This window comes from Beijerinckia indica subsp. indica ATCC 9039, assembly GCF_000019845.1.
In the GTDB taxonomy this organism is placed as follows: Bacteria; Pseudomonadota; Alphaproteobacteria; order Rhizobiales; family Beijerinckiaceae; genus Beijerinckia; species Beijerinckia indica.
Genome location: NC_010581.1, coordinates 401,674 through 632,359, shown reverse-complemented (window position 1 = coordinate 632,359; position 230,686 = coordinate 401,674). Strand labels below are relative to the sequence as shown.

The window sequence follows — 230,686 nt, the reverse complement described above, 5'->3', positions numbered from 1 at the left end:
CGGCGAGCGGCGGCGTTGCGAAATCGCCCGCGCCCTCGCCGGCAAGCCAGCCTTCATGCTGCTCGATGAACCTTTCGCGGGCGTCGATCCGATCGCGGTGAATGACATCAAGGTGCTGGTGCGGCATCTGACCCAACGCGGCATTGGCGTGCTCATTACCGATCATGCCGTGCGCGAGACATTGGGCCTCATCGACCGCGCCTATATCATCCATTCCGGCCATGTCCTGACCGACGGCACGCCCGACGAGATCGTGGCGCATGAGGATGTGCGCCGTTTCTATCTCGGCGCCGATTTCCGGCTGTAATACCAAGTCTTTCTGATCACGACCTATCGCGATCGAAAGGTTCGGCGGAAAGCCGCCGCCCCGCCCGGAAACGGTTCCGGAGCCTTATTTTCTCGAAAAACCTCGCGTGTCGATCCTGAAAGGCCCTTCGCTTTCAGGATCGATATTTGACGCTCAGGCGCTTCAGTGCCTTTTTTCTAGGCGAATCGGCCGATTCAGCGGAAGGAACCGTGACGCTCACAGACTGGCAGGGGTTGTAATAATTTGTGATAACCCCTCTTTGCCGGAGAACCGTGACCTTGTGCGCTCGATGCCGGTAACGCTCTCAATCCAAGTTAATTTAGGATATAGCACGACACTAATGGGGGATTTTTGAGATAAAAAATTCATAGAAGCGCTGGTCACAATATGTTTTATGCTATATGCAAGAAACAGACCTGGACGAAGGCGCTTCCACGCCACCCTCGAGCACCAGCCTCTTTCTTTTGTTGAAACAGCCCTTGAAACACCCGCCCGTCGGCGAGATGTTTCAGCGCAATTCGGAGCCGAATGCCATGGCGCTTTCAACCAAACTCGTCATGCGTCAGGGACAGTCCCTGGTGATGACGCCGCAGCTTTTGCAGGCCATCAAGCTGCTCCAATTTTCCAATCTGGAACTGGCTGCCTTCGTCGAGGACGAACTCGAACGCAATCCCCTCCTCGAACGGGCGGAGGAAGCGCACGAGCCCTACGAGCCCATGCTTTCCACCGCTTATGAGGCAAAGGATGGCCATGATTTCGGCGATCCGGAAGGCCATGCCTTCAACGAATCGAGCGAGGCCGACTGGAATTCCGAGTCTTTTGCCACCGATCGCGGCTCCATGGAAGCAAGCCTCGGCACCGAATTGTCCAACACCTTCGATGATGACCGCGCGCCGACCCCCGGCGACCATCATGACGCCGGCCTCGACGGTTATGGTCTTGAGGGAGCCGGTCTTTCCGCCACGTCCTGGTCAGGCACATCCGGCCTCAATGGCGATGGCGAGGCGACCAATCTTGAAGCCTATGTCGCCGCCGAAGCGACGCTCAAGGATCATCTGGCCGGCCAATTGGCCATCGCGACCTCCGATCCGGTCGACCGGCTGATCGGCAATGCCTTGATCGATTCACTCGATGAAGTCGGCTATCTCACCGATCCCGTCGAGGATATTGCCCAGCGCCTCGGCACCTCCGTGCAACGGGTCGAACGCATGCTCGGTGTCGTTCAGACCTTCGATCCCTCGGGGGTCGGCGCCCGCAACCTTTCCGAATGCCTTGCCATTCAATTGCGCGAGCGCGACCGCCTCGATCCGGCCATGCAGGCGTTGCTCAATCATCTCGGGCTTCTCGCCAAGCGCGATTTTGCGGCCCTCCGCAAGATTTGTCAGGTCGATGAAGAAGATATTCTCGACATGCTGAACGAGATCCGGCGGCTCGATCCGAAACCCGGCCGTGCCTTTGGTTCAAGTTCGATCCAGCCGGTTGTTCCCGATGTCATCGTGCGGCCACTCCCGGATGGCTCCTGGCATGTCGAGCTCAATGCCGATGTCCTGCCGCGCATTCTCGTCAACCACACTTATGCGGCGCGCGTTTCCAAGGTCAAAGCCAAGGAAGCCGACAAGGCGTTCATGTCGAATTGCCTGCAAACCGCTAATTGGCTGACGAAGAGCCTCGAACAGCGCGCCCGCACCATTCTGAAGGTTTCGAGCGAAATCGTCCGGCAGCAGGATGCCTTTTTCGCCAAGGGCGTTGAACATTTGCGGCCTTTGAACCTCAAAACCATCGCGGATGCGATCGGCATGCACGAATCGACCGTCTCGCGCGTGACCTCCAACAAATATATGACCACGCCGCGTGGTCTGTTCGAACTCAAATATTTCTTCACCGCCTCGATCAACGCTCATAATGGCGGAGAAGCCCATTCAGCCGAATCCGTGCGCTTCCGCATCAAGCAGATGATCGATCAAGAAAGCGCCAAGGACATTCTCTCCGACGATGCGATCGTCGCGCGGCTGAAGGAAGCCAATATCGACATCGCCCGGCGCACCGTGGCCAAATATCGCGACAGCCTCAAAATTCCATCCTCTGTCGAAAGGCGCCGTGAGAAGGCGTTGTAATCACCCGCCTCCTCACAACTTCCGCAAATGAAATACACGTTCACGCCGCGAGAATGTGTTCCATGCGCTCGCGTTCACGCAGACATTCCGCGTCACGCCCGATCATGGCCGCGGCAATGACCTGGCCATGGTCGATATAGCGCAAAGTGCCATCGCCCGCCGATGGATCACCGTCGATCTCGATTCTGTCCCAATGCGGAGCATGGCCGATATAGCTCAGTGAAAAGTCGAACTGGCGTGTCCAGAAGAACGGCACATCCGTGAAGGGTGTCGCGAGCCCCAGCATGTTCTTTGCCGCGATTTGCCCCTGTCTTTCAGCGACATCCCAATGTTCGACACGAATACGCCGGCCGCTATGCGGATCAGGCCAGGCCGCGATATCCCCGGCGGCATAAATATCGGGATCGCTCGTCGCCAGAAATTCATCGACCAGCACACCATTTTCGACGACGAGCCCCGACGCCTTGGCGAGATCGAGCCGCGGCTCCACCCCGATCCCGACAAGAACCAGATCGGCCGGAAGCACCGTGCCGTCATCGAGCAGGACACGGTCTGGTTCTACCGAGAGAATGGTACGGCCGAGATGAAAGCGATTGCCGTGATTCTCATGCAGGGCCCGCAGAGTCTCCCCCAATTGAGCACCAAGGGTTTTCTCCATCGGCTGTTCGCTATGGGCGACGATATCGACCTCCAGCCCGCGTTCCCGCAAACTCGCCGCCGCCTCGAGCCCGATGAAACTCGCGCCCAAAACAACCACATGACGCGCATGGGCCGCATGCTCGATCAAGGATCGGCAATCGGCAAGCGAACGCAGGACATGGACATGCGGCAGGTTATAGCCCGGGAAGGTCGGCGCGCGTGGCTCGGCGCCAGTGGCCAAGAGCAGCTTGGCATAACGCAATTCCTGGCCATCGGCGAAGACCACGCAATGGCGGCCGCGATCAATCCGCTCGACCTCGGTGCCGAGATCGATCCGGCCAGCGGATTTGCCGGAGCCCTGACCGAAAGCCTGGCTATGCAAGGGCAATTGATCCTCGCCGAGCTTGCCGCCCAGATAATCCTTGCTCAGCATCGTGCGGTCATAGGGACCCGCGGCCTCGCGTGAGATCAGCACGACCTGACCGACAAAGCCCTCATGGTAAAGCGCCTCGGCTGCCGCAAATCCTGCCGCACCACCGCCGACGATCACGAAGGGATCGCTTGGTGCCGCCGCTTGCAAGGCATGGGTCGGGGTACTGTCTTTGTGATCGACGAACACCATGCCGTCCTCAATCCGCGCGGCCCAGCGCTCGAGCGGATCAAAGGCGGGCGCGGCCAAAGCTTCGCCCGTATGCGCATCGAAACAGGCATGATGCCAAGGGCAGCGTATATGCCCCTCCATTAAAAGCCCTTCGGCGAGCGGGCCGCCAGCATGGGTGCATTTGCCGCTCAGGATCGAAAGCGTCGTCCCCTCGCGGATCAGGATCGCGCTTTGCTCGCCAAGACAGGCTTCGACAATCTGGTTTTCGGGGATCGTTTCGAGTTTGACAGGATGCGTCAGATCAATGAACAGCGGTTTGGCACATGTTTTTTGAGTGTTTACTGCCGCATTTTCTTGCTCGTTGGACGGCATTGATAGTCCTCCCATTGGATAGGAAGGAAACGCCGCCATGGGCGCGGCGTTGCATGACGAGGACCGCCTTCACGTTTATTTGGAGCAGGCCATTAAGCCGCAGTGCGGCGCTGCGCAAGATCGCCGCGATAGGAGAGCGCCTCGGCAAGATGCGCGGCGGTGACCGAGCCGCCGCCTTTGAGATCGGCAATGGTCCGGGCGAGCTTCAAGACGCGATGAAAGCCGCGCGCAGAAAGATGCAATCGGTCCGAAGCCTCCCGCAACAGGGACAGGCCGCCGGAATCGAGGGAGGCGACCTGTTCGATGATCTTTGCCGGAGCCGCCGCATTGGAACCGATCTGCGGCAGATCGAGCGCGTCATAACGGCGCCGCTGGATGGCCCGCGCCTCGGCGACCCGCGCCGCCACTTCGGCAGATCCCTCCGCCGGGGCCGGCAAGAGCAGATCGGCGGCCGCGACGGCGGCCACTTCCACATGCAGATCAATGCGATCGAGCAAAGGACCTGAAAGTTTCGCCTGATATTGCGCCATGCAGCGGGCATTGGGCTGCCGCGCGCAGGCAAAACCCGGATCCATCGCATGGCCGCAGCGGCAAGGATTCATCGCGGCGATAAGCTGGAAGCGCGCCGGATAAGTGATGCGGTGATTAGCGCGCGCAATGGCGACTTCGCCCGTTTCAATCGGCTGCCGCAGGCTGTCGAGTACCGAAGCCTGGAATTCCGGCAATTCATCCAGGAACAGAACGCCGTGATGAGCGAGAGCGACCTCGCCAGGGCGTGCTCGGACACCGCCACCAACGAGCGCGGCCATCGAGGCCGAATGATGCGGAGCACGGAATGGACGCCGATCCGTGAGCGTACCGCCAGCAAGATCGCCCGCCACGGAATGAATGAGCGAGACTTCCAATAATTCACGCGGATTCAAGGGCGGCAAAATCGAAGGCAGACGCGCCGCCAACATGGATTTGCCGGCTCCGGGGGGTCCATTGAACAAGAGATTATGACCACCGGCGGCGGCAATTTCGAGCGCGCGCTTGGCGGTTTCCTGTCCCTTGATCTCACGCAAATCGGGCTGGTCGCTGGGCTCCTTGCGCAAGGCAGCGAAGGGCCGCTGCAAGACTTGCGTGCCCTTGCAATGATTGACGAGCTGGATCAACGATGTCGGGGCGATGATCGGTAGATCCCGGGCCGCCCACGCGGCTTCGGGACCGCACTCACGCGGGCAAATCAACCCATGGCCCCGCGCATTGGCGGCAAGCGCCGCAGCCAGAACACCCGCGACGGGCGTAATCGTGCCATCGAGCGCGAGTTCGCCAAGAATCGTGTAATCGGCCAGCGCGTCAGCCGGCAAGGCACCGATCGCCGCCATAATGCCGAGCGCGATGGGCAGATCGTAATGACTGCCTTCCTTGGGAAGATCGGCGGGCGCCAGATTGACGGTGATGCGCTTGGCCGGCAGGGCCAAACCCGACGCATTCAAGGCCGCGCGCACCCGCTCACGCGATTCCGCCACGGCCTTGTCACCGAGGCCCACGACGGCAAAAACGACATTGCCATTGGCGATCTGCACCTGCACATCGACCGGACGGGCCTCGATGCCCTCAAAGGCAACGGTGGCGATACGGACGACCATGCACAGCCCCAAATTTCGATAAGTAATTCATTTACTGAATTGTGACGCCTCTGCCAAGACTTTCCTACGCCAGAATCTCGAAATGACGGCTCCCAGGCTTTCATCGGCAACCGGAACGGCCGCTGGAACAGCCTCGAAGTTTCGCTCATCCCTTGAACACGGAATACGAAAGAAGAAGAACACGAAAAAATAAAGCTGTTTCTGGCCTCTGTATAAATAGGCATCAATATAGTTTATGCATTATTTTTGAGGCTTTTCGACACATTATAGTATCGGCATGACAGACGGGCAGGTTCTGTTCCGCATTCCGCATGAATCGTGAGAGACATCCCCAAAAAGGGAGAGGTCATTTGCACCGATGAGGACAGGCGGGCTTGAAAGTTTACTACCGACCTATGGTGATATCAAAAAATAAACGTTAGAAATAAGTGGCTATGGAGAAATCGAATCGATTGCTTGCTGAAAATGGAGCGATCCTTCGAATTGTCCGCGCGAGATGTAAGTCCGTGAACATGGGGCCTCATCGGACACACAACGACGGCGTGAAGCGCCGAAAATAAAAACACTTTGTTTGATCAAAAAATCCAACCGGCCCAGTCATCTCAAAAAATGCCGGTGAGGGAGGGAAACCATGAGCATTCTCGTTGCCCTACTCGGGCTCGCTTTTCTGATATTTGTTGCTTATCGCGGTTTCAGCGTCATTTTATTCGCGCCTATCGCGGCGATGATTCCCGTCGTGTTGACAGAACCGTCTTCCGTGCCTGCCGTCTTTACCGGCTTGTTCATGGAAAAAGCGGTTGTCTTCGTCAAACTTTACTTCCCCTTGTTTATCTTAGGGGCCGTTTTCGGCAAGGTCATCGAACTTTCCGGTTTTTCGAAGTCGATCGTCTCGACAGTCATTCACGCCGTCGGTGCACAACGTGCGATTTTGTCGATCGTGCTGGTCGCGGCGCTTCTCACTTATGGCGGCGTCTCGCTGTTCGTCGTGGTTTTCGCGGTCTATCCCTTCGCAGCCGAAATGTTCCGCCAGGCGGGTATTCCCAAACGCCTCATCCCGGCGACCCTGGCGCTTGGCGCCTTCAGCTTCACGATGGATGCGGTTCCCGGCACGCCGCAAATACAAAACATCATCCCCACGACCTTCTTCCAGACGAATTCCTGGGCCGCCCCCTGGCTTGGCACGATCGGCTCTCTGTTCATCTTCATCACCGGAATGCTCTATCTCGAATGGCGCCGTCGCTCCGCTGGCAATGAAGGCTATGGCACCGGCCATATCAACGAACCCGCCCCGGTCTCCACGGAACATCTCGCCCATCCCTTGATCGCTTTCCTCCCCCTGCTCGGCGTTTTTGTTTTCAACATCGTGCTCACGGGGCTGATTCCGAAATTCTTCGGGCCAGTGCAGGAGGTCACGCTTCCTGGCCTGACCGCGCCGATCATCACCAAAGTGCCGACGGTCACGGCGATCTGGGCACTCGAGGGGGCACTGCTTCTCAGCATCTTGCTGGTCGTGGTTCTGGCTTTCCGACCACTCAAGAAAAGCTTCATGGAGGGATCGAAGCTGGCTGTCGCGGGCGCACTCCTTGCAACAATGAATACAGCTTCCGAATATGGTTTCGGTGCGGTCATCGCCGCCCTGCCCGGCTTCCTCGCCGTGCGCGAAGCGCTGCAGGCCATCCCCAATCCCCTGGTCAATGCGGCAATCGTCACGACAACGCTTGCAGGCATTACCGGCTCGGCCTCTGGCGGCCTGAGTATCGCGCTGGCCGCGATGGCGGACCAATTCATCGCCGGAGCTCATGCCGCCGGCATTCCGCTCGAAGTCATGCACCGCGTCACGGCCATGGCGAGCGGTGGCATGGATATCCTGCCGCATAATGGCGCGGTGATTACCGTGCTGGCCGTCACAGGCCTCACCCATCGGCAATCCTATAATGATATTTTCGTCATCGCCCTTTTGAAGACCAGTGCAGTCTTCTTCATCATCGGCGTCTATTACGCCACCGGTTTGGTCTGAAGAAACACGCCCAAAAGAAAACACTTTCTTTTGGGCGTTCACCGGACGCAAGACACAATCGCCTTCATGAAATATCGTCTTCCGGCAAATATACCGAAAATTGCTTATAGCCCTCTCACCCTCGATGCGGCTTCAAATCCAGCAACGGCGTGCCGTCACGGCAGTCGAGACCGCGAACGATGAGACTTGTGCCTTCCCTTCGCACCAGCAAGACAATCGAAGACGCGATCGGATTCGGCCGCACCGGTGAACGCAAGGCAAAGGTCCCGCATGGTTTTTCGGCGCCGCGCGGCCATTGCAATACAAGATCACGGCGCGCCTCGTTCATCCAATAGAGAACCTGAAGGCGCGAATAGGCCTCGATGCCCTCCAAAGCCTCGCGCCAATGCGGGTCGACATCGATCCGGCAATCGGGCCCCGCCTCATCGCCTTGGCGCGGACAATCGCCGCGTTCATGCCAGGGCGTATGGATGGTGCCGATGAACACGAGCGAAGCATCGAAATTTCGCGGTGGATCGACAGCTTTCTCACCCTCTCTTATAGTTGCATCCACTCGAATAATCCCTCGATCGTCCCGCCGCCGAAAATCAAGCCATCGCGGCGCGCATCCTTCTCAGAAGTCTCTCCCATGCAGATTTTTACCTTTTGGCGTTCGCTGGCAAGCTTTCGCGTCCGTATTGGCCTCAATCTCAAAGGCCTCGCGCCTGAACAGATCTTTGTGAATATTTTCACCGGCGAATTGCAGGAACCGGCTTACAAAGCCGTGAATCCGCAAGGGCTCCTGCCTGCCCTGATCGACGGCGACGGACCTCCGCTCGTCCAATCCCTGGCCATTCTCGAATATCTCGACGAGACTCATCCCGAGCCGCCCCTGCTGCCAAAAGATCCACGCGGCCGCGCGCGGGCGCGGGCCTTGGCGCAGATCGCCGCTGGCGATGCCCATTCCCTCGTCACACCGCGCGTGCGCGGCTTCATGGCCAAAACCTACAATATCGACGAGGCCGGACAAACGCTCTGGGCGCGCCATTGGGTCGGCCTCGGCCTGGAAGCCATCGAGGCGCATCTCGCCCAGGAAAAAGAGACAGGCCTGTTCTGCCACGGCGACAGTGTGACCGTTGCCGATATTTCCGTCATCAGCCTTGCCGTCGGCCAGCAGCTTTTCGGCGGCACACTCGAGGCCTATCCATTCTTGTCGGCCATTTTCGACCGCTGCATGGCGCTCGAGGCTTTTGCCACGGCCCATCCCCTGCGTCAGCCCGGTGCCCCGCAACAGGCCTAAGAGCGTATTTCCTCTCCTTTTTCCCGCATTGCCTCCCGTGGTAAAATAAATTATCCACGTAAAATCCAGTCCGAATGAAAGTAGTATCGATCTTCATCGACGAGCAAATCATAAGAACAGCAATCGCGCCATCGGGAGGCGCGGCAAGGGGAGGAATGAAAGTATTATGTGGCAACAAGTCTATGATCCCTTCAACAATCAATTGCTCTCGACAGCAGTTGCCTCGCTGCCGATCATCTGCTTGCTCGGCCTGATCGCTTTCAGCAAGGTTAAGGCGCATATCGCGGCCGTGCTCGCGCTCATCCTGGCCTTTCTCGTGGTGACTCTCGGCTTCACAATGCCCCCGGTGATGGCGGCCAAGGCCGCTTTCCTCGGCGCGATGACCGGCCTGTTTCCGATCGGCTGGATCATCATCAATGTCATTTTTCTCTATCGCTTGACGGTGGAAAACGGGTCCTTCGCCATTTTGCAGGATTCGATCGCCAATGTGACGCCGGACCGGCGGCTGCAATTGCTGCTCGTGGCCTTTGCCTTCGGCGCCTTCTTTGAAGGAGCCGCCGGCTTCGGCACTCCGGTTGCCGTCACCGGCGCCATCCTGATCGGCCTCGGCTTTTCGCCCCTCGCGGCCTCGGGCCTGTCGCTCATCGCCAATACGGCGCCAGTCGCCTTTGGCGCTTTGGGCGCGCCCGTCGTGACTTTGGCCGCCGTCACCAATCTCGATCTCGGTCAGGTCACCGCCATGGTCGGCCGCCAATTGCCGCTCTTTTCCGTCATGGTGCCCTTTTGGGTCGTGGCCGCCTTCGCCGGCTTCCGCGGTACGCTAGAGGTCTGGCCGGCGGTGCTGATCACTGGCCTTGCCTTCGCCATTCCGCAATTCCTGGTCTCCAATTTTCATGGGCCCTGGCTCGTCGATGTCATCGCCGCCCTCGTCTGCATGGCCTGCCTCATCGGCTTCCTGCAGATCTGGCAACCGAAGCGCATCTGGACCAATGCCAATTTCGCCAACCGCTTCGATGTAAGCCTGCGCCCCGTTTCTGTGGGCGCCGCTGCGACTCCGGCGGAAACCACCCGGCTCACTTATACGAAAGGCGATCTCTTCAAGGCCTGGATGCCCTGGCTTATTCTCTGCGCCATCGTCTTCGTTTGGGGCACGGAAAGCTTCAAGGTTCCGGTCAATAACCTGTTCCTGCCGAAATTCACGATCGAAGGCCTGCATCAGCTCGTGCAGAAAGTGCCGCCTGTCGCCCTCAAACCGGCGGTCGAATCGGCGGTGTTCAGCTTCAACATTCTCACCATGAGCGGCACCGGCATCCTGCTCGCTGGCATTATCAGCGGCTTTTTGATGGGCTTTGGCCCGCTTGCCCAGATCAAGGCTTATGGCCGGACGTTCTGGGTCGTTCGCTATTCCCTGCTCACCATCGCCGCCATGCTGGCGCTCGGCACCCTCACACGTTATGCGGGGCTCGACGCGACATTGGGCCTCGCCTTCGCAGGAACCGGCGTAGTCTATCCCTTCTTCGCAGCTCTGCTCGGCTGGCTCGGCGTCGCCTTGACCGGCTCGGATACAGCCTCGAACGTATTGTTCGGCGGTTTGCAGACGGTGACGGCACAGCAACTCGGCCTGTCTCCCATTCTCATGGCCGCCGCCAATTCCTCCGGTGGCGTCATGGGCAAGATGGTCGATGCGCAATCGATCGTCGTCGCCTCGACCGCCACCAATTGGTTTGGTCATGAAGGCACGATCCTGCGCTTCGTGTTCCGTCACTCGATCGTGCTCGCCTGTCTCGTCGGCATTTTCATCATGCTGCAGGCCTATGTCTATCCGTTCACGCTGACGGTCATTCATTAAACCTGTAAAGCCCGTATCCAAACCTGATGGCGGCTCCGCCCCGTAGGGCCGCCATCACGATAAAGTTGAAACACACGCCTTTAATTGACGCGTGATCGGGCGTTTAACTTCCTCCCTGCGTTTCAATGAAGACGATAGACCCCGGGTAGATGAATGCCCGCGATCTTATCGATCCGCTTCTGAACGAGATGGACCGCCATGCAAGCCGCCTCCCCGCACAATCAGCATCAGGACCAAGCCTCCGGCACGCCAAAGGTGGGTCTGTTCGTTACCTGTCTCATCGATCTCGTGCGGCCGCGCATCGGCTTTGCCGCCATATCCTTGCTGGAACAGGCCGGCTGCCTGGTCGATGTCCCGCAAAGTCAGACCTGTTGCGGACAGCCGGCCTATAATTCGGGTGATGACAATCATGCCCGCGCGCTGGCCCGCAATGTCATTGCCGGGTTTGAATCCTTTGATTATGTCGTCGTGCCATCCGGCTCCTGCGCCGGCATGATCAAGAAATATCCTCCCTTGTTCCAGGGCGATCCCGCCTGGCAACAACGCGCGGAAGCCTTGGCCGCCCGCACCTATGAATTGCTCAGTTTTCTTGTCGATGTGCGCGGTTTCAGGCCGAAGGGCGTGACTTTGCACACCAGCGCGACCTACCACGATTCTTGTTCCGGCCTGCGCCAGCTCGGCGTCGAGGCGCAACCACGCGCGCTTCTGGCCTCCGTCGAGGGTCTGAGCCTCACGCCGCTGCCCGGTCATGACATTTGCTGTGGTTTCGGCGGCACGTTCTGCGTCAAATATCCCGCCATTTCCAATGCCATTGTCGATGAAAAAGCGCGCGATATCGAGGACACCAAAGCTGACCTCCTGCTCGGCGGCGATCTCGGTTGTCTGTTGAACATGGCCGGCAAGCTGCACCGGCGGGGCGCTGCGACACGCACCTTTCACACCGCCGAAATTCTGGCCGGCATGGGCTCCGGCCCGGCCATTGGCGAGGAGGGCTGAGTTCCATGAGCCTCACGCATCCAGAGTCCGCGACCTCATCCCGCGCGGACAATCCTTTCGCCATTCCTTTCGACGAACGCGTCCGGGAGGCGCTTGACAACAAAAGCCTGAAAATCGCCATCGATCGCACGACGAATACAGCACGCGTGAAACGCGCGGCGGCGGTCGCTTCCTGGCCGGGCTTCGCACAGGCGCGCGATCTTGGTAAACGCATCAAGGATCATGTCATCAGCCATCTCGACCATTATCTCGTCGAGTTCGAAGCCAATGCCATACGGTCCGGCGCCAAGGTCCATTGGGCCTCAAGCAGCGACGAGGCTTGTGCCATTGTCGTCGATCTCTGCCGCAAGGCCGGCGCCAAAAGCGTCACCCGCTCCAAATCCATGCTCGGCGAGGAAATCGGCCTGCCGCATGCTCTCGAAGAGGCGGGCATTACCCGCGTCGAGACCGATCTTGCCGAACATATCGTGCAGCTCGCCCATGACCGGCCCTCGCATATCATCTGGCCGGCTTTGCATCGGACCCGCGAGGAAGTCGCCGAACTGTTTCGCACTCATCATCATCGGCCGCAAAACAGCGACGATATCGAATCCATGGTCGCGAGCGCGCGCGAGGAATTGCGCGGCCGTTTCCTTGCCGCCGATGTCGGCATTTCCGGCGCCAATTTCCTCATCGCGGATACGGGCGCCATTTGCACCGTCACCAATGAAGGCAATGCCGAGCTGACCACGACAATTCCGCGCGTCCATATTGTCACCGCCGGCATTGAAAAGCTCGTGCCCTCGATGCCGCATGCCTTGGTGCTGCTGCGTCTTCTTGTGCGCTCGGCGACCGGCGCGGATCTCACTCAATATACAACTTTCCATTGTGGCCCCAAACGGCCCGGCGATCGCGATGGACCAGAGGAATTTCATATCGTCCTCGTCGATAATGGCCGCACCAAAATGCTGGGCGAGGGTCTTGAGGAGATGCTGCGCTGCCTGCGGTGCGGAGCCTGCATGAATCATTGCGTGGTCTATCGCCAGATCGGCGGCCATGCCTATGGCGGCGCTTATCCAGGCCCCATGGGTTCTGTGATCACGCCGGTGCTCGACGGGCTCGACAAGGCCCATGATCTTCCTGAAGCCTGTACTTTGAATGGCAATTGCCAGGCAGTCTGCCCGGTCGATATTCCCTTGCCGACCTTGCTCCGTGGCTGGCGCGAAAAAAGCTGGCGCGAGGGGCTCGAGCCACAAGTCGTGCGCCAATCCCTCGGTCTTTGGTCCTTTGGCGCCCGCCACCCCTTTCTCTATCGGCTCGGCACCGCCATAGCCGTGCGCGGCATGCGGCTCCTCGCCAAACAGGGTTGGATCAGTTCAATGCCGCTGGCCTCCGGCTGGACGCGCTATCGCGATTTTCCGAAACCCGCGCCGCGGACCTTCATGGAAGAATGGAAACAGCATCAAAACAAGAAAGCGAGGTCACAGGCATGAGCGCGCGCGACGCCATTCTGGCCCGTATCCGGCAAACAACTATCACAAAGCCCGAAAAGGACGCGACGATCCTCGCGGAAGCCCAAACCTTGGTCGCCGATCCCGCCATCGGCCGGCCCGCTCTCGATGCAGGCGCCCTGCCCGTCCTATTCGAGCAGAGGCTCACGTCTCCCAAGATCGGAGCAAGCCTCGATAAAGCCGCGACGCCCGGCGACGTGCCTGAAGCCGTCGATCGTTATCTCAAAGCCCAGGGGCTTGCGAAAGAGATCGCTTTACAGCCGGATCCCTTTCTCACAAGCCTCGACTGGGCGGGATATACACTCCATGCGGAGGTCAAGTCGGATACGCCGGTCGCCGTTGGCAAGGCGCTCTGGGGTGTGGCCGAAACCGGGACATTGATCTTTCATTCGGGCCCACATTCACCCACTTTGTTCGATTTCTTTCCGCTGCATCATCTTGTCATCATCGAGGCCGCGCGCATCCTTGGCTATCTCGAAGATTATGTGCAAGCGGCCACTGGACAGCCGATCCCGCGCAATGTCAATTTCGTCACGGGCGCCAGCGGTACCACCGATATCGAAGGCCAGCTCGTGAAAGGCGCGCATGGTCCGCGCTTTCTGCATGTCATCCTTGTCGGAGGCGCTTGAACCCTGCTCCCCCTGCGCGACGCCACGAATTTCGTGATCCAACATACAGAATGGTCTCCGGTCCCACTCGTACCGGAGATCCGTTTGCGCATGAGCGAGGATGCGATCGACCTTTGGGAAAAGGCGGAAGCATTTTGTGATGGAATACGATTGCCGCCACCCTTTTGGGCTTTTGCCTGGGCCGGCGGTCAGGCTCTCGCCCGTTATATCCTCGACAATTTCGGCCTGGTCCGAAACCGCAAGGTGCTCGACTTCGCCGCTGGCTCCGGCCTCATTGCCATTGCCGCCGCCAAGGCGGGAGCCGCAAGGGTCGAAGCCAATGAAATCGATCCTTTCGCGCTTGCGGCCATCGACCATAATGCGGCGGAGAATGCGGTCGCCTTAACGATAAGGGGAGAGGATCTCGTCGGGACCGATGAAGGTTGGGACGTCGTGCTTGCCGGGGATGTTTCCTACGAACGCGACATGGCGGCACGCGTCACGGACTGGCTCCAGAAGCTGCATACACGCGGCGCTCTCGTCCTGATCGGTGATCCGGGGCGCTCTTATCTCGCCCGTGAAAAGCTGGAATGTGTGGCGCGTTACAGAGTGCCCGTTTCACGCGCGATCGAGGACAGTTCTGAAAAGGAGACCAGCGTCTGGCGGTTCCGTTCCGTGTGATCTGTCATGACCACGATCGGTCAGAGACAATACAGGACACGGGATCAGCCGCGTCCATGACAAATCAACGTGGCCGGGAGCCCGTTTTGGCATCAATTTCTTCAGGCGGCTTGATATGGCTGAATCCACGATACAGCGCCAGATCGTATACAATCTTCAATCCGCCAGCTAAAAAAATAGGCGCGTTGACAAGGGGAGCAACGCTCAGCAAACCACCGGCCAGGGAGGGCGCCAGCCCGGAGCCAAGGGAACGGACTGTCGCGGTAATGCCGTTCGCCGCTGAATATTCGGAAGGCGCGACCACCGCCATCACATAGGATTGCCTTGCAGGAACATCCATCTGCGAGATCAGATGGCGCAGCAAGAGAAGCCCCACGGCGAGCTGGAAATTCGGCATGAGGGGGACGGCCATCAAAAGCAGGTTCGATGGGAGGTGTGTGAACACCATTGTGTTGACGAGCCCCAGACGCCTGGCCAAAGGCACCGCCACCAGGGCCGAAATACCGGATAAAATATTGGTCGCGAAAAACAGGCCGCCCAGCTCGGTGTTCGTCGCACCAAATTTCAAGTAAAACCAATAGGCTAGAATGCTTTGCACGATAAAGCCGCCGGCAAAGGCATCGAGAGCGAAGAGAGCACTCAGGCGAAGCACGATCGAACGCGATTCATGTAATCCCGTCCAATTGGCGATCAGGCCACGGTTCTTGACCGGGTTATGTTCGACCTCGACAGCATCACTCAAGCGCATGGAAAGAATGACGAGGAGCAACCCCACGCCGGCGTAAACCCCAAACAGATATGTGTAGCTCGAGAGAGCGGGCACACCCTTTCCTTGCCACCAGCCGGACAAAATTCCCCCCACCAAAGCCCCCAGCGCCGTCGCACTGAAACCAGCGACGTTATACCAGGCGACATAATGCGTTCTCTGATGAGGCGTGACGATATGGGCCAAGGCGGCCTGTTCCACGGCGAGGAATGGCCCGACTTCATTGCCGGCTGGACTAATCACCCCGATCGTCATCGCCAAAGCCAAGAGCCAGAAATTTCCCGTAGTGATGACGGCGAGGCCTGCGACGACCATGAGAAGGCCACTAACCATGAGTGTCCGCCGTCGTCCCCAGCGATCCGCTCGTGTCGTCAGGAAGAGAGAAATCACGGCATCGCCGATGAGGGTCAAACTCAAGAGCCATCCCACCTCACTCGTCGTGAACCCGCGTTCTGCGAGAAAGAAGACGAGGATGACAGAAACAAGGCCAAACGCGAAAAGGCGAAGACTCCGCGTACAAAAAAGAATGATCAGATCGCGCATGAGTTAATGGTCTCATCCGAGGCAAGATGGAGGTGAAGTCCGAAATCCGAAACCGGCCAATTTTACGGCATGATCGCGCAATCAACGAGCCCCGCGATCCGCCAACCTGCACTCCACATCCCCGATGTGCTGACAGGAAACCGCCCTCTCCTCAACCCCGATTATAGCGCGAAGCGTCGAAAAAGATTTCGATAATTTTCTATTTAGTATATGGATATTATAAATTAATAATTTTCTTGTTTGCCCTCGCGGAGCCCTCATGCCCGGTCTCTTTTCTTTCAACCGCCGCAATCTGCTCATCGGAACGGCGGCAGCGACTGTTACTTCTTTGCCCCAGATCGCACGGCCTGCAACGGGTGATAGAGCGCCGAATATTATCTTCATCCTTGCCGATGATCTCGGCTATGCGGATGTTTCCATTTATGGACGGCCCGATCTCTCCACACCTAATATCGACGGCATCGGGCTCAAGGGAGCACGTTTGCTTCAGGCTTACGCAAATTCCGCTGTCTGCTCGGCGACACGGACGGCTTTGCTCACCGGCCGCTATCAATATCGCGAGCGGGTGGGCCTTGAGGAGCCGATCGCCGGCAATATCCATGTCGGCCTGCCACCGCAGCGCCCGACCTTGCCCTCGCTTTTGAAAAAAGCAGGTTACACCACGACTCTCATCGGTAAATGGCATCTCGGCACATTGCCGGACTTCGGCCCACTGCAAAGCGGCTATGATCATTTCTACGGCTTTCGCGGCGGTGCCGTCGATTATTATTCACACAAAGGCACCGATGATCAGGACGATCTGTGGGATCAAGATACAAAGGTTCACCAAACCGGTTATTTGACGGAATTGCTCGGCGACCGCGCCATCGAAACCATCAACGCTTCAGCCAAAACCGGCCAGCCTTTCTTCATCAGCCTGCATTTCAATGCGCCCCATTGGCCCTGGGAAGCGCCCGGGGATGAAGCGGAATCCGCGCGTGTGGCAGGGACGCGCCTGTTCGACTTCGATGGCGGATCACAAGCGACCTATCGCGGCATGATCGCAGCGATGGATCTCCAAATCGGGCGCATTGTGCAGGCTCTGCAAGCCAATGGGATCAGCGAGAATACGATTGTCATCTTCACAAGCGATAATGGCGGTGAGCGTTTTGCCGATACATGGCCGTTTACCGGCCGTAAGACGGAACTACTCGAAGGCGGATTGCGCATCCCTGCCCTCGTCTCTTGGCCGGCGCGGATCAAAGCAGATCAAACCATCGATCAGGTCAGCATCAGCATGGATTGGCTGCCGACTCTCTTAGCGGCCGCTGGGAGCGAACCCGATCCAAATTTTCCCTCCGACGGGATTAATCTGCTGCCTTTCCTGAGCGAAAGCAAAGCCGCTATCCCTCGCAAATTGTTCTGGCGCTACAAAGCCAATGCCCAGCGCGCAGTGCGCGATGGCGATTACAAATATCTCAAAATCCGGGACAATGATTTTCTCTTCAACGTGGTCGATGATCCGCTGGAACGCGTCAATCTGAAAGAGCGCCACAAAGATATTTACAATCGCCTTCTCGCCGAATGGCTCGAGTGGAACAGCACTATGCTACCCGAAATCACTGAGAGCTTTACGCACGGCTTCACGGGTCACGAACTTGCCGATCACTATGGCGTGACCGCACCAACCACAGAACCTGACAATCCCGCGCCTCTTCGGGCGATGCGCCGCGATGATTAAGACGATTTTGTTTTCCTCATCGCAAATGAGAAATAATTGTCTGTGTGCGAGGCCTATTACAGAAAATTCGTTTTTCTTCGATGCTACGTCATCTGTGTTTTGATGATCATTTCTAAACTATCCAGTATTTGACAAAGTCCATATTCTAAATATCATTTACTGGCATAGCGCGACACAGATGGCTAACATCGGAGAAGTTTTGAAATGACTCTGGCAACAGTGGTTCTCCCGAAGCATGAAAACGCGCCCATCCCCGACCTCGACATTCATCATGTTGGCGGCCGTATCGGCGCTGAAATTTCCAACGTCACGCTTTCATCAACTTTGCAGCCCAGCATTATCGCCGCTATCCGTCAGGCTCTGTTGCGGCATAAAGTGATTTTCTTCCGCAACCAGACTCATCTGACAGATGTGGAACAAGAAAGCTTTGGCCGTCTTCTCGGTGATCTCGTCCCGCATCCGACGGTGCCATCCCTCGAGGGCACACAGGCCATTCTCGAACTGGATGGCGCGCGCGGCGAACGCGCTAGCTCCTGGCATACAGATGTGACATTCCGCGCTGCTTATCCCAAAATCTCCATTCTGCGTGGTCATGTGGTGCCTGAGCGCGGTGGCGATACGACATGGTCCAACACCGAAACCGCCTATGAAGAATTGCCGGAAGTCTTTCGCGATTTCATCGACAAGCTTTGGGCCGTGCATAGCAACGAATATGATTATGTCGGTGATCGCGGCGGCAATATACCGGAAAGCGCCATAAAGCGGTATAAACAGATCTTCACTTCGACCGTTTACGAGGCCGAACATCCGCTCGTGCATGTGCATTCGGAAACCGGCAAGCGCTCGCTCATCATCGGTCATTTCGTGAAACGTATCACCGGTTTTGGAACGGCCGACTCACAGCGGATCATCAGCATTCTGCATGATCATGCAACGCGCCCGGAAAATACCGTGCGCTGGCGCTGGTCGGTCGGCGATGTAGCGATCTGGGACAATCGCGCTACCTTGCATCGCGCCGTCGATGATTATGATGATCAGCCGCGCATCGTGCGCCGAACGACAATTGCTGGCGAGGTCCCGGTCTCTGTTGATGGCCAACGCAGCCGCGAACGCGTGCAAGGAAGCCCAAGCATAGCGGCTTGAATCATTCGGGCATCAAACGTTTGCAATCATATCGGATGCCCGGCTCTTTTGAGAAGGCAACGGAACCGGCCCGAAAGTGTATGCCACTTTCGGGTGCCGCCCGCAGCCATTAATCTTAGAGAAAGTGGAAAGCCGCCGCATGCCTATCCACAATCGACGAGGCTTCGGGCATAAGCGAGGAGGCGTCTTTTCGACCCTTCTTCCAAGCATAATTCTCCTGGCGCTCTTTTTTGCCTCAATGAACGCCGCCGAAGCGCTAACCATACGCATCGGGGTGGCCGCGACTGGCGTCGGCAACCGCCAATTTGTCGGCTCCGGCACGATCGCCGTTCTTCATTCCGAACATTATCTGGAAGAAGAATTCAAAAACGATCCCGACATCAAGATCGAATGGTTTTTCTTCAAGGGCGCTGGCCCCGCAGTCAACGAGGCACTCGTCAACAAGCAGCTCGATTTCGCGATGCAAGGCGATCTGCCGGCGATTATCGGGCGTGCCAATGGTCTCAAAACCAAGCTTCTCGCCGCCAATGACGTGCGCGCCAATATCTATCTGGCGGTCGCCTCGAAATCCGGCGTAACGACAATCGAAGATCTGAAGGGCCGCAAGGTCGCGCAATTTCGCGGCACGAACATGCAAATCCCCGTCGATAAAATTCTGGCGGCGCATGGCCTAAAGGAAACCGACATCAAGTTCATCAATATGGACGTTGGCACGACAGCAGCGGCACTCGCCAGTGGCGACATAGATGCCGCTTTCGGCCAAGCGGATTTCATCGATTATGAACAAAAAGGCATCGCCAAAATCATTTATTCCACCAAGGGCGATGATCTCGGCTTTACACGCCATTCTCATGTGCTCGTTACGGAAGATTTCGAGCAGGCGCATCCAGAGATTACCGCGCGCATTATCAAAAGTTGGGTCAAGGCAGCGGCCTGGGCCTCGGATGAAAACCACCGCGACGCACTCTATGAAATATGGGGGCGCTCCGGCTATCCCCTTGAGATCTTTCGCGCCGATTTCCAGGACGTCCCTCTGAAATCGCGGCTATCCCCCCTGATCGACGACTTTCTGGTTGCAGCCTATGCAACAAAGATCAACGAGGCAAAAGCCTATCGGCTTTTGCGGAATACGACCACGGTCGACGGTTGGTTCGAGCCGAAATATCTCAAACAAGCTCTTCAAGACCTCGGGCTCGACCATTATTGGACGCCCAATGATGCGGCAGGCCAACCCATCGTCACGCAATAGGGCGACCAAGACATGCGATCAGGCGCTGGAATGCGAAGCGTTGCGGCATCCTTCAGCCCAACGATCCATGGTTTCACGATGCATCCACATCCCCAATTTTGCTGGAGCTTGATATGACAGATCTCCAGATCGCACACCCGGTCGGGCGTCAGAGTGTCAGGACGCGGACGAAAGAAACGGTTCCGTTCCGATCGGTGGTAAACGGCATCGGTAGGCGTCTAAACGGAAAAATCCTTCTCGGTCTTCTCCTGCCAGGCGCTCTGCTCGCCCTCTGGGCCATTCTGGCGCGTCTTGGAACCTTGCCAGAGCAAATCCTGCCGGCCCCTTCCCTGGTCATCGAAACCTTCCAAGACTATTGGGCGTCGGGGGAATTATGGCAACATTGCTCTTACAGCCTGTGGCGGATCGCGGCGGGCTTCAGCGTCGGCGCGAGCCTGGGTCTCATTCTCGGCATTGCCATGGGTCTTTCCCCCGTGGTCGAAGATATTGTCTCGCCTTTCTTTCTGGCTTTTGCCCAAGTGCCGGCCATCGGCTGGGTCCCGCTTCTCATGCTTGTCGCCGGCATAGGCGAGACCTTGAAAATTCTGGTCATCGCCAAGGCCGCCCTTGTCCCTGTGGCGGTCAATACCCAGCGTGGCCTGCATAATGTTCCAAAGAGCTATCTCGAAGTCGGCAGGGTTTTGACCTTCGACCTTAAACCCATGTTGCGGCACATTATCCTGCCCGCCGCAGTGCCCGATATTTTTTCCGGCATACGCTATGGGTTGACCAATGCATGGCTGGCGCTGGTCGCAGTCGAACTGATCGCTTCAGCGGAAGGGCTCGGCTATCTCACGGTCTGGGGACGCCAGCTCTTTCAGCTCGATGTCGTCATCATGGCCATGATCGTGATCGGGACCATCGGCTTTCTGCTCGATCGCGGATTGCAATTGATCGAAAGCCATCTTCTGTCATGGCGGACCCTTTCCCGATGAGCGTGCATTTCGCCGCACCGACCTTACCGACCAGGGCTTCCATTCTTCTCGCGCGCCGGCTCGTTTTGCCACTTCTGGTGCTTCTTGTCTGGGAGACCGCAAGCCATCTCGAACTCGTCAGCCCCAAACTGCTGCCGCCTCTCGAAACACTCGTCAAACGCGGCGGAGAGGAATTCGCTCAGGGCCGGCTGCCACGCGACATTGCCGCGAGCCTCACGCGCGATCTGCTCGGATTTGCTCTTGGTGCCATGCTCGGCACATCGCTTGGAATCCTTCTGGGCCTGTCATCGCTCCTGCGTCACCTCATCAAACCGACTTTCGATGCCCTCAAACAGATTGCGATCTTTGCCTGGATCCCGCTGGTCTCTGTCTGGTTCGGCATTGGCGAGGCGGCCAAAATAGCCTTCATCGCGATTGCGGCTTTTACACCGTGCCTGGTCAATACGCTGACCGGCATGGCCGGGATTCCTCGCCCCTATATCGAAGTCGCCAAGGTGCTCGATTTCAGTCCATGGTCCTTTCTGACGCGCCTTGCCATCCCCGCTGCGTTACCCTCAATTTTCACGGGCCTGCATCTTGGGCTCATCCATTCCTGGCTCGCCACGATCGGTGCCGAATATTTCATGACGGCGGGTCCCGGCATTGGCGGAATGATGATCGCGGGACGTGAACAATTCGAAATGGACCTGGTTCTTCTCGGTGTCATACTCCTGGCCAGCATTGGCGTCCTCCTGAACAATGCCGCGCTTCATGTCGAAACTTATGTTCTTTCCTGGCGAAAGACCTCTGCACAATGACCCACGACCTCGATGCTCATGGCCTCGTCATTCACGCTATCGATAAGGATTTCAACCTTCCTGGCGGCACATTCACGGCCTTACGAAATATATCCTTGTCGATCGCGCCCAATGAATTCGTTTCCATCGTCGGTGCATCGGGCTGCGGCAAATCAACCTTGCTGAAACTGATCGTTGGTCTTGATCAACCCACGCGCGGCGATATTTTTCTGGATGGTCACAAATTGACGACGCCCAGCCTTGATCGCGCGATTGTCTTTCAAGAAGCACGTTTGTTTCCCTGGCTGACCGCCGAGCAGAATATTGCCCTGAGCCTGATCAAATCGCGTCTATCCACCCAGGAAAAACAAAAGACCATCGCGAAACACATCGAACTGGTCGGCCTCAAGGATTTTGCGAATGCCCTGCCTGCTCAACTTTCCGGTGGCATGGCGCAGCGCGTCGCGATCGCACGCGCCCTCGTGACGCGTCCACGCATTCTGTTACTCGACGAGCCTTTCGGCGCGCTTGATGCCTTGACGAAAGCACATATGCAAAATGAACTTCAGCGTATCGTGCAAGAGGAAAAGATCACCACAGTCCTCGTTACGCATGATGTCGAGGAAGCCATTTTTCTCGGAGATCGCATCGTGGTCATGCATCCCCATCCAGGCCGAATCGCAGATATCGTCCCCATCACGCTGATGGATGCAGAACGCAACAGAACGCATCCAAGCTTTGTGCATCTGCGCGAGACCATCCTGATCAAGCTTGGAGAACACATCAAAAACCCATCGCGATCAGCCGGAGCTGGAACCAATCTGCCCACAATGATGCATGCGGGATAAATCAAAACGATTAGCGGCAGTGATTGCAGACATCACATTGCTCAATGTGATGATATGCATCCCTCATTTTCGATTCTTATGACTTCTTGATTGTCTTTGAAAATTTTTATGACGGCCTACTGTATCAAATTTTCTCCAGCAGGTAGATCTCATGAATTTATCTTCTGCAAGAGTATAGGTTTGCCCAAAAGGAGCAATAAAGAGAAAATAAAACCATTATATTTTCTTCATAAGCAATTGATATTTATCAAAATAAGTTTTTATATAGACTAAATGAAATAATTGGTGGCCACGACAGTCCGATCGACTCTCAATCGGCGGCACGTGCAAAAGCTGCAGCCTGTTTTGGCCACCTTTCCGATAGACCAAGAGCCTATTTTGACATGACTTCGAAAGCCCCCACGACTGAGCCTTTCCGTTTTCTTTTTCACACGGAAAATTCAAAAGCGATTTCCGTTGGCATGTTCCGCGGAGGCCATCCGGTCCATTTCAGCTGCTTAACATTCTGCTTGTATATCGCGACAATGAGTGCGGCAAAGACGCAAGAGAGCTCCGCAAATGAAGCGACATTACAGGATGTCGTCGTGACGGGTATCGCGACACCGGATACCGATAAACAGGCGTTCTCGAAGCAACAAGCGACACAGCGTCAATTCGTACCATCCTCATCAACGATCATCACCAAGCAGCAGCTCGACGCCGCTCAGGTCCGCAATGTGTTGGACGCTCAAAGGCTACAGCCCGGTTTACGCATCCGTTTTACCAATGTTCGTAACCTATCTATCAATATACGCGGCTTCGGCGCATCTTCCTCCAGCGCGACCGACGGCATCTTCAACGGTGTTCCCGTCTATATCGATGGCATCCTGCAACCACGTGTCGGTCAAGCGCTTTTCGATGTACCGGATCTCGACGGAATCGAGGTCCTGAAGGGACCACAAGCGACATCCGGCGGCATGGACAATACTGGTGGCGTTGTTAACCTCACGACGACTCTACCGAGTTTCGCCACACATGCATCGGCTGAAGTGTCCTATGGCCGATATAATTGGGCACAATTCAAGGGCAGCCTCACCGGTGCGGTAGGTGATAGCACCACGACCGCGTTTCGACTGGCTGCGTTCGGTTCCGACCGTGACGGTTACGTTTCAAATTACAACGGCGGGCAAAAGCTGAACGACTTCCACGACAAAGGCATGCGTGGCCAGATCTTGTGGCAACCAACGGAAGATTTGACGGCGCGCTTCATCGTTGATTATGCGCAGATCAGTCAAGCCTGTTGCGGCCAGATTTATAATGGCGGTATCGCCTATTATGTAAACGGTCAACCAATTCCCAATAATTTTTATAATCGGGCGGCACGGATAGGGTTGACGCCGCCTCCGGCAAACGCTCTTTCATCCTATATGACCGATAATTTCGGTTATCAAAACACGTCTCAGGAAAGTTATGGCGCGGCGGCAATCGTCGACTACAATCTGCCAGATGGTTACCATTTTAATTCTGTTACTTCTTTTCGGGGTTGGGATTTTCATCCGCACAATTTTGGCGATGCCATTTACGTTGGCCTTCCGACTGATCTGACGACTCGCAACAACAGTCACGTCACAGAGCGATCGGTGCAGCAGGAATTCAAGATTTCCACCCCAAAAGGACAGCCCGTCGAAGGAACCGCCGGTCTCTTCTATCTCTATGAACAGCTCTATAATTGGGGTCTCAGCGCATATGGTTCGCAGGCAGGTCTCTGGTACGGCAAACCGACGGACTCAGCGGCCGTCAACAATACGCTCAACTATACCGCTCGCGAAAGCTATGATAATCCGACGACACACTATATTGCGCCTTATGCGCAGGCGACATGGCATGTCGACCCTGAATTCGATCTGACTGCTGGTCTGCGTTATTCCTATGTCTACAAGACCACCCTTTATAGACAGTGGCAAAACGCTTGGGATACCTCTTATTTGAGCCCTGCCGACCAGGCGGCATCCCAGGCCGCGCGCAATACCTTACTCGGAAGCCCGCGACAATTTACGGCTTCGACGCATCAGGGGCTGATTTCGGCGCTCGCTTCGGCATCTTACAAATTCGCTCCCGATGTGATGGGTTATGTGACTTTCGCTCGCAGCGGTCGTCCCGGTGGTCCCAATCCCGCCAATCTGCCGGTCGGCGCACCCACAACGGTCAAAGAGGAAGAAGTTGAGAATTACGAAGTCGGCCTAAAAAGCCAGTTTTTCGACCAACGCCTGCTGGTCAATGTCGCTGCTTTCTACATGAACAATCATAATTATATCACTAACGTCACCTCTCTGGTCGGCTCCAGCTTCTCCACCTATCTCGCCAACGCGCAACGGGCGGTCTCCCGCGGTGTCGAGCTTGACGTCAGAGCGCAGCCGTTCGAAGGCCTCAATACCTACGCTTCGATGATTTATGATAATGCCTATTATGCCTCCTTTGACAACGGCCCGTGCCCCTTTGAAAGGTCCAATCAGACGTCCTGCAATTTCACGGGTCAACCTCTATCACTGGTGCCGCGCTGGGCGGTGGCATTCGGTGGTGAATACAGTCACCACCTGGGTCTTGTGGAGCCATTTACAAAGCCGTTGATCGGATATGTCGGTGCCGACTTTAACTGGCAAAGTTCTGTCTTCTCGAACACGACGAATTCCATCTATTCGGTGATCGGAGCTTACGGCCTGCTCAATGTGCATGGTGGTGTGAAGTTCGAGGATTCAAGCTGGGACCTCTCCGTTTGGGGGCAGAACGTCTTGAATAAGCATTATTTCATTACCCTCTCGGAAACCAATCTCGGTACCGGCATCGCTGCGGGCAATGTCGGTTTGCCCATGACCGTCGGCTTTACTCTCAGATGGCAGATGTAAATCATCCGACGGACGGCCCGTCTCTCCACCATCACTCACCATTAGTTGGAGATTATCAGGATGTTAAGTGGCGAGGTCATAAGTGAGGGCTCGGGCTCAGTCGAGTTCGATGCCGATGTTCTCGTCCTCGGTGGCGGCCCGGCGGGAACCTGGGCAGCCTGTACGGCTGCCGAGCGCGGCGCTCGCGTGATCCTGGCCGATAAGGGCTTTTGCGGATCATCTGGCGCCACCGCACCCTCTGGAACCGGCGTCTGGTATATCGAGGCGGATGCGGAAAAACGCGAAGCGGCCATGGCCAGTCGGGAAGTGCTTGGCGGCTATCTGCAGGATCGTCTCTGGATGCATCGCGTCCTCGATCGGACCTTCGACAGCATCAATCTCTTGGCGGCACGCGGCTATCCATTTCCGATTGACGCAAACGGACATTCCCGCCGGAATTCTTTGCAAGGCCCTGAATATATGCGCCTGATGCGGCGACAAACCCAGGAAGCCTCGGTTCTGATCCTCGACCATAGTCCGGCGCTGGAACTTTTGGTCGATGACACCGGCGCCGTAGCGGGTGCGACGGGACTCCGACGCCAACGCGGTGATAACTGGGTCGTTCGCGCCAAATCGGTCATCATGGCGACAGGCGGCTGCGCCTTCTTGAGCAAGGCGCTCGGCTGCAATCTCTTGACCGGCGACGGTTATCTCATGGCTGCGGAAGCGGGAGCCGACCTTTCGGGCATGGAATTTTCCAATGCTTATGCCATCTCGGCCAGCTTTTCTTCCGTTACCAAAACGTTGTTTTATAAATGGGCCAGTTTCACCTATGAAAATGGCGAGATCATTCCAGGGGCGGGATCGCAAGGCGGACGTTCAGCCATAGCCCGCGCCCTTATGGTCGGACCCGTCTATGCCCAACTCGATCAGGTCGAGCCTGGAATGCAAGCGACATTGCGTCTTGCCCAGCCAAATTTCTTTCTTCCGTTCGATCGTGTCGGCATTAATCCGTTTACACAGCGTTTTCCCATTACCTTACTCCTCGAGGGGACCGTGCGTGGGACGGGTGGATTGCGCATAACAGACGAGACCTGCGCCACAAGCGTCGCCGGTCTCTTCGCGGCCGGCGACGCCGCGACGCGCGAACTGATCTGTGGTGGCTTCACTGGCGGCGGCAGCCATAATGCAGCCTGGGCCATGTCATCTGGCTATTGGGCGGGAGCCGCTGCAGCCGACCACGCAAAGCAGCTCGGAACGACGACCAAGAGACAAGTGTTTCGCGCGGGCGGCGTCGCGCTCCGATCTCGCACCAAAGCCTCATTCAACCCGAATGAAACGACCAAGGCGGTCCAAGATGAAGTTTTTCCCTTTAAACGCAACTATTTCCGAACGGCGGACCAACTCGTTCCATCGCTCGACCGTCTGAATAAACTGTGGCAGACAATCAACCATGCCGATGCCGCCGACCGAGATCAGGTTCTGCGCGCGAGAGAATGTGCGGCGATGATTGCCACAGCGCGCTGGATGTACAGGAGCGCGCTTGCGAGACAGGAATCGCGCGGCATGCATCGCCGCGAGGAATTTCCTCATCAGGATCATAAACAGCACCACTATATTACGACCGGTGGCCTGGATGATGTCTGGACTGGTACGCGTCCGGTTCTCGCTCACGCATTGCAAGACGCATGATGAGAGAAAGGCCATGATCGAAATCATTGATCCCACTCGCTGCACATCCTGCAATATTTGCGTTAAGGTCTGCCCGACAAATGTGTTCGGTTCCGTCAAGAACAGCATCCCCGTCATCGCACGGCAAAGCGACTGTCAGACCTGCTTCATGTGTGAGCTCTACTGTCCTGCCGACGCCCTCTATGTAGCGCCTTTTACAGATGAGCTACAAATTGACGATATACATGCGTCACACAACAATATCGATTTCGGCTCTTATCGACGCGCCATTGGTTGGACCAAGGAGACAAACGCACTGCGAGCCTCCGACCAGTCCTTCGAATTGTTGAAGCCTTGAAATATCGCATAGCACGGAGCGTCGGCGGCAACATGATAAGGGGCTGATTACTCTTTGACCCCGCCGCGCAGAAACTGCTGCAGTCTGGGCACCATGAAATCGAGGAACAGGCGGATACGCTGCGGCATGCGCTGGCCACCAAGGTAAAGCGCGTGGATTTCCTCCTCGTCATCATAGCCGATGCCATCCAAAACCTCGACCAGGCAACCGGAAGCGATGTCGGCGCGCGTATGAAAATCCGCGAGCCGCGCAAGCCCGACCCCCGCTTTAGCCATGCGATGGACAGTCTCCCCATTATTGGCCAAGAGCGTGCCAGCGAGGATCCGATCGACGATCCGGCCCCCTTCCCTGAAAGGCCAGACAGGGGCCGCCCTTCGGAAATTGAATCCAAGGCAATTATGCCCCTCGAGATCCTCCATCGTCTGAGGCGTACCATGGCGCTCGAGATATTCCGGGGAGGCCACGATCCGGCGCCGGCAGACGCCGATCCGCACCGCGATCAGGCCTGAATCGGACAGAGCGCCGACCCGAAAGGCAATATCGGTGCGGTCGAGATAGAGATCGACGATTTCATCAGAAAGGGAGAGATCAACGACAATGTGCGGATAGGCCTCCCAGAAGGCAGGGAGAAGCGGTTCGATTCCCAAGACACCGAAAGCCACGGAGGCGTTGACCCGGACAATTCCTCCGGCATTTCGAGCCCCTTTTGCAAGCGCGCCTTCGATATCGTCAAGCTCGGCAAGCAAGGCCGCGCTACGCTCGTAATAGATCCTCCCTTCATCCGTCAGCGAAAGCCGGCGCGTCGAACGCTCAAGCAACCTCAGCCCCAGGCGTTCCTCAAGCCGGGCGATCAGTTTGCTGATCGTGGAGGGTGTCATCAGCATCTGACGAGCCGCTTCCGAAAAGCTTCCCGCCTCCACCACGCGCACGAAAACCAGCATCTCGCCCGCACGATTATCCATCTTGCCCTTTCCTCTATGAACTCCCGTCTAAAACGATGCGGGAAGAGAGGCAATGACCAAGAGGCATAGGAGCCGCGTTCCGGGCCGGCTGAGGCTTGGGATCGAGCCACCGCTCGATAAGGATGGGTCGCTGGCGCGCGATGTCCGGCGCACACAAAAAGCGTGATGCTCAAGCCAAGACTCAATCTGTAACTTCATGCGGCAGCGTCAGTATTCCGGGGGAAGTCGCAGCGCCGACAAAGATATCTCGCATATTGTGTAACCAAGGCATGGTAACCATATCGCCCGGTACTGGCAGCAGCTTGGTTCTTGCCCCTTCTCAACACAACAAGGCGCAGGCCACTTTTAGGATCTTTTGATTTTCATAAGAATTTACAGCGTCGCTCATGCCTTTGTTCCACAAGCGATACTGTAGGTCGCCGGACTGGCGAAGCAGGAGTGATCATTATGGAGGTACAGGCTCAAATCGATTTCCAGGGCTTCCATCCTACGGAGCAACAACGGGCTTTGATCGAACAGAAGATTGCTGGCCTGGAAGAATTCTATGACCGGATCACGGCTTGCCGCGTCGTGATGAAAGCCCCCAGTCATCATCATCGAACCGGCGGGCAATATGAGGTCAATATCCACCTTGTACTTCCGGAGGGCCGAGAGGTTGTCGTGGAACGCACTCCTCCCGAGGATGAACGGTTCTCAGATCCGATGTTTGCGATCAATGATGCCTTCAGCCGAGCCCGGCGGCGTCTCCAGGATGAAGTCAGGCATATCCGCGGCCAGGTCAAGGTTCATGAAACGCAACCGATTGGAACGGTGATACGGGTGCGACCGGAGGAGGACTACGGCTTTCTTGAAACGGAGGGACGCGAGATTTACTTTCACAGGAACAGTGTCCTCGATGAGGCTTTTGCCCACCTCGAGCCTGGCGTGCGGGTGACATTCGTAGAAGAAATGGGCGAGAAGGGACCACAGGCCAGCACAGTCAAGCTTCTTGGCAAGCACGGACTGCGATAGCTGTGAAGACTCTACTCGAGCGCTTTCCCTAATTGCCGGCCGCGGGCCGCGATCGACACGCCCACCGGCCTCCGGTCTCGATCGTAAGCAACGAGTGCGGATTCAATGTCGGCACTTTCCGCAAGGCGTATTCGAAGCGCAAGCGCGTCACCCGCAGCTTTGGCAACGCCCATGGCTGTATGCGGGCGAACGACAAAAGCAGCATCGCCCAATAGAGCGACGCAATCCTTTGCCATTTTCGGCGCCTCGAAGTCGAAAATCGCTTGGATGAACGGCTGCGGTTCCGCACCGACCGCCGCGGCGAACGGCGGCGGAAGGAGCATCGCAGCCTCTGAGAGCAAGCCCTCTCGCCGCTCTTGGGACAAGGCACCCGGTGCCAGTGAGTAGCGATGGATCTGTCCCTTTGCATCCGTCAGGGCTTCATCGAGGCCCTGTCTCCCCGGGGCAGGCCGATACCAAACCCAGTTGTAGCGACGTTTTCCCGGGGCCATCTCTCCATTCGGCCCCGCCACGACATAGCCGAGAATATGCGATCGCGGCATAGTGTAGAACGCGAAGCGATCGAGCAGGATCTCCGCCGCGTCTTTCGGGAGAGCCTGCTCCGGAAAGAGACCCCGCCAAGCGACATAGCCCGCATAGAGACTTGGCGAGGGCTGCCCGATGACCGCTTCACGCACGACAGATCCGACGCCATCCGCACCGATCACGAGGCCCGCATGGTCTTCGGCACCGTCCTCGAAACGAAGGAGGGCGCCAGTCTCGTCCTGCGCGACCGACCGCACGGAACGGCCAAGACTATAGGCCTCCCCATCCGAAAACGCACGGAAGGTGTTGTAGAGATAATCCCACGAGATTTGCATCTGCGGCGTCGGATAACGCTCGGCGATCCCGCCATCTCTGTCAAAATAGATTCGTTCCTTCGCCACGACGCCGATCTGAGCGACATGCTCACAACCGACGGCGCGGAGGATCGAGGAAATATCTGGCTGGCTGACCAAACCCGCTCCGCGTCCGGCCAAACCGCCAGCTGAGCGTTCATAAATCCTGACATCATGCCCGTCGCGACGCAGCAATGCCGCCGCAAAAAGCCCGCCAAGGGATCCACCCACGATCCTTATACGCCATTTGGTCATGATTCAGATCCTCCGTGGAGGCTTCGTTGTTTGGTCCCGAACTTTGAGGTGCGATTCTTCCCGCCGCACCGCCACCTTCACCCTGCGGACCCGGGCCGGCCTCCTTATGCGTATTATCCGAAACATGTCGGAATGCCTCATTCGTCGAAAAATATGAGGCAAGCGGGATCGTTGCATGGCCTTGGGCCGTTGTCCCTTTTGACCCGGCCGCGTGTCAGGAGCCGGGAGGGAGGAGACGGCATTATGATCGGATCTCTACCACGGACCGAAGCGGTCCTACCGCGCACAGTGGCTCTGGTCGGCCCTTATGGAAGCGGAAAATCAACTCTCTTCGACGCCTTGATGGCGCGGGCTGGCGCCCCGATGAAGCGCGTGACCGAGGCGCGGGCCATGAGCACGGAACTGCGGATTGGCCATTGCCAGTTTCTGGGTGATCCCTGGACCCTACTCGATTGTCCCGGCTCGATCGAATTCGCCTATGAGACAGCTTGTGCTCTCGATGCCGCTGATTTGGCGCTGATCGTCTGCGAACCTGTACCACAGCGTCTTGCCAGCCTGCCTTTGCTGCTGCACATGATCGAGGAGCGCGGCCTGCCGTTTCTCGTCTTTCTCAATAAGATCGAGATGTTCATCGGCAATCTCAACGAAATAACAGATTTACTCCAAGACACGATGAAACGCCCCCTGGCTTTGCGGCAATTACCCATCCGCGAGGGCGAGACGATCAGCGGTTTCATCGATATAGCGTCACACCGCGCCTATCGTTACAAAGCCGGCCAAGGCACGGAGCCAGGCTCGGAGCGGATCGAGATTCCTCAAAACCTGCGCGAACCGGAGGAAATGGCTTTCTCCGCCTTGGCTGAGAAACTGGCCGATCAGGATGATCGCTTTCTGGAACGCTTGCTCGAAGAGGAAATGCCCACAGGCACGGAAATTTTCGAGCAATTGAGCCAAGATCAAGCTGCTGGCACAATCGCTGAGGTCCTGCTCGGCTCCGCGCTGCACGGCTATGGGATAACCCGTTTATGGAAAGCCTTGCGGCACGATGCTCCAAGTGCCACGGCCACGGCGGAACGGCACGGCATTGGTGCGGGCAGCGAACCCTTGATTCATATTTTCAAGACGAGCCACCATGCGACTGCCGCTCACGCGGGCAAATTATCCTTTGGCCGCGTGTGGCGGGGCATTGTGAAGGATGGAGCCACAATGGATGGCGTGCGCATTGGCGCGCTTTATCATTTCGTCAGTGGCGAGGCAGTTCGCGTCAAGGAGGCCGAGGCCGGCGATGTCATTGCTTTGGCACGCCTCGAATTGATCAATACGGGCCAGATTCTGGGCCTGCGCAAGGGCGAAGAACAGCTCGCGTCCTCCGCTCCGCCACCGCCCAGTTTTGCGCTGGCGATCAAGGCCAAGGATCGCCTGGATGATGCGAAGCTTGCCCAGGCTTTGCACAAGCTGGTCGAGGAAGATCCCTCTCTGTCGCTGGAGCAGGATTTAGAAGGCGGCGTCATGCTTTTGCAAGGGCAAGGTGAAATCCATGTGCAGAGCGCGCTTGAACGCCTCACCATGCAGGCGCATTTGGCCGTTCAAAGCGGCAAACCACCCGTTGCCTGCCGGGAGACGATCGGCGAGACGACAATCGAGCATGCGAGGCTGAAACGCCAGACCGGCGGTCATGGTCAATTCGCCGATGTGACCCTAGAGATCGCGCCACGCAGGCGCGGCGAGGGATTTGTGTTCATCGATCGCATCGTTGGCGGCGCCATCCCAAAGCCCTTCATACCGGCGATCCGCGATGCGGCGGAAGAGGCCATGAGCAAAGGCCCGCTTGGCTATAGGGTCGTCGATGTCAGCGTAACCCTCCTCGATGGCTCGTATCATACCGTGGATAGTTCGGAGCAGGCCTTCAAAACCGCAACGCGCATGGCGATCACCGCGGCACTGGCCAAGGCAAAACCGAAGCTTCTGGAGCCGATCGACCATGTGACAGTTGCCGTACCACGCCAGAATACACCCGATGCCCAGCGGCTTTTGAGCGGGCGGCGCGGTCAGATTCTGGGCTATGGAGAAAGGGAAGGCTGGCCGGGTTGGGATGAGATCGAGGCCATGGTGCCTGCGGCGGAATTACAGGATTTCGTTGTCGCTCTGCGCTCGGACACGCAAGGGCTTGGCAGCTATCGCCATGCATTCGATCATCTTGCCGAGGCTGCGACCATGCAGCGATAAGGACGAGTGTAGCCCCTAACGGTCATAAAAGTGACCGTTAGGGCCTTCCCGAATGTCCCGGAGCTTACGGCGGGTCGACTGTTCAAACGTCAATCGACCAAAACGGCAGGCAGGATCGGCATGGCCCCCGTCATCATAGATTGGGCGGGCGCCAACCGTCCCAATCTGTAGCTCATGGGTGCCGGCGCAAACACCGACGGCTCGGTCTTGGATTGCACGACAGGACCAAATACAGAAGACGCAGAAGGCACCAAAGAGGCAGATACCATTGATGGCACCGGCTTCGCTTCTGTTGGATTCGTTCCCTTTGCGGCGGCGGTTTGAATTAAACGCGCGGCCGCGCCACCTTTTGCCAGCCGCTTTGGATGAGCTGGCACGATAATGACCTCCCGTCCAGCATCAGCAAGCGCCTCAGGACGGCTCACCTCCCCGAGAAGCGTTCCTTGGCGGGCGAGCGCACGGAAAGCGGGGTGTTGGCCTCCGTCCGCATAAGTGGTCTGTATGGCGGCGCTTCCTTCGGCAACGAGAGTGGCGATGCGGGCCTGCTCTTCCAAATGGTGCGTCTGCGCCAGGGTCTCCTTGTCTGGATCCTTTGAGGGGCTGAAGACATAGCGTCCGGAGGCAACACTGACCAAAGGTTCTTCTCCGGTGGCCTCGAAGCGATCCGACCCTTCCTTGAGTTGACGCCAGAATGCGATATTCGCATCAAGACGGTATTTGGCCATGTTTTGCGCCGTCATGCGAAACGGATAGGCCTGAAATTGAAAGGCCTGCTGACCACCCCTCAAAGCCTCGCGAGCGATGGCATAGATCTCACCGACACCTTTATCGGTCATGGCGAAACATCCGGCCGATGAACACGTGCCATGCACCATCACATAGGATCCAGAGCCTCCGTGAGCTTTGTCGTAGGCATTTGGATATCCGACGTCGAAGGAGAGGTAATAAGCGGAATTCGGGTTCATCTGTTTGGGGCCGACCCAATAAAACCCTTCCGGAGCCTGCCGATCGCCTTGCTGCGATTTGGGGCCGAGCTGGCCCGACCAACGGCAAATGGGGAATGTCTTGAGCAGGACGAAGCGTCCATTCCTGGCCTGTTTCCAGATTTCGAGTTCCGCTTCCTTCTTGTAGGTCCGAATGAGGATCGGTGCCTCCGCTGTGGTATCCCTTGCCCTCATCAAGGCAAGCGTCGCCCCTGGGATCGGTGTTTCGCCTTTGGAATAGCCGCCCGCCACAGCCCCTTGCTGGCAGGCGAAAAAGGCGACAAGGATGGATACCGCACGCCAAACCCTTACCCATGACTTAAAATCCATTCGGCCCCCGGCTCTTGGACAGAATTTCGCCGCTTCTCGGCACAATAGGCTTATAGTTTTTAGACTTGGTCGCCATCGGCCTCGCCACTGATACCGGATTGGCGCGAAACTGTAAAAAATGCTAATGCGGACCCCATCAGCTCCGGGTCTCATAGGCCTTGACCGTCAGCATTTGAGCCCGCGAAACGACCCATGACTTCCTACCACGCGCTTGAGCAGCAATTTGCTCGCATAGACAAGATCAAAGACGTGATCGGGCTCCTCAACTGGGATACCGAAACGATCATGCCTGATGGAGCGGCCGAGGGTCGTTCGGAGCAATTGTCCACGTTGGAAGGAATGGCGCACAGGCTTCTTGTCTCCGCCGAGACCGGAGAGCTTCTGGATAAAGCCGAGGCGGCAGCGGACGGACTCGATGATTGGCAAAGCGCCAATCTTCGCGAGATGCGGCGCCTCTATTTCCATGCAGCCGCCATTCCGGAAGAGCTTGTCGAGGCAAACTCCAAGGCCGTTTCCCGATCGCTCATGGCCTGGAGGCAAGCGCGCAAGAACAGCGATTTCGCCGCCCTCCTGCCCTATCTGAAGGAGGTGCTCGACCTGCAACGCAGGATCGGTCAGATCAAAGGCGAAGCGCTCGGGCTCTCACCTTACGATGCCCTCCTCGATACCTACGAGCCAGGGATGCGTCAGGCGAAAATCGACCTGCTCTTTACCAATCTGAGGGCTGAGCTCCCCAGCCTGATCCAAGAGGCGCAGGCTCGCCAGGCGAGCTTGCCTCCCACCGAAGCTCTGACTGGTCCCTTCCCCATCGACCTCCAACGAGGCCTTGGCAAGAAGCTCATGGCAGCGGTTGGATTTGATTTTGAGCGCGGTCGCCTCGATATCAGCCTGCATCCGTTCTGCGGCGGCGCGACGGATGATGTACGGATCACAAGCCGCTACGATGAGGAGCGGTTCATCAGCGGCCTCATGGGCGTGTTGCACGAGACAGGCCATGCTCTTTATGAGCAAGGGCGGCCGGAGGCTTGGCGGCATCAGCCGGTGGGGGCTGCCCGGGGCATGGCTCTCCACGAAAGCCAGTCGCTTTTGATCGAAATGCAAGCCTGCCGTTCACGCGCCTTTGTGCATTATCTGGCGCCCCTCTTGCGTGAAACCTTCCAGGGTGACGGTGCGGCATGGAGTGCGGACAATCTCTACCGCGATCTGACAACCGTCAAACCTGGGTTCATCCGGGTCGATGCGGATGAGGTCACCTATCCAGCGCATGTCCTTTTGCGATACGATCTGGAAAAGGCCATGATCAATGGGGATCTGCGCCTCGAGGACCTGCCAGGGGCTTTCAATGAGGGCATGAAGACGCTCCTTGGACTAACAGTGCCGAATGATGGTTTGGGGTGTCTCCAGGATATCCACTGGCCGGGCGGAAGCTGGGGCTATTTTCCGACCTATACGCTTGGGGCCATGGCGGCTGCGCAGCTCTTCGATGCCGCCAGCCGCGCGGAGCCTGATGTGCTGCCAGGGATTGGCCGTGGCGACTTTGGACCGCTGCGGTCCTGGTTGTCAGCCCATGTCCATAGGAAGGGCAGTTTGCTGGAAATGGATGAGCTGCTGATCGCCGCAACGGGTCGGCCCTTAGGAGCGGAAGCGTTCCAGAAACATCTTCGAACCCGCTACCTTGAGGATCGGCATCAAGCTTAGAAACATCCGATCATGCTCGCGGCGCGAGACGTAATTTCGGGCTCATTAAGCTATCTTTTTCTTCCGGCAATCGAAACAGGATGGCGGCCGGTGTAGTTACCGACACTCATCATAAGATCCTGATCGCTGGTGGCAATGGTTTCGCCGGTCATAAGATCGCGGCATGAACGTCACCCAAGCCGCGACGTCATAGGCCAACAGGAGGACCTGCACCGCCGCTGGCCGGTCGTCCAGGATTTTACCTCCGAATGGGCGCTGTGGGCCGCGAAGCATGATTTCCAACTTGGAATTGCGCCGGAGGAAGTCCCATGTCCTGGTCCCTGACGATCGGCCGCTTCGGCGCAACAACTCTGCGGGTGCATCTAACCTTTTTTCTCCTGGTTGCCTGGATCGGCGTCAGCGCCTGGCTAAAGGGAGGGGCTCCCGCCGCCCGCGACAGCGTGCTCTTCGTCGCGCTTCTCTTCGGCTGCGTCGTTCTCCACGAATTCGGCCACATCCTCATGGCGCGTCGCTTCGGGATCGAGACACCCGACGTGATCCTGCTGCCCATTGGGGGAGTGTCGTTGATGCCGCGCATGCCGGAAAAGCCTGCGCAGGAATTCGCGGTCGCGATCGCAGGACCTACAGTCAACATCGTCATCGCCTTCCTCCTTTATCTCCTTCTTGGCTCGATTCATCCCGAGCATTTGGCGCAGATCGACAATCCACACATCTCGCTTCTTGCGCGGCTCGCCGCCGTCAATATTTTCCTTGTCGTCTTCAACTTGATCCCCGCTTTCCCGATGGATGGTGGTCGCATCCTGCGTGCACTCCTCACCATGAAACTCGGCAAAGCGAGAGCGACACAGCTTGCTGCTTCCATCGGGAAGGCATTCGCCTTCGCGCTTGGCTTTCTTGGCCTCTTCGGTAATCCGCTCCTGATCTTCATAGCGATCTTTGTTTATATGGCGGCTGAGGGAGAAGCGCAGATGACGGCGTTCCACGAAGCGACGCACGGGCTTTCCGTGGCCGACGCAATGGAGACGCGCTTCAATGCAATCCCGATCAACGCGAACTTAGCAGCGGCGATCGAAATGCTGCTCGCGACTGCGCAGCACGAATTCCCGGTCATCGACGCTTTCGGGAGGCCAGTTGGCCTCCTCGTGCGGGAGGACATACTTTTGGCCCTGAACGACCACAGTCGCGAGGCGGCCATCAACACATTCATGCGCGTCCCAGTCGAGACTGTGCAGAGCACCACCCCGCTCGAGGCCGTGCTCGACCGGCTCCTCGTACCGCAAGCTGCAGATCTGGTCGTCACCAATCCCGACGGGGTCCTCGTCGGTCTTCTCACGCGCCAGAATCTCACCGAGATGATGATCATCAAGAGCATGCGGCCTGACTGGCGCTTTGATCGCGCCTGACGAGCGCCGCGCACTCAGCGCCTTCCTTTGTGGAGACAAGGCTTCGACCGCCGCGGAATGGCTGGCAACCTTATCAGCACGGACATTCCGTGGGCTGGTCACTCACGCATACATTCGCCAAGCAACCACGCGATCATCTGGACTATCAAATTCACAGATTGGGATTCGGCAAATGGAGGATCAACCCATCAAGCTCGGGCGCCACGAGGATCATGCAGGTCAAACGGCTATTATCCTGTTTGGTCATCAGGCTGTCGATCATCATCTGCTCCAGCTCCTTGACCGGCGGCACACGATCGCGCCAGCTCTCATCGATATAGACATGACAGGAACCGCAACTGCAGGTGCCGCCGCATTCGCCCAAAATGCCGGGGATTTCACAGCGCTGGCCGACGCGCATGAGGATTTCACCATTCTCGGCCTCGACCGGTATGGAGGTGCCATCGAAGGTAATGAAAGTCATTTTGGTCATGCCGCCGCCTCACTAGGTTCAGGCTTGCGGATGCAAGGAACTGGCCGATCCAACAAAGTCAGAGAAAGCTTTGCGGATCGATATCGACACTGACACGGAGATCACCGCGCGGCGGCGGAGCGGCGGCGAGGACCGCGCGGATAAACCCCTGCAGATCGGCGCCACGCGGCGCCTTGATCAACAGGCGGAAGCGATGACGGGCACGAATGACCGTGATCGGCGCCGGCGCCGGTCCCAATAGGACGATGCCGTCGGCGTCCGGTCCCGGCGCCCCTCGTGCCAACAGATAGGCGGGGTTGGGTGGCATCGCATGAGCCGCCTGGACCAAAGCGCGGGCGTGACGTTCGGCGACGGCGGCCTCCTTGGCCGAGATGATCAAAGCGGCCAGCCGACGAAAGGGCGGCAAGCCGCCACGCCGGCGTTGCTCTGTTTCCTCGGCATAGAACCGCTCGGCATCGCCTGAGAGCAGAGCCGCGATGACCGGATGCTCCGGCTGCCAGGTCTGGATCAGGGCTTGGCCCTGCGTCTCGAAACGGCCGGCGCGCCCGGTGACCTGGCGCAAGATCTGAAACGTCCGCTCGGAAGCGCGCGGATCGCCATTGGCAAGACTGATATCCGCATCCACGACACCGACGAGCGACAGAAGCGGAAAATTATGTCCCTTGGCCACCAATTGCGTGCCAATGACAATATCGCAAGCACCTTGCGCGACAGCTTCGAGTTCGTCCCGCATACGCGCCGTGCCGCCGGGCAGATCCGAGGAGAGAACAAGGGTTCGGGCATTGGGAAAAAGCTCGGCGGCTTCCTCGGCCACTCTTTCAATTCCGGGACCGCAGGCGGTCAAATGATGCAGACCGCCGCAGGCCGGACAAGCCTCCGGCACGGGTTCAATATGGCCACAATGATGACAAACGAGCGCCTTGCGGAACCGATGTTCGACGAGCCATGCCGTGCAATGGGGACATTGGAAACGATGGCCGCAGAGCCGGCAAAGCGTCAGCGGCGCATAGCCACGCCGATTGAGAAAAAGCAGACTCTGCTCGCCTCGCGCAAGGGTTTCAGTCATCGCCTGCGCAAGGCGCGGGGAAATCCATTTGCCCGGCGACGGACCGGCTTTGCGCAGATCGATGGCGGAAAGAGCAGGCAGAACACGGCCACCATGGCGTGCATGCAGCCGCAGATGCCCATAGCGGCCCTGCTCCGCATTGACCCGCGTCTCGATCGAAGGCGTCGCCGAGGCCAGGATCACCGCGGACTTGGAAAGCTGGCCCCGCACCACGGCCATATCGCGGGCATGATAGGGGACGCCATCTTCCTGTTTATAGGCGCTATCATGTTCCTCATCCACGACAATCAGACGCAAATCCCTGAAGGGGAGAAACAAGGCTGAACGGGCACCCACCACGACCTTGATCCGCCCCTCGGCCACGGCCCGCCAGGTTCGGGCCCGGCGACGCGGACCAACGGCGGAATGCCACTCTCCAGGGCGCTCGCCGAAGCGCGTTGTAAAACGATCGAGAAATTGCGCTGTGAGCGCGATTTCGGGCAGGAGGATCAAAGCGTGCCCGCCGGTTTCGAGGGCCGAGGCGACGGCCTCGAAATAAACTTCCGTCTTGCCGGAACCGGTCACGCCTTCAAGCAGGGTGACAGTGAAAGTCTGCCGCCGCACCTGATTGGTGAGTTCCACCGCTGCGGCCGCCTGGTCCGGTTCCAGAGTGGGACCATGGGAAATCCCCTCGCGGACGCTATCCGGTTCGTCCACCAAAACCGTCGTCGCCAGGGTCCCCTCATCGATCAGACCATCGATGACATTGGGGGAACAGGCCGCCTTCTTAGCCAGTTCCTTTCGGGCGAGAACGAGTCCATCCCCAAGAGCCTCGAGAACACGGTGACGGGCCGGTGTCATACGGGCCGGCAAAACGCCCGCCCGCATGACTCCGAGGCGCGGCGGCTCCGGCGGCGCCTGCAAGGGCGTGCGGATCGCCATGCGCAACACCATGCCGCGTGGGCTCAAGGTCCAGCGCGCCACCCAGTCGATGAAGCGGCGCAGATCCTCTGCCAGAGGCGGCAGATCAAGGCGTGCCTGAATCAATTTGAGGTTGTCGGCGGCGCCCCGGCGCAAGTCCCAGACGATCCCCTCGGCCTGGCGCCTGCCGAGCGGCACGACGACGAAATCGCCCGGCGCGACGCCGAGATGCTCGGGGACCGCATAGGAATAAGCAATATCGACCGCGACCGGAATCAACACATCAGCGATCAGACGATTCATGCGTTCGAAGGCCCTGTCATTGCCGAGCGACGCTATCCACCTGCGGCCCGCATGGCCGTGCAAAACACATCATGCCTGCGGCTTTCTGCGCCGGCGCGCAATCATGTTCAAGCCCTCGATCAGAGCCGCAAAACCCATGGCCGCATAAACATAGCCCCTGGGGAAATGAAAACCAAACCCATCGGCGATCAGGGTTGTGCCGATCAGCAGAAGAAAACCCAGCGCCAGAATGACGATCGAAGGATTGCGATGAATGAAATTGGCGAGCGGATCGGCGGCCAGCAACATGGCCAGCACGGCGATGATGACGGCGATGATCATGATCGGCACATGTTCGGTCATGCCGACAGCGGTAATGATACTGTCAATCGAGAAGACGATGTCGAGCAGAATGATCTGCAAGACCACCATGCCGAAACTTTGCTTGCGCATAAGCTCTGCCGGCGCGTCCTCGGGATCGACCGTATCACGGATCTCCTTCGTCGCCTTGTAGACGAGGAAGAGCCCTCCGGCGAGCAGGATCAGATCCCGCCAGGAAAAGGTTTTGCCGGCAAGAGTAAGGACCGGATCGACGAGATGGACGATAAACGCTGCCATGCTCAGCAGCAAAATGCGCATGACGAGCGAAAGCGCGATGCCGATGCGCCGCGCCCGCCCGCTTTGGGGCGGCGGCAAGCGGCCGGATAATAAAGCAACAAAAACCAGATTATCGATCCCCAGGACGATTTCCATGGCGATCAAGGTGATGACGGCGATCCAGCTTGCAGGGTCAAGCGCCAGGCCGCGGAGACCATCGAGGGTCTCTATGAAACTCGTAAGATCGAAAGAGGATAGAGTGAGCGGGAGCATGGAGGGTGAACGTCTCGCAGGGGACGGAACGACGAGCGGGCGTTAAAGCCCCATGTAATCCAACGGTCATAATAAATGACCGTTGGACCGCTCTTGAGTTTTCGCTATCGCTTTGAAAAAGCGAAAATTCAAGAAAGGAACCAAGGTCGTTCTTTACGACCTTTGGTATAACGGGCGAATGATCCCAGCCAAACCTGAACAAGGCCAATGAAGAAGCTTATAGAGACCGGACAACAATGCTTCCACTGATTTTAGTGTCAGATTGACGCCGCATTCGAATTCTCCTTTTGTTTCAGTAAGCGATTGAGCACGAATCATCCCCCTGAGGGGACGCAAGCTTCTCGCAAGCGGAGGGGAGACTTGCCTGGACGGAGAAACCACGGCAAAGTCAAACGTGATATAAAGGCGCAAGGATGAACAGCACTTCGTTTTTCGATCTGGTCGCGTCCATCACGGAGCGGGGCCGCGATCTTCTTGCCCGTCGCCTGACTGCGATCGACCCCGAACACAATGCCAAAAGCCTGATCGAACTCTGTGAAGCCTTGCTGTCTGAACGGGGCGAGGCCTCCGGTCTTGCCCAGGCCGCCGAAATCCTTGAACGCTATCTCAGCCTCGACGAGGCGGAACGAATCGCCTTATTCACTGCTTTCGCTGAGAAATTCGGCCCCAACCGAGAACGGTTGACCAAAGCCGCCAAGGCATGGCTCGCGGATCCGCAGCACGCCGATGCCGGAGACCTGCATTATTATTCAGAATCCGTGCGGCAGGAGCTGTTCCGGCGCCTCAATCGCGCCCCTGGCGGCACGCATGCCCTGGTCGGCATGCGGGCGGATCTCATCACTCTCCTGCCCCAGAACAAACATCTCACGCCCGTCGATCGCGATCTCGCGCATCTGCTCGCCGTTTGGTTCAATCGCGGCTTTTTGGTGTTGCACCGGATCGACTGGTCGACCCCCGCTATCGTGCTCGAGAAAATCATCCGCTACGAGGCCGTCCATGCGATCCATGATTGGGCGGATTTGCGCCGCCGCATCGATTCACTGGACCGGCGCTGCTATGGCTTTTTCCATCCAGCTTTGATCGACGAGCCCTTGATTTTCGTCGAAGTCGCCTTGACGGAGAAAATGCCCGCCGCCATCGGCCCGTTGCTGGCGGAGGATCGGACTGTGGTTCCGCTCGAAAAGGCGCGCACCGCCGTCTTTTATTCCATTTCGACCTGCCAAAGGGGTCTTGCTGGCATTAGTTTCGGCAATTTTCTCATCAAGCAGGTGGTCGAGGAGCTTCGCCGGGAATTGCCGAATCTCACCACATTCGTGACGCTCTCGCCTGTTCCCGGCTTCATGCAATGGCTGCAAACGGCCGAAAACCTGCCCCTCACAGAGGAACAGCGCGCCATTCTGCCGAGCCTCAAGGAACCGAATTGGACGGAGAAGCCGGAAGAAGCCGAACAGCTCCAAAAGGTCATTGAACCCCTGGCGGCCTATTATTTTCTCAAGATCAAGCGCCCTGATGGCCGTCCACGCGATCCGGTCGCCCGTTTTCATCTTGGCAACGGGGCAAGGCTCGAGCAAATTCGCTGGCTCGGCGACCGTTCCCCGAGAAGCCTGAGCGAGGGCGCGGGGCTGATGGTCAATTACCTTTACGATCTCGACGATATCGAGAAAAACCACGAGGCTTTCGTCAAGACCGGCGAGATCATCACGTCGAGCGCGATAAAGAAATTATTGAAATCCGACCCGAAACCGCGTCCGTCCACGGCGGCCCTACCTCAACCTCGCGGCTAATTGCGGCGCCCCGTTGCCTGCTCTATCCCTGCGGATGACCCCACCCCATCTTGACGGATTGGGGCTCCGATTTGTCTTAGACCATTCTCCTTTGCCCCCGTCGCATTGCCCGAGGCTTTTATGAACGCACCCTTTGTCGTCAGTCCGGTCCGGCATGATTGGAGCCGGCACGAGATCAAGGCCCTTTATGATCTTCCCTTGCTCGAATTGATCGCCCGGGCGAGCCAGATCCATGCGCTCTATCATGATCCCAACGATCTGCAGAAAGCGAGCCTGCTCAGCATCAAGACCGGCGGCTGTTCTGAGGATTGTGGCTATTGTTCCCAGTCCGCCCGGCGCGATGAAGTGCATCTCGATCGGGTCGAGATGATGTCGCCCAGCGACGTGCTCGCTGTCGCAGCGCAAGCGCGCGACAATGGCGCCGATCGTTTCTGCATGGGCGCGGCCTGGCGGCAGGTGCGTGATGGCGCGGCGTTCGACGCGGTCTTGGAAATGGTCGAGGGCGTCCGCGCGCTCGGCATGGAAGCTTGCGTGACCTTGGGGATGCTGAACCAGTCCCAAGCGCAACGGCTGAAACAGGCTGGCCTCACCGCTTATAACCACAATCTGGACACCAGCCCTGAATTCTATCCCCAGATCGTCACCACCCATACTTATGACGAGCGGCTTGCCACGCTCGAGGCGGTCCGGGGCGAAGGCATTGCCCTCTGTTGCGGAGGCATTATCGGCATGGGCGAGACGGTCGAGGACCGCGTCGCGCTTCTTGCCATTCTCGCCGGTTTCGATCCCCATCCGGAAAGCGTACCGATCAATGCCCTGGTTCCCGTGGCCGGGACACCCCTCGGCGACCGGCAAAAACTCGATCCGCTTGAAATCGTGCGCATGATCGCCACGGCGCGGCTGGTCATGCCAGACTCCCGGATCAGGCTATCGGCCGGACGTTCTTCGCTGAGCCGCGAGGCGCAGATTCTGTGCATGGTCGCCGGCGCCAATTCGATTTTCTCCGGCAATGTTCTGCTCACGACACCCAATGCCAGTCTCGATGCGGACGAAGCCTTGATGGAAGCCCTGGCGCCTCGGTAAGCCCGGACTCAAGAGCGGATCACCCTTTCAACATTCTTCAGCATCGGGCACGATTCAAATCGAACGTCCGATGCATTCATTCACAATTGAACTGTTCATCGCTTTTACAGGAACCGATCGCGCTTTTCACTGTTCCCCCGCCGTTCCATGACACGACTTCTATTGGTGCCACGGTTTGCCCGCCAAACCGATACGGGTCGAATGATAATATTCGAGCTATTCGAGGGAGGAACAGAATGAAAATCATGCTTGCCTGTCTAGCCGCCGGTTCAACTCTTCTGGCGATCAATTCCGCGACCTATGCGGAACACGCCAAGACGAACAATGCGGAGCTCATACAAAGATTGAATACCGGCGCCCCTCCGGCGGTCGTCAAGAATGCGACGATCTTGGATGGAGACATGAAACCCGTCCGGGAAGGGACCAACGGGTGGACCTGCTTGGAGGTCATGAAGGCGCCGACCTGTGCCGATGAAGCCGGCATGGAATGGTTAAAGGCCCTGATGGCCAAAGGGCCAGCGCCCCAAAAAATCGGTTTCATCTACATGCTTCATGGCGATGAAGGCGCCAGCAATACCGACCCCTTCGCCACAGGCAAGACAGCCGATAATTATTGGATCACGACCGGTCCCCACGTCATGATCGTCGGGGCGGCAGCAAAGGACATGATGCAGGCCTATCCGCGTGATCCCAAAGCCGATCCGAATAAGCCTTATGTGATGTGGCCCGGTACCCCTTATGAACATTTGATGCTGCCGGTTAAGTAATGACATCAAGAAAAGCCCCGCATGTATGCCCGCTGGCAAACAGAATACAAATTATAGTATTGATTTTATTATAGTTTATTTTTTGGCGTGCCATATGTGCCCACCCGAATTGCCAGAAAAAATAAGAGTTATGATTGCATTTTGCTGACGGGGCTTTGCTTCAAACGGCGATGTTTAAGACCGCCCTTGAAGGAATATCCTGGCGACAGGCTCTGGCAGAGGGCTTTGGCCATCGAGCCTGCGCCAGGATTTAGGGCGGAGGCTCTTATGCCTGCTTCGCATTATCGGCCTCATAGAGCCAGCAGGCACCGCCGAGCTCGATCTTTCCCGCACTCACACAAGTTGCAAGGGTTGAGCGCAACCGAGCTTTAATCTCGGCTCGAAGCTGGGCATCGGCCTCCCGCATCAAGGCTGCGACAGGTCCGGTATTCACAACGAGAGGCAAGGCCGCTTCAACGGCTGCTTGAATTGGATCCTCCGCTTGCGCTGGAGCTTCTCCAAGCGGCAGCAATTCCGCAACGCGGGTTGCTCTGACATGGGTGAAACCAGCCTTGGTCAGCAGGTCGCAGACAAGCTTGGGATCAGAGAAGGCGTAAGGACCCGGAACATCCGGAGAGGGCATCGCGCATTTCGCCGCAAGATCTGCGGGCAAAGGGGGTGCGAGATCAATAACGGAATCGTAAAGCTGTTTGACCCAGGGGTTTTCCTCAAGAGGGCACCAGCAGAGTATAGCCAGCCGTCCTTGCGGCTTAAGGCCAAGCCGAATGTTTTTAAACGCGGCCAGCGGATCGGCGAAAAACATCACGCCAAAGCGTGACGTCACGAGATCGGCAAGGGGCTCAAACCGATAAGTCATGGCATCGGCGGCAATGAATTGGAGCTTTTGGGCTTCCGTGGCGCCCGCCTCCTGGGTCCGCTCAACGGCGCGAGCGAGCATGGGCTTTGAAATATCGAGCGCGATGACTTTGCCCTGGGCCCGCAGTTTGGCGGCGAGCGCCAAAGAAAGATCACCGCAACCGCAGCCAATTTCATAAATTGTTTCATCGCCCGAAAGATGAGCAGCTTCGATCAAAGCCTGTGTCAAAGGCGCAAAGGCCGCATCAAGCAGGGCCTGATAAAGGCTCCATTTCTCTCCCGCCAACCCATTCCAAAATTCGATCTGCGCGGCATTTGGATTGGCGTCCAAGGTCATTCCCGTCACCTGTGTCTGCATCTGCATGGAGTGTCGAAAAAACGGCACCATTCGTGCCCTTCCTATAGCATCCCTCAAGTCCGCATGTTTCTTATTTGGTTTAAGGGGCTGCGTGACGCATCGTGCAGGGTGTGGTAGCTGCCACTGCCACTATCTGGCAGCAAGGCCTGTCTATACGAATGCCACATGTCACGCTCTGAACGGCTTTTCGATCTTCTGCACGCCTTGCGCGGGTATCGCCGACCTGTCAGCGGGAAGGTGCTGGCCGATGAGATCGGCGTCAGCATCCGCACGCTCTATCGGGATATCGCCAGCCTGCAGGCACTGGGGGCCGGGATCGAGGGCGAGCCTGGCATCGGCTATATCCTGAAGCCGGGCTTCCTGCTGCCGCCACTGATGTTCACGTCGGAGGAGATCGAGGCGCTGGTACTCGGTTCACGTTGGGTGGCCGATCGAGCAGATGACCGGCTGCGCGAGGCCGCGCGAAGCGCGCTAACGCGGATCGCCGAGGTGTTGCCAGCCGACCTTCGCGATGACCTCGATGCATCGGCGCTGCTGGTCGGCCCCGGCGCATGTATCCCTACCGATAACGTCAATCTGGCATTGCTACGCAAGGCGATTCGCACCGAACGCAAGTTGGTGCTCGCCTATCGCGACGGCACCGGCGCGGCGTCGGAGCGCATCGTGTGGCCGTTCGCGCTCGCCTTCTTTGATTCTGTACGCGTACTGCTCGGGTGGTGCGAATTACGTCGAGGCTTCCGCCATTTTCGAACCGACCGGATCGTCTCCGTTACACCGGTCGAGGCACGTTATCCTAAGCGGCGGCAAGCTCTGTTGAAGGAATGGCGTGAGACGGAGGGAATAACGAAAGGATTGGACTGATCCGTATCCTGCTGCCGAAAACTGACAGCATGCCTGTGTAGCATCCGCTCTATCCACTCCTGGATCGGAGCATCATATGAACGACACCAATATTCTTCTCCTCTATGTCGCGGACGCACCGGCAAGTGCGCGCTTCTATGCCGAACTGTTCGGCATAGAGCCAGTCGAGGCGAGTCAAACCTTCGCGCTCTTCATCCTGCCATCGGGACTGGCACTGGGGCTGTGGGGCAAGGCGGATGTGCAACCAGCCCCGGTCGCGGGGGGTGGCGGCAGCGAAATCGGCTTTAAAGTGAAAGGTGCGGAGGAAATCGACAACACCCATGCCAATTGGCTGGCCAAGGGCGCGACAATCGCCTTCCCGCCGACCGATCTCGATTTTGGACGCAGCTTCGTCGCGCTCGATCCCGATGGACACCGCCTGCGCGTCTATGCTGCCGCGGAGAAGATGTGAGCGCCCCGGCGCGCCATTGGATTGCCGTCGCCTCGGCCGAGCATGTCGCGCTCGGTCGAACGCTCGGCATCATGCAGGTCTGCCACGGGAAGGCCGCGTCCCTCCGACGGGTCGCTCCTGGCGATCGGATCATTTACTATTCACCGATGATACGCTTCGGGTGCAAGGACCGCCTCCAGGCTTTCACCGCTATCGGCACTGTCTGCGAGGGAATGCCCTATCAGGTCGAAATGACAACCGGGTTCAAGCCATGGCGACGTGAGGTTCGATGGTCTTCGTCGCGTGACGCACCGATCAGGCCGCTGCTCGACCGGCTGGCGTTCACACACGGGGACAGGAATTGGGGCTACCGCTTCCGGTTCGGATTGTTCGAGATTACCATCGAGGATGCCGAACTGATCGCAACGGCGATGATGCCGGATTGCGGAGAATCGGAGGCTCAGACGCGAGAACAGCTTCTCGCCATCGGTCAGAGTTGCCCGTCCGGCGTGACGTGCCGGTAAAGCGTCTGTTGGGGGATGCCGCGCTTGGCGCAAAGCTCGGCGACCTTGGGCTTACCCCACCGCTTGCGCAAGGTTGAGCTTGGCGGGCGTCATCTTGAACGGTCGTCCGCCATGCCGTCCGCGCGCAAGCCGAGGCCGGTGCGGGTGCGTTCGATGATCAGCTCGCGCTCGAACTCGGCGAGACCGGCCCGGTCCCTAAACGCCCAATTTCACCACGATCACGCGGCGCCATGCCATAATGACTCTCTACTCCATTGAAAAACAAAGCTTAATAGGCCATCCCATTCGCATGGTTGATGAATTGATGAGGATTCTGGACTATTGCATTGCAATAAATCCACTTGTTTTATATTTCTAGTAATATAGTGTATTAATAATGGAACTTTTCGTGGGTTTGAACCACCATGACGGCTGCTCTCGCTCCAAATTTTCCCACCTATTCTGATCAGGCGAATGGTCTGTTTCAGCCTGAAGGCGGCGCGCAAGGGCTTTTGCTCCCTGAGCCGCAAAAGCCGTCCTATCGCACCACCGGCCTCGTCCTTCTGGTCTATGCCCTGGCTCTGGCCGCGGTCGTGACCTATACCGCCAAGCCGGTGGAAGTGCCTCCCGAAGAGCCGTTGGAATTGGTGATCGAACCTGCCGCACCCGCCGGGGAACAAGCCCCCGCGGCCGAGCAGCAGCCTGAACAGCCCCCAGTCGAAGAGCCGCCGCCCGTCGAGGAACCGACACCGCCGACACAGGATCTGGCGCCGCCGCCCGCCGTCGAGCCGGAACCCGTCGCCCCCGTCGAGCCACCCAAGCCCGTACAGCCGAAGCCTCCCGTCAAGAAGGTCGAGAAAAAGCCGCCGCCACCGAAAGCCGCCGCGCCAAAGGCCGCCACCGCTGGCGGTCATCCCGGTGTACCAGCCGGTGGGGCCGGCGCCGGCGGCCCCATCCCAGCGGGCGCCATTCCCTCCGGCTATGCCAATCTCGTCCAGGCGCGTATCGCCAGATCGGCCGGCAATAATTATCCCCGCGCCGCCTTGGCGGCTGGCGCCAGTGGCCGTGTTCCCTATCGCATCGTCATCAGCCCCACGGGCCAGCTCATTTCAAAAAGCATTACATCGTCCGGCAATCCGGCCTTCGACGCCGCCGCTTCGGATGCCCTTGCCCGCGCTGCGCCTTTCCCGCCGCCGCCCGGTGTCAACCGGCCCGTCTCTCTCTCCGGCGCTATTGCCTATCGCCTCCATTGAAGCCGGTCAGACCCGCTTGGTCGAGCGGAGAAGAGTCCCCACAGGCCCGTCGAAACGGCGCTTTCTTCTCTCGCAGATCCGACCAAACCCTGTTGGCTCCGTGAATAGTCCTGTTTCTCCCACTTCGAAGAGGTTGATCGATGAGTGATCCAGTTTCCGGAGCGGCGCCCGCCGCCGCTCATGTCCTGTCACCGGTTGAATTGTTTTTACAGGCCGACAGCGTCGTCAAAACAGTGATGATCCTGCTGGTCCTCGCATCCGCCTGGGGCTGGGTGGTCATTTTCAACAAATTGATCCGTTTGAGCGTGTTGCAGAAACGCGCCGCCAAATTGCTGAAAAGCGTGCAGGAAGGCCTGCCGGTCGCAACGCTCGCCGAGAGCTTCGACAAGGCTCCCGCCAATGATCCTTTCGTGAGTGTCTACAAGGCCATGATCGAGGAACATGCGCGTTCCGCCGATCTCATCTACACCGATGGCCAGCGCGATAGCTTGCAGGAGCGCATACATCGTGTCGCGCATCTCGCGAGTTCCCACGCCATCGATCAATTGCAGAGCCAATTGCCTGGCCTTGCCACGATTGGCGCCGTCGCGCCCTTCGTCGGACTGTTTGGCACGGTCTGGGGCATCATGAATTCCTTCCAGGGCATCGCTGCTTCCAACAATACCAGCCTGTCGGTCGTGGCCCCCGGTATCGCCGAGGCGCTCTTCGCCACCGCTCTCGGCCTCGTCGCTGCCATCCCGGCGGTCGTCTTCTACAACCGCATCGGCACGGACATCAGCAAATACAGCAAGAAGCTGTCCGCCTTCATCAACGTGTTCGAGATCGAATTGTCCCGACAATTGTCCAAGAAAGGAGAGCGCAGTGGCCTTCGCGTCGCCTAAAGCCGATGGGGGCGAAGCCGCCCCCATGAGCGATATGAATGTCACGCCGTTGGTCGACGTGATGCTCGTGCTCCTCATTGTGTTCATGGTCGCAGCGCCCTTGATGGCGACCGGTGTGCCCGTCGATCTGCCAAAGGCGCAGACCAAGCCGCTGAACGAACAAAAGCCACCCATCGCCGTCAGCATCGACGCGGCAGGCAAGTTCTTCGTTGATCAAGCGGAAGTCGCGCCCGAGGAACTCATCTATGTGCTCGGACAGAATGCCGAGAGCAAGGACCGGCGCATTCATGTGCGCGGTGACAAGGCCATCGCCTATGGCAAAGTGATCGAGGTCATGGGCCTCATCAATTCGGCAGGATACACCAAGGTCGCGCTTGTCTCCGAGGCTCCGGGTGCCGCAACGCCAAGCCCGGCCGCGTCGACGCCGGCTCCAGCACCTGCTCCCTGATCTCTCGCACCGGCGCTCGGCCCCACACGAGCGCCGGTTTTTTTCGCTTGTCTCTTGGCGCCTGCTTTTCCAGCGGGCGCTTTTCCCATCGCAGACACATAGTCCCGGTCATCACACGATTGCATCCCGCATGGCTCGTCGTCTCCCTCTGATCCTTTCATTTTTGAGCGTGTTCCTGTTCACGGTCACACCCTTGGCCGCCGATCAGGCAACGAATGCCGATAGCGTTTTGCGGATCGGCGATCAGAAAGGCGGTCTGCACGCCCTCATGGCGGCCGCCAATGTTCTCGGCGACTTGCCCTATCGGATCGAATGGCTGGTTTTTCCAGCGGCGGCGCCATTGCTCGAGGCTTTGCGGACGGGTGCCATCGATGCCGGCGGTGTCGGCGATGGTCCCTTCGTTTTCGCCGCGGCCGCCGCCGCCCCCATCAAGGCCGTCTATGCCTATCGTTCGGATGGCAGCAATACAGCGATTGTCGCCAGCGCCAATTCCGCCATTCACGCGCCCGCCGATCTCAAGGGGAAAAGCATAGCGACCGGACGCGGTTCGATCGGCCATTACATCCTGGTCAAGACACTCGACGCCGCGACCCTTTCGCCGCAAGACGTGAAACCGGTCTTTCTCAGCCCCGCCGATTCCCGCGCCGCCCTGAAATCGGGCTCTGTCGAGGCCTGGGCAACCTGGGAGCCTTATACGGCTCTGACGGAAATCCAGGACGGGTCCCACATCATCATCGACGGCGGCAAAGGCTTTTTGAGCGGGCTCGGCTATCTCGTCGCGTCCGACAAGGCCATCGCGAGCAATGCCACGCAGCTCGCGGATTTCATTCATCGCCTATCGCGTGCTCACCGCTGGGCAAAGACGCATTTACAAGATTACGCCGAGGTCTGGTCGAAGGAAACCGGCTTTCCGGTCGAAGTCGCCCTCCTTGCCCTCAAGCGGATGAATGCAACCCCGGAGCTGATCGACGGCGCGATCACCAATGAACAACAGAAAACCGCCGACGTCTATTTCGGTGCCGGCATCATTCCCAAACGGCTCGATGCGGCCCTGTCATTCGATACCCGTTTCAACGCGTCTATCGCTTCAGATGACACGCGATGATCTACCATCACCCTGAAAGCCGAGAGCCCCAATCCGGAGAAAGCGGGATCGAGCCCACTAATCAAGGGATCACGAGGACACACTTCCGTTTTCAACATCGTATGCGCGGTTGAATACAACGTATCAATTCGAAGACAGAGCCAGCGAGGTTTTACCCCGTGCCGGGGGGATACACATCGAGCGCGAGGCGACGGTCTGCAGACTGCCGCTCGGCAAAGCCGATTCCAGGGTTTCGACAAGGATCGTTTCCAGAAACGATGTCAGATGCGGATAGCGCCTGGCACTATTGTAAAGGACGATAGAGACGCGGGGCAGATCGGGCAGACCATGATCAGGATCAAGCGCGCTCAAGGAGCGCGGCATGCCCAGCGGCGTGCGCACGGTAATGCCAAGCCCGGCCTCTGTCGCCGCCCACAGGCCTGCAAGGCTCGGGCTCGTGAAGGCGAGACGCCAGGCGGTCTGGTGGCGATCGAGCGCGTCAATACCAGTTTGCCGGAACCAGCATGGCGGATCGAGCAGAATCAAGGGCACGTCCTGGTTTTTGTCGAGGCGAAATCCGGTGCTGCCGATCCAGCGCACCGGCACTTCGGCCACGAAGGAGGCGCCGGGCCGCTCGACCGGCCCAAAGGCTAAAGTCAGATCCAGAAGATCCTGATTATAAAGCTGCAAAAGCTCCACGCTGCGATCGGTCCGCAATTCGATATGGACCCTCGGATAAGCTTCGCTGAAACGCGCCAGCACTTTCGGCAGCCATTCCGAAGTGAGGTCGAAAGGCACGCCAAGCCGCACGATCCCCTCGACGCCGACACCCCGCGTGGCGGCCAAGGCCTCGTCGTTCAGGGCCAGGATTCGTCGCGCATAGCCGAGCAGGAGATCACCGGCATCGGTCAAAGAAATGCCGCGACCTTGTTTACGGAACAAGGTCTTGCCGACCTGTTCCTCCAGCTTGTGCATCTGCAGGCTGATGGCAGAAGGCGAGCGCCCGAGACGTTCGGCGGCGCGCCCCAGTCCTCCGAGTTCGCTGGCCACGGATAGGGTCCGCAACAGATCCATGTCGAGATTTGTCAGGCGCATGCTTGAGCTTTTCCAACCATCGGCTTGAAAATTACGAAATATTCTCTCGGTTTGCTTCCCGATACTAGATTATAAAATCTATAATGTATATAGATATATTCGCGCCCTACCTAGACCAAGGCGCGCGAGCTCGACTGCCAAGCGGCGGTTCACACCATCGCCGTACCTTCAGGAGCCGCCGATGTCGAAAATCTTGCCCGTGATAAGCACTGGTCTCAGCCGACGCCTTCTGCTGCAAGGAGCCGCCGCGACAACCGCATTGGGAGCCTCCGCGCTCGGTCCTGGCCTCGCCTTGGCAAGCGGGGAAAAGCCTTTGCGGGTTGCCCGCTCCAAGGGCCGTTTTGATCCTGAACTTCTCTTTGCTTCCTCCGGTGTGACCCCGCCGTCCCATCCCATCGCCTATTCGGAATTTGGCAGTGGCAAATTGGCCGCCGAAGCCTTGAACGCCAATGCGCTCGATATAGGCGCGATGAGTGAGATTCCGCCGATCTTCATCGCCAATGCCGATCCGAAATTCCGGCTCATCGCGGTCATAAAGGGTGATGTCAATCAACAGGTCGTGCTGGTCCCGCGCGAGTCGAAGATTGCTTCGATAGCCGATTTGAAAGGCAAGCGCGTCGGTTATGTCCGCTCCACGACATGCCATTATTTCCTGCTCAAAATGCTAGCCGAAGCCGGCTTGAGCTTCAATGATATCACGCTCGTCAACCTCTCTCCCGCCGATGGGCAGGCGGCCTTCACGCGCGGCGCGCTGGATGCCTGGGCGATCTACGGCTATTCGGTCTCGCTGGCGGTCCATAATGAAGGCGCGCGTATTTTGAAAACCGCGCTCGGCTATCTATCAGGCAATTACACGATCGCCGCTCATGTCGACGCCATCGCCGATCCCGTCCGGCATGCCGAAATCGCCGAATTCCTGGTCCAATGGAAGCGCTCCTTCGGCTGGCTCAATACACACCACGAAGTCTGGGCGCCGATCGAGGCTAAAGCTTTGGGCTTACCCCAGGACTTCATCCTGGAAGAATTGCGCAATCAAAGCGCGCCCTGGCAGATCGGCCCGGTCGATGACGCAGCCATTCGTTCACAGCAGGATGTCGCCGACGTGTTTTACGCCGCAGGGCTCATTCCCAAGCCTGTCCAAGTGGCCGCATTATGGGACCGCAGTTTCAATCCGGTCCTCGTCGAGACCCACATAACGGAGAAATAAACTGCATGACGCACTCTTCCCCCGACCTTGCGTCTCCTCTTTCCGCGATCTCCGATCTCGATCCCATCCTCGCTTCCCTGACGGCGGAATTTTCCGGGCGCGCGGCGGAACACGACCGTCAGGCCTCTTTCGCCTTTGAAAATATTGCTCGCCTGCGTGAGCTGGGTCTTCTCGGCCTGACTGTCCCCAAAATTTTCGGCGGCGGCGTCCCCTCGGCCTTCGGCGGTGGCGAGGTCACTTTATCTCTGGCGGCCAGGATCATCCGAGCGATCGGCCAAGGCGACCCTTCGACCGCGCTTGTCCTCGTCATGCAATATGTCCATCATATTCATCTTGCCCGCGATGATCGCTGGCCCGCTTCTTTGCGCGAGCGCGTCCAGCGCGATGCGGTGGAGAATGGCGCTCTTATCAATTCCCTGCGCGTCGAGCCCGAGCTCGGCACCCCGGCTCGCGGCGGCCTGCCCAATACGATCGCCCGCCGGACGCCGGAAGGCTGGCGCCTTTCAGGCCATAAGCTCTATTCGACCGGCATTCCTGCCTTGACCTGGCTTTCCGTCTGGGGCCGCACCGATGACGACAATCCGAGTGTCGGCCCGTTCCTCGTCCATCGCGACACGCCCGGCGTCAAAATCATCGAAAGCTGGGATCATCTCGGCATGCGCGCGAGCGGCAGCCACGAAGTCATTTTCGAGGATGTTCTCATTCCCCTCGACCATGCCGTCGATCTGCGCCCGCCGGCAGCTTGGGCGCGCGGTTTTGATCCCGATCAAATGGCCTGGATGACGGTCCTCGTCGCCTCCCTTTATGATGGCGTCGCGCAAGGCGCCCGCGACTGGTTTGCTGAGTTCGCCAATGAACGCGTGCCCGCCAATCTCGGAGCGCCGCTCGCAAGCCTGTCACGCTTCCAGGAGGCCGCCGGCGTCATCGACGCGCTTTTATTCAGCAATGCGATCATCCTGCAAAAGATCGCCGAAGCTACCGACCGGGGCGATTACCCTTCCGTCAGGGACTGCAATTTCACCAAATATATCGTCACGAAAAACGCCATCGAGGCCGTGGAACATGCGCTGGAACTGTCCGGCAACCCTGGCCTGACCCGTTCGAATCCACTCGAGCGTCATTATCGTGATGTCCTGTGCAGCCGCATTCACACGCCACAAAACGATGTCATTCTAACCAGCGCCGGCCGTGATGCCTTTGCCAGCCGGGCTTTGCGAGAGGTCGCCTGACGCGAGCAGCCGGGACACCGATCGAAAGGGTGAAGCATGAACCAGATCGTGAACAGCAAGGTGCGGCCGCTTCTGGTCGCCAGTCAATTAGGGGCTGAGCTCAATGCCCGGATCGCCCGAGAGGTTGAAGGCCTGACCTTCATCGACGTGCCGCCTGGACCACTCGATGAACGCGCGACCGATGCGGAGGTCGTCTTCGCCGCCCCGACCCATGGCTCGGTGGCCCGGTCCTGGACTGTCGTCCCCAAGAGCTGGCCAGGCTCCATTCGCTGGATTCAATTAATTTCAGCCGGCATCGATGGCTATCCACGCTGGATTTTCAACGGCCCAACCGTCACCTGCGCGCGCGGTCCCTCGGCGCAACCGATCGCGGAATTCGTGCTGGCGACAATTTTTGCCTCTGCGCGCCATCTTCCCGAACTGTGGGTCACGAACCCGCAAGAATGGAAGGATAAGAAGAAAACGACGCGCGACATTGCCGGCCTGCCCAAGGGCAGCATCCCTACCAATATCGTCGGTCGCCGTCTTGCGGGTACGACCCTGGGTCTCGTGGGCTTCGGCGCGATCGGCCAAAGGATTGCAGAACTAGCCTTGGCACTCGGTTTTCATGTCGTCGCCACGCGCCGCACCGATAAGCCCTTCGATATTGAAGGTGTCGAACGTGCCGCTGATGCGGGAGAGGTTTTCGCGCGGGCCGATTTCGCGGTTCTGGTCGCCCCGGCAACGCCGCAGACCGACCATCTCATCAATCATGCGGCTTTGGCCAAGGCCAAACAAGGCTTGCATCTGATCAATGTCGCGCGCGGTTCCCTGATCGACGACAAAGCCCTACTCGAAGCCCTTGATGACGGCAGAATAGGCCTCGCAAGCCTTGATGTAACCGACCCCGAACCCCTGCCCGAAGGCCATCCCTTCTACACCCATCCCCGCATCCGGCTGACCCCCCATATTTCGATGATGACCGATCAAGCCGACACGGAGCTGATCGCGAAATTCGCCGATAATATTGCCCGCTATCGCCGCGGCGAGCCCTTGCGTGACCCTGTCGATAGCGTGCGCGGCTATTGAATTTTGCGGACTGGAAATCGTTCATCCTTGCTTCTATGACCCGGGCACGGTCATTACGGCAAGGATGAGAGCCATGGCGGTGCGCCCAGTCATACGATTTCCCGACCCACGCCTCAGCATGGCGGCTCAAAAGGTCGAACATTTCGATGAGACACTCCGAACCCTCGCGGATGATCTGGTCGAGAGCCTGCACGCCGCCCACGGCATCGGCATTACCGCGCCCCATATCGGTGTTCCGGCGCGCCTCGTTGCCCTCGAACTCACGCCCAACCAAACACGTCTTTACGTAAATCCGGAAATCATTTGGTCCTCGGATACAAAGATCCGGCACCAGGAAGGCAGCGTCTCCATGCCCGGCGTGACCGAAATCGTGGAACGCTGCGCTGAAATCCATGTGCGCTATCAAGATCTCGACGGGTCTGTCCATATCGAGAAGGCTGATGGTTTCCTCGCGATCTGTCATCAGCATGAAATCGACCAGCTCGATGGTCTTTTCTGGATACAAAGACTCTCGCGCCTCAAACGCGAACGTGTCATCAAACGCTATGAAAAATTAGCGTCTGACCGATAAGATCACATGAATCGTCGCTTGAGTGATTACACATTTACAGGTCCTGGATATTTAGTCCCAGGATGGATGGACCGGTTTTAATCTGTACCTCCGTGGCAACACTGCATCCCCCTATCCGGGCGGGAAACCTCAATCCCGTTTTTTTTCGAGCTGGCTCCTGAGCCGGACCGCCCCAGATCGCGTCGACTTGCAAAGCGCATCGAAGCTTGGTTTGCGATTTCCCACAGCCGATTCTCTTCTCATTGCAAATATCGCTTAAATCTGGCAGGAAGCTTTTTATGCTTGCACGCATAATCGCCGAAGCATGAGTTGATCGAACCAATATTTGACCTTTCGAAAGTCCTCGCTTCTATTCCTGAGGACAACACGACAGAATGCATAGTATAGAACGCCGCAGCGACAATATCCTATTCCGTACTCTGGTAAGGTGAAACTTTGACTTCCTTGAAGCTTCCGGATCATCCATCGTGGCAGGGATCAGAGGATCAATTTGAGGAAAAACCGCTCAACACAGCCGAGTTGACTGCAGTCTTGCAGTACGAAATAGCCCGGCTCACGCGCGAATGTGACGAACTTCGGGTTAAAAATACTGCGCTTGCCGAGGCCAATACAGCCCTGCAAAAGGCATCCGACCAATCGGTCCCATCTCAGCCATCCGGCGATACGGCTCATTCTCGGAAAATCACCACCTCCCCTTTCTCCATTTTGTCCACATTTGTGCGCAACCTGTTTGCCCAAAACCCGAACAATGCAAAGCTGGACGACGAGAGTTCTGTTTCCTCTATACTTCGCGCACAACGGTGGAGCGGTGGAGACTTTTTTGTCGTTTCCGACATGCCCCCGCTTTTCGATCAGCAGAGCGGCGCGCTGCGGATGATGACTTTGCTTCAGCTCATGAATGAAGCGGGATGGAGAATTACCTTCGGATCTTACATAGAGCGCTCGAAATTGCCGTTGGCATTGACATCGAATGAAGGGCGCGCACGCTATGAAGGCGCACTCTATAAACATGGCGTGCAATGCATTCTCTATGGAATGGACGAGATAAACACCTACCTCAGGAAAAAGGAAACTCGTCTTAATTGGGCCTTTGTTTCTTTTCCACACATCGCCAGCGCCGTCATGCCTTTGGTCCGAGCGCGGTTTCCCAATGCACTCATTGCCTTTGATATGGTGGATTTTCATAGTCTTCGCCTGGAACGAGAAGCCGAATTGCTTGGCGATAGCGAGAAACTCGCGCAGGCACGCCACCAGCGTGAAGAGGAAATCGGACTGGCGCTTGCGGCGGATGTCACTCTCGCCATCACGGCCGAAGAAAAGGAGAACCTTCTCTCCCTAGCGCCGCTGGCAGTCGTGAAAGTATTGCCTAATGTGTTTGAGCTGCCTCAATACACACCTCCAGGGCCAACTGAACGCAATGGTGTTTTTTTTCTCGGCGGCTTTTGGCACGCGCCAAATAGCGACGGCATAAAATGGTTCGTCGAAAAAATCTGGCCATTCGTCCGCGCCAAGGAACCCAATGCCATTTTGCGGATCGCTGGAAGCAATATGAATGAGGACATTCTGGCCCTAAGCGCCGTGCCAGGCATAGAAGTGCTCGGCTATGTTCCATATCTACAACCCTTATTCGACAGCAATCGGGTCTTCATCGCGCCCCTACGTTATGGTGCGGGGATGAAAGGAAAAGTCGGACAGAGTCTCGCTCATGGCCTTCCCGTCGTCGCGACCACTATCGGTGCGGAGGGAATGAGTCTTGTCGACGGCACCCACATTCTGGTAGCTGACGAAGAAAGCGCCTTTGCCGATCATATCGTCCAAGTCTTGCGAGACGATTCTTTATGGTGCCATCTCTCCGAGCACGGGCGGACCCACATCGAAAAGACACTCTCTCTTGATGTCGTTCGGACACAAGTTGGAGACATCTTTCATGGCTAGGATCCTGGCGGCAGGTGTCTATATGGCGGAGAAACCGAATACGGTTGCTCATGTCAGCCTGTGTCTGGCTCTTTCCAAAAAGCACAGGGTCGAACAACGCTGGATCGCCCTGTCACCAAATGGCAAGGGCGCTTGCGACCATCCGATGACGCTCGCGGTCGTGACCGAACGCACGCCGAAATTCCAGCTTCTGGATCGTCTCCTCATCGATGCGCAGGATTATGATTGGATTCTCCTCTGCGACGACGATATCGAACTGGATTTCGACGCGATCGACAAGCTCATCGATTACGCTACAGCCTATGACTTTGCTTTGTGTCAACCCGCGCGCACGACCGACAGTTTTACCGATCATCCGTTGGTCCAGGTGCTGCCGGGATTGAAAGCCCGGCGCACTCGTTTTGTCGAAATTGGCCCCTTCGTTTGTATGCGCCGAGACGCCGCCAAACTCCTTCTGCCCTTTGGAAACGCGTGTGGGATGGGATGGGGACTCGATTTTGTATGGCCTCAAATCATCGAGGATGCGAAACTGAAAATGGGGATCATCGACGCCGTACCGGTCGCCCATCGAATCCGTCCGCCGGTAACAGGATATAATTATGAATCAGCGCGCCGAGAAATGGATCGTTTGCTGGCTGAGCACCCCCATCTGACACTGGAACAAGCTTTCACTGTCATCGAGGCCTATCTATGATACCCGAAATTTCGGCTATCTTGACGACGCATAATCGTGCGCATTTGCTTCCTCGTGTTCTTCAAGGTCTCAAACAGCAGACACTTGCACCATCCCGGTTTGAGATCGTGGCCATCGATGACGGCTCGACCGATGATACACAGGCTGTTCTCAAACATTGGCAGAATGAACTTCCACTCCGTATTTTTCCGCAGCGCGCATCAGGACTCGCCGCGGCGAAAAATCTCGGAATATTCGTAAGCCGCGCCCCTATCGTTGTTTTTCTAGATGATGACGATGTCGCCAGCCCTGATCTTCTCGCCAGTCATTTAGCCATTCATCTCGAACAGCCTGACCAAGCTGTAGCCGTCCTCGGCCGAACGATTCTCGCGCCCGAGATTGCCGATCTCCCTCTCATGCGGCACGTAACCGAAGTCGGCTGTCAATTGTTTTCCTATCATTGGATGCAGCCCCGACAGGTGCTTGGTTACAAGGAGTTTTGGGGTGGCCGTAGTTCATGCAAGCGAGGCTTGCTTGTCCGACACGGCGTGTTTCATCCTGACTTTAAATTTGGATGCGAGGATATAGAACTGGGCTGGCGGCTCGCTAAACATGGGTTGCGGGTCATCTATGAACCACGCGCTTATTCGACCATGATCCGCGCCATCAATTTCGATCAATTCTGCCAACGATCTTATCGTCAAGGCCGATCGCAACATGCCTTTTCAATGTTGCACGACGATAATACTATCCGTGCTTATTGCGAGATTGATGCAGCTCTTGCTGCATGGCATACGCACTGGGTTGACTATGCTGGCCTTCTTCGCTGGACACGGAAACTAGAAAAACTGACCTTGGCAAGGGCTCGGGCATCCTTTCCCCTCCATGATCTCTTACAGAAGACACTGGATCTGGCCTACAGAGATGCGTTTTTTCTATCACGGGCGAAAGGCATTGCGGATACTGCAAAGGAAACAACAAAACCCGTCGACCAAGAGAAACAACGAGATCTGTTTGAATACGGCCTCCAGGCGGCGAGATAAGAAAGAAAAAATCAAAGCCGCCTTGAGCGGCTTATAGTGGGTTCGAAGACAAGACGTGAGGTTGATGACCTCGCGCAGCGCTTTTTAAGCCGGTTCCAAATAGCTCATCAATTCCGGGGAAGCAATAAAAGGATTCTTGAAACGATCTCGCAAATATTCATTATGGCGGAGCGCTATCCTATGAGCTCGTTTAATTGGCTCTCCATTCGAGTAATGATTAAACGCCCACCAACCGTCTGGTAGACCCGAGACTTTATTATTTGCAAGCCGCGTACAATACCATTTCATCAATTCGAAAATTTCCGGGCGTCCATTGGCATAACGCTCAAGCATTAATTGCCCCACCCACGTTATTTTCGTGAAATGGAAAAAACGCAGTATGCTTCCATTTGCTCTAATAGAACCATCTTCATGAATAGTAATCGGACGGCGGCTTTGGTTCCAACTAGCGACATTGTATCCCGGATCGCGCAATATATGCGTGGAAGGAAAGAAAACAGGCGCATGATCACACCAGCGCTGATCCACGAATAATCCATTTGGGATATCGTCATAACAGAAGTGAAGCAATCGATCTCGCCACCATTGAGCAAATGCTCTGCCCTCTTCACGATTGGCAACCGCGACAAATCCTAGATTATAAATACCATGCTTCAACGACCCTATTTCATTGTCGGTGATAGCTTGAAGAGAGTGATCTGGCTCAATCTGGTGGGGCGTTAAGACAACATCATGACTATCGAGTAACCGCTCGATTTCAGAGAGGTCCGAGAAAACGGCAATATCCGGATCGAGATAGATAACTTTAGACGCACCATCATTCAGCAGTTTCCACAACATGGGTCCCTTGACTGCTGTGCAGAGTTCCACGACATCATGAGTAAATACCCAGCTATCCGTATTCGCAATGCCAAGTTCTTCTATGCGGACAACACCGTCAATCGGCTCGTTTGCAAGGTCAAATTCAAACCCTGGAGGTTCCCGATCGGGTAAACATAACCAAAACTTCCAATTAGGTTGATGCTTTCTGAGTGTTTGTCCGAGAACCCGCACCCGATCCAGATAGGAGAAGGAGGCGCTTGTAAAGCAGTGAATTTCACTCATATGCCGTCGACCGTCCTCTAAACTTCTTTATCCAAATGCCAGGAGAGCAGGATTATCCCGTAACAACCAATCTGCGGTGCCGCCTCCCGCTATCAGAGCGCCGCGACGGCGCACGGCTTTCGTAGCAAGTTGGATAATGTCACCCGTTTCAAATAAAGCAAATAAGCTTGACTGATCCGGCAGCACAATTCCCTGCTCCGGGGCTTGCACAGTGACAACGGGATCAACATTTCCTGCACCCTTATGGGTTACAATGAATACGCCGGCTGCCAGGGCTTCATGCGCTACATAGCAGAATGTTTCTGGCCACATAGGCCAAAGGACAACAATGTCAATATGCGCGGCCGCCAACGCATGGATCATCGCATCATGATCATCTGGCCCAACTTGGACATGGCAATATCCAATACAATCAGGCAGCACGACCTCGTGGGAAGGCATGCCTAGTTGAATGAATTCATATCGTTGATCTTGTCTAAAACGGAGAGCGAGTTCCTCAAAAACAGACCATCCCTTATGGAAGACTCGTTGTCCGACATAGGCAACGCGTAATGTCTGTTGTGGAGCCGTATGTATCGAAAATCGTTCTTCGGCAAACACCAACCGAGCCGGAGGTACGACGACACCTTGTTGATGCGGCAATTCGAAATGCCGCCATTTCTCGAGAGCAAATTCCGAAGGGGCGAGTACGATAGGATGTGTTGTTTGAAAGAAATTCTGAATTCTCCCGTAGTGTTCGGATCGCCCTTCACCGTAACAGCATATATCGCAAGCCATGGAATCCGGAGGTGGACCACCACAGAACGTAATATCATTGCGAAGCAATGTATAGTTTTCACATACTGTAAATAGGTCATGAACCCAAACAACGGGGCTTTTTATTTGAGTAATATCAAATAACTTTAAAATTAACTCGGGAGAGAACCCCATCAAATGGTGTATTATACATTTAATGCCTCTTTCTCGCGCCTCTGTCTTAACAAGTGCAGCGATGAACTCATCAAAAGCTATATGCCCCAGAAATGTTCCATCAATGCGTATCGCGACGATGAAATCCGCCGGAATCGTAAGAATATCAGCCAGACTTTGCAGCGGCCTCATGGGAGAGACGTGAAGGTAGTTCCACTGAGCGCGGTTAAAAGCCTTTTGCTCGTCAACAATGACATTCTGCACGCCACCGCAACTACGAGTATAGTCATCATGGCTGAATGAAATGATGAGCCCGCTACCCATTTGACTGATGTTTAAACGATCAATCAACTCATCGCCATCGATCTGGTCCACAGCCTGATTGTTCAAAGAAGCCGCAGTCCCTCCTTTGGAGGGCGCTCGCGCAGCTTCTAAACGCCGCCGCCATATCCCCAGTGGATCCCGCGCCTCCCGTCCCTCCGCCTGCCCAGCCATAATGAAATGAATCAAAGGATTCACGTCAGCGGCGGCGACGTCAGGATATGTTTGCAGATAGAAATTCACGTCGAAAGAAAGGCTTGGATTCCGACGCTCACGCCATCCCCAGATTAAAAAATGCTTCAGCGGATCAATATTAGCGTCTCTAACATCCGTATTCTTGGCAAGATAATAGCTTTTGTCGAAATAGGGCGCGGCAATTTCCAGGTGATGATGATCAACCAGAAGGTCCTCAGGTGGAACCTTTTCGGTCGTCACAGCGGCTAGCACGCCCTCTTCCGAAACGGCAAGAACATCCTCGATAGAAGCCCCTTCGATCGAAGTAGCATCAATGGCAGCCGAATAGTGTTTCAGGCGAAACCACCGAGAGAGCCACGAAGCCTTACTTGAAGCCGCCATTTTTAAATTACTCACGAATTTTTCGCTGTCATGAATTAGTCACACAAACTTCGATTATGTGCTGCGGTTTCTATAAATCATCTCGAATAAAATTTTCCGCCTTAACGTCTTACCCTTCTGTTAACATCTTACCTTTCCATCTTTTGCTCACCATCAGTCAGTTTTGCCCGTTTATTAGAGGTTTCGCTTGTGTCATGCCCATGCTCGCTAGTCAATTGAAGGAGACGCGCGGATTTTTCCGCCAGTGCAGCTTCGGCTCTTTCTGCGCGCATTGTCTCAAAAACGCGGCGGCCGCGTTCAGACTTCAAACGTTGATCGAGCGTTAGCCAATTCGACGCTGCAGATGCTGTCGAATCGGGACGTAAATATTCCGGAAAATTCTGACCGAGGAGCGCATGGCCCGCCAAGGCCACGATCTCCTCTCGTTCCAAGCCGTTCCACTCTTTCAATCCCCAGCGTGGGGTTTTCCAAAGGGCATCCTTAAGATCGAGCTCACTCCGAATTGGTCGCAATATACAATGATGTTCAATGAGTATTGGCGAGAGAGAAGGAGGAGTTTTGGGGGCAAGAAGCAATCCGGCTTCATAAGCAAAAGGGAATATCGGCTCTCTATCACCAAAAAAATTTTCTATATTATGCGCAGGAAACGCAAAATAATATAAGGGAAGGTCCCATGAGAGCAATTCCCGAACAAGCTCCAACGATCCTGCTGTCTCATTGCATTCGGTCCAGATCGTACAATCTCCTTTGGAGAGATATTCCGCATCTGCTTTCAAAATTTCCAGCTCCATGCCCTCGACATCGAGCTTTATGAGATTAAATGGCCCCAATTTCTCGCGTAACTCGGTGAGTGTTAAGATATCGGCCTTTGAGGACGCAATCTTATCGGATATATTGAGGGTATGTTTGAAGCCAGTCGAGCCTAAATTATCGCTTTCACTCGCGCCCATCTCATAATTCTCTCCGGGCGTACCCACAATTGCTTCAACAACACTATGGGCTATTGCGCAATTGCGCTTCACATTTTCTTTCAGCATCGCTGCAGCAGTAGGATTGGCTTCAACAAATCCAAGAAATTGTAATTGGCGCCGTTGAGCAAGGCCCAAGCCGAAAGTACCCACAAATGCGCCGACATCTAGAACACGCGCTCCATCCATCGGCAAAACCTCTGCAATGAAGCACACCTCATCCCATGCCCATTCGCCATATCGCACCAGGAATTGCGCAATGAGATCATGATCAGCCTCAGGGAAATCCATAAGGCCATAGCGTGTATTGATCCGCATTCCACACTTTCAAATTTTATGGCACCGCCATAATGAATGCTGTTCAAGCAATCGCATCTGCCCTGAATTAAGCAGTTGAATCTTTAAACATTCATCATCAGGACGAGCGCGAAAGCAGCGAGAGGTTTTTTTCAGAATAAAGTCGACCTTTTTTGGACCGTCACCCCATGATTAATCCCCCCTATAGCTACGGCGCCGGTTTAAAGATGCCAAATTTGCTATCGTAACTTATATGAATGGTAGTGAATTTTCGCCTTTTCGGAAAGAGAGCGAAAATTCGAACGTGCTCTGCCGGATTATTTCGTCGACCGTTGATCGGACACGAAACGTTCTCGAATATGGAAAAGGTCTCTCTATGCGAAAAGTCATGGCGGCGAAGCTGCATGGGATCCATGTCACCGCGGCCGATCTCGATTACCATGGATCGATTACGCTCGATCCGGATCATTGCGAAAAAGCGGGGCTTTTGCCGCTCGAATTCGTCGACATCTGGAATAAAAATTCCGGAGCGCGAATCTCGACCTATGTCATTTTCGGCGAGCGTTACTCACGGTGCTGCATTTTGAACGGCGCCGCGGCCAGAACCTGCCAGGTCGGCGATGAGATCATCATTTGCAGCTCTCATTATATCGAAGCGGAGCGTATCGCCGATTTCCAGCCGAAGATCCTCACCTTCGACAAGGGCAATCATATTGTCGAGACATTGAGCTATGTCGTCGAGCGCGATGGAACCGGCCGTTATCATTTCGATATCGTCAATGAGGGCGGGCAATCGCTTCCCATCCCCGTGAAAGCCCATGGGCGCTGACCGGCGTCTATTCGAAAGGCCAAGAAGGGGCACAAACCAAAACGGCGCCGCGCATCGCGCAACGCCGTTTTAAAATTCTCGTTCTTCGAGGAGGAACTTCGGCCAAACCATTAGTGCAGGCTGACCATTTGCAGCTGGTTTTCCATGGCATTAGCCAGCGCCGCGTCACGGGAATCGGTCAGCACAATCGGCTTGCCATCGGCCGCGAGCAAAGCGAAGAGCTTCAAGCCCGGCATGAGTTCCGGCGCGTCGGGGAAGAGCTGATTGACATCTTCCGAGCGCACGGATTTCAGATAAGCGACCCGGCCGCCGCCGAGGCTTGCGAGCTGCTCATCGGTGAGCAAAGGGTTAGGATGGGTCTTCGTTTCGTCCAACATGACAGCACCTTTCTTGCAAATTTGCATCTTGCAATACCGAAGGGCCTAAAATCGTCCAGCCTGCGAACCCTCTTTTCCAGGTTTCAACCAATCCCGCGCGGTTTGGTTCAATCTCGAACGGCGATCTCGATTTTCTGAACCACGCGACTGGGATCCGGCCGAATGAGATCGATGGACAATAATCCATTGGTCAGATCGGCGCCCGAGACCTGCATGCCATCGGCGAGCAGGAAAACGCGCTGGAATTGCCGCGCGGCAATGCCGCGATGCAGATAGTGACGCGCTTTATCGTCCTGCTGGCGTCCGCGGATCAGCAATTGGCCATCCTCGATGGTGATTTCCAATTGCTCACGCGTGAACCCGGCAACAGCCAGGGTGATGCGCAGCATTTCGGTCTGCGTCCCATCACGGGCAATCCGCTCAATATTATAGGGCGGATAGCCGTCGGACGCCATGCGCGTCGCTCGATCGAGAGCCCGTTCGATCTCGTCAAAGCCGAGCAGGAACGGGGAATTGAGGGTAGGTAGACGTGACATCTGCAAGAATATTTCCCGCGCGAAGCCTTTTGGCCTTCGTTGGGCGACCCTTCCGGCATCGCCCTTGGGCATATATGGCGCTTGCAATCAGTGCTTCAAGAGCCAGTCCGAACCTCAATCGCGACAGGGATTAAAGCATCCCCGGCAAAACCCTGTCCGGCGGCCGGTGACCGTCCATGAAGGTCTTGATATTGATCAACACTTTCTCGCCCATGTCGATGCGCCCCTCGGTCGTCGCCGAACCCATATGCGGCAGGAGCGTGACCTTGCCCGCCTTGGCAAGCCGGATCAATTTGGTCGAGACGGCCGGCTCGTGCTCGAAGACATCGAGCCCCGCTCCAGCGATCTGACCTGCCTCCAGCATACGAGTCAGCGCGGCTTCGTCGATCAGCTCGCCGCGTGCCGTATTGACGAGGATCGAATGCGGCTGCAAATGGCTGAGACGCCGCGCCGAGAGAAGATGGTAAGTCGCCGGTGTATGGGGGCAATTGATCGAAACGATATCCATGCGCGCCAGCATCTGGTCCAGCGAGTCCCAATAAGTCGCCTCAAGCGTCTCTTCCACCTGCGCCGCGACCTTGCGACGATTGTGGTAATGAATCTGCAAACCGAAAGCCTTGGCGCGGCGAGCAAGGGCCTGGCCGATACGCCCCATGCCGATAATGCCTAGTCTCTTGCCGGTAATGCGCCGCCCCAGCATCCAGGTTGGCGACCAGCCATCCCATTCACTTTCGGGAATGATCCGCGAGCCCTCGACAAGCCGGCGCGCCACCGCGAGGATCAATGCCATCGTCATATCGGCCGTGTCTTCGGTCAACACGCCCGGCGTATTGGTCACAGTCAGACCGCGTTCGAGCGCGGCATTCACATCGATATTATCGACGCCATTGCCGAAATTGGCGATCAATTGCAATTGCGGCCCGGCCACAGCGAGTAATTCCGCATCGATCCGGTCAGTCACGGTCGGCACCAGGACGTCCGCTGTCGCGAGCGCCTTGGCCAAGGCCTCCTTATCCATCGGCGTATCGTCGAGGTTGAGCTGCGTGTTGAACAGCTCACACATCCGTGTCTCGATGACGTCCGGCAATTTCCGGGTCAAGACGACGAGAGGCTTCTTTCTCACCATTGTTTTTCCCGCGCCGCGATCTTTCCGGGTTTGATCAGGAACGACCCGCGCCGGTCCCGTTCCGCCGCAGGCTTTCACACCACTTTAACCATCGACGTCGCATAGAAGATACACCCAAAGGTTCCCACCTTGACGCCATCTCCGGCCTCTGTAGCAGATGACGGATCAAAGACAAGAATGAAGCAGAACCCGGGCCCGGCTCGAACAGGCCCTGGACGTGCATTCTTCAGTTTCGTTCAAAATCTCATTCTTGCAAAATCTCATTTTCGAAAGGAAAAGCATAGCGATGTTGGATGCGTTTCGGCCATTTTCCCCGCCTCGCCGATCTCGTCTGCCTTCGCGCCCGTTGGGGCCCCGCCTCTTTTCCCTCTCGTCCCTCTTCTTTCTCGCTCTTTGCCTCGTCCCCAGCCCTTCGCCTGCCCAGCAAGTTGGCACCGCCAGCGGCTTGCCGCTGCCGCGCTATGTGAGTCTCAAATCCGACCGGGTGAACCTCCGTGAAGGCCCCTCTAAGGACCATCGCACCACCTGGGTGTTCCAGCGCGCCGGCCTGCCCGTCGAGATTACCGCCGAATTCGAGACCTGGCGCAAGATCCGTGATTCCGAGGGGTCGGAAGGCTGGGTCTTGCATTCCCTCTTATCCGGCCGCCGCACCGCTTTGATCGCGCCGTGGAAAAAGGGCGAGGAATTTCCTCTCTATGAAAAGCCCAGCGACCATTCAGCCCTCCGGGCCAAGCTTCAGGCCAATGTCATCGCTGGCGTGCGCCGCTGCGATGGAACATGGTGTCGCCTCACCGGCGACGGTTTCGACGGCTATCTTCAGCAAGCCCTCCTCTGGGGGGTCTATCCTGATGAAAAGATCGAATGAGGACGAGGGCTGGAGATCACCTTTCCTCATACGGCAAGGGGTTCTAAAATCTTAGCTCGAACTGTCGCATCAACCGCGCCGTCGTGTTCGGCCTCGGCGGCATCGGCCTCAATGTCATCCAGGGCCTGCGGCTGATCAGCGCCGAACAGATCGTCGGAGTCGATGTCAATCCCGCCAAAAACCTCGTCGAACTGACCAAAGGCGGCGCCGACTACACGTTCGATTGTAAAGGGTTCGACTTGATGCATGGCAAGTCGATCCGTGCAGTGGTGGAATATGAGGGCGGATCGACTATTTTCGACTTCCCTTTATATTAGGATCACCCGACACGATGCTGATAGGATTTTGCCGCAGCCGCTCAACCTCGACGACGATGCGGTTCGCAACGTCCCTGGCAGCCGCAGCGACAATGGGTGTCATCGGTGCGCCATTGTCGAAGGTAGCCCCTTCGATGGCATATACAATGGCGACCTCTGGGAGCAGCTGAAGCGTTTGGCCAAGCGCGATCACCTCAGCGAGACCAAATGCATGACTCGACGTGAAGGAAACATCACTTGGCGATATGCCAGCCGCGGCGTCGATCCGATGAATACGGCCGGGGGTTCCCATCGGCGCGGAGGCATCCACACAGATCAAGGCATTGATTCCAGACCATTCTTCGATAAGAGAGAGGATATCGCCGCGCTTCATTAGAAGCGCGACATCAGGCGGCAGCCGGCCTGTGAGACTTTGGATGACGGCCGCGCCAATGCCATCGTCGCCCCTGTCTGGATTGCCGAGACCGACGACGAGAATCTTGTACAGCCCCCTCTCCTTTTCTCCAGCCCCGGTCATGTCCGCCGCACCGAGAGCTTGAGGAAATGAGCAGAGCACGAAATGCAGGGATCATAGTTGCGGATCGCCTGCTCGCAACGAGCACGGATGACATCGTCAGGTTGGTCAAGGATCATACTGGCAACAGCGGCAAGATCAGCTTCGATACTCGGCTGATTCTGCGATGTCGGCGGCACAATGCGCGCCCGCTCAATCGTGCCATCGGGCGCGAACTCATAGCGGTGCCACAATAGGCCGCGCGGTGCCTCCGTGCAGCCAAAGCCCGTCCCGGCGCGAGGCATAACCGTCACCGCCGCGCATTCTGGCGGTTCGTAGGCCGCGATCAACTTCAGCGCTTCCTCGCAGGCATAAACGATTTCGAGTGCCCGCACGATAATGCTCTGAAAAGGATTCTTGCAGACTGGGGGAAGCCCTGCCCCTCGGGCAAGTGCCTGAACAGAAGCGGGTAGCCGGTCGAAATTCAGCGCATAGCGGGCGAGCGGGCCAACAAGATAAGCGCCACGCCGCCGTGTCAGGGCATGCAGAGCAGTCGAATGGGCCACCTGACGTTCTTCAAACTCAGTCTCATAATCGGCGATATCGATATCGATACCGCGATTGGAGACGAGTCGCCCCTCATTGAACGGATATTCGTCTGGATGGCGCAGCGCGACGAATTCATAGTCCCGCTCATAATCGGGAAAGGGAAAGGAGGAGACCCAGCGGACAAGGCCGACGGCCAGAGCGCGGGCCCGTTCAAGGCTCTCCCCAATGGGTTCGAGTTCTGCCCGGCTGGGCACGCGATAAAAACCGCCGGTCTTGACATTAACAGGATGAATCTCGCGCCCACCCATCAGGCGCATCAGCGCGTTGCCGGTCTTCTTGAGCGCCAAGCCATTGCGAACGGCATCACCCTGTTCACTCGCCATCCGAATCCCATCGGGAAAGCCAAGAAAGTCAGGTGCATGCAGCATGACGATATGGAGAGCATGGCTTTCGATCCATTCGCCGCAATAGATGAGCCGCCTGAGCGCGCGGAGTTGGCCACTGACCGTGACACCGAACGCGTTTTCAATCGCATGGACGGCGCTCATCTGATAGGCGATCGGGCAGATGCCGCAGATACGCGCCACGAGGTCTGGCGTCTCCGCATAGCCCCGGCCGCGCAAGAACGCCTCGAAGAAACGCGGCGGTTCAAAGATCCTGAGCCGCGCCGAGGTGACGCGGCCATCATGGACCTCGATATCGAGCGCTCCTTCGCCCTCGACGCGAGCCAGATAGTCAACCAGGATCGTCCTGGTCGCCATTAGTGATGTCGTCGTGGGTGATGTCGGCATGGACGACGCTCTCTTTCCGAAAGGGCTCGGCGGCGGCGTAGAAGGTGCGGAAAGCTCGGCTTATATCGCGCGGTGCCGCGCCGAGAGCCTGCCATTCTCGTGCGAGCGCCGTCGTGTTGGGCGTTTCCATCGGGCCATAGCAACCATAGCAACCGCGCCGGAACGAAGGGCAGATAGCGCCGCACCCCGCATGAGTCACCGGCCCGAGACAAGGCATCCCCTGAACCATGACGCAGACGGTGCCATGCTGCTTACATTCGACGCAAACGCTATGGGCCGCGATCGATGGTTTGCGTCCGGCCAAGAAAGCCGAGATCACTTCGATGAGTTGCACCTTATTGACGGGGCAGCCTTGCAATTCGTAATCGACTGGAACATGCGCAGAGATCGGGGTCGAAGTGGAAAGCGTCGCAATATATTGCGGCGAGGCATAGACCGCGGCGATGAACGCATTCACATCGGCAAAATTTTTAAGGGTCTGGATGCCACCGGCGGTCGCGCAGGCGCCAATTGTGACGAGATGCCTCGATTGGGCCCGGACCATGCGGATACGCTCCGCATCATGCTCCGTCGTGATCGATCCCTCGACCAGGGAGAGGTCATAAGGGCCCGGCGCGACGGCTCTCGAGGCCTCAGGGAAATTGGCGATTTCGATCACACTGGCGAGAGTCAGAAGCTCGTCCTCGCAATCGAGCAGCGAGAGCTGGCAGCCGTCGCATGAAGCAAATTTCCAAACCGCCAGCCGGGGATGCCGCCGCTCACTCATCTCAGATCTCCCGGATGGAGAAGAAATCGGCGATTCGATCGAACCGCATGACTGGCCCATCCTTGCAGACAAAGAGCGGCCCGAACTGGCAATGACCACAGAGGCCAATGGCGCATTTCATGTTGCGTTCCATCGCAAGATAGATGTGATCCGAAGGCAGGCCTACCGCACGCAAAACACTCACGGTGAAGCGCATCATCACTTCCGGTCCGCAGAGCAAAGCGATTGTTTCATGGGGATCAAAAGCCATGCGCGAGACCAGCGCCGGTACAACGCCCACATTGCCATGCCAGTCGGGGCTCGCATGATCGACAGTCACTTCGATATCCATGTCCGACCGCTGACGCCATTGCTCCAATTCGCGACGGTAGAGGATGTCATTCGGGGTGCGGGCGCCGTACAAAATGGCAACGCGACCGTAACGGTTGCGATTGGCGAGGATTTGGTAGATGGCCGGGCGCAGCGGCGCGAGGCCGAGACCTCCGGCCACGATGACAATATCCGCGCCTTCAACGTCAGTGACGGGCCAGCCCATTCCGAATGGGCCACGCAGGCCGATTGTCGTGCCAGGCTGGAGCTTTGCGATGGCTCCGCTCACTGCGCCGAGATCGCGGATAGTATGCACGAAAACGACATCATCCGCGCTGCCTCCGCTTATGCTGATGGGCACCTCACCGACACCGAAGACAGAGAGCATGTTGAACTGCCCCGGCTCAAAAGCGGGCCGCGAGCCTGAGAGAGAGGTGAGTGCGAGTGTCACGGTGTCGGAAAGCTCGCGGAGAACCCGACTGACACGATAGAGCTGCGGGAGGAATGGATCGGGGCATGGCATCAAGCCCATATCGGTGGCACTCATGTCCATCACACCCATGTCAATGCTTTCCATAGATGTCGAGGATCTGCAGTCTGGTCGCCTGGAGCCGCTGCACCAGGAGCGGCAGGAAAAGTTTCATCATCTCATAGCCGAAATGGTGATCCGCTTCGCATTTCCCGCGCAGACATGCGGCATCGACGCCAATGGCCTGGGTGAGTTCCACAGCGCGTGCGTCGAATGTCCACTGGTAAGGCGGGATGAGCCAGGACACACCGACGATCTCTCCATCGCCAAGCGTCGCAAAGACGATCGGATTTTGTCCTGGCGCGACGATTTCGAGAGCGACTTTGCCGTGACGGATCAGGAAGAACTCATTTGCAGGCTCGCCTTCACGAAACAGATAGTGCCCTGCCTCGAAACGATGATTGCGGGCACAGCCTGTCACGAGCTCAAAATGCTTCGGAGCGAAACCGGCGAAGAATGGATGCTGCCTCAGAACAGGCTCAAGATTCTCCATGCTGTTGCCCTCGGGCGGGGTGCGGAGCGGCCCTGATGGCGGCCGTCTCTTCCGTAATGTCGATGCCCACCGGGCACCAGGTAATGCAACGGCCACAGCCGACACAGCCCGACGTGCCGAATTGATCGATCCAGCTCGCGAGCTTGTGCGTCATCCACTGCCGGTAACGTGAAACACCCGTCTTCCGCACACTGCCACCATGGATATAGGAGAAATCCATAGTGAAACAGGAGTCCCACTTGCGCACTCGCTCGGCGGATGTTCCCATGAGATCGCTGTGATCCTCGACCGTGGTGCAAAAACAGGTCGGGCAGACCATGGTGCAATTGCCGCACGTCAGACAACGCGCGGCGACAGCATCCCAGCGCGGATGATTGGGATTGCCCTGGAGAAGGTCCTTGATTCCATCAGTCTCCAGCTTACGTCCCATCTGGCTAGCCGTATGGGCCATGATTGCTTCCGCAGCCGCTATCTGTTGGTCAGAGGCCGGGCGATGTGTGACCTGTTCGAGCACATCGGCGCCGGCTTCACTGCCGATCTCAACAAGGAACTCGTGAGCACGGCCATCTATGAGTTCCGTCAACGCCAAGTCAAAACCCGAATGTGCTTTCGGCCCCGTCTGCATGGACACACAAAAGCATGTGCCTCCGGCAACCCCGCAATTGACGGCCACGATGAAGGCATCGCGCCGGCGCATCACATAGGTTGCATCGGGGTATGGCCCGTCACAGAAAACCCGATCCTGAATGGCTATGGCGTGGATCTCGCAGGCACGCACACCGAGAAAAGCAAATCTGGGCGCGGCTCTCTCTCCGGGACTGATTGTGATCCCCTCTGCGCCTTTGTTCATGGTCAAAAGCGTCTCTACAGGCGGATGCAGAAACCGTTTCCACGCCTGGGGACCGACAGTAAAGCCGAACAAAGCCTCATCTTGGCGGCGTTCCAGATGATAACGGCCCGGCTCCTGATGATCAGTCCAGCCGCTGGGGAGATCGGAAAGCCGGGTGATCCCGTCATAGACGATCGCGCCGTCTCGCACCCTCGGTCCAACGACATGGTAGTTTCGGGCTGCGAGCGCATCGATGAGCGTCTGCAACTCAGCGCAGGTGATCACCATTCTTGTTCCGTTGGTGAGGGGACGCTCCATTCTTTCAGCTCCACCGCAACCGACTTTAAGTAAAGTATCATCAAGATAACGTGTTTCGATTGGGATTCAGGTGGTGCGGATTACATCAATCTCAACCCACGATCATCTTCCTTTAGGAGGCAGCGGTTTCCTTCTTTTGGAACCGAGCACGAGGTCCGCTTGTAAACAGCCTGAACATCCCCGAGCCCTTCAACGTTCCAGAATGGCAAATTGACGAGGTCTCCATGTTGCTGCGTTCCGAAGGCTTGGAAACCATCGCCTTTTCCCAGCCAAGCCATGCCTGGTTATCGGGCCAGCTCGCGCGGCAATGGGGCAACGCGCATTTCGCTCCCCCCGAGCCCTTTGAAGATGTCTGTCTCGCCACCGAGCAGCATGATCTTGGCTGGCAAGAATGGGAGGCAGCGCCTGCCCTCAATGAAAAGACCGGCCTGCCCCAGCAGTTTTTCGAGGTGCCGGGCGACGTTCACATGAAACTCTGGCGCGAGGGCATTGGCACGGCGCAAATCTACGGCCGTTTTGTCGCTGTCCTCGTTTCGCTCCATGCCGTCACGATCTACGGGTTTGCCTTTGACCCCAAAACGGCTGAACCGGCCCATGCGGCAAAAGTTCATGCCTTTCTTGATGCCTTGGCGGCGCAACGGGAGGAATGGCTGCGCCAGCTCCGCGCCAATCCGCAATTTTCCAATGTCGTCACCAATCAAGCCCTGGAGCATTGCCGCCTTTTGATCGGCGTGCTCGATCGCCTCTCTCTCGACATTTGTTTCGGAGTAAAAAGCGAAAAATTTTATCGGAACGTGCCGATGACGAGACGTGAGACGACGGACCTGCGCCTGCGGCCGGTCGATCATGACCCCGCCGAACTCGTCCTGACTCCTTGGCCCTTCCGGCAAGATGTCATTAAAGTCCGCGTCCTCGGCAAACTGCTGCACAGCCGTTTTGCTTCGCAGGCCCAACTCGACGACGCTTTGCTCAAAGCGCAGGATCAGGCCGTGGAAACAATTTTGCGCGCTGGCGAGACCAAATAGCTGGACTCCAGCTTGGCAATATCGCGAAACCTGACCAAATTGGGCGTCGGCGTGGTGATGGAAAATCTCCCCGCCTCTTTCGGAGCCCTTTCATGAATAACGAATTGACCTTTCTGACTTGGACCCTGGTGCTGGCCCTGGTCCAAGTCATCGCGCATGGCGTCGCGCGGACCAAAGAGACGGGAGCGAAATTTAACGTGAGCGCGCGCGATACCACGCCGCCGCCCTATGGCATCATCGCTGGCCGCCTCTATCGCGCGCAAACCAATCTGTTCGAAACCCTGCCCCTGTTTGCCGCCGCCGTGCTCATTGCCCATGTGGCTGGGCGCGAAAGCGCCCTGACAGCCTGGGGTGCCCTCCTCTATTTCTGGGGCCGCCTCATCTATGTGCCGCTTTATGTCATGGGCATTCCCGTCGCGCGGACTTTGGTCTGGATGGCGGCCACCATCGGCCTCATCCTGATCTTTGTCGCCATTTTGATATGATCATCCATGCGGCGATCGATAAGCCTTATGGCGCTTGTCGCCTTGAGCCTTTCTGGGATGCGGCATGCCGTAGCCGAGGAAGCCAAGCCTTCCACCGGTGCCTGCCAAACATTGGCCAGGCTAGAGCTTTTCTTCGGCGCGGGATCATCGCAAAAGCCGGTCAGCCACACAGCCTTCGCGCGCTTCCTCGCGCGCGAAGTCACACCCCGTTTCCCGCAAGGCCTCAGCCTGTTTGAAGGCACCGGCCAATGGCGTGATTCCAAAGGACGATCCAGCCAGGAAGCAAGCCGCCTGCTCCTCATCTTTTATGTGCCCGACACCGAATCCAACGAAAAGATCGAAGCCATTCGTCAGGCTTATAAGAGGCGTTTTCATCAGCAATCGGTGCTGCGCGCCGATGGAACGTCCTGTGTCTCCTTTTGAAAGCCATCCTGCTGTACACAGGCTCTTTAAGCCGGCTTGAGACGGCTTATGTAAAAGCAGCAGCCCTAGGGTGGCCTCCACTTTTAGGATCAATTTGATGAGAGTCAGGCTCTTGAGGTAGGAGAAGCCATGTCGAAATCCATCATCGTGACCCTGCCGCACGCGCTGAGCGCCGAGGAAGCCAAGAAACGCATCGCCGAGCGCATCGATGTTCTTCGCACCGCCTATATCGATAAGCTCGCCTACTCGGAAGCCGTATGGACCGAGAACCGGGCTGATCTCAGGGTTGTCGCCTTCGGCCAGACCGCCACGGCGCAAGTCCATGTTTTGCAGGAGATCATTCGGCTCGAAGTGCAATTGCCCTGGATTCTCGCAACGCTCTCCGGCAAGATCCAGAATGTCCTGACTCAGAACGCGCAGGAATCCCTGCAGATCGGCTATTCGCCGAAAAAGGGCTGAGCCCCTTTTTCTTCTCCTTCTTCAGGATAATCGACCCCGGTCAGATAAAGGCCGGCGGCCGGAGCGACCATGCCACAACGGCGCCGATCACAGGCCTCCAGAGCCGCCCGCAGATCCCCTGCGCTCCATTTGCCGGAACCGACCATTTCGAGCGACCCCACCATCGAGCGCACCTGATGATGCAGGAAGGATCGCGCGCTCGCCCGGATTTCGATGAGATCGCCCACGGCTTGCACGTCCAAACGCTCCAGCGTGCGGATTGGGCTCGCCGCCTGGCATTCCGCCGCCCGAAAGGTCGAAAAATCATGGCGTCCGGTCAGGACTTGCGCCGCTTCATGCATGGCTCGCGCATCGAGCCGGCGTTTAACCAGCCAGGCGCGCCCCGCCTCAAAGGTCAGAGGCGCACGGCGATTGATGATACGGTAGAGATAATGCCGGCGGATGGCTGAAAAGCGCGCGTCGAACGTTTCCGGGACAGGTTCCGCCGCCACGACAGCGACCAAAGCCGGACGCATATGCGCGTTCAAGGCATCGCGCAGGACATCGGGACGCCATTCCCGCGCAAGATCGGCATGGGCCACTTGAGCACTCGCATGAACGCCGGCATCCGTGCGGCCCGCTCCGCGAATGCCAACCGGCGCGCCATTGATGGCCAAGAGAGCCGTCTCGATCACTTCCTGAACCGAGAGCCCATTCTTCTGCCTCTGCCAACCCACAAAGGACGCGCCGTCATATTCGACAGTTAATTTATAGCGGGGCATGGAGATCGGGCAGCGGCAATCGGGTGCTGGCAGGCAGTTTCGTGCCGCGCAAAAAGGCCTCGGCGCTCATGGGTGCTTTGCCGGACCGTTGAATATCGAGAAGCTTGATCGCGCCGCTCCCTTCCCCCTCGCCACAGGCTATGCTCAGGCCCGCATCAAGGATTTCACCGGGCTGCGCGGCAGGCGTGTGTGTGAGTTCTGCCCGCAGAATCTTGATGCGCTCCAACCCCTTGCCGAGATCCACCTCGAAGAAAGCACCAGGGAAAGGCGAAAGGGCGCGGATGAGATTATAAACCTCGTGAGCGGGCCGCCGCCAATCGATCCGCGCCTCGACCTTTTCGATCTTCTTGGCATAGATCACCCCGTCCTCGGTCTGCGGCGTGAACGTCAGCGTTCCAGCTTCCAGCTTTTGCAGCCCCTCGATGATGAGCGTGGCGGCGCGAAGCGAGAGAAGATCATGCAATTCGCCGCCGGTCATGTCGGGGCCAATGGTCACTTCGCCGACAAGCCCGACGGGCCCGGTATCGAGTCCCTCTTCCATCCGCATGAGCTCAATGCCGGACTGGCTATCGCCTGCCATGATCGCCCGCTGAATCGGCGCGGCTCCCCGCCAGCGCGGCAGCAGCGAGGCATGGAGATTGAGCGCGCCAAACGGCGGAACATCGAGAATGGCTTTGGGCAGGATGAGCCCATAAGCAACCACGACCAGAACATCCGGCGCATAGGCGCGCAAAGTCGCGAGAGCCTCTTCCGATCGCAGGCTTTTGGGCGTCTCGACGGGCAAATCATGCTGCTGCGCCGCGAGATGGACGGGCGACGGCGTCAGATCCAGGCCGCGCCGCCCCGCAGGCCGTGGCGCTCGCGTATAGACCGCCGCCACCTGATGCCCCGCTTCGATCAGGGCATTCAGAACCGGCACGGAAAAAACCGGCGTTCCCATAAACACGACGCGCAAGGGAAACCTTCGTCTTTGAGCTTCGCTCGTTACGTCGGAAGCGGATCAGTCACTCGGAAAACTCAGGCTTCGCTATCCGCCTTGCTCTTTTCTTTCGGAGCGGAATGATTGTCCCGTTTGGCGGCTTTGCTGAATTTCTTGACGATCCTCTCCCGTTTCAGACGGGAAATATGATCGATGAAGAGCACGCCGTTCAGATGGTCGATCTCATGCTGCACGCAGGTCGCAAGAATGCCATCGGCTTCCAATTCCTGCCGCTGCCCCTGGCGATCGAGATAGCCGACACGGACGCGGGCCGGACGAACCACTTCCTCGTAATAATCGGGGATGGACAGGCAACCCTCTTCATAGGTCGAAAGCTCTTCCGAGGCCCAGAGGATTTCCGGATTGGCGAGCGCCAAAGGCTGAGGCGCGACATCGGCTTCGGCGCCATCCTCACCTTTGCGCCGTTTGGCGACATCCATGACGATGACCCGTTTCATGACCGCGATCTGGCTGGCGGCCAAGCCGATACCTGGCGCGTCATACATGGTTTCGAGCATGTCATCCATCAGCCGCCGGATCTCGGAATCGACATCGGCAACCGGGTCACAGACACGCCGCAAAAGGGGATCGGGAATGGTGATGATCGAACGCAAAGCCATGGCAAATAGATAATCCGAAGAGGTAATCAGGTCAATTATCCCGCTATATATGCCAGACTTACGCCAAAATCATCGGCCCGCCTCACGTCCGGCCCCGGAAAACCAATACGGAAACCAATCAGGAGGGCTTGCGCGGATCGGACGGCGTGCCGCCGTCGCCGAGCTTGTCCAACAATTTGGTCAGAGGCTGCGGCAGGTTGTCCTGCAAGGTCCGCTCGTAAAGCGTATAAAGCTGCCGTTGGATGCCTTCGACGGCTGGGCGTGGCGCCATCTGCTCCAGTACCATTTCGACTCGGGTCGAGGCGGCATCCTCCGCCACTTCGGTCGCCTCGCCGCGCGCCGCCGCCTCCACGGCCTTGATCAATTCCTCCATGCGCAGCCCCTTGGCGATGATCGGATAATCATCATGCCGTTCGTTCATGCGCAGGATTTCGGCATAGCCGGTCAGCATCGCCACTTTAAGGTCAGGCCGCCGATTTCGGATCTCGCGGATCAGGTCAGGCCCCATCATGCCCGGCATGGCATAATCGACCAAAACAAGAGTGATGGCGGGATTGTCGGCAAGGGCTTCCAAGGCGGCTTCGCCACAAGCAACGGTCAAAACGAAATGACCCGCCTCCGCAATTTCATCGGCAATGACGTGACGAACCAGCAGATCGTCATCGACGAGAAGAATATCCAGCCTTTCCATGGTCACCCTCCCGACTCGCACCGACATATCCTGAGGGAAGAAGACCGGTCTTATCCTTAAGAAATATTAAAGTTTGTGGCGCAAATCGCGAAAAGCATCGGATCATGCCCGATGCTTTGTTTCAATAAGCTGCCAAGGATCGCGAATAGCGATCTTCGGCCTCAGCCCAGTTTCAGAACTTCCTTGCTTTCAACCGTCGAATTAGCGCGCAGGCGATAAATCAACGGCACACCGGTCTCAAGTTCCATCGAGGGGATGGTCTCTGGCGTCAATCCGTCAAGCACCATCACGAGGGCTCGCAGGGAATTGCCATGCGCGGCGACAATGGTTTTTTTGCCATCGAGCACGGCCGGCAAAATGCTCTGGCAGTAATAAGGCAAGACCCGCGCCACTGTATCCTTCAGGCTCTCACCACCGGGGGGCGAGATATCATAGGAACGCCGCCAGACATGGACTTGCTCCTCGCCCCATTTCTGTCGTGCATCATCCTTGTTCAGCCCGGAGAGATCACCGTAATCACGCTCATTGAGCGCCTGTTCGCGCGTCGTCGGCACATCGGGCGTTCCCAATTCGCCGAGGATCAATTTCAATGTGTGCTGCGCGCGTGTCAGAGCGGATGTAAAGGCAATATCGAACGCAAGACCTTTCGCCTTGAGACCACGCCCCGCCGCCTGAGCTTCTCCAATGCCCTTTTCCGTTAGATCCGGATCCTTCCACCCCGTGAAGAGGTTCTTTAAATTCCAATCGCTTTGACCATGGCGCACCAGCACGAGAAGACGATCCATAGCGCATCCCTTACAGAAAGACCCAAAAGCAGATCGGAACTATCCGATCTTCCGCAGAACAGGAACCCTGATGATTGCCGAGGCATAATCGGATCGACGCGCTCTTGCAACGCCCCGCCAAGTACAGGGTGTATTTTCAGAGCTTTTCTGGCCCCTTTACCTCAGCAAACTGGTCCCATTTGCTTGACCTCGTGGATCAAGACGGCCGTTGCTGATATTCCCCGCACCAGTCTTCGCCGACCGTCAACGGCCAATAGGTTTCAGAAGCCGCGTCCGAGTCATGGATCGCGAAGGCTTCTTCCTCACTCTCCGGGTTCAAATGCCTGGCGATGGCGGCAAGATAATCGGCGATGATCCGATCGAAATCGGAGCGCGTCTGCGGCGGCGAGCGGCGACAGGTCCCACGCGGCCGATCGTCGAAGGCGGACGGGTCCATCGCGGCCCCCTGCTCCCAGAAGCGACAATTGGAACAGGTGGCGGAGGTTTGCACGCTCATGAGCCTTCCCTTGGGCCTGTGACTCTGGCCTCTTCACTGGTCTTCACCAATAAATCCGAAACGCGAGGACAACCGAAACAATCCCGGATTGCGTCCTGGAACGATCTATGCCTTTGCTATTTGCTCTTGCTTACCGGCTCTCCGGGAATTGGAGAGAAAACGATCTTTCGGAAGGCATGCGAAAGGCAGACAGGTGAATAAGCCCGATATCGACGATTATATGGATCTGTTCAAGCGCTACGGAAAAGACTTCGGCGCTGCCTATCTCGAGCCAGAAGACGAACGCTTCCGTTTTCTGTTCGACCAGATTCTCCGTCTCTTGGTTCAGCCCTCAGATTTCAATCTCAGCCTGCCCGAACCCTTTCGGACGACCGCGCATCGCTATCTGGCAGGTGACGAAATGACGGTCGCGCATATGCGCATCGTGGAAAACCGCCATTTCATGCTCAGCGATCTCTATGATTATGTGCATCTGCGCCAGACCATGGGCGGCAAGCCCTGGTAAAAACGATGGAGTCTTTATCTGAAGAGAAGACTCCATCGGAGGTCCAGCGTTGAACCCTAGTCCATCCCTAGAGACAGAACGATGACGAACCTTTCGAAGATCCGCTCGGATCTTCGAAGCGGATCTTGCGCATCAAGGTCAATCGCAGAGCGATGTCTCGGTGACTTTCACTTCAGGCGCTCCGATACGGCGCAACCGGACAACGACATCGACCCGTGAGACTTCATAGCCTTCCGGCGGCACAATATGATCGGCGAATTGGGCCGTGGCCTGGCCGATATCCTCAATCTCGCCCGTTTCCTCAAAATAGAAATGGCCATGATCGGTCGTATTGGTATCGAAGACCGTCTTGGTGCCTTCGATCGCCAAGCCGCGCACCAAGCCGACATGAGCGAAAAGGTTGAGGACATTATAGACCGTCGCGAGCGAGGTCGACATGCGCAACGCATTGGCTTCGGCGGCCAAAGTATCCGCCGTGACATGCCGGTCGCCCTTGCTGAAAAGAAGCTTCGCGAGGCCGAGCCTCTGCCGGGTAGCCCTCAGGCCATATTTTTCCAACAGAGACCGGTGCTGCTGTGTCGCCGCTGAAGGCGTAACGAAAGCATCTGAAAGGGCTCTGATCATGATTGTGCCTGCGCGCTTCTCTTGCTTGAACCAATATCCAAAAAGGTGAGCAACATCCGTACCATTGCACAAAAATTCGCGCACGTCACAGGAAATGCGGACAATTTGGAATTTTGCTCCAAAAGTTCCAGAAATAAATGCGCGCGAGTGACCGGGAGGCCGCCCGCGCGAGGATTTTTCTCTTTCAGCCGGCTAATGGCGTTTGATCAGCCGAATTTGAACAGAACGCCAAAGCCGCCGCGCGGATAATTCCAGGTGATTTCACCATAGGGCTCCGCCACAACGCGGCAGGTACCGCATTCCACACAGCCATCGGTGCTGATTTCCACCTGCCCAGAATCGGCTTGGGTATAGCAACCCGCCGGGCAGACATGGGTCAGGGCCAGGAGGCGCGGCGAGGGAACCGTATGCGGCGTGACCGTGATATGGGGACGGCCGGCATCCACGAGATAACGGTTTTGGAAGAGCTTGTCTTCCACGCGAACATTGGTTTCGGTTTCAGTGCTCATCTTTATTCCTCACGAGAAAACGCGGATCTGATCCGTGACTGGCGTTTCCAATTGTACTTAGCGCCAGCCACGCGCCATTCCGAGCACGTCGCCAAGCAGACCCTTGACGCGCCGCGTGCGGAAGAAGGATTTCAAGATCTCGTTTTCCTTGGCTTTTTTGTCCACGCCATCGACCCGGAACCAGGTCTGCGCTGCCTTGGAAATGAGCTGCGGATAAGTCGTGAACAAATGCTTGTTATGGAAAGCATTCGGCAGGTTTTTATATTTCTTCAAATCTTTCATGACGAAAGATTCATCAAGCCGAGTCTTGTAGGCGGCCAGATTATTCGCCGTCATTGGCGCATTCCGGGTTTTGAGATCCAGAATGGTTTCAGCGGCGATGCGGCCCGTCGTCATGGCGAGGTTGGAGCCTTCACGATGGATCGCATTCACGAATTGTCCCGCATCGCCGACGATCAGCCAGCCATTGCCGAACAATTGCGGAATGGCCTTATAGCCGCCTTCCGGAATCATATGCGCCGCATATTCCTTGACCTCGGACCCTGCGAGCAAGGGCTTGACGGAAGGATGCTGCTTGAACGCTTCGAGCAGACCGTAAGGCGTCTGATCGCTATTGGTGAAATCCGAAATGAGGCAACCGATGCCGATCGAGATACATTCCTTATTGGTATAGAGGAAGCCCGTACCGGCCATGCCCTTGGTGATCGTCCCAGCGGATTCGATCACCACACCTTCATCACCCTGGAGGTTGAAGCGGGCTTCGATGGTCTCGCGCGGCAGGAAGTGCATTTCCTTGACCGCGAGCGCGACCGTATCGGGCTTCGGAATGGACCGCAGGCCCGCGCGGGCGCCGACGAGACCGCTGACGCCTTCCGCCAGGACGACAATATCGGCATAGATCGCCGCGCCGTCGCGATCGGTGCGGACACCGATGACCTTGTCATGGGCATCGCGAACCAATTCGGTCACCGTGGTTTCGCACAGGATCAGGGCGCCTGCCTCTGAAACACGGCGAGAAAACCACTTGTCGAAGGGCGCGCGGATGATCGTATAGCGGTTCGGCTTGTCCTCGTTGAAATCCTCGGACCGGTAATGCGCGCCGCAATAGGATTTATCATCCATCATCCAAAGGCGCTGTTCGATAATGTGTCGCTCAAGCGGCGCATCCTCGCGGAAATCAGGAATGATCTTTTCCAGCGCATCGGCATAGAGAATGGCACCCTGCACATTCTTGGAGCCCGGATATTCACCGCGCTCCAATTGCAGGACCTTGAGGCCACGGGTGGCCAGAGTATAAGCGCAAGCATTTCCGGAGGGTCCGGCGCCTACGACGATCGCATCGAATTTTTCGTCCGCCATGTCCGTCTCCTTTACTCAGCCGCGGGCCGGGCGGCGGCCAGGGCGAGACGCTTGCGGAAAGCTTCCGTGAGCGCCGGCAATATTTTCGTTGCATCCGCGACAATACCGACATGCGCGAAATCGAAGATCGGCGCATTCGGGTCCGTATTGATGGCGACGATCAGATCCGCGCCCTCGACGCCCACGCGGTGCTGAATGGCGCCGGAAATACCCGCGGCAATATAGAGACGCGGACGGATGGTCTTACCCGTCTGTCCGATCTGACGGTCGGACGGAATCCAGCCTTTTTGCACCAGGGGCCGCGAACCACCCCATTCAGCGCCCAGGACCTCGGCCAGATTGCGCACCAACTGATAATTTTCAGCATTTTGCATGCCGAGACCACCAGCCACCACGACATCCGCATAAGGCAGATTGGCCTTGCCGGTCGCGCTGTCGGGCAGGAAGGACAGGACCTTGGTAATGATCGAATCTTCCGGCAGCGACACTTCATGATTGATGACGCGGCCCGTGCGACCCGGCTGATAGACCGGCATGGCCGCAACGCGCGGGCGCATGGTCGCCATTTGCGGGCGATAGTTCAGCGTATAGATCGTGCAGAGCAGCGAACCACCGAAGGTCGGACGGGTCGCGGCGAGCGAGCCGTCGCTATCGACGTCGAGCTCCGTGCAATCCGCCGTCAGGCCGGTCAGCAGTGTCGTCGCCACGGAACCAGCCAGATCGCGTCCGAGATTGGTCGCGCCCATCAGCAGAATTTCCGGCTGGTACTTATTCACCAGCTCGGTCATGGCCGTCGTATAGGGCTCGTTGCGATAATCGACGAGCGACGGATTTTCGACGACATAGCAGAGGTCGGCGCCGTAACCGAAGCTGTCCTTGATCGCGTCGGCCGTGCCGCCGGGGGCGCCCAGGACGACAGCAGCCAGATCGACCTTCAGCTTATCGGCGAGCTTGCGCCCTTCCCCAAGCAATTCCCAGGAAACGGGATGGACGACGCCACGCTCGAGTTCAACAAGAACCCAAACGTGCTTGTAGCTCTTCAGATGTTCCGGAAGCTCTTTCTTCGTATTCGCGCGGCTGTTTCCTGCGGCGGCCGGAGCTTTAGCTGGGGCTTTTTGATTCATGGCTATATCCTTCAGGAAAAATGGCTTAGAAGCCCGCCGCCAATTTTTGAATGTCTTGTTCAAGACCCGGCTGCCGCTGATTGATTTCCGCGATCAGCGCTTCGGAAATATCATTCGCGGATTTGTCCTGCACGTCGATCTGGAAAGCCTTCTCATCACGCGGCGCCGGCGCGAACACTTTCTTCACGATGGTCGGAGACCCACGCAAGCCGCACAGAGCGAGATCCGGAATACCGGCCTCTGCCGCGCTCCAGGTGACGATTTCCGAACGAGCACCGCGCAACGCGTCCTCGATGGAGCCACGGCGCATGTCATTCGTACCCTCGAGCATGGTCACGAGGCAGGGCAATTTGGTCTTGAGAACCTGGATGCCGCCTTCGGCGCGACGCTGCAGCGTGATCTCACGCTTGGCCAGATCGAATTCATCGATCTTGGAGATATAAGTCAACTGCAGGAGGTTGAGGCGCTTGGCAATGCCAGGACCAACCTGGGCAGTATCCCCGTCGATCGTCTGCTTGCCGCAGAAGATAATATCGGGCGCACCCCATTCCTCGCCGACCTTCTTGATCAAATAGGAAAGCGCATAGGAGGTCGCGAGCGTATCGGAACCGGCGAAGAAGCGGTCCGTCAGCAGAACGGCGCGATCGGCTCCAAAAGTCAGACATTTACGCAAGGACGCATCGGCCATGGGCGGCCCCATGGTCACGACAGTCACCTCGCCACCGAACTTGTCGCGCAAGCGCAACGCCTCCTCAAGGGAGAACAGATCGTAAGGATTGATGATCGTCGGCACACCCTGCCGCATAATCGTATTGGTGACAGGATGAACACGAATCTGCGCAGAGTCCGGCACCTGCTTAATGCAGACGACGATATGCATTATGAAACCTCTCGATCATGGATGACGTGGAATAGATTTAGTCAGCAAATTTCGGACCATCCCCGAACAACAACGTAGAAACAAAAGCCTCACATTGTATTCTTAGCGATCCGAAATTCAGCATGGAATAAACAAGCTTCTCTCAAAAGGAGAAACTACTTCAAAAGATCAGTGAAGGGCACGATCGGCGGCGGAGCCACCGTCTTTTCTTGGACCGCTTCCTTGAGAACCTTGAAGACACGCTCCTTCATCGGATCCGACTTCTGGAAATCATCATAGGCCCGCTCCAGAGTCGCCTTACAGCGTGCCTTGACTTCATCGTCCGGCAGACCTTCAAAATCTTCCGTCGCCAGATATTGTCCCATTCGCTTCATGATGTGCATACGCACGACATTGACCTTGTTAGGGTCGTAGGGAACGTCGAGCACCTTGAAGAAATCTTCCGCCGATGACATCGTCTGCAAGGTTTTCAATGTATCGCTCATAACCTCACGTGCCTTTCATATGTCACGAATGCCTCACCTCTTTCCGTGAGACCACCCGAGCGCGCCGCCCGGACCATCACCCCATGCAGCGAACGTGCTCATTTGGGCGGGCCTTTGACAATTCGGCGATCGATCCTCACAACGACCCACGGAACGTTGCCTCAAACAGCGCCCCGACAAACGATCAAGATCGATTTCCTTGCAGAGCTTCCTTCCGACCGCCCCCTCCTTACAGGAGGTGTTGCCATGATCGGCGGCTCCGAAAACCAGCCGTCACACCCGCGAAGCGCCCAGCTTTAGCGCTGAAATCCCGACACGGGCTTGGCTGGATTTATCTGAGGAAGGACCATAGGCCGTTCTCGCGTTCTACCAGCCATAAAGACAGAAAAAACAGACATTCCGACTCTAAACCTCGGGTCCCATAACATGGCGAACTGATGACAATCAATCGAAAAAAGAGAACCGGGTTGAAGGACATTCAGCTTTTATAGGTCGTCACGCTCGTTACTTTAAAAGCTGTCTAAACTAGAATAATTCGAACCAAATCCGGGTCTTTTTACAAGTGCTCTAGTTTGCTTATCTTTGCCCCTAATTTCTTTTTAACTCCGAACATTATTCTTCATTCCCGGCACATTCTCCCTCAGCGATCACGAAATCACCGGAACGGAAAGCCCGGCCGCTCAAATTTCCGCAACGGGCCAACCTCAAACGAAACGGCCGATAGCGCCCGTCTTCGCCTGGATTCTCTGCCCGGTAAAAGCGAAAATCACATTCAATTGATAACAAGCGAGGTCCAGGCATCGACCGCATGCCCGCTCGCGACTTTCGCTTCACGATAGAAATCGAGCAAAATGTCGCCTGGAACAGAAGCTTTTTCCTGCTCCGCATAGAGCTTGATTCGTGCCAGCACGAATTTAGCCTCGTCCGCTGAAACGCTGAGACCTTGTTCAGCCAGGGCATTCGTCACCGCGCGCAAGCCGGAATGTTTCCCAAGAACCACGTGGTGCGAACGCCCCAAAAGCGCCGGATCCAAGGCTTGATAACAGTGTAAATCCTTGAGCAACCCGTCGACGTGAATTCCGGATTCATGTGTGAAGACGGCTTCACCCACGATAGCTTTGGCCTCCGGAATAGAACGGCCCGCGGCATTTGTCACAACCTGCGCGACCTGCGCCAAAGCCGTCAAATCGACGCCCGTCGTAAAACCATAAAGCGCTTCAACGGCAACGGCGACTTCCTCCAGTGGCGCATTGCCCGCTCTTTCGCCGAGTCCCACCACGGTGACGCTCGCATGGGTGGCACCGGCTCTCAATGCCGCCAAAGTATTGGCGGTCGCCAAGCCGAGATCATCATGCGCATGAATTTCAATTTCCAGATCACTCGCCTGCCGCAATCGCTCGATCATGGCAAAAGTCATGAAAGGATCCAGCACACCGAGTGTATCGGCAAAGCGCATACGCCTGACACCCAGGGACGCACCAAGTTCTGCCACTTCTAGGAGAAAATCTACGTCAGCGCGTGAAGCATCCTCGCATCCGAGAGCCACTTCCAAACCCTTGTCACGCGCATAGGGAATGAAACGGCCGATGAGTTCGCGCGCATAGGCTCGACCAGCGCCAAATTTGGCCTTGAGCTGAATATCGGACACGGGCAATGAAAGATTGATCATGCCGACACCGGATGCCACCGCCGCATCAATATCCTGCGGCACCATCCTGCACCAGGCAATGATTTTCGAAGGGAGCCCCTCAGCGACAACCGCATTGATCGCGGCGATTTCCCGCTCCCCCATGGCCGGCGTGCCGGCTTCAATTTCAGGAACCCCGGCCAGCGCCAAGGCCCGCGCGATCGCTATTTTTTCTTCGGGAGAAAAAGCGACGCCTGGCGCCTGCTCTCCGTCCCGCAAAGTCGTATCGTTAAGAATGATAGGCGTCTTCGCCAGATCCATTACGGAACGCGTCATAGAGGCCACCATCAAACCACCTCGGCCCGAAAAAGAGCCTCACACCCAAGGTATGAAGCCCATTCTCACGATCCGAGCGAAGACAATTACAGCTTGGGCAGATTAGGGCTGACCGGAATGACACGGATCATGCGGCCAGTCGCCTCGACCAATTTGGCCTGAACGCCATTCAAGGTCATCGAGGACAATTGACAGCCAACGCAGGCGCCGGTCATTTTGACAAAGACCTTATCGCCCTGGACATCGATCAGCTCGCAATCGCCTTTATCGCGCTGCAAATTCGGCCGAATGCTTTCGATCGTTTCCGCAATGAGCTGGCGACGCGCCGCAGCAACAGCATCGGAGACGACTTCAGCAGCCCCTTCTTCGGGAGCTTTTTCGACTATTTTTTCCGCCGGATTCAACATTGCGCGTTCCTCAGCTAAAAGATTTACCGCAAGAGCAGGAATTCGTCGCATTTGGGTTTTCGAACACGAAACCCGCGCCTTCCAGGCTCTCGACAAAGTCGATCTGCATCCCGCTTAGCAAAGGCTGCGAAAGGGAATCCACAAAGACTCTCACATCATCGCCGGCATCAACAATCGTGTCGCCTTCGCGCGATTGAGCATCCAAACCGATCTGATACTTATAACCTGCGCATCCACCGGCTTCCGCTTTGACGCGAAACCCCGCTCCTTCTTTCCCAGAACGCATCAACGCGGATTTCACAGCGCTGAGCGCACTGTCGGTAAGGGAAATCATGTGGAAACCTCCATCACTTATATGCACGATTACAAGCAAACAGCATACCAGAATATAAGCCTTTGATTTCGTGCATTCAACGCCAAAAGATCGACTGTCATAATCCCAACAAAACATGTCGCACACCCGTGTCGAGGCATGCGATCATCAAACAAACCGGAACGAGAAAGCCGGTGCGTCAACCATAAACCATGACCAGAAAGGGAAAAGGGAAAACCTCGCCTCAAGGGCATTGATTATTATCAAAAAGCATAACAGCACGAAAATAAAGCCAATGCCCGCTTTTACGGCATGACGGATGAAAGCGGCCGACACATGAAAAACAGGAGTGCAGAGGAACCCATCGAGCCGATCAAAAGGCGCAAGGCCGCCCCTGCCGTTTAGCAGTTTCTATCCGCGCCCCTTCCCAGCTGGGTATCCAATTTCGAAACACGCTAGTGCTTCGAAAGCAAAAGGTCACAAAGGGAAGTATCGTTCAAGTAATAGGAAAATTTGTCTAAGAGGCCCGCTTTAATGCGCAATGTCTTCCTGAAGACCCAGGCGCGCGGCGCGGGCATTGCGCGCAAGAACCGCCTCACCGGACTCGTCACCATAGCAAACCGTGAATTCGGAACAGGAATCGCAGGTCGGCGAAGGACACATCGTGAAGCCTTCCGCCTCGCAAAGTGAGCGATAAAGGAAACGCTTCCAGCGCATATTGCGGGTATTTTTCGATGCCAACGAATAATAATGCTGTTCTAGCAAACGGCGCAGATCCGAACGCTCGGCAAGGCCGAGATCTTCCCAGAGATGGTTATCTTTAAGGGATCGATGCGCGATAATACCAGCGAGCCAGACGCCGATCCGATCGCCTTCGGACGTATGCTGGAGCAGCAGGCCCCTCAGCATCAATTCTTCTTCATCCGCTTCAGGAGCCTCGGGGTCCGATCCGGTCGAGTGCTGAAGATGATCTAGATGAAGAAAGGCAAGAAGCTCGCGGTAAAGGGGTTCATCCAAGCCAAAATCTTGGGAATGAGGCAAAACCCCTGTTTTGATTTCCACCAGAATATGCAGAACAAGCCGCCCAAGGACCTGTCTATCGAAACTTTCCTCGGGCGTGCTCCGATCGGCTGAAACAGCAAGATCAAGAGGCACGCAGGCTCCATCAACATGCTGCATCAGACTAACCTCATGCTCCGAGGGGTTCAGCTTCGCTGGCCTTGGTATGAGTCTGGCAATCCTTGGGGCAGACACGAGCACACGCACCGCAACCGATACAGGCGCCGATATCATTCATCGCCATGACTTTGCGATCGAAGTCGTCATCATCCTCATCTTCGAGCTCGACGATGTCGCCATCGTGATTGACGCCCTTGAGGGTCATGACATCGCGGCCGCAAACCTTATAGCAACGACCACAACCAATACAGGTTTCCGGATCAATCGCTGTGAGAAACTCCGGCTCCCACATGCGACCGTCGCGTGTATTCTTTTCTTCCATTGGAAAAATCCTCTTGGCTACACTTGTTAAGAGGCCGAACTATTGTTCAATTCGGCCCGCTTGCTTTCAAGTGTTTCAAATGCTTCATGGGCGCGCTGCGCAACGCTCAGAATCTGCTGCCAATTGATGGGGAGTTCTTCCGACAAATCATGCAGATCCATCTTGGCCTGCATCGCCTTGGCTGAAAGCTTTTTAATTTCGGCCTTCAATTCGTCAACTTCACTCACCTGAGCGCCCCTTTTTCTGCAGCTTGTTAGTATTTCGCGACTTCCGGGAACTTTTCGATCATCGCAACACCCGCGGCGACCGCCTTTGCTCCCTCATCAGCCAATTTATTCAGATTGTCGTAACCATAGCGATGCACGTCACGCAGCATCTTGTTTACGACAATCAAACGGCCGGCCATGAGAATGATGCGGCCAAAGCCTTCATGCGACATTTTAATCATCGGCGAAACCATGCAACCGGTTTCGCGCTCGATGGTCAAACCGATCGCATTGTAGAAGAGTTCAAGGCGCCAGATCGTCTCAGGATCCGGATCGCCAACCATCGGAATTTCTTTCCGCTTCACCTTGTCCACGATATAAGGCTCGATCAGATCAAAATCGCTCTTGCCCTCCCAGGTGCCATGCATATCCTGAGCGCGCCACTGCTTGACGAGTTCCTTAACAAAAACCGTATCCATCGCCGCCAAATCAGGCGTTGCTACTGCCGCTTCAGACATCACTCACCTCAATCATCATCATAATCGGTTTCAATTTTTTCGCCGCTCTTGGCCAAGGCTTTCCGCAACCATGGGGGCGGCGCCGGCGCTTTCAGAACGTCTTGAAGCTTATCCAGCAAATCAGTAATGGATTCCGGCTCTTTGACTTTCATCGGGAAGATATTATTGGCCACGACACGCGCCGCGCCCGAACCACCGATCGCCGCCACATAAAGGATTGCGCAATCTTTAATCGCGGCAATCTTCGGCTCGAGCTTGTCTTCATTACCATCTTCCTGAAGATCACCGTTAAAAGCGATCGTCTCCAGGAATTGGTTTCCGCCCGGCGTCACATCGTAAATCGATATGTTTTTCGCCCAGCCGAAATGAGCGTCAACCCGCTCAAGATCCTGAGTCGCAAATGCTACTTTCATCTCGTCTCCTGCGCCCGATTATTCCTATTTCTTCCTTCAATGGGTCGTGAGCTTATCCGCTGATGCGTGACCTTCTTCTGCCCCAGGATGTGGATACCAGGTATCAGGTTTGGCGACATGCATGTTTTCGATGAATATATTGGCGATCTTAAAAATGAGATCACGCGCGCCGCGATAGCCGACCGACGTGATGTGACCCGCACCGAGTCGATCGAAAATCGGAAGCCCCATGCGGAACAAAGGAATATGCAAACGCTCTGACGCCTGGCGCCCATGCGCATGCGTAATGAGGAGGTCACAACCCGGCGCTAGGGTCTCGAAATCTTCGAGATCGCCGACAAGAACCTCTTCCGAGCGTACTTGATCGAGAATGGCCGTCTGGTTCGTCGTGACAGCAACCTCGATCTGACATCCCATATCGGCAAGGAAATTCGACAGATCGTAAAGGAAATCAGGCTCCAGACCTATGGCGATTTTCTTGCCTCCGGTATGGAAATGCCCATCGAGCATCGCATCGACCAATTGGCCGCGCTGCCTTTTGATCTTGTTAGGCACCGGCTTGCCGCTGATCTGCGTCAGGAAGGCAATGAAATCATCCGTCGGCAAGAGCCCGATCATCCGATCGAATAGCTGATAGGGAACGCCGGCCTTTTCCTTCAAAGCCTCGGCCGCGGTACGCATATGCGACCCGATGGCAATAGTATAAAAGGCATCTCCAAGATCGGCGATCTCATCCAGAGAAATACCACCCAAGGTCGTGGGCGTAAAATCCTCTGGAATATGCCCATCAAGCGAGCCAGCAAGATCAGGCAGGAACAAAGGATCGAAACCGAAAGCCTCGATAATGTCCCGTAATTCGTCAAGATCGCCCGGCGTCAGATGACTGCCTGGAAGCACAGCAATCTTGCGTGAATTACGCGGCGCATCGGCCGGACGCGGCTTCACCAAAGTCTCGATGATCTTGGCGACCGTCTTCTCCCAACCATCCTGGAAGGCATCTTTGAAGTCGGGCGTTGACACATAGACAAGCGATACATGATCAAGCTCGGGATGCTGTTGCCGCACGAGCTTGATATAGGCATCGACATCATCGCCCTTCGTCTCGGTGACGCCGGTCGAACAAATACCGATAAGACTGGCTTTCTGTTTGTTCGAAATATTGACGATCGCCTGCTCGACATTTTCATAGCCGCCGAGAACCGTCGCCACTTCGCTCATAGCCGTTGTCTGCAACGGAATGGCTTCCTTGAAATGCCGCACGAACAGCACCAACCCGAAGGAGGTGCAGCCCTGTGAGCCGTGAAACAGCGGCATGGCATCCTTGATCCCCATGAAGGCGAGCGCGCCGCCGACCGGCTGGCTCATCTTCAAAGGATTGACCGTACAGGCTTTTTTATTGAATTTAACAATAGCCATGACGATGCCTCATCACTCTGCCGCGATAGGCGGAATAGAAGCAAGAACCTCGCCAAGGATCTCCTCGATCGTCTCGCCGCAGCTGCCACAACCGCTGCCCGCTTCCGTGGCGGCCGTCACCTGAGCAGCTGTGCTCAATCCTTTATCACGAATGGCATCTTCAATCGTGCCCACCGTGACTTCTTTGCAGTTGCACACTTTTTTGGCACGACGCTTCTCTTCGGCCTGCGCGGGATCGAGCGCGACAGCATCAGCCGGCTTGAGAAGCTCCTCGATGATGCCTTCGATCGTGCCGACACAGCCCGTGCAGCCACCACCCGCATGGGTGATTTCGGTGACCTGCTTGGCGGTTGTCAGATTATTCGCCTTAATAGCGTCCTCGATCGTGCCGAGATCCACGGATTTGCACTTGCAAATCTTCTTCGAGCGCCGCTTCTCCTCCGCTTTGGCCGGGTTGGCAGCCAATTCAGCGGCCTCGCGCGCGGCTTCGGCATCAGCCTTGGCCTGCCAGCTTTCCGCGGGATTTTCCCACGGCGCAATCTTGCGCACTTGTTCCCAGATCGGATTGTAAAGCGCTTTGTCGATTTCGCGCACAAGATCAACCATGCCTTCATAGCCGGCATAGGCGTGATGACGTTCCTGGTTGATATCCAGCCACGGCATAGAGGCTTTCAGCGCGATGAACTGCGAACGGCCGCCGGACAACATGATATCCGCCTTGGCATCCTTCAGCATTTTATACATTTCGCGCGGCGACATATCGTCGAAGGCGTGAGCATCCTCACCCATCAATTCCTTGATGCGCTCTTTATCTTCCTTCGTCGACTTCTTGACACTGGTGCCAACGATTTCGAGACCGACTTCTTGCAAGGCGGCAACCACGGACCAGGACTTCACACCGCCGGTGATGAGCAGAACCTTCTTGCCCTTGAGGCGCGGCGTATAGGCTGCCATGCGCTCCCAGGCCTTCTTTTCTTCACGGGCAATCACCGCTTCAGCGCGATCCATGAATTCCGGCGGCGCGCCCTGATCGATCACCAATTGGGCAAGCTGCCGAATGGAATCGCTCATATCGCCGATGCCGTAGAACGAGCCTTCGAAATAGGGAATACCGTATTTATCTTCGAGCTTGCGCGTAATATTGATCATGGCCTTGGAGCAGACCATCATCGTCGCCTTGGCGCGATGCGCCTGCGCGACTTCATTATATTTCGCATCGCCGGAAATGCAGGAAATGATACGGAAGCCGATCTCCTTCAGGAGCGGCTCAACCTGCCACATTTCACCAGCCAGATTATATTCGCCGATGATATTCACATCATAAGGCGTCGTATATTCGGGCTCGATAGTGCCAATCACGTGAGCAAGCAGAGCCTCACCCGCGAGCTTGTTACCGAGATTCTTCGGACCGACAAAGCCGGGGGAATTCACAGGCACAATCGGCTTGCCGAATTTTTTCGAAGCCGCCTTGCACACCGCGTCGATATCGTCGCCGATCATGGCCGGGACGCAAGTCTGATAGACGAAGACAGACGGCGGATTATATTTTTCGATGATTTCCTTGATGCTCTTGTAGAGCCGCTTCTCGCCACCGAACACCACATCGGTTTCATTGATATCGGTTGTAAAGCCGGTGCGATAGAGTGTGGAACCCGACGAGAAAGCGCCGCGATTGTCCCAGGAATTGCCTTCGCAGGCAATCGGACCATGAACAAGATGGGCCACATCGGTAATGGGCTGCAGGGCGATCTTGGCGCCGTCGAAGGCACAACCGCCCGCTGCGCCACCAGGCTGCAATTGTTTCGTGCAACCCTTTTTCTTTTCCTTTTCAGACTTGCCGGCATTTTTAGCGCAGCCCGGCTCGTTGAAAACGTCTTGAATTGTGGCGGAAACACTGCTCATCGAATTCTCCTCGGCGCTTTCCGACCGGCATACCGGCCAGACTTCGATGCCGCGCACGCTCATTTTGGCAGCGCGACTGCCCAGTGAGGCTTCATTATCGGCATCGAAGGGGAATGGATGCTTCTAAAAACCTGCCTCGCGGGTTTGCTAGCATCATACTAGCAAGAACTATGCGCTTAGCTAGGACTACTTCCGCATTTTGGAAGGTTTTTAGAGGCGCCCACAAGTTTGGAAAAACAGGGCCCTAAAACCAAAGGAGAACAGCTTGCGCTGTTCTCCTGAGTTTTGTGCTTAGCGAATGATGTCGTAGCTGAAGTCCGAGTGGGCCGGCACGATCGTGTTCTTGTCGATTTCCTCGAAGATCTTGTCGAGGATCCAGACCAGAACGTTGAGACCACCCTGATAGCCCCACACCGGATAACGATGGTGATGGTGGCGATCGAAGATCGGGAAGCCGATGCGGATCAGCGGGGTGCCCGTATCACGCTCCAGATACTTGCCGTAGGTGTTGCCGATCAGGAAGTCCACCGGCTCCGTGAAGAGCAGCGAACGCATGTGCCACAGGTCGCGCAGCGGATAGACATGGCAGTTCTTGCCGAAGGGGTTCGCATCGAGCATGGCCTGAACCTTTTCGGCCCATTTCGGCGAACCATTGGTCGCCAGAATGTGGGTCGGTTCACCGCCATTTTCCATCAGGAATTGAGCGAGACCGATGCAGAGATCGGGATCACCGTAGATGGCGAACTTTTTGCCATGGATATGCGAGCTGGAGTCAGCCATCGCGTCGACGAGACGACCACGCTCGAGCTTGATCTGCTCGGGAACGGCCTTGCCGGTCAGGCGAGAGATTTCGAGAAGGAAATCGTCCGTCGCCTTGACACCGATCGGATGATTGAAAGCAACCGTCTCGTGCTTCCATTCTTCCTCGATGTACTTCATCGTCTTTTCGGTGCAATATTCCTGCATCGAAACGGTGGCCTTCGAGTTCACCGCGGCAACCATCTCGTCGATGGTGGTGCCGCCATCGAACATGCGGAACGTGCCGTCGGTGGGCGTATCCCAAACATCGCTGTTATCGGCGATGATGGTATATTCGAAGCCCATCATGTCGAAGATGCGACGGATCTCACGGAGGTTACCGACCGTGTAGGGGTCGAAGCCGCCGATGAAGTTGATCGTTTCGTTCGGAACGCGCTGCAGCTTTTCAACGGTGCCGGCCTTGCCGCCCCAGAAATGCTCATGCACGCCCTTCAGCGCATTGTCATAGCCCGTGATATGGCTGCCGACGAAGGCCGGGGTGTGGGCGAAGGGAACATCATAGGACATCGGGAGCGAGCCCTTGTCCTTCGCGGTCTTGATGAAGGCGTTCAGATCGTCGCCGATGACTTCCGCCATGCAGGTCGTCGAAACGGCAATCATCTTCGGCTTGTAAAGGTTATAGGTGTTCGCAAGGCCGTCGATCATGTTGTTCAGGCCACCGAACACGGCCGCGTCTTCCGTCATCGAGGAAGAAACGCAGGAGCTGGGCTCCTTGAAATGACGCGAGAAATGCGAACGATAATAAGCGACGCAACCCTGCGAGCCATGAACGAAGGGAATTGTGCCTTCGAAGCCGACAGCCGCGAAAACGGCGCCGAGCGGCTGGCAAGCCTTAGCCGGATTGACGGTCAGCGCCTCACGCGCAAAGTTCTTTTCACGATATTCAGGGGTCTTGGTCCACTCGACAACCCGCTGCACTTCGGCTTCCGCGACCGGGTTTTCGAAATTCTTCTTCTTGTTCGCGAGCATCTCCCGATATTCCGGCTGACGGAACAAGTCGAAGTGATCGAGAACGTGATCGGCGTTCTGAGGCATGCTGGAAAATCCCTTTTTTTGATTTGTCTCGGTGCACCCCGACAAATGCCCTCCTCCCGTGGGGAGGAGGGCACGGGGAGATATTAGAACGGAGCCTTGGTCAAACCCCAAACCGGGGAATTGATGGCCATGTCCATATCGCGAGCGAAGATGGCGAAGCCATCATAGCCATGATACGGGCCCGAATAGTCCCAAGAATGCATCTGACGGAAAGGAACGCCCATTTTCTGGAAGACGTACTTTTCCTTAATGCCGGAACCAACCAGATCAGGCTGGATCTTTTCGACGAACTTCTCGAACTCGTAGCCGGTCACGTCGTCATAGATCAGCGTGCCGTCCTTCACATAGTGAGTGGTGCGCTGATAGTCGTCGTTATGGCCGAACTCATAGCCGGTACCGACAACTTCCATGCCGAGATCTTCGTAAGCGCCGATAACGTGACGCGGACGCAGACCGCCGACGAAGAGCATGACCTTACGGCCATGGAGACGCGGACGATACTTCTCGATCACCGCATCGGACAGAGCGCGATACTTGGCGATGACCTTCTCGGCATTTTCCTTGATCTTGTCGTCGAAGTGGCTGGCGATCGTGCGCAGCGACTCAGCGATCTTGGACGGGCCGAAGAAGTTATATTCCACCCACGGAACACCGTACTTTTCTTCCATGTGGCGGGAGATGTAGTTCATCGAGCGGTAGCAGTGAAGGACGTTGAGCTTCGCCTTCGGCGTCGCCTCGAGTTCGGCGATGGAACCGTCACCCGACCACTGAGCGATCACGCGGAGGCCCATTTCCTCGAGAAGGATACGGGACGACCAAGCGTCACCACCGATGTTGTAGTCGCCGATGATGGCAACGTCATAGTCGGTGAGTTCGATACGGGCGGGCTTGCCTTCCATCTTGTCGAACACCCAGTCACGAACGGCGTCGTTCGCAATGTGGTGGCCGAGAGACTGGGAAACGCCACGGAAGCCTTCGCAGCGGACCGGAACAATGGTCTTGCCGCCATATTCCTTGGACTTCTGCTTCGAAACGGCTTCGATGTCGTCACCGATGAGGCCGATCGGGCATTCCGACTGAACCGTGACACCATGGTTCAGGGGGAACAATTCCATGATTTCGTCCATGATCTTCGCGAGCTTCTTGTCGCCGCCGAAGACAATGTCCTTTTCCTGGAAGTCCGAGGTGAACTGCATGGTCACGAAGGTGTCAACACCGGTCGTGCCAATGTAATAGTTACGACGCGCAGCCCAGGAGTACTGGCCGCAGCCGACCGGACCATGGCTGATGTGGATCATGTCCTTGATCGGACCCCACACCACGCCCTTCGAACCGGCGTAGGCGCAGCCACGGATCGTCATCACGCCCGGGACGGACTTGATGTTGGACTTGACCGAGCAATCCTTGCCACCTTCCTGGAACTGGTTGAGGTGCTTGGCGCGGTTTTTCTTGCTCTTTTCGGGATAGGCCTCCAGGACCTCAGCGATGAGTTCCTTGTTCCTCTGCTTGATTTCTTCGATTGTTTCGGGTGCCGATAGGCTCATGCCAATCTCCTGAAGTATTCGTCTTGCAGTAAAGACCGGCCCCTCCTGAGAGGGGCCGGCTTAAGGGCATTAGGCCGAGAGCTGAGCGGCGGTGAGGCCGACCTGCGACTCGTCAACCTGCTTCATGATGCCGTGAGCCATGAGGATGTCCTCGAGCTCGTCCATGGTGATCGGGGTCGGGATGATGCCGTTGCCCTTGTTCGCATGGACCTTGTTGGCGAGCGTACGATACTCGTCAGCCTGCTTGGAATCGGGAGCATATTCGACAACCGTCATACGACGGAGTTCGGCATGCTGCACGATGTTGTCGCGGGGAACGAAGTGGATCAGCTTGGTGCCGAGGCGCTTGGCAAGCTCTTCAGCCAGCTCGAGTTCCTTGTCGGTCTGACGCTCGTTGCAGACGAGACCGCCGAGACGCACGCCGCCCGAGTTGGCATACTTCAGAATGCCCTTGGAGATGTTGTTGGCCGCATACATGGCCATCATCTCGCCAGACATGACGATGTAGATTTCCTGAGCCTTGTTCTCACGGATCGGCATGGCGAAGCCACCGCAGACCACGTCGCCGAGCACGTCGTAGGAAACGTAGTCAACGTCTTCGTAAGCGCCGTTTTCCTCGAGGAAGTTGATCGAGGTGATAACGCCACGACCGGCGCAGCCGACGCCCGGCTCCGGACCACCGGACTCAACGCACTTGATGTCGAGGTAGCCGACCTTCATGACGTCTTCGATTTCGAGGTCTTCGACGGAACCAGCGGCAGCGGCGAGGCTGAGGATGGTGTCTTGGGCCTTCGAGTGAAGGATCAGGCGGGTCGAGTCAGCCTTGGGGTCGCAGCCGACGATCAGGATCTTGTGGCCCATCTGGGCGAGGCAGGCGAGGGTGTTTTGCGAGGTGGTGGACTTGCCGATACCACCCTTACCGTAGAACGCAATCTGGCGCATTTAAAAGATCTCCTTAGTGCCGTTTTGCTATTTAACCGTGGACCCGAGACGCATGATTCCTGCCACAGTTCCTGCATCAGGCATCGCTACGCCATGGCGGCGCGGGACACGACACGTCACATGCCTTCATATCGGCGACGTATCCCTGGCCCTTCTCTCGCAATCAGCGTGCCAACCGATCAAGAAAATAGACGGCATTGAAAATATTTAGATTTCTGTTTCAACCCGGACCATTTTCGGCGTGTTCAGATTCCGACAACGATTTTTTGCTGTCACGAACGAAACAGCCATGCCGCTTTCGCGGACCCGGTAGCAAATTCTTCTCTATGAATGAATTAAGGCGATCATCGCTGGATAAATATCATGTGGCCGTTTCTGCTTTCGACCCGATGAAAGCTCCTGAGCGCCCTTCAAACATAATCATGCATTCGTCCTGCACGCTTTAATCTTGCCGAGCAGACGAGCATTCCGCTAGAATCCAAGAGCCTCGCAGCCGGCGGGTATAGAAGTTGCTTTGCGCGGCTCGGTCGACAGCGTCGAACGACGCATTCAAGGAGCAAGATCACCATGCAGATCGGCGTCGATAATGACCGCAGGGTCGAAAACAAACGCGTCTTCGTCATCGACAATGACGGAGTGACGGGATCCATCCTTCAATTCATGCTTGAAGATCACAACGAGACGCATGAATTCGCGTCCGTCCAGGAGGCCTTCGATTCCTCCGAAAAAGTGGTCTACGGCAAAACCGAAAAGTCGGTCCCCAATCTCCTGATCGTCGGCGTCAATATCCTCGAGGAAAAAGGGCCCGATGTCCTTAAGGAGATCAGCGCCAAATTCCCTGAAGCGAAAATCGTCGTTCTGGCCGATAATGCGGAGAATGAATTCGCTAAACAAGCGCTCGCAAAAGGCGGCGGCGCGCATGGAATTCTGACGAAACCGCTCACGGTCGAAGTTGTCCGTCGTAAGGTCGACATGCTGCTTGGCCGCCTGAAGAGCGAATTCGTACAGCTGACGGATTTCAGTTTCTGAGCGAGGGTTTTCTTAAAACCGTAAACCTGATGGCATCGGACCGATCATCCATTCAGTCCGGTGCTTTTTCTTGCGGTCTTATACCTTAATCGAAGAACGGCACGCCGGTCATATCGGAGTGCAGCCCAAGCTCCCGCCCATTTTGGCCTCAGTGAACCGCTTTCTCTTCCAGAGCGCGCTTATAATATATAAGGTATCGTTCAAGCTAGGCGAGGCGGTGTTCTGTTCCTTTCAAGGGATGGTTTGGGCGCCACTTTGAGGCCCCCGAGGTCTCATCGGCTTACGTCTTGATCGGCGGAATTTCGAAATCTCCCCTGATTTCTCGCGCCCTTTTGAAGCCGTGCCCTTTAGGTGAAACTGATCCCTACCCGGCCCGACATGCCTTTTTCGCCCCTTCGGCCTCCCGAAAAGTCTTCCTCGCTGGCAATAGAGGGACGACATCGATCATCCCGGAGATTTTGAGCATGCAGATCATTTTCTATGAAAAGCCCGGTTGCTCCAACAATAGCCGGCAGAAAGCGCTTCTCGAGGCCGCGGGCCATGAACTCGATGTTCGCAACCTGCTTGTCGAAAAATGGACAGCCGAAAATTTGCGGTCCTTCTTCGGCGATCGGCCGGTGGCCGATTGGTTCAATAAAGCGGCACCACAGGTCAAATCGGGAGCGGTAGACCCGCAAAACACCGACGCGGAGACCGCTTTGGCGCTCATGCTCGCCGAACCGATCCTGATCCGCCGGCCCTTGATCGAAGCTGCGGGACAACGCGCTGTCGGTTTCGATCCCGCCGAAATGGAAGCCTGGGTCGGACTTCAGGCACCGCGTGTGCAAGGCGTCGATCTCGAAACATGCCGCCGGCCCAAGGAAACGGCAGCCTGCCCGGACAAGCCGTAAAAGGAAACCTATTCATGACGATCGGGCTGCCCCCCGCCAATGCAGCGGACGTAATCCTCGCCTATCATCAGCGCACCAAACACAAGATGGACCGTTATGCCGCCGGGCCGGAGACCCTGGACTGGTCCGAGCAGCCCAATCCCTTCCGCGATTTCGCTGGCGCCGAGTCCAAACTTCTCCCTCTCGGCGCTGAAAACATCACGACGCCTTTCGCCAATATCTACAATCCTGACCGCACGCCTGCCGCCGCGCTCGACGAAACGTCGGTTGGCGCTCTCCTGCAATTGTCCCTGGCCTTGAATGCCTGGAAGGAATATGGCCCGGATCGCTGGGCCATGCGCAGCAATCCGTCGAGCGGCAATCTGCACCCGACCGAAGCCTATGTGCTGGCGCGCAACATTCCCGGCCTTGCTGACGGCGTTCATCATTATGCCCCCCGCAATCACAGCCTGGAACATCGCGGCTCCCTGAGCAATGCGACGTCGGGCGAGCCTGCTCTGTGGATTGGCCTGTCCTCCATTCATTGGCGCGAAGCCTGGAAATATGGGGAACGGGCCTTTCGCTATTGCCAGCTCGATGTCGGTCACGCGATCGGCGCCCTGCGTTATGCCGCCGGCACACTCGGCTGGCGCCTGCAAATGGTCGAAGGTTTGAGCAGCGCCGAAATCGCCAGCCTGCTTGGTCTTGATCGCGACGCGGATTTCACCGCTGGCGTCGAGCGCGAGGCCCCCGACCTGATCCTGCGCGTCGTGACCGGCCCCGGCGTCACCGCCTTGAAGGGAGGGGATGCCGGTTTCCTGCTTGATCAATTGTCGGTTTGGCAGGGGCGCGCCAATGTCCTTGACCGTCATCATATGTACAAATGGCCGGTGATCGACGAAGCCTCCGCCGCCACCAAAAAGACCGCCCCGCACGAGGAGACGCCTTACCGCGGCAATTTCCCGGGCATCGGAGAAGGGTCACCGGAGCCCGCCGCCAAGGTGATCTTGAACCGGCGCAGCGCCCAAGCCTTCGACCGCAGCGCCCGGATGGGCAGCGGCTCTTTCTATCACCTCATTGATCGGCTGCTCGCCCGTCCGGTCGCGCCTTGGGATGTCTGGACCTATGCACCGCGCCTGCATCCGGTTTTCTTCATCCATCGTGTCGATGGGCTCGAACCCGGTTTGTATATTCTCCTGCGTAATCCGGATGCGGAAATGCGCCTGAAACAGGCGACACATCAGGACTTTGTCTGGAAACGGCCAGAGCATGTCCCGCCGCAATTGAACTTCTTCCAGCTCTTGCCAACGGATTGCACAAAAGTTGCCCGTACCTTGCACTGTCATCAGGCTATCGCTTCAGATTCCTGCTTCGCTCTCGGCATGCTGGCGGAATTTGACGAACTCGTTCACGCCGAACCCTGGCGCTACAAACAATTGCATTGGGAAGCGGGGTTGATCGGCCAGGTGCTTTATCTCGAGGCGGAAACCTTGGGATTCCGAGGCACCGGGATCGGCTGCTTTTTCGATGATGCGATGCATGAGATCCTGGGTCTCAAGGATACCCGTTTCGCCACGCTCTATCATTTCACAGTCGGCCTTCCCCTCATTGATACGCGAATGTTGACTTTGCCGCCCTATGGCGACCGCACCGAGGTCGAGGACACGACACAAACACAAGGAATACAAACCATGGCTGAAGAAGCGAGCTTCGAGCGGATCGGCATCGATATCGCCCGTCAATTGATCGCGGATGACAAGACCCTGGTCCTCGACATGCGCGACCCTGGCTCCTATGAGAGCGGCCATATTGAAGGCGCCGAACATGTCACGGAATCCAATCTCTTCCATTTCCTCTCGACGACGCCGAAGGATACGCCCGTGCTGATCTATTGCTACCACGGCAATTCCAGCCAGGTTTATGCGAAAACCTTCGCCGATTTCCGCTTCAAGACTGTTTACAGTCTTGATGGCGGCTATGAAGGTTGGCGCAAGGCAAACAGCTGAGCAGACAACGAAGAGAAGCAGGGACGAGCCCAGATTTTCGCCCAGGATAGGATTTAGGCATGGCGACATATCGCAGGATCACAATCGATGAAGCACGCAGCCTGATGGATGCGGAGACCAAGCCCGTTGTGATCGATGTCCGCGATCCGGCTTCTTATCAAAAAGGCCATATCGACGGCGCTCTCCGTGTCGATCTCACCAATCTCGACACTCTTTTGAAAGAGACCCCAAAGACCAAGCCGGTGCTGATCTATTGCTATCACGGCAATTCCAGCCAGGCCTATGCCAAGGCCTTTGGCGCCGCCGATTTCGCTGATGTGTTCAGCATGGACGGCGGTTATGAGGAATGGCGAAAGGCCGAAATGCGCCAGAATGCGGCGCCGATCGAAGAGGCTCCCACGGTCGAAGGCCTCAGCGACGCGCTCGAAGCATTCCTGAAAGAGCACGGCTATCCGAAAGGGGGTGTCAATGCAGTGACACCCACGGACCGGATGACCCCCTTGATGCGCGCCTGCCATCTCAACGCCAAGGCGATCGTCACCGAATTGCTGCAGGCCGGCGCGCGCGTCGATGCCAGCAATAATGATCAGAACCAGGCTTTATGGCTTGCCTGCGTGGGTGATGATCCTGACATTGTCGATATGATCATCGCGGCAGGCGCTGACCTCAATCATGCCAATGTCAATGGATCGACGGCCTTGATCTATGCGGCCTCGGCCGGCAAGGCCAAGGCGCTCGCCCGCCTTCTCGCTGCTGGCGCCGATCTCGATTATCAGGTCGATGGTTTCAGCGCCATCGACATGGCCTCGACGCTCGAATGCCTCAATATGATGCGAGAGGCCAAGCGCCGGGCCAAAGCCGCCAAGGCCGGATCATGATCGGGTCCTTTATCGACAAGCAAGACAGCCTGTATTCTTTCCCATGAATTTTCGGCTTTCGCCGAAAGAGAACCGCGTCCGATAGGATGCGTCAAGGATCTGCCCATGGCTTCGCCCCTGACGATTCTCGCCGATTCCACGGATGGAAAGCATTTCGAAATCACGCTCGAGAAGAGCGAAGGCGATAATGCCGTGCTGCGGCTCGAAATCTGGGGCAGCAATCTCGATCACCGTCGCGATGAGCCAAGCCGAGACGATTTCCTGAAACTTTACGAGATCCGTTTTGATCGCGTGCAACGCCTGATCTGCAAAGCCAAGATGAATGGATCTTATCCCACGATTACCGTGATGTTCAGCCCGGCGAAAGAGGACCAGAAAGCCACACTCCGCACTGTCGTCGCGAATACATTCGCGAGCCTCGGTGACGGGACCTATGATTATCCGATGGAAACAACCGACTACGAGGCTTTGAAGCAATTTCTGATCGAGGCGGACTTTCCCTTGATCGAAGCCTCCGTCATAAAAAATGAAAAGGCCGTCCTGCGGCGCTAAGAAGCGCCGCGCGGCTCAATCCAGCTTTGTTTCAATAGAGCAGGACGGCATATTCACCTCCGTCCCCGGCAGCCATACAGGCTCAGGACAGATCCACCGCATAGCGCTTGAGATCATCGAGAGCACAAAAGGCGAGCGCGCCTTCATGTGTCGCCTTTAAGACCACACGTGGCATTTTGCCAGCCTCGAATGCCTCCTGCCAGCGCGGCGCGCAAAGGCACCAACGCTCACCGGGTTTGACACCGGGGAAACCATATTGCGGCAATGGCGTGGAAAGATCATTTCCGCGCGCCTTGGAAAAGGCCAGAAATTCTTCCGTCGCGACAATGCAGACCGTGTGGCTGCTGACATCCTCGGCGGACGTATCGCAGCAGCCATTCCTGAAGAATCCCGTGAGGGGATCGAAGGAACAGCTTTCCAGCGGCTCACCCAGCACATTGCGCGACGGCCTGCGGCCCCCGTTTCCCGAATCATCCCTGAACATTGTGGCTCCAAAAGCCGGATCCCGGCATCGTCAGATCAGCGGTCGGAAAGACGATCGCTGGAACATTCTCGCATTTTCACGGATGCCCGTGAAAAAGCAAAATCAGGGGAAGGAACCAAGAACCGCTCGCCGCGACCTTGGTATCATGCGGTCCCGCCAATGGATCATCGAGCGCCTGAAGGACCGCCATCGATCTTCCATAATCAATTTCCGCGCCGATGCCGACAGTCACAATGCCCGTCGAAGGGTGCTCGAAAGCCGCAAGAACATTTGCCCTACGCTCGCCCAATGAAATTTTTTTCATTTTTGTCCGCTGTCACATAGACGTGACGAAAGAGCTTGGCTAAAATTTGCTCAGTTGGCATTTCATGTGGCCGGGCGGGGGCAAGGCTGGCTGCGAGAACGCAGGCGTGGAAAGACAGCTCGAAGCCCGGTCCCGACACGTTGGGACCGGGCTTATTGTTTGGACCCAATCGCCCCTCCACGAGGCCCATCGCGGCCTCCCCTTAAGGTTAAATCACCTTTAACCGCCACGCTCTACTATCGTGTTCAGGCCGTTGGGCCGCGCCTTGGTTGACGCCTTAGAGCATGTCGCCTCGAACCCGTTTCGAAGGACATGTTTCAGCGTTCTGCAAATGCATCAAATTGGTCCCAAAAGCGGTCTCCGCTTTCGGGGTTGAGGATGCAGCGTCAAGAAACACGTGAGCCGTATGCGAACGACCTCCCATTATACCGCCCTGGACCATATCCCCGAGCCTGTACGAATCTTTACGGCGCGGCGGAGCGCGGAACTGGCTGGCCTCGCCCTTATCGGCGGCATTGTCGGGCTGGCGCTCGCCCTGACCTCCTGGTCAGTGCAAGATCCAAGTTTCAATCATGCGGCGGATGGACCCATCCGTAATTTTCTTGGCGCGCCAGGCGCCGTCGCCGCCGATCTCCTCATGCAGATGCTGGGGCTCGGAGTCCTGGCTTGTCTGTTACCGCCCGGCTTTTGGGGTTGGCGCCTTTTGACGACCCACAAGCTCGACCGCCTCGGCTTGCGCCTCGTTCTCTGGCTGGCTGGCATGGCTTGCGCGGCTGGCCTTGCGTCGCTCCTGCCGCCGACCCATAGCTGGCCCTTGCCGACCGGGCTCGGCGGCGTCCTTGGCGATGCGGTTCTGTTTCTCCCGCAAAAATTATTCGCGTCGTTCCGCCCCGGCCTGTTCATTATCGGCGCGATGCTCGCCGCTGGCGCCCTTCTCTTTCTTGCGGCGAGCATTGGCCTGCGCCCCCATCCTCTCGATGCCGAAGACCTCGATGAGGAACCCGTGCCCACCCTCGCCAATGCCAGCAAGGACGAGGATGCGGCTGGCGAACCGGGACTGCTTCTTGTTGCTCTCACGGGCCTGATCCAGTTGGGCCTCGCCCTCAAGAGCTGGGCTTCGCGCTTCTTGGCCCGAAGAGTTCGGCCCGTCACAGCCAAGCCCGCACCATGGCAGGCTGGCTGGCGCGAGACCCATGGCGATTTCGATCCCCCGCTCGATCTCGCAGGCGAACCTTTGCAATGGCTGGAACCCGCTCCTGAACCGCCGCCGTTCGATGCCAGCGCCTATGCGCCGCGTGCAACCCGCGAAGCCGTGCGTCGAGAACGCGCTGCTGCGTCCTCTACCGAGACGCGGCCTGCACGCGAAGTGCACGTAGAAGAAGAACAAGACGATTATGATTTCGCAGCGGAACTACCGCCCTTGAGCGTGACGCCGCCAGCGCCGCCACCCAAGCCCAGTGCCCGCGCCTTGCAGGAAAAAGCCCCAGCGCCACAAAGCGCTCCGATGTTTCGCGTGTCGAACCGAAACACTAATCAGGTCTTCGAATTGCCTCCGCTCGCCATGTTGAGCGAACCGAAGAAACAGGGCACGCGTCTTTCCGACGACGCCTTGCAGCAGAATGCGCGCGTGCTCGAAGGCGTTCTGGAGGATTTCGGTGTCAAGGGCGAGATCATCAATGTGCGCCCCGGCCCGGTCGTGACGCTTTATGAACTCGAACCCGCGCCTGGCATTAAATCCTCCCGCGTCATCGGTCTTGCCGACGATATCGCCCGCTCCATGTCGGCGCTCTCGGCCCGCGTCGCGGTGGTCCAGGGCCGCAATGCGATCGGCATTGAATTGCCCAATCTGCGGCGGGAGACCGTTTTCCTACGCGAACTCCTGTCAGCCCATGATTTCGAGGAGAGCAAGCACAAGCTCGCCATTGCGCTCGGCAAAAATATCGGCGGTGAGCCCATCATCGTCGATCTCGCCCGCATGCCGCATCTGCTCGTCGCCGGCACCACAGGCTCCGGCAAATCGGTCGCCATCAATACGATGATTCTGTCACTGCTCTATCGGCTCAAGCCCGATCAGTGCCGGCTCATCATGGTCGATCCGAAAATGCTCGAACTCTCCGTCTATGACGGGATTCCGCATCTTCTCACCCCCGTCGTCACCGATCCGAAAAAAGCGGTCGTCGCCCTGAAATGGGCGGTGCGCGAAATGGAAGACCGCTACAAGAAAATGTCCAAGGTCGGCGTCCGGAATATCGACGGTTTCAATGCCCGTGTGGCGGAAGCCACTGCCAAGGGCGAGGTCATCACCCGCGTCGTGCAGACGGGTTTCGACCGCGAGACCGGAGAGGCGATTTACGAACAGGAGGAAATGAACCTTTCCGTCCTGCCCTATATCGTCGTCATCGTCGATGAAATGGCCGATCTGATGATGGTCGCCGGCAAGGATATCGAGGGCGCGATCCAGCGCCTGGCACAAATGGCGCGCGCCGCTGGCATTCATCTCATCATGGCGACGCAACGCCCCTCGGTCGATGTCATCACTGGCACGATCAAGGCGAATTTCCCGACCCGCATCTCCTTCCAGGTCACTTCGAAAATCGACAGCCGCACCATTTTGGGCGAGCAAGGCGCCGAACAATTGCTGGGCCAGGGCGACATGCTCTATATGGCCGGCGGCGGTCGCATTTCCCGCGTCCATGGACCTTTCGTGTCGGACGGTGAAGTGGAAAAAGTCGTGGCGCATCTCAAGACGCAAGGCCAGCCCGATTATCTCGACGCCATCACCGCCGAGGACGAAGAGGGTGAAGACGGCGAGGCTCCGGCCCCCGGCAGCATGGATGCCGAGGAAGGGGGCGATCTTTACGACCGCGCCGTGGCGATCGTCCTGCGCGACAAGAAATGTTCGACAAGCTACATCCAGCGCCGCCTTTCGGTCGGCTATAATAAAGCGGCTTCTCTCGTCGAACGGATGGAAAAGGAGGGTGTCGTCGGGGCCCCCAATCACGCCGGCAAACGCGCCATTCTCGTTGGCGGCGGGGTCGATCGTGGCGCTTTCGATCTCGCGGCAGAAGGGTGATCAATGAGAGAGCAGAGCAATTAACGATCGGCCCTCCCTATCCCATCAGATCATCAAACGCCTCATTCGACTTCTGGAAAGCGCCCGCGAAGCGCAGCGACGGCATGATCGATGAACATGCGAATGCGCGACGGAAGATACCGACCGACGGGATAGACAAGATGGATGGGGATGGAGGGCGGCTCGTGCGCTATAAGCAGGCGCCGCAACGCCCCGATTTCTTCCAGCGGCGCTGATTGATAAGAAAGAACACGTGTAATTCCTGCTCCGCGCGACGCAGCCTCCAACGCGGCCTGCACTGAATTCACCACGAGTTGCGGTTTGACGAGCACGGATCGGGGATTTGTACTGCTCCTGAAGCGCCACCGGAAAGGCAAGGGCCTCGCGCCCATGATGGCAATAACCCGATGGTTAGCCAGGTCTTTTGGATGCAATGGCGTGCCGGCCATGGCGAGATAGTCGGGACTGGCGCATAGCACTTGTCGCACACTGCCAAGCCGGATGGCTCGGAGGCTCGAGTCAGATAAATGCGCGATACGCACACCGAGATCTACGCCCTCATCAATCAACGAAACCATCCGATTCAGCAACAGAAGAGAAATCTCCACGTTGCTATGGGCCGCCATGAAGCTCTCCACGAGGGGCAATACATGGAGGCGCCCAAACATTTCCGGCGCGGTTATCGTGATGAGCCCAGATGGCGTGGCATTTCCATCGGCCGCGTCCCGCAACTGGGCATAATCAGCCAGAATGCGCCGCGCTTGCTCCAGAGTGCGCTGTCCTGCCTGCGTCAACGCAACGGCGCGCGTGGTTCGCGTCAGGAGTTGCGTTCCCAAGACATCCTCCAACACGGCGACGGCACGGCTCACAGCGGTCGTAGAACGACCGAGCTGACGACTAGCCGCAATGAAACTGCCCTGCTCAGCGACCGCGACGAAAGTCGAAAGGTTGTCCAGCCGGTCCATCGAATTATCCTGATTTTAGCGACAGAGTGTGCCAAAGCTCCTCAATTATCCCGGTTGTCGCCGTACCGTATAGTGCTGCAAGCCCGCTTTGGCCCTGGCAATAGAGAGAGGAAATTTTGAGATGCCCGAGAGTCCGAACCTGACCCTTTATGGCTTGCGCCTGTCCGGCCATTCGCATCGGGCCGAACTGATGTTGAGTTTGCTCAACCTGTCATACCACTTCCATGCGGTCGATCTCGCCGCTGGCGAACAACATACGGATGAATTTCATAGACTGAACGTGTTCGAAACTGTTCCCGTATTACAGGATGGAGACGTCACGATTGCAGATTCCGTTGCCATCCTCGTCTATTTAGCACTCAGATACGACCCATCGAGAATGTGGCTCCCAAGCGAACCTTCAGCGGCGGCTCAGGTCCAGCGCTGGCTCTCCGTGGCGCAGGGCCCCGTATTCAACGGACCATGCACAGCGCGGTTGATCAAGATATTCGGTCTGCCAGGTGATTATGAGCATGCCGCTGCAGAGTCAAAACGACTCCTTGAGCGGCTTGATGAGACGCTAACGCAAAGCCCGTTTCTAACTGGAACAACCATCACGCTCGCTGATGTCGCGATCTACAGCTACATTGCCAAGGCACCGGAGGGCGAGGTGTCACTTGAACCGTATCAAAATGTATGCGCATGGCTAAACCGCGTGGAAGCGCTACCTTTCTTCCTGCCCATGCCGGCGGCCAATTAGACGCCCTCACCTGCTCGCCCTATCCCTCGCACGCAAACAGCACAAGCCTGCGTTTGCGTGGTCGAGTCTATCAAGCAGCCCGATCACGCTCCGGTGCGATAAATGTCGAATTTCCCAATTCACCGCAGGACGCTCTTAATGGGGGCAACGAGTTTGCTCGCCCGCACAAAGATAGTACAAGCGGCCCCCTCGCCCATCCGTGCTATCGCATTTGATGGATTTCCCATTTTCGACCCGCGCAGCGTCCCAATGCTCGCGCGCGATATGCTCGGCGAGCGAGGCGAATTGCTTGCAGCGCAATGGTCGAACAAGATTTTTAGCTATAGCTGGCTTCTAACGGCAGCGGGACACTACCAAGATTTCAGAACATTGGCGGATACCACTCTATCCTACACAGCTCATGCAATGGATCTCACACTGGATGACAATACGCGCCAAAGACTCATCAACCAGTATGAATCATTAGACATATGGCCGGATGTAAAGCCAGCGCTTGAACGATTGCGCACGGCCAATATCAGACTCGCATTCCTGTCCAATCTCGGCGCCACGACATTGATGGCCAATATGAACCGCAATGGCATCGCAAGCTATTTTGAGGCCCCAATCAGCACCGATCGCGTGAAACGTTTCAAGCCGGCTCCTGAAGCCTATAAAATGGCGGTCGATGCCTTTGGCCTGCCACGTGAGCAGATCGGTTTCGCTGCTTTTGGCGGTTGGGACGCGATTGGGGCAACCTGGTTCGGTTACCGAACGGCGTGGGTGAATAGATTAGGCCTGCCCGCTGAACCGTTCGACATACGTCCTGAGATTACGAGCCGTGGGATGGAAGGCGTTCTTACCCTTGCGGGGCTTACTTGACTATCCATCAGCATAAAGCCAGAGCCGTGGAAACTGGAAAGCTCGCCCCTCCGCGCCCTGGCTCCTCTTGAATCACAGCAGGCTCAAATCCGCGATGATCTGGCTCTTAAATCATGAACAGATCAGAAGACGGCATAGTCGTGTCATTTTAAATAAATATTTTGTGCCCAGTTATAGTGATCTTTCTACGTACCCCGCCCGCCTTTGCTGTTTGATCTTTTGCAAGACCTTCATGAAAGCGCCGCGTTTCTCATAGATGATTCGCATGGAAAGCTTGCTCTTTCCACCTTGCCGCCTTTCCCACCGTGCCGCTTTTCTACCTGGCCACTCGGCGAAGCGGGAAACTTCGGGCCTTGCTTAAAGAAGCGTCATCGCCTTTAATGTTATAACCACTTCAACTCAGGCCAATCACGGCTTACAATGCTGCCGTCTTGTTCCCGAGCGCATGACCCTTTAAACGCAATCGAGGTCATGCTCTAAATTTTGCCAAACGCATCAAATTCATCCCAAGACAGGGTCCCATCCCTGGATTTGATGCTTCCCGCCCCTCTTCGAATCGAGCGCCCCATGTCCAGTGTTCAAAATCCCGCCACGGAGTCTCTTTCTCCCGCGAACACCGCACAGGCCTTGGATCAATTGTGCATCAATACGATCCGGACCTTGACGATCGACGCCGTGCAGAAAGCGAATTCCGGTCATACCGGCGCGCCTATGGGACTAGCGCCCGTCGCTTATACGCTTTGGCAGAAATTCCTGCGCTATGATCCGACCGACCCCACCTGGCCGAACCGCGACCGTTTCGTTCTGTCGGTCGGGCATGCGTCCATGCTGCTCTATTCCCTCATCCATCTTGGCAATATCCGCATTCCTGGTACGCAAGAACCTGCGGTTAGCCTGGAAGACATCAAGAATTTCCGCCAGAACGGCAGCCGCACGCCCGGCCATCCGGAATATGGCTTCACCATCGGCGTCGAAACCACGACCGGCCCGCTCGGCGCTGGCTGCGGCAATAGCGTCGGCATGGCCATCGCCGGACGCTGGCAGGCCGCCCGCTACAACAAACCCGGCCAGACCCTGTTCGATTACGACGTTTATACATTATGCAGCGATGGCGACTTGATGGAGGGCGTCGCCTGCGAGGCTGCCTCGCTCGCCGGACATCTTCAACTTTCCAATCTGTGCTGGATCTACGACAGCAACCACATCACCATCGAGGGCAAGACCGATCTCGCCTTCAGCGAGGATGTCGCCAAACGCTTCGAATCCTATGGCTGGAACGTGCTGCATGTCGAAGACGCCAATGATTGCGACGCGACCACAGCCGCCCTTACGACCTTCAAACAGACCAATGATAAGCCGACGCTGATCATCGTGCATTCGATCATCGGCTATGGTTCCCCCCATAAGCAGAATACATCCGCCGCCCATTCCGACCCCTTGGGCGAAGAGGAAGTGCGCCTCACCAAACGCTTCTATAATTGGCCGGAAGACGCGCAATTCCTGGTGCCGGATGGCGTCCTCGAACATTTCGCGGGCTCTTTCGGGCAGCGCGGCAAAACCATGCATGCGCAATGGTCGAACCTGTTCGATCAATATCGCCAAGCCGATCCGCAAACGGCGGGCCAGCTCGACACCATGTTTGCCCGGCAATTGCCGGAAAACTGGGACAAGAACTTGCCGACTTTCCCGGCCGACGCCAAAGGCATGGCGACTCGTGACGCGTCTGGTAAGGTATTGAATGTGCTTGCCGAAAATTGCCCCTGGCTGGTCGGCGGTTCCGCCGATCTTGCGCCTTCAAACAAGACCAAGCTGGTTTTCGAAGGGGCTGGTGCGCTGGAGCCTGGCAATCCCGGCGGCCGCAATGTGCATTTTGGCATTCGCGAACATGCGATGGGTGCTATCGTCAATGGTCTCGCTCTTTGCGACCTGCGCGCCTTCGGCGCGACGTTCCTCGTCTTCAGCGATTATTTGAGGCCCGCGCTGCGCCTCTCGGCGCTGATGGAATTGCCGGTGTTTTTCGTCTTCACCCATGATTCCATCGGTGTTGGCGAGGACGGCCCGACGCATCAGCCCATCGAACATCTGGCGAGCCTGCGGACCATTCCGCATCTCATTACCCTGCGCCCCGCCGACGCCAATGAGACGGTCGAAGCCTACCGGGTCATTTTCAATCAGACCGCACGGCCGGCCGCCTTGGCGTTGAGCCGTCAAGCCCTGCCGGTTATCGACCGCACGATTTACGGCTCGGCGGAAGGCGTCGCGCGCGGCGCTTATATTCTCGCCGATACGGAAGGCGATGCGCCCAAAGTGATCCTGCTCGCGAGTGGCAGCGAGGTTTCTCTGTGCCTCGAGGTTTTCGAGCGTTTGAAAAAGGACGGCAAGGGCGCCCGGGTCGTCAGCATGCCGTCCTGGGAATTGTTCGAACAGCAGGAATCCACTTATCGCGACACCGTCCTGCCGCCGGCGATCAGCGCCCGGGTCGCGGTCGAGCAGGCCTCCACCTTCGGCTGGGAGCGTTATGTCGGACGCAGCGGAGAGATCATCGGCATGCATGGGTTCGGTGCCTCGGCGCCGTATAAGGCCCTGCAAAACCGGTTCGGTTTCACCGTCGACAAGGTCCTCGAAGCAGCCCTGGCGCAGCTCGCATCGACGCCCGCCTCCTGAGACGAAGCACTCGGGACAATAAGCCAAAGACCGCTCTTTGCGGCCTTTGGCGTCAAACCAGGGTCGCGGACAGAGACACTGGATCACATTCTCGAATGTTTGTTGAAAATTCGAGAATGTCCATCGGGTGTTGTTTATAACCGATGGGAGAGAAGGAGAATGGCATGCAATTAGGCATCATCGGTCTTGGCCGAATGGGGGGCAATATTGCACGCCGCCTAACCCGCGCCGGTCATCAATGCGTGGTCTATGACGCCAAGCCAGAGATTGCCCAAGGTCTGGCCAAGGAAGGCATGACGCCCGCGCGGGACCTTGCCGAACTCGTGCAGCTTCTGGCACCGCCGCGCGCCATCTGGATCATGCTGCCGGCGGGACCCATCACGGAAGAAGCCGTCGAGACGCTCGGCCGCTTGCTCAGCTCAGGCGATGCGCTCATCGACGGAGGCAATACCTATTATAAAGACGATATCCGCCGCGCCGCGGCCCTCGCCACACGCGGGATACATTATCTCGATGTCGGCACGTCCGGTGGCGTCTGGGGCCTTGAACGCGGCTATTGCATGATGATCGGCGGCCCGAAGGATGCGGTTGCGGGTCTCGATCCGATCTTCAAAACACTGGCGCCCGGCATCGGCGATATTACCCGCACACCTCATCGCGAGGGCCGCGACCCGCGCGCCGAGCAGGGCTATATTCACGCGGGGCCGGCCGGCTCCGGGCATTTCGTTAAAATGATCCATAACGGCATCGAATATGGCTTGATGCAGGCCTATGCGGAAGGCTTTGATATTTTACGAAACAAAGCCTCGGAGGCCTTACCGGAAAACGAGCGTTTCGATCTCGACCTCGCCGATATTGCCGAAGTCTGGCGGCGTGGCAGCGTGGTCGCTTCCTGGCTTCTCGATCTCACGGCAATTTCGCTCGCGGAAAGCGGCGATCTCGCCCATTATGAAGGCGCCGTTGCGGATTCCGGCGAGGGCCGTTGGACGCTGGAAGCAGCCATCGAGGAAGCCGTGCCCGCCAATGTGCTCGCCGCCTCGCTCTTTGCGAGGTTCCGCTCGCGCCAGGACCATACGTTTGGCGACAAGCTCCTCTCCGCCATGCGCTTCCAATTCGGTGGCCATGTCGAGGTCAAGGAGCCAGGCACAGCCGCGGACGCGCCGAAATGAACGGGGCCGCGCCGCGATCGCCCGTTTCCGAATGCAGCCCTGAGACCGTCACGGCGCCAGCCTGTGTCTTTGTCATTTTCGGAGCCTCGGGCGATCTCACGCGCCGCCTTCTGATGCCGTCCCTGCTTAATCTCGCCAGGGAAGGCCTGCTCTCGTCGGATTTTTGTATCATCGGCGTTGATCATCACGAAAAGACCGACGAAAGCTTTCGTGAGGCCATCGTCAGCACGATCACAAAAACGAGCCAGGCTGGCGCGGAAAAGGATGAAGGCGCCACCACCGCCGATGCCACTGCCCTCGCCTTCCTGCGCCAGCGTCTTTATTATCATACCGGCGATTTCACCGATCCTGCGACCTATGCCGGGCTCGAAAAAAAGCTCGCAAGCCTTGCTGGAACAATGCATGGACAGGCGGCTCAAAACCCCGCCAATGCCGTCTTCTATCTCGCGACGGCGCCCCGGTTCTTCGAGACCATCATCGCCCAACTCGGCGCTAGCGGCCTCGCACGGCAAAGGGACCGCGCCTTCCGCCGCATCATTATCGAAAAGCCCTTCGGCCGCGATCTCGCCTCCGCGCGCGCGCTCAATGCCGCGATTCTGCATGAGGTCGATGAGGCGCAAATCTACCGGATCGATCATTTTCTCGGCAAGGAAACCGTGCAGAACATCATGGTCCTGCGCTTTGCCAATTTCATGTTCGAGCCGATCTGGAACCGTGATCATATCGATATGATCGAGATCACGGCGGCGGAAACCGTGGGTGTCGAAGGCCGCGGCCGTTTTTATGAGACGACCGGCGCGCTCCGCGACATGGTGCCGAACCATATGTTCCAATTGCTCTCCATGATTGCCATGGAGCCGCCCAATTCCTTCGACGCCGATGCGATCCGCACGGAAAAGGCCAAAGTCATCGAAGCCGTGCGCCGATATAGCCCGCAAGAAGCCATGGCCAATGCGGTGCGCGGCCAATATGGCGAGGGCGAAATTCTGGGCCAAAAAATCACAGCCTATCGTGCATCGGAGACCGTCGATCCGGCAAGCATGACGGAAACCTATGCCGCTCTGAAATTATGGATCGATAATTGGCGCTGGCAAGGCGTGCCTTTTTTCATCCGCACCGGCAAGGCGCTCGCCCACCGGCGGACGGAGATTGTCGTTCATTTCAAGAAGGCGCCAGGTGTCCTGTTCCGCGAACTTGACGCCTGCGATTATTCCCCCGGGAGGATGATCCTTCATATTCAACCGGACGAAGGCGTTTCCCTGCGTTTCGTCGCCAAGCGCCCCGGCCGCAAAGTCACATTGGCCAATGTGGAAATGGATTTTTCCTATGCCGATTATTTCAAGGCCAATCCGAGCACCGGCTATGAAACCTTGCTCTATGATTGCCTGATCGGCGATCCGACGCTGTTCCAGCGCGCCGATAATGTCGAGGCCGGCTGGGCGGTGGTCCAGCCTTTCCTCGACGGCTGGGCCGATCGGGAGCTTGGAACTCTCAGTCCGCTCGAAATCTATCCCGCGGGCGGGGAAGGCCCGGCAAAGGCCGATGCGCTTCTGGCGGCCAGCGGCCATGCCTGGCGCGCACTCGAGTCATCCCATCAGTCCTAAAAGACGCCTCACACGCTGAGAGCTTTCCCTCCACTCGCCCCGACCAGCAAGCCAATTTGCGGGACCTGACATGAGCGACACAGTCACCCCGATCTCGCTTTTCATATCGGACGTGGATGGCACCCTGCTCACGCCGGATAAAAGCCTTACGCCCGCGACCATTGCCGCAGTCCAGCGTCTTCATGCCCTGGGACTTCCCTTCACTCTGGTATCGAGCCGGCCGCCCCAGGGTTTCGCGATGCTGATCGAGCCCTTGGAATTGAACGCGGGGCTGAAGCTGCCGCTGGCCGCCTTTAATGGCGGCATGATCATCGATCCCCAACTCACATGTCTCGGCATCGATCTGCTCCCGCGTGAATGCACCCAAGAGACCATCGAGACGATGCGCGCCCAGGGGCTTGAAGTCTGGCTCTATACCGAAACCGGCTGGTATGTGACCGAACCGGATGGGGCCTATGTCACGCATGAAATCCATGCCATCAAAGCCAAGCCCATCACCGTCGCGGATTTCTCCGGCCTCATCGACAAGGCCGCGAAGCTCGTTGGTTCATCGAAGGATTTCGCGAAAGTCGTGGCTTGCGAGCAGGTTCTCGCCCAAAAGCTTCAGGGCAAGGCCAATGCGCATCGATCACAAGCCTATTATATCGACGTCACGCCGCTTGGCGCCGACAAGGGCCATGCGGTAGAAAAAATCGCCTCGATCTGCGGTATCCCATTGGCCGAAGTGGCCGTCCTCGGCGATATGGAGAACGATCTGCCCATGTTCGCCACGGCTGGCGTCGCAATTGCCATGGGCAATGCGACAGAGGCCGTCAAGGCGAAGGCCGATGCCGTGACAAGCGACAATCAGCACGATGGTTTTGCCGAGGCCGTCACATCCTTCATTCTGCCGCGTGTTCGTTCGCGCCCCAAGATTTAGTGCTCGTGCCTTTCGATAAACCTCTCGAAGGTCAGTTTGCCCAAAGGTAAGTTTGCAATGACGCCCGACCCGATTATCGATGTCGCCCTGAATGCGGAGGATCTGACGGAGCGCGTCGCTCTATGGATCGCCAATTGCGTCGCATTGGCCGGACGGCCGGTTTCGCTCTGCCTATCGGGCGGCTCGACCCCCAAACGGCTTTATGCCTTGCTCGGCTCGGAGGGGTTTCGCGCCGCCATTGATTGGACGCAACTGCATATTTTCTGGGGGGACGAACGGTTCGTCCCGTATGATCATCCAGACAGCAATTATAAAATGACTCATGAGGCTTGGCTCGCGCATGTGCCGATCCCGCGCGATCAGATTCATCCGATCCCGACCGACGCCGGCTCGCCGCAAAAGGCTGCGGCCCTTTACGCCAAGACCTTGCAGAATTTCTACGGCGCGACCCAATTCGACAAGGACCGTCCCTTGTTCGACATCAATCTGCTTGGCATTGGCGAGGACGGCCACACGGCCTCCCTGTTCCCCGGCACCATTGCGCTCGATGAACGTGAGGCCTGGGTTACGGCCATTGAGGGCGCGGCGTCGCATCCGCGCATTTCCCTGACCTATCCGGCCCTTGGGTCGAGCCGCACCATTGTGTTTCTTGCGGCGGGGAAAGCCAAACAGACCATTCTGAAACGCGTGCTCGCCCATGACCAGACCCTGCCGGCGGCCCGCATCGAGACACACGGTAGGATCCTTCTCTATACGGATAAGGATGCTGTGGCCGAGGCCTGACCTCCGGAACGGTCCGGGTTCAGTTTCGCGCCAGCAAGCCGTGCTTTCATGTCCCGGATAGAATAGGATGGGGCCTGGACCGACGGGACGGAAGAGGGAGTTGTCTTCCGTCGTCCCATTGCCCAAAGTTGAGGCTTCGGCGCCGATCGATCAAGGACGAAAGCCGGAATGGATGCCACTCTGACGCTTCTGAACCTGGCGGGAGCCGTCGCGCTGCTCCTTTGGGGCGTGCATATGGTGCAAAGCGGCGTCCAGCGCGGCTTTGGCCCCAATTTGCGGCGCGGCCTCTCCCAAGCCTTCAGCAATCGCCTCAAGGCTTTCGCCACCGGGGTCGGCGTCACGGCCGTCTTGCAGAGCAGCACAGCAACCGGCCTGATGACCGCCTCCTTCGCTGCCGAGGGCTTGATCGGTCTGGTGCCGGCGCTCGCCATCATGCTTGGCGCCAATGTCGGGACGACCTTGATTGTCCAGGTCCTGTCCTTCGACATCGGGCCTCTCGCGCCGCTGCTTCTGTGCATCGGCGTGGTCATGTTCCAACGGCACGGCACCGCCACACGAACCCATGATCTCGGCCGCGTCGCCATCGGCCTCGGCCTCATGCTGATGGCGCTCGGCAATCTCTTGACGATCATCACCCCCTATGAAGACGTGCCGAGCCTGCGCCTTTTTCTTGGCGCCATTGCAACGGCGCCGGTGATCGCCCTGCTGGTTGGAGCTTTGGTCACCTGGGCGATCCATTCGAGCGTGGCCGTGGTCCTGCTCGTTATGTCCTTCGCTAGCAAGGATGTCATCCCGCTCTCGACGGCCCTCGCCATGGTGCTCGGCGCCAATATCGGCTCGGCCCTCAATCCGGTTCTCGAGACCACCACCGCCAAGGATGTCACGGGACGTCAGGTCGCGATGGGCAATCTGCTGAACCGTCTCGCGGGCGCCATCGTCGTCATGCCTTTTCTTGACACGATCTCCGTCTGGATGCTCCTGCTGGATCCTGCATCCAGCCGCGCCGTGGCGAATTTCCACACCTTGTTCAATGGCGCCATCGCCCTGATCCTGCTGCCTCTTCTGGATCTCGTGGCCAAGGCTTTGCGCTTGCTGCTGCCGCCGCGCTTCGAGGCGCAGGATCCTTCGCGTCCGCTCTATCTCGAGGAGACAGCCAAGGAGACGCCAGCCATTGCGATCGCCGGCGCGACGCGGGAAGCCCTGCGCATGGCGGATGTTTTGGAAGAGATGCTGCGCGGCGCCATGCAAGGCATGCAGCAGAATGATTACCGCCGGATCACCGAAACCCGGCGCATGGAAGATGTGGTCGATGCCCTCAACACGGCCATTCATAATTATCTGACCGATCTCGACGCCGAAAGCCTTTCGGAGGAAGATGATCAAAGGCTCTTCAGCATCCTGACCTTCACCACCAATCTCGAACATGCCGGTGATACGCTCGACCGTGATGTGATGGCCTTGGCCGTGAAGAAACTGAAACGCGGAATCGTCCTGTCATCGCAAGGCACCGCGGATCTTCAAGCCCTGTTCGAGCGGCTTTCGACCAATCTGCGTTTGGCGACAACTGTTTTCATGACGCATGATCTGCGCGAGGCACGGACGCTCGCGCATGAAAAGACCCTCTTCCGGGATTTCGAACGGGAAGCCTCGGAGGCCCACATCCAGAGGATGCGGAGCCAAAAATCGGAAAGCATCGAGGCCAGCGCCCTGCACCTCGAGCTTTTGCGCGCGCTCAAGGCCGTCAACGACAAGCTGGTCGCGGCGGCGGCCTATCCAAGACTCGAGGCGGAGGGCGAATTGCACAATAGTCGGCTGCGCACCCGCCCAGGCTCAGTGCCGCCGACACCCGAAAACGATGAGAAATAAAATAAAACTGGGGATCCAAATAAAACTGGATCCATGGAATCCTGATGCAGGGCTCCCAACGCGACAAAAATTCGCAAAAAGCCGTGCAAGAGCAGGCTTCCCAATTCGATTCGTTTGCTTTATAAGCCAGCCTTACAATAACCGAGGGCTTCCCTCGACTCTGTGGACCCGGGTCGTAGGGCGGCGGCTGGGCGGTTCTGCTTCGTCAGAACCGCTTCGGCTCTGCATGTTTGGCACCTGGGGGATCTTAAAGGTCCCTCAGCGGATCGCAAGGTGCCAAGCCCTTTAAAAGCCTTCCCTGGCTACCAGATCTCCATGGCTGAGCCGATGAGAGCCCAGTCTCGTGCTAAGCTTTGCCGTAATGTCCCACCGTTTTCATGGTTTCGTCAAGCCATGAAAACGAGCAGCGCCACTTGCTGCACGAAGCAGGTCCACTGATCCTGGTACGAGTGTTGCTCAATGCTCTTGAAAAGAGCAGATCGTCATCAAGATCCGCACGACAACGCTTGGTTAAGGTAGGGATCGCAAAATTCGGTCCAGGCACCTGTAAAAATTAAGGAAGACATCGCTCCCCATAGGATCCAAGAGCGATGAGCGAGATCTTTATTCCGTATCAGACCAAAAAATGTTGTCCTCTTTTTGGTCTGATGCTGTAAGGACCAACTGCTCTGCGGATCGATGCAATGCCTTTTCTTGAGGCATTGCATCGATCCGCATCGGTGTCAGCCCAGTCTCTTTAACACTGTCATTCTTCGCCCGGACTCTGGCCAATCTGCATGACCAAGGCTTCTGGACGGTAGTTTGCTGACTTTATCAAACTTGAGACGCCCGCGCGGCGGTGCGATTCGGTCTTTTTCATTTGGAACGGTCACATATGAACCTGCGGAATATCGCCATCATCGCCCACGTCGACCACGGCAAGACGACCCTGGTGGATCGCCTCCTGCAACAATCCGGCGCGTTCCGCGAAAACCAGCGCGTCGCCGAACGGGTCATGGACTCGAACGACCTCGAAAAGGAACGCGGCATCACGATCATGGCCAAGGCGACCTCGATCGCCTGGAAGGATACGCGGATCAATATCGTCGACACGCCCGGCCACGCCGATTTCGGCGGCGAAGTGGAGCGCATTCTCTCCATGGTCGATGGCGCCATCGTTCTCGTCGATGCGGCCGAAGGACCGATGCCACAGACCAAATTCGTGGTCGGCAAGGCGCTGAAGATCGGCCTCAAGCCGATCGTCGCCGTCAATAAGGTCGATAAGCCTGATGCGCGCATCACCGAAGTGGTGAACGAAGTTTTCGACCTCTTCGCCGCGCTCGACGCTACCGACGAACAGCTCGATTTCCCGATCCTCTACGGCTCCGCCAAACAAGGCTGGATGGCTGAGAGCCCGGAAGGCCCGAAGGACGGTATGGGTCCCCTCTTTGATCTCGTCCTCAAGCATGTGCCGGCGCCGACGATCGGCGAAGGCGGTTTCCGTATGCTCGGCACCTTGCTTGAATCCAATCCCTATCTCGGCCGTCTCATTACCGGCCGCATCTTCTCCGGTTCGGTCAAGCCGAACCAGGCAGTGAAGGTTCTCGACCGCAATGGCAATGTGGTGGAACAGGGCCGCGTCTCCAAAATCCTCGCCTTCCGCGGCATTGAGCGGGCACCGATCGAGGAAGCCGAAGCCGGCGATATCGTCGCCATAGCGGGCCTCGAGAAATTCAACGTCGCCGATACCCTGTGCGCGCCGGAGATCAGCGAGCCCTTGCAGGCACAGCCGATCGATCCCCCGACGCTGTCCATGACCTTCCTCGTCAATGATTCACCGCTTGCCGGCACCGAAGGCGACAAGGTAACGAGCCGCATGATCCGCGCGCGGCTCATGAAGGAGGCCGAAGGCAATGTCGCCCTGAAGGTCGAGGATTCGCCCGGCGGTGAATCCTTCATCGTCTCGGGACGCGGCGAATTGCAGCTCGCGATCCTCATCGAGACCATGCGCCGCGAAGGGTTCGAGCTCGGTGTGTCACGGCCGAAAGTGGTCTATCAGCGGGGCGAGGACGAGAAGCAATTGCTCGAGCCGATCGAGGAAGTCGTCATCGACGTCGATGAGGAACATTCCGGCGTCGTCGTGCAGAAAATGGCCGAACGCAAGGCCGATATGATCGAGATGCGCCCCTCGGGCGGCGATCGCCTGCGCCTCGTGTTCCATGCCCCGACGCGCGGACTCATCGGCTATCAGGGCGAGCTTTTGACCGATACGCGCGGCACCGCCATCATGAACCGCCTGTTCCACTCCTACCTTCCCTGGAAGGGCGAGATCACCGGCCGCCGCAACGGCGTTCTGATTTCCAACGATAATGGCGAATCCGTCGCCTATGCGATGTGGAAGCTCGAAGACCGTGGCCCGATGATGATCGACCCCGGCCAGAAGGTCTATCGCGGCATGATCGTTGGCGAACACACACGCGACAACGACCTTGAAATCAACGTGCTGAAAGGCAAGCAGCTCACCAACATCCGCGCCGCCGGCAAGGATGAAGCCGTGAAGCTGACACCGCCCATTCGCATGACGCTCGAGCGGGCACTCGCCTATATCGAGGAAGATGAACTCGTCGAAGTCACGCCGAAATCGATCCGTCTGCGCAAAACCTTGCTCGATCCGAACGACCGGAAGCGCGCCAGCCGCACCAAGGAAAGCGCTTGACCCTTTCGCACAGGAGGTGTGCTCGCGCCTGATCCATCAGTCATTTCCGATGATCGATGGGATTGCGGCAAGATCGTGCGCGCGATGAATAGGCTCTAAACTCAGACCCAAAAGTGGCCCTCACTTTTGGGTCTGTTGCTATTGAGGGAGCGCTTTCCAAGCACAAAAACTGACACTGGAAGGGCCTAAAAAGTTTTCTGTGTCTCCTCGGCACTATTGATTTGGTCGGTTCTGCATTAACTCGTATTAATCTTCTTAAATCTTCGCATCCCCTTGATGGTGCCCCATGTCTTCTCTCGTCAGCCGCCGCCTGCTTCTGCTCGGAACCGCCAGTTTGAGCGCTTTGGCGCTTGCCGGCTGCGCGGAGGATCAAGAACAGCCAGAGGCTTCCCTGGCCACCCCCAATCCGATCGTTTCCAATCCTCTCGCTGCGCCGGCCAACAAGTCCACGGCTGCGGGGCCGGCGAAACCCGGTGATTTCGCGGCCATGTATGGGCCGATCAACGACGACAAATTTCCCATTCCCGGCACCAAGCTGTCGGAGATCGACCCCGCTTTTCTGCGCAAGGAAGTCGATTACAAGACCAACGAACCCGTGGGCACGATCGTCATCGATCCGCAGCACCATTATCTCTACCACGTCGAGGAAGGCGGCAAGGCGATGCGCTATGGCGTCGGCGTCGGCCGCGAAGGCTTTGCCTGGTCGGGCGAGGCGACGATCAATTTCAAACGTGAGTGGCCCGATTGGTACCCACCGAAGGAAATGTTGCAGCGTCAGCCTGAGCTCAAGAAGAAAATGGCCCAATTGCAAAGTGGGCTCGGCATGGCCGGCGGTCCTGGCAATCCACTCGGTGTCCGCGCCATGTATCTCTGGCAAGGCAATGTCGATACATTGTTCCGCATCCATGGCACGGTCGAACCCTGGAGCATCGGCAAGAGTGTATCCTCAGGTTGTATCCGCATGGTCAATCAGGATGTCGTCGATCTCTATCAGCGCGTCCCCGTCGGCACACGTGTCATCGTGCTCGGCAACAAACAACCGGCCACGGTCGCACGGCTGTAAGTGTCAGTGACTGTCATTCATCACGCCCGTCACTCCGAAGCGGTTCCTTGCCTTGAACATGCAATGGCATGGATCGCTTCCACGAGTCTCACCGCTGGCATTTGGCACAAAAGAACGTCGATCGTCCGGCCTGCACGATACGCTTGATCGTGCCACCACACCCCTCTCGCGGGCAGGGCTCTGCTTCCCGATCATAGACACGGAAACGGTGCTGGAAATAGCCGAGCGCGCCATCGGCTTGGCGATGATCGCGCAAGGATGAACCGCCCGCCTCGATCGCTTCTTCCAAAACCGCGCGGATGATTTCGGAAAGACGATGCGCGCGCTCTGTCGGCTGGCCCTTCTTGCCGGCGAGCGTCCCCGCCGCCCGGCGCGGTGAAAGCCCCGCCCGGTGCAAAGCCTCGCATACATAAATATTGCCGAGGCCGGCAATCAGGGTCTGATCGAGCAGCGCGGTCTTGAGCGGCGTCGTCTTGCCTGCAAACAATCGCGCCAGCAAGGCCCCTTCGAGCTCATTGCCGAGCGGCTCGATGCCGACATTGCGGAACAAAGGATGCCCCGCCAGGTCCTGGCGCGCGATCAAATGCATGAAACCGAAACGGCGTGGATCATTGTAAATGATGCGCGTGCCCGTCGAAAGCCCGAAGACCACATGATCATGCGCAGCGTTCTTGCCAGGAGGCGGGGAGGCGAGATCGCCCGCCTTCTCGATGCGAAACGAACCGGACATGCCGAGATGCATGACCAGCACTTGCGCATCATCGAGATCGGCGAGCAGATATTTGGCGCGGCGGCCGAGCGCTTCCACACGGCGACCCTCAAGGCGAGCCGCGAAATTGTCCGGAAAGGGAAAGCGAAGATCGGCCCGTCGCTGCTCTACAGTCGTGAAGGAAGCCCCGACCATGACCGGCGCCAGCCCCCGGCGGACGGTTTCGACTTCAGGCAATTCGGGCATGTTACAACCTTGTAACCAATCGTCAGCACAGCCTCACTCTCGTGAGCCCGCGAGATTTGATAGATAGGATAAAATTCATGGGCATGCCACGTGCCGCATCAAGCCCGAAAGCCTTTCCGGGCGGCATGTGATGCCCTTCTAGTATCCACCCTCATTGAAGCTCGGCTCGTCGCGGTTCAATGAGGACGAGTGGATACGGTTTTAAAAGGGACGTATCGAGAAACTGCGATTCTCGATACGACTGACGAAGCAAAAGGACAGGTGACGACAATCGTGTGGATGGTCCTGGTCTATGGCGCGGCCCTGTGGTGGGTGCTTTCCTGGTTCGTGCTTTTCGTCAACCTCTGCGGCGCCCTGATACAGCCCTTCATCCAACGGCGACGCTTGCCACAACAGCCTCCCGGTTTTTGCCCTCCCGTTTCCGTGATCGCGCCGATCAAATTGCTTGATCCCGGTTTCGAGCGTGCCTTTGGTTCGCTTTTCGGGCTCGATTATCCCGATTATGAAATCCTTGTCGGCGCGGCGGAAGCCGACTCCCCCGCCTTGCAGGCCGCACAAACGATCGCTGCGCGGCATGAAACGCGCGCGTGCCGTTTTCTGCAGTCGGAGAGCACTGAAGCCGTCAGCCCGAAATTGAATGTCCTCTCGCGCCCCCTCGCGGAAGCGCGGCATGATTTCATCCTGACCAAGGATTCCAATATTACTTTCACGCCTGACACATTGCGTGCGCTCATGCGCATGGTGACGCCGGATATCGGCCTTGTCGTCATGGTCCCGGTCGCGGTCCGCGCCAAAAGCCTCGCCGGCGAGATCGAGGCCTTTCTCATCAATGGTCATGCCAGGCTGCTTCTCACAGCCTCCGCCTTCGGCCAGGGTTTCGGCGTCGGCAAGGTCATGTTGTTTCGCCGGAGCGATCTTGCCAAGGCCGGCGGCTTTGCGTCCATCAGTCACAGTCTTGCGGAAGACAGCGCGCTTTCAAAAGGGCTCGCGGCGATCGGCTTGCGAACGGTCTTTGCCCCGATCACGGTCGAGCAGGAAACCGGCGCGCGGGGTTTCCGCGACATTTATGAACGGCAAAGCCGCTGGGCCATTATTCGCCGTAAGGAAGAACCAGCTTCCTTCCCGCTCGAACCCTTGAGCAGTCCATTGCCCGCCGCACTCGCCGCCATTCCCGCGGCCTCGCTTTTGGGTCTCTCCGGCGGGTTCGGTTTTGGCATGACCCTGCTCGTCTGGTTTGTCCTGGAAGTGCTTTGTGCCAAGATCAAGGGATGGGAAGTCTCGGCCTGGACGCCCCTCGCCTTTCTTGGGCGGGAAATTCTGGCCTTGGCGGCCTGGCTGCGCGCCTGGACCACCCATGATGTCGTCTGGGCGCAGGGCCGATATGATGCCCGCCATGGGGCGCGTGCGGCCACGCCCAAAACCCAGTCTGACGGTATTAAGCCAAAATTAGGCATCAAGATCTAGTTTTTGAAAACGCTTCCGATCGGTCTGTCCTCATGCCAGCAATCTCCGCCCGGAATGAAAAACTCTGGTGGCCTCGTCTTTTCACCCGGCCGATGGCTCTTACGGCCTTCATGGTCCTGGCCAATTTCGCAAATGCGCAAGACAGGGGCTCCATCGATCCAAAGCCCCTGGCGCCTCTAGAACATATTTCGGCCAGTACACCCGCCAAGGAATTATTCGGCCGTGAGCGAACTCCGACACCGGTCGCGGCGCGCACCATCGGCTTTTATTCCCACGGCTGTCTCAGTGGCGGACAGGCCTTGCCGGTCAATGGTCCCGCTTGGCAGGTCATGCGTCTGTCGCGCAACCGGAATTGGGGTCATCCGGCGCTCCTCGCCTTTCTCGAATCCTTCGCGCGCAAAGTGCCGAGCGTGAGCCATTGGGCGGGCATTCTCGTCGGCGATATGTCGCAGCCACGCGGTGGCCCCATGATCACCGGCCACGCCTCGCATCAGATCGGGCTCGACGCCGATATCTGGCTCGCCCCCATGCCGAACCATGAGCTGACCCGCCAGGAGCGGGAAAACATGAGTTCGACCAATGTCGTGCGCGCCGACCGCCTGGATATCGATCCAGCCACCTGGACACCCGATCATCTCGCCGTCATCAGAGCGGCAGCGCAATCGTCCGAGGTGCAGCGGATTTTCGTCAATGCTGCCATCAAGAAGGCAATCTGCCGCCAGGCGACAGGTGATCGGTCCTGGCTCAATAAGGTGCGTCCCTATTTCGGGCATGATTATCATTTTCACGTCCGGCTCGCTTGCCCGGCCGGAGAGCCGGCCTGCCGCGATCAGGACCCCGTGCCGCCGGGCGATGGATGCGATGCTTCGCTCGCCTGGTGGTTTTCGGACGAGGTTCTGCATCCGCCGCCCAGACCCTATAAGCCGAAGCCGCCCCTGACCCTGGCGCAATTGCCGGCCGAATGCGCGCTCGTGCTGCGCATGCAATGAAGCGGGCGGATCCTCTTGAGAAATGGAAGAACAGAGGTGAAAGCAAAGCGAAATAAGGCGTGATTTGCCTCATCGCCGATGAATAGATAAAAAATCGACGATTGATGAAAAGTCGCAAAGCATCGGCGTTGAAGTTTATCGTGTCCGATGCGCTCCATTTTTGGAAATGTATCGGATCGGTCCCAAAAGCGGAGCTGTTTTTGGGACCGATCCAATACTCTTAAAGGGCGCCCGCATGCAAAATACCGCCCAGAATTTGGCGAATGATCCCGACCATCTTAGCGCCTCGCCGCGTCTGTTCGAGAATGCGCTGCTCGATAAATTATCCCGCGTTCACTGGTCAGTGCCGCTCTTCGTCTATGTCCCGATCGTTCTCGGTCTCGCTGCCCTCAGCCTGCATCTTTTGCCTGTGCTGACAGTGATTGGCGGCATGGTGCTTGGCTATGCCATCTGGACCATCACCGAATATCTCGGCCATCGTTTCCTGTTTCATTGGCAATATCCGGGCGCCATCGGCAAAAGGATTCATTTCCTCATCCATGGCGTTCATCACGTGCATCCGAACGATCCACTCCGTCTCGTCATGCCGATCCTGCTCAGCGGTCCGATCATGTTGGCCGTGCATGGGATCTTGACCAATATATTCCCCCTGCCCTTCGCCTATCCCGTCCTGGCCGGTTTCATCACGGGCTATCTCATCTATGACATGACGCATTATTATCTGCATCATGCCGAGCCCAAAACCTCGCTCGGCATTTTCATGCGGCGTTTCCATATGCTGCATCATTTCCGCGATCCAAATCGCGGTTTCGGCGTCAGCGTCCCTTGGATGGATTATGTCTTCGGGACGCAACATATCCGTCCGAAATCCTGACAATCATGGTTTTAAAACGCATCGGCCCCGAGTGATACTCACTCGGGGCCGATGCGTTTCAGGAGACTGAAACCTTTAACCGGGCTTCCTGGCGATCAACAACAACCCGCCGCCTTTCACAGTGCTTGGCGTCTTGAACAACGCATTCAAGAGATAGCCACCAATCAGCCCGCCAAAGGCCGCGGCATGCCAGAGCCAATGCCCACGGAAATGCTGATCCCGGCCTTTGATGAAGGAGCTTTTTTCAATCCAATAGATCGGCGCATCAGGGTCGCTCCAGGGCATTTCCTCGATGCTCTCGACATCGAGACCGCCCCCCTTGGCCAGAGTGGCAAGGGCCTCAACTGTCCACCAGGTCAGATGATGAGGCGGCGCATTGAGAATGAAATTGGGAATGCGCGTCATGGGGGACGGAACATGCGGCACGCCGATAATGACGAGGCCCCCGGGTTTAACCGCTTCGATCATCCGGTGAAAGAATGTACGGGGATCATCAAGATGCTCGATGACTTGAAAGGCGCAGACGGCATCATACTCACCCGGATGGGTGACCACATGATCGGTGATGGATTCCTTGCGCAGATCGACGCCCGGGATCGTCAGGCTGAGGTTCGGATCGAGACCGGTATAATGCGCTTGTGGCACACAATGGCGAAAGCTCGCCAATCCACAACCGACATCGAGGACGCGCGCACCCTCTGCGATGCTTTTCGCCGCGATCGCAAATTCAGCGCGCTGGTCCTCCGTGCCGAACAATGACAAAGCGCGCAGCCGCGTATAAAAATCGTGATAGAAACCGGCATCGCCTTCGCGCAAAGGATCGAAGAAATAAAGGCCGCAAGGCGATTCCCAAAGACCGAATCTCTCGACTCCCCTGAAACTCGGCCGTGAATCCGTTTTGAAAGTGATCCGCCACAAATCTGTAAGCAGGCGGGCATCTACCCATTGAACCAACCGGCGCGCGGGTTCTCCGGTAATGGGGCAAAGGGGTATGTCCATGCTGATCCTTCAATTTTCGAGAATGACGCTCTCGGCGAACCGAGCGCAATAAGGAGCATAAAAGGCGGGAGAGTGATCGGCCTTGTAGACCCCTTCGCGGGGAAGCGGAAGATTCAAGCGGGGGTTTACCCCGGAAAACAGCTCAACTATGCAACGGGAAGCGATCTGGTTCCGATAGCCGGGGCGCTCGTTTCCAAGCGACCGAGGCAATATCATCGCATCGCTCCTTTCGACCCTTTTTTCAGTCCTCGCCCTGCCTTGGGCGATCATCATCGCGGTCAGCACGATCTCGGCCTGGCTCTATGGCCGAGGCCTGCAGCGTGCAAAAACTCCAAGCTGTAAGCCCCGTGTCGTGGTGATCGTTCCGGTCAAAGGCGCGGAGCCTACGACCCGGTCGTTTTTCGCCAAGCTGCGCGGCCAGTCCTATGAGGATTTCCATATTCTCGCGGCTATTGAATCCGCCGAGGACCCGGCCTTCGAGTTGATCGCCTCGCTGCCGCGCTCCGATCCGCAAGACAATACGATCGCTTTGCCGCAGGTGACGGCGGTCATTGCCGGAAAGAGCGAATACGGCGGACAGAAAGTCGCCAATCTTCTCGCCGCGCTCGACCATATCGATCCATGTGACGACATCGTGGTTTTCACCGATGCCGATACCTGGCCCGATCCGCACTGGCTCGAACGGCTGGTAGCTGCCCTCGTCAACACAAACTACGAGGCCGTGACCGGTTACCGCTGGATGGTGCCCACCAACTCCAATCTCGCCACTCAATTGGTCGCCGCAGCCAATACATCGATCGTCACTTTGCCGCGCCTGCCGGAGATCGCCAATATGTGTTGGGGCGGCACCATGGCCTTGCGGCGCGAAACCTTGGAAAAACTGGATCTCCGGCGTTACTGGACAGGCGCTGTGAGCGATGATCTGCAAATGACCCGCGCCTGCGCTGATCACGGCATCAAGATTTTTTCTCCGCGCGAAAGCCTGCTGCTCTCGCCGATCTCTTTCACCTGGCAAAGCGCTCTTGCCTTTGGCACACGGCAATATCGCATCATCTTCACCCATGCGCCCTTGCTCTGGACCTTTGCGGCCTTTTGTCTTCTGGTTCCGATCCTCGCTGCCGTCCTTGCCTGCCTGCTCGCGGTCCGGGGTGACATCGGCGCCATCGCCATGCTGGCGATCGCTATGCTGGCGGGGGAAATCCGTTTCTGGTGCCGGCGACGTATCGCCACGGCCCTATGGCAAGCCGATGACAGTCACGATTACCCCCTGACCAGTCGGGCCGATCGCTTGCTTCGGCCCCTATGGTGGATGTTTCACGCCTTGTGCATCCTCGCCGCGCCCTGGTCACGGCGGATCAAATGGGCAGGGATCGATTATCTGATCAAGGGGCCACAGGACGTGTCTATCCTGCATCGCGACTATCCCAACCCCTCTGGGCAGCCTAAGAGAAGCCCTTGCGAACCGGCGGGGCACCGCGCGCTTCCATCGCTTCGCGATTCAAATCCCTGATCACATTTGCTTTTTATGGAAGCACATCAGTCTTAAAGCGTGATGGGCTCCGCTCCATTCATCCATCATGCTCTCTTTTATGAATTTCCTAAGCAATAGAGGTCATGTCGTTTCACAGGAACCTCTATCGCTTTAATGATCATGATCATCATGCTCGTCATGAGCGGCTTTTTTCGGCACAAGGCTATCGTGGAGAAAATCGCCTACGGCCGCGATACCAACCTCATCGATCGAATGACCGAGCCCCTTGCGGGTCATCGACTTGACCGGCACATCGAGCGCTTTCAAGGCCGCCTTGGCCTCTGTCATGCGCTCATAAGGCACCACCTGATCCTCGTTGCCATGAATGAGCAGCACGGGCGGCCGCGAGCGGATTTCCGCAGGCAGGAGTTCGGCGCCATGCAAAGCGCCGGAAAAGGACACGATCGCGCCTATTTTCCGGCGCCTCAATCCTGTATGCAGCGCCACCATCGCCCCTTGCGAAAATCCCACCAGCGCCAGATGGCGGTCGTCAAGGCGCCGCTTGGCCAGGGACTCATCGAGAAATTGGTTGAGGATGCCTTCAGCTTTACGCAAGCCTTCCATGATTTTTTCAGGACTGCGGTCAGCGACACTGTACCATTGCCGCCCGGTCGGCCCCTGATCAAAGGGGAACGGCGCGTGCATCGCCAGAAATTCAGCTTTGAGGAGGCTCGGCTGCCAGTTCACGGCAATATCGATGAGATCATCGCCATCGACGCCCAATCCATGCAGCAGGACCACGAGATAAACGGTCTTGCCACAAGACAGGGGCGCATAGCTGCGACCTTCGAGATCCGGGCGCGAAAGGCCCGGCTTCACAATATCAGGCGCGGTCTCGTCCATTGCTTTTCTCCTCAGGGACCATTCAGCCAGCTCCTTTTAAGCTTGCGGTGCAATCCCCAAATAGCCTTAGCTCGTGAAGCAAAAAACGGACTGATCCAGCGCCCTTTCACCCTTTCGTGGGCGACACATTGGCTTCTGGAGTATTGCCCCGTTTCATGTTTCGGTAAACAGGTGGAAAGCAATCGACACTTTCAAGCTTTTCCCGGCGCAAAATGACAATGTGTGAGACAAGGACATGAAAAGGACGATGGCGATCCTAGCTCGGAGACAAGCTTCGCCCTTCATTGGCCAAGCCACCGCCGGCTTGCTCCTTTGCAGTGCTCTTCTGGGTCTTTTTGGCGGGGTTCCGGCTTGGGCCGAGGCAAATCCGCCCCGCCCGGACAAACCCCTGCCCGAGAAAGCCTCCCCCGCCAAGCCAGCCACTCCGAAACCACCAGTCCCAACTGCCCCAACAACCAAGCCCGTTGCGGCCCAGACGGCTGCCAGCGCCGCCCCGAAACCCTTCGTGCCCCTGGATCAGGCGACTGCAATCCAGAAAGCCAATGCCTATTTCAGTTCGGCCATCACCATGGTCGGTGATTTCGTGCAAGTCGGCAGCGATGGCCGCCGGACAGAGGGCAAGCTCTACGTCCAGCGTCCAGGACGGCTGCGTTTCGAATATGCGGCCCCAGCGACGCTCGAAATCGTCGCCGATGGCCTCTCTCTCGCGGTGCATGATCGTCGCACCGCAACCAAGGACGTTTATTTCATCAGTCAGACACCGCTCAAATTTCTGCTGAAAGATCAGGTCGATCTCGCCCAGGACGTGAAAGTGGTGGAGGTGCAGAGCGATCCGAGCGCGGTGACCATCATCATCGAGGACAAAGCGACCTTCGGCGGGACATCGCGGATCAATCTCGTCTTCGATCCGGTCAAATTCACCCTCAAGCAATGGAAGGTGACCGATCCCCAAGGCTATGAAACCCTGGTCTCGCTGTTTAATCTCGATCTGACCAAGAAACCTGATCCCGCGCTTTTCCAATTGACCCAGGATCACCTGTAAAACACGAACATGTGACCCCTAAACACGGGAAATAGTCCCTCCGTTACGCTTGTAGATGCTGCTCGGTGCTCCTATCTCATTCTCATGCAAGCGATCAGCCGGTCGAGACGTATCCCCCGTTTCGCTTCGATCGGTTCCTGCCGGTTCCCCTCCCGGCACTATCGCTGCAAGAGGGCGCTCGGTCTTTGACCGGGCGCCCTTGTTTTTTCCGCGTCCTTCCCGCAAAAGCTCCCGCAGCCAGTTGTTTGGTGGTGTATACCAAGCATCGTGGGCAGCGGCGTTTGTCGCCTTTCTGGAGCGCATGCTTCTGGGACGTTTTCGCCAGCGCGCGATGCTATACTTGATGGCGCTTGATATTATGGAGGGATAGGATCGTGCGTCTGAGCTTGGCCACCTGGAACATCAATTCGGTTCGCCTGCGCATCGATCTCGTCACCCGTTTCCTGACCGAACAAGCCCCGGATGTCCTCTGCCTGCAAGAGACCAAATGCCGCGACAGCGAATTTCCGCTCGCGGCCTTTCACAAGCTTGGCTATTCACATATCGCCATCAATGGCCAGAAAGGCTACCATGGCGTCGCCATTGTCTCAAAAATTCCATTCGCGGAGAGCGGAAAGCGGGACTTTTGCGCCAAGGGTGATGCGCGCCATATTACCGTGACCTTGCTGCCAGAAACGACGCCCGCGCGCCCCATCAATCTGCATAATTTCTACGTGCCAGCGGGCGGTGATGAACCGGACCCTGAGATCAATCCCAAATTCGCGCATAAACTCGCGTTTCTTGATGAAATGGCGGAGTGGATGCGAACCGACCTGATCGCCCATCGGGATGCCATCATCGTCGGCGATCTCAATATTGCCCCGCTCGAGACCGATGTCTGGAGCCACAAGGCACTCTTGAAGGTCGTCAGCCATACGCCGATCGAAGTGGAGAAACTCGGGCGCGTTATCAATGCCGGCCCCTGGATCGATGCCTTGCGCCATCATGTGCCGCCGGAAGAAAAACTCTATACTTGGTGGAGCTATCGTTCACCGGATTGGTCCAAGGCGGACAAGGGCCGGCGTCTTGACCATATTTGGGTCAGCGCCAGTCTGAAACAGCACCTCGACGGTCTTACGATTTTACGCGACAGCCGGGGGTGGGATCGTCCCTCCGATCATGTCCCTGTCACGGTGCAGTTGAATCTGGACTGATCTTTTCGGCCAACCAGCTCATCCTATCCGCAAAGGTTGGCAATGTTCGGATAAGGATTCCCTGTTAAAAGACACAAAGAAAAAGCCTTTTCCGGTTCTGCCGAACCAGAAAAGGCTCCGATTGCACGACTTCAAAGGAATGGGGCTTAGCTCACTGCCGACAGGGGTTCGCCTTTGAGCTTGGTGATTTCATCCTTGAGCAGCAATTTTCGGCGTTTCAATTCGGCCAATTTCAAGGGATCAGTAGCGGGATGTAAGGTTTCCTGGGCAAGTTCCTTCTCGAGAGCGTCATGGCGTTGTTCAAGCATAGCCAAATGATTTTCAAGAGACATACGGCACTCCTCGAATGTTGACCGATGAATTGCACGAGCGACCCGCGGATTTCCCTCACAGGGGAGGGATCATCGCCATTCCGTCTTGAGCTTGCCCGCGCGGGTTCCGCCGGCGCAATGCTCCAGAACGGCCAATATATGGGATTGGCCTGGAAATAAGCCTTCTTTCACGCAGGATCGGAAGCTCGAAACCGCCAAGCCCATGAGACCATTACTTTCTTCTGGACCCTTTTGATGTTAGTTTTCGTTACCCCGCCGGGTCTCTTCCGCTGGGCCGGCCTTTCCTCTCCGAAAGGCGGGGCCTTAAGACTGGCATAAGTTTCCTCCCTTGCGAAGCCGGATTTGATCGCCGGCCTGTTTTTTATGCTTTGACGCCTGTCCCCTTCCTGGGAAGGCTCCTGATCTCTTAAAAGGCATTCGATGGTAGATAGACTGAGCGAGGATGAACGGATCTCCTTGCAGACGGAACTTGAGCATCTGCGGCAGGAGCATCGTGATCTCGATGCCGCCATCGAAGCGCTTCTGCATCTCTCGACGACCGATCGCCTGCAGGTACAACGCCTCAAGAAGCGTAAACTGGTTTTGCGCGACCGGATCGTCTTTATCGAAGACCTACTGACCCCCGACATTATCGCGTAAACACGCGCGACCCCGACGTCGGTTTGGCGCAAGCCTGCCGGTCTAGAAAACGCCATGGACGACTGGCGCAAGGACCGGCAATGAATACGATGCTCCGCAAAGACAATGTTGCGCGGGAGAATGCTTCTTCCTGCGGCAAGCCGGAGAAAGATGTTCCCCCCGGTCCCCACGCCCCGGTGGAGTCACGCCCGTCGAGCGACCGCACACTCTCCCAGAAATTTCTGATGACCGCGCTCGACTATCATCGCGCCGGCCGGCTCGATCAGGCGGCAGACCTTTATCAACGCATCCTTTTGGCCGAGCCGGATCACTTTCTCTGCCTGCATCATCTCGGCCTCATCGCCCATCAAAAAGGCGATCTCGACACGGCGATCGCCTGGATCGAAAAAGCCATTCGCGTCAAGCCCGATTACGCCGAAGCCCTCGCCAATCTTGCAGCCCTCTATCGGGCCAAGGGACTTTTAACCCAGGCCGTCGAAACCGGCCGAACTGCTGTGCTGCATGGCCAAGATCATGTCCCGGCCCATTGTAATCTGGGCGGCGCATTGGAAGATCAAGGCGAATGGGAGGCGGCGCTCGCCTGCTACAGACGGGCGGTCGCCATCAATCCCGCTTTCATCGAAGGCGCCATGAATGCCGCCAATGTGTTGCGGCGGCTTCATCGCCACGAAGAAGCCTTGCAGACCTGCGAGGCGCTGATCGCTTGTCGGCCAGATGCAGCCGAGCCGCATATGGTGCTCGGCAATATTTTGCGAGATCTCGGGCAATTCGACGCTGCGCTCGCGGCTTATGAACAAGCACTGGCTCTACGCCCCGATTTTGCTCCCGTCTATAATAGTCTCGGTAATCTGCTTCAGCGTCGCGGCCAGTATCAGGAGGCTCATGACGCCTATGCCACAGCCATTCAGCTCCAGCCCAATCTCGCCCAGGCCCATGCTGGCCTTGGTGTGACACTCGACAGTCTCGGCCATCCGGATCAGGCCATCGAAGCCTTTCGCATGGCGCTCGTCTATGATCCAAAGCGGATCGATCTGCGTCTCTGGCTACATCACCGGCGCCGCGCCATCTGCGACTGGACCGGTATCATGGAGGAAGAGGCTGAGCTTCTCCGCCTTTTCAAAACAGAGCCTCATGTCGGCGCGCCCTTCCCGCTGATCAGCATGGACACCAGCGCCGCAGAGCAATATCGCCTCTGCCGTGCCTTCGGCCAATCCTATGACAATAAGCGACAGGCCTATACCCATTCACCGCGCCCACGTGGCTCTCGCAAGGTGAGGATTGGCTATCTTTCTAACGATTTTTATCGTCACGCGACCGCCTTGCTGATGGTCGAATTATTCGAGCGGCACGATCGCGATCAGTTCGAAATCATCGCTTATTCGCACGGCCCCGACGATTCCAGCGAACTCGCCTTGCGGACCCGGGAAGCCTTTGACCGTTTCGTCGATATCCGGGCCCTTTCCGATACCGAGGCGGCAGCCCTGATCCATCGGGAAGAGATCGATATTCTGGTCGACCTCAAGGGCTACACCAATGATGCGAGAACCGCCATTCTGGGTCTGCGCCCGGCCCCGATCCAAGTGAATTTCATCGGCTTTCCCGGTACGATGGGCGTCGATTTCATCGATTATATCATCGCCGACGCCTTCGTCCTGCCGATGGATCAGCAGCCGTTCTTCTCCGAGAAGATCGTGCATATGCCGTTTTCCTATCAGCCGAACGATACCCGCCGGATGATCGCCGATCTGACACCGACACGCGCTGATTGCGGCTTGCCGGAGGACGGATTCGTTTTCTGCTGTTTCAATAATTCCTACAAGCTCACGCCCGTTTTCTTCGATCTCTGGATGCGCCTGTTGCAAGCCGTTCCGGGCAGCGTATTCTGGCTGCTCGAGTCAGGCCCCCTCGTCCGCGAAAATCTCCAACATGAGGCAGAAAAGCGCGGCATTGATCCGAACCGGCTCGTCTTCGCGCCCAGGATCGCGATCCCCGATCATCTGGCGCGTCACCGCCTGGCTGATCTGTTTCTCGATTGCCTGCCCTATAATGCCCATACGACGACGAGCGATGCCCTTTGGGCCGGGCTGCCGGTTCTGACCTGTGCCGGCGAAACCTTCGCCGGACGTGTCGCGGGCAGCCTCCTCCAGGCTGTCGGGCTGCCGGAACTGATCACGACATCCCTCGCCGACTACGAGGCGCGAGCGCTCCATCTCGCACGCAATCCAGAGGATCTACGGATCCTGCGGCAGACATTGCTCCGGCAGAGAAAGAGCGCGCCTTTGTTCGACATCGCGCTTTATACCCGTCATCTCGAATCCGCTTACCGACAGATGTGGACCCGGTTCGAGGATGGTCTCGCACCAGAAGCCTTCGCCGTCGCCCCAGCGGCCCCTGAAAAGGACACAGCCAGCGACGCATACAAGGAGGCGCATATCGCCAAAACCGCGACGGTCGCCCGCATCACTTTTGAGACCTGTCCTCTTTGCCAAGGATCCCACCATGAGCCTCTTTTGGTCGCGGACGTAACCCGCGATCCTCTCTATCGCTCCATCCTTCCGGACAAGGTCGAATGGCGGCGATGCCAAGATTGCGGCCATGTTTTCGCGGAAGGCCATTTCTCCCCGATCGTGCAATCGACGCATTTCGCGAGGACGTTGCCGGCAGAGGCCGTCGGGCATGACATGGAAAAACGACGGCTCCAATCCGGTGCCATTGTTGAACGCATGGACCATTGGCTCCCGGCCGCCAAAGGGGCTTGGCTCGATGTCGGCTTTGGCGACGCTTCCCTTCTATTTGCCGCGGAGGAATGGGGTTTTGATCCCGTCGGTCTCGAACACCGTAAAGCCCATGCCGACATTCTGGCAGGGCTCGGCTACGAGGCGCATCAAGGCGAGATCATTGATCATGACTGGCCTGAGCGTTTCAGCGTCATCAGCCTGAGCCGCAGTTTGGAACGCATGGCCGATCCGCGCCTTGGTCTGCGCACGGCCCGGCGATTCCTGCGGCGCGACGGCGCTTTGTTTCTGTCCATGCGTAATCGTGGCACCATGGTTTGGCGCTTGCTGGAGATCAATCAGGACAATCCCTATTGGGGCGATTTGCGCGCTGTCCATCTGTTCGATCGCGAACGAATCTCAGCCGTGCTGATCGAAGAAAACTTCCGCCCCCTCTCTTTCATGATCGATGAACGATACCCACTGGGAATGGGTATTATCGCCGTGCGCGACGATTTCCCCCTCCATGCCGACCAGACGATGAACACGCCTGCTTCACGCGGCTCCGCACCTGATTTTGCCTTGATGGACACAGAAAGGGACACAGACGAGCGGCCACATTGATGATCACTGGTCTCAGAGACAGGCCCGATCTTTACGCCGGCACAAAGCCGACTCAAACAGGTACACTTCTGGCCACGCTTGCGCCGCCAAGCCAGTTCGTTTATGCCGCTGCTTTCGCGAACGTGGGAGGGCACCCCATTGTCCCTCTCGCACGAAGCATGATCCGAGAACATCAAACCTGAAAGGGAATACCCTTTAGGGATAAATTTGATGCGATTATAAAGGCTTATAATTTCGCTCACGCGTCCGAATGAACGAGCGATGTTATTAAGCGGATCGGCTCTCGATTGTTGAAAAGCATCAAATCGATTCCCCATTAAATCGATTTCCACGGCAGCCGTTGCTTTCGAATGGATGCATGCAGCGAAGGCGATGCGGAGTGAGTCATTGTCGGATAAAGCCAAGCTCATCGCCCTCATCATGGGCAGCCAGTCGGATTGGGACACGATGCGGCATGCCGCCCGCGTCCTGAACGAGCTTGAGATCAGCTTCGAGCCGCTGATCATTTCCGCGCATCGCACGCCCGATCGACTGGTTCAATTCGCCACAGGTGCCAAGGCAAAAGGCTTCAAAGTCGTGATCGCCGGAGCCGGCGGCGCCGCCCATCTGCCCGGCATGACCGCCGCTTTCACCACTTTGCCCGTTCTCGGCGTCCCGGTTGAAAGCAAGGCTCTGTCCGGCCAGGATTCCCTTTACTCCATCGTTCAGATGCCGGGCGGCATTCCAGTCGGCACCCTGGCGATCGGCAAGGCCGGAGCGATCAATGCCGCGCTTCTCGCGGCGTCAATCCTCAGCCTGTCCGACAATGCGCTCGACCAACGCCTGACCGCCTGGCGGGCGGCGCAGACCGACGCGGTCGCGCTTTCGCCTCGCGACGAAAGCTAGAAGCAGATGAGTCTCACACTCACACCCAATGCCACGATCGGCATTCTCGGCGGCGGCCAATTGGGCCGCATGTTAGCCCTCGCAGCCGCTCGTCTCGGCTTGAAATCACGGATTTATGCACCGGAGGCCGACAGCCCGGCTTTCGTTGTCGCCGCCGGACATATGCTCGCCGCATACGAAGATGAAGAAGCCCTGGCGCAATTTGCCGCGCAAGTGGATGTCATCACCTATGAATTCGAGAATGTGCCGGCGCGCACCGCCGCGGTTCTCGCGAAAATCGCTCCCGTGCTCCCTGGCGAGGCTGCATTGGCCGCAAGTCAGGACCGCCTCGTCGAAAAGGACTTCATGGCCTCGCTCGGCATTGCCACCGCCCCTTATCGGCAGGTGGATGATGTCGATACCCTAAAGCGGGCCCTCGCGGAATTTGGCCGCCCCGCGATCCTCAAGACCCGACGCTTCGGTTATGACGGCAAGGGACAAGTCCTGATTGGTGACGACGCCGATCCCGCCGCGGCCTTCCACGCGCTCGGCGGCCAGCCCGCGATTCTCGAAGGTTTCGTGCCCTTCAGCAAAGAGATTTCCGTGGTGGCGGCACGGGGCGTCCAAGGTGAATTCGCGGCCTTCGACGTCTGCGAGAACATCCATAGACACCATATTCTGCAATCGACCCATGTCCCGGCTAGGGTCGACGCCATCACCGCGACAAAAGCCGTCAACATGGCAAAAACCATTGCCGATGCGCTGGATTATGTCGGCATCCTTGCGGTCGAGCTCTTCCTCGTCGAAGACCCGGCCAGCGAAACCCAGTTGCTCGTCAATGAAATAGCGCCACGGGTTCATAATTCCGGCCACTGGACCGAAGGCGGCGCGGTGACGTCCCAATTCGAGCAACATATCAGGGCCATCGCCGGCTGGCCGCTCGGCTCGACGAAGCGGCATGGATCCGCCGTCACGATGCAGAATCTAATTGGCGATGACGTCGAGAATTATCTGCATATTCTGGCGGAGCCTGGCGCCTGCCTGACGCTTTACGGCAAGCAGGAAGCACGGACCGGACGCAAAATGGGCCATGTCACCCGCATCATCCCCTGAGCCTTACGCCTCATGAAACCGGAATCTGGAGCATTCCTTGCTTGCCTCAGGCCGGCCAAGCGACGCGAAGCCCGCTGATCCCAAAATTCCGGATGTTCGACCATGGCCCTTTCCGCGATCCCCGTATTGTCTCCCGAACGCCTCGAGGAATTGCGCGTCAAAATCGTCCCTTATCTTTATACGACGGGCGCGCCGCCCGATCATGCGGTCCAGGCTGCCAAGATCGAGCAGGATCTCGGCCTCACCCGCGACGAGATCCGCGCCATTCATCATCATATCCTGCTGCTGGGCTATGTCGCTGAGCGAGCCCGTTCCGGTTTCATCGGCTTGAGTGGCAAGGGTCAGCGGATCGCCCGTCAATTGATTGACCCCACGATCGAAGAACCTGAAGACGATCTGGACGATTAGAGCATCACCCCCAAAAGTCTCGTCCCTCGGACTATCGTTCAAGGGCTTCCGACTGATCGAGGAACGCAATCAGCTCCGCCATGGTATAATCTTGGCGGCCCTTGAAATGGGCAAGGATCGCTGCAAATTTCGGCAAATCCTCATGTGAACGCACGGCCAGCGACAAGTCCGGCCGATGCAACCCGTCCTCGGGCTTCACGCTGAGTATCCGATACAATTTGGAATGACTGCGCAGATAGAATGTGCCCTGTGCCCGTTCCTCCGCATCGGCACAACGATGATCTGAATCCTGTAAAGCCGCGAGAGTAAACCCCTCGACATCCATGCCAAGCGGATAGGTCGGCGTCAGAGTCGTACCGATGAAGTCCAGCATGCCATCCGTCAATTCGACCAGATTGGCGACATGGTCAATGACAGCCGGATCAATGAGGGGACTGTCTGGATGGATCAGAACAGCGCCCTTCTTCCCGGAGGCTTTCAAGGCCTCGACGAGCAACCGGAGTCTGTCACCGCTTTCTCCGCGATAACAGGGAATCTCATGCGCCGCGCACAATGCGGCAAGAGCGTCATCGGCTTCCTCCTGCGTGGTAACGACCAGAAGCCCATCCGGATTCTTTGCCAGACCGATCCGCCCGAACAAATGCGTGAGCAAAGGCTGGCCTTCAACCTCATACAAGACAAGTTTGCCGCAATCTTCCTCGGTTAATGTCACTGGAACGAGTGCAACCGGTCGCATGTCTGTCCTTCGCTCGGGTCGAACCAAGCTGTGCTATCGATGAATCTTGCATTTTAACGGTCTAGAGCCTCTTCACGACTCATCGAACCGTGAAGGAACGCTTGCGTCTTTCATGCCTGCCGTATCGGCGCAGAATGCGCTTCGACGGAACGAAATCGTCCCTCATCCGTTGCCCAGGGGAATTTCGAAACAATGTTCAACCACGAGCTCAATGCCCTGAAACCTTTCAATTTACTGAACGATGAACCCTAAACTGGTGCGTTTTTCGTGCAAATGGCGTTAGCGAAAACGCACCATGATGGTGCTCGTTGTTATTTGCGCGTCTCATAGCTTAGTGAAGCGTCTTACGCATTGTTACATGGCGGTTTCATCGACCGTGAACAGTCCCGCGTCTGGCCTCTGCTAAGCGGCAGGAAAGTGCTGAACCAATGGCTAAGAACGGAGACGAAAAAGATCTTCCGCACACATTCTCCCAAAGGGGGAAAGGGCTGGGGCACCCGCATCCTCCATCCGTAATCGGTTCGAGCGGGGACGCATACACATCCGATGCGTGGATTTTCTCTCCGACAGGACAGAGCGAGACACAGGTCTCACGGCAAGGCTTCGATCGAGTGCCAGCTTCCGGTTTCGAAAAGCCAGCCTTTGAAAATTTGACAACGGCATTCGTTCGGAAAGTGCCTCTCGCCATGAGTCTCGGACAAAAATTGCGCGATCTCTACCCCTTGCCGGAGACGAATGATCAAGCCAGCAAACTGTCCGTTCCTTTCGACGTGCTTATCCAGAGATTAGCCGCGAAATTGGGGGAAAGCTGATTGCGGTTGACGGCCTTTAAGGCTCAGGCGGCCAGCTTTAACAAGCAATATAATACGGACCAATCCCTAGCTCAGCCCGCTACACGATCACAGAATACATGGCCATAAAGATCATCGAGCCTGAACACGTCCAGGCTCGATGCTGTCATCAATACATTCACAGAGTGCCGACAATCTTTTTCAAATCGGCGGCGAAACCCGGACCGATCTCGGGATTGGCCAGAGCAAAAGCGACATTGGCAGCGAGGAAACCCAGTTTCGAGCCGCAATCGAACGTCCTGCCGCTGAAACGCACACCGTGAAATGCTTGTGATTCAGCCAAGGTCTTCATGCCATCGGTCAATTGAATTTCACCGCCAGCGCCCTTCTCCCCGTGTTCGAGAATCTCGAAAATCTCAGGACCGAGGACATAGCGGCCGGAGATGATCAGGTTGGAAGGCGCGGTCCCCTTGGCCGGCTTCTCGACCATTCCGGTAATCTCGAACGTATCGCCATAATCCTTGCCGAGCCCGACGACGCCATATTGATGAGTTTCGTCAGCAGGCACTTCCTCCGTGGCGATAATATTACCCCCATGTTTGTTATAGGCTGCAATACATTGCGCAAGGCAACGGCCTTTGCCATCATCCTTTAGGGTGATCATATCCGGCAACAGAACCGCAAACGGTTCATGTCCCACAATATCGCGGGCACACCAGACGGCATGACCAAGACCCAGCGGCGCTTGCTGGCGGGTGAAGCTCGTCGCGCCAGGCTTCGGCAGATCAGCGATCAAAGCGTCATATTCTTTAATTTTATTGCGCTTCAGCAAAGTGTCCTGAAGCTCATAAGCAATGTCGAAATGATCTTCGATAACGGCCTTGTTGCGGCCGGTGACGAAAATGAAATGTTCAATACCGGCTTCGCGGGCTTCATCGACCACATGCTGGAGGACCGGCCGATCGACCACGGTCAGCATTTCCTTCGGAACAGATTTGGTAGCGGGCAGAAATCGAGTGCCAAGACCGGCGACGGGAAAAACGGCTTTGCGAATCGGCGTGGTCATTTTCTATCCTGATTGAATACTGGACGGAGCAAGGGAATCAGCAAGGTGGTCAGCCTTGTTTGAAACGAAACAGCCTGGGCAGGATTTTCGAATTCTGCTTCAAAGCCTTCGAAAACCCCACCTCATCTCAAAGTCCTGACAGGAACCCACGATCGAAGTTTATTTCCTTCCAGGAGTTCCTGCTTGAACAAAGCTTAAGGAAAAGGCGGGAATTGGACAAGTGCGCGGGAATTGGAGAAGCGCGATGGAGCAAACCTTCTTCGGGACTGGGATTTTTGAGGTGAATTGCAGCCTATTCAAGACATTCTTGCTGTTATCATCACGAAAGATCCGTTTTCGCCGCGATAGTCTTAAAAGAAGATCCGTAAGCTATCAAAATGACAGAACATGCATGGGGCCGCCAACAATTAAGAACAAACTCGCGGCTTGGTATCCCCCGAGTTTCGCGCATTGGTTCGCGATTTTTGATCCCGGCGGCTTAAAGAAGCGCCTCACGCATCGAGAAGTTTTTCTTGTTCCTTTCGCGCGACGAACATTTTGGAGTGCCAAGCGCTGCCCACGCCCTTCAGATGATCCATGACCAACAGTGTTGAGCACACGAGAATCTCGAGTTGTGCAGCGGCTGATCATTGCCTTGAAAGCACGGAGCCTTGGCCTAAACATGGCAGGCGGCTTGACGTCGTCCCTGTTTTCGCTCACGACATCGGGCCTGGAAAGACCGTGGCATTTCCGTTATGGGTGAGGCTCGCCAGAGCTTGGCGCTAAAAAATGCGCAAAAATCAAAAATAATGGAATAGCCTGTCTTTTCAGTGTCGTAACGAACGGTAATGCTGGCGGCGTCGACCTTAGCCTCCCGCGAATGTTCTCTTAGAGCCTTAAACCGCTCCAAACGCATGGTTCGCATGACCACAGATTCCGATACCGCCCTCCTTTTCGATCCTGCTCTCGCCCTTCCCTCTGGTCCGGCACCACGTCGTACCTCGGTCGGTGTCCGTGTCGGCTCCGGCCCGGGATCAGTGCAGGTCGGCGGCGGCGCGCCCATCGTCGTGCAATCCATGACCAATACCGATACAGCCGATATCGACTCCACGGTGGAGCAGGTCGCGGCCCTCGCGCGGGCTGGTTCCGAACTCGTCCGTATTACCGTGGATCGTGATCCCGCCGCTGCTGCCGTCCCCTATATCCGTGAAAAACTCGACAAGATGGGCTGTCTTGTCCCGCTGGTCGGCGATTTCCATTATATCGGCCACCGCCTCCTCACCGAATATCCCGCCTGCGCGGAGGCGCTCGCCAAATATCGCATCAATCCCGGCAATGTCGGTTTTCGCGAGAAGCGCGACCGCCAATTTTCCACGATTGTCGAAATCGCCGCCAAATATGACAAGGCCGTCCGTATCGGCGCCAATTGGGGCTCGCTCGATCAGGAACTTCTGACCAGCCTGATGGATAAAAATGCCGGCAGCGCCGCACCGCTCTCGGTCGGAGCCGTGACCCGCGAGGCTATGGTGCAATCCGCCCTTCTTTCGGCGGCACGCGCCGAAGAACTGGGCCTCAAGCGCGACCGGATCATCCTCTCCGCCAAGGTCTCGTCGGTACAGGATCTCATCACCGTTTATCGCATGGTGGCGGCGCGCAGCGATTATGCTCTGCATCTCGGTCTCACCGAGGCCGGCATGGGCTCGAAGGGCATTGTCGCATCCTCGGCGGCCCTCGGCATTTTGCTGCAGGAAGGAATCGGCGACACGATCCGCGTCTCGCTGACGCCGCAACCCGGTGGCGACCGGACGCTCGAAGTCACGGTGGCGCAGGAAATCCTGCAGACCATGGGCTTTCGCACCTTCGTGCCACTCGTCGCCGCCTGCCCCGGCTGCGGCCGCACGACCTCGACCGTTTTCCAGGAACTCGCCCGCGACATCCAGACCTATATCCGCGAGGAAATGCCGCTCTGGCGCAGCCGCTATCCGGGTGTCGAGAGCCTCAATGTCGCGGTCATGGGCTGCATCGTCAACGGACCCGGGGAATCCAAACATGCCGATATCGGCATTTCGCTCCCCGGCACCGGCGAAACGCCCAGCGCTCCGGTCTTCATCGACGGAGAAAAGACCACAACGCTGCGTGGCGAGGGCATAGCCGCCGAATTCAAGACCATCGTTCAGGATTATATCGAGCGGCGTTTCGGCGGCGCCAAAAGCGCCGCTGAATAGCGACCGATTCAAACGGCTTGATTTCAAACCGTTTGCAAAGCGGCGATGAGAGGGGGCAGTGGCGCCAGTTTGGCGCGCACTGCTTTCGGGGATAATCCTTCCTCGCGCAAGGCACGCAAGGATTTGGCTCTGAGACTTTTCGACAATTTCTGGCCAGAGGCATCACGCAGCAGCCCGTGATGGTGATAGGCCGGTTCAGGCAAGCCCAACAGGCTTTGCAACAGCCGGTGCAGACTGGTCGCCTGGAACAAATCTTCGCCGCGTACGATATCAGTGATCCGTTGCAAGGCATCGTCAACGACGACGGCAATGTGATAGCTCGTCGCAATATCCTTGCGGGCCAGAATGGTATCCCCCCATTTCTGCGGACTAGCCTGTACGAAGCGACCGACCATCCCGGAACCAAATTCGGTCCAGCCGAGCCTATAACCAATCAGATTCAAGGCTTTGCCCATGTCGAGGCGATAAGAGGCCGGCTCGCCAGCCTCCAGGCGCTCCTGGATTTTGTCCTTTGGAAGATGTTTGCAGGTGCCGGGATAAAGCGGCGATCCGTCAGGATCGCGCGCCCAAAAGGCCCGTTCCCGTATCTTCTGCATGATGTCAGTACGGGAACAGAAACAGGGATAGATGAGGCCCATCCGCGCGAGCCGGTCCAGGGCTTGTGCATAATCGTCGAAATGCTCGGACTGCCGCCGCACTTCGGGCTCCAGCGCGATACCAAGCCAGGTCAGATCCTCGAGAATCGCGCGTTCATATTCCGGCCGGCAGCGATCGACATCGATATTTTCGATTCGCAAGAAGAGACGGCCCCCGTTCAAACGCGCCAGACGCTCATTTTCGAGCGCCGAAAAAGCGTGACCGAGATGCAGATAGCCATTGGGCGAGGGAGCGAAGCGAAAGGCAGACTGAGGACAGGCGTGGGTCATGGCTTACTTCGGGGACGGACAGAGGCAGGAAACATCCCGGCCAGAATTCGAAATGGCAACGAGCCAAGCTCACGCATCCCTCATTCAGCCGAAATCGGATGTAATAGTCTTGATCTCTAAAACGCGTGAAGTTGATCTAAAAAGCGATCCCCACTCCACTTTCTGGCGCGATGCTCAAGCATGAAACGCTTTCACGATTCTTTCGTTGCGTCACATCATTTTCGTGAAGGGCAAATTTTGACTTGATCTTGGTTTTTCCAGTCAGTCCGCGCTCAGCGATGACACGCGGGTGTCCGTGCAAGAAACCCGCGGCTTGACCATCATCGCGAAACAGGCTTTTCAAAAAAGCTGGGATCACGATAAGGCCGGATTCGGCTTCTCATCCCTCTCGCCGCCAAGCGGCTGAGGCAGCATTGATTTTGCTTAAGAGAAGCAAAATCAATGCTACTTCGAATTTGAGATCCAAGCGAACGCAACCCGGTTTGCTTGGATGAAACCCGGGCGGAAAGTATTAGAGCATGGTAACAAGGATCGACGGTCCCCGCGTGGCGGCCAAGTCGCGGACGACGAAACAATTGATCGTTTTCCTGCACGGCTATGGCGCGGATGGCAACGACCTCATCGCGATCGCCCAACAATGGCAGAACGTCCTGCCTGACACGACCTTCGTGTCTCCGCATGCGCCAGAAATCTGTGCTCTGGCGCCGCAGGCACGGCAATGGTTCCCCTTGGGGTTTCCCCTTTCCGAGGATGATCCAGAGGCCCATTGGGCGGGGCTCGAAAAGGCACGGCCCGTGCTCGATGCTTTTCTCGACGCGGAACTCAAACGTTATGGTCTCAGCGACGCGAATCTGCTGCTGGTCGGATTCAGCCAGGGCACGATGCTCGCGCTGCATGCAGGCTTGCGCCGGCCGCAGGCGCCCGCCGGCATTCTCGGTTATTCCGGCATGCTGGTCGGCCCCGAACATCTTGCCTCGGCTCCCGCGCGCCTCGTCAATGGCCAGCGGCCGCCGATTCTGCTCATCCACGGCAGCCAGGACGATGTGATTTCCGCAGAGGCCATGTTCGTCGCCGCCGATCAATTGGCGGAGGCGGAAATCCCCTGCCAATGGCATCTCTCTACAGGCATCGGCCATGGCATCGATGGTGGTGGCCTTCAACATGGGGCGTTCTTCGCGCTTCAGAGCCTCAAGATCAAACGGCCCAACGCGGCGGTTTAATCCCCAGTATCGAGATCACGGATTCTCGATACGCCCCTTTTAAAACCGTATCCACTTATCCTTATTGAAACGCGACAAGTCGCGCTTCAATAAGGGTGGATACTAGCACGTGCCCCTCTCGAATGCCCGCTGCACTGTTGAAAAAGCGGACATTCGAGAAAAGAACCAACAGAGAGCCCCCCCGCAACTCTCTATTGCACAATCGCCTTGCTCGTTTTTTCAGTCCGCGCGGCCTGGGGCACCAGAACCGGCCGCAGGCCCGGCAAGGCCTGGGGGATGGCTTGCGGCATCGCCTGGCGCAAAATCACCGGACGATAGAGTTGCTTCGTCGCTTCCACAATCTGCACGCCCGCGCCGGGCAAAGAGAGGCTCGCCCCAATCCGTTCCAACATGGGCGCCCCGCGCAGCACCAAACGGCTTTGGAAAGGCGGCATATAAAGCGCTTCCGTCCAACGGGTCGGTGAAAACAAAGTAACCCGCATCAAATCGCGCAATTGGCCACGTGAATAAGGCTGGCCATGGCCGAAAGGCGTCGTGTCGAGCCGTGCCCAGAGACCCGTGCGGCTCGGCGTGACGGCAAGGATACGGCCACCCGGCGTCAAAATGCGCCAGATCTCGGCCATGAGTTCACGCGGATGTTCCGTCAGCTCCAGCGCATGGATCAGCAGGACGCGATCAATGCAGGCATCGGGCAAGGGCATCATCGTGGGAGAGACCAAGGCCGAGGATGAAAGGCCGGAGGATGGCCAGTTCACGACTCCCTGCTCGGCCGGCATGAAAGCCAGGACGCGCAGGCTATCGGCCCGAAACGGCTCAAGATAGGGTGTGGCATAGCCAACCCCGAGGATCGATTGGCCGCAGCAATTGGCAAATCGCTGACGAATGACCTGCCCGATGAAGCGGCGGGCGGCGGAGCCAAGGGGGGTCGTGTAGAATGAGCGAAGGTCAACGACATCAAGTGGCATGACTGTCCCTTCCGCTGGCGGACCATGAGCACGCCGTTTTGCGGATTTCCTCCAATCGACCGCAACCAGGGTCACGGGTCAAGCCTGCTGCGTCAATGCGAAAGAAGACACAAAGAGGACACTCGGCCACTTCCTCTGCCGAAGGTCCCCCCGCGTGGCGTTTGACCTCTCCTTGTACCCTTGCTTAATACCATGGACAGCGTCGTTTTTTGCGGCCCTTGGGATCATCTGCGCCAAACGCGGAGCTTCGTTACGCCATGAGTGCCCATATCCACCAATTTCTTTGCCTCAAGGATAATTTCGGCGTCCTTGTGCATGATCCCGAATCGCGGCACACAGCGGCCATCGATGCGCCTGAAGCCGGTCCGATCCTCGAGGCTCTCGCCGCACGGGAATGGACCCTGACCGAGATCCTGATTACCCACCACCATCAGGATCATATCGGCGGCATTCCCGGCCTCAAAGCCGAATTTCCAGAGGCACGCATCATCGGCCCCGCGCGCGAGGCGGATAAGATCGGCCATCTGGATCAAGCGGTCCGCGAGGGCGATCAGGTGAAGGTTGGCCAGCTCGAGGCCATGGTTCTGGAAGTGCCGGGTCATACATCCGGACATGTCGTCTATTGGTTTGAACAGGACGATATTCTCTTCACCGGCGACACGCTTTTCGCGATGGGATGTGGCCGCGGTTTCGAGGAGCCAGCCAATATCCTTTATAATTCGCTGATGAAGCTCGCCGCTTTGCCGGGCGAGCTTCAGGTCTATTGCGGCCATGAATATACGCTCTCCAACGCGGAATTCGCGCTGACCATCGAACCCGACAATGTGCTCTTGCGTGACCGGGTCGCCGAAGTCAGGCAATTGCGCGCCGAAAACCGGTTCACTTTGCCAACGACCATCACCATCGAGCTCGGCACCAATCCCTTCCTCCGGGTCGATGAGCCCAGTGTTCAGGCCGCCGTCGGCATGCCGGGCGGCGATCCGGCCGCCGTTTTCGCTGAATTGCGTGAGCGCAAGAACCGGGCTTGAGATGATCCTGGCCGATCGCACCGCGCAAGACATCATTACGGCCCTCGCCTTGAAGCCACATCCGGAAGGGGGCCATTTCCGGGAAACCTTCCGTGATCCCCGCTCCGATGCGGAGGGGCGTTCCTTTTCGACCTTGATCTATTTTCTGCTGGCGGCCGGTGAAACCTCCGCCTGGCACAGGATCGATGCCGCGGAGGTCTGGCATTTTTATGCCGGCGCGCCGCTCGACCTCCGCATTACAGAGGCGGGCAAATCCACGAGCCACCGCCTTGGCGCGGATGTCTTGAACGGAGAGGAGCCGCAAATCGTGGTCCCAGCCCTTGCCTGGCAAAGCGCCCGCAGTCTTGGTGCCTGGACGCTTATTGGCTGCAGCGTCGCACCCGCCTTTCAGTTCTCAACCTTCGAAATGGCGCCGGCGGGTTGGCAGCCCGATTGATTGCCGAACAGGTGCCATCACGAATTGCGCGGCGGCGTCAGGGCTTGCGGCTCAGCCCCTCGATCTTCTTCTGCAATTCGTCCAATTGGCGTTTCATGTCGTCGATGTCGTTCTTCTCCGGCGCTGGCGCCGGCGGTTCACTCGTCTCGGGGACCAGAGGCATGCCGGTGCCCCCGAAGGGGGAGAACATGGCGAGCGCCTGATTGAACATCGCCATATTCTTGCGGGTCTGCTCTTCGAGAGAGTTGAAGATTGGATTGGCAGCCAGCGGGGCGCTCATCATCTGATCGCGAAACTTGCCCTGCTCATGGGTCAGCTTGTCGATGGTAAATTCGAGATAACTCGGCACCAGCATCTGCATGCTGTCGCCGTAGAACCGAATCAATTGACGCAGAAAGGTGATCGGCAAGAGACTCTGGCCGCCTTTGCTCTCCTGCTCGAAGATGATCTGCGTCAGCACCGAACGGGTGATATCCTCGCCGCTCTTGGCATCGAACACGACGAAATCTTCGCCGGTTTTGACCATCGACGCCAGGTCCTCAAGCGTGACGTAAGCGCTCGTCCCGGTATTGTAGAGCCGCCGGTTTGCATATTTCTTGATCGTGACGGGTTGAGCCTGTGGCTTGTCCGCGCTCATATTGTTCGACTGATCCACGCAATTACCCTTTCGATTCCCCCCGCCAGACCGGCCCGGACCGTTATTCGAACGTTGCGGGCCGTTGCTCGCGATTCGTGTTGCGCAATGATGACGACCGCCGCTTCGTCGGAGGGAACCCGCCTCGATCCTGCCTCAAGATAGGAGCTTCGACGCAAGGGTCCAACCACTTTCCGGGGGTGTCTGCCGAAAGCGGTGTGGCAACATCACTCTTTCACGATTAGCGTGTAATCGGCTCTTGTCCTTTCCTTACCGCCGCGCAATCTATGGGTGGGCGGTATTTGCGCGAAACGGGCAAAGTTGTCGCGGCGTTGTAATGTGAGATTGTTGGGAGGAGTCGGGAATGTCGAGCGATGTCGTGATTGTGGGTGCAGCGCGCACCGCCGTCGGGTCCTTCAGCGGCGCCTTCGGAAATACGCCTGCTCATGAATTGGGAGCGACGGTGATCAAGGCGACCCTCGAGCGCGCCAAAGTCGAGGCGGCCGATGTCGACGAAGTGATCCTCGGGCAGGTCCTGACCGCTGCTTCTGGTCAAAACCCGGCCCGCCAGACGGCCATCAAGGCCGGTATTCCGGACAGCAAGACGGCCTGGACGGTGAATCAGGTCTGTGGCTCGGGTCTGCGCGCCGTGGCGCTCGGCCTGCAGCAGATCAATAATGGCGACGCCAAGATCATTGTCGCCGGTGGTCAGGAAAACATGTCGCTTTCGCCTCACGCGGCCTTTCTGCGTGGCGGCACCAAGATGGGTGATGTCAAGTTCACCGATACGATGATGCGCGACGGCCTCACCGACGCCTTTGCCAATTATCCGATGGGCAATACGGCGGAACATATCGCCACCAAATGGCAGATCAGCCGCGAGGAGCAGGACCAGTTCGCCGTGGCCTCCCAGAACAAGGCGGAAGCCGCGCAGAAGGAAGGCCGCTTCAACGAGGAGATCATCCCCTTCACCGTCCCCGGCAAGAAGGGCGATATCATCGTCGACAAGGATGAATATATCCGCATCGGTGCGACGATCGAGGCCATGGCCAAGCTGAAACCCGCCTTTGTCAAGGATGGCACGGTGACGGCCGGCAATTCTTCCGGCATCAATGACGGCGCCGCCGCCGTGGTGTTGATGAGCGCCGACGAGGCCAAGGCACGCGGCTTGACGCCTCTCGCCCGAATCGCTTCCTGGGCGACCGCTGGCGTCGATCCGTCCATCATGGGGTCGGGCCCGATTCCGGCCTCCCGCAAGGCGCTCGAAAAGGCCGGCTGGAAGGTCAAGGATCTCGATCTCATCGAGGCCAATGAGGCTTTCGCCGCTCAGGCCATCGCCGTCAACAAGGACATGGGTTGGGACACCTCCCTCGTTAATGTCAACGGCGGCGCGATTGCCATCGGCCATCCGATCGGCGCTTCGGGGGCCCGCGTTCTCGTGACCTTGCTGCACGAGATGAAACGGCGCGATGCGAAAAAGGGTATCGCGACCCTCTGCATCGGCGGTGGCATGGGCATCGCGATGACGATCGAACGCTAAAACTTCACGGGGTGCGTTTCGCACCCCGCTTCCCCTTCGGGGGGCCCATTTCCGAATCATGTTTTCATGCAGCCCAAAAGCGCCTCTGCTTTTGGGATGGGTTCAATTTTGTCTCAAAACCAAGAATTGAAGCCTGTTTGTGCCGGGGAGCGGCCAATGGCCCGCCTCCCGATGCTCCAAACTATGTGCAGAAGTTTATTATTATAGGGCTATGCATTCATGCAAAGGACGCATAGCTTTACTAGAACGTCGGGCGTTCAAGGTGAAATACGTTCGGTGTTCTAGATCTTTGAAGACGCATTGGATCATCTCAAAAGTGGTCTCCGCTTCTGAGATCCAATGCTCAAGACAATCGATGATTGCACAGGGGGGATGAAATGGCACGCGTAGCAGTGGTCAGCGGCGGCTCTCGTGGTATCGGCGCGGCGATCAGCAAGGCTCTCAAGGCAAGCGGCTATCAGGTTGCCGCCACTTATGCCGGCAATGATGAAGCGGCCACCAAATTCAAGGATGAAACCGGCATCCCCGTCTATAAATGGGACGTCGGCAGCTATAAGGCGTGCAGCGAAGGATTGGAGCAGGTCTCCAAGGATCTCGGCCCCATTGAAATCCTCGTCAATAATGCCGGCATCACACGTGATGGCATGTTCCACAAAATGACACCGGAACAATGGTATGACGTGATCAACACCAACCTCAATTCCCTCTTCAACATGACCCGGCCGGTGATCGAGGGCATGCGCGAACGCGGTTTCGGCCGAATCGTGAATATTTCCTCGATCAATGGCCAGAAGGGGCAGATGGGCCAAGCCAATTATTCCGCCGCCAAAGCCGGTGATCTTGGTTTCACCAAGGCTCTCGCGCAGGAAAATGCCAATAAGGGAATCACCGTCAACGCGATATGCCCCGGTTATATCGCGACAGAAATGGTCAAGGCGATCCCGCAGGAGGTTCTGGAGAAGGCCATTCTTCCCCAAATCCCCGTGCGCCGTCTGGGCGAAGTCGAAGAGATTGCCCGCGCCGTGGTTTTCCTCGTTGCCGAAGAAGCCGGCTTCATCACGGGCTCGACCTTGAGCATCAACGGCGGTCAATATTTCATCTAAAGCATCAGACCCAAAAGTGGCTCCCGCTTTTGGGATCAGGATGATGCATAAATGCAAACCCCGCCTGGATCGCCCTGGCGGGGTTTTTGATTCGACAAACCCGCTTCCTCAAGAAGCAGGAGAGAAAAGCTCAGGCTTCCTCGCGGACCTTCGGCGTGAAAATCTGACGGCCGCGATACATGCCGGTTTTCAGATCGACATGGTGCGGACGGCGCAATTCGCCCGAATCCTTGTCCTCGATATAGGTCGGCGCCTTGATCGCATCCGCCGAGCGGCGGAAACCGCGCTTCATGCGGGATGTTTTTCGTTTCGGAACGGCCATAACAATGTCTCGGGATTGGGCTGCTCGCCGGATCGGCGAGGGCGCGGAAGGACCGCACCTTTGAACTGGAAGGCGCCTATTACACAAAAAACCGGCCCCTGGCTAGAGCGAGATGGAAAAATCAGCGCTTCCCATCGCAGCCGATCATTTCAGACAGGTAATATCCGCGCCCATGGCGCCCGCGCGGGCGGCGATTCGCGCCGCGAGCAGGCGATGCAGCCGCGTCGGAGAGGCGGGATTTCGCCGCATCGGATTGGGCAAGGCGGTGGCAAGCAGCGCAGCCTCGCGCCGGTCAAGTGCATCGGCGCTTTTGCCGAAATAATGCCGGGCCGCCGCCTCCGCACCAAAGAGACCATCGCCCCATTCGGCGATATTCAAATAGATTTCCAGAATGCGCCGCTTCGGCCATACCGCGTCGATGAGCAAGGCCAGCGGAATTTCCAATGTTTTGCGCAGGACGGAACGCGAAGGCCAGAGGAAGAGGTTCTTGGCGGTCTGCATAGTGATCGTCGAGGCACCGCGCGAGGGCCCGTCTGCCCGGGCCTTGGCCTTGTCCATCACCTCCGAGAGAGACTGCCAGTCGACCCCGTGATGCTGGCAAAAGCGCGCATCTTCCGAAGCGATGACGGAAGCGGCCAGAATCGGCGCGATGCGTGCGAGGGGCTGGTAGTGGCGATCCACTTCGTCCCCTTTAATCTCGTGCCACGCCATCAAGGTCGAGACCGGTGCCAGAAAGCGATAAGCGACGAGCAGGCTGCCGAGCACGAGGCCGAGCGTCAGCAGGACACCGAACACGAAGCGAGCGAAACGGCCCGAGCGGATGGAGAAGAGCCGAGAGAAAGGCAGGAAAGCCATGGCTTGAGCCTTGACCGATCCGGCTCGATGGGGCAAGCCGAACCTCCACCTTGGTATAGGGAGAGACAATGACCGGCGGCACCCTGGCGGAAGATTTTCAACAGCGGCTCACGCAAATCGCCGAGGCGACGGAGAAAACCCTCGACCATTTGCTCGGTCCCTCCCCCCTGCCCGGCGAAACCTTGCGTCCGCCGCGTTTCCTCGAAGCCATGCGCTATGCTTCTCTCGGTGGCGGCAAAAGGCTGCGCCCCTTCCTGCTCGTTGAGACAGCGCGGCTGTTCGGCATCGAAGGAGAGGGCGTCCTGCGCGCCGCCTCGGCACTCGAAATGATCCATTGCTATTCGCTCGTGCATGATGATCTGCCGGCGCTCGACAATGATGATTTGCGCCGCGGCCGGCCGACGACTCACAAGGCCTATGACGAAGCGACCGCCATTCTCGTCGGCGACGGCCTTTTGACCTATGCTTTCGACGTCCTGGCGGACCCTGCCACCCATAAGGATCCGGCGATTCGCATCGAACTCGTCCTGGCGCTCGCCCGGGCCGCTGGCGTTGGCGGCATGGTCGGCGGACAAGTGCTCGATATCGAAGCCGAACAGGCCAAGACCCCGCATACCGCCGAGGCGGTGATCGAACTGCAATCGATGAAGACCGGCGCCCTTTTGCATTATGCGGTCATCGCCGGGGCGATTTTCGCCGGAGTCTCCAAGCAGACGCGCGAGGCGCTCTCGGCCTATGGTCAGGCACTCGGCGCGGCCTTCCAGGTGGCCGATGATATTCTCGATGTCGAGGCCGATACAGAAGCGCTCGGCAAAAAGGCTGGCAAGGATGCCGATCGCAACAAGGCGACCCTGGTCGCCTCGCTCGGCCTTGAAGCGGCTCGCAAACGCCGCGACACATTATCCGCCGAGGCGATCGCCGCCCTCGATTCCTTTCCAGAAGGCCGCGAAGCGCATATTCTCAAGGAAGCGGCCCGTTTCGCGGCAACCCGAAAGAATTGATTTGATGAGGCTCTTTTCCCGATGACGTGCTTCTCGCCATGAAACCCGTGGCGCCTCGCGCAAAGAGCGCCGCGTTGTGGCTTTACACCTTGTTGCGGCCTTATCGGATCGGCCGCGCGCATCCGCGTCTCTTCATCGGGTTCCTCACCGGTATTGCCACCGGGTTTCTGTTACCGTCCAGTCTGCTGGCCAATACAAGACTGCTGCTGGCCTGGAACATCGGCATATGGGTCTATTTTTTTCTGTCGCTCCGGATGATCCATAAAGCGACGCCGGCCACCATGCGCCAGCGCGCCAAGGAAACGGATGAAGGCAAGTTTCTGATCCTGGTTCTGACAGCAGTCGCGGCCTTTGCCGCGATCGCTTCGATCGTGCTGGAGCTTTCGACCATCAAGAGCATGGCCGCATCGCATGCCGGCTGGTATTTTGCCTTGACCGGAGTCACGATCCTCAACGCTTGGTTTTTCATCCATCTGAGTTTCGCGCTGCATTACGCGCATGAATATTACGACGCCTTCGAAGCCGAGCCGGACCAGAAACCGGAGGACCGCGGCGGGCTCGTCTTTCCGGGCACGATCGATCCCGATTATTATGATTTTCTTTATTTCTCCTATGTGATCGGGGTCGCCTCGCAGACCGCCGATATCGGCCTTTCCTCGCGCTTGATGCGGCGCACGGCGCTGGTTCACTGCATCCTCTCGTTTTTCTTCAATAGCGCGGTCCTCGCACTCACGGTCAATATTGTCGCCGGGCTGTTGTAGAAAAGGCCCAGAAAAGGTCACGGCTTCAGGATAGCGCGATATTCATCGCCTGCCCCGAAAGGGAATGAAATGCGCAATCACGGTTCGATCCTCGGGATCCTTATGGCTCTTCTGCCTGCTCTCGTCACGGCGGGCCATGCCGAAACGCTTGCCCGCAAAACGACCCATATGGTCTTCGATATTATCCGCCAGGGCGACAAGATCGGCACCAATAGCGTTGATATCGACAAACAGGGCGATACGACCAAAGTGCGGATCGAGACATCGATCCATGTGAAGGTCATGTTCATCGAAGCCTATCGTTATGAACATGTTTGCGATGAAACCTGGAAAGGCGAACAGCTCATCGCCTTCGCCTCGAAAACGGATGATAATGGCACGCCCCATCGGATCACCTTCTCGATGGCCGGCGACAGGCCGAGCCTTGATGTCGATGGCACACGTAAGGACGTCCCGAAGGATATCGTCCCGGCGAGTTTGTGGAGCCGCACCCTTCTGCACCGTCCGGATTGGTTCAACCCGGCCAATGGCCAGAGTTTGAGAATAGCCTTTCACGATCTCGGCGAGGATCAAGTGCAAATCCATGGCGCCGCAGTCAAAGCCCACCATTATAAGATCAGCGCGCAAGGCAGCGCCTTCGACCGCGATCTCTGGTTTGATGGCGACAATGTCCTGCGCATACAATTGCAGGGCTCGGACAATTCGACGATCATTTCCGACCGGCGTTGAGGGGCAGTCGCCTTCTCATAAGGAAACATCAGCGTTTGGGAGAAAAGTCACGGTACAATTCGGAGCAGTGGATATCGCTCAAGCCAGCGCTTTTCTTTAACTCGTTGGTCGAAGATGCAACGCCTCGCGCTTATAAACATTTGGGTCGGTCGTAAATGCATAGCATAGAGGTCATCAAGGCCTAGAGGGGCGTTGATGTGAAGCCTCCCATCATCTCCGATGCGAGCGGCGACGGCTGTTGCCGTCTCGGGCCAATAGGACATCGCCTGACTTACAGAAGTATAGGCAGCATCACCGTTTCGTAAATGCATTCGGGCCTGATTTTTCACGGACCACTTAAAAGCTGGATCAACAAGCGATAACCTTCGCTCCAACTCTCGATCTAACTCTGGCGATAAAGCCCCATCATCGAACCAAACAACGTCCACGTCGCCTTCGATCGTGCGATTGGCGTAGCCATGAAGATGATCCCAAACGGCATCGCGGACAAAGCCGGCGCCAACCCAGCTATCAGGCAGGTCCAAGGATCGCACCGTCCTCAGAACAGCCATCCGCACGGGATCGCAACTCAATAGCGCCGTCAATTCTTTGAGGAATCGCATTCCGTGTCGTAGCACGGGCAAGGGGAAAGGTCGTCCGCTTTACGAGCTTTGATGCCCCTCACCAGGCCATTGGCTTTTCACTTTTTGCGACTTGCCGATTGGCTTTGACGGTGACCGCTTGGACTGGCGGCCCCTGCTCCATCACGAGACATTGGATGGAGAGAGCGTCCGCTTTTACGGAATAGCGCGATTGCGATTACCACGGCGATCAGCAACGATCGAACTGGTCGCATTGGGCGCCAGGGCCAGCAGGCCATCGATCCGTTCGCGCTCGCGTTTGAACGTTGCCAGCATGGGTCCGTCGAATTCGCGCGTCTGGGCGAGTTTCACACGGAGCGGATCAACGAAATGGCCGTTGACGATCACTTCATAATGGAGATGCGGCCCAGTCGCGAGACCGGTCTGGCCGAGGTAACCGATGACCTGCCCCTGGCGGACCCGCATCCCCTCGCTCATGCCCTTGGCGAAGCCGGACATATGATTATAGGTGGTGATATAGCCATTGGCATGCTGGATCTCGACCCGGCGGCCATAGCCTGAATCCCAGCCTGCCTTGAGCACGGTTCCATTGCCAGCGGCAAAGATTGGTGTGCCAATGGGCGCCGCCCAATCGACGCCTGTATGCGGGCGCGAATAACCGAGAATGGGATGGAAACGGGTGCCGAAGCCCGACGTCATTTTCTCAGCGGCAAGCGGCACGCGCACCAGGAACTTGCGGGTCGAACGGCCATTCGGATCATAAAAATCGACACCATTGTCATCAGGTGTCTGGAAACGATAATAGCGGAAAGTTTCGTTGCGCGTCGTCACCGTCGCATAGAGCAATTCCGGTAGATGATCGCCTTCCTCGGCCTCATCATAGAAGGCCGAGAAGGAATCTCCCGCTGCGACCGTACGCTGGAAATCAACATCATTGGCGAAGATTCGGACCAGTTCGTCGACAATCCGTCTGGGAATATCCTGTTTGAGAGCCGTCTCGTAAAGCGACTCATAAAGCCGCATGCCGCCGGCATCGTCATCATCCGTATCCTCGGACCGCCGCCGCGCCACCGGCTCCTCGTTCCGGGAGATCACGCGCATATAACGGCCTTGATCGGTCATGGCGATCGTTGTTTCGAGCGTCTCGTCGGCATAGACGGACAGCCTCGCCAAGATCGCCTCGCCGCCACTGCCATCGAAATCGGCGAATTGCAATTTCAGCTTGCGTCCCTCGGCCACTGCGGCCTCGCCCCGGCGCGCGCCGAAAGCCTGGATGATCGCGGCAATCCGATCCTTGGACAGACCGGCATTGCGCAAAATATCCTCCACCGCTTCACCATGGCGCAGGACAACGAGCTTTTCGCCGCTTTGCGTGGATTGCGGTGACGCCGAGGAACGCGCCACGACCGTGACATTTTCCGGCACCATGCGGACATCGATCGAGGAGAAGGGGGCATTCAACCCCGTATCCTCCGGATTGGCATAGGCGAGGACGGCGGCGGCACCGGATCGGCCGAAATTATGCCCTATGCCATTGCCCAGGGGATTGGCCCGGCTCGTCTTCATCAAGAGCATCTGCGGCGGCAGGGTCAAAAGCTTCGTGCCGGCATTCATCGGATTCTTGATCTGCTCGGCCAATTGCGCCTGGACTTCATCGCCGGACAATACGGCCTGCGTCGAAACCGGCTGGCCGACAAGATCGCGCAATGCCCAGGAGACTTCGGCATCGTCCTGCACGGGTTCTTGCGGCACATCGACGGGATTGCGCGCATCGGCAAGAAGTTTGAGCGGATTGAACGGCGGAATATCGTCGCCATAGCCGGCGCTGGCTTGCAACAAAGTGGTTTCGACCCGCGTGAACGAATGTGTCTTGACGACTTCCTTCTCACCGATCTTCAAGGTCATCGGCGCACGAAATGACTGTTTGGCAGCGACAATATCGACGGATTTGACCAGCCGATCGCCCTTGCGCCCATTGATTCCGCTTTCCTGCGCCGTTTCCCTATGGGGGGGGGCGGCCAGCATCGGCGCCTCGGCAAAATGCGACTGATGATCGAAAGCCGCGTAGATGGCCGCGCCGATCAACCCCGCCCCGGACAGGCCGGTGAGGATCGTACCGGCAAGCCAGCGCAGGGACACCTGTCGCCGATCGAAAATATCGTGTTGCTCACCATCCGTATCGATCGCCGGCTCGTTGCCGAGTTCCACCGCGCCGCCACGGCGATCCGTCGATCGATACGCGGCCAGACTACGCATCCGCATCACGCCGCCGTAAAAATGCATTCTCTTCCGTCATTTTTTGGACCATAGCCGTGGCAAGACGTTTTTCCAAATCGTTTCAGCCGCATCGTCGAAATTGACGACTCGCGTAAGACAAGACCATCGACACGGCTCGAAGACTTTAAAAGAATCATACGGATCTTGGCGGAACCTTACATCGCTGGAAGGGTCGATCCAGCGCGCCCCCCAAAGATATTCGCCTCTATCGTTAAGATCTTCGAAGATGGCTCAAATACGGCAGGATGTGTTCAATGGGGCAGCGATCCTTCGGCTTGATACATGCATCCTTGACAAAATAGTCGAGCGTGACTAGAAATATGCAGCGCGGCTTGTCAGCCGCGTTTTCCTTTCATTGTTCGTTCAGCTTGATTGCACGGCGCGGTTAGCCTCGTGATCCGGTGAGAATCGGCAGGCGTCATGGGGGAAATGCTTGGAGCGAGAAGATCGCATCGAGCTCGCCGCGTCTTAGGACGCAACAAACTGCAAAGAAGCCGGCCGTTTCCATTCCGCGTCAGGGCTTATGAGAGCCAGGTCTGCGAGAGCGGAAACAGGAGCCGGATCGAACACTAGGAAAAACGATGTTCGCAGTCATTAAAACCGGGGGCAAGCAATATAGCGTCGCCGCCGACGATATCATTACCGTCATGACGCTTCAGGGCGAGCCCGGCGATGCCGTCACTTTCGATTCCGTCCTGATGCTTGCCGGCGAAGGCGAGCCCAAGATCGGCGCGCCTTTCATTGCGGGTGCAACCGTATCCGGCGAAATCGTCGAACAGACGCGTGGGCCGAAGGTTATCTCCTTCAAGAAACGCCGTCGGCAGAATTCGAAGCGCAAGCGTGGCCACAGGCAGGATCTGACCCTGGTCAAGATCACCGGAATCAACGCCTGAACGCCCGAAACCCGGCGCGCAATTTTTTGGAAGCAGGATCATGGCACATAAAAAAGCAGGCGGCTCGTCACGAAACGGACGCGATTCCGACGGCCGACGCCTCGGTGTAAAGAAATTCGGCGGCGAAGCCGTCATCGGCGGCAATATTATTGTCCGCCAACGCGGTACCAAATGGCATCCCGGCAGCAATGTCGGCATTGGCAAAGATCATACTTTGTTCGCCCTGACGGCAGGACAAGTATTTTTCCAAACCAAGGCCAATGGCCGTTCCTATATTTCGGTCATACCACCGAAAGCCGCCGAGGCGGCCGAATAATCAGGTGAGCTTTTCGAGGCGAATCGCTCCACCTGTTCCCACGGACCTGGTGGATCGGTTTCTCGAAAGAAACCGCCTGGTAAAACAGGAAATCATCCGCCGACCCCTCTGGGGTCTAAAGGGAGGTGGGACGGCCACCTCCCTTTTTTCATGCGCGTTTTCGGCCGCGCACCAATGGAGCATCGATTTTTGAGTGCGATGCTCCAGATTTTTGTAACGCGTTAAATTGATCCCAAAAACGGGATCATCTTGGTTGATATTCTAGCTTTAATTATTTGTTTAGGCTCATATTTTTGCCGGAAAGCCAAGGTACTTCCAATATCTCGGCAGGATCGGCTTCCTCATAATGTCATCATCCTGCGGGATGAACGGCGCGTGGTCGCAGCGGAGTTGAACGATGTTCCCGGATCTGACCTCCGATGATATTTTTCGCATCGAGACCAAACGGCTCTGGCTGCGCTGGCCCCGCGTCGCCGATGCCGCCGCCATTTCCACTTTCGCGAGCCTGCCGGAAACCGCCAAAATGACGGCCGCCATTCCCCACCCCTATCCGGTGGGGGAAGCCGAACGGTTCATCTTCCAGGCGCGCGCCGACAATGCGAATGGTAAGGGCCTGATTCTCGCCATTACCCTGAAGCGCCCCGAGCGCCCCTTGATCGGACTCGTCAGCGCCACGCTCGCCGGACACCACGATCTTGAGCTCGGCTATGTCATCGCACCGACGTCATCCGGCAAAGGCTATGCGACGGAAGCTGTCAAAGGCATGGTCAACAGCCTTTTCAGCGTGACATCGGCCCATCGCATCCTGGCCAATGTCCGCGCCATTAATCCGGCCTCGCATCGGGTGCTGGAGAAGAGTGGTTTCACTTATGTCGATTCAGGCCTCGATTACCTGCCGGCGCGCGGCGGCCTGCATCCATGCGATCGTTTCGAATTCGATCGCAAGACCTGGGTCCAGCAGCATCCGCCGCGCGGCATGCCGCCAATGATCCATCAGACGAAAGACCGGCAAGATGCTCTGAGAGCTTCCTTCCAGCCCTCAGTCGAAAGTTGAATTTCCGCATCGGGCACGCCATCTTTCGTGCCCGATCCGATCATGCCGCCTATACCATCGGTCACCAAGAGTGACCGTGGAGACAGGCTTTTTCTTGACACCGCGTTCATACGCATTAGGCATTTGGCCATGAAATTTCTGGATCAAGCCAGGATCTACATCCGCTCGGGCGATGGCGGCGCCGGCTGCCTATCCTTTCGCCATGAGAAATTCATTGAATTCGGTGGACCGGACGGCGGCGACGGCGGACGCGGTGGCGATGTCGTCGCGCTCTGCGTCGAAGGTCTCAACACCTTGATCGATTACCGCTACCAGCAACATTTCAAAGCCAAGACCGGCACCCATGGCATGGGTAAGAACCGGGCTGGCGCGCGCGGTGCCGATTGTATCCTCAAAGTGCCGGCCGGAACCCAGATTTTCGACGAGGATGGGGAGACCCTGATCGCCGATCTCACCGAGATTGGCCAAAGCGTCTGCCTTGCACGCGGCGGCAATGGCGGTTTCGGCAACGCACATTTCAAGACCTCCACCAATCAGGCGCCACGCCGCGCCAATCCCGGCCAGGAGGGTGAGGAAATGACCCTCTGGCTGCGCCTGAAACTGATCGCCGATGCCGGTCTTGTGGGCCTGCCCAATGCCGGCAAATCGACTTTTCTCTCCACGGTCAGCGCGGCCCGCCCGAAAATCGCCGATTATCCCTTCACCACCCTGCATCCGCAGCTCGGCGTCGTTGCTTATGGCGATCGTGAATTCGTCCTCGCCGATATTCCGGGCCTCATCGAGGGCGCGCATGAGGGTGTCGGGCTTGGCGATCGATTCCTCGGCCATGTCGAGCGCTGCCGGGTCCTTTTGCATCTCGTCGATGCCGGCTGCGAACATGCCGGCAAAGCGTATAAGACGATCCGCAAGGAACTCGCAGCCTATGGCAATGGTCTCGACGAAAAGCCTGAGATCGTGGCCCTTTCGAAGATCGATACGGTGGATGCCGAGACGCTGAAAAATCAAATGGCGCGGTTGAAACGTGCCGCCAAGCGCACGCCTCTCAAACTCTCGGCGGCGACTCATACAAATCTGACCGAAACCCTTCAAAGCCTGCTGGCGGCGATCGACGCGGCCGGCGCCGCGCAAGAGGCCGCAGCCGAACCCGCCGCGACATCCTGGCATCCATGCGATTGACTCTTCCTGAACAACAAGCCGCAATGCCTTCCCCTGCCCTTCCCTCGCTCGGCGGCTTCAGACGCATCGTCATCAAGGTCGGCTCTTCCCTCCTCGTCGACCGTGGGCAGGGCGGCGTCAAGCGCGCGTGGCTTGACGCCCTGGCGCAAGATATCGCCAAACTGCATGGCGCCGGCGCGGATGTGCTTGTAGTCTCGTCCGGTTCCATCGCGCTGGGACGCACGGTGCTTGGCCTGCCGGATGGCGCCCTTCGTCTGGAGGACAGCCAGGCCGCCGCCGCCGTCGGCCAGATCGCCCTCGCCCGGACCTGGGCCGAGGTTCTTGGCGATCGGGGCATCACTGCAGGCCAGATTCTCGTCACGCTCGGCGATACGGAAAAGCGCCGCCGTTATCTCAATGCGCGCGCGACCATCGGCCGCTTGCTCGATCTGCGCGCCGTGCCGGTCATCAATGAAAACGACACAGTGGCGACGAGCGAGATTCGCTATGGCGACAATGATCGCCTCGCCGCGCGCGTCGCCACAATGGCAAGCGCCGACCTCCTCATTCTGCTCTCGGATGTCGCAGGTCTCTATACGGCGCCACCCGCCGACGATCCCACAGCCGAATTGATTCCCCTGGTGCCGCGCATCAATGCCGAAATCGAGGCTATGGCCGGTGGCGCGGCTTCCGCTTTCTCGCGCGGCGGCATGCGGACCAAGATCGAAGCCGCCAAGATCGCGACGACTGGCGGTACGCATATGGTGATCGCCGACGGAAGGGTGGAACATCCGGTATCCCGCATCGCGGCGGGGGCACCTTGCACCTGGTTCCTGACCGGCTCCAATCCCGTGACGGCCCGCAAGAAATGGATCGCCGGTTCGCTCGAACCCCGCGGCGTCTTGCATATTGACGCCGGCGCAGCGCAAGCGATCGCCAACGGCAATAGCCTGTTGCCCGCCGGCATTGTCAGAGTCGATGGTCATTTCGCGCGCGGCGATTGCGTTCTGATCCGCGATCCACAGGGCGCGGAAATTGGCCGCGGTCTCACCGCCTATGATGCCAGCGACGCGATCCTGCTTGCCGGACGCAATTCAAAGGATATTGAAAGCCTGCTTGGCATGCCTGGCCGCACGGCGCTTATTCACCGTGACGATATGGTTCTCGCTGGCGATTAAACCGCGAAGGCAATTCCAGTCGAGCGCGCCTTGCGTTAAAATGACAGACTGATTTCCGAACCCGATTGTAAAGGAGCATCGGCGATGGACGCCTTACAACTCGTTTCGAACAGATCCGAGACCGATGTGCCCGCGCTGATGCATGCACTCGGCCAGCAAGCACGAGCCAGCGCTCATGCTCTTTCGCTGGCCTCGACCGAAGCCAAGAACCTGGCCTTGCGGGTTGCGGCGGAGCAATTACGCAAACGCACCCAGGATCTTCTGCTCGCCAATGCCCGTGATCTCGAAGGCGCCAAGGCACAAGACGCCAACGCCGCTTTTCTCGACCGCCTCACCCTCGATGACAAACGCATCGAGGCAATTGCCCGCGGTCTCGATGAAATCGCCGCCTTGCCTGATCCCGTCGGACGCATGCTCGCCCGTTACGAGCGGCCGAATGGTCTCGTGATCGAGCGTGTCGCGACACCGCTCGGCGTGATCGGCATCATCTATGAAAGCCGGCCCGCCGTCACTGCCGATGCCGGCGCGCTGTGTCTCAAGGCGGGCAATGCCGCGATCCTGCGCGGCGGCTCGGAAAGTTTCTTTTCCGCCACCATCATCCATGCCTGTTTGACCGAAGGCTTGCGCGCTGCGGGCCTCCCGGAAGCAGCCGTCAGTCTTGTGCCGACGCGCGATCGGGCGGCCGTTGGGGAAATGCTCAAGGGCCTTGACGGCACCATCGACGTCATTGTGCCACGCGGCGGCAAAAGTCTTGTCGCCCGCGTCCAGGCGGAGGCCCGCGTTCCCGTCTTCGCTCATCTCGAAGGCGTCAATCATATTTTCGTCCATCGCGCTGCCGATCTCGAGAAAGCCGCGATCATTATCCGCAATGCTAAATTGCGCCGACCGGGTGTATGCGGTGCCGCCGAAATCCTGCTCGTCGACGAAGCCTGCATGGCGACGCATCTGGCACCGCTCACCCGCATGTTGCTCGATGCCGGCTGCGCTATACGCGGCGACGCGGCGACACAGACCATCGATCCGCGCGTCACGGCCGCCATGGAATCCGATTGGCGGACGGAATATTCCGACGCCATTATCGCCGTCCGCGTCATTGACGGACTGAATAAAGCCATTGCTCACATCGAGACGCATGGGTCGCATCATACAGATTGCATCATCACCGAGGATCAAGAAGCCGCAGACAGGTTTCTCGCCGAGGTCGATTCTGCAATCGTCATGCATAATGCTTCGACACAATTCGCCGATGGTGGCGAATTCGGCTTCGGTGCCGAGATCGGCATTGCGACGGGACGCCTGCATGCGCGTGGCCCTGTGGGCCTCGAACAATTGACCTCATTCAAATATCGTGTGCATGGAAATGGACAAATCCGTCCATGAGCTTCGGCCGCGCCAGGACAAATATCTAGCCCGCGTCCCGCCTCACGGAGACGGCCAGAGCATCGGCCTCTTCGGCGGCAGTTTCAATCCGCCGCATGAAGCGCATCGGCTGGCGAGCCTGATTGCTCTGCGCCGTTTGCGGCTCGATCGCATTTGGTGGCTGGTCAGCCCAGGCAATCCCCTCAAGGATCATGCAGGCCTGCCGTCCGTCGAAGCGCGTATGCGCATGGCTGAGACTGTGAAACAGCATCCGCGCATCCATGTCTCAGGTGTAGAGGCAGGGATCGGCACCGCCTACACACACGAAACGCTCCGGTATCTGGTGCGCCACTATCCGAAAATTCATTTCGTCTGGATCATGGGCGCCGATAATTTTCGCCAGTTCCATCTTTGGAGACATTGGCGGGAGATCGCCCATCTCTTGCCCATGGTGATTATCGATAGGCCCGGCTCGACCTTGAAGGCTTCGCAGGCCCCTGCTGCCTTGGCACTTGCCCGCTACCGTCGCCCGGAAAACCAATGCGCCGGCTTGGCGCGTGCCAAGCCACCGGCCTTTGTTTTCCTGCATGGGCCGCGATCATCCTTGTCTTCGACTCTGCTCAGGCAACAGACAAAGCCTTGAAATGAAAAAGCCGCCCAAAGGGCGGCTTCAATCGTTCAGGAAATTGAGCTGTATGCAATCAGCATCAAACCGGGCGGTTCTCGTTGGGATTACGGACCGGACCCATCCGCTTGATGCCTTCTTCATAGGAGATTTCTTCCCAATCCGCATCGAACTTCATCGCCTCATTGACGATGTATTCCATCTTACCGGCGGTATTGAGCTTCTTGATGTCATTCTTGTCGATGAACAACAATTCAAGGAATTCATTATAAGCTGTCGCTTCGCCAATCGGGAGGCAATAGAACAACACACCGTTGATGGTGATGCGATATTTCTGCAGAAGATCCTGATTGTTGGAATAGATGAAATATTTACCACCTGGTTTGAAGAGGTGACCAACAACATCCAGCATGATGCTCAGATATTCGAAGGAAAGCATGTAGCACATGAAGAGTTCGAACGCCGGCTCACCTTCACGAGCCGTGACAAACACCTGCCAAGCTGACAATTCCGGCGGACGCTTCTCATCAGCCATGGTCTGCTGGAACTTAAGAGCCAATTCACCCCTGAATCCAAAGCGGCCGGGACTGATTTCTTCCTTGATGATGGCGTGCGTTAAACGTCCCTCAGCATCAAGGGGCGCGAAAACCGTCTTATCAATTGTGAGCGTCATGCGGGTTTCCATCGTCGTTGCGGACCCAGTCCGCCAATTTATAGAAAGAGTTCAGTAATTGCGATCGCAAGGCCGGATCATCGATCACTTCCTCGACGGCACCTTGCATACATAACATCCAGGCGTCGCGCTCCGCCGGACCAATCTGAAAATGCCTGTGCCGCATACGAAGACGAGGATGACCGCGTTCCTGCGAATAGAGCTTCGGTCCTCCGAGCCATTCCCCAAGATAGCGCTTCAAAACCTCACCAACCGGTCCCAGATCATCGGCATGCATGTCCCGAATGACCTTGGCCTCGGGCAATGTATCCATACGACGATAGAAGGAATCAACCAGAGCATCGATACGCGCCTGGCCACCGATCCGGTCGAAAGGAGTTGAAGAGTCTTGAGGAGAAGACACGAAAGACGAAACCATTTCTCCCAATGACGCGACCGGAACCGCATCATTGGTCTTTTCAAGGCTAAAAGCCTCTTCTAGTTAAACCAGTTCGATTTGCAGGACAAGAACGGGCTCACGGGATCCGGACAACATAGACTCCCGTAAACATGGACCGTTTACGGGAGTATGGAGTCAGGCCGGGAGCGCTTCCTTCTGGACCAGTTGGCCCAAAAATTCCGCCAGCGGCGTATCGATCAGTTCGACATTATATTTTTCAAAGAACTTGAGTTCGTTCTTTGTCGGCTTTTCCGGCATGACCGCCCAATGTTTATCGGACGAACGCTTGAGGATTTGGAAGGCGAAGATCCGTTCCAATTGTGTCTGGAAACGGCAACCGAGGAAGAGGAAATGCCGATTTTTGCGGATTTCCTTAACCTTTTCAGGGATAGGCGTCTGAATATCGATTTCCGTCAGAACTTCGACGTAATCGGAATCGGACACGAGGAAATTGCCTTCCGGACGCACGGACCCCCAGGGCTCATAGAGCATGGTGTCCCAGGTTTCGGCGACCGCCAATTCCTGTTCCGTCTCGATCTTGGACCCATCCTTATTGAAATAATGGACCCAGGTCGCGAGATGTTCGGCTTGGCTCACCGCCTGCACGAACCCCCAATTGTCGCGAGCTGCGAGCGCTTGCAGCATGAGATCGTCGTACCAAGCATGGACGACAAGCGGCAATTTGGGCCATGAGGCGATGAAACGATGCAGATCGGTCGGTTCGACATGCGGCTCGAAAGCCGCAGTCATCACCGCGTTGATCGTTTTGCGATGTTTGAAGTTCTCGATGAACTGCGCAGCCGCCGAAAGATTCTTGCGGATCTTGTGCGGAACGGTCGCCTTGGCGGTCAGCTTTTCGACCAGAACTTCGGGTCCTACCGGAAGCGGACATTCACCAGGAACGAGCGTCAAGGCTCCCGGCCCCACATAGGGGATGAGAAGACCGCCCACAAGCGCCGCGTGAATCTCTTCGAGCGATTGCTGATTCATCAGAAAGCCTCTAGTTTCGCGCCTTCCATGGCCTTGAAGCGGGCGAGATCTTCATTTGTGGTGTAGAAGGCCGCACGACCGCCCGCCAAGGGATGGATCGGGAGATTGTTGGAAAGATGGTTATGCCAATCCTGCGGGCTGACGCCGGCCGGCGCTTCACCACAGAAAACGCATTCGCCCTTAGGATTGTAGCGAACCTGGATCACGACTTCAGCATTATGCATGGGGCACTCCTTATCCAATCGCGCTTCATCCAACTGACCCAATCAGCCGGACAGCGCACCAAGCAGTTCGACCGTAACATTTTCCGGGCCAAGTTTTGCTTCGCAGATAAGACGCGACTTGGAACCGACGCCGACGATCTGGTCGAGACGTTCATTTTCCTCGCGGGTCGCCTTGCCGAGGCTCTTCTTGCCTTCCGTAATGAAGGCATGACAATTGTCGAAATATCCCTTGGCACAGGTGCATTCATTCAAGGGAATACCCGCGGCGATGATCACCTCGCGGAGAGTTGTCCCCTCAGCCCCTTCTTGCGTCTTGTCTTGGGGCTTAATTGTCACGATAGGCATGAACCTCAGATCCTCTAATTTAACTAGACCAACACTGCTTCAGACAAAGAGGCGAGGCGTCACTGCCTCTCCTCAAAGGGTAATTTCAGCACCAGCACCGATATTAATTGACGCATCCTTCATCGAACCGACAATGAAGGCGATTTGATCTTCGGTCAGATGAGCATGGAAGGGCAAAGCCACCGCGCGATCGGCAACTTTTTCCGTCACCAGGAAGTCTTTCTTGCGATAGCCTAGATCGAAATAATGCGGCTGCAGATGCATGGGGACAGAATAAGCCGCCGCTTCGATCTCTTCCTTGATCAGATCTTCAATGATACCGTCCCGGCTCGACCGCGAGAAACGTGTGCCGAGATGGACGATATAGAGAAACCAATGCACTTCCGTCACATCCGGCCCGATATAGGGATCCTTGATCCCCTCGAAGGATTTGACGTAGTCGAAATACCAGAATTCCGTCCGTTTGCGCCGTTCGAGAATAAGCTCCAAACGTTGCAACTGAACGAGACCCAGAGCCGCCGAAAGATTACTCATGGTGCCATTGTATGCTGGCGCGCGACCTACGACGACGGATGACCTTTCGTCAAGCCTATGGTTACGGTAACGCCGCAAGGCCATATAGACGTCGATATCATCGGTGACGACCATACCGCCCTGGCCGCAAACCAACGGACCGGGTTGTGAGAAATCAAACACAGAACAATCGCCGAATGTACCGACGAGAGAATTTTTGTAGGTCGAACCAATGGCCTCGCTCGAATCCTCGATCAGGATCAGCTTGTATTTATCGGCGAGTTCGCGGAATTCGGTCCAGGCAGCCGGATGACCGTTCACATTGCTGACCAACAATGCCCTGGTTTTGTCGCTGAGTTTATTCTCAGCCTTGGCTGGCTGCATGCAGCCAGACCAGTAATCGATATCCGCGAAAATCGGAAAGGCGCCGCGCAGGCTGATTGCATGCGCGATTTCACGGAAGGAATGCGGTGAGGTAATGACCTCCGCGCCCGGGCCAAGGCCGTAGGCGTCGAGCACCAACATCAGCCCCATGGTGCCGCTCGATGTCGCGACCGCATATTTACGTCCGAGATAACGTGCGAAAGCTTCCTCGAAAGCTTCGACCGTGTCACCCGACGTAATATTGGCGGATTGCAAGACTTCGAGGACGGCATCCAATTCCGCCTGCGACATGTCCGGGTCGCAGAGGGGAATCAGGTTCGCACTCATGATTTTTTCCTGTTCTGCACGACGATGATTCCCGTCGCGATCTCGGGATCGCGCGTGATCGTCACGCAATGATTCGCCGCGCTCACGAGGTACAGCGTGAAACGGGGAAATTCCTTGTAAGGCTTCTCCCCATCCACATCGCTTGGATCGCAACGGGTCAGGGATACGCCCGGAAACCGCTGACGGAAATCCTGCAAGACGGATGGATCCGCCTCTGGTCCCGCCAGCATGGTTTCGATTTCGGCCAGATTTTCAGTACTGAGATTGGCCATAACCTCACTCAATCATCGTTCAATTTACGTGCTTCGACGGTGCAAGGAAGAACCGTGCCAGGGCCGGCTTCCGGCAATTCAAGCTGCCAGCCATTGCCAAGAGTCACGATGCCGCCCCACATGTCCGGCTTTTCCATGGAGACGATCGGCTCCTCGAGGTCCTTTTTCGGCACATAGACCGACAATTGACCGGCACCGTCCTTACGCAGCATGATCTTCATCGCATTCTCCTCAAGCCACCGCATCCGCCTTGGAACAAAGCCCGAAATCCATCGGACATCCGCTCCGGCTTTTGAAAACGCATCACGACTCCAAAAGTGTTTCCTTTTGGATGTGATGCCACAGCCGCGCAAGCCTCAAGCGGCGATGGCGGCTGCTTCGTTCACGATCCCGGGCAGCACTTCGAGAAGCGTGTCTATATCCGCCGCTGTATTATCACGGCCCAGGGAGAATCTTATCGACGACAAAGCGCCGCGTTCGTCAACCCCCATCGCCAGCAACACATGCGACGGCTCCGTCCCCGCCGAGGTACACGCAGCGCCAGCGGACGCACAAATACCGGCGCGATCAAGACGTTCGAGAAGCAGTTCGGCCTCGAGATTGCCGAACCTGATATTGGTCGTATTCGAGACACGCTTGGCACCGGCGCCATTGACTGTCGCGATCGGAACGGCGGCAAGCACCGCCGCCTCCAAACGGTCACGCAGGGCGGCGAGCTGAACCTGCTGTTCAGCCAATTCCTTCTGCGCGAGCACCGCCGCCTTGCCGAGACCGATAATGCCCGGAACATTCTCCGTGCCTCCGCGACGCGCCCGTTCCTGGTGGCCGAAGATCTGCGAAGGAAGTTTGATCCCCTTGCGCACAAAGAGAACACCAATGCCCGTCGGGCCATGCAGCTTATGGCCGGAGAGCGACAAAAGATCGACCGGCACTTGTTTGAGATCGACCGGAATCTTGCTGACCGCCTGCACCGCGTCGGTATGGAACAGAACGCCTTTTTCCTTGGTGATCGCGGCAATGGCCTCGATGGGGAAAATGACGCCGGTCTCGTTATTCGCCCACATGACCGTCACCAGCGCCGTATCGGGCCGAATGCTCGAAGCGACCGCGGCGGCATCCAATTGGCCTTGCGCATCCACCGGCACATAGCTCACCGCGACGCCCTGCTTTTCGAGATGGCGCAAAAGCTCCAGGCAGGACGGATGTTCGACGGCGCTCGCGACAATATGTTTTTTATCGGGATTGAGAGCGAGCGCGCCCAAAATGGCCATATGGTTGGATTCGGTGCCGCAGCTCGTGAAGACGATTTCTGGCGGCGAACAGGACAGAAAGCGCGCAACCTCGCCACGCGCCTGCATGACGGATTCCTTGCTGCACTCGCCTGCCTTGTGCTTGCTCGAAGGATTGGTCGGGCCACTGCGCATGCATTCGGCCATGGCTTCGATCGCTTCGGGCGCCACAGCCGTCGTGGCATTATTATCGAGATAGATCATGTCACTGGCCTGTCATCTCTCGCCGCCCAATCCTCTCCAAGAGTGGAACGGGCGCGCAAATCCATCCGCCAAAATGATTATCTCCTAAAGGATGCAATTTTATGGCCACTGGCTTCGTGGAAACAAAGATGTAGAACGGAAGCGCTCAAACAAAAAGGAGCGCCCGCCGGGCGCTCCTTTGCAAAGTTCAAGAGAATGTCCATTCTTTGCCCAATGATCAGGCAACCAACGTCGCCTTCACGACATTCTTTTCCGTGACGGAATGATTAAACAGGCGCCAGTTCTTCTTCGAGGCAACCCACGACCAATCTCTGGCCATCGAATTCGACCAGGTAAAGCGGACGATTGGTTTCGCTGATCACGCCGACATTGACGATCTCACCGAGATCCCCTTCCTTGACGAGAAGCGCATCGAGCGGCTGATCCGGATAAGATCCATCATTATACAGATCTTCGGTCGCCTGAACCCGCTGCCCCCATTGGAATCGCGGCGGATGTCCACCCCCTGGCTCCATCATTCTTCTCCTTCGGTTGAAGCCTTCGGCGCTTTTTTCTTCGGAGCCGGTGCGTCGTCATCATCATCGACAGCCTCGAGTTCCCTGGTCTTCATGCCGACCTTATTGCCGGTCAGAATGAACTCGACGCCAAAAATATAATGCTGCTGCAGGAAGGTTCCTATGTTCATGACATAGCCTTCCTCGCCCTTTTTAGCGAGAACGTCGCCCACGTCCTTGCCGCAATAGGTGCCGTCGTTGCGGACCGTGCGCTTGGTGCGCACCCGTTGTCCATAATTGAAACGTGGCGGCTCATTAAGCTCAACCACATCGCTATCGCGGCTGATATTGGTCATTCAAGCCCCTCCTCACAAGAGAGAATCCAGGACACAAAAATTAGTCGGAAAATCGACGCGGGCCTCGACCTCCCGTTGCGGGCTCAAGAAGCCGTGCCGAACCGATCACTCGCCTCGCCTTCAGCGGCTTGCGCCCCTTCGGCCTCATGCAAACGCTGCCGAGCCAATTCGGAAACCAGCGGATCGGGATCATTCACCAAGGAACCCAAAGCTTTGACATCGATCCGTTCGGCAACTTCGTAACGCACACGCCAATCGGGATCGTCTTTGAGTTCGATCAACTGCTCATTAGACAATCTTTGTGCCACTTCCAGGCGAATGGCCGGCTCCTTGTCCTTGGCCATGCGCATCAGCTGGGAGGGATCAATCCGATGCACCACCGTCCGCCGGACTTCGATCTCTGGATCATTGATCATCAGCGGCAGGGTCGATGGCGACAGACGCCGCGCGACCATAGTGCGCACATAATAATCAGGATCGTGAATCATCGAGACCAGACCGGCCTCGTCCAGACGCGACACCACACGGATCCTGACCTCGCGATGCGGGTCATTGCGCAGGCGCGCCATATAGGAATCCGGCAGGCGAGCGGCCGCCGCCCAGCGCACGGTCTCGTCGGGATCGTTGAGTAGCGCCGGCAAGCGGAAAACATCCGCATGTTTGGCCGCCACCGCACGCACCTCGAAAAACGGATCGTTCAGATGCTCATTGGCGAGTGACGGATTCCAATTGAAGAACCGGTCGATGCGCCGCGCATAACGATCGCGCACGCAGGCCTGCTTGAGCTGGCATTTCCCTTCGGCCTGCAAGGCTTGATGCGGACAGCCTTCACATGTGAGTTCGCGACCCTGCCAGTCGCGGGCCTCATCCGCCTCAGTCGTCATCATCCTGCCCCATCCGCTGATGGACTTCGAGCAATAAAGTGGCGCCGATCTTGTCGCTCGGGTCGAGATCCAGCAATTTCATGACGGCCGCCAGACCCTCGTCGAGATTCCCAAGCCTCATCTGAAGATAGGCATACCCCTTCAGAACGAAGAGAAAGAAACGCGGCATCATGTCATAGGAACTGAATTCCGCGTCGCCGCGCTGAACCTGCCGCCAATCGTCGGGAAGATTATTATGATGCGCGGCCTCGGAAAGGCAGACAAGCGCCACTTCGAGGCATTCAGCCAAGCGGCCTTTGTAGAAATAAAAACGATAAAGGCCGATCAAGACAGCAGGATGTGCCGGCGCGATCCGCTCGGCCTGCCGCAAATGATCAAGCGCGACATCATCCTTGTGATACAGGCTCGCAGCAAGATCGAGATGCTGCGCCGCCTCTTTCGGTAAGCCCGCTCCTAGCAGGGCTTCGACGTCTTGAACTGGCGCCTGCTCGCCATAGCCGGTCGCCATGCTCATTCCATCAACTCCTAGTGCTTGTGATCGTGGAGATCGAGGCTCGGAGCCGAATGGCTGCCACAGGTGGAAACAGCCTTGGGATCATGGAATTTCAGACCGGCCGAAGTCGGGGTCTCGACGAAATCCATAGTCACGCCCTGCAGGAGAACCTTGCTCTGAGCATCGATGAAAAAGCGCAGGCCATTGGTCTCATGCACGGTCTCGCTCGCCGTTGGTTTATCAACGACCGCGAATTCGGCGGAAAGACCGGAGCAGCCACCCGGAGCAACAGACAGCCGCAAACCGCTGTTCGGACCACCATCGAAACGCAGCATACGCCGCACGAATTTGTCAGCGGCAGGGGTAATCGTAACGTTGAGATCGTCCATGATCAGGCAGCCTGGTAACGGGGATAATTGTCATCGATCACGCAGGTCTCTTCAACAGGACAAACCAGCGCGCATTGAGGGTCGTCATGAAAACCAATGCATTCCGTGCACTTGGCAGGATCGATCACATAGATCCCCTCGCCGGCGCTAATGGCTTCGTTCGGGCATTCTGCCTCGCAGGCCGAACAATTGACACATGAGACCGCGATTTTCAATGACATTGAATCGCTCCTTGAAAAGGATCAGGAGAAAAGGTGCGGGTAACCCGTATATCGGGGCGCCGAAGCGCCCCGATAGAGATCGCTTAAGGGATTATTCAGCAGCGACCACGTCCACCGCGACTTCGCCGGGACGGATTTCGGCATCACCCTTTTCAACGTGAGTGATCGAACCATCCTTCACGCCTTCGAGATAACGCTTGAAGTAGGTGATCGCGGACTTCTCGATGAACTCATGAGCGAATTCGTCGATCGCTTCGATACCGGCCGCGAGAAGGTCCTTCTTCGGGCAGCCGCCGATCTTGGCGACGAACACCGCATGGCAGTCCTTGATGGCGCGGATGACGGTCTCGAGAGCGTCTTCCTCGCCGTAGCCGCCCTGGCAATACAGGTCGACGCGGCGGTGACCGATGAAGTGGGCACCCTTGCCTGTGCTCAGCTCATAGATCTGGAATTCAGACGCATGACCGAAATGCTCGTTGATGCGGCCGCTGCCCTTGGTGGCAACCGCGACGAGGATCTTGATGTCGCTTTCGACATCGGCCAGGATCTGGAGTTCGGCAGCCTTGGCGCCGGCAACGGCATTACGCTCTTCTTCGACGCGGGCTTGATAGGCCTGACGGGTCGCGAGATCGTAGTTGACGTCCATCTCCATGATCTTTTCGGTGGTGAACTCGGCGCTGCGGTCCTCACCGAGGAGGCCGACGGCATCCGCGCGGCACTGACGGCAGTGACGCATCATGTTCATCTCACCTTCGCAGCTGTCCTGCAGGCGCTTCAGTTCTTGCGCCGTCGGACCGCGCTGGCCGGTCAGACCGAAGACCGTGCCGTGCTCGGCGGCGGAGATCAGCGGCATGATGTTGTGCAGGAAGGCGCCACGGCCTTTGACAGCCTTGTTGACTTCCTTCAGATGCTCGTCGTTGATGCCGGGGATCATCACCGAGTTGATCTTGGAGAGAATGCCGCGCTCGGTCAGCATTTCAAGGCCCTGCATCTGACGGTCGGTCAGGATCTGGGCGGCCTCCTTGCCGGTGTAGCGTTTATGCTTGTAGAAGATCCAGGGATAGATCTTGGCGCCGACTTCCGCATCAACCATGTTCACGGTGATCGTGACGTGATCGACATTGTAACGGGCGATCGTGTCGACATGGTCGGGCAGCGTCAGGCCGTTGGTGGACAGGCAGAGCTTGATGTCCGGAGCGGTCTTCGCGATCAAGTCGAAGGTCTTGAAGGTCTTTTCCGGATTGGCGAGTGGGTCGCCGGGGCCGGCAATGCCGAGAACGGTCATTTGCGGGATGGTGGAAGCAACCGCGAGAACCTTCTTAGCGGCTTGTTCCGGCGTCAGACGCTCGGAGACGACGCCCGGACGGGACTCGTTGGCGCAATCATATTTGCGGTTGCAATAGTTGCACTGAATGTTGCAGGCCGGAGCCACGGCAACGTGCATACGAGCATAGTGATGATGCGCTTCTTCGCTGTAGCAGGGATGGTTCTTGACCTTTTCCCAGATTTCCGGCGGAAGATCGTTCTCACCAGCAGCCGTACCGCAGCTGGCCTTCTTGCCGCCGTCGCTGTCGGTCTCGCAGCCCTTGTGCTCGGCCATTTTCTTCATGATTTCGTCGGCGTTCGCGCCCGCCTTGATCGCCGCTTCCGCGACTTCGCGTTCTGTCAAATCCATGTTGATCCTCGCTTCTGGCTGGAACCTATTGGTTAAAAGGGGCGCGCACCGCACTCTCCCCCCGCCGCCGATAAGCTCGTCTACGATCCCGCTCAACGAAATCGCCTGACTGCTAGCGAGCAACTAGCATGCCACAAGCAGAGCCAATCTTCTGAAGATCTAATGGGTTGAATCCTGGAGATTTTCTAAAAAAGGCCGCCTGTTCGAAGCCCGACAAGCTATGAAGCCTTTCGATTGTCCTGTTTGAAACACCACATTCCCTGTTCAGTTTTTAGCCGTTGGAATGCAGCCTTCTCCCTGTTTGTCAGGACATCTTCATAAAGGCGGTCTCAATGCCCGCCAAACCGGCAATTTTTAAATCCCACCGAGAACGATAAGCGACAAAAGCTTCCGATGCACAAAAGAAGGACATGTGTCGGCCGCTTTCCGACAAAGCCCCGGACAAACGAAACGACTGTCAAAGAAGCATCAGGCAAGGGGCGAAAGAGGATCACCCGGCGAGAGGACGATTTTGAGAGCAGTGGATTGTTCGCCTTCGCGCAGGCGTTGGGCGACAAGATCGCGGATGATCGATTCACTGTCATCTTTAAAGAGCGCGACCTGATCGAGACCAATCCGCTCCGCGGCAACGAAGCGAACGCGCAGATCGGGATCATCGACGAACAACGACAAACTTTCGGGCGCCATGCGCTCGGCGACATCGAGCCGGACCATGGGATGCTTGTCATGACGCATGTCGATCAGGCGATTTTCCACAATACGCCGCGCCACCCAACGCCTGACCGTCGGCTCCGGGTCGTGCATGGCAATCGGCAAAAGATCGGGAGACAATTTGCGAACGATGACGACCCGCACATGATAATCGGAGTCACCGAGCCGCGCGATCAACGCTTGCCCTTCCATTTTCAACGCGACGCCAATGCGCACGCGCCGATCAGGATCATTGGCAAGATGTTTGACACGCTCATAAGGTAAGCGCGCGACCACGGTCATACGCACTTCGGGCTCAAGATCATTAACCATCGGCGCGATGCGAAACAGTGAGGCATGTTTGGCCGCAACCGCGCGCAATTCGAAATAGGGATGATCGAGAAAACCGTCAGCCATGGACTGATGTTTGCGCAGGAACCGATCCATATGTTTGATGCGTCGGTCCAGGATGCAGGTATGAGCCGGCCGGCACTGACCGTCTTCGAGAAAAGCGCGATGCGGACAAGTGTGACAATCGACCGGCAGGCCGAGCCAATCGAGCGCTGGATCGTTTTCCGCGTCCACGACATTCTCCCGACATAAAAACGCCGGCGCTGCTTGGGGCAGGCCGGCGTCAAAATCACACAGGCATAAGGTCGGATCAGGCGAACTTACGCGGGAACGCAGGTCTGCGGCACGGGGCAGACGCTGTCGCATTGCGGATGATCGAACTCACCTTCGCATTCGGTGCACTTCTTGGGGTCGATCACATAGGTCTCGTTCTTGAACGAGATCGCCGCGTTGGGGCATTCGAATTCGCAAGCACCGCAGACGGTGCACTGGGAAGCGATGATCTTGTAGGACATGCTCTATTCTCCTTACAACAAAGGCCCGGTGCTGAGGCTCGCATTCCGACCGGGGGCAAAAGCCAATTCAGGCGGCACCGTCTCTCATGGACGCTGGCTATCCAAGACAGACACCTGAAAACAAGGGCAGCAATTCCTGTACCACCACCCAAGCCATTGATTTATCGGGAAGAGCCTTGAGCCAAGCCCTGCCTTTTCTCCGACAGTCTGCCTGTTTGGAATGAGTCTATGTCAGACTTGCAACGTCAGACTCGCGACAGGAAAGCATAAGCCAATTGCCACATGGTCACTGCCCGGCGCTAGTATCGAGAATCACAGATTCTCGATATGTCGCTTTTTAAACTTATCCACTTATCCTCATTGAACTGCGACAAGTCGCGCTTCAATGAAGGTGGATACTAGAATTTTTTGATCTCGATCCCGTGCTTACGCAGGGCATAGCCGATCTGGCGCGGCGTCAATCCCATGATGCGAGCGGCTTTGGCCTGAACCCAACCGGCTTTTTCCATCGCTTCCAGGAGCCGCGCGCGCTCTGTATCGCCGCCACCACCAACATCCACCAGGACTCCACCTTCATCCCAGACATCCTGGACATTCGGAGCCGGTTTCGGCGTGACCGGAGGAAGCGGGACATGCGGATGAGAAGAGGCGGGCACGGGGGAAGCCGGCATATGCGGCACGGCGACGGGGGGCGGCGCGAGTGGCGGCGCCGAATAGGCCTGCGGATGCGCCAAATGCTGCGCCTCCAAATGATGCGGATGCGACTGATGGGGAGGCTCCGTCAGGCCGCCCGGCAAGCCGAAAGGTCCAAGACCACCGATCGCTTTGCTCGGCCAGGCCTCGGCCGAGGTCTTGCCCTTCCAGAGTGTCGCTGAAAGGCATTGATCCTGGCCGCAGGCGAAATCGGTTGCCACGATGGACTCGCCCACAGCGAAAGTCGCGGTCCGTTGCACGCAATTTTCGAGCTCTCGGACATTGCCCGGAAAATAGCAGGATTTCAGCACTTCCATCGCCTGTTTGCTGAAAACCAGATCGCGTCCGTTGACCTCGTTGAATTGTTCGAGGAAACGCGCGGCGAGCAAGGGAATATCGCTACTGCGCTCCCGCAGGGGCGGCAATATCACCGGCACGACGCTGATACGATAATAAAGATCGGCGCGGAATTCGCCGTTGCGCACGGCTTCCTCAAGGTTTTTGTTGGTGGCCGTGATCAAACGCACATCGGCCTTGAGAGTCTTGGTGCCGCCGACCCGCTCGAATTCACCCTCTTGCAGCACACGCAAAAGCTTCGCCTGGAAAGAGAGCGAAATTTCGCCAATTTCATCCAGAAATAACGTGCCACCATCGGCCAGTTCAAAACGGCCCTTGCGGGTCGCCACGGCGCCAGTAAACGCGCCTTTCTCATGACCGAATAATTCCGATTCAAGAACGCTCTCGGCAAGAGCCGCGCAATTGACCTTGACGAAGGCATGGGAGGCGCGCGGTGACATTTCATGCAAGGCACGCGCGAAGAGTTCCTTGCCTGTGCCTGATTCACCGCGCAGCAGCATGGTCGCATTGGAACGCGCGACAATGGAAATCTTGTCGAGAACGGCACGGATCGCCGGACTTTCACCAATGATACCAGAAGCACGCGCCTTGCTGACCGGCATCGGCTGCAATTTGGTGATTTCCTTTTGCAGACGATGGCTTTCCTCGATCAAACGATCGCGGTCACGCGCGACGACACGATGCAATTTCACCGTTTGACCGATCAGATTGGCGATCATCACGAGGAAACGCACGTCCGAATCGAAACGGAAAACGCTTTCGCCATCCCAGATGCGATCGACTGTGAGCGTGCCGACAACGCGATCGCCGGCCCGGATCGGCACACCCATGAAGGAGACCTTCGCGCCCCCTGAGGCGAGCGCCGCGACATCATTCGCGTCGAAGAGTTCATGATCGGCGACATTATGCACGACAAGCGGCACGGCCGTCGCCACGATCTGGCCGATCGCCCTTTCCGGATAGCGTTGTGGCGCCGGCATGGCCTCTTCCGTCCAGCCGGCTCCGACCGCCACTTCCGGCGCGCCGTCATCGGCTAGCAACACGATCGTGCCATGCCGCATCTGCAGGAAGGACGAAAGCAGGTTCAAGACATTGGCGAGCGTCGTCTCAAGACGGGTCGGCGCAGTCAGAATTTTAGAGATTTCATAGACGCCTATAAGGGCGATCTCACTCAGTTGAATGCGGTGGGAGGGCATTGTCTTGGCGGCTTCCGCATGATCCTGATCGTTCATCGAGCGGTCTCCAAAGCCTCAAAGGCTGCATGGCATCGTCTTGATGCATCGTCTCGGCGCATTCCCGATGCTATGCTGAAACTGGATTAAAGAGCTCACCCTGGAGCAAAGACGCCCCTAACCTCTTTCCGCCCGACGGAATCCTAGCCAAAAGACGACCCGCGAGATAATCCGCACATGGCGAATCGTCAGAAACGAACCGACTGGCTTGGCAATGTGAAATGATTCCAGAAACGGAGTGCCACACGTAGGGGAGCCGACAAAAGGGCCTGTCTCATGTCAGACCTCTCCTGTGCACCTTGCGCTCGCCCCACGCGCTTTGTCAAATAGGAAACACGATTTTGCTGAACATATAGTCATATAGCCTTCACAATCAGCAAAAAGCGGCGATTTCCTCTTATCGTCTCTTTGTTTGTGCTGAAGATGACAAAATCAGTGGGGGATGAATACGGGGCAAAGGTCTGCTTCAAAGATCCCGGTTGTCTGGTGCCAGGACACGCATCAGGGACTCTCACGCATCGGGAACTTTGAGGCGCCGGACATTTGACATGATCTCGTTATTACCAGATCCAGAACATCACGACCCAGCTCGCGACACCGACGCCCGCCGCGCCGGCCAGCGCGAGGGTCGCGCCCATGCGGCGAATTATGTGGCCCGTTTCACGGCCGCTGATCGCAAAGGCCAGCCAGACAACCCAAAGGAAGGCCCCAAGCAACAGACCGCCTCGCAACAGCGAGAGAGAGGCAATGGTGATGCCCTCGGCCTTGAGCAAAGTCACGGTCGTGGCGCTGAGACCGAGAAAAACACCGCAACCTGCCATGGGGACCAGGCTTTGGGCAAGATGATGGAAGCGCGCCGAGGACCAGCCCCCAAGACAGAGCGTTCCGACCGCGAGGCAGAGTGAAATCGCACCGCCGAGCACCAAGGCGGTGGCGAATATATAAAAGAGCAGCACCGCCCCATCGAGCAGGGTCATGCTGTCGTTGAGATCGGGATAATGCGTGAGAATCCACCACGGAGGCTCGATCTGCAACGGCCAGAGGATCGAATGATCGATCAGCCAGGTCGCCACGGCTTCCTTCATGTCGACATACCAGGGGCTCGCGGTCCAGTGGAAGGCGCCAACAGCGACCCCCATCAGGCCGAAGACGATCAGCATCGTCTCCCAAGGTTTGGCGGTCTGGCCCGCGACATCGACAATTTCCTCCGCCGGCGAACGCAGACTGTAGGAAACGGCGCCACGAAAATCACTGCAGCGGCCACACATATGACAATCGGCAGCGCCCCGCATGGTGCGGATCGGGACAAGGGGAGCGCAATTCAAAGCCCGAATGCCGGCATCGCCATTTTTCTGCGAGTCCGCCCAGGCATCCTGATCGACCTTGAAATGGACCGGAGCCAGTTTGGCGAGGAGGCCGAACACACCATTGACGGGACAGAGATAGCGGCACCAAACCCGTTTATTGCGGCCGTAAAGAGCGCCAACCGCCATGGCTCCAGCCGTCGAGCCTCCGAGAATGAGCAATACGGGCATGGGATATTGGTAGATGCTGAGCATCTGGCCATAGACAGTGGTGCAAACGAAGGCGACGAATGGCCAGCCTTTCCATTTGATCCAGCGCGGCACGGAAAGGCCGAGACCGACCCGGCTCACAGCTTCCGTCAGGGCGCCCTCGGGACAAAAGACGCCGCACCAGGTGCGCCCGACAAGCACCATGCTGAGGAGAACGAAGGGCCACCACAGACCCCAGAAAGCGAATTGAGCGAAGACGGTCAGATTGTTCCAGACATGAGCGGTGCGATCCGGCAAAGGCAAAAAGGCCGGGACGGCAACGAGGACGAGATAGACAAGAACCACACCCCATTGCGTGGTTTGAATCATCCGCTGGTGGCGCCGCAGCCATTCGCCAAGACCATGCGCGAAGCTTTGCCGGACCAGGGGAGGCATGCTGGGCGAGAGGGTGGACTCATCCCGCCGCTCACCCGATCCAACTGAACTCAAAGACGCCGCCATGATGGTCCCATTCAAGTCTGCTTGATCGGATGTCTGGTTCGACCAAGGTCTCTTCTTGGTGACAGCATCGCTCACAAAACCGGGACGATGCCGTAAGTCTTTATAAAAGCACCACATTGACCCAAAAGTGGCATCCACTTTTGGCGCCCTGGTATCGGGTATCACAGAGACCCGATACGTCGCTTTTTAAACCGTATGCGCGCCGCGGGATGGAAATCCGTTGCTCCGGCCTATGCCAGCCACGGGTTCGATCGTTTCTTTCCCGTCGAAGAGCAAAGGGCAGACCAGCCTTTCGGCACGAACCTCTTCTATGTTGGAGACGAGCCTCCTTACGGAAGAGGGCAGTATGTCGTTTTCGTGAACAGAGCGTCCTTTTGCCGCAAGAAGAAGCGGAGCCCTCCTTCTCCCAAAATCGCTCTATTTGGCCACCAGCACCGCCTTGGGCGCCTCGGGATGAAAATCGTCAAAGAAGGGATATTCCCCCGGATCAAGCGTATGAATCACCAGAACCGAGACGGAGCCTGGCGCCAGGACTTTTTCCTTCCGCAATTCGGTGCTTTCGAATTCCGCCGGTGTCACGCCGGAATTCTTCAATTCGATCCTGAAGCGCTGATTGGCCGGAACCTCAAGACGGAGGGGATTCACCTTCCCGTCGTTGAATTCGATCAAGAAAGTCGGCGTATCCTCGGCAAGGGCAAACCCCGCACTATTGCTCGCAACCATCATGATCAGCGCGAGAAGATGGCAACCAAACCCTCGCTTGAACACGTCAATATCCACCCTTTTTGCCGATGCCGGCATAAGTGAAATCATATTCAACGGAGAAAGGTTTGAACCAGTCTCCGACACCCGTTTCCTTGTCGACATGACGGCCAAAATGTTCGTGGCCCTCGCCACCGGGCGGCGCAATATGCAGGACGAGCCGATATTTGCCCGGCCCCATCAGCTTGACATTATCGCCATAATGCGGGCCGTCATTGGCCACCATGGGCATGAAGACGCCCTTCTTCGTCTGCTTGTCGTCGAGCTTGATCACTTCATAATCGACCGCGAGATAAGGAATCCAATCGCCTTCTGCAAAGCCGTTACGATTGTCCTTCGCAGCCTTGATATCGGCTTCGAGATGAATGTCGCTCTCCTTGGCGGGTGCCATCATATTCGGCGGATCCATTTCGATCGGCTGCAAATAGACGGCGGCGAGTTCCATGCCTTCGCGCTGCTGCGGCTGTCCGACTGGATATTCCTTCGCAAGGACATTTGTCGACGTCAGCGCCAGAAGAACCCATAAAAATCCCGCGCTTCGTCTCCAGTTCGGCCGCATCATCGTCTCCATAAAACATCATCGGTCATGGAGAATGACCGATGGACCGCTCCTGAATTTTCGTTAACCATGAAAAAATGAAAATTCAGGAAAGAAATCAAAAGCGGCTCTTCGCAGCCTTTGAGATAAAGCGCCCTTCTGTCCAAGGGCAACAGGCCCGATAGCGCAGCATCAGCATTAGCTTCGTTACTTGGAACAAACAGCGTGAATCGCTGGGACACTATAGCAAGAACTGAATCATCCTTGCTGCACTTTTCTGCATGAGATCAATCTTTTTAATTAGAATTATTATAAAAAAGCTACCTCCTGCGCTTTATTACTTAGGCAGGCATGGTCGTCATCTTATCCCCACTTTCAAAGCCTCGGCAAGACGCGACAAAGCCGGTGCATCGCCTGGAATACCGAAACGCAGCCATAGCGGGCGCTCGGCGAAACGCCGGACGAATATGCCAGCCTCGCCGAGCCGGGCGAACCAGGCCGCAGCCTTTTCATGCGTGACGAGACGATAAAGTCTCGTTCCCCCCAAAACCGCAAAACCGGCCTCACATAGCAGACGATCCAAGGCCGTCCCCATCGTCTCAAGCCGTTTGCGCGCCTCGACGAGCCAAAGAGAATCCCCCAAGGCCTGTCGCCCGATGGCAATCGCAGGCCCCGAGACAGCCCAAGGTCCAAACCAGGCCCGTAAATCCGCCGCCAATTTGGGGCCGGTCAACGCGAAACCAAGCCGCAGACCGCCCAGTCCATAGGCCTTGCCGAAAGAGCGCAGAACGAGAACACCATTTTCTGGCATGACAGGCACAAAATGCGTCTCTGGCGCCTCGAAATCCATGAACGCCTCGTCGACAATCAGCAAACCGCCATGCTTGGAAAGACGCGCGGCCAAGTCGAGCAGAGCGGCTGGAGGCAGGAGACGACCGTCAGGATTATTCGGATTGACGACGATCGCGACATCCATTGTCGCGAGGGCATCCAAGTCCATATCCTCCTGCACCCGCGCTCCAACCGCCCGCCAGTTCAAGGCATGCTCGGCATAGGTCATCCCGAGAATACCGATCCGGGGGCTCGGCTTGCCATCCAAGCGATGGAGCCTGGGCAAAGCCTGGATCAGCGCCTGCGATCCAGGAGCGGCAACGATCTGAATAGGGGGAGGAGCCTCATAGGCCCGTGCGGCACAAGCCTCCAGAGCTTCGGGTAAGTCGGGCAAGCGCGTGAACGAATGCTCATCGGGCATTTGGAACGGATAGGCGAAGGGATTGAGACCAGTCGAAAGATCGAGCCAGGGCTGCGGTGCGCCAGGGAACAATTCTGCCGCCAGCGCCAGATTGCCACCATGGCCGCAAACAGCCAAAACTTTTGCGCCCGCTGGCCCGTTCTGTTGTATCCCGGTTTCGATGTCCCTGTTCCCTTCTCTCTCTCATCCTTGGCTGCTCGCCCCACTCGCCCTCGCGATCGAAGCCGTGATCGGCTATCCGCCGCGCTTGTTCGCGGCCATCGGTCATCCGGTCACCTGGATCGGTTCCCTCATCGCCTGGACCGACCGGAATTTCAATCGCCTTCACGATTCCTTCGCAACCCGTCGATTGGCAGGCTTTCTCATTCTCACTGCCCTGCTCTTTTTTGTCTTTCTTGTCGCTTCATTCGTGCAAGACCTGTTGTTGCATGGTGGGATGCCCTTCGTCATCGGCTTTCCCCTCCTCGCATTGTGCGCGTCGAGCCTTCTCGCGCAGCGCAGTCTGCATGACCATGTTCAAGCCGTGGGAGACGCTTTGGCGAATGAGGGCATCGAGGCCGGGCGCAGTGCGGTTGCGCGAATCGTCGGACGTGATGTCACACAGCTCGACGAGGCCGGTATTTTGCGCGCGGCGGTGGAGAGTCTTGCCGAGAATTTTTCTGACGGGATCGTCGCGCCCGCGTTCTGGCTGGCGCTCGGCGGGTTGCCGGGCCTTTGCCTCTACAAGACGATCAATACCGCCGACAGCATGATTGGCCATCGCACGGAGCGTCATGAAGCCTTCGGCTTCTCGGCAGCCAAATTGGATGATGTCGTCAATTGGCCGGCGGCGCGCCTCGCCGCGCTCTGGCTCTGCGGCGCGGCAGCATTGTTATCATACACCTCACCGGAATTGTCCGCCCGCCGGGCCTTCGCCATCACGCGGCGCGACGCACGGGGCCATCCCTCTCCCAATGCCGGCTGGCCGGAAGCCGCCATGGCAGGCGCGCTCGGCCGCAGGCTCGGTGGCCCCCGCGCCTATGCTGGCACAATCATCGAGGATAAATGGATCGGCGATGGCATGGCACCGATGACACAGACCGATCTCGGCCGGGCACTCACGCTTTATCGTCTGGCCTGTTTCCTCAATGGCGCTGGTCTCACCCTCCTTTGCCTGGTCATCGCGCTAGCGTAAGCAAATGGTCGAGATCGATATGCTGGGCCAAATGATCTGCGACGGCATCGAGCGCCGCCTCGACCTTTTCCAGATAAGAGAAATCCCCAGCCGCGACACCAAAGCGCGCCAGGAAGGCGCGCCGCTGCGTATCCATGCCAAACAGGCCATGCACATAACAGCCGGCGATACGCCCATCCTTTGAAACCGCGCCATCCTGCCGGCCATCGGTCAAACGCAGAAAGGGCCGGGCGCAATCATCCCCTGATGTATGGCCCACATGCATTTCGAAGCCAGTAAAGGGCACTTCATCGGGCAGGCTCACGCCCTCGACAGCAACCAATGTTTTTTCCTGTGTGAAGACTGTTTCAAGAGCCAACAAGCCAAGGCCGCGCACCTCGCTCGGAGGCCCCTCCAAGCCCAAGGGATCGCGCAAATTTTCGCCCAGCATTTGATAGCCACCGCAAAGACCAAAAACTTTGCCGCCGCGCCGCACATAAGCGGCAAGATCCACATCCCAACCAGCCTCCCGAAAAGCTACGAGATCGGCAATCGTCGTCTTGGAACCGATGAGCAGAACAAGATCGGCCTCGACAGGCAGATAGGTGCCCGGCCGTATCATGATCAGTTCGACGCCCCGCTCCATGCGTAAAGGATCGAGGTCATCGAAATTGGCAATGCCCGGCAAAACCGGGACAACGATCTTGAACTTTGTATGCGCCGACCTTTCCCCATTCAGATGACGGCCAAGCGCCATGGCATCCTCGGCCGGCAGATCGCGCGCGGCGGGACAATGGGGAATGAGGCCCAGCCCGCGCCAGCCGGAAAAATGCTCAATCTGGCGCATCCCTTCCTTGAACAAATCCGGATCGCCCCGAAACCGATTGACGAGAAACCCGACGACCATCTCCGCATCCTGCGGCGTAATCACCAATTTCGTTCCCGCGATCTGGGCAATGACACCCCCGCGATCAATGTCACCGATGACAATCACCGGCACATCAGCAGCACGGGCAAATCCCATATTGGCAATGTCATTGGCCCGCAGATTGATTTCGGATGCGCTCCCGGCGCCTTCCACCAGAACGAGATCGGCTTCATCCTTCAAATGCTGAAAACTCTCCAGCACGATTGCGAGCCAGTGCTTTTTCATCGCCTGATAGGTGCGCGCCTCGGCCTGACCGCTGAGGCGGCCTTGCAGAATGATCTGCGAGCCGGTGCCGCTCTGCGGCTTCAAAAGCACCGGATTCATATGGACCGAGGGCGGTACGCCACACGCTTGCGCCTGCAGCGCCTGAGCCCGGCCGATCTCTCCTCCATCGAGTGTCACGGCGGCATTGTTCGACATATTCTGTGGCTTGAAAGGACGCACACGGAGACCGCGCCGCATATAGGCCCGACAGAGCCCGGCGACGATCAGCGTCTTGCCGACATCGGAGCCCGTCCCCTGCAGCATCAAAGCTTTGGCCATGATCGTCTTCGTGCCTCATCCTGATCAAAACTCAATGCCGGCCTGAGCCCGAACCCCCGCCGCAAAAGGATGTTTGACAAGCCCCATTTCGGTCACGAGATCGGCGGCGGCTATGAGATCCGGCTTGGCATTGCGCCCCGTTACAACGACATGCAGATCCGGCCGCCGATGGGTCAGGACAGAGAGGATTTCATCAAGCGCGAGATAGTCATAGCGCAGAGCGATGTTCAATTCATCGAGCACGAGAAGCCGCAGGTCCGGACGCGCCATGAGTTCGCGGGCTTTCTCCCAGGCCGCTCCAGCCGCGGCCTTGTCGCGTTCCTTATCCTGCGTCTCCCAGGTAAACCCCTCCCCCATCGTATGCCAGGAAACGAGATCTTCGAAACGTGAAAGAGCCCGGCGCTCCCCCGTCTCCCAGGCGCCCTTGATGAATTGCACGACGCCAATCGGCCAACCATGGCCGAGAGCACGCAGGACGAGCCCGAAAGCGGCCGTCGATTTCCCCTTGCCAGGACCGGAATGAACAATGAGCAGGCCTTTTTCGAGGATCGGCTTGCTCGCCACCTCGGCATCCTGCACCGCCTTGCGTTTGGCCATTTTGGCGCGGTGATGTTCGGCCTCTTCTTCCAGCGTGCGCGGCAAGATCCATCCCTTCAACAATCATGGGCCCAATCCACACGGTTAGGCTGTGAAGAAAAGGCCTTTTTTCGCTCGAAAAACAGCCATTTTAAGGAGTCATTCAGAAAGCTGGCGACAAAAATGCATAGATCCAGCTCAATGATGATCGTCGGCGCTTCTTCCCTCGGAGGACGCGCTGCCCTGCCCCTGTTTGAGAGGAAGGCAAGAGAGCATGCAGCATAAACCCGCCGCCGTGGCAACCGCCCCCTCCGGCGAGGCCGCCACTTTGGAACGAGAAGATATTTTGGAACGCGAAGAACAGGTCCGCGTCGGCGCGACCGAGGTGAGACTCGCCGGGCAAGAACGCGATCCGGCCAGTCATGCCCTGTTCGAGGCCTATATTTGCGGTGAAATCAGTGCCAAGGAAATGATCACCCGATTCCTGGCCCTTCCGCAAAACTGATCGATCATGCCCAATTACATTTATGCCGATGGCGATACGCTCAAGAATAAATTCGGCCTCACGACGCGTGCCGCCTTGGCCGGACAGGAAACCCGCCATGTCGCCATGCGCGCCGTGGAATTGGCGGCCGGTTTCGGCCCTCAAGGCAGTTTCGACGGCGCCCATCTGAAGGCGATCCACGCGTATCTCTACCAAGATGTTTATGAATGGGCCGGCCACACGCGCGACGAGCCAATGACCTTGTCCGATGGCACGATTGCCCGCGAATCCAGCATGGAAACACCAGGCGGCCGGGAATTCATGATCGGCCGTTTCATTCCCCTCGCGCTCGATCAGATGGCGACCAATCTCGCCCCCATCGAAAGCTGGCGCGCGCTGACGCGCGAGGATTTCGCGGGCAAGGCGGCAGCGATCATGGCCGATCTTTGCACGCTTCACCCTTTCCGCGCCGGCAATGAACCGACCTTGCGCATGTTCATGCGCCAACTCGCTGAGGCTTGCGGCCACACGTTCGATTTCTCCGTGGTCTCGCGCGAGGGCATGAAACAGGCGGAAATCTCAGCCTATGAACTTGACGATTTCACCGTCATGCGGAGGCTTTTCCTCGAAATCAGCGATCCGGCGCGCATCAAGCTTTTGCGGCAAGGCATCGCCCTTCTCGAAAGCGAAGGCTTCGACTGGAACGATTATTATCTCATCACCGCCGATCCCGGCGTTCCAACCATGGTGACGATGAACCGAATCGTGGGCGACCTGTTTTTCTGCAAGCTCCCCTTGGAAATGGTGGTGGGCTGGACAGCGGACCTGCCTGAGCCTCAGCCCGAGGCCGGTGTCGAATTCGCCTATGTCCCCAGCAAGGGCGTTGAATAAAAAAAGACCGTCCCAAAAGGATGAACGGTCCCAAAAGCCAGGAAGAGATCATCCGGCCTGCGTCAGCGTGAACGGGTGATGCTGTCTGTCTTGATGCTCTAATCCTTCTTCGGCGATTTGCTTTCCGAAGCCAGACTGTGACGCAAGGCGTCCATGATATTGATGACATTGCTCGGCGCTTCGGCCACGGCTTTGGGCTTGATGGGTTTCTTGCCCTTCTTTTTAGACGCGATAATCTCCAGCAGGCGATCTTGTACGGGATCAGTGACCATGGCGGGATCCCAGGGCTTGGTCCGTTCATCGATCAATGTCTCGACGAGCGTCATCACTTTTGGATCAGGCCTACTGTCCTTGATGCCCTCGAAATAATCCTCCTCGCGGCGCACCTCATCCCCGTAATGCAAGGTCCAGAGAATGATCCCTTTATCACGGGGTTCGAGCATGACCGCGCGTTCCCGGCGATAAAGGACCAAGCGTGACATTCCAACCATATTGGTCGATGTCATGGCATCACGGATGACGCAAAAAGCCTCTTCCCCAACAGTATCATTGGGTATCAGGTAATGGGGTCTATCATACCAGATTAACCCGACACTATCATGAGGAACAAACATATCAATATCGATAGTATGCGTGCTCTCCAGCCGGACAGCATCTATTTCAGCATCCTCAAGCATGACATAATCATTTTCACCCCGTTGATAACCCTTGACCTCATCGGCTTCCTCAACAGGCTTTCCAGTCTCTGCATCGACATATTGACTGAGAATCCGGTGACCGGTCTTGCGATTGAGTGTGTGAAAACGTACCTTCTCACGCTCGGATATTGCCGGCGTCATCGCAACCGCACAGGTCACGAGAGAAAGTTTCAGGTAGCCTTCCCAAAATGCGCGCGGAGCCATTCGCTCAATCTCCATGGCCTGGGATGATCATGCCAATGCTCTAGTATCCACCCTCATTGAACCGCGACGAGTCGGGTTCAATGAGGTGGATACGGTTTAAAAAGGGGCGTATCGAGAATCTGTAATTCTCGATACTAGCCATGTCGGCGTCTCGTCGATCTTGGCTCTTCGAGAGCAACCGCAGCCGCCTGAAACTCCGCCCATGGATCTCCCGTGAGTGCAGCCAAGCGGATCGGTGTATTCTCCACCGTAAAATAGGCTGGTCCGATATTTGGGCTCAACTCCTTCCAGTCCAAAGGCACCGACACAGAAGCTCCAGGCCGCGCCCTGGTCGAATAAGCAGCAACAGCGGTCATCCCTCGTTGATTGCGCAGATAATCGATGAAAATCTTGCCTTGCCGCTTGCTCTTGGTGCTCGTTGAGATGAAACGGTCAGGATTGTCAGCGGCCATGGCATCAGCCAGGGTTTTGGTGAAAGTCTTCACCATGGGCCAAGTCGCCAGCGGTTTTAGAGGCGAGACGACATGCAAGCCTTTGCCACCCGATGTTTTGACAAAGGCCGCGAGGCCAACTTCCTGTAAACGATCACGCATCTCCTCGGCGGCCGCGATAACCATTTCCCATGGAACGCCTTCACCAGGGTCAAGATCCATGATGATTCGATCCGGCCGTTCCCAGTCAGTAAGGGTGGATTGCCAGGGATGAATCTCCAGGACAGCTGATTGCACAAGCTCGAGTAAACCATCGAGATCATGAAGTGCGAGGAGAGGCTCCGATTTCTCTTTAGGATCGTTGACCAGAACCAGATGGGAATAGACCTTCTTCCAGGCATGTTTTTGAAAGAATTGCGGTCCAGTAATGCCATCCGGACAACGAAGCAGAGCCAAAGGGCGCCCAACGATAAAGGGAGCGATGAACCGCCAGACCTCCGTATAATAATCCGCCAGGCCTTCCTTGGTCACACCCTCATCCGGCCAATAGATACGGTCTGAATGCGTGAATACGGCCCGGCGTCGTTGTGGCTTTGCCGTGAAGGTTAGGCTCCTTGACCCCTCGCGCACAACCTCCCGAGCATCTTTGTCTTCCCTCAGCCCTTGAAACGAAGCGTGCCGAAGACGTTCGTCAGCGGTCCATCCAGAAAATTCAATCTCCGCAACAAGCTCGGGATGGACATAGCGCACATGACGCGCTTCGGCCGAAGCCAGAGGTTTCGCGAAAGGCCTTTTGTCGATCTGCATCGCCTCGAGCTTGCGAAAGAGATCCTCGGCGATGGCCATTGTAAAACCTGTTCCGACCCGGCCAACATAATCAAGCCTGTCTCCGTCATAGACGCCGAGCACAAGCGAACCGATCGCCTTGCGGGACGTGGAAGAGGGCACATAACCGGCGATGACGAATTCCTGACGCGCCGAACATTTCGATTTGATCCAATCCTTGCCACGTCCGGATCGGTAGACACTCTCCTTCCGCTTGGAGATGATGCCTTCGAGACCGAGACGACACGCATGCTGCAGGACCAGACGGCCCTCTTCTTCAAAGCGTTGGCTCATGCGGAGAGGACCAGCGTCGCTGCCGACAAGATGTTCGAGCATGTCCCGGCGTTTGCTTAGTGACAAATCACACAGATCATAGCCATCGAGATAAAGCAGATCGAAAGCATAAAAGAGAAAGCGATCAAACTGCCCCTCACTTAAGGCCGCCTGCAGCGCGGAAAAGTCAGAGACACCGGAGCTGTTCTCGACCACGAGTTCGCCATCGATCAAAGCTGTTTCCACGGGCAAAGCCTGCAAGATAGTCACGATCTTTGGGCCGAACTTCTGCGTCCAATCCAGTCCACGACGGGTCAACAGTTTGACGCGACCGGCTTCGATCCGTGCCTGCAGGCGATAGCCGTCGAATTTGATTTCATGAATCCAGTCTTTTCCAGCGGGTGGGGCCGTTAAGAGGCTCGCCAGCATCGGCTCGACAAATTCGGGCAGCGAGGCCTTTTTTGCTCCCTGGATGGCGAGAGAATCTAAAAAGGGTGATGCTTTCGCGCGTTTCTGGTGATGGGTGTCGAGAGCGGCCATGCCCTTAACTCGCCTTGCGTCGACGAGGCGTGGCCTTTTCCTTTGGGGCCGTCGCTTTCGACTTGCCAGAAGACGATGAGGCGGCTTTTTTCGCCACCAAGGCCGCACTGTCCCGCAAGGCCGTCATGAGATCGATGACTTTCCCGCGTTGTGGCTTCCTCGGCGCCTGAATCTCCTTTCCTTCGAGCTTTGCCTTCACGAGTTCAGCGAGGCCCGCCTCGTAGCGATCGTCAAATTCCGCTGGATTGAAATGGCCTATTTTCTTCTGGATAATATGCTCCGCCAGTTCCACCATCTCGCCTTCAACCTTCAGCGTGGGGATGTCTTCGAAAGCCTTGCCGGCGGGAAGAACCTCATAGTCGAAATTGAGAGTGGTCGCGATCATCCCACGCCCCTGCACGCGGATCAGGACCGTGCGCAAGCGGCGAAAAAGAACCGTCTGCGCGAGTGCGGCAACGTTCTTTGTCCGCAAGCCTTCATGGATCACCGCATAGCTTTCCTCGCTATGGGGATCGGCTGGAGCAAGATAATAGGGTTTGTCAAAATAGATGTCGTCAATATCATCGCAGCGGATGAATGCGGAAACCGACAAGATCTTGTCGGTTTCCGGTATCGCTTCAGCAATCTCCTCAGGTTCTAAAATCACATAGTCTCGAGAGCCGGTTTCATAACCTTTGACTTGATCGGCTTTCTCGACAGGGCTACCGGTCTCGCTATCGATGAAACGACGTTGGACACGATGGCCGGTCGCCCGATTAAGAGTGTGGAAAGCGATACGCTCGGATGTCGAAACCGCGGTATAGAGGGCGACCTGGCAGGTGACCTCGGCGATCTTGAGAAGGCCTTTCCAGTTCGCTCTCGGTGTCAAGGCCAAACTCCCGGCTATTGATGAAGCCGCTGGGGAGGCGTGTATCCAAAAGCGCGATCGGTCGAGGTCAGGGTGAGCCGCCTCCACCCTGGGAGTCAATGCTCCTTGAGGATCATCGTTCCCCAAGGATTCGCGGTGCGGCCTCCCTGTTTTCCGGCGAGGCCTATGATCACGCGCTCTCATCGAGCCAGTCGAAGGTGCGGGTCACGGCCTTTTTCCACATGGCGTAATTTTTAGTGCGCAAAGTATCATCACCCGAGGGCTTCCAACTCTTGTCGACACCCCAATTCTGGCACAGGTCGTCACTATTCTTCCAATAGCCAATGGCAAGGCCAGCCGCATAGGCGGCCCCAAGAGCCGTGCTTTCCGCCACTTTCGGCCGCACCACTGGCACACCCAGAACATCAGCCTGGATCTGCATCAAAAGATCATTGGCGGTCATCCCGCCATCGACTTTCAAGACTTTCAGCGAGACATTGGAGTCAGCCTGCATGGCATCCACCACTTCGCGGGTCTGGTAGGCAGCGGCTTCCAGGCTCGCGCGGGCAAAATGGCCGCGATTGATGAAACGGGTCATGCCGATGATGAGGCCGCGCGCCTCGCTGCGCCAATAGGGAGCGAAAAGCCCGGAAAAGGCCGGCACGAAATACATGCCGCCATTATCGGGAACGAGTTTGGCCAGGTTTTCGATATCGGCCGCCGTATTGATAACGCGCATACGATCGCGCAGCCATTGGACCAGGGCGCCGGCAATCGCCACCGAGCCTTCCAGTGCATAATGCGGCTTCTCATGGCCGAATTGATAACAGACCGTCGTCAAGAGCCCATGGTTCGAATGGACCATTTCCGTGCCCGTATTCATGAGCATGAAACAGCCGGTGCCATAGGTATTTTTGGCTTCTCCCGCATCGAAACAGACTTGTCCGACCGTCGCCGCCTGCTGATCGCCAAGATCGCCGCAGATCGGGATTTCACCGCCAAAAGGGCCATCCTGGCGGGTGAAGCCATAGAATTCAGGATCTGAAGACGGCCGTATGCTCGGCAGCATGGCGCGCGGAATAGCGAAGGCCGACAGCAATTCCTCATCCCAATCGAGCGTTTTGAGATTCATCAGCATGGTCCGGGAAGCATTGGTCACATCCGTCACATGCACGGCCGCAGGCCCAGGCCCTCCGGTCAATTTCCAGATCAGCCAGGAATCCATATTGCCGAATAGAGCCTCGCCCTTTTCCGCATCCTGGCGCAGGCCCGGATAATGATCGAGCATCCAGCGGATCTTCGGCCCTGAAAAATAAGTGGCGAGCGGCAGGCCCGTCTTGGCCTGGAAACGGTTCTGGCCGCCCTCGGCAGACATCTGGTTGCACACGATATCCGTGCGCGTATCCTGCCAGACAATGGCATTGCCATAGGGCTGGCCGGTCTTGCGATTCCAGATCATCGTCGTTTCACGCTGGTTGGTAATGCCGATGGCCGCTATATCGGCGGCAACCAGCCCGGCCTTGGCGACAGATCCATGGATGACATCCTTGGTCCGTTCCCAGATTTCCAGCGGATCATGTTCGACCCAGCCGGCTTGCGGACAGATCTGTTCATGTTCCAATTGATGCTGGGCGACAATTTCACCCTGTTTGTTGAAAACCATGCAGCGTGTGCTGGTTGTGCCCTGATCGATCACGGCAACATATTTCGTCACGATCATTCCTCCCTTAATCTTTATCGTGCCATGGATGTGATCGATGGCAATCACAAGGAGCGGGTGAAATGAAAAATGCTCTCATCTTCACCCTGCTCGACAAATCCATGCTTCAAATATCTCAATGGATAGGACAGAGCCGGCCCATGCGCGATCAAGGCTCCAGATCACAATCACGGTTTGGGTGAGAAATTTAAAGAAGACCAACAAAACCGTAATAGAGCAGCGCCCCCAGACCGCCGCCAATCAAAGGGCCGATAACCGGTATCCAGGCATAATTCCAATCTGAATCACGCTTGCCTGTAATCGGCAGAATGGCATGGGCAATGCGCGGCCCAAGGTCGCGCGCGGGATTAATGGCATAACCCGTGGGACCGCCAAGCGAGAGACCAATGCTGAAGACGAGAATACCGACGGCATAGGGGCCAAAACCGCTGCCGATCCCATTATTGGTATTGAAAATACCCAAAACACCGACGACGAGAATGGCCGTGCCGATCAATTCACAGAGCAGATTTGAAGCGGAATGGCGGATCGCCGGAGCCGTGCAGAAGACAGCAAGCTTGAGATCCCCATCTTTCGTTTTTTCCCAATGCGGCAGATAGGCCAAATAGACCAGAACAGCGCCTGCTATGGCGCCGGCGAACTGGCCAGCGAAATAGGCAGGAACCAAGGCGGGTGTCACCTTGCCGACCAGCAGGAAGCCGATTGTAATGGCGGGGTTGAGATGGGCGCCGCTGATCCAGCCGGAGATATAAACGGCAATGGCGACACCAAAACCCCAGCCGGCGGCAATGACCATCCAGCCGGAATTCTGCCCTTTCGATTTTTCGAGCAGGACATTGGCCACGACCCCATCACCCAACAGGATAAGGATCATAGTGCCCAGGAACTCACCCAGAAATATAGATGTAGCGTGCATTCATCTTTCCTCCCTCATTTGATTTTCTCCGAAGGCCGGGTTGTTATTGTCCCAGCTCTTTCATTCATGATTGCCGCCTGCATCGCCCCTTTGTAAGCCTATGCAACGGCATACATGCCTCTCTGTTACCCCGCCCGGAAAAGGACCTTCAAATGGCTTCACTCAGCCTTTGTTCGACCTCGGCCGCCTCGTTGGCGCAACGCTGTTCATCCCAGGCCAATTCAGTGGCGAGCATGGCAATGACGCGGGGGGCTGCTTCGCGTGCCGCCTGGCGGTCGAGCAAGGCCAGCGGCAGACGCCGGGCCAGAACATCCATGGCGGAAAGAGCCGCCTCAAACCGCGCGCTATAGAGAACTTCCGCTTCAAGATAGGGATGGAGCGGATGCAACAGCGTTTTCATCGCGGATGTGTCCACGCAGCCCAAAACCTGTTTGGCCCTGTCGCCATAGGCCTGATGCAGATGAGCCGCCGTCTCGGGCGAAAGACCAAAGGTCGATGTAAGCGCCGCAGCGCCGCCTGCAGCATCGAAATGGCGCGCACCAACCAAGGGCAAGTCAAGTGTGCGGCATTTGCTGTGTGTGGGCAGGCTGAAACAGGCAATGGCATGATCGACCGTCTGTTCGGCCATCTTGCGGTATGTCGTCCATTTGCCGCCGCAAATCGTCACAAGGCCGCTCTTGCTCACTTCGATAATATGATCGCGCGCAAGCCGGGCTGTATCCGCCGCCTTGGGATCGCTGACCAGCGGGCGCAGACCGCACCAGACTGATAGAAGATCAGCTTCGGTGACATTCATGTTGAAATATTTCCGTACGTGCCGGAGCAGATAGTCTATCGCCTCCTGGCGCGCCTGCGGATTTTCTTCGATTCTGGCTGGCTCATCAGTGGTGCCGATCAAGGCATGCCCCTGCCAGGGAAGCACGAACAACAAACGCCCATCTTCAGTTTCTGGAATCATCAACCCCGTTTCAGTCGGTGCGAAACGCCGGTCCAGAACAATATGAATGCCGGAACTTGCGGTGAGTATGGGGGCGGTTTCAGGATCGGCCATGAGACGCAGGGAATCGGCGAAGGGGCCGCCCGCATTGATGATCGCGCGCGCTTTTATCTCAAAGCTTTTTCTGCTTTCCCGGTCATGGACCGTCGCGCCCCTCAATTTGCCCTTCTCATGGGTCAAACCGACCACATCGAGCCTTGTCGCAATCACCGCGCCCTGTTCCACGGCAGTCAGCGCCAATGTCACCGCCATGCGGGCATCATTGAATTGCCCATCATAATAGAGGACAGCCGCTTTCAAGCCTTCAGCCTTCAGCATGGGAAAGCGGCGCAAGGCCTCGGCGCGGCTCAAGAGGCGGCTTCCACCAAGGCCAAGTTTTCCGGCCAGGCGATCATAGAGATAAAGGCCGGCGAAGACATAAGGCACATCGAACCAGCGATAGAGCGGCGATAGAAGGGCCAGGCGATGGGCGAGATGGGGGGCATTTTTCAGGAAAATGGCGCGTTCGCGCAGGCCATCGCGAACCAGGTTGAACTGCACGCGGTCAAGCCGGCGGATCGCTAGTTCCAGATAGCGGGCGCCACCATGCACCAGCTTGGTGCTTTTGCTGCTGGTCCCTTCAGCGAAATCATTGCGTTCGACCAGCGCCACTTTCAGCCCGCGGCTGGCCGCATCAAGCGCCACGCCACAGCCTGTCGCACCACCACCCACGACCAGGAGATCAAATGTCTCACCGGCCTGAAGGGCTTTGAGAGCCGCCTGCCTGTCCATATCCCTCCCCGCAATCCACGACCATGCCCAATATTCGTTTTCGAACATAAACGAAACTAAAAACTGAAACCATGGTCTTTATTGGATAATTTTCCGAAGATTATGAACAATAAGAAACCCTATTCAAGGAAAATTTTCGTTTTCAAACATAAATCCTATAACTTATTTTCGTTTGCGAATGGCTAAGCCAAGGCCTGCAAGAGGTCAAACGGCCAAGCCCATCCCCTTTCACTCTCGCCAAATCGCAAGAAACGAGAGCCGACGAGCCCTTTTCGATTATGGTAGAATTAAATGAGGAACATTTTCGCGCGACTGCGCGATTGAGGCATTCTGATGAGCAGCGACAGCCCGGTTCTCAAACCCCGGCAGGCAACAATTCTTGAACTGGCGCAAAAAAAGGGCTTCGTCTCCATCGACGAACTGACACAGACATTCAACGTCACGCAACAGACCATCCGCCGGGACATCAATGAACTTTGCGAAAGCGGCCAGCTACGCCGCTATCATGGTGGCGCGAGCCCCAGTTCAACCGTCGAAAACAAGGATTACGCAACCCGCCAGATCTTGTGCCTCGAAGAGAAGCGCCGCATTGCCCGGGCCGTCGCGCAAGTCATTCCTGATCACGCCTCGCTCTTGATCAATATTGGCACCACCAATGAAGAGGTGGCAAAGGCGCTTTGCCAACATAAAGGGCTGCATGTCATCACCAATAATCTGAATGTCGCCTCGATCATGAGCAGCAATCCCGGTTTTGAAGTCGTCATAGCGGGCGGGATAGTGAGGCCGCGCGACCGCGGCATCATTGGTGAGGCAACCATCGAATTCATCCGGCAATTCAAGGTCGATTTCGGAATTATCGGTATCTCCGGCATTGATGAGGACGGTCAATTGCTAGATTTCGACTATCGCGAAGTCCAAGTCGCCCGCGCCATCATCGATAATGCAAGACAGGTCTTTCTCGTCGCCGATCATACGAAATTCGGCCGCAACGCCATGGTGCGCCTGTGCCATATGTCACGCATCCATGCGCTCTTCACCGACAAACAGCCTCCCACCGCGATCAGCACCATTTTGGCCGAGAGCGGCGGCGCTTTATACATTGCTCCCGCTGGCTCTTGAGGGGGCTTGGCGTTTCCTTCTATCTTCACTCTATCAACACCAGCAGCGAGATCCTTTATCAACAAAGTTATTGTATGAACCGATGGATCTTCTTCATCGGCAGCATCCTCGCTCGGTTCAGGATCAGGACAATGAGGGGCAGGAACTCGCGACCCTCATCACGATCATCTTCCATCATGCCCTATGTTCGCACAATATTATTGTAGATATTCAATTTTAATAATCATTTTCTGATATAACAGTAGAATTTCGATATATTTTCTTTCGGCTTTGATCTTGTTTTTCTCTGAACATTTGTGGATTGTCTGCGCGCTTAGCCGCACTGTTCATCGCAGTAATTACATTCATAAATGTATCCGGCGCGATGAACTTTTAATTGTACCAAACCAAACCCACATTATCAATGCAGATGCTCGTTATCGATGACATCGTATGCATGCGGATTATGATGCATTTTGGATCGAACGGCATGGCATTAGCCATCTGCTTGGATACAGACTGCCTTTAAATCCTGTGTCGAAAACGGAGCGCAAGGCCGATTATGCAACGAGCCGAAAGGAAGGGATGATGCCCGCTGAACAGCAAGACACAGAAGCGGTCGCGGATTGGCGGAACATCATGCCTCGCGGGTTTAGCCTCATCACCGTAACCCGTAAGGATCTGGCATCTTCAGTCTACGATTGCATTGGGATCTCCCGCAAGGATGCTGATCGGCTGGTCACGGAGGTTTTATCGGAAATCACTGAGGCTCTGGTCAGGGGTGAAAATGTCAGGCTGGCATCCTTCGGCAATTTCGAGATTCGGGCCAAGACTCAGAGGATCGGGCGTAATCCCCGCACCGGAGTTGCCGCCGTCATTCCACCACGCCGTGTGCTGAAGTTCAAAGCATCAAAGGTTCTATTGGACAGATTGAACGGCGATTGCGTCACAGGTAATGGCAAGAAATAGCCCTGATTGCAAAAATTTGTATACGAATACAGAGAAATATTTTGCTGCCGTGATTTTAACGTTTTCTCGACTTTTAAAAGACTGAAACAAATAGAGATCAGATCATTCTGTTCGTGGACGAGCAAGGCCTGCTTGACCCGGAAATGGCCACTCTCGATGCTGCATGTGTTTAGTAATCTGGTTTGGTTCTTGCGTATGTAACTTTGCTTCTCCGTTGCCTTAATGGTGGACGGGAATGTTTTGCACCATCGGTGCCGACGCTGTCAGGCGCCAACAACGGCTCATCTTTCAACATTTTATGGAAGAACCGTTTGGCACAAACCAGATCGCGATGCGCCGTGAGTAGGAAATCAGTTTTGGTCGCCTCGCTCTTCAGGGGAGAACGACAATGTCCTCACTTCCTTCTTTATCAAAAAAAATACTCTGGAACCTTCCAGTGGCCGCACAATTGCGGCGGAATGGATTTCTAAACTCTTATTTCCGCAAAGGCTTCGGGCGTCACTGGGGACGATTTGAGACTTTTGAAGAGGCACGTGATTTTCTACCCTCTTCGAAGCGCGTAACTTACGATAATGATGAGATTGTTCCCATTAATCTTGAATCGTTTGCTACGATTCATAGTTTCGATTGGCCTGTGCTTTTCTTTCTACAGAGAATTTTCAATGAAAACGCTTTGCGCGTGATTACAGATTTCGGCGGTCATATTGGTAGCAAGTATTACGCCTATAAGGACATGCTGACCTTGCCAGCAGATTTGTGTTGGCAAGTGGTGGATGTGCCTGCCGTGGTACGGGAAGGCAGGCGCCGCCTAACTGAAACACCGACCTTGCACTTTTATGAAAAGCTTGAGGAGACACAGGCCTGTGACATTCTGCTCTGTTCCGGCGTCCTTCAATATGCAGAATTATCGATTGACGAGATCGTCGCCCGTTTACCCAAACGGCCGGCCAGGATCATCGTCAACAAAGTTGCTCTCTCGGAAAATGAAAGCTTCTATACGCTCGAAGACTTTGGCAAATATAGAATGCCCTATCATATCCTGGCCCCTGATGCCTTAAAGGAAAGCCGTCTTCGGCTTGGCTACACCCTTCTTGCTCATTGGCCTATTCCAAGCCGCGATTTCATCGTTCCTTCAGCCAAGGGCAAGGACCATGTCTCGATGGTCGGGGAAGCCTGGATGTTATGAAGGCTCCAAAACTCCGTGGTTATATCCCTCAGGTTTACTGAGATCGATTGAACAATGATCGATTCTAAATAATTATGATCGATGACAAGTTAAAGCCGAGGCAATTTGCAGGATCTTATCCCCACAAACAATTTGATAACCAGCAAAAACACACATTATACAACAGTAATATTCTTAATATTATAATATATTCTCAAAATCGAAATTTGACGACCGTTCGCTACATAAGCGCGCGAGGTCGCTGGCCTTCGGGCTGAGCACCGGGAAGCGAAGAACAACTCGTAAACAGCAATGAGGAACGCGATAGGGAACGTGGGGAACGCGAGTTCAACGGTAGAGCGAAAATATCTCAGGCATTCCAGCATTTTGGAATGGAGCGGGCGAAGGGAATCGAACCCTCGTATGCAGCTTGGGAAGCTGCCGTTCTACCATTGAACTACGCCCGCGTTGACTGCGATATTAGCCCGCTTATGCTCCCGTTTCAATGGGGCTCCGCTTCTTATTCTTCCAGGCAATGGCGTGCGGGAAAGACATATACGCCCTTTTGGCCGAGGACATGGGCTTCCGCGTCCTTCAGGGAAAAGAGCGCGGTGAAGGCTTCGTCACGGATATTGAGCCCGCCGGCATAAGCGCCGAAAGCTGGCAAGATGCATCTTCGTCCATCGGTCAGAAAACAGCGGCGGCGCACCACGCCGCCGCGTCCGCGCACTTTAGCCACCGGATGCAAATGCCCGGCAAGTTCCCCTGTCCCGTCCCGCCCCTCCATGGGCACATGCCGGAGTGTGAACGGGCCAAGACGGAGTTCGTCCAGGAAAATTCCGCCTATGCCCAGGGGCCGCTCAGCGTCGTGATTGCCAGAGATCCAGATCCATTCGCGGCCTTGCTGCAAAACCGCGAGCCTTTCGCGGTCTGCCGGGTGGAGACGTTCCCCCGCACCCTGGTCATGGAAGGAATCACCCAGAGCGATAAGGCCACGTGGTGCGTAAAAACGCATGAGAGCGGCAAGATTCCCGAGCACCTGGCGCGTATCATAGGGCGGCAGGAAAACGGCACGCGTGGCATAGGCCGAGCCTTTTTCAAGATGCAGATCGGCCACGATCAGCAGCCTCTCCTCTTCCAGGAAGAGCGCGCCCGAAGGATCGGCAACAAAGTCTTTGTCGCCGATGGCAAGGGCGGCGCGCGTGGTCGTTCTGGCAGGATTCTGGCTCACGGACAAAGCTTTACAGCACAATCACAATCCCTGAAATTATTCGCCCTGAAATTATTCGCGCGGCAAGAGGTCAGGGCGCCATCGCTTCCGCCGCCAGATCCGCCGCGGCTTCGGCCAAAAGCGCATCCTGGGCCTCGCCATAGACCCTTTCACGGCCGATTTCGAGCATGATCGGCACGGCGAGCGGCGAAATATGCGTCAAGGGCTGATGGATGATTTTATGCCGCACACGCGCCAGCATTAGCCCCAATCGTTCGAGATCAAGAAGGCCGGTCGCCGCATCGGCACGGGCCGCTCGCAACAGCACATGGTCAGGTTCGTGCCGTCGCAAGACATCATAGATGAGATCGGTCGAAATGGTCACTCGCCGCGACTCTTGCCGCCCAGCTTTCTGTTTGCCCGGGAAATTCCGCTCGATCAATCCGGCGATGATCGCGCAATTACGGAATGTGCGTTTCATCAGAGCCGATTCATGCAGCCATTCCTCGAGATCATCGCCCAGCATATCCTTCGCGAAAAGCGCATTCAGCGCATATTTATTGTCCTCGCACCAGGCGCCGACATCGGCGCGCGACCAAACACACAGAGCATAATCATTGGCGACGAAGCCGAGTGGTTGCAGACCGGCCCGTTCCATTCTTCGTGTCAACAACATGCCAAGCGTCTGATGCGCGAGACGGCCCTCAAAAGGATAGGCAACGAGATGAAAATGACCACCCCGCGCGAAAGTTTCGACAAGCAAAGCCTCAGGGGGTGGCAGACGGGAAACATGTTTCTGCAGCGCCAACCATTCGACGACCTGCGGTGGCAATTGGTTCCATTCCTCGGGAGTCGAGAGCAATTCGCGTACGCGTTTGGCAAGATAGGTCGAGAGCGGAAACTTGCCACCGGCATAAGACGGAATTTTCGGCGTCTCGGCGTGACTGCGCACCACCAAGGCTTCATCGCCCGCAATCCCTTGGAGTGCCAGAATCTCGCCGCCGAAAAGAAATGTATCCTTTGGCCGCAAAGTCTCGATAAAATAGTCCTCGATCTCGCCGAGTATTCGGCCACCGCGCCGCAATGGGCCCGTATAAGCCGTCTTGAGCGGCTGACCGCTTTTTCGCCGTCCCCCCTCCGAGCCCGGCACAAGGCGGACCCTGAGCATGTCGGCCTCGACAATTGTCCCACAATTCATGCGATAGGCCTGTGCCACACGGCCATTGGCTATGCGCCAGCGCCCGTCTGGCATGGGCTTGAGCTTAGCGAACCGTTCATAAGCCTTCAACGCATAGCCACCATGGGCCGCAAAATTCAGAGCCGCGTCGAAATCCTTTCGGCTTAAGCCCGCATAGGGCGCGGCCGTGATCACTTCTTCATAAAGCCTTTGCGGATCGAAAGGACCGACACAAGCCATGCCGAGCAAATGCTGACACAAAACATCGAGCGCGCCAGCGCGTGCAGCAGCCGTATCCTGCGTGCCGGCGCGCGCCGCTTCCACGGCGGCATGACATTCGAGCACTTCGAAGCGATTGGCCGGCACGAGAAGGGCGCGGGACGGTTCATCCAGGCGATGGTTCGCCCGGCCAATCCTTTGCGCGAGCCGGCTCGCGCCCTTGGGCGCGCCGACATTGATCACGAGATCGACGGCCCCCCAATCGATGCCAAGATCGAGCGTTGACGTACAGACCACCGCCTTGAGCCGGTTTTGTACCATTGCCGCTTCGACCTTGCGCCTTTGGCCGGCATCAAGCGAGCCATGATGCAAGGCAATCGGCAAGGATTTCTCATTAATGCGCCAGAGTTCCTGAAACACATATTCCGCCTGGGCGCGCGTATTGACGAAAACCAACGTCATGGTCGCGGCCTCGATCGCGGCATAAATCTCACGCAGCGCATGGGCGGCGCTATGGCCAGCCCAAGGCAAAGCATTGTCACTGTCAAGAATGCGTAAATCGGCGGGAGCGCCGGGGGGCGCCGTGATCAATGTGGCGAGGGCATTTGCATCTTGTTGCGAGACGAGCCAGCGTTGCAAATCCTCCGGCGCGCGCACGGTCGCCGAAAGGCCCGTGGTCCGCATCATGGGCGCGAGCGTACGTAGCCGCGCGAGGCCGAGGCTCAGAAGATCGCCTCGTTTCGAGGGCGCGATCGCATGCAATTCATCGAAAATAACGCGTCGCACATCGGCGAAGAGATGTTCGGCATCGGCTGTGGCGAGCAGCAACGTCAGTTGTTCCGGCGTCGTCAACAGCATATCCGGTGGCTGACGACGCTGACGCAGACGCTTGGCGGTGGATGTATCGCCCGTGCGTGTCTCAACCGTAATCTTGAGGCCCATTTCGGCAATCGGCATTTGCAGATTGCGTTCAACATCGACCGCAAGCGCCTTCAGAGGCGAAATATAAAGAGTATGCAGCCCATCACGATTGCGCTTTTGTTCCAGATCGACGAGGGAGGGCAGGAAACCCGCGAGCGTTTTGCCGGCCCCCGTCGGCGCGATCAGAAGCGCATTTTCCTGCTGTTGCGCCAAAGCCAGAAGATGCTGCTGATGTGCCCGCGGGCTCCAGCCGCGCGCCGCGAACCAGGCGGCAAAACGCGGCGGCAACGGCTCTTTCTGAATGAGCCCGCGCTTCATCAAAGGAGGCTAAAACTCCAAAACAATCTTGCCAAAGTGCTGGCCGGATTCCTCATACAGGAACGATTGAGCCATATCAGCCAGGGCGAAACTCTTGTCGATCACCGGTTTCAGGCCATTCTCCTCGATGGCGCGGATCATCTCGATCTGTTGACGCCGGCTGCCGACGATCAAACCCTGGAGCCGCGCCTGTTTGCCAAGAAGCGCCAGCGTCGGTACTTCGCCGCTAAAGCCCGTGAGAATACCGATCATGGCAATATGGCCACCGATCCGCACCGCCGCGATCGATTGCGGCAAAGTGCCGGGACCACCGACTTCGAGCACGTGATCGACACCACGGCCACCCGTCAAGGCGAAGACTTTCTCACCCCAATTGAGTTCCTGTTTGTAATTGATCGTTTCGTCGGCGCCGAGCGCGCGCGCCCTTTCCAATTTCTCATCAGAGGATGAAGTGATGATCACGCGTGCGCCCATCATTTTGGCAAATTGCAGCCCAAAGATGGAAACGCCGCCAGTGCCAAGCGCCAGGACGGTATCGCCAGCTTTCAACCCTCCGTCACCGACCAGGGCCCGCCAGGCGGTCAAGCCGGCGGTCGTCAGCGTCGCCGCCTCGGCATGGCTATAGCCTTTTGGGGCCTTGGTAAACCAGCTTGCCGGGCGCACGACACTCTCGCGCGCATAACCATCGACACCATCGCCTGGCACGGTTGCAAAGCCGCTGGCCACGGGCGCCCCTTCCTGCCAGAGCGGATAGAAGCAAGACACGACTGAGTCACCGACCGCGAATTCCCCGACGCCATCGCCCACGGCTTCCACGATACCCGCCCCATCGGCCATGGGGATGCGCCCGTCTTCCGTCGGCATGACCCCGATGGCAACGCAATAATCATGATAGTTCAGTGAATTCGCGTGCAGGCGCACGCGAATTTCACCGATCCCCGGTGCACCGGGATCGGGCTGTTCGACAAGGGCCAGATGATCGAGACCACCCGGCGTTCGAACCACGACTGCACGCATGCATTCTCCTCATTCTGTCTGCGTCTGAACGATCCGCAGTCCGCCTACAGCATCACACCGAAAAGTTGTATCCCTTTTGGGATCAATTCGATGCGATGAGAAGACCTCAGAGCATCGCTCATGCGCCCGATTGATCGAGCGATGCTCTATTGCCCCTCTCTATTGTCCCTCAAGGCTTTCCAGTTCGCCGATCATACCCTCGATCATCGAAAGGCCAATCTGCCAGAAGGAGGGATCACGCGCATCCAGTCCAAAGGGCGCGAGCAATTCCGCATGATGCTTGGTGCCACCCGCCGACAACATGGCGAGATAACGTTCGGCAAAACCCTCGCGGGATTTTTCATAGACGCCATAGAGAGAGTTCACCAGGCAATCGCCAAAGGCATAAGCATAGACATAGAAAGGCGAATGAATGAAATGCGGAATATAGGCCCAGAAGGTCTCATAACCCGGCCCCAGCTTGATCGAGGGACCAAGGCTTTCCGCCTGCACACTCATCCAGAGTTCGCAGACCTGTTCGGCGGTTAGTTCTCCTTCACGACGGGCTGTATGCAGTTTACGCTCGAATGTATAGAAAGCGATCTGCCGCACGACCGTATTGATCATATCCTCGACCTTGGCCGCAAGCATGGCACGGCGCTCGGTCACATTGGTCGTGCGGGCCAGGAGAGTGCGGAAGGTCAGCATTTCGCCGAAGACGGAAGCCGTTTCGGCGAGCGTCAACGGCGTCGGCGCCATCAAGGCCCCATTCGGCCCGGCAAGCACTTGATGCACACCATGACCAAGTTCATGCGCAAGTGTCATGACATCACGCGGCTTGCCAAGATAATTCAGCAAGACATAGGGATGCGCGGAAGGCACGGTCGGATGCGCGAAGGCACCCGGAGCCTTGCCGGGACGCGCCGGCGCGTCGATCCAGCCATTGTCGAAGAAGCGTTTGGCAATACCCGCCATATCGGCAGAGAAAGCGCCATAAGCATCAAGCACCGTGTCGCGCGCCTCGGCCCAAGGATAGGTCTTGGCGGCGATATTGGGCAAAGGCGCGTTGCGATCCCAATGATTCAACTGGTCCAGTCCGAACCATTTTGCCTTGAGCTTGTAATAGCGATGCGAAAGACGTGGATAGGCGGCATGAACCGCCGCCACCAGCGCATCCACAACCTCGCGCTCGACCCGGTTCGACAGATGACGGGAATCGGCAATATCCTGGAAGCCGCGCCAGCGGTCGGAAATTTCCTTATCCTTGGCGAGTGTATTCGAAATCAGCGTGAAGGTCCGCAGATTGGCCTTCAAGGTTTCGGCAATCGCGTTGGCACCCTTTTCGCGGACTTTCGTGTCCTCGTCCTGCATCAGGTTCAGGGCCAGTTCCAAGGTCAGTTCCTGATCATCAACCTTGAACCGCAAGGCGGAGATGGTCTCATCGAACAAACGGTTCCAGGCGCTGCGGCAGGTCACCGATTTATCGAGAAATAATTGCTCGAGTCTGTCATCGAGCTGATGTGGCTTTTCCTTGCGGATATCCTCGATCCAGGGCCGGTAATGTTCAAGCGGCGTGCCCTTGAGAGCCTTTTCGATCAAAGCGTCGTCAAGACGGTTCAATTCGAGCTCGAAGAACAGGAGATCGGAAGAGGCCTTGGTGATTTCCTCATGTGTGTCACCATAGAATTTGGCGCGCGCCGCATCGCTCGTATCGCCGTAATAATGCAGACCGGCATAGGACATGAGCCGGCCAAGCAATTCCTCAACCGTCTCATAGCGGCGCACGGCCTCGATCAGGCCCGTGCTGGAAGGATCCATCGCCAATGTTTCCAGCCGGCCCTTATAGGCCTCCGCAAAAGCCTTAGCCTCGGCCACGGCATGGGCGAGATCGCGCGCGAAAAGGGGGGAATCCGGCGCCGGATAGAGATCGGCGAGGTTCCATTCCGGCAAGGTCCCAAGCGCAACGGCGGGCGCACCCTGCCCCGCTTGGGCAGGATCTCGTGGAAAATCAAGGAAGTTGCGGGACAGCAAGGAATGAATGAGAGACATGGAAGCCGCCTCGAAAAAGGATGGTCATGCCTTCATATCGGATCGCTTCCCAGCGGATCAACCATCAAGACGCCTTTCGACCAGCCAGGACGTGGCCCTCAAGAGATCCCCCAGCAAGAGAGAGATCCATATCAGGCAGGTGTTGGTTGATCGGAGGAAACTGATTTCCACAAACCGCCACAAGGGGAAATACATTCCATCAAATGTCTGCATAAAGATAAAATCGACTTGACGAAATAACCACGATCCTATTCCCTATTGAATACAAACAGGCCATTGGCTTGGCGCATTGTCCGTCTCGCGTCATGGCGTTTCATGGGGGCGAGATAGGGTTGAAACAACGCGGTTTTCTTATCCATTGGTCACATCTATCCGTCATTACCCTGCCCTGTCTGGCGATGGAAGCACACGCACAGACCGCGATCGTCGATAACGGATTGGAACTTCCTGTCGTTCATGTGCAGGCTGCGTCAAACCGGCCGGTGCTTGCCGGGACTATCCCGGATACACCGGAAACCGCCTATGAGGTCAGCAACAAAGCCATCAATATTCTGTCGCCCGGCGGCAGCGCCAATGCTTTCCGTGCTGTTTCCATCCTACCCTCGGTTTATGCCCCGGCCATTGATCCTTATGGTCTCGCGAATATTCCCGGCAGTAACAAAGGCATAAGGATCAGGGGCGAGGCCAGCTCACACGGCAATAGCATTAGCACAGTCGAGGGCATTCCCCTTGGGGGCGTCAATCCGGGCCCCGGTTTCCAATGGCTGTTTCCCACGGAAAACGTGGACAGTATGCAGGTTTATCAGGGTCCGATCGCGCCGGATAAGGGCAGCTTTTTCACCACGGCGGGCGCGATCAATACACAGCTTCGCTGGGGAGAAGACAAACCCGGTGCCGAGATCACCCAGGGCTTTGGCTCCTTCAATTTCTTCCGTACTTTCGCGCGTGTCGATTCCGGCGCTCTTTTCAACGGGACGACGCATGCCTTTGCGTCGGGCTCCTGGACCGATGCGGAGAATTGGCGCGGACCGGGCAAAGCCGCCAATGGCAACACAACCGCCTCTTTCGGCCTGAGTACGAAAATCACCGATCAATTCGATGCAAGACTCTATTTCTCCTATGCCAATATGCAGCAGAATACCTATCGGCCCCTCAATTATATGCAGACGCAGAATCTCGGCCTTTATCGCTTTTATGATTATTCCGCCAATCCGAATGCCGGCATCGCTTATTTCAACAACAACCGGCAGAGCTTCGAGGATTGGGTGATCCTCTCCGAACTGACCTATCATTTCAACGAAAACACTCAGCTCACCGTCAAACCCTATTATTTCAGTGAGAAAGGCGCCTATTACGACGGCATGGCCAATGGCATGGTCCGCAACTGGCTCCTCGACCATGATTCCTATGGTTTGACGAGCGAGATTTCCACCCGTCTCCTCGAGACCGATATGAAGCTCGGTTATTGGTGGACGACGATGCAGCTGCCAGGTCCGCCCAATGCCTGGAAGATGTATATGCCTAACGCCTATGGCGGCTTGAATTTCAACATGTGGTCCATTCTCGCCCAGGCGACGACCCGCAATGAATTCCAAAGCGCCTATGCCATGATGGACAAGAAGATCGGCCCCCTGCATTTGCAGGCCGGAGCCCGCTACATGTGGGAGAATATCCCCGGCATCAATGCCTTCAATACGATGGGCGTCAGCGATACTTCCTATAATGCCGCCATTGGCATGGCCCCCGGCATCAACGGCATGCGAAGCGTTTCAAGCCATGTGTTCGGGGCCTTTCTGCCCTATATGGCAGCAAGCTATGACCTGACCCCAAATTTGCAGGCGAATATGAGTGTCGGCGCCAATTACGGCGCACCGTCCTTCGACATTTTCCCTGCCTACCAGCAGAATGCCGCAACTTTCCAAGCGAAAGGCATTAGCGCAGACCAGCTATGGAGCACTTTGAAAGCCGAAACCTCGACCAATATCGATGTTGGATTGCGCTGGACCTATGAAAGCCCCGATATTGGCACGGCTTTGCTCGAACCGCGTTTCTATTACGCCAAATATGCCAATAAGGGTGTATCCTTCGATCCCGGCATCGGCGTCGCCTATAGCCAGAATGTCGCCGACACCCATGCGATCGGCGGCCAATTAATGGCGCATTGGCTCCCGCGTCCGGAACTCGATCTCTTCGCCTCGGTTGGCTATACACGGAATGTCTTCGACGCCAATCTGCCGACACTCCCCGGCGCTTCCGCCGCGACCATCATGGCGGCTGCGGTCAAGGGCACGCAATTTCCCGATGTTCCCAATTGGACCATGGCGGCCGGCCTCAATTGGTCTACACGCGACCCCTGGCTCGGCGACGGTCAACTCACGATCTCACCGATCATCAATTATATCAGCGACAGATGGGGCGATACGACCCGTACACAGCATCTTTCCGGCTATGCCACGGTCGATCTCAATATTGGTTATGATTATCAGACCCCTATTGGCCTGTTCAATGCCAGCCTGACAGTCACCAATCTGTTCGACACAAGCTATATCGGCTACTTGAATACGAGCTATTATCAACAGGCTATGGGGACCAACGCTTATTATTATCCCGGCGCGCCGCGCGCCTTCCTGGGCCGGCTCGCCCTGAAGATTTGACGGTAAAGATTTTCTGGCATCATCTCGCCCGTGAGACATTAAAAAAGCCCCCTTCCATAGAAAGGGGGCTTTTTTTGATAGTTGCAGAACGATCAAACCGTCACTGAATGCCTCTCCGAGCTCGGATGCCTGGCTTCCTCGGCGGCGGTCAGAATGCGCTTCTGGAAATCGAACATGGCTTCCGTGAAACCGACGGAATTATCGATCAATTCCTCGATCAGCGATGTCGTGGACGGGGTCCGCGCGATCAGCTTGCCCGTCACTTCATCCGTCTCGAAAGTCAATTCCGTCGCGAATTTCCGTGCCAGACCGACCATTTTGGAATTATGCGCGAGGCAGGATAGATAAAGCGTATGGATGCGGCGATTGCGCGCGGCGAGGACAATCCGCTTCATGAAATTGGTCCCGACGCCCTGGCGCCGCCAGCCCTGTTCCACGCTGAAGGCCGCCTCCGCCGCACCTTCAGGCAGGAAGGAAGCCCCCATCGCCCGCAATTCGCCGGCACCGCGCACTTCGCCATCCACGACATAGCCATAGATGATTTCGTCAGGGCCGTAGCAGCTATCGACATAATGGTTGATTTGGGTATCGTCCGTAAAGGCCCCGAACCGTTCGAAACGGCTATCGGGATCGAGACGCAAAAGATGGTCGCGAAAGTGAGACATATCGCAGGCCCAGAGCCGACGGATCGTACCCTCTGCTAGCGCTTTCATCATCGTTTTAACCCAATCTTCCTGAAAGGCCTCCATCAGGCCTTTTTCGCGAAACGCACTGCTCTCCTTGTTCCCCTCTACGACCTTTTGCGGCCGAATTGCGCTCATGCTGAGCCGGCCGATCAGGCCGTTATCGGTTTTTCATATAATGAACCACAGATTCTAAATCAATGGTGAACGTCTTGCGCGATGAAAAGACGCCCCTTCTATGTAAGGCTCGCACCAGCTTCATGTCGTAACTCAACAAAAGAAGCTACGATAAAGAAAATTTTACAGATAACACTCGGCGCGAGAAAGCTCTTAAGAGACGTAAACACAAGGACACTTTGAAACTTCCTGCTCAGTTTTTAAGAAGTCAAAACAAGAGACAAGAAGCAAGGCTGATTACTTACGCTTCTCTTAGGATGGCCGACAACATAAGCTGGCCGTTTGGACCTTAATCCCTTGCTAAGCCGAAAGTTCGAGAAGCGGCCAAAAATCATTCCGGTGCCTCTCGGTCGCAGCAAGCGTGGCAATAAGCAAAGAGCGCGCCCGCTCGGTACGGGCGCGCTCTTTTAGAAGAAAAGTGGGATCAAACCAGCGTGAGGCTCTCATATCCACCCTCATTGAAGCGCACCCGTCGCGGTTCAATGGGGACAAGTGGATACGATTTAAAAAGTGACGTATCGAGAATCTGTCATTCTCGATACTAGGGCGTCGACTCATAAACTTTGGCACCAAATTCTTATCGCGACGAGTTTGATAGCGGCGAGGAAGTTGGCGGGGTCTTTGTCGTAGCGTGTTGCGATGCCGCGGAACTGCTTGATCCGGTTAAAGAACCGTTCCACGAGGTTGCGTTGCCGATAGACCCAACGCGAGAAGGAGAAGCTCCCCTTGCGATTGTCTTTTGGTGGGATGTTGGCCCAGGCTTTCCGCTCCGCCGCCTTGGCTCGGATAGCGTTGCTATCATAACCCTTGTCGGCCAGCAGGATGTCTCCTTCGCCGAGACCATCGGTCAACGCATCGGCTTCGGTGCAGTCCGCGACCTGACCGCCGGTTAAGCGGAGGGTGACGGGGCGCCCTTCGGCATCGACGAGAGCATGGATTTTGCTGGTGAGCCCGCCGCGGGAACGTCCCATGCCGCCATCGTCTCCATCCCCTTTTTTCCCGTAGCCGCGTGCTGGTGAACGCGAACACAGGTCGAGTCAATCATGACGATGTCACCGTCGTAAGCCTCTGAAACCGCGTCGAGAAGCCGATCCCAGACCCCGGCTTTCCGCCACCGCACAAAGCGGTTGTAGCAAGTGGTCGGTGGGCCGTAGCGCTCTGGAATCTCTGCCCAAGGCGAGCCCGTTCGGAACCGCCAAAGAATGCCATTCAGCACCCGCCGATCATCGACGCGAGCAACGCCACGCGGTTTGTTGGGCAATAGAGGCGACAGGATCCACCATTCATGGTCGGTGAGTTCGTAGCGGCGGCGCGTCATCTGGCTTCCTCTTTTGGAAGCCTTGAATCATGCAAACTGACAATCGCAAAGCGAATTTATGAGTTTACGACCTAGAAGATCAAAGGGTGAAATCCAACCCAGCGGAAAAAGTGCGGGGCAAACCGAGATAGGCTTGCGATCCAGCGCTCGTGGAAACACCACTCACGGGATAAATATTCGTCCAGTAAGACTTGTCCGTCACATTATTGACGTTGAACCGCGCCGTGATCCTGTGGCCATCCACCACGGTCGTATAGCGCAAGCCAAAGTCGAGCGTGGCATAGGCGCCGGACCAAATGGTGTTCGTTTCATTACCGGGACGGCCGCCCACATAATGAAAATTCGTGCTCAGCGCCAAGCCTTGGATGGTTGGCACTGTATATTCGAGGAAGAGATTGGCCTGTACGCGCGGAATATTGACCACATCCTTGCCTTCGATGCCTGGTGTCCCCGTATTGAACAGCTTCGGAACCAATTGCATGAACCCGCCCATCATGGACAGGTCATCAGTCAATTGCCCTGTCAGCATGACTTCCGATCCCCAGTTCACCTGGGTACCAAAATTTTGGTAAATCTTGTCAGCGTTCTGATAAGCCCAAGGCTGACTAATACGGAATCCATCGGCCGTGATCATAAAGCGGTCGTTGAGAGCGACTTTGTAGCCGAGTTCATATTGTGTGCTGCGATAAGGCGCCAATGTCTGGTTGGCATTGAGCGTGCCCGTGGGAGCCGTGTCACCCTGCTGCAAACTATTGGCATAAGTAAAATAAGCGGTCTGATTTTCACTCGGCTTGTACATCACACTCGCCGTCGGGCTCCATTCACCTCCGGTTTGAAAGCTGCTCGTTTTCTGGCCCAGGGCATTGTAGTTTTTGGACGTAAGCCAGGAAAAGCTCGAATTGAGCGACAAGCTCCAATGCTCATCAAACTTGATCGTATCCCCGCCGACCAAAGACTGCTGATCATTACGGGCAGATTTGTAGACCGCGCCACCGGTTTGATAAATGGGCGTCGCGAAAACAAAGGGATTATTGATATTAGCGGTACCGACGGTCACGCTATTCGTGCCGATACCACTGAAAGTGCCCCAGGTGAAACCGGTCGTGCCGACGAAAATATCATGACTGATATTACCGGTCATCACATGACCATTGAGAGTGGCAAGATTACTGATGATCGTGAATTTGGCAGCCTTCTGCGAATTAATCTGTGACGTGAATTGACCGTAATTATTGTTCAGCACATTGGTCGGCTGGTAGAGGCCACGCTCGACCGTCTGATCGAGCAAACCGATGGTCAGATTCCAATCCTGATTGAATTCATGTTTCAGCTTCGCACTGAATGTATGCGTCTCGTTCTGATTGCCCATGCCGGGGACACCAAAGCCGGCCGTCGAAGAGCTGGGGGCTTGTGGAAGATTGTAGATACCATTGCCATAGGTGAAGCTCCCCGGGAAGCCGAACCAATGCCAATCGTAATAGCTGCCATTCAATTCGAGAACGGTCGAGTCGCCGAAATGCAGATCGATCGCACCATCAAGGAGCGTCCGGCGCAGACTGCTGGTTGGAGCATAGCTTTGGCCGCCCGAATGGACGAAATTAAACCGGAAAGCCAGCCCTTCGACCCTGTCACCCACATCACCGAATACAGTGTTGTTGGAGATTGAGTCATATCCGTAGCTGATCGTCTGGAACGGCACGTCGGTCGGGCGCTTGGAAATGAAATTGAACGTACCCGTCGGGCCCGTTGGACCATACATGCCGCCAGCCACGCCATTGAGCATTTCAATTCGGTCGAATTGCTCAATCGGATAGCCGGTGGTGCTGATCATATTCAGCCCATCCATGCGGGTATTCTGGACGACGCCGGATTCAAAGCCGCGCGAGGAAATACGCCCGCCATCGGCGCCGCGGCTCATCTGCACGGAAGGATTGAATTTCAGCACGTCCGCGAGGTTGCGCGCCTGCTGGCTCCTGATTATTTCCTGCGAAATCACCTGAACCGAATGCGGCATATCCAGAGGCTTCTGATTGCCGGCCGGTCCCAGTTCAAATTTTTTCGGCGGCGTGATCACTCCAAAAGTCTCGCCGGCCGGAGATACATTGGTGGAGACGGCGGAGATATCAACTTCCGGCAAGGTCATATTGGAATTCGTTTTGGAAGTCGCACCAGGCACTGACTGCGCGGACACTGGAACGGCACTCATGCCCATCAGCACCGCGAAAGTCGAAGCCTGTGTCAAAAGCGGGCCCTTCCGTTGCCACCACACACGCCGATGAGCGGAATATTTCCTTTCGCCACAATCAATGGAAGGGTTCGGCTTTAACGTCATAGTTATCCGCTCGCGAAGTCATCAGAGATTAATTTTCTTTAATCCCTAAATCAGCCAGCCCGAGCCTTCTATGTATTTTTTTGCATCGCAGTTCTGCAGCTCTCTGATTTAACGCCATTTTTATGACGATTGCACAGCAACGAGCGAGGAAGAAAATTTAATTAAATCAGCATGATGTATGTTAAAGGAAGGGCTCCAACGAACGGCCTTTCGCTCCGATCTAAAAATTTTGTGAAGAGAGAAAGCGAGAGGATCGATGCTCTGTAATTTACAGGACATGCATCAATGTTGATCCGACTTGCCACAACTCTAGGCAAACGGATCAAATGGACGTGCGTCAAAAAACACGATGCAACGCGCTTGCGGCTCCAACCTCACTTCCCGGCGATAACCGCATCATAAAAGCTCGTGTCGAACAAGCTCGTCAGCTCAGGGACTTCGTCCAGCGTGCCGATCTTCTTCTGGAAGGCCAGCATGACTTGCGTGGCTTTCAAAATGACATGCGGATCCGCAACAAAATGGGTCGCCGGAGAAACCAGTGCCTGCCGAATAAGAGCTATATCAAGCATCCCCTTGCCGAGACTCGTTTGTATATCCGCAGCCGCCCGGTCGGGTTCCTTTTGAAGAAGCTCCACACCCCGTATGACACCTTTCACCAAGGTCCGCACGGCCTCGGGATTTTTCTGCGCGAAAGCCGCCGAAACAGCGACGACAGTCCCCGGTTGGCCGGGCAACAGGTCATCGCCAAGCGCCAGGATTTTGATGCCGGGATCACGCTGCTTCGCGACAGTCAGAATAGGTTCGCGGATCGTCGAGGCCTCAACGGAATTGCTGAGCAGGGCTTGGGTTGCGCCATCAATGCCGATTGAAACGATCCTGACATCGGCGGGATCGACGTGAGCCACCTCGCTCAACCAGTAATTGAGATTAGTGCTGGGAACGGAGCCCGCCGGCTGTGTCGCGATACGAACCGGCTGACCCGTCTTTTGCCGATATTGCTTGAACATTTCCGCTGGCGGCACATTTTGCGGCAGGCCGGCCGCGAATTTCGATCCCGCAACGAGGACATTTTCCGCGATCGCCGTCGCCGCCACCACACGCAGATCGATTCCATGGGCGCGTCCAACCGCCACGGGCGCTATTCCCGCAACATGCACATCAATCGTGCCGCTTGCTGCCGCCTGCATGACATCGGGACCCGATTCAAACTTCAGAAGATTGACCTTGAGGCCGCCTTCGTTGAACCAGCCTTCTTTTTCGGCAACATAAACAGGTGAGGCGCCGAGCACAGGAATAATGCCCGCCCGCGCGGCAATACTCTCCGCTTGCACGGGCCGCATGCCCAAAACGCTCGACGTCAAAAGGCCAAGATTGAGGCCACGTCGGGTCAACAAAGGCATATCCTGCTCCGTGGGAATCGTGGAAAGATGCATTTTGCGAAGCGAGATCGCATGCACGCGATTCCGTCTCGACTGGAGGCTTATTCTGTAGATTTTACGAAAAGAGGTGTCAATAAACAGAGATCCGAAGCGGTGACGACATCCTCGAACAAGGCGCATTCACTCATGTGAATCTCTGTCCTATATGCACATCACATCCGTCCCCGGGCGAGCGAAATGTTATTATCGCGCGCGGGATAGACATGTGTATCGGCACCGCGTTCCAGAACATACGAAACCTTGGCGGCGAGTCCTTGCCGCTCGAACGGCTTCTGCACGATCCTATCCTCGCCGACATTCTTGATCTCCGCGAGATCGGCATAGCCCGTGACGAACAGAATCGGCAGGTTCGGCAAGCGTTCACGCACCACGCGCGCGAGTTCCACCCCATTCATGCCCGGCATAGCGAAATCAACGAGCAAAAGATCGATCTGCGGCATCTCCTCGAGACGCTCCAGCGCCGCACTCCCACTGCCGGCCTCGATCACCGCATAGCCGAGATCCGTCAAAATATTGGCGGCGACCTCACGCACAGCATTGTCGTCATCGACGAGCAGAATGGTAATCGGTTTACACCGCTGGGCATGGCCATTCTCGACGGGCGCGGGATGTATACCCTCATAACCCATCACCGGCGTCATGGCTCGCGGGAGATAGACCTTGACCGTCGTACCGACCCCTTCCTGCGTATCAATCGTGACGCCGCCGCCTGATTGCGTGGCAAATCCATAAACTTGCGGCAGGCCGAGGCCAGAGCCCTTGCCGATCGGCTTCGTCGTGAAGAAAGGCTCGAAAACGCGCGCCTTCACGCTTTCACTCATGCCGCAACCGCTGTCTGTGACGGCAAGCACAACATATTCACCCGCCGCGACCGGTTCGCCCATCTGGCGATCAGACTTATACGGCAAGATGACATTCGCTGTCTCGATGATCAATGTCCCCCCGGCCTGCATGGCATCACGGGCATTGATTGCGAGATTCAGCAGGACGAGTTCGATCTGCGTGAGATCGGCAAGCGCCAGCCAGAGATCGGGTTTCGGGTTCCATTCGAGCAAGACGGAGCCCCCAAGCGCCCCTTGCAACAACTCCTTGACCGCGAGCGCCGCCTCGTTGAGATCGATGGGCTTGGGTTGCAGACGCTGCCGCCGGGAAAAGGCGAGCAATTGCCCGGTCAGCTTGGCACCTCGTTCTCCGGCCATCCGCATATTGTCGAGACGGCGTTTCGTCTTTGGATCGCCCCTGACCGGGTCGATCACGGATTTTTCCAGGAGATCGAGATTACCCAGGATCACCGTCAGCAGATTGTTGAAATCATGGGCGACGCCGGAGGTCACCTGACCAATCGCCTCGATTCTCTGTGCCTGGGCGAGTTGCGCTTGGACCTTGGAGCGTTCGTTGATCTCCTCCTTAAGCTGAGCATTGATATCGGCGAGTTCGATGGTTCGTTCCGCGACGAGATGTTCCAATTCATATTGATGACGGGCGACATATTCACGCGCCACCACCAGATCCTCAATATCGGTACAGGTCTTGATCCAATAGATGATGCGGCCGTCCATGTCGCGAACCGGCGTGCCGCGCGTCTTGAACCAGCGGTAGACACCATCATGACGGCGCAGCCGATAGTCGATATGATAGGGATGTTTATCGTCCCTGGCGCCCCGCCAATGTTCCTCGGCACGTTCGCGGTCGTCCGGATGCACATATTCGAGCCAGTTGAGGCCTAAAAGCTCATCCGCCGACCGCCCCGTATAAGCGATCCATTGCGGACTCAGATAATCGCAATCCGCATTCGGCCGGCAGGTCCAGACCAGCAGCGGCAAAGATTCAACCAGATTGCGATAACGATCCTCGCTCGCGCGCAGGATTTCCTCGGCCCGATGACGCTCGGTGACATCCATCATGATGCCGATCAGCCGCGTCTGCAGCCCCTCGGCATCATGCAGGACGCGGCCACGGCCAACGACCCAGCGGATGTCATCATCTGGCTGCACGATCCGGTATTCACATTCAAAACCGCCAGAGCGCGGCATAGCCCCGAAAGCGGCCTTGAGCATATCGCGATCATCGCGATGCACAGAGGCGAAGAAGTCTGCTTCGCTCAATGTGCGCATGATCGGCTCATGGCCGAACAAGCGACTTTGTTCCGGCGAACAGACGACGTCATGGGTCGTCATATCCCATTCCCAGGTTCCAACCAATGCCGCATCCTGCGCCAGTTGCATGCGCCTTTCATTGGCCTGCAGGATACATTCAGCCTGATAGCGTTCCGTAATATCGAGGCTTGCACCCACAAGACGCGTTGATCGGCCCCGCGCGTCACGAATGGGATGCGCATGCACATGCAGCCGCCGTAAATCGCCATCAGCGGTGACGAGCCGATATTCCTGATCAAAGATCACCCCTTCCATAGTTGCACGGTCGAGGCCCGTGACTAGGTCGTGCCGATCCAGGGGATGGATTGTGCTGATCATATCCGCGTAAGTGAAAGGAAGATGCGGATCACGACCATAATGATCTTTATAGATTGGAGAGGCATCGAGCGCCCGTGTCGCGCCATCAAGTTCGAAAATCCCGAATCGGCCGGTTTCCAGAACGAGCCTCAACTTGGCTTCGCTGTCGCGCAAAGTCGCGATCTCGGTGATATTCGTCAGCGTGCGCGCCGCCGCCTGCGCCAGCAATTCGCAGGCATGGATCTCGGCCTCCGTCGGCTCCCGCTTGCACGCCCAATAAATGCCGATGGTTCCCAGCCGAGGCTCCGGCTGGAGGCCAGCCCCCAAGGGGATCATCATCAGACTTTCCACCCCAGTCATATGATAGAGCGCCGCCCTGTCGTCTCGGCGGACATCGGGGATGATGGCCGGCACACCCTCGGCCAGAACAGAGCCGGCGAGGCATTCCCGCAGCGTAAAACGCAGGCCCTGCCACAGGGGACCTAGTCCCTCCTGCTCGGCATAATGACAAAAATCACCTTCCCGCAGGATGAAGCTCGCGCCATCCGCACCGACCAAGGCGCACCCGGCGCGGCAGACGAGCTTCATGACCGCACGGGGTTCTTGAACCGCGGCGATCGCACTCAAAACATCGGCCAGGGCGCGCCAGGAAATCGCGTCGCCCGCCTCTTGCGGTGCAAAAGATAAGTCTTCTCGTCCGGGGGCATCCACCGTCATCGTGCTCCCTTGCAGCGCGGCCATTGCGCGCCCTGTGACGCTGACCCTGGTGCGGGTGAGAAAATCGGCTCAAAAATCCAAGAGCTCAGGCAATGAAACAATCCACAGCCTTCTCTGTAAACCTTTTTCAACAACAAGGTCGTGTCGATCCGGTGGTCAATGAAATCGCGTCAAGGGGTGGTGCTCGAAAAACGAGAGCCTGTCTCTAGAGTCCGCTTCTAAGAATATATTCAATCAGTCCCATAAATGATCAAATCTCAATGCATACGGCCAAAATAAGGCGCTATCAGCCGTTTTGCACGCGCGGTCCTTGAATAGCGCATTTTCTTGAGAGCATCGAAAGTTTGAATGGAATCGAGCCCGTTTCTGTAAAGACTTGTAAATACGCAATACTTTTAAACGAGGGCCTTTGCGGCCCTATGTTCAGGCGTCGCGACCGCGCTTGCCTCGAAAGCAGTCTTGATGAGAGAGCGGCCGGGCTCAGTTCAAGCCCCGCAAATGCCGATACACGATCTCGCGCGAGACGAACCCCGTCAAGAGCGCGATAAAACCGCTGATCAGGACGATGATCGCATATCCCTTGAGGCTCAGGGAGAAACTGCCAAACAGCAATTGCATCTGGTCGCCCGCGGGGGTCGCCTTCCACCAGCTCGAAAACACTTCTCCGAAGAGAAAGAGAAAAATGGCGCAGGCACCGCCGAGCGCCCCACCGCGCAAGCCGAGCCGCAGGAAATGATATTGAAATTGCCGCGAAATATAGGAATCGGCAGCCCCGACGAAATGCAGCACTTCAATGATCCCCCGATTTTCAGCCATCGCGCCCTGCGTCGCGAAAGCGATCGCAAAGCTCATGGCGGCAAGCACGAGAAGAAAGAAGATGATGGCAATGACGACGACGCTTTGCGCCATGCCGTCCAGGCGTTCGAGCCAGAGACGATGGTCATCCAGGCTGGCGGTAGGAATTTTGGCGGTGAGCTTTTGCCGCAAGGCCGCGACGTCCAGAGAAACGCCATTATCAAGGGCAATCACAATGAGGCGCGGAACCGGCAGATCCGACAAATCAAGCCCACTACCGAGCCAGGGTTGTAGCAAGGATTCGGATTCAGCCTTGGTATAGGCGCGCGCATCCGCCACGCCTGGCGTGGCCCTGGTAAGCGTCAGGGCGGCGGTGGTATCGGCATCGAGATCACGATTGGCCGTGGGATGCACCTGGATCGTGACTTCGCGGCTGACTTCGCCTCGCCACTCGTGCGAGGCATCGGCGATCAGCACGGCCGTGCCGGCACCGATCGCGGCCAGAAAAGTCATGATGGCGATGACGGTCACCAAGGCCCGCCCAGCGATCGAGGTCGGCGGCACCAGCGAGACCTCGCGCCGATGCTCCGCCTCCCGCGCGGCGCCGTCCTCAATCGTCGCCTCATCGAGGGTGCTGTCGCGCGGCAAGGGCGGCGTTTCCTCGCGGAAGCGCAGAAAAGAGGAAAAGGCCAGCGGCAGACGCGGGGAAAAACGCAAGGTGCCCTCAATCGTAAATGTGCAGGCGACCATCGCCGAGGACCATGCGCCGAGCCCCATCGAACTGATCCATCAGGCCGAGATCATGGGTCGCGATGACGACGGAGGTGCCGGATTTATGCAATTCGGTAAACAGCCGCAAGAGACGGCGGGCGAGGCTCGGATCGACATTGCCGGTCGGCTCGTCGGCCAGGAGCAGTTCCGGCCGCACGATCAGAGCGCGGGCAATGGCGGCGCGCTGCTTTTCTCCACCCGAGAGCACGGGGGGCAGAATATGCATCCTCTCGCCAAGTCCAACCCAGCGCAGAAGCTCGATCACTTCGGCGCGGTAGGAGGCCTCCTCGCGGCCGCGCACCCGCAAGGGCAGCGCGACATTCTCATAGGTGGTGAGATGATCGAGCAGGCGGAAATCCTGGAAAACGACGCCGATCCGGCGCCTGAGATCGGTGATCGCATCCTTGTCGAGCTCAGTCGAATCGCTGCCGAACAGATTGATCAGGCCGCGCGTCGGACGCAGCGACAGAAGAATCAAACGCAGCAAAGTGGTCTTGCCCGCTCCGGAAGGGCCGGTCAGGAATTGAAACGACTGCGGTTCGATGGCGAAGCTGATATCCTTGAGGATCTCATTGCCCATGCCATAGCGTAGCCCGACATTTTCAAAACGAACCAAGAGACCTCCTGAAGCACCAACCCGCTGAAATTGTATAATGCATCGAGGCGTCGACCAAAATCTTCCCCATTGCGAGCGCGGAATCGAACGCCTGATTGTGATTCGTGCCTGGGCACGTGACCTCGGTCCAGAACATTTTCGTAAAAATTGGAACCATTCTCCTATAAAGAGAACTGGTTTCCAGTTTCTTGCTCTCTTGTCCAGGATGTCCCGTGGCGGAAGACACAACTCCAAAGAGAAGTTTCCTGCAGCGTCTGTTCACCCGCAAGGAGGATCAGGCCGAGCCGCTGGCGCCGGAAACAGAGGCCAAGGCGCTCGAGAACGCGGCGCCGGAGGTAGACAGCGCGGCTAGGACCATCGAGCCGCAGGCCTTGGAACAAGCCCCGCCCGAAGCCCAGGCTCCGCCCGACGAGGCCATGCAGAACACACCCCAGCCTTTGGCCGCGCCCGCACCCTTCGCCGTCACGCCTCCCCCCGCGCCCGGCGCAATGGAAGAGGCCCCGCAAGGCTCCTGGTGGACCCGTTTACGGGACGGGCTTTCGCGGTCTTCCTCCTCGATCGGCACCGGTCTCGTCGATATTTTCACCAAGCGCAAGCTTGACGAGGCCATGCTCGAAGATCTCGAGGATATTCTCATCCGCGCCGATCTCGGCACGGCTGTCGCCCAGCGGATCACCGAGGCCGTCGGCAAGGGACGTTATAATTGGGATGTCGATCCGCGCGAGGTCAAGACGATCCTGGCCTCCGAAGTCGAACAGGTACTGACCCCCTATGCCAAGCCTCTGGTCATCGACACGACCAAAAAGCCTTTTGTGATCCTGGTCGTCGGCGTCAATGGATCGGGCAAGACGACGACGATCGGCAAGCTCGCGGCGCAGTTTTCGCGCGAAGGGCACAAGGTCATGCTGGCTGCCGGCGATACATTTCGTGCCGCCGCGATCGAACAATTGCAGATCTGGGGACAGCGGCTCGGCTGTACGGTCATCGCAAGGCCGCAGGGGAGCGATGCCTCCGGCCTCGCCTTCGATGCGATCAAGACGGCGCGGAGCGAGGGAGCCGATCTCCTGCTCATGGATACGGCCGGCCGGTTGCAGAACCGCGCCGAACTCATGGACGAACTCGAAAAGATCATCCGCGTCATGCGTAAGCAGGACGAGGAGGCGCCGCACGCGGTGCTTCTCGTGCTCGACGCCACAGTGGGCCAGAACGCCTTGAATCAAGTCGAGATTTTCGGGCGCGTCGCCGGCGTGACCGGCTTGGTCATGACCAAGCTCGATGGTACGGCGCGCGGCGGTATCCTGGTGGCCATCACCGAAAAGTTCAAACTGCCCATCCATTTCATCGGGGTTGGCGAAAAGGTCGATGATCTGGAGCCTTTCGCCGCCTCCGATTTCGGCTTGGCCATAGCCGGGCTCGATAAGGATGAGAGCCAGCATTAAAATCCTTCGCTGATCCGAAATCCCCTCAGGAAGGATCTTGCCAGTCGGCCAACGCTGCGGGATAAGGCGTTCCCGCTGCGATCCTTTAGCGCCAGACGCCCAAACCGATCGTATCCAACACTTTAAATCTTTGAAAATGCATCGAATTGGCCCGAGAGCTGTATTAACTTTGGGGGCAAATCCGCTGCTCTAGGGCATTCTTCCGCATGGCAAAATTCGTCAATCGTGTCTTTTCCGGCATCCAGCCGACGGGTCATTTGCATCTCGGCAATTATCTCGGCGCGATCATCAAATTCATCGAATTGCAGAAGACGCATGATTGCCTCTATTGCGTCGTCGATCTCCATGCGATCACCGTCGCGCAGAACCCGGACGAATTGCGGGCCCATATCCGTGAATTGACCGCGGCCTATATCGCCTGTGGCATCGATTACGAAAAACAGATCATTTTCAACCAGAGCCAGGTTTCGGGCCATGCCGAACTCGCCTGGGTCCTCAATTGCGTCGCCCGCGTCGGCTGGCTCAATCGCATGACGCAGTTCAAGGAAAAGGCTGGCAAGGACCGCGAGAACGCCTCGGTCGGCCTCTATGATTATCCGATCCTGATGGCGGCCGACATCCTGCTCTATAAGGCTACACATGTCCCCGTCGGCGAGGACCAGAAGCAGCATCTGGAACTCGCGCGAGACATTGCCCAGAAATTCAACCTCGATTTCGCGAGCGCCATTGCGGCACATGGATTCGAGGATGCTTTCTTCCCCCTGCCTGAGCCTTTGATCCAAGGACCGGCACAGCGGGTGATGAGCCTGCGCGACGGGACGAAGAAAATGTCGAAATCCGACCCGTCCGATAATTCCCGCATCAATCTGTCGGACGATGCCGAGGCGATCGCGCAAAAAATCCGTAAGGCGAAGACCGATCCCGAAGCTCTGCCCTCGGAGGTCGAAGGCCTTGCCAAACGGCCGGAGGCGGAGAATCTCGTCGGCATTTACGCCGCGCTCATTGGCGAGACCAAAGCCGACGTGCTGAAAACCTTCGGCGGTGGCAATTTCTCGACCTTCAAGACAGCGCTCGTCGATCTCGCGGTGGACAAGCTCGGACCCATCGGCGCCGAAATGAAACGTCTCAAGGCCGAGACGGCCTTCATCGACCAGGTGCTCGTCAATGGGGCCACCAGGGCCCGTGCCCTGGCGGAGCCTCATATGGCGGCCGTGAAGGATATTATGGGTTTCGTCCGATAGAGCCTCTAACCCCAACAGTCCCCTTCCCGGCGCTCACGTCTTCAGGCCAGAAGACCACCGGGTTTGGGGCTCAGGGGATTATCACTCAACACCGATGAATCAGGCCTGTCCACAGTGGGAACATTACCGACAGCCTTCCAGAGCCCCGCGACGAAATCCGGTTGCATATCCTTCAGGATGAACACGATCCGCGTCGAATGGTCGGCATCTGGCCATCGATCGAGGCGATGCGGCGGGTGAAAGACATGCTGGACGCCATGGATGACAAGCGGCCGGTCGGGCGCATCGGCGAGCGCGACAATACCTTTGACGCGCAAAAGATTCGGACCATGCGCCTGCCGCAGAAGATCGAGAAACAGGCTCCAGCCGTCAGGATCGAGCGGACGCTCGTCGCGTAAACAGAAGGCGCGGATCGCGTCATCATGCCGGTTCACGTCATGTGTATGCGCATGGTCATGGGCACGATCGTGATGGTGATCATGTCGATGTTCATGCGCATGTTCGGGTGTGGGATAGGCATCGGCCCGCAGCCAGTTCTGGACATCGAGAGATTTGCTGGCCGCATTATAAAGACCCGCGTCGAGCAGCCGGCTGGCCTCAGCCTCGCCGCGTACGGCATCGAGAAAGAGCGCGGCCGGATTGAGCGTGTGGAGACGCTGGCGCAAAGCCTCGAGAGCCTGGGGATCGCGGGCGAGATCAGTCTTGGTCAGAACCAGGCGATCGGCGACAGCCACTTGTTTGACTGCCTCAGCATGGGCGTCGAGCGTCGCATTGCCATTGACGGCATCGACGGTCGTGATCACGCCATCCAGCCGAAAGCGCAGCATCAGATAGGGATGATACATGATCGTATGCAGGACGGGAGCTGGATCAGCGAGGCCAGTCGTCTCGATCATGACTCGCTGAAACGGCTGGATGCGATCATTATCGCGCCGGCGCAGCAGATCTTCCAGCGTACTGACGAGATCGCCGCGGATCGAGCAGCATAGGCAGCCCGAACTCATGACGAGGAGATCGCCATCGACCTTTTCAACCAGCAGATGATCGAGGCCGATTTCACCGAATTCATTGATGATGACCAGCGTATCCGCCAAAGCCGGGTCACGCAGGAGCTTATTGAGCAAAGTGGTTTTCCCGCTGCCGAGGAAACCCGTGAGAATGCTTAAGGGAATGGGCGGGGGTGGCCGTCTTTGGCTCTCGGACATGGATCTGGCTCTTGTGAAGAACGCCGAAAGTTCGGCGTTCCCTGTCGGGGTGTTATTTTATTACACCACCTTGCATCAGGCGCAAAGCCGGCCGAACCATACGGGTTCAGCGATAAACGATGCCGCCGTCGGTAATGATCGCCTGACCGGTAATATAATCGGAATCAGCACCAGCGAGGAAGGCGACAAGGGCCGCGACATCATCAGGCGTCTCGGCACGGCCGAGCGCAATGCCACCAACATATTTCTGATAGGTCGCGCCAACCTCGGCGCCGGTCACCTCGGCCATGCGCTTGTCGATTTCCACCCACATATCGGTGCCGACAATGCCCGGACAATAGGCGTTGACGGTAATGCCGAAGGGCGCGAGTTCCTTGGCTGCGGCCTGGGTCAAGGCGCGTACACCGAATTTCGTTGCTGAATAGACGCCGAGCAGGGCAAAGCCGTCATGTCCGGCGATGGAGGACGCGTTGATGATCTTGCCCTTGCGTCCCGTCGCCTTGAATTTCTTGGCCGCCGCCTGAATGCCCCAGAGCACGCCTTCCAGATTGATCTTGAGAATACGATCCACTTCTTCCTGGGTGACATCGAGGATCGGCTGCACCTGCGCGATGCCGGCATTGTTCACGATAATATCGAAGCCCCCGAGAGTCGCCTCTGTATGATCGATCGCTGCATGGATCTGCGCGCGATCGCTGATGTCGGCAATGAAAATGGTGGCCTTGCGCCCGAGCGCCATGATCTCCTCCGCGACAGCCTTGGCCTTGTCGGCCTTCACATCCGCTATCGCGATATTGGCGCCTTCCTGAGCGAGACGAAGGGCGATTCCGCGTCCGATTCCTTGGCCACCGCCAGTCACCAGCGCCACTTTACCTTCGAGACTCATACTTTCCTCCCTTTTTATTTATGAAGCCACGCTGTCCAGAATCTTTTGGAGAAACACGTCTGAAAGGGAGCCCCCTTCACCCTTCAGGACGCACGGGACAGCATGTCCAAGACACAAGGTCCCACGGGCACGAACGCACCGGGTCTCCGGCTTCGTAACCCGAGGCGAATATTCTCTCGTGGATTAGTGGTTTCGAAGCGAACAGGCCCAATCAAATCCACTCAGGAACTCTATTGTCCTATCTGGTGGATGCACAGCCCGGCTAACGTCCCACCGACGCTGATCGGCGCCAGCGGATTTCTCATTTTTGAGACGATCGAAACGAGCTGAAGGGCCGCTTGCGTATCAATGAACGGCGGTCTTCTCCGTCGTCGCCGTTTTCGCGCTCACTTTGGCTGCAGGCTTCCCTGCCGTTTTGGGCTTTTCCGCGGTTTTGGGCGGGAGCGGAGCGGCCGTCTTGAGGAGCACGACGGGCTTTACCGAGACGACTTTGGCCTTCACCACCGGCGGCTTGACCGTGGCGGCGGCGTGGGCGGGAGGCGGCGACACCGGAGCGTGATGGGCCATCCGATGAGCCACGGGCGCCGGTTTCAAAACGACCGCTGGCTTAATCGGTGTCTGTGTTTGCTTCAACGGCACGGCATCGAGATCAGGCATCAACGGCAGAGGACGCGCGGCTGCTTTCGGGGCATAGGCGCTCGCGAGCTCCGGCAAGGGAGCGCTCCCGATAGGTGTATGCGGCGCGCGCGCCTGGGCCACAGGGCCAGAATAGCCGGCAACGGGACCGACTGATACGGGCTGCGGATCAAAGACGGGGCGCGGCACCAAAGTAATCCGCGAGGCGACCGGGACCGCGCGGCCGAGGGCATCGGCATCAAAGAGAAAAGCGCGCTCGGGCTGCGGTGTGAAGGCCCCTGCCTGCAAGGGGGTCATCAACGTGTCGATCTCGGCATTGGCTTCCGCCATGACCTGTGCGCGATTGCGGCAGACATCATAAGGGGAAGGCAGCATATCCGGCGGCACAGGCAAATTGTCCAGCGTGACAAAAGCATGGTCAATATTGCTGAAGGCCCGGTCGAACAAAGCGGCAGCCTTGATCGTGCGCGTTTCGACATTGGGCGAGCCAAGCACGACGACAATCACACGGCGGCCGCTTTGTTCCGCGCTGGCGACAATGTTGAAGCCCGCGGTGCAGGTGTAACCGGTTTTCATGCCATCGACACCAGGATAGCGTCCGAGCAGATTATTGTGGTTCTGGATGATCTGATTGCCGAGCCGCAAGGCGCCAATATTATAGAGCGAGGCATATTGCGGGAAACGCAGATAGAGAGCACGGGCGAGCAACGCCATATCCCTCGCCGAGGAATAATGCTGCTCGTTATGCAGACCGTTCGGATTGACGAAATGCGACTGCCTGAGGCCAAGATCGGCGGCTTGCGCATTCATGTCCTCGGCAAAGGCCTCGACCGAGCCGGCAATTCCCTCCGCAACGGTGATCGCAATATCATTCGCCGATTTGACCATCAGCATTTTGAGCGCATTGCCAAGCGTCACCTGAGTGCCGGGCTTGAAACCCATCTTGGAGGGCGGCATGGCATGGGCGCGCGCCGAAACGACAAGCGGCGTGTCAAACCCGATGCGATGATCGCGCACCGCCTGGAGAGCCACATAAAGCGTCATCAATTTGGTCAGGGAGGCGGGATACCAGGGTCGCGTGGCTTCCGACTGGTAGATCACATTGCCGGACGCGAGATCGATGACGAGGCCTGGGGCAGCCTGTGCGGTGTCGGTGAGCGTCGTGGTGGCGACAGCAGCGATCGCAAGCCCGCCGTGGAGCAGGCGCGATGAAAAGCGATGAAGCCGAAAACGTTGCCAGAGGGAGCGTCGCGGGCGTTCCGTACCGTGTCCGCGCAAACCCTTGCGGTGGAGACCGCTCTGCGGCCCTGGAGTGAAAGGAGACATTCTTTTCCCATCCCGGTCGCGCATCGGCCCTATGAGACCGCCGCATGATCGCTTGCATTCCTCGCGGTCACCTTATGTCCTTGAAGAACAAAGGTCTCGCCGCGCCTGCTTCTTCGCCTCACCCTTGAACGCCATATCCTGGAAAAAGCGAAAATTCAGGCAAGGGCGCAAACGTCTCTCATCGCTGCCGCACGATATTAACCGCTAGGCTCCCGAAAGGGCAAGGGTGTGAAAGGTCCCATACTCTTTTCGTCTTCGGCAGGCACTCAGCAGATATTTTGTCAAGAACTTATTGATTTTATATGAAATATCTCGATTTTAATGACACGCGCCGAGAAATAGCGAAAATCTGAAACTTTCGCGTGAAGCCAAAAGCTGAGCCTTTGCCGGGAAAATTTGGCCTCGCTCTCGCCATCCGGCACGGAACCGGATCTTGGCCGCTATCATGCATAGAAGAGTGGGGCGGGGTCCAAGGGCTCACCAAGCATGGGACAAAACGCCCAAGCTCTGGGCCGACGCCCAAAAAATAAGAAGAAGCAGTCCATTTACTGTGCATGGAAAAGGGAACGATAGAATGCTCGACTCGATCGTCACGTTTCTTCCTTCTTCTTCCGAGATCAACTTGGTTTGGAATAGTTTTAATCTAGCCGCCGGCTCAAGTTTGCTTATTTTGAACTATTATAATCTTTTGCGTTGCACTTGCGAAAGGAGAAAAACTTCTCTACTTTTCTTGAAACGGGAAAATTGACCTCAAGCCGTCCGAGTGCGTTGATGATCGTATGCTCCTGCAATGTCTTGACCGACACCAAAATAAGAGCGACGCTCGATAGTGGAACGTGCCCCCGCACTCCCGGGGCGCTGTATAAATGTCTTGGATGTAATCCAAATTGCCGGCGCTGTTTCGCGACCGTGCGGAAACTCATCAACGAAGCTTTGGGCAAAGCCGAGACTCAGGATTTGTCGCCGTGCACCGCATCCTGTAGCGTGTCCGAGATGGCCGGCGATCTGACTTGCGCGGTGGCGCCTGATCGCGACGCCATCCTCGATGAAACCTCCTCTGTCTAAAAATATATTCGTCTTTCCACACAACTTTCCGCACCAAAGGGTGGACGCCTTAAAACTATAAATTCAATTTCATCAATGGCTCTCGCCATTTCCTGAATGTTTACTCCCGGGGCCGCTTTTCCGCCCCTCCCCTTTCTATTGTCCGCAAACATCCCTATAGTTATGGGCTTGGACAGGCCGCATTGTCATTCCAAAGCATAAGTTGGTTGCATTCGCCCCTGTCTCAGGTGCCGATTGTCCGGCTTGGCCTTGGTATGATCACTGCGGCATGGCCTGGTTGGAAGGGAGTGACGACATATGAAGGGTGACGAAAAAGTCCTCGATTATCTCAATCGCAGCCTGCGGAGCGAATTGACCTCGATCAACCAATATTGGTTGCATTTCCGCGTGTTGAACAATTGGGGCTTCAAGGATCTCGCCAAAAAATGGCGGGAGGAGTCGATCGAGGAAATGCAGCATGCCGACCGTTTCGTCGATCGCATCCTGTTCCTTGACGGATTCGCCAATCTGCAAGTTCTCGATCCGTTGAAGATTGGCCAGACCGTCGAAGAGATTATTGCCTGCGATCTGGCTTCGGAACTTGAAGCGCGCGCGCTTTATCTCGAGGCGGCGGAATATTGCGCCTCGGTTCACGATCGCGTCTCCAAGGAGCTCTATGACTCCCTCCTGATCGACGAGGAAAAACATATCGACTTCCTCGAGACTCAGCAGGAATTGATTCGGCAGCTCGGTGTTCAGCTCTACAGCCAGAAACACATCGGCGAACTCAAGGATTGAGAGTCGAAGATTAGGCCTTCAAACCCGACGCGGAAAGTTTAAACTGAAGCTCGGACCCTTCAGCTTCAGGTTGACCTTCCTCGCATGAGCGATGGCGTAAATTCGATTTCTCCCCCACAGCAAGAATACGCGCCGGACGACCGGCGCGCTCATTCGATCATCTCCAGTCTTGGTTCACGTTCCCTCGTTCTCGTTGGATTGATGGGGTCTGGCAAGACCTCGACCGGACGCCGCTTGGCGCAAAGGCTCGGCCTTCCCTTCGTCGATGCCGATGTGGAAATCGAATCCGCTGCTGGCATGACGATTTCCGAAATCTTCGCGCGCCACGGAGAAGATTATTTCCGGGACGGCGAACGGCGGGTCATGGCGCGGCTTCTGGCCGATGGGCCCAAAATTCTGGCCACCGGCGGCGGCGCTTTCATGAACGAGGAAACCCGTTCCCGCATCGCCGAGAAAGGCGTATCGATCTGGCTCAAGGCCGATCCTGACGTCTTGTGGCGGCGCGTCAAGAAACGCCCACATCGGCCGCTTCTGCAAACGCGCGAGCCGGAAAAAACCTTGCACCGCCTGATGGAGCAACGCTATCCGATCTATGCGCGGGCCGATATTGCCGTCGAATCGCGCGACGGACCGCATGATGCCGTAGTCGAGGACATTCTGACGGCACTCGAGTTTTTCCTGCGCTTCTCGCCCAATCCGCCGCTCCCCCCACCCGGAACGCTCAACCCCTCTTTTCTTGGACAAGATTCCGCCTTGACCGAACTGGTTCCCGTTGAACTCGGCGCGCGCGCTTATGAGATCCATATTGGTCCCGACCTCATTGCGCGGGCTGGATCCCTGATTGCCGCTCTGGCCCCGAAAGCCGCCTGCGCCGTCATCACCGATGATAATGTCGCGCGCGAACATCTGCCCCGGCTGGAACAGGCCCTCGCGCAACAGGGCATAAGATATGAGACCATCAAAGTGCGGCCGGGCGAAGGGTCGAAATCCTTTCCGGTCTATGCCGAGGTCTGCGACGCCGTCATCGCCGGTAAATTCGAGCGGCAGGATCTCATTCTCGCGCTCGGCGGCGGCATTGTCGGTGATCTCGCCGGATTTGTCGCGGCAACGGTGCGGCGCGGCATGCGCTTCGTTCAATTGCCCACGACTCTCCTGTCACAGGTCGATTCCTCGGTCGGCGGCAAGACTGGCATCAATTCACCACATGGCAAGAATCTGGTCGGGGCCTTTCATCAGCCCTCGCTGGTTCTCGCCGATACGACCGCGCTTGAAACCCTGCCGAAACGTGAGTTCCGAGCGGGCTATGCGGAAGTGGTCAAATATGGCCTGATCAACGATCCCGATTTCTTC

Annotated in this window: 210 protein-coding genes, 1 tRNA gene and 3 pseudogenes (2 of these 214 running past the window's edge); 102 read left to right on the top strand and 112 right to left on the bottom strand. The window is 57.1% G+C overall.

Features of this window, described 5'->3' with window-relative positions; all coding sequences use genetic code 11:
• Nucleotides 1-307, top strand: partial view of an LPS export ABC transporter ATP-binding protein gene (gene lptB / locus BIND_RS02890; protein ID WP_012383578.1) — the 3' portion only. Its footprint begins 629 nt before the window's first position; only the last 307 of its 936 coding nucleotides appear in the window; the start codon falls outside the window, past its left edge; it ends in the stop codon at nucleotides 305-307.
• A gap of 533 nt (nucleotides 308-840) precedes the next feature.
• Nucleotides 841-2,421, top strand: coding sequence for an RNA polymerase factor sigma-54 (rpoN, locus tag BIND_RS02885; protein ID WP_012383577.1), 1,581 nt, complete (start codon nucleotides 841-843; stop codon nucleotides 2,419-2,421).
• A gap of 40 nt (nucleotides 2,422-2,461) precedes the next feature.
• On the opposite strand, the gene BIND_RS02880 is transcribed toward rpoN, so the two are convergent.
• Nucleotides 2,462-4,033, bottom strand: a complete 1,572-nt coding sequence (locus BIND_RS02880) for an FAD-dependent oxidoreductase (protein WP_012383576.1) — start codon at nucleotides 4,031-4,033, stop codon at nucleotides 2,462-2,464.
• Nucleotides 4,034-4,125: 92 nt separating this feature from the next.
• On the bottom strand, nucleotides 4,126-5,664 hold the full coding sequence (locus tag BIND_RS02875; protein WP_012383575.1) for a YifB family Mg chelatase-like AAA ATPase: 1,539 nt from the start codon (nucleotides 5,662-5,664) through the stop codon (nucleotides 4,126-4,128).
• Between the two features lie 631 nt (nucleotides 5,665-6,295).
• Here BIND_RS02875 and BIND_RS02870 point away from each other — a divergent pair.
• Entirely contained in the window at nucleotides 6,296-7,681 is a 1,386-nt protein-coding gene (locus BIND_RS02870; protein ID WP_012383574.1) for a GntP family permease, read from the top strand.
• A 115-nt stretch (nucleotides 7,682-7,796) separates the two neighbouring features.
• On the opposite strand, the gene BIND_RS02865 is transcribed toward BIND_RS02870, so the two are convergent.
• Nucleotides 7,797-8,234: an SAM-dependent methyltransferase gene (locus BIND_RS02865; RefSeq protein ID WP_012383573.1), complete on the bottom strand. Its 438-nt coding sequence runs from the start codon at nucleotides 8,232-8,234 to the stop codon at nucleotides 7,797-7,799.
• Between the two features lie 75 nt (nucleotides 8,235-8,309).
• Between BIND_RS02865 and maiA the strand changes: the two genes are divergently transcribed.
• From maiA to BIND_RS02835, 6 genes are all read left to right on the top strand, one after another.
• On the top strand, nucleotides 8,310-8,960 hold the full coding sequence (gene maiA, locus BIND_RS02860) for a maleylacetoacetate isomerase (protein ID WP_012383572.1): 651 nt from the start codon (nucleotides 8,310-8,312) through the stop codon (nucleotides 8,958-8,960).
• A gap of 166 nt (nucleotides 8,961-9,126) precedes the next feature.
• Nucleotides 9,127-10,809 (top strand): L-lactate permease, encoded by a 1,683-nt coding sequence (locus tag BIND_RS02855; RefSeq protein WP_012383571.1) that lies wholly within the window; start codon nucleotides 9,127-9,129, stop codon nucleotides 10,807-10,809.
• Between the two features lie 198 nt (nucleotides 10,810-11,007).
• Nucleotides 11,008-11,805 carry a (Fe-S)-binding protein gene (locus BIND_RS02850; protein ID WP_012383570.1) on the top strand — a complete coding sequence of 266 codons (798 nt, stop codon included), beginning with the start codon at nucleotides 11,008-11,010 and terminating at the stop codon, nucleotides 11,803-11,805.
• Nucleotides 11,806-11,810: 5 nt separating this feature from the next.
• Nucleotides 11,811-13,277, top strand: coding sequence for a lactate utilization protein B (locus BIND_RS02845; RefSeq protein ID WP_012383569.1), 1,467 nt, complete (start codon nucleotides 11,811-11,813; stop codon nucleotides 13,275-13,277).
• Nucleotides 13,274-13,924, top strand: a complete 651-nt coding sequence (locus BIND_RS02840) for a LutC/YkgG family protein (protein WP_012383568.1) — start codon at nucleotides 13,274-13,276, stop codon at nucleotides 13,922-13,924. Before BIND_RS02845 ends, BIND_RS02840 begins: the two co-directional genes overlap by 4 nt.
• Before the next feature lie 3 nt (nucleotides 13,925-13,927).
• Entirely contained in the window at nucleotides 13,928-14,584 is a 657-nt protein-coding gene (locus tag BIND_RS02835) for a class I SAM-dependent methyltransferase (protein ID WP_012383567.1), read from the top strand.
• 64 nt (nucleotides 14,585-14,648) lie between these two features.
• Here the strand turns inward: BIND_RS02835 and BIND_RS02830 are convergent, their stop codons facing one another.
• Complete coding sequence (locus BIND_RS02830) at nucleotides 14,649-15,893, bottom strand: MFS transporter (protein WP_012383566.1); 1,245 nt, start codon at nucleotides 15,891-15,893, stop codon at nucleotides 14,649-14,651.
• A gap of 259 nt (nucleotides 15,894-16,152) precedes the next feature.
• On the opposite strand from BIND_RS02830, the gene BIND_RS02825 reads away from it, so the two are divergent.
• The 9 genes from BIND_RS02825 (at nucleotide 16,153) to BIND_RS02785 (ending at nucleotide 27,493) form a co-directional block, all read left to right on the top strand.
• Nucleotides 16,153-17,613, top strand: coding sequence for a sulfatase family protein (locus BIND_RS02825; RefSeq protein ID WP_012383565.1), 1,461 nt, complete (start codon nucleotides 16,153-16,155; stop codon nucleotides 17,611-17,613).
• Between the two features lie 204 nt (nucleotides 17,614-17,817).
• A complete protein-coding gene (locus tag BIND_RS02820) occupies nucleotides 17,818-18,756 on the top strand; it encodes a TauD/TfdA dioxygenase family protein (protein WP_012383564.1) in 939 nt (312 codons plus the stop codon).
• A 238-nt stretch (nucleotides 18,757-18,994) separates the two neighbouring features.
• Nucleotides 18,995-20,005, top strand: a complete 1,011-nt coding sequence (locus BIND_RS02815; protein WP_244395945.1) for an ABC transporter substrate-binding protein — start codon at nucleotides 18,995-18,997, stop codon at nucleotides 20,003-20,005.
• Nucleotides 20,006-20,118: 113 nt separating this feature from the next.
• Nucleotides 20,119-20,979, top strand: coding sequence for an ABC transporter permease (locus BIND_RS02810; RefSeq protein ID WP_012383562.1), 861 nt, complete (start codon nucleotides 20,119-20,121; stop codon nucleotides 20,977-20,979).
• Nucleotides 20,976-21,776, top strand: coding sequence for an ABC transporter permease (locus tag BIND_RS02805; RefSeq protein ID WP_012383561.1), 801 nt, complete (start codon nucleotides 20,976-20,978; stop codon nucleotides 21,774-21,776). Before BIND_RS02810 ends, BIND_RS02805 begins: the two co-directional genes overlap by 4 nt.
• Nucleotides 21,773-22,603 carry an ABC transporter ATP-binding protein gene (locus BIND_RS02800; protein ID WP_012383560.1) on the top strand — a complete coding sequence of 277 codons (831 nt, stop codon included), beginning with the start codon at nucleotides 21,773-21,775 and terminating at the stop codon, nucleotides 22,601-22,603. Before BIND_RS02805 ends, BIND_RS02800 begins: the two co-directional genes overlap by 4 nt.
• Before the next feature lie 383 nt (nucleotides 22,604-22,986).
• Nucleotides 22,987-25,485 carry a TonB-dependent receptor gene (locus BIND_RS02795; RefSeq protein ID WP_012383559.1) on the top strand — a complete coding sequence of 833 codons (2,499 nt, stop codon included), beginning with the start codon at nucleotides 22,987-22,989 and terminating at the stop codon, nucleotides 25,483-25,485.
• Between the two features lie 60 nt (nucleotides 25,486-25,545).
• A complete protein-coding gene (locus BIND_RS02790) occupies nucleotides 25,546-27,156 on the top strand; it encodes an FAD-dependent oxidoreductase (RefSeq protein ID WP_012383558.1) in 1,611 nt (536 codons plus the stop codon).
• A 13-nt stretch (nucleotides 27,157-27,169) separates the two neighbouring features.
• Nucleotides 27,170-27,493 carry a 4Fe-4S dicluster domain-containing protein gene (locus tag BIND_RS02785; protein ID WP_012383557.1) on the top strand — a complete coding sequence of 108 codons (324 nt, stop codon included), beginning with the start codon at nucleotides 27,170-27,172 and terminating at the stop codon, nucleotides 27,491-27,493.
• A gap of 47 nt (nucleotides 27,494-27,540) precedes the next feature.
• Here the strand turns inward: BIND_RS02785 and BIND_RS02780 are convergent, their stop codons facing one another.
• Nucleotides 27,541-28,455 (bottom strand): LysR family transcriptional regulator, encoded by a 915-nt coding sequence (locus BIND_RS02780; RefSeq protein ID WP_012383556.1) that lies wholly within the window; start codon nucleotides 28,453-28,455, stop codon nucleotides 27,541-27,543.
• A gap of 309 nt (nucleotides 28,456-28,764) precedes the next feature.
• On the opposite strand from BIND_RS02780, the gene BIND_RS02775 reads away from it, so the two are divergent.
• The gene (locus tag BIND_RS02775; protein ID WP_244395944.1) at nucleotides 28,765-29,466 is read left to right on the top strand and encodes an HPF/RaiA family ribosome-associated protein; all 702 of its coding nucleotides are present in this window, start codon (nucleotides 28,765-28,767) and stop codon (nucleotides 29,464-29,466) included.
• Nucleotides 29,467-29,477: 11 nt separating this feature from the next.
• On the opposite strand, the gene BIND_RS02770 is transcribed toward BIND_RS02775, so the two are convergent.
• A complete protein-coding gene (locus BIND_RS02770) occupies nucleotides 29,478-30,599 on the bottom strand; it encodes an FAD binding domain-containing protein (RefSeq protein ID WP_012383554.1) in 1,122 nt (373 codons plus the stop codon).
• 243 nt (nucleotides 30,600-30,842) lie between these two features.
• Between BIND_RS02770 and BIND_RS02765 the strand changes: the two genes are divergently transcribed.
• A complete protein-coding gene (locus tag BIND_RS02765) occupies nucleotides 30,843-32,825 on the top strand; it encodes an elongation factor G (protein ID WP_012383553.1) in 1,983 nt (660 codons plus the stop codon).
• An 89-nt stretch (nucleotides 32,826-32,914) separates the two neighbouring features.
• Here the strand turns inward: BIND_RS02765 and BIND_RS02760 are convergent, their stop codons facing one another.
• Nucleotides 32,915-34,138 (bottom strand): L,D-transpeptidase family protein, encoded by a 1,224-nt coding sequence (locus tag BIND_RS02760; protein ID WP_012383552.1) that lies wholly within the window; start codon nucleotides 34,136-34,138, stop codon nucleotides 32,915-32,917.
• A 192-nt stretch (nucleotides 34,139-34,330) separates the two neighbouring features.
• On the opposite strand from BIND_RS02760, the gene BIND_RS02755 reads away from it, so the two are divergent.
• Entirely contained in the window at nucleotides 34,331-35,836 is a 1,506-nt protein-coding gene (locus BIND_RS02755) for a carboxypeptidase M32 (protein ID WP_012383551.1), read from the top strand.
• A 308-nt stretch (nucleotides 35,837-36,144) separates the two neighbouring features.
• Nucleotides 36,145-37,239, top strand: a complete 1,095-nt coding sequence (locus tag BIND_RS02750; protein ID WP_012383550.1) for a site-2 protease family protein — start codon at nucleotides 36,145-36,147, stop codon at nucleotides 37,237-37,239.
• 151 nt (nucleotides 37,240-37,390) lie between these two features.
• Here BIND_RS02750 and BIND_RS02745 read toward each other — a convergent pair whose 3' ends face one another.
• From BIND_RS02745 to BIND_RS02735, 3 genes are all read right to left on the bottom strand, one after another.
• Nucleotides 37,391-37,711, bottom strand: coding sequence for a 2Fe-2S iron-sulfur cluster-binding protein (locus tag BIND_RS02745; RefSeq protein WP_012383549.1), 321 nt, complete (start codon nucleotides 37,709-37,711; stop codon nucleotides 37,391-37,393).
• 58 nt (nucleotides 37,712-37,769) lie between these two features.
• Nucleotides 37,770-39,980, bottom strand: a complete 2,211-nt coding sequence (locus tag BIND_RS02740) for a primosomal protein N' (protein ID WP_012383548.1) — start codon at nucleotides 39,978-39,980, stop codon at nucleotides 37,770-37,772.
• A gap of 69 nt (nucleotides 39,981-40,049) precedes the next feature.
• Nucleotides 40,050-40,829: a TerC family protein gene (locus tag BIND_RS02735; RefSeq protein ID WP_012383547.1), complete on the bottom strand. Its 780-nt coding sequence runs from the start codon at nucleotides 40,827-40,829 to the stop codon at nucleotides 40,050-40,052.
• A 413-nt stretch (nucleotides 40,830-41,242) separates the two neighbouring features.
• Between BIND_RS02735 and BIND_RS02730 the strand changes: the two genes are divergently transcribed.
• The 3 genes from BIND_RS02730 to BIND_RS02720 all read left to right on the top strand — a co-directional run bounded on the left by BIND_RS02730 (nucleotide 41,243) and on the right by BIND_RS02720 (nucleotide 44,463).
• Nucleotides 41,243-42,613, top strand: a complete 1,371-nt coding sequence (locus BIND_RS02730; protein WP_012383546.1) for a malonyl-CoA decarboxylase — start codon at nucleotides 41,243-41,245, stop codon at nucleotides 42,611-42,613.
• Between the two features lie 120 nt (nucleotides 42,614-42,733).
• Complete coding sequence (gene bioB, locus BIND_RS02725; RefSeq protein ID WP_012383545.1) at nucleotides 42,734-43,696, top strand: biotin synthase BioB; 963 nt, start codon at nucleotides 42,734-42,736, stop codon at nucleotides 43,694-43,696.
• Between the two features lie 236 nt (nucleotides 43,697-43,932).
• Nucleotides 43,933-44,463, top strand: coding sequence for a hypothetical protein (locus tag BIND_RS02720; RefSeq protein ID WP_012383544.1), 531 nt, complete (start codon nucleotides 43,933-43,935; stop codon nucleotides 44,461-44,463).
• 265 nt (nucleotides 44,464-44,728) lie between these two features.
• On the opposite strand, the gene BIND_RS02715 is transcribed toward BIND_RS02720, so the two are convergent.
• Nucleotides 44,729-45,706: a class I SAM-dependent methyltransferase gene (locus BIND_RS02715; RefSeq protein WP_012383543.1), complete on the bottom strand. Its 978-nt coding sequence runs from the start codon at nucleotides 45,704-45,706 to the stop codon at nucleotides 44,729-44,731.
• Between the two features lie 135 nt (nucleotides 45,707-45,841).
• Here BIND_RS02715 and BIND_RS02710 point away from each other — a divergent pair, with 135 nt between their 5' ends.
• The 7 genes from BIND_RS02710 to BIND_RS02680 all read left to right on the top strand — a co-directional run bounded on the left by BIND_RS02710 (nucleotide 45,842) and on the right by BIND_RS02680 (nucleotide 51,157).
• Complete coding sequence (locus BIND_RS02710; protein ID WP_012383542.1) at nucleotides 45,842-46,537, top strand: helix-turn-helix transcriptional regulator; 696 nt, start codon at nucleotides 45,842-45,844, stop codon at nucleotides 46,535-46,537.
• A 76-nt stretch (nucleotides 46,538-46,613) separates the two neighbouring features.
• Nucleotides 46,614-46,988, top strand: a complete 375-nt coding sequence (locus BIND_RS02705; protein ID WP_012383541.1) for a VOC family protein — start codon at nucleotides 46,614-46,616, stop codon at nucleotides 46,986-46,988.
• Nucleotides 46,985-47,491 (top strand): EVE domain-containing protein, encoded by a 507-nt coding sequence (locus BIND_RS02700; RefSeq protein ID WP_012383540.1) that lies wholly within the window; start codon nucleotides 46,985-46,987, stop codon nucleotides 47,489-47,491. The genes BIND_RS02705 and BIND_RS02700 overlap by 4 nt, the downstream gene beginning before the upstream one ends.
• A 404-nt stretch (nucleotides 47,492-47,895) precedes the next feature.
• Complete coding sequence (locus BIND_RS02695) at nucleotides 47,896-48,723, top strand: TonB family protein (protein WP_012383539.1); 828 nt, start codon at nucleotides 47,896-47,898, stop codon at nucleotides 48,721-48,723.
• 140 nt (nucleotides 48,724-48,863) lie between these two features.
• The gene (locus BIND_RS02690; protein WP_012383538.1) at nucleotides 48,864-49,604 is read left to right on the top strand and encodes a MotA/TolQ/ExbB proton channel family protein; all 741 of its coding nucleotides are present in this window, start codon (nucleotides 48,864-48,866) and stop codon (nucleotides 49,602-49,604) included.
• Nucleotides 49,585-50,052 carry a protein TolR gene (gene tolR / locus BIND_RS02685; RefSeq protein ID WP_012383537.1) on the top strand — a complete coding sequence of 156 codons (468 nt, stop codon included), beginning with the start codon at nucleotides 49,585-49,587 and terminating at the stop codon, nucleotides 50,050-50,052. Before BIND_RS02690 ends, tolR begins: the two co-directional genes overlap by 20 nt.
• Nucleotides 50,053-50,182: 130 nt before the next feature.
• On the top strand, nucleotides 50,183-51,157 hold the full coding sequence (locus BIND_RS02680; RefSeq protein ID WP_012383536.1) for an ABC transporter substrate-binding protein: 975 nt from the start codon (nucleotides 50,183-50,185) through the stop codon (nucleotides 51,155-51,157).
• Between the two features lie 123 nt (nucleotides 51,158-51,280).
• On the opposite strand, the gene BIND_RS02675 is transcribed toward BIND_RS02680, so the two are convergent.
• Nucleotides 51,281-52,231 carry a LysR substrate-binding domain-containing protein gene (locus BIND_RS02675; RefSeq protein ID WP_012383535.1) on the bottom strand — a complete coding sequence of 317 codons (951 nt, stop codon included), beginning with the start codon at nucleotides 52,229-52,231 and terminating at the stop codon, nucleotides 51,281-51,283.
• A 181-nt stretch (nucleotides 52,232-52,412) separates the two neighbouring features.
• Here BIND_RS02675 and BIND_RS02670 point away from each other — a divergent pair, with 181 nt between their 5' ends.
• The 7 genes from BIND_RS02670 (at nucleotide 52,413) to BIND_RS02635 (ending at nucleotide 59,957) form a co-directional block, all read left to right on the top strand.
• A complete protein-coding gene (locus tag BIND_RS02670; protein ID WP_012383534.1) occupies nucleotides 52,413-53,438 on the top strand; it encodes an ABC transporter substrate-binding protein in 1,026 nt (341 codons plus the stop codon).
• A 5-nt stretch (nucleotides 53,439-53,443) separates the two neighbouring features.
• Nucleotides 53,444-54,667: an acyl-CoA dehydrogenase family protein gene (locus BIND_RS02665; protein ID WP_012383533.1), complete on the top strand. Its 1,224-nt coding sequence runs from the start codon at nucleotides 53,444-53,446 to the stop codon at nucleotides 54,665-54,667.
• Between the two features lie 36 nt (nucleotides 54,668-54,703).
• The gene (locus BIND_RS02660; protein WP_012383532.1) at nucleotides 54,704-55,735 is read left to right on the top strand and encodes a D-isomer specific 2-hydroxyacid dehydrogenase family protein; all 1,032 of its coding nucleotides are present in this window, start codon (nucleotides 54,704-54,706) and stop codon (nucleotides 55,733-55,735) included.
• A 73-nt stretch (nucleotides 55,736-55,808) separates the two neighbouring features.
• A complete protein-coding gene (locus BIND_RS02655; RefSeq protein WP_012383531.1) occupies nucleotides 55,809-56,306 on the top strand; it encodes a peptide deformylase in 498 nt (165 codons plus the stop codon).
• Nucleotides 56,307-56,741: 435 nt separating this feature from the next.
• Nucleotides 56,742-58,241, top strand: coding sequence for a glycosyltransferase family 4 protein (locus tag BIND_RS02645; RefSeq protein ID WP_012383530.1), 1,500 nt, complete (start codon nucleotides 56,742-56,744; stop codon nucleotides 58,239-58,241).
• The gene (locus tag BIND_RS02640) at nucleotides 58,234-58,935 is read left to right on the top strand and encodes a glycosyltransferase family protein (protein WP_012383529.1); all 702 of its coding nucleotides are present in this window, start codon (nucleotides 58,234-58,236) and stop codon (nucleotides 58,933-58,935) included. The genes BIND_RS02645 and BIND_RS02640 overlap by 8 nt, the downstream gene beginning before the upstream one ends.
• Nucleotides 58,932-59,957 (top strand): glycosyltransferase family 2 protein, encoded by a 1,026-nt coding sequence (locus tag BIND_RS02635; protein ID WP_012383528.1) that lies wholly within the window; start codon nucleotides 58,932-58,934, stop codon nucleotides 59,955-59,957. The genes BIND_RS02640 and BIND_RS02635 overlap by 4 nt, the downstream gene beginning before the upstream one ends.
• A gap of 84 nt (nucleotides 59,958-60,041) precedes the next feature.
• Here BIND_RS02635 and BIND_RS02630 read toward each other — a convergent pair whose 3' ends face one another.
• The 3 genes from BIND_RS02630 to BIND_RS02620 all read right to left on the bottom strand — a co-directional run bounded on the left by BIND_RS02630 (nucleotide 60,042) and on the right by BIND_RS02620 (nucleotide 64,153).
• On the bottom strand, nucleotides 60,042-61,061 hold the full coding sequence (locus tag BIND_RS02630) for a ligand-gated ion channel (RefSeq protein WP_012383527.1): 1,020 nt from the start codon (nucleotides 61,059-61,061) through the stop codon (nucleotides 60,042-60,044).
• A 27-nt stretch (nucleotides 61,062-61,088) separates the two neighbouring features.
• A complete protein-coding gene (locus BIND_RS21075; protein WP_148210540.1) occupies nucleotides 61,089-62,882 on the bottom strand; it encodes a glycosyltransferase family protein in 1,794 nt (597 codons plus the stop codon).
• Nucleotides 62,883-62,995: 113 nt separating this feature from the next.
• Nucleotides 62,996-64,153, bottom strand: coding sequence for an FkbM family methyltransferase (locus BIND_RS02620; RefSeq protein ID WP_012383525.1), 1,158 nt, complete (start codon nucleotides 64,151-64,153; stop codon nucleotides 62,996-62,998).
• Nucleotides 64,154-64,508: 355 nt separating this feature from the next.
• Here BIND_RS02620 and panD point away from each other — a divergent pair, with 355 nt between their 5' ends.
• Nucleotides 64,509-64,961, top strand: coding sequence for an aspartate 1-decarboxylase (gene panD / locus BIND_RS02615; protein WP_012383524.1), 453 nt, complete (start codon nucleotides 64,509-64,511; stop codon nucleotides 64,959-64,961).
• 110 nt (nucleotides 64,962-65,071) lie between these two features.
• Here panD and BIND_RS02610 read toward each other — a convergent pair whose 3' ends face one another.
• The 3 genes from BIND_RS02610 to BIND_RS02600 all read right to left on the bottom strand — a co-directional run bounded on the left by BIND_RS02610 (nucleotide 65,072) and on the right by BIND_RS02600 (nucleotide 67,000).
• Complete coding sequence (locus tag BIND_RS02610) at nucleotides 65,072-65,338, bottom strand: BQ00720 family protein (protein ID WP_012383523.1); 267 nt, start codon at nucleotides 65,336-65,338, stop codon at nucleotides 65,072-65,074.
• A gap of 107 nt (nucleotides 65,339-65,445) precedes the next feature.
• Nucleotides 65,446-65,874, bottom strand: coding sequence for an Hsp20 family protein (locus BIND_RS02605; RefSeq protein ID WP_041778352.1), 429 nt, complete (start codon nucleotides 65,872-65,874; stop codon nucleotides 65,446-65,448).
• Nucleotides 65,875-66,004: 130 nt separating this feature from the next.
• Nucleotides 66,005-67,000 carry a 2-hydroxyacid dehydrogenase gene (locus tag BIND_RS02600; RefSeq protein ID WP_012383521.1) on the bottom strand — a complete coding sequence of 332 codons (996 nt, stop codon included), beginning with the start codon at nucleotides 66,998-67,000 and terminating at the stop codon, nucleotides 66,005-66,007.
• Between the two features lie 286 nt (nucleotides 67,001-67,286).
• On the opposite strand from BIND_RS02600, the gene BIND_RS02595 reads away from it, so the two are divergent.
• Nucleotides 67,287-67,865 carry an SH3 domain-containing protein gene (locus BIND_RS02595; protein ID WP_012383520.1) on the top strand — a complete coding sequence of 193 codons (579 nt, stop codon included), beginning with the start codon at nucleotides 67,287-67,289 and terminating at the stop codon, nucleotides 67,863-67,865.
• A 74-nt stretch (nucleotides 67,866-67,939) separates the two neighbouring features.
• Nucleotides 67,940-68,098: pseudogene (locus BIND_RS21160) on the top strand (S-(hydroxymethyl)glutathione dehydrogenase); the annotation flags it as partial.
• A gap of 58 nt (nucleotides 68,099-68,156) precedes the next feature.
• Here the strand turns inward: BIND_RS21160 and BIND_RS02585 are convergent.
• Genes BIND_RS02585 through BIND_RS02560 form a run of 6 tightly spaced genes read right to left on the bottom strand, consistent with a single transcriptional unit; the run spans nucleotide 68,157 to nucleotide 73,259 of the window.
• Nucleotides 68,157-68,699, bottom strand: coding sequence for a hydrogenase maturation protease (locus BIND_RS02585; protein WP_012383519.1), 543 nt, complete (start codon nucleotides 68,697-68,699; stop codon nucleotides 68,157-68,159).
• Nucleotides 68,696-69,985: a Ni/Fe hydrogenase subunit alpha gene (locus BIND_RS02580; RefSeq protein ID WP_012383518.1), complete on the bottom strand. Its 1,290-nt coding sequence runs from the start codon at nucleotides 69,983-69,985 to the stop codon at nucleotides 68,696-68,698. Before BIND_RS02580 ends, BIND_RS02585 begins: the two co-directional genes overlap by 4 nt.
• Nucleotides 69,960-70,781 carry an NADH-quinone oxidoreductase subunit B family protein gene (locus tag BIND_RS02575; protein WP_012383517.1) on the bottom strand — a complete coding sequence of 274 codons (822 nt, stop codon included), beginning with the start codon at nucleotides 70,779-70,781 and terminating at the stop codon, nucleotides 69,960-69,962. Before BIND_RS02575 ends, BIND_RS02580 begins: the two co-directional genes overlap by 26 nt.
• Nucleotide 70,782: 1 nt before the next feature.
• Nucleotides 70,783-71,652, bottom strand: coding sequence for an FAD/NAD(P)-binding protein (locus BIND_RS02570; protein ID WP_012383516.1), 870 nt, complete (start codon nucleotides 71,650-71,652; stop codon nucleotides 70,783-70,785).
• A gap of 1 nt (nucleotide 71,653) precedes the next feature.
• The gene (locus tag BIND_RS02565) at nucleotides 71,654-72,112 is read right to left on the bottom strand and encodes a Crp/Fnr family transcriptional regulator (protein WP_012383515.1); all 459 of its coding nucleotides are present in this window, start codon (nucleotides 72,110-72,112) and stop codon (nucleotides 71,654-71,656) included.
• Nucleotides 72,099-73,259: a 4Fe-4S dicluster domain-containing protein gene (locus BIND_RS02560; protein WP_012383514.1), complete on the bottom strand. Its 1,161-nt coding sequence runs from the start codon at nucleotides 73,257-73,259 to the stop codon at nucleotides 72,099-72,101. Before BIND_RS02560 ends, BIND_RS02565 begins: the two co-directional genes overlap by 14 nt.
• A gap of 224 nt (nucleotides 73,260-73,483) precedes the next feature.
• On the opposite strand from BIND_RS02560, the gene BIND_RS19950 reads away from it, so the two are divergent.
• The 4 genes from BIND_RS19950 (at nucleotide 73,484) to BIND_RS02540 (ending at nucleotide 75,651) form a co-directional block, all read left to right on the top strand.
• Complete coding sequence (locus tag BIND_RS19950; RefSeq protein WP_012383513.1) at nucleotides 73,484-74,284, top strand: DUF3891 family protein; 801 nt, start codon at nucleotides 73,484-73,486, stop codon at nucleotides 74,282-74,284.
• Between the two features lie 92 nt (nucleotides 74,285-74,376).
• Complete coding sequence (locus tag BIND_RS02550) at nucleotides 74,377-74,769, top strand: MAPEG family protein (RefSeq protein ID WP_012383512.1); 393 nt, start codon at nucleotides 74,377-74,379, stop codon at nucleotides 74,767-74,769.
• 6 nt (nucleotides 74,770-74,775) lie between these two features.
• Complete coding sequence (locus BIND_RS02545) at nucleotides 74,776-75,192, top strand: DUF3574 domain-containing protein (protein WP_148210539.1); 417 nt, start codon at nucleotides 74,776-74,778, stop codon at nucleotides 75,190-75,192.
• A 129-nt stretch (nucleotides 75,193-75,321) separates the two neighbouring features.
• Nucleotides 75,322-75,651 carry a polyhydroxyalkanoic acid system family protein gene (locus tag BIND_RS02540; RefSeq protein ID WP_012383510.1) on the top strand — a complete coding sequence of 110 codons (330 nt, stop codon included), beginning with the start codon at nucleotides 75,322-75,324 and terminating at the stop codon, nucleotides 75,649-75,651.
• Here BIND_RS02540 and truA read toward each other — a convergent pair.
• The 6 genes from truA to BIND_RS02510 form a co-directional block, all read right to left on the bottom strand.
• Nucleotides 75,630-76,412 carry a tRNA pseudouridine(38-40) synthase TruA gene (truA, locus tag BIND_RS02535; protein ID WP_012383509.1) on the bottom strand — a complete coding sequence of 261 codons (783 nt, stop codon included), beginning with the start codon at nucleotides 76,410-76,412 and terminating at the stop codon, nucleotides 75,630-75,632. The genes BIND_RS02540 and truA overlap by 22 nt on opposite strands.
• A complete protein-coding gene (gene fmt / locus BIND_RS02530; RefSeq protein ID WP_280109993.1) occupies nucleotides 76,399-77,367 on the bottom strand; it encodes a methionyl-tRNA formyltransferase in 969 nt (322 codons plus the stop codon). Before fmt ends, truA begins: the two co-directional genes overlap by 14 nt.
• Before the next feature lie 62 nt (nucleotides 77,368-77,429).
• Nucleotides 77,430-78,011: a peptide deformylase gene (def, locus tag BIND_RS02525; protein ID WP_012383507.1), complete on the bottom strand. Its 582-nt coding sequence runs from the start codon at nucleotides 78,009-78,011 to the stop codon at nucleotides 77,430-77,432.
• Between the two features lie 118 nt (nucleotides 78,012-78,129).
• On the bottom strand, nucleotides 78,130-78,702 hold the full coding sequence (locus BIND_RS02520; RefSeq protein WP_012383506.1) for a response regulator: 573 nt from the start codon (nucleotides 78,700-78,702) through the stop codon (nucleotides 78,130-78,132).
• 161 nt (nucleotides 78,703-78,863) lie between these two features.
• Complete coding sequence (locus tag BIND_RS02515) at nucleotides 78,864-79,487, bottom strand: 2,3-bisphosphoglycerate-dependent phosphoglycerate mutase (RefSeq protein ID WP_012383505.1); 624 nt, start codon at nucleotides 79,485-79,487, stop codon at nucleotides 78,864-78,866.
• A 196-nt stretch (nucleotides 79,488-79,683) separates the two neighbouring features.
• Nucleotides 79,684-79,983, bottom strand: a complete 300-nt coding sequence (locus tag BIND_RS02510; RefSeq protein ID WP_012383504.1) for a hypothetical protein — start codon at nucleotides 79,981-79,983, stop codon at nucleotides 79,684-79,686.
• A gap of 193 nt (nucleotides 79,984-80,176) precedes the next feature.
• Between BIND_RS02510 and BIND_RS02505 the strand changes: the two genes are divergently transcribed.
• Nucleotides 80,177-80,488: a hypothetical protein gene (locus tag BIND_RS02505; RefSeq protein WP_012383503.1), complete on the top strand. Its 312-nt coding sequence runs from the start codon at nucleotides 80,177-80,179 to the stop codon at nucleotides 80,486-80,488.
• Between the two features lie 138 nt (nucleotides 80,489-80,626).
• Here the strand turns inward: BIND_RS02505 and irrA are convergent, their stop codons facing one another.
• The 19 genes from irrA to nifH all read right to left on the bottom strand — a co-directional run bounded on the left by irrA (nucleotide 80,627) and on the right by nifH (nucleotide 98,448).
• Nucleotides 80,627-81,112, bottom strand: coding sequence for an iron response transcriptional regulator IrrA (gene irrA, locus BIND_RS02500; protein ID WP_012383502.1), 486 nt, complete (start codon nucleotides 81,110-81,112; stop codon nucleotides 80,627-80,629).
• Between the two features lie 206 nt (nucleotides 81,113-81,318).
• On the bottom strand, nucleotides 81,319-81,621 hold the full coding sequence (locus BIND_RS02495) for a ferredoxin family protein (protein WP_012383501.1): 303 nt from the start codon (nucleotides 81,619-81,621) through the stop codon (nucleotides 81,319-81,321).
• A gap of 57 nt (nucleotides 81,622-81,678) precedes the next feature.
• Nucleotides 81,679-82,980, bottom strand: coding sequence for an FAD-dependent monooxygenase (locus BIND_RS02490; RefSeq protein WP_012383500.1), 1,302 nt, complete (start codon nucleotides 82,978-82,980; stop codon nucleotides 81,679-81,681).
• An 11-nt stretch (nucleotides 82,981-82,991) separates the two neighbouring features.
• Complete coding sequence (locus BIND_RS02485; RefSeq protein ID WP_012383499.1) at nucleotides 82,992-84,104, bottom strand: electron transfer flavoprotein subunit alpha/FixB family protein; 1,113 nt, start codon at nucleotides 84,102-84,104, stop codon at nucleotides 82,992-82,994.
• 25 nt (nucleotides 84,105-84,129) lie between these two features.
• The gene (locus tag BIND_RS02480; protein WP_012383498.1) at nucleotides 84,130-84,984 is read right to left on the bottom strand and encodes an electron transfer flavoprotein subunit beta/FixA family protein; all 855 of its coding nucleotides are present in this window, start codon (nucleotides 84,982-84,984) and stop codon (nucleotides 84,130-84,132) included.
• Nucleotides 84,985-85,139: 155 nt separating this feature from the next.
• On the bottom strand, nucleotides 85,140-85,469 hold the full coding sequence (gene nifW, locus BIND_RS02475; RefSeq protein WP_012383497.1) for a nitrogenase stabilizing/protective protein NifW: 330 nt from the start codon (nucleotides 85,467-85,469) through the stop codon (nucleotides 85,140-85,142).
• Nucleotides 85,470-86,241: 772 nt separating this feature from the next.
• Complete coding sequence (nifV, locus tag BIND_RS02470; RefSeq protein WP_244395942.1) at nucleotides 86,242-87,432, bottom strand: homocitrate synthase; 1,191 nt, start codon at nucleotides 87,430-87,432, stop codon at nucleotides 86,242-86,244.
• 86 nt (nucleotides 87,433-87,518) lie between these two features.
• Entirely contained in the window at nucleotides 87,519-87,839 is a 321-nt protein-coding gene (locus BIND_RS02465) for a NifU family protein (RefSeq protein WP_012383495.1), read from the bottom strand.
• A 10-nt stretch (nucleotides 87,840-87,849) separates the two neighbouring features.
• The gene (locus BIND_RS02460) at nucleotides 87,850-88,173 is read right to left on the bottom strand and encodes a HesB/IscA family protein (RefSeq protein ID WP_012383494.1); all 324 of its coding nucleotides are present in this window, start codon (nucleotides 88,171-88,173) and stop codon (nucleotides 87,850-87,852) included.
• A 510-nt stretch (nucleotides 88,174-88,683) separates the two neighbouring features.
• Nucleotides 88,684-89,331, bottom strand: coding sequence for a nitrogen fixation protein NifQ (locus tag BIND_RS19945; protein ID WP_012383493.1), 648 nt, complete (start codon nucleotides 89,329-89,331; stop codon nucleotides 88,684-88,686).
• A gap of 10 nt (nucleotides 89,332-89,341) precedes the next feature.
• Complete coding sequence (gene fdxB / locus BIND_RS02445) at nucleotides 89,342-89,653, bottom strand: ferredoxin III, nif-specific (RefSeq protein WP_012383492.1); 312 nt, start codon at nucleotides 89,651-89,653, stop codon at nucleotides 89,342-89,344.
• A 26-nt stretch (nucleotides 89,654-89,679) separates the two neighbouring features.
• Nucleotides 89,680-89,880, bottom strand: coding sequence for a CCE_0567 family metalloprotein (locus BIND_RS02440; RefSeq protein WP_012383491.1), 201 nt, complete (start codon nucleotides 89,878-89,880; stop codon nucleotides 89,680-89,682).
• A gap of 26 nt (nucleotides 89,881-89,906) precedes the next feature.
• Nucleotides 89,907-90,377, bottom strand: a complete 471-nt coding sequence (locus tag BIND_RS02435; RefSeq protein ID WP_012383490.1) for a NifX-associated nitrogen fixation protein — start codon at nucleotides 90,375-90,377, stop codon at nucleotides 89,907-89,909.
• An 8-nt stretch (nucleotides 90,378-90,385) separates the two neighbouring features.
• Entirely contained in the window at nucleotides 90,386-90,790 is a 405-nt protein-coding gene (gene nifX, locus BIND_RS02430; RefSeq protein ID WP_012383489.1) for a nitrogen fixation protein NifX, read from the bottom strand.
• A 36-nt stretch (nucleotides 90,791-90,826) separates the two neighbouring features.
• Nucleotides 90,827-92,206 (bottom strand): nitrogenase iron-molybdenum cofactor biosynthesis protein NifN, encoded by a 1,380-nt coding sequence (gene nifN / locus BIND_RS02425; RefSeq protein ID WP_012383488.1) that lies wholly within the window; start codon nucleotides 92,204-92,206, stop codon nucleotides 90,827-90,829.
• Between the two features lie 12 nt (nucleotides 92,207-92,218).
• A complete protein-coding gene (gene nifE / locus BIND_RS02420) occupies nucleotides 92,219-94,108 on the bottom strand; it encodes a nitrogenase iron-molybdenum cofactor biosynthesis protein NifE (RefSeq protein WP_012383487.1) in 1,890 nt (629 codons plus the stop codon).
• Between the two features lie 291 nt (nucleotides 94,109-94,399).
• Nucleotides 94,400-95,962: a nitrogenase molybdenum-iron protein subunit beta gene (gene nifK / locus BIND_RS02415; protein ID WP_012383486.1), complete on the bottom strand. Its 1,563-nt coding sequence runs from the start codon at nucleotides 95,960-95,962 to the stop codon at nucleotides 94,400-94,402.
• An 83-nt stretch (nucleotides 95,963-96,045) separates the two neighbouring features.
• Nucleotides 96,046-97,506 (bottom strand): nitrogenase molybdenum-iron protein alpha chain, encoded by a 1,461-nt coding sequence (gene nifD, locus BIND_RS02410; protein WP_012383485.1) that lies wholly within the window; start codon nucleotides 97,504-97,506, stop codon nucleotides 96,046-96,048.
• A 69-nt stretch (nucleotides 97,507-97,575) separates the two neighbouring features.
• Nucleotides 97,576-98,448 carry a nitrogenase iron protein gene (gene nifH, locus BIND_RS02405; protein WP_012383484.1) on the bottom strand — a complete coding sequence of 291 codons (873 nt, stop codon included), beginning with the start codon at nucleotides 98,446-98,448 and terminating at the stop codon, nucleotides 97,576-97,578.
• Nucleotides 98,449-99,015: 567 nt separating this feature from the next.
• On the opposite strand from nifH, the gene BIND_RS02400 reads away from it, so the two are divergent.
• From BIND_RS02400 to BIND_RS02380, 5 genes are all read left to right on the top strand, one after another.
• Nucleotides 99,016-99,477, top strand: a complete 462-nt coding sequence (locus BIND_RS02400; RefSeq protein ID WP_012383483.1) for a response regulator — start codon at nucleotides 99,016-99,018, stop codon at nucleotides 99,475-99,477.
• A gap of 464 nt (nucleotides 99,478-99,941) precedes the next feature.
• Nucleotides 99,942-100,367, top strand: coding sequence for an ArsC/Spx/MgsR family protein (locus tag BIND_RS02395; protein ID WP_012383482.1), 426 nt, complete (start codon nucleotides 99,942-99,944; stop codon nucleotides 100,365-100,367).
• 14 nt (nucleotides 100,368-100,381) lie between these two features.
• Nucleotides 100,382-102,352 (top strand): SagB family peptide dehydrogenase, encoded by a 1,971-nt coding sequence (locus tag BIND_RS02390; protein WP_012383481.1) that lies wholly within the window; start codon nucleotides 100,382-100,384, stop codon nucleotides 102,350-102,352.
• Between the two features lie 59 nt (nucleotides 102,353-102,411).
• A complete protein-coding gene (locus tag BIND_RS02385) occupies nucleotides 102,412-103,230 on the top strand; it encodes a rhodanese-like domain-containing protein (RefSeq protein ID WP_012383480.1) in 819 nt (272 codons plus the stop codon).
• A gap of 105 nt (nucleotides 103,231-103,335) precedes the next feature.
• Nucleotides 103,336-103,782, top strand: coding sequence for a hypothetical protein (locus BIND_RS02380; protein WP_012383479.1), 447 nt, complete (start codon nucleotides 103,336-103,338; stop codon nucleotides 103,780-103,782).
• Nucleotides 103,783-103,864: 82 nt separating this feature from the next.
• Here the strand turns inward: BIND_RS02380 and BIND_RS02375 are convergent, their stop codons facing one another.
• Together BIND_RS02375 and BIND_RS02370 are read right to left on the bottom strand one after the other, a co-directional pair.
• Nucleotides 103,865-104,266 (bottom strand): DUF2237 family protein, encoded by a 402-nt coding sequence (locus tag BIND_RS02375; RefSeq protein ID WP_012383478.1) that lies wholly within the window; start codon nucleotides 104,264-104,266, stop codon nucleotides 103,865-103,867.
• Nucleotides 104,267-104,342: 76 nt separating this feature from the next.
• Nucleotides 104,343-104,570, bottom strand: coding sequence for a hypothetical protein (locus BIND_RS02370; protein WP_012383477.1), 228 nt, complete (start codon nucleotides 104,568-104,570; stop codon nucleotides 104,343-104,345).
• Nucleotides 104,571-104,976: 406 nt separating this feature from the next.
• On the opposite strand from BIND_RS02370, the gene BIND_RS02360 reads away from it, so the two are divergent.
• Nucleotides 104,977-107,643 (top strand): DNA translocase FtsK, encoded by a 2,667-nt coding sequence (locus BIND_RS02360; protein WP_012383475.1) that lies wholly within the window; start codon nucleotides 104,977-104,979, stop codon nucleotides 107,641-107,643.
• 62 nt (nucleotides 107,644-107,705) lie between these two features.
• Here BIND_RS02360 and BIND_RS02355 read toward each other — a convergent pair whose 3' ends face one another.
• Nucleotides 107,706-108,608, bottom strand: a complete 903-nt coding sequence (locus BIND_RS02355) for a LysR family transcriptional regulator (protein WP_012383474.1) — start codon at nucleotides 108,606-108,608, stop codon at nucleotides 107,706-107,708.
• 121 nt (nucleotides 108,609-108,729) lie between these two features.
• Here BIND_RS02355 and BIND_RS02350 point away from each other — a divergent pair, with 121 nt between their 5' ends.
• The 10 genes from BIND_RS02350 to BIND_RS02305 all read left to right on the top strand — a co-directional run bounded on the left by BIND_RS02350 (nucleotide 108,730) and on the right by BIND_RS02305 (nucleotide 122,971).
• Complete coding sequence (locus BIND_RS02350; protein WP_012383473.1) at nucleotides 108,730-109,347, top strand: glutathione S-transferase; 618 nt, start codon at nucleotides 108,730-108,732, stop codon at nucleotides 109,345-109,347.
• Nucleotides 109,348-109,449: 102 nt separating this feature from the next.
• Complete coding sequence (locus BIND_RS02345) at nucleotides 109,450-110,208, top strand: haloacid dehalogenase type II (RefSeq protein WP_041777886.1); 759 nt, start codon at nucleotides 109,450-109,452, stop codon at nucleotides 110,206-110,208.
• Between the two features lie 567 nt (nucleotides 110,209-110,775).
• Nucleotides 110,776-112,872, top strand: coding sequence for a transketolase (tkt, locus tag BIND_RS02340; RefSeq protein ID WP_012383471.1), 2,097 nt, complete (start codon nucleotides 110,776-110,778; stop codon nucleotides 112,870-112,872).
• Between the two features lie 164 nt (nucleotides 112,873-113,036).
• Nucleotides 113,037-114,041 carry a phosphogluconate dehydrogenase (NAD(+)-dependent, decarboxylating) gene (gnd, locus tag BIND_RS02335; RefSeq protein ID WP_012383470.1) on the top strand — a complete coding sequence of 335 codons (1,005 nt, stop codon included), beginning with the start codon at nucleotides 113,037-113,039 and terminating at the stop codon, nucleotides 114,039-114,041.
• On the top strand, nucleotides 114,038-115,645 hold the full coding sequence (gene zwf / locus BIND_RS02330; RefSeq protein ID WP_012383469.1) for a glucose-6-phosphate dehydrogenase: 1,608 nt from the start codon (nucleotides 114,038-114,040) through the stop codon (nucleotides 115,643-115,645). The genes gnd and zwf overlap by 4 nt, the downstream gene beginning before the upstream one ends.
• Nucleotides 115,646-115,715: 70 nt before the next feature.
• Nucleotides 115,716-116,564, top strand: a complete 849-nt coding sequence (locus BIND_RS02325; RefSeq protein WP_012383468.1) for a Cof-type HAD-IIB family hydrolase — start codon at nucleotides 115,716-115,718, stop codon at nucleotides 116,562-116,564.
• Between the two features lie 57 nt (nucleotides 116,565-116,621).
• A complete protein-coding gene (gene pgl / locus BIND_RS02320) occupies nucleotides 116,622-117,347 on the top strand; it encodes a 6-phosphogluconolactonase (protein WP_012383467.1) in 726 nt (241 codons plus the stop codon).
• A gap of 168 nt (nucleotides 117,348-117,515) precedes the next feature.
• Entirely contained in the window at nucleotides 117,516-119,213 is a 1,698-nt protein-coding gene (locus BIND_RS02315) for a Na/Pi cotransporter family protein (protein WP_012383466.1), read from the top strand.
• 874 nt (nucleotides 119,214-120,087) lie between these two features.
• Nucleotides 120,088-121,908, top strand: coding sequence for a translational GTPase TypA (gene typA, locus BIND_RS02310; RefSeq protein ID WP_012383465.1), 1,821 nt, complete (start codon nucleotides 120,088-120,090; stop codon nucleotides 121,906-121,908).
• Between the two features lie 286 nt (nucleotides 121,909-122,194).
• Nucleotides 122,195-122,971: a L,D-transpeptidase gene (locus tag BIND_RS02305; protein WP_012383464.1), complete on the top strand. Its 777-nt coding sequence runs from the start codon at nucleotides 122,195-122,197 to the stop codon at nucleotides 122,969-122,971.
• An 88-nt stretch (nucleotides 122,972-123,059) separates the two neighbouring features.
• On the opposite strand, the gene mutM is transcribed toward BIND_RS02305, so the two are convergent.
• The gene (gene mutM / locus BIND_RS02300) at nucleotides 123,060-123,926 is read right to left on the bottom strand and encodes a bifunctional DNA-formamidopyrimidine glycosylase/DNA-(apurinic or apyrimidinic site) lyase (protein WP_012383463.1); all 867 of its coding nucleotides are present in this window, start codon (nucleotides 123,924-123,926) and stop codon (nucleotides 123,060-123,062) included.
• A 261-nt stretch (nucleotides 123,927-124,187) separates the two neighbouring features.
• Between mutM and BIND_RS02295 the strand changes: the two genes are divergently transcribed.
• The 3 genes from BIND_RS02295 (at nucleotide 124,188) to BIND_RS02285 (ending at nucleotide 127,253) form a co-directional block, all read left to right on the top strand.
• Nucleotides 124,188-125,390: a glycosyltransferase gene (locus BIND_RS02295; RefSeq protein ID WP_244395941.1), complete on the top strand. Its 1,203-nt coding sequence runs from the start codon at nucleotides 124,188-124,190 to the stop codon at nucleotides 125,388-125,390.
• Nucleotides 125,391-125,422: 32 nt separating this feature from the next.
• A complete protein-coding gene (gene mepA, locus BIND_RS02290; RefSeq protein ID WP_012383461.1) occupies nucleotides 125,423-126,379 on the top strand; it encodes a penicillin-insensitive murein endopeptidase in 957 nt (318 codons plus the stop codon).
• Nucleotides 126,380-126,614: 235 nt separating this feature from the next.
• Nucleotides 126,615-127,253, top strand: coding sequence for a sterol desaturase family protein (locus BIND_RS02285; protein WP_148210536.1), 639 nt, complete (start codon nucleotides 126,615-126,617; stop codon nucleotides 127,251-127,253).
• Nucleotides 127,254-127,328: 75 nt separating this feature from the next.
• Here the strand turns inward: BIND_RS02285 and BIND_RS02280 are convergent, their stop codons facing one another.
• On the bottom strand, nucleotides 127,329-128,252 hold the full coding sequence (locus BIND_RS02280) for a class I SAM-dependent methyltransferase (protein ID WP_012383459.1): 924 nt from the start codon (nucleotides 128,250-128,252) through the stop codon (nucleotides 127,329-127,331).
• Between the two features lie 352 nt (nucleotides 128,253-128,604).
• On the opposite strand from BIND_RS02280, the gene BIND_RS02270 reads away from it, so the two are divergent.
• Nucleotides 128,605-129,762: a glycosyltransferase family 2 protein gene (locus BIND_RS02270; protein WP_012383458.1), complete on the top strand. Its 1,158-nt coding sequence runs from the start codon at nucleotides 128,605-128,607 to the stop codon at nucleotides 129,760-129,762.
• A 132-nt stretch (nucleotides 129,763-129,894) separates the two neighbouring features.
• Here the strand turns inward: BIND_RS02270 and BIND_RS02265 are convergent, their stop codons facing one another.
• Nucleotides 129,895-130,626, bottom strand: a complete 732-nt coding sequence (locus BIND_RS02265) for an alpha/beta hydrolase (RefSeq protein WP_012383457.1) — start codon at nucleotides 130,624-130,626, stop codon at nucleotides 129,895-129,897.
• Nucleotides 130,627-130,873: 247 nt separating this feature from the next.
• Between BIND_RS02265 and BIND_RS02260 the strand changes: the two genes are divergently transcribed.
• A complete protein-coding gene (locus BIND_RS02260; protein WP_148210534.1) occupies nucleotides 130,874-131,668 on the top strand; it encodes an outer-membrane lipoprotein carrier protein LolA in 795 nt (264 codons plus the stop codon).
• A gap of 374 nt (nucleotides 131,669-132,042) precedes the next feature.
• Complete coding sequence (gene xth / locus BIND_RS02255) at nucleotides 132,043-132,861, top strand: exodeoxyribonuclease III (RefSeq protein WP_012383455.1); 819 nt, start codon at nucleotides 132,043-132,045, stop codon at nucleotides 132,859-132,861.
• Nucleotides 132,862-133,007: 146 nt separating this feature from the next.
• Here the strand turns inward: xth and BIND_RS02250 are convergent, their stop codons facing one another.
• Nucleotides 133,008-133,193, bottom strand: a complete 186-nt coding sequence (locus BIND_RS02250; RefSeq protein WP_012383454.1) for a YdcH family protein — start codon at nucleotides 133,191-133,193, stop codon at nucleotides 133,008-133,010.
• Nucleotides 133,194-133,613: 420 nt separating this feature from the next.
• On the opposite strand from BIND_RS02250, the gene BIND_RS02245 reads away from it, so the two are divergent.
• From BIND_RS02245 to BIND_RS02225, 5 genes are all read left to right on the top strand, one after another.
• Entirely contained in the window at nucleotides 133,614-133,832 is a 219-nt protein-coding gene (locus tag BIND_RS02245) for a YdcH family protein (RefSeq protein WP_012383453.1), read from the top strand.
• Nucleotides 133,833-133,912: 80 nt separating this feature from the next.
• Nucleotides 133,913-137,170, top strand: a complete 3,258-nt coding sequence (locus BIND_RS19940; protein ID WP_012383452.1) for an O-linked N-acetylglucosamine transferase family protein — start codon at nucleotides 133,913-133,915, stop codon at nucleotides 137,168-137,170.
• Between the two features lie 420 nt (nucleotides 137,171-137,590).
• Nucleotides 137,591-138,055, top strand: a complete 465-nt coding sequence (gene purE / locus BIND_RS02235) for a 5-(carboxyamino)imidazole ribonucleotide mutase (protein ID WP_041778335.1) — start codon at nucleotides 137,591-137,593, stop codon at nucleotides 138,053-138,055.
• Nucleotides 138,056-138,061: 6 nt separating this feature from the next.
• A complete protein-coding gene (locus BIND_RS02230) occupies nucleotides 138,062-139,147 on the top strand; it encodes a 5-(carboxyamino)imidazole ribonucleotide synthase (protein WP_012383450.1) in 1,086 nt (361 codons plus the stop codon).
• A 102-nt stretch (nucleotides 139,148-139,249) separates the two neighbouring features.
• Nucleotides 139,250-139,555 carry a hypothetical protein gene (locus tag BIND_RS02225; RefSeq protein ID WP_012383449.1) on the top strand — a complete coding sequence of 102 codons (306 nt, stop codon included), beginning with the start codon at nucleotides 139,250-139,252 and terminating at the stop codon, nucleotides 139,553-139,555.
• Nucleotides 139,556-139,586: 31 nt separating this feature from the next.
• On the opposite strand, the gene BIND_RS02220 is transcribed toward BIND_RS02225, so the two are convergent.
• Nucleotides 139,587-140,291, bottom strand: coding sequence for a cytidylyltransferase domain-containing protein (locus tag BIND_RS02220; protein ID WP_012383448.1), 705 nt, complete (start codon nucleotides 140,289-140,291; stop codon nucleotides 139,587-139,589).
• A 686-nt stretch (nucleotides 140,292-140,977) separates the two neighbouring features.
• Between BIND_RS02220 and BIND_RS22145 the strand changes: the two genes are divergently transcribed.
• Complete coding sequence (locus tag BIND_RS22145; protein WP_280109992.1) at nucleotides 140,978-141,103, top strand: hypothetical protein; 126 nt, start codon at nucleotides 140,978-140,980, stop codon at nucleotides 141,101-141,103.
• A 157-nt stretch (nucleotides 141,104-141,260) separates the two neighbouring features.
• On the opposite strand, the gene BIND_RS02210 is transcribed toward BIND_RS22145, so the two are convergent.
• Nucleotides 141,261-142,148 (bottom strand): UTP--glucose-1-phosphate uridylyltransferase, encoded by an 888-nt coding sequence (locus BIND_RS02210; RefSeq protein ID WP_012383446.1) that lies wholly within the window; start codon nucleotides 142,146-142,148, stop codon nucleotides 141,261-141,263.
• A 902-nt stretch (nucleotides 142,149-143,050) separates the two neighbouring features.
• Here BIND_RS02210 and ispG point away from each other — a divergent pair.
• The gene (ispG, locus tag BIND_RS02205) at nucleotides 143,051-144,352 is read left to right on the top strand and encodes a flavodoxin-dependent (E)-4-hydroxy-3-methylbut-2-enyl-diphosphate synthase (RefSeq protein WP_012383445.1); all 1,302 of its coding nucleotides are present in this window, start codon (nucleotides 143,051-143,053) and stop codon (nucleotides 144,350-144,352) included.
• 23 nt (nucleotides 144,353-144,375) lie between these two features.
• On the opposite strand, the gene gluQRS is transcribed toward ispG, so the two are convergent.
• Entirely contained in the window at nucleotides 144,376-145,278 is a 903-nt protein-coding gene (gluQRS, locus tag BIND_RS02200) for a tRNA glutamyl-Q(34) synthetase GluQRS (RefSeq protein WP_012383444.1), read from the bottom strand.
• Between the two features lie 518 nt (nucleotides 145,279-145,796).
• On the opposite strand from gluQRS, the gene BIND_RS02190 reads away from it, so the two are divergent.
• Entirely contained in the window at nucleotides 145,797-146,498 is a 702-nt protein-coding gene (locus BIND_RS02190; RefSeq protein WP_012383443.1) for an alpha/beta hydrolase, read from the top strand.
• Nucleotides 146,499-146,689: 191 nt separating this feature from the next.
• On the opposite strand, the gene BIND_RS02185 is transcribed toward BIND_RS02190, so the two are convergent.
• Entirely contained in the window at nucleotides 146,690-147,463 is a 774-nt protein-coding gene (locus BIND_RS02185; RefSeq protein WP_012383442.1) for a class I SAM-dependent methyltransferase, read from the bottom strand.
• A 257-nt stretch (nucleotides 147,464-147,720) separates the two neighbouring features.
• Between BIND_RS02185 and gloB the strand changes: the two genes are divergently transcribed.
• A complete protein-coding gene (gene gloB / locus BIND_RS02180; protein ID WP_012383441.1) occupies nucleotides 147,721-148,491 on the top strand; it encodes a hydroxyacylglutathione hydrolase in 771 nt (256 codons plus the stop codon).
• A gap of 1 nt (nucleotide 148,492) precedes the next feature.
• Nucleotides 148,493-148,927 carry a cupin domain-containing protein gene (locus BIND_RS02175; protein ID WP_012383440.1) on the top strand — a complete coding sequence of 145 codons (435 nt, stop codon included), beginning with the start codon at nucleotides 148,493-148,495 and terminating at the stop codon, nucleotides 148,925-148,927.
• Between the two features lie 37 nt (nucleotides 148,928-148,964).
• On the opposite strand, the gene phaR is transcribed toward BIND_RS02175, so the two are convergent.
• On the bottom strand, nucleotides 148,965-149,564 hold the full coding sequence (phaR, locus tag BIND_RS02170) for a polyhydroxyalkanoate synthesis repressor PhaR (RefSeq protein ID WP_041777882.1): 600 nt from the start codon (nucleotides 149,562-149,564) through the stop codon (nucleotides 148,965-148,967).
• A 361-nt stretch (nucleotides 149,565-149,925) separates the two neighbouring features.
• On the opposite strand from phaR, the gene BIND_RS02165 reads away from it, so the two are divergent.
• Complete coding sequence (locus BIND_RS02165; RefSeq protein ID WP_012383438.1) at nucleotides 149,926-151,101, top strand: acetyl-CoA C-acetyltransferase; 1,176 nt, start codon at nucleotides 149,926-149,928, stop codon at nucleotides 151,099-151,101.
• 377 nt (nucleotides 151,102-151,478) lie between these two features.
• Nucleotides 151,479-152,204 (top strand): beta-ketoacyl-ACP reductase, encoded by a 726-nt coding sequence (phbB, locus tag BIND_RS02160; protein ID WP_012383437.1) that lies wholly within the window; start codon nucleotides 151,479-151,481, stop codon nucleotides 152,202-152,204.
• 130 nt (nucleotides 152,205-152,334) lie between these two features.
• On the opposite strand, the gene rpmF is transcribed toward phbB, so the two are convergent.
• Nucleotides 152,335-152,526 (bottom strand): 50S ribosomal protein L32, encoded by a 192-nt coding sequence (gene rpmF / locus BIND_RS02155; protein WP_012383436.1) that lies wholly within the window; start codon nucleotides 152,524-152,526, stop codon nucleotides 152,335-152,337.
• Between the two features lie 144 nt (nucleotides 152,527-152,670).
• The gene (gene mtgA / locus BIND_RS02150; RefSeq protein WP_244395940.1) at nucleotides 152,671-153,417 is read right to left on the bottom strand and encodes a monofunctional biosynthetic peptidoglycan transglycosylase; all 747 of its coding nucleotides are present in this window, start codon (nucleotides 153,415-153,417) and stop codon (nucleotides 152,671-152,673) included.
• 32 nt (nucleotides 153,418-153,449) lie between these two features.
• Here mtgA and BIND_RS02145 point away from each other — a divergent pair, with 32 nt between their 5' ends.
• The 3 genes from BIND_RS02145 to BIND_RS02135 all read left to right on the top strand — a co-directional run bounded on the left by BIND_RS02145 (nucleotide 153,450) and on the right by BIND_RS02135 (nucleotide 155,872).
• Entirely contained in the window at nucleotides 153,450-154,382 is a 933-nt protein-coding gene (locus BIND_RS02145) for a polyprenyl synthetase family protein (RefSeq protein WP_012383434.1), read from the top strand.
• Between the two features lie 38 nt (nucleotides 154,383-154,420).
• Entirely contained in the window at nucleotides 154,421-155,143 is a 723-nt protein-coding gene (locus BIND_RS02140; RefSeq protein WP_012383433.1) for a DUF1345 domain-containing protein, read from the top strand.
• Between the two features lie 102 nt (nucleotides 155,144-155,245).
• Nucleotides 155,246-155,872, top strand: a complete 627-nt coding sequence (locus BIND_RS02135) for a DUF6134 family protein (protein ID WP_244395938.1) — start codon at nucleotides 155,246-155,248, stop codon at nucleotides 155,870-155,872.
• A 47-nt stretch (nucleotides 155,873-155,919) separates the two neighbouring features.
• On the opposite strand, the gene BIND_RS02130 is transcribed toward BIND_RS02135, so the two are convergent.
• Together BIND_RS02130 and BIND_RS02125 are read right to left on the bottom strand one after the other, a co-directional pair.
• A complete protein-coding gene (locus BIND_RS02130) occupies nucleotides 155,920-156,405 on the bottom strand; it encodes a nucleotidyltransferase family protein (protein ID WP_425277057.1) in 486 nt (161 codons plus the stop codon).
• Nucleotides 156,406-156,648: 243 nt separating this feature from the next.
• A complete protein-coding gene (locus BIND_RS02125; protein WP_012383430.1) occupies nucleotides 156,649-158,736 on the bottom strand; it encodes a M23 family metallopeptidase in 2,088 nt (695 codons plus the stop codon).
• A gap of 575 nt (nucleotides 158,737-159,311) precedes the next feature.
• Between BIND_RS02125 and rplU the strand changes: the two genes are divergently transcribed.
• The 7 genes from rplU to BIND_RS02090 all read left to right on the top strand — a co-directional run bounded on the left by rplU (nucleotide 159,312) and on the right by BIND_RS02090 (nucleotide 165,328).
• On the top strand, nucleotides 159,312-159,623 hold the full coding sequence (gene rplU, locus BIND_RS02120; protein WP_012383429.1) for a 50S ribosomal protein L21: 312 nt from the start codon (nucleotides 159,312-159,314) through the stop codon (nucleotides 159,621-159,623).
• Between the two features lie 40 nt (nucleotides 159,624-159,663).
• On the top strand, nucleotides 159,664-159,939 hold the full coding sequence (gene rpmA / locus BIND_RS02115) for a 50S ribosomal protein L27 (protein ID WP_012383428.1): 276 nt from the start codon (nucleotides 159,664-159,666) through the stop codon (nucleotides 159,937-159,939).
• Between the two features lie 397 nt (nucleotides 159,940-160,336).
• The gene (locus BIND_RS02110; RefSeq protein ID WP_012383427.1) at nucleotides 160,337-160,993 is read left to right on the top strand and encodes a GNAT family N-acetyltransferase; all 657 of its coding nucleotides are present in this window, start codon (nucleotides 160,337-160,339) and stop codon (nucleotides 160,991-160,993) included.
• 129 nt (nucleotides 160,994-161,122) lie between these two features.
• A complete protein-coding gene (obgE, locus tag BIND_RS02105; protein WP_012383426.1) occupies nucleotides 161,123-162,169 on the top strand; it encodes a GTPase ObgE in 1,047 nt (348 codons plus the stop codon).
• A gap of 23 nt (nucleotides 162,170-162,192) precedes the next feature.
• Nucleotides 162,193-163,326 carry a glutamate 5-kinase gene (proB, locus tag BIND_RS02100; protein WP_012383425.1) on the top strand — a complete coding sequence of 378 codons (1,134 nt, stop codon included), beginning with the start codon at nucleotides 162,193-162,195 and terminating at the stop codon, nucleotides 163,324-163,326.
• Nucleotides 163,327-163,410: 84 nt separating this feature from the next.
• On the top strand, nucleotides 163,411-164,706 hold the full coding sequence (locus BIND_RS02095; protein WP_012383424.1) for a glutamate-5-semialdehyde dehydrogenase: 1,296 nt from the start codon (nucleotides 163,411-163,413) through the stop codon (nucleotides 164,704-164,706).
• Nucleotides 164,681-165,328: a nicotinate-nucleotide adenylyltransferase gene (locus BIND_RS02090; RefSeq protein ID WP_012383423.1), complete on the top strand. Its 648-nt coding sequence runs from the start codon at nucleotides 164,681-164,683 to the stop codon at nucleotides 165,326-165,328. Before BIND_RS02095 ends, BIND_RS02090 begins: the two co-directional genes overlap by 26 nt.
• 64 nt (nucleotides 165,329-165,392) lie before the next feature.
• On the opposite strand, the gene BIND_RS02085 is transcribed toward BIND_RS02090, so the two are convergent.
• The 23 genes from BIND_RS02085 to cobD all read right to left on the bottom strand — a co-directional run bounded on the left by BIND_RS02085 (nucleotide 165,393) and on the right by cobD (nucleotide 184,004).
• On the bottom strand, nucleotides 165,393-165,983 hold the full coding sequence (locus tag BIND_RS02085; protein WP_012383422.1) for a hypothetical protein: 591 nt from the start codon (nucleotides 165,981-165,983) through the stop codon (nucleotides 165,393-165,395).
• Nucleotides 165,967-166,401, bottom strand: coding sequence for a group II truncated hemoglobin (locus BIND_RS02080; protein WP_012383421.1), 435 nt, complete (start codon nucleotides 166,399-166,401; stop codon nucleotides 165,967-165,969). The genes BIND_RS02085 and BIND_RS02080 overlap by 17 nt, the downstream gene beginning before the upstream one ends.
• Nucleotides 166,402-166,557: 156 nt before the next feature.
• Nucleotides 166,558-167,412, bottom strand: coding sequence for an SIR2 family NAD-dependent protein deacylase (locus BIND_RS02075; protein ID WP_012383420.1), 855 nt, complete (start codon nucleotides 167,410-167,412; stop codon nucleotides 166,558-166,560).
• On the bottom strand, nucleotides 167,412-167,636 hold the full coding sequence (locus BIND_RS02070) for a hypothetical protein (protein WP_012383419.1): 225 nt from the start codon (nucleotides 167,634-167,636) through the stop codon (nucleotides 167,412-167,414). The genes BIND_RS02075 and BIND_RS02070 overlap by 1 nt, the downstream gene beginning before the upstream one ends.
• Before the next feature lie 42 nt (nucleotides 167,637-167,678).
• Nucleotides 167,679-167,981: a 2Fe-2S iron-sulfur cluster-binding protein gene (locus BIND_RS02065; protein WP_012383418.1), complete on the bottom strand. Its 303-nt coding sequence runs from the start codon at nucleotides 167,979-167,981 to the stop codon at nucleotides 167,679-167,681.
• A 72-nt stretch (nucleotides 167,982-168,053) separates the two neighbouring features.
• Nucleotides 168,054-169,205 (bottom strand): DegT/DnrJ/EryC1/StrS family aminotransferase, encoded by a 1,152-nt coding sequence (locus tag BIND_RS02060; protein WP_012383417.1) that lies wholly within the window; start codon nucleotides 169,203-169,205, stop codon nucleotides 168,054-168,056.
• Nucleotides 169,202-169,477 carry a hypothetical protein gene (locus BIND_RS02055; protein ID WP_012383416.1) on the bottom strand — a complete coding sequence of 92 codons (276 nt, stop codon included), beginning with the start codon at nucleotides 169,475-169,477 and terminating at the stop codon, nucleotides 169,202-169,204. Before BIND_RS02055 ends, BIND_RS02060 begins: the two co-directional genes overlap by 4 nt.
• Nucleotides 169,478-169,485: 8 nt before the next feature.
• Nucleotides 169,486-169,698 (bottom strand): putative nitrogen fixation protein NifT, encoded by a 213-nt coding sequence (nifT, locus tag BIND_RS02050; protein WP_012383415.1) that lies wholly within the window; start codon nucleotides 169,696-169,698, stop codon nucleotides 169,486-169,488.
• Between the two features lie 135 nt (nucleotides 169,699-169,833).
• Entirely contained in the window at nucleotides 169,834-170,970 is a 1,137-nt protein-coding gene (locus BIND_RS02045) for a cysteine desulfurase family protein (RefSeq protein ID WP_012383414.1), read from the bottom strand.
• A gap of 266 nt (nucleotides 170,971-171,236) precedes the next feature.
• Nucleotides 171,237-171,485, bottom strand: a complete 249-nt coding sequence (locus BIND_RS02040) for a nitrogen fixation protein NifZ (RefSeq protein ID WP_012383413.1) — start codon at nucleotides 171,483-171,485, stop codon at nucleotides 171,237-171,239.
• Nucleotides 171,485-171,820 (bottom strand): nitrogen fixation protein NifZ, encoded by a 336-nt coding sequence (locus tag BIND_RS02035; RefSeq protein ID WP_012383412.1) that lies wholly within the window; start codon nucleotides 171,818-171,820, stop codon nucleotides 171,485-171,487. The genes BIND_RS02040 and BIND_RS02035 overlap by 1 nt, the downstream gene beginning before the upstream one ends.
• Nucleotides 171,821-171,903: 83 nt before the next feature.
• Nucleotides 171,904-172,704 (bottom strand): 4Fe4S-binding leucine-rich repeat protein, encoded by an 801-nt coding sequence (locus BIND_RS02030; RefSeq protein ID WP_012383411.1) that lies wholly within the window; start codon nucleotides 172,702-172,704, stop codon nucleotides 171,904-171,906.
• Nucleotides 172,694-173,218 (bottom strand): tetratricopeptide repeat protein, encoded by a 525-nt coding sequence (locus BIND_RS02025; RefSeq protein ID WP_012383410.1) that lies wholly within the window; start codon nucleotides 173,216-173,218, stop codon nucleotides 172,694-172,696. The genes BIND_RS02030 and BIND_RS02025 overlap by 11 nt, the downstream gene beginning before the upstream one ends.
• A gap of 11 nt (nucleotides 173,219-173,229) precedes the next feature.
• Nucleotides 173,230-173,586: a HesB/IscA family protein gene (locus BIND_RS02020; RefSeq protein ID WP_012383409.1), complete on the bottom strand. Its 357-nt coding sequence runs from the start codon at nucleotides 173,584-173,586 to the stop codon at nucleotides 173,230-173,232.
• A 2-nt stretch (nucleotides 173,587-173,588) separates the two neighbouring features.
• On the bottom strand, nucleotides 173,589-173,807 hold the full coding sequence (locus BIND_RS02015) for a YfhL family 4Fe-4S dicluster ferredoxin (RefSeq protein ID WP_012383408.1): 219 nt from the start codon (nucleotides 173,805-173,807) through the stop codon (nucleotides 173,589-173,591).
• A 91-nt stretch (nucleotides 173,808-173,898) separates the two neighbouring features.
• Entirely contained in the window at nucleotides 173,899-175,416 is a 1,518-nt protein-coding gene (nifB, locus tag BIND_RS02010) for a nitrogenase cofactor biosynthesis protein NifB (protein WP_244396002.1), read from the bottom strand.
• A 534-nt stretch (nucleotides 175,417-175,950) separates the two neighbouring features.
• Nucleotides 175,951-176,757, bottom strand: coding sequence for a 4Fe4S-binding leucine-rich repeat protein (locus BIND_RS02005; protein WP_012383406.1), 807 nt, complete (start codon nucleotides 176,755-176,757; stop codon nucleotides 175,951-175,953).
• A gap of 86 nt (nucleotides 176,758-176,843) precedes the next feature.
• Nucleotides 176,844-177,038, bottom strand: coding sequence for a 4Fe-4S dicluster domain-containing protein (locus BIND_RS02000; protein ID WP_012383405.1), 195 nt, complete (start codon nucleotides 177,036-177,038; stop codon nucleotides 176,844-176,846).
• Between the two features lie 398 nt (nucleotides 177,039-177,436).
• Entirely contained in the window at nucleotides 177,437-179,320 is a 1,884-nt protein-coding gene (nifA, locus tag BIND_RS01995) for a nif-specific transcriptional activator NifA (protein ID WP_012383404.1), read from the bottom strand.
• Between the two features lie 560 nt (nucleotides 179,321-179,880).
• Entirely contained in the window at nucleotides 179,881-181,335 is a 1,455-nt protein-coding gene (locus BIND_RS01990) for a 4Fe-4S binding protein (protein ID WP_012383403.1), read from the bottom strand.
• Nucleotides 181,336-181,752: 417 nt separating this feature from the next.
• Nucleotides 181,753-182,103, bottom strand: coding sequence for a cupredoxin domain-containing protein (locus tag BIND_RS01985; RefSeq protein WP_012383402.1), 351 nt, complete (start codon nucleotides 182,101-182,103; stop codon nucleotides 181,753-181,755).
• A gap of 1 nt (nucleotide 182,104) precedes the next feature.
• Nucleotides 182,105-182,659, bottom strand: coding sequence for an iron transporter (locus BIND_RS01980; RefSeq protein WP_041778331.1), 555 nt, complete (start codon nucleotides 182,657-182,659; stop codon nucleotides 182,105-182,107).
• Between the two features lie 334 nt (nucleotides 182,660-182,993).
• Nucleotides 182,994-184,004, bottom strand: a complete 1,011-nt coding sequence (cobD, locus tag BIND_RS01975; RefSeq protein WP_012383400.1) for a threonine-phosphate decarboxylase CobD — start codon at nucleotides 184,002-184,004, stop codon at nucleotides 182,994-182,996.
• Nucleotides 184,005-184,047: 43 nt separating this feature from the next.
• On the opposite strand from cobD, the gene cbiB reads away from it, so the two are divergent.
• Nucleotides 184,048-185,061 carry an adenosylcobinamide-phosphate synthase CbiB gene (gene cbiB, locus BIND_RS01970; RefSeq protein WP_012383399.1) on the top strand — a complete coding sequence of 338 codons (1,014 nt, stop codon included), beginning with the start codon at nucleotides 184,048-184,050 and terminating at the stop codon, nucleotides 185,059-185,061.
• Here cbiB and BIND_RS01965 read toward each other — a convergent pair.
• Nucleotides 185,045-186,511, bottom strand: coding sequence for a cobyric acid synthase (locus BIND_RS01965; RefSeq protein WP_012383398.1), 1,467 nt, complete (start codon nucleotides 186,509-186,511; stop codon nucleotides 185,045-185,047). The genes cbiB and BIND_RS01965 overlap by 17 nt on opposite strands.
• 24 nt (nucleotides 186,512-186,535) lie before the next feature.
• Complete coding sequence (gene cobO, locus BIND_RS01960) at nucleotides 186,536-187,153, bottom strand: cob(I)yrinic acid a,c-diamide adenosyltransferase (protein WP_012383397.1); 618 nt, start codon at nucleotides 187,151-187,153, stop codon at nucleotides 186,536-186,538.
• 208 nt (nucleotides 187,154-187,361) lie between these two features.
• Between cobO and BIND_RS01955 the strand changes: the two genes are divergently transcribed.
• Together BIND_RS01955 and BIND_RS19935 are read left to right on the top strand one after the other, a co-directional pair.
• Nucleotides 187,362-187,592 carry an antitoxin VbhA family protein gene (locus tag BIND_RS01955; RefSeq protein WP_012383396.1) on the top strand — a complete coding sequence of 77 codons (231 nt, stop codon included), beginning with the start codon at nucleotides 187,362-187,364 and terminating at the stop codon, nucleotides 187,590-187,592.
• A gap of 6 nt (nucleotides 187,593-187,598) precedes the next feature.
• Nucleotides 187,599-188,462, top strand: a complete 864-nt coding sequence (locus BIND_RS19935) for a Fic/DOC family protein (RefSeq protein ID WP_012383395.1) — start codon at nucleotides 187,599-187,601, stop codon at nucleotides 188,460-188,462.
• Between the two features lie 98 nt (nucleotides 188,463-188,560).
• Here BIND_RS19935 and ku (BIND_RS01945) read toward each other — a convergent pair whose 3' ends face one another.
• The 6 genes from ku (BIND_RS01945) to BIND_RS01920 all read right to left on the bottom strand — a co-directional run bounded on the left by ku (BIND_RS01945) (nucleotide 188,561) and on the right by BIND_RS01920 (nucleotide 196,684).
• Nucleotides 188,561-189,364: a non-homologous end joining protein Ku gene (ku, locus tag BIND_RS01945; protein ID WP_012383394.1), complete on the bottom strand. Its 804-nt coding sequence runs from the start codon at nucleotides 189,362-189,364 to the stop codon at nucleotides 188,561-188,563.
• Between the two features lie 134 nt (nucleotides 189,365-189,498).
• Nucleotides 189,499-191,433, bottom strand: coding sequence for a DNA ligase D (gene ligD, locus BIND_RS01940; RefSeq protein WP_012383393.1), 1,935 nt, complete (start codon nucleotides 191,431-191,433; stop codon nucleotides 189,499-189,501).
• 4 nt (nucleotides 191,434-191,437) lie between these two features.
• The gene (gene ku, locus BIND_RS01935; RefSeq protein ID WP_482758273.1) at nucleotides 191,438-192,307 is read right to left on the bottom strand and encodes a non-homologous end joining protein Ku; all 870 of its coding nucleotides are present in this window, start codon (nucleotides 192,305-192,307) and stop codon (nucleotides 191,438-191,440) included.
• A gap of 163 nt (nucleotides 192,308-192,470) precedes the next feature.
• The gene (gene glpK, locus BIND_RS01930; protein ID WP_012383391.1) at nucleotides 192,471-193,994 is read right to left on the bottom strand and encodes a glycerol kinase GlpK; all 1,524 of its coding nucleotides are present in this window, start codon (nucleotides 193,992-193,994) and stop codon (nucleotides 192,471-192,473) included.
• Nucleotides 193,995-194,187: 193 nt separating this feature from the next.
• Complete coding sequence (locus tag BIND_RS01925) at nucleotides 194,188-194,916, bottom strand: MIP/aquaporin family protein (RefSeq protein WP_012383390.1); 729 nt, start codon at nucleotides 194,914-194,916, stop codon at nucleotides 194,188-194,190.
• Nucleotides 194,917-195,064: 148 nt separating this feature from the next.
• Nucleotides 195,065-196,684, bottom strand: a complete 1,620-nt coding sequence (locus BIND_RS01920; protein WP_012383389.1) for a glycerol-3-phosphate dehydrogenase/oxidase — start codon at nucleotides 196,682-196,684, stop codon at nucleotides 195,065-195,067.
• Between the two features lie 333 nt (nucleotides 196,685-197,017).
• On the opposite strand from BIND_RS01920, the gene BIND_RS01915 reads away from it, so the two are divergent.
• On the top strand, nucleotides 197,018-197,803 hold the full coding sequence (locus tag BIND_RS01915; protein WP_012383388.1) for a DeoR/GlpR family DNA-binding transcription regulator: 786 nt from the start codon (nucleotides 197,018-197,020) through the stop codon (nucleotides 197,801-197,803).
• Between the two features lie 618 nt (nucleotides 197,804-198,421).
• Nucleotides 198,422-198,751: an integration host factor subunit alpha gene (locus tag BIND_RS01910; RefSeq protein ID WP_041778326.1), complete on the top strand. Its 330-nt coding sequence runs from the start codon at nucleotides 198,422-198,424 to the stop codon at nucleotides 198,749-198,751.
• Nucleotides 198,752-198,986: 235 nt separating this feature from the next.
• Here BIND_RS01910 and BIND_RS21155 read toward each other — a convergent pair.
• Nucleotides 198,987-199,103, bottom strand: a pseudogene (locus BIND_RS21155) (DDE-type integrase/transposase/recombinase); the annotation flags it as partial.
• Nucleotides 199,104-199,139: 36 nt separating this feature from the next.
• Between BIND_RS21155 and BIND_RS19930 the strand changes: the two are divergent.
• A complete protein-coding gene (locus BIND_RS19930; RefSeq protein ID WP_012383386.1) occupies nucleotides 199,140-199,937 on the top strand; it encodes a TIGR04325 family methyltransferase in 798 nt (265 codons plus the stop codon).
• Between the two features lie 372 nt (nucleotides 199,938-200,309).
• On the opposite strand, the gene BIND_RS01900 is transcribed toward BIND_RS19930, so the two are convergent.
• The 5 genes from BIND_RS01900 to BIND_RS01880 all read right to left on the bottom strand — a co-directional run bounded on the left by BIND_RS01900 (nucleotide 200,310) and on the right by BIND_RS01880 (nucleotide 206,806).
• Nucleotides 200,310-200,383: transfer RNA gene (locus BIND_RS01900), tRNA-Gly, on the bottom strand.
• 53 nt (nucleotides 200,384-200,436) lie between these two features.
• Nucleotides 200,437-201,147 (bottom strand): ligase-associated DNA damage response endonuclease PdeM, encoded by a 711-nt coding sequence (pdeM, locus tag BIND_RS01895; RefSeq protein ID WP_041778324.1) that lies wholly within the window; start codon nucleotides 201,145-201,147, stop codon nucleotides 200,437-200,439.
• A 70-nt stretch (nucleotides 201,148-201,217) separates the two neighbouring features.
• Entirely contained in the window at nucleotides 201,218-203,761 is a 2,544-nt protein-coding gene (locus BIND_RS01890) for a ligase-associated DNA damage response DEXH box helicase (protein ID WP_012383384.1), read from the bottom strand.
• A gap of 9 nt (nucleotides 203,762-203,770) precedes the next feature.
• Entirely contained in the window at nucleotides 203,771-204,778 is a 1,008-nt protein-coding gene (locus tag BIND_RS01885; RefSeq protein WP_012383383.1) for a zinc-dependent alcohol dehydrogenase family protein, read from the bottom strand.
• Nucleotides 204,779-204,937: 159 nt separating this feature from the next.
• Nucleotides 204,938-206,806: a M3 family oligoendopeptidase gene (locus BIND_RS01880; RefSeq protein ID WP_012383382.1), complete on the bottom strand. Its 1,869-nt coding sequence runs from the start codon at nucleotides 206,804-206,806 to the stop codon at nucleotides 204,938-204,940.
• Between the two features lie 332 nt (nucleotides 206,807-207,138).
• On the opposite strand from BIND_RS01880, the gene BIND_RS01870 reads away from it, so the two are divergent.
• Nucleotides 207,139-209,460, top strand: coding sequence for a TonB-dependent receptor (locus BIND_RS01870; protein ID WP_050763880.1), 2,322 nt, complete (start codon nucleotides 207,139-207,141; stop codon nucleotides 209,458-209,460).
• Nucleotides 209,461-209,552: 92 nt separating this feature from the next.
• On the opposite strand, the gene BIND_RS19925 is transcribed toward BIND_RS01870, so the two are convergent.
• The 7 genes and pseudogenes from BIND_RS19925 to ftsE form a co-directional block, all read right to left on the bottom strand.
• Nucleotides 209,553-210,281 carry a GNAT family N-acetyltransferase gene (locus BIND_RS19925; RefSeq protein WP_012383380.1) on the bottom strand — a complete coding sequence of 243 codons (729 nt, stop codon included), beginning with the start codon at nucleotides 210,279-210,281 and terminating at the stop codon, nucleotides 209,553-209,555.
• A 593-nt stretch (nucleotides 210,282-210,874) separates the two neighbouring features.
• Nucleotides 210,875-211,638 (bottom strand): annotated as a pseudogene (locus tag BIND_RS20415) (IS5 family transposase).
• 79 nt (nucleotides 211,639-211,717) lie between these two features.
• A complete protein-coding gene (locus BIND_RS01855; RefSeq protein ID WP_050763879.1) occupies nucleotides 211,718-213,880 on the bottom strand; it encodes a TonB-dependent receptor in 2,163 nt (720 codons plus the stop codon).
• A gap of 464 nt (nucleotides 213,881-214,344) precedes the next feature.
• Entirely contained in the window at nucleotides 214,345-215,370 is a 1,026-nt protein-coding gene (locus tag BIND_RS01850) for an ABC transporter substrate-binding protein (RefSeq protein WP_012383377.1), read from the bottom strand.
• Between the two features lie 191 nt (nucleotides 215,371-215,561).
• Nucleotides 215,562-218,603 (bottom strand): PAS domain-containing protein, encoded by a 3,042-nt coding sequence (locus tag BIND_RS01845; RefSeq protein WP_012383376.1) that lies wholly within the window; start codon nucleotides 218,601-218,603, stop codon nucleotides 215,562-215,564.
• A 456-nt stretch (nucleotides 218,604-219,059) separates the two neighbouring features.
• Nucleotides 219,060-220,151, bottom strand: a complete 1,092-nt coding sequence (locus BIND_RS01840; RefSeq protein ID WP_148210530.1) for a cell division protein FtsX — start codon at nucleotides 220,149-220,151, stop codon at nucleotides 219,060-219,062.
• Entirely contained in the window at nucleotides 220,099-220,761 is a 663-nt protein-coding gene (gene ftsE, locus BIND_RS01835; RefSeq protein WP_012383374.1) for a cell division ATP-binding protein FtsE, read from the bottom strand. Before ftsE ends, BIND_RS01840 begins: the two co-directional genes overlap by 53 nt.
• A gap of 212 nt (nucleotides 220,762-220,973) precedes the next feature.
• Between ftsE and ftsY the strand changes: the two genes are divergently transcribed.
• Together ftsY and trpS are read left to right on the top strand one after the other, a co-directional pair.
• Nucleotides 220,974-222,200 carry a signal recognition particle-docking protein FtsY gene (gene ftsY / locus BIND_RS01830; protein ID WP_012383373.1) on the top strand — a complete coding sequence of 409 codons (1,227 nt, stop codon included), beginning with the start codon at nucleotides 220,974-220,976 and terminating at the stop codon, nucleotides 222,198-222,200.
• 206 nt (nucleotides 222,201-222,406) lie between these two features.
• Nucleotides 222,407-223,441, top strand: a complete 1,035-nt coding sequence (gene trpS / locus BIND_RS01825; RefSeq protein ID WP_012383372.1) for a tryptophan--tRNA ligase — start codon at nucleotides 222,407-222,409, stop codon at nucleotides 223,439-223,441.
• A 41-nt stretch (nucleotides 223,442-223,482) separates the two neighbouring features.
• Here trpS and BIND_RS01820 read toward each other — a convergent pair whose 3' ends face one another.
• From BIND_RS01820 to BIND_RS01810, 3 genes are all read right to left on the bottom strand, one after another.
• Nucleotides 223,483-224,646 (bottom strand): CobW family GTP-binding protein, encoded by a 1,164-nt coding sequence (locus BIND_RS01820; protein ID WP_012383371.1) that lies wholly within the window; start codon nucleotides 224,644-224,646, stop codon nucleotides 223,483-223,485.
• A 106-nt stretch (nucleotides 224,647-224,752) separates the two neighbouring features.
• On the bottom strand, nucleotides 224,753-225,532 hold the full coding sequence (locus BIND_RS01815) for an acetoin reductase (RefSeq protein WP_012383370.1): 780 nt from the start codon (nucleotides 225,530-225,532) through the stop codon (nucleotides 224,753-224,755).
• 345 nt (nucleotides 225,533-225,877) lie between these two features.
• Nucleotides 225,878-227,494: a D-alanyl-D-alanine carboxypeptidase family protein gene (locus tag BIND_RS01810; RefSeq protein WP_012383369.1), complete on the bottom strand. Its 1,617-nt coding sequence runs from the start codon at nucleotides 227,492-227,494 to the stop codon at nucleotides 225,878-225,880.
• Nucleotides 227,495-228,856: 1,362 nt separating this feature from the next.
• Here BIND_RS01810 and bfr point away from each other — a divergent pair.
• Entirely contained in the window at nucleotides 228,857-229,336 is a 480-nt protein-coding gene (bfr, locus tag BIND_RS01800; protein ID WP_012383367.1) for a bacterioferritin, read from the top strand.
• A gap of 84 nt (nucleotides 229,337-229,420) precedes the next feature.
• On the top strand, nucleotides 229,421-230,686 hold the 5' portion of the coding sequence (gene aroB / locus BIND_RS20410) for a 3-dehydroquinate synthase (protein ID WP_012383366.1). The gene runs 516 nt beyond the window's last position; only the first 1,266 of its 1,782 coding nucleotides appear in the window; the start codon lies at nucleotides 229,421-229,423; the stop codon falls past the right edge of the window.

Coding starts and splice junctions, on each gene's coding strand:
- rpoN (WP_012383577.1), top strand. CDS start 841: ATGGCGCTTTCAACCAAACTCGTCATGCGTCAGGGACAGTCCCTGGTG.
- BIND_RS02880 (WP_012383576.1), bottom strand. CDS start 4,033: ATGCCGTCCAACGAGCAAGAAAATGCGGCAGTAAACACTCAAAAAACA.
- BIND_RS02875 (WP_012383575.1), bottom strand. CDS start 5,664: ATGGTCGTCCGTATCGCCACCGTTGCCTTTGAGGGCATCGAGGCCCGT.
- BIND_RS02870 (WP_012383574.1), top strand. CDS start 6,296: ATGAGCATTCTCGTTGCCCTACTCGGGCTCGCTTTTCTGATATTTGTT.
- maiA (WP_012383572.1), top strand. CDS start 8,310: ATGCAGATTTTTACCTTTTGGCGTTCGCTGGCAAGCTTTCGCGTCCGT.
- BIND_RS02855 (WP_012383571.1), top strand. CDS start 9,127: ATGTGGCAACAAGTCTATGATCCCTTCAACAATCAATTGCTCTCGACA.
- BIND_RS02850 (WP_012383570.1), top strand. CDS start 11,008: ATGCAAGCCGCCTCCCCGCACAATCAGCATCAGGACCAAGCCTCCGGC.
- BIND_RS02845 (WP_012383569.1), top strand. CDS start 11,811: ATGAGCCTCACGCATCCAGAGTCCGCGACCTCATCCCGCGCGGACAAT.
- BIND_RS02840 (WP_012383568.1), top strand. CDS start 13,274: ATGAGCGCGCGCGACGCCATTCTGGCCCGTATCCGGCAAACAACTATC.
- BIND_RS02830 (WP_012383566.1), bottom strand. CDS start 15,893: ATGCGCGATCTGATCATTCTTTTTTGTACGCGGAGTCTTCGCCTTTTC.
- BIND_RS02825 (WP_012383565.1), top strand. CDS start 16,153: ATGCCCGGTCTCTTTTCTTTCAACCGCCGCAATCTGCTCATCGGAACG.
- BIND_RS02820 (WP_012383564.1), top strand. CDS start 17,818: ATGACTCTGGCAACAGTGGTTCTCCCGAAGCATGAAAACGCGCCCATC.
- BIND_RS02815 (WP_244395945.1), top strand. CDS start 18,995: ATGAACGCCGCCGAAGCGCTAACCATACGCATCGGGGTGGCCGCGACT.
- BIND_RS02810 (WP_012383562.1), top strand. CDS start 20,119: ATGACAGATCTCCAGATCGCACACCCGGTCGGGCGTCAGAGTGTCAGG.
- BIND_RS02805 (WP_012383561.1), top strand. CDS start 20,976: ATGAGCGTGCATTTCGCCGCACCGACCTTACCGACCAGGGCTTCCATT.
- BIND_RS02800 (WP_012383560.1), top strand. CDS start 21,773: ATGACCCACGACCTCGATGCTCATGGCCTCGTCATTCACGCTATCGAT.
- BIND_RS02795 (WP_012383559.1), top strand. CDS start 22,987: ATGACTTCGAAAGCCCCCACGACTGAGCCTTTCCGTTTTCTTTTTCAC.
- BIND_RS02790 (WP_012383558.1), top strand. CDS start 25,546: ATGTTAAGTGGCGAGGTCATAAGTGAGGGCTCGGGCTCAGTCGAGTTC.
- BIND_RS02785 (WP_012383557.1), top strand. CDS start 27,170: ATGATCGAAATCATTGATCCCACTCGCTGCACATCCTGCAATATTTGC.
- BIND_RS02780 (WP_012383556.1), bottom strand. CDS start 28,455: ATGGATAATCGTGCGGGCGAGATGCTGGTTTTCGTGCGCGTGGTGGAG.
- BIND_RS02770 (WP_012383554.1), bottom strand. CDS start 30,599: ATGACCAAATGGCGTATAAGGATCGTGGGTGGATCCCTTGGCGGGCTT.
- BIND_RS02765 (WP_012383553.1), top strand. CDS start 30,843: ATGATCGGATCTCTACCACGGACCGAAGCGGTCCTACCGCGCACAGTG.
- BIND_RS02760 (WP_012383552.1), bottom strand. CDS start 34,138: ATGGATTTTAAGTCATGGGTAAGGGTTTGGCGTGCGGTATCCATCCTT.
- BIND_RS02755 (WP_012383551.1), top strand. CDS start 34,331: ATGACTTCCTACCACGCGCTTGAGCAGCAATTTGCTCGCATAGACAAG.
- BIND_RS02750 (WP_012383550.1), top strand. CDS start 36,145: ATGTCCTGGTCCCTGACGATCGGCCGCTTCGGCGCAACAACTCTGCGG.
- BIND_RS02745 (WP_012383549.1), bottom strand. CDS start 37,711: ATGACCAAAATGACTTTCATTACCTTCGATGGCACCTCCATACCGGTC.
- BIND_RS02740 (WP_012383548.1), bottom strand. CDS start 39,980: ATGAATCGTCTGATCGCTGATGTGTTGATTCCGGTCGCGGTCGATATT.
- BIND_RS02735 (WP_012383547.1), bottom strand. CDS start 40,829: ATGCTCCCGCTCACTCTATCCTCTTTCGATCTTACGAGTTTCATAGAG.
- BIND_RS02730 (WP_012383546.1), top strand. CDS start 41,243: ATGAACAGCACTTCGTTTTTCGATCTGGTCGCGTCCATCACGGAGCGG.
- bioB (WP_012383545.1), top strand. CDS start 42,734: ATGAACGCACCCTTTGTCGTCAGTCCGGTCCGGCATGATTGGAGCCGG.
- BIND_RS02720 (WP_012383544.1), top strand. CDS start 43,933: ATGAAAATCATGCTTGCCTGTCTAGCCGCCGGTTCAACTCTTCTGGCG.
- BIND_RS02715 (WP_012383543.1), bottom strand. CDS start 45,706: ATGGTGCCGTTTTTTCGACACTCCATGCAGATGCAGACACAGGTGACG.
- BIND_RS02710 (WP_012383542.1), top strand. CDS start 45,842: ATGTCACGCTCTGAACGGCTTTTCGATCTTCTGCACGCCTTGCGCGGG.
- BIND_RS02705 (WP_012383541.1), top strand. CDS start 46,614: ATGAACGACACCAATATTCTTCTCCTCTATGTCGCGGACGCACCGGCA.
- BIND_RS02695 (WP_012383539.1), top strand. CDS start 47,896: ATGACGGCTGCTCTCGCTCCAAATTTTCCCACCTATTCTGATCAGGCG.
- BIND_RS02690 (WP_012383538.1), top strand. CDS start 48,864: ATGAGTGATCCAGTTTCCGGAGCGGCGCCCGCCGCCGCTCATGTCCTG.
- BIND_RS02680 (WP_012383536.1), top strand. CDS start 50,183: ATGGCTCGTCGTCTCCCTCTGATCCTTTCATTTTTGAGCGTGTTCCTG.
- BIND_RS02675 (WP_012383535.1), bottom strand. CDS start 52,231: ATGCGCCTGACAAATCTCGACATGGATCTGTTGCGGACCCTATCCGTG.
- BIND_RS02670 (WP_012383534.1), top strand. CDS start 52,413: ATGTCGAAAATCTTGCCCGTGATAAGCACTGGTCTCAGCCGACGCCTT.
- BIND_RS02665 (WP_012383533.1), top strand. CDS start 53,444: ATGACGCACTCTTCCCCCGACCTTGCGTCTCCTCTTTCCGCGATCTCC.
- BIND_RS02660 (WP_012383532.1), top strand. CDS start 54,704: ATGAACCAGATCGTGAACAGCAAGGTGCGGCCGCTTCTGGTCGCCAGT.
- BIND_RS02655 (WP_012383531.1), top strand. CDS start 55,809: ATGGCGGTGCGCCCAGTCATACGATTTCCCGACCCACGCCTCAGCATG.
- BIND_RS02640 (WP_012383529.1), top strand. CDS start 58,234: ATGGCTAGGATCCTGGCGGCAGGTGTCTATATGGCGGAGAAACCGAAT.
- BIND_RS02635 (WP_012383528.1), top strand. CDS start 58,932: ATGATACCCGAAATTTCGGCTATCTTGACGACGCATAATCGTGCGCAT.
- BIND_RS02630 (WP_012383527.1), bottom strand. CDS start 61,061: ATGAGTGAAATTCACTGCTTTACAAGCGCCTCCTTCTCCTATCTGGAT.
- BIND_RS02620 (WP_012383525.1), bottom strand. CDS start 64,153: ATGCGGATCAATACACGCTATGGCCTTATGGATTTCCCTGAGGCTGAT.
- panD (WP_012383524.1), top strand. CDS start 64,509: ATGCGAAAAGTCATGGCGGCGAAGCTGCATGGGATCCATGTCACCGCG.
- BIND_RS02610 (WP_012383523.1), bottom strand. CDS start 65,338: ATGTTGGACGAAACGAAGACCCATCCTAACCCTTTGCTCACCGATGAG.
- BIND_RS02605 (WP_041778352.1), bottom strand. CDS start 65,874: ATGTCACGTCTACCTACCCTCAATTCCCCGTTCCTGCTCGGCTTTGAC.
- BIND_RS02600 (WP_012383521.1), bottom strand. CDS start 67,000: ATGGTGAGAAAGAAGCCTCTCGTCGTCTTGACCCGGAAATTGCCGGAC.
- BIND_RS02595 (WP_012383520.1), top strand. CDS start 67,287: ATGTTGGATGCGTTTCGGCCATTTTCCCCGCCTCGCCGATCTCGTCTG.
- BIND_RS02585 (WP_012383519.1), bottom strand. CDS start 68,699: ATGACCGGGGCTGGAGAAAAGGAGAGGGGGCTGTACAAGATTCTCGTC.
- BIND_RS02580 (WP_012383518.1), bottom strand. CDS start 69,985: ATGGCGACCAGGACGATCCTGGTTGACTATCTGGCTCGCGTCGAGGGC.
- BIND_RS02575 (WP_012383517.1), bottom strand. CDS start 70,781: ATGAGTGAGCGGCGGCATCCCCGGCTGGCGGTTTGGAAATTTGCTTCA.
- BIND_RS02570 (WP_012383516.1), bottom strand. CDS start 71,652: ATGGGTGTGATGGACATGAGTGCCACCGATATGGGCTTGATGCCATGC.
- BIND_RS02565 (WP_012383515.1), bottom strand. CDS start 72,112: ATGGAGAATCTTGAGCCTGTTCTGAGGCAGCATCCATTCTTCGCCGGT.
- BIND_RS02560 (WP_012383514.1), bottom strand. CDS start 73,259: ATGGAGCGTCCCCTCACCAACGGAACAAGAATGGTGATCACCTGCGCT.
- BIND_RS19950 (WP_012383513.1), top strand. CDS start 73,484: ATGTTGCTGCGTTCCGAAGGCTTGGAAACCATCGCCTTTTCCCAGCCA.
- BIND_RS02550 (WP_012383512.1), top strand. CDS start 74,377: ATGAATAACGAATTGACCTTTCTGACTTGGACCCTGGTGCTGGCCCTG.
- BIND_RS02545 (WP_148210539.1), top strand. CDS start 74,776: ATGCGGCGATCGATAAGCCTTATGGCGCTTGTCGCCTTGAGCCTTTCT.
- BIND_RS02540 (WP_012383510.1), top strand. CDS start 75,322: ATGTCGAAATCCATCATCGTGACCCTGCCGCACGCGCTGAGCGCCGAG.
- truA (WP_012383509.1), bottom strand. CDS start 76,412: ATGCCCCGCTATAAATTAACTGTCGAATATGACGGCGCGTCCTTTGTG.
- def (WP_012383507.1), bottom strand. CDS start 78,011: ATGGCTTTGCGTTCGATCATCACCATTCCCGATCCCCTTTTGCGGCGT.
- BIND_RS02520 (WP_012383506.1), bottom strand. CDS start 78,702: ATGGAAAGGCTGGATATTCTTCTCGTCGATGACGATCTGCTGGTTCGT.
- BIND_RS02515 (WP_012383505.1), bottom strand. CDS start 79,487: ATGGATCGTCTTCTCGTGCTGGTGCGCCATGGTCAAAGCGATTGGAAT.
- BIND_RS02510 (WP_012383504.1), bottom strand. CDS start 79,983: ATGAGCGTGCAAACCTCCGCCACCTGTTCCAATTGTCGCTTCTGGGAG.
- irrA (WP_012383502.1), bottom strand. CDS start 81,112: ATGATCAGAGCCCTTTCAGATGCTTTCGTTACGCCTTCAGCGGCGACA.
- BIND_RS02495 (WP_012383501.1), bottom strand. CDS start 81,621: ATGAGCACTGAAACCGAAACCAATGTTCGCGTGGAAGACAAGCTCTTC.
- BIND_RS02490 (WP_012383500.1), bottom strand. CDS start 82,980: ATGGCGGACGAAAAATTCGATGCGATCGTCGTAGGCGCCGGACCCTCC.
- BIND_RS02485 (WP_012383499.1), bottom strand. CDS start 84,104: ATGAATCAAAAAGCCCCAGCTAAAGCTCCGGCCGCCGCAGGAAACAGC.
- BIND_RS02480 (WP_012383498.1), bottom strand. CDS start 84,984: ATGCATATCGTCGTCTGCATTAAGCAGGTGCCGGACTCTGCGCAGATT.
- nifW (WP_012383497.1), bottom strand. CDS start 85,469: ATGAGCGATACATTGAAAACCTTGCAGACGATGTCATCGGCGGAAGAT.
- nifV (WP_244395942.1), bottom strand. CDS start 87,432: ATGACGCGTTCCGTAATGGATCTGGCGAAGACGCCTATCATTCTTAAC.
- BIND_RS02465 (WP_012383495.1), bottom strand. CDS start 87,839: ATGTTGAATCCGGCGGAAAAAATAGTCGAAAAAGCTCCCGAAGAAGGG.
- BIND_RS02460 (WP_012383494.1), bottom strand. CDS start 88,173: ATGATTTCCCTTACCGACAGTGCGCTCAGCGCTGTGAAATCCGCGTTG.
- BIND_RS19945 (WP_012383493.1), bottom strand. CDS start 89,331: ATGCAGCATGTTGATGGAGCCTGCGTGCCTCTTGATCTTGCTGTTTCA.
- fdxB (WP_012383492.1), bottom strand. CDS start 89,653: ATGGAAGAAAAGAATACACGCGACGGTCGCATGTGGGAGCCGGAGTTT.
- BIND_RS02435 (WP_012383490.1), bottom strand. CDS start 90,377: ATGTCTGAAGCGGCAGTAGCAACGCCTGATTTGGCGGCGATGGATACG.
- nifX (WP_012383489.1), bottom strand. CDS start 90,790: ATGAAAGTAGCATTTGCGACTCAGGATCTTGAGCGGGTTGACGCTCAT.
- nifN (WP_012383488.1), bottom strand. CDS start 92,206: ATGGCTATTGTTAAATTCAATAAAAAAGCCTGTACGGTCAATCCTTTG.
- nifE (WP_012383487.1), bottom strand. CDS start 94,108: ATGAGCAGTGTTTCCGCCACAATTCAAGACGTTTTCAACGAGCCGGGC.
- nifK (WP_012383486.1), bottom strand. CDS start 95,962: ATGCCTCAGAACGCCGATCACGTTCTCGATCACTTCGACTTGTTCCGT.
- nifD (WP_012383485.1), bottom strand. CDS start 97,506: ATGAGCCTATCGGCACCCGAAACAATCGAAGAAATCAAGCAGAGGAAC.
- nifH (WP_012383484.1), bottom strand. CDS start 98,448: ATGCGCCAGATTGCGTTCTACGGTAAGGGTGGTATCGGCAAGTCCACC.
- BIND_RS02400 (WP_012383483.1), top strand. CDS start 99,016: ATGCAGATCGGCGTCGATAATGACCGCAGGGTCGAAAACAAACGCGTC.
- BIND_RS02395 (WP_012383482.1), top strand. CDS start 99,942: ATGCAGATCATTTTCTATGAAAAGCCCGGTTGCTCCAACAATAGCCGG.
- BIND_RS02390 (WP_012383481.1), top strand. CDS start 100,382: ATGACGATCGGGCTGCCCCCCGCCAATGCAGCGGACGTAATCCTCGCC.
- BIND_RS02385 (WP_012383480.1), top strand. CDS start 102,412: ATGGCGACATATCGCAGGATCACAATCGATGAAGCACGCAGCCTGATG.
- BIND_RS02380 (WP_012383479.1), top strand. CDS start 103,336: ATGGCTTCGCCCCTGACGATTCTCGCCGATTCCACGGATGGAAAGCAT.
- BIND_RS02375 (WP_012383478.1), bottom strand. CDS start 104,266: ATGTTCAGGGATGATTCGGGAAACGGGGGCCGCAGGCCGTCGCGCAAT.
- BIND_RS02370 (WP_012383477.1), bottom strand. CDS start 104,570: ATGAAAAAAATTTCATTGGGCGAGCGTAGGGCAAATGTTCTTGCGGCT.
- BIND_RS02360 (WP_012383475.1), top strand. CDS start 104,977: ATGCGAACGACCTCCCATTATACCGCCCTGGACCATATCCCCGAGCCT.
- BIND_RS02355 (WP_012383474.1), bottom strand. CDS start 108,608: ATGGACCGGCTGGACAACCTTTCGACTTTCGTCGCGGTCGCTGAGCAG.
- BIND_RS02350 (WP_012383473.1), top strand. CDS start 108,730: ATGCCCGAGAGTCCGAACCTGACCCTTTATGGCTTGCGCCTGTCCGGC.
- BIND_RS02345 (WP_041777886.1), top strand. CDS start 109,450: ATGTCGAATTTCCCAATTCACCGCAGGACGCTCTTAATGGGGGCAACG.
- tkt (WP_012383471.1), top strand. CDS start 110,776: ATGTCCAGTGTTCAAAATCCCGCCACGGAGTCTCTTTCTCCCGCGAAC.
- gnd (WP_012383470.1), top strand. CDS start 113,037: ATGCAATTAGGCATCATCGGTCTTGGCCGAATGGGGGGCAATATTGCA.
- zwf (WP_012383469.1), top strand. CDS start 114,038: ATGAACGGGGCCGCGCCGCGATCGCCCGTTTCCGAATGCAGCCCTGAG.
- BIND_RS02325 (WP_012383468.1), top strand. CDS start 115,716: ATGAGCGACACAGTCACCCCGATCTCGCTTTTCATATCGGACGTGGAT.
- pgl (WP_012383467.1), top strand. CDS start 116,622: ATGACGCCCGACCCGATTATCGATGTCGCCCTGAATGCGGAGGATCTG.
- BIND_RS02315 (WP_012383466.1), top strand. CDS start 117,516: ATGGATGCCACTCTGACGCTTCTGAACCTGGCGGGAGCCGTCGCGCTG.
- typA (WP_012383465.1), top strand. CDS start 120,088: ATGAACCTGCGGAATATCGCCATCATCGCCCACGTCGACCACGGCAAG.
- BIND_RS02305 (WP_012383464.1), top strand. CDS start 122,195: ATGTCTTCTCTCGTCAGCCGCCGCCTGCTTCTGCTCGGAACCGCCAGT.
- mutM (WP_012383463.1), bottom strand. CDS start 123,926: ATGCCCGAATTGCCTGAAGTCGAAACCGTCCGCCGGGGGCTGGCGCCG.
- mepA (WP_012383461.1), top strand. CDS start 125,423: ATGCCAGCAATCTCCGCCCGGAATGAAAAACTCTGGTGGCCTCGTCTT.
- BIND_RS02285 (WP_148210536.1), top strand. CDS start 126,615: ATGCAAAATACCGCCCAGAATTTGGCGAATGATCCCGACCATCTTAGC.
- BIND_RS02280 (WP_012383459.1), bottom strand. CDS start 128,252: ATGGACATACCCCTTTGCCCCATTACCGGAGAACCCGCGCGCCGGTTG.
- BIND_RS02265 (WP_012383457.1), bottom strand. CDS start 130,626: ATGGACGAGACCGCGCCTGATATTGTGAAGCCGGGCCTTTCGCGCCCG.
- BIND_RS02260 (WP_148210534.1), top strand. CDS start 130,874: ATGGCGATCCTAGCTCGGAGACAAGCTTCGCCCTTCATTGGCCAAGCC.
- BIND_RS02250 (WP_012383454.1), bottom strand. CDS start 133,193: ATGTCTCTTGAAAATCATTTGGCTATGCTTGAACAACGCCATGACGCT.
- BIND_RS02245 (WP_012383453.1), top strand. CDS start 133,614: ATGGTAGATAGACTGAGCGAGGATGAACGGATCTCCTTGCAGACGGAA.
- BIND_RS19940 (WP_012383452.1), top strand. CDS start 133,913: ATGAATACGATGCTCCGCAAAGACAATGTTGCGCGGGAGAATGCTTCT.
- purE (WP_041778335.1), top strand. CDS start 137,591: ATGGGCAGCCAGTCGGATTGGGACACGATGCGGCATGCCGCCCGCGTC.
- BIND_RS02230 (WP_012383450.1), top strand. CDS start 138,062: ATGAGTCTCACACTCACACCCAATGCCACGATCGGCATTCTCGGCGGC.
- BIND_RS02225 (WP_012383449.1), top strand. CDS start 139,250: ATGGCCCTTTCCGCGATCCCCGTATTGTCTCCCGAACGCCTCGAGGAA.
- BIND_RS02220 (WP_012383448.1), bottom strand. CDS start 140,291: ATGCGACCGGTTGCACTCGTTCCAGTGACATTAACCGAGGAAGATTGC.
- BIND_RS22145 (WP_280109992.1), top strand. CDS start 140,978: ATGAGTCTCGGACAAAAATTGCGCGATCTCTACCCCTTGCCGGAGACG.
- BIND_RS02210 (WP_012383446.1), bottom strand. CDS start 142,148: ATGACCACGCCGATTCGCAAAGCCGTTTTTCCCGTCGCCGGTCTTGGC.
- ispG (WP_012383445.1), top strand. CDS start 143,051: ATGACCACAGATTCCGATACCGCCCTCCTTTTCGATCCTGCTCTCGCC.
- gluQRS (WP_012383444.1), bottom strand. CDS start 145,278: ATGACCCACGCCTGTCCTCAGTCTGCCTTTCGCTTCGCTCCCTCGCCC.
- BIND_RS02190 (WP_012383443.1), top strand. CDS start 145,797: ATGGTAACAAGGATCGACGGTCCCCGCGTGGCGGCCAAGTCGCGGACG.
- BIND_RS02185 (WP_012383442.1), bottom strand. CDS start 147,463: ATGCCACTTGATGTCGTTGACCTTCGCTCATTCTACACGACCCCCCTT.
- gloB (WP_012383441.1), top strand. CDS start 147,721: ATGAGTGCCCATATCCACCAATTTCTTTGCCTCAAGGATAATTTCGGC.
- BIND_RS02175 (WP_012383440.1), top strand. CDS start 148,493: ATGATCCTGGCCGATCGCACCGCGCAAGACATCATTACGGCCCTCGCC.
- phaR (WP_041777882.1), bottom strand. CDS start 149,564: ATGAGCGCGGACAAGCCACAGGCTCAACCCGTCACGATCAAGAAATAT.
- BIND_RS02165 (WP_012383438.1), top strand. CDS start 149,926: ATGTCGAGCGATGTCGTGATTGTGGGTGCAGCGCGCACCGCCGTCGGG.
- phbB (WP_012383437.1), top strand. CDS start 151,479: ATGGCACGCGTAGCAGTGGTCAGCGGCGGCTCTCGTGGTATCGGCGCG.
- rpmF (WP_012383436.1), bottom strand. CDS start 152,526: ATGGCCGTTCCGAAACGAAAAACATCCCGCATGAAGCGCGGTTTCCGC.
- BIND_RS02145 (WP_012383434.1), top strand. CDS start 153,450: ATGACCGGCGGCACCCTGGCGGAAGATTTTCAACAGCGGCTCACGCAA.
- BIND_RS02140 (WP_012383433.1), top strand. CDS start 154,421: ATGAAACCCGTGGCGCCTCGCGCAAAGAGCGCCGCGTTGTGGCTTTAC.
- BIND_RS02135 (WP_244395938.1), top strand. CDS start 155,246: ATGGCTCTTCTGCCTGCTCTCGTCACGGCGGGCCATGCCGAAACGCTT.
- BIND_RS02125 (WP_012383430.1), bottom strand. CDS start 158,736: ATGCATTTTTACGGCGGCGTGATGCGGATGCGTAGTCTGGCCGCGTAT.
- rplU (WP_012383429.1), top strand. CDS start 159,312: ATGTTCGCAGTCATTAAAACCGGGGGCAAGCAATATAGCGTCGCCGCC.
- rpmA (WP_012383428.1), top strand. CDS start 159,664: ATGGCACATAAAAAAGCAGGCGGCTCGTCACGAAACGGACGCGATTCC.
- BIND_RS02110 (WP_012383427.1), top strand. CDS start 160,337: ATGTTCCCGGATCTGACCTCCGATGATATTTTTCGCATCGAGACCAAA.
- obgE (WP_012383426.1), top strand. CDS start 161,123: ATGAAATTTCTGGATCAAGCCAGGATCTACATCCGCTCGGGCGATGGC.
- proB (WP_012383425.1), top strand. CDS start 162,193: ATGCCTTCCCCTGCCCTTCCCTCGCTCGGCGGCTTCAGACGCATCGTC.
- BIND_RS02095 (WP_012383424.1), top strand. CDS start 163,411: ATGGACGCCTTACAACTCGTTTCGAACAGATCCGAGACCGATGTGCCC.
- BIND_RS02090 (WP_012383423.1), top strand. CDS start 164,681: ATGGAAATGGACAAATCCGTCCATGAGCTTCGGCCGCGCCAGGACAAA.
- BIND_RS02085 (WP_012383422.1), bottom strand. CDS start 165,983: ATGACGCTCACAATTGATAAGACGGTTTTCGCGCCCCTTGATGCTGAG.
- BIND_RS02080 (WP_012383421.1), bottom strand. CDS start 166,401: ATGGTTTCGTCTTTCGTGTCTTCTCCTCAAGACTCTTCAACTCCTTTC.
- BIND_RS02075 (WP_012383420.1), bottom strand. CDS start 167,412: ATGAATCAGCAATCGCTCGAAGAGATTCACGCGGCGCTTGTGGGCGGT.
- BIND_RS02070 (WP_012383419.1), bottom strand. CDS start 167,636: ATGCATAATGCTGAAGTCGTGATCCAGGTTCGCTACAATCCTAAGGGC.
- BIND_RS02065 (WP_012383418.1), bottom strand. CDS start 167,981: ATGCCTATCGTGACAATTAAGCCCCAAGACAAGACGCAAGAAGGGGCT.
- BIND_RS02060 (WP_012383417.1), bottom strand. CDS start 169,205: ATGAGTGCGAACCTGATTCCCCTCTGCGACCCGGACATGTCGCAGGCG.
- BIND_RS02055 (WP_012383416.1), bottom strand. CDS start 169,477: ATGGCCAATCTCAGTACTGAAAATCTGGCCGAAATCGAAACCATGCTG.
- nifT (WP_012383415.1), bottom strand. CDS start 169,698: ATGAAGATCATGCTGCGTAAGGACGGTGCCGGTCAATTGTCGGTCTAT.
- BIND_RS02045 (WP_012383414.1), bottom strand. CDS start 170,970: ATGATCTATCTCGATAATAATGCCACGACGGCTGTGGCGCCCGAAGCG.
- BIND_RS02040 (WP_012383413.1), bottom strand. CDS start 171,485: ATGGAGCCAGGGGGTGGACATCCGCCGCGATTCCAATGGGGGCAGCGG.
- BIND_RS02035 (WP_012383412.1), bottom strand. CDS start 171,820: ATGACCAATATCAGCCGCGATAGCGATGTGGTTGAGCTTAATGAGCCG.
- BIND_RS02030 (WP_012383411.1), bottom strand. CDS start 172,704: ATGACGACTGAGGCGGATGAGGCCCGCGACTGGCAGGGTCGCGAACTC.
- BIND_RS02025 (WP_012383410.1), bottom strand. CDS start 173,218: ATGAGCATGGCGACCGGCTATGGCGAGCAGGCGCCAGTTCAAGACGTC.
- BIND_RS02020 (WP_012383409.1), bottom strand. CDS start 173,586: ATGGACGATCTCAACGTTACGATTACCCCTGCCGCTGACAAATTCGTG.
- BIND_RS02015 (WP_012383408.1), bottom strand. CDS start 173,807: ATGTCATTGAAAATCGCGGTCTCATGTGTCAATTGTTCGGCCTGCGAG.
- nifB (WP_244396002.1), bottom strand. CDS start 175,416: ATGAAGAAAATGGCCGAGCACAAGGGCTGCGAGACCGACAGCGACGGC.
- BIND_RS02000 (WP_012383405.1), bottom strand. CDS start 177,038: ATGTCCTACAAGATCATCGCTTCCCAGTGCACCGTCTGCGGTGCTTGC.
- nifA (WP_012383404.1), bottom strand. CDS start 179,320: ATGAACGATCAGGATCATGCGGAAGCCGCCAAGACAATGCCCTCCCAC.
- BIND_RS01990 (WP_012383403.1), bottom strand. CDS start 181,335: ATGGCGGCGTCTTTGAGTTCAGTTGGATCGGGTGAGCGGCGGGATGAG.
- BIND_RS01980 (WP_041778331.1), bottom strand. CDS start 182,659: ATGATGCGGCCGAACTGGAGACGAAGCGCGGGATTTTTATGGGTTCTT.
- cbiB (WP_012383399.1), top strand. CDS start 184,048: ATGTCCCTGTTCCCTTCTCTCTCTCATCCTTGGCTGCTCGCCCCACTC.
- BIND_RS01965 (WP_012383398.1), bottom strand. CDS start 186,511: ATGGCCAAAGCTTTGATGCTGCAGGGGACGGGCTCCGATGTCGGCAAG.
- BIND_RS01955 (WP_012383396.1), top strand. CDS start 187,362: ATGCAGCATAAACCCGCCGCCGTGGCAACCGCCCCCTCCGGCGAGGCC.
- BIND_RS19935 (WP_012383395.1), top strand. CDS start 187,599: ATGCCCAATTACATTTATGCCGATGGCGATACGCTCAAGAATAAATTC.
- ku (WP_012383394.1), bottom strand. CDS start 189,364: ATGGCTCCGCGCGCATTTTGGGAAGGCTACCTGAAACTTTCTCTCGTG.
- ligD (WP_012383393.1), bottom strand. CDS start 191,433: ATGGCCGCTCTCGACACCCATCACCAGAAACGCGCGAAAGCATCACCC.
- BIND_RS01925 (WP_012383390.1), bottom strand. CDS start 194,916: ATGCACGCTACATCTATATTTCTGGGTGAGTTCCTGGGCACTATGATC.
- BIND_RS01920 (WP_012383389.1), bottom strand. CDS start 196,684: ATGGACAGGCAGGCGGCTCTCAAAGCCCTTCAGGCCGGTGAGACATTT.
- BIND_RS01915 (WP_012383388.1), top strand. CDS start 197,018: ATGAGCAGCGACAGCCCGGTTCTCAAACCCCGGCAGGCAACAATTCTT.
- BIND_RS01910 (WP_041778326.1), top strand. CDS start 198,422: ATGCCTCGCGGGTTTAGCCTCATCACCGTAACCCGTAAGGATCTGGCA.
- BIND_RS19930 (WP_012383386.1), top strand. CDS start 199,140: ATGTCCTCACTTCCTTCTTTATCAAAAAAAATACTCTGGAACCTTCCA.
- BIND_RS01890 (WP_012383384.1), bottom strand. CDS start 203,761: ATGAAGCGCGGGCTCATTCAGAAAGAGCCGTTGCCGCCGCGTTTTGCC.
- BIND_RS01885 (WP_012383383.1), bottom strand. CDS start 204,778: ATGCGTGCAGTCGTGGTTCGAACGCCGGGTGGTCTCGATCATCTGGCC.
- BIND_RS01880 (WP_012383382.1), bottom strand. CDS start 206,806: ATGTCTCTCATTCATTCCTTGCTGTCCCGCAACTTCCTTGATTTTCCA.
- BIND_RS19925 (WP_012383380.1), bottom strand. CDS start 210,281: ATGAGCGCAATTCGGCCGCAAAAGGTCGTAGAGGGGAACAAGGAGAGC.
- BIND_RS01850 (WP_012383377.1), bottom strand. CDS start 215,370: ATGCCTTTGTTGACCCGACGTGGCCTCAATCTTGGCCTTTTGACGTCG.
- BIND_RS01845 (WP_012383376.1), bottom strand. CDS start 218,603: ATGGCCGCGCTGCAAGGGAGCACGATGACGGTGGATGCCCCCGGACGA.
- BIND_RS01840 (WP_148210530.1), bottom strand. CDS start 220,151: ATGGGGCTCGGCGCATGGTCCTCGGCGATGGTCGCCTGCACATTTACG.
- trpS (WP_012383372.1), top strand. CDS start 222,407: ATGGCAAAATTCGTCAATCGTGTCTTTTCCGGCATCCAGCCGACGGGT.
- BIND_RS01820 (WP_012383371.1), bottom strand. CDS start 224,646: ATGTCCGAGAGCCAAAGACGGCCACCCCCGCCCATTCCCTTAAGCATT.
- BIND_RS01815 (WP_012383370.1), bottom strand. CDS start 225,532: ATGAGTCTCGAAGGTAAAGTGGCGCTGGTGACTGGCGGTGGCCAAGGA.
- BIND_RS01810 (WP_012383369.1), bottom strand. CDS start 227,494: ATGTCTCCTTTCACTCCAGGGCCGCAGAGCGGTCTCCACCGCAAGGGT.
- bfr (WP_012383367.1), top strand. CDS start 228,857: ATGAAGGGTGACGAAAAAGTCCTCGATTATCTCAATCGCAGCCTGCGG.